Annotated in this window: 208 protein-coding genes and 2 pseudogenes (2 of these 210 only partly in view); 83 read left to right on the forward strand and 127 right to left on the reverse strand. The window is 38.8% G+C overall.

Annotated elements, in window-relative coordinates; all coding sequences use genetic code 11:
- Positions 1 to 19, reverse strand: partial view of a MarR family winged helix-turn-helix transcriptional regulator gene (locus HS960_RS09520; protein WP_153847780.1) — the start only. It extends 413 nt beyond the left edge of the window; the window shows 19 of its 432 coding nt (coding positions 1–19); the start codon lies at positions 17 to 19; its stop codon lies beyond the left edge, outside the window.
- Between the two features lie 48 nt (positions 20 to 67).
- On the opposite strand from HS960_RS09520, the gene HS960_RS09525 reads away from it, so the two are divergent.
- Positions 68 to 2,326 (forward strand): ATP-binding cassette domain-containing protein, encoded by a 2,259-nt coding sequence (locus HS960_RS09525; protein WP_182332325.1) that lies wholly within the window; start codon positions 68 to 70, stop codon positions 2,324 to 2,326.
- A gap of 111 nt (positions 2,327 to 2,437) precedes the next feature.
- Here HS960_RS09525 and HS960_RS09530 read toward each other — a convergent pair whose 3' ends face one another.
- From HS960_RS09530 to HS960_RS09555, 6 genes are all read right to left on the reverse strand, one after another.
- Complete coding sequence (locus tag HS960_RS09530; RefSeq protein ID WP_182332327.1) at positions 2,438 to 3,328, reverse strand: helix-turn-helix domain-containing protein; 891 nt, start codon at positions 3,326 to 3,328, stop codon at positions 2,438 to 2,440.
- Between the two features lie 51 nt (positions 3,329 to 3,379).
- The gene (locus tag HS960_RS09535; protein ID WP_153847783.1) at positions 3,380 to 4,204 is read right to left on the reverse strand and encodes an SDR family NAD(P)-dependent oxidoreductase; all 825 of its coding nucleotides are present in this window, start codon (positions 4,202 to 4,204) and stop codon (positions 3,380 to 3,382) included.
- Positions 4,205 to 4,373: 169 nt separating this feature from the next.
- Positions 4,374 to 5,771 carry an MFS transporter gene (locus HS960_RS09540; protein ID WP_182332329.1) on the reverse strand — a complete coding sequence of 466 codons (1,398 nt, stop codon included), beginning with the start codon at positions 5,769 to 5,771 and terminating at the stop codon, positions 4,374 to 4,376.
- A gap of 1 nt (position 5,772) precedes the next feature.
- The gene (locus HS960_RS27005) at positions 5,773 to 6,336 is read right to left on the reverse strand and encodes a TetR/AcrR family transcriptional regulator (protein WP_182332331.1); all 564 of its coding nucleotides are present in this window, start codon (positions 6,334 to 6,336) and stop codon (positions 5,773 to 5,775) included.
- A gap of 520 nt (positions 6,337 to 6,856) precedes the next feature.
- On the reverse strand, positions 6,857 to 7,498 hold the full coding sequence (locus HS960_RS09550; protein ID WP_182332333.1) for an NAD(P)H-dependent oxidoreductase: 642 nt from the start codon (positions 7,496 to 7,498) through the stop codon (positions 6,857 to 6,859).
- Between the two features lie 108 nt (positions 7,499 to 7,606).
- Positions 7,607 to 8,554, reverse strand: coding sequence for an NADP-dependent oxidoreductase (locus tag HS960_RS09555; protein WP_159727059.1), 948 nt, complete (start codon positions 8,552 to 8,554; stop codon positions 7,607 to 7,609).
- Positions 8,555 to 8,642: 88 nt separating this feature from the next.
- Between HS960_RS09555 and HS960_RS09560 the strand changes: the two genes are divergently transcribed.
- Positions 8,643 to 9,485, forward strand: a complete 843-nt coding sequence (locus tag HS960_RS09560; RefSeq protein ID WP_182332335.1) for an AraC family transcriptional regulator — start codon at positions 8,643 to 8,645, stop codon at positions 9,483 to 9,485.
- 73 nt (positions 9,486 to 9,558) lie between these two features.
- Here the strand turns inward: HS960_RS09560 and HS960_RS09565 are convergent, their stop codons facing one another.
- A complete protein-coding gene (locus HS960_RS09565) occupies positions 9,559 to 11,907 on the reverse strand; it encodes a TonB-dependent receptor (protein WP_228280269.1) in 2,349 nt (782 codons plus the stop codon).
- 148 nt (positions 11,908 to 12,055) lie between these two features.
- Here HS960_RS09565 and HS960_RS09570 point away from each other — a divergent pair, with 148 nt between their 5' ends.
- The 3 genes from HS960_RS09570 to HS960_RS09580 all read left to right on the forward strand — a co-directional run bounded on the left by HS960_RS09570 (position 12,056) and on the right by HS960_RS09580 (position 14,566).
- Entirely contained in the window at positions 12,056 to 13,150 is a 1,095-nt protein-coding gene (locus HS960_RS09570; protein ID WP_182332339.1) for a hypothetical protein, read from the forward strand.
- Positions 13,151 to 13,549: 399 nt separating this feature from the next.
- The gene (locus tag HS960_RS09575; RefSeq protein ID WP_182332341.1) at positions 13,550 to 14,110 is read left to right on the forward strand and encodes a Crp/Fnr family transcriptional regulator; all 561 of its coding nucleotides are present in this window, start codon (positions 13,550 to 13,552) and stop codon (positions 14,108 to 14,110) included.
- 66 nt (positions 14,111 to 14,176) lie between these two features.
- Positions 14,177 to 14,566: a RidA family protein gene (locus HS960_RS09580; protein WP_159727067.1), complete on the forward strand. Its 390-nt coding sequence runs from the start codon at positions 14,177 to 14,179 to the stop codon at positions 14,564 to 14,566.
- 391 nt (positions 14,567 to 14,957) lie between these two features.
- On the opposite strand, the gene HS960_RS09585 is transcribed toward HS960_RS09580, so the two are convergent.
- From HS960_RS09585 to HS960_RS09605, 5 genes are all read right to left on the reverse strand, one after another.
- Entirely contained in the window at positions 14,958 to 15,173 is a 216-nt protein-coding gene (locus HS960_RS09585) for a hypothetical protein (RefSeq protein ID WP_182332342.1), read from the reverse strand.
- A gap of 232 nt (positions 15,174 to 15,405) precedes the next feature.
- Positions 15,406 to 15,810, reverse strand: a complete 405-nt coding sequence (locus HS960_RS09590; protein ID WP_228280271.1) for a DUF5675 family protein — start codon at positions 15,808 to 15,810, stop codon at positions 15,406 to 15,408.
- A complete protein-coding gene (locus HS960_RS09595) occupies positions 15,807 to 16,340 on the reverse strand; it encodes a DUF6266 family protein (RefSeq protein ID WP_182332343.1) in 534 nt (177 codons plus the stop codon). The genes HS960_RS09590 and HS960_RS09595 overlap by 4 nt, the downstream gene beginning before the upstream one ends.
- Positions 16,341 to 16,390: 50 nt before the next feature.
- Positions 16,391 to 17,035, reverse strand: a complete 645-nt coding sequence (locus HS960_RS09600) for a DUF6266 family protein (RefSeq protein ID WP_182332344.1) — start codon at positions 17,033 to 17,035, stop codon at positions 16,391 to 16,393.
- 402 nt (positions 17,036 to 17,437) lie between these two features.
- Entirely contained in the window at positions 17,438 to 18,946 is a 1,509-nt protein-coding gene (locus tag HS960_RS09605; RefSeq protein WP_182332346.1) for an alpha-L-fucosidase, read from the reverse strand.
- Between the two features lie 443 nt (positions 18,947 to 19,389).
- Between HS960_RS09605 and HS960_RS09610 the strand changes: the two genes are divergently transcribed.
- Positions 19,390 to 19,842, forward strand: coding sequence for a GNAT family N-acetyltransferase (locus HS960_RS09610; protein WP_182332348.1), 453 nt, complete (start codon positions 19,390 to 19,392; stop codon positions 19,840 to 19,842).
- A 78-nt stretch (positions 19,843 to 19,920) separates the two neighbouring features.
- Here HS960_RS09610 and HS960_RS09615 read toward each other — a convergent pair whose 3' ends face one another.
- The 5 genes from HS960_RS09615 to HS960_RS27010 form a co-directional block, all read right to left on the reverse strand.
- Positions 19,921 to 20,235, reverse strand: a complete 315-nt coding sequence (locus HS960_RS09615) for a hypothetical protein (protein ID WP_182332350.1) — start codon at positions 20,233 to 20,235, stop codon at positions 19,921 to 19,923.
- Positions 20,236 to 20,280: 45 nt separating this feature from the next.
- The gene (locus HS960_RS09620) at positions 20,281 to 20,994 is read right to left on the reverse strand and encodes a LytR/AlgR family response regulator transcription factor (protein WP_182332352.1); all 714 of its coding nucleotides are present in this window, start codon (positions 20,992 to 20,994) and stop codon (positions 20,281 to 20,283) included.
- Between the two features lies 1 nt (position 20,995).
- On the reverse strand, positions 20,996 to 22,006 hold the full coding sequence (locus HS960_RS09625) for a LytS family sensor histidine kinase (RefSeq protein WP_182332354.1): 1,011 nt from the start codon (positions 22,004 to 22,006) through the stop codon (positions 20,996 to 20,998).
- A gap of 47 nt (positions 22,007 to 22,053) precedes the next feature.
- Entirely contained in the window at positions 22,054 to 22,962 is a 909-nt protein-coding gene (locus tag HS960_RS09630) for a lysophospholipid acyltransferase family protein (protein ID WP_182332356.1), read from the reverse strand.
- A gap of 89 nt (positions 22,963 to 23,051) precedes the next feature.
- Positions 23,052 to 23,177 carry a hypothetical protein gene (locus HS960_RS27010; RefSeq protein WP_262889715.1) on the reverse strand — a complete coding sequence of 42 codons (126 nt, stop codon included), beginning with the start codon at positions 23,175 to 23,177 and terminating at the stop codon, positions 23,052 to 23,054.
- A gap of 228 nt (positions 23,178 to 23,405) precedes the next feature.
- Between HS960_RS27010 and HS960_RS09635 the strand changes: the two genes are divergently transcribed.
- The 3 genes from HS960_RS09635 to HS960_RS09645 all read left to right on the forward strand — a co-directional run bounded on the left by HS960_RS09635 (position 23,406) and on the right by HS960_RS09645 (position 25,243).
- Positions 23,406 to 24,047, forward strand: a complete 642-nt coding sequence (locus HS960_RS09635) for a cyclic nucleotide-binding domain-containing protein (protein WP_182332358.1) — start codon at positions 23,406 to 23,408, stop codon at positions 24,045 to 24,047.
- A gap of 343 nt (positions 24,048 to 24,390) precedes the next feature.
- Positions 24,391 to 24,906, forward strand: a complete 516-nt coding sequence (locus tag HS960_RS09640) for a MauE/DoxX family redox-associated membrane protein (protein WP_182332360.1) — start codon at positions 24,391 to 24,393, stop codon at positions 24,904 to 24,906.
- 4 nt (positions 24,907 to 24,910) lie between these two features.
- Entirely contained in the window at positions 24,911 to 25,243 is a 333-nt protein-coding gene (locus tag HS960_RS09645) for a hypothetical protein (protein WP_182332362.1), read from the forward strand.
- A gap of 39 nt (positions 25,244 to 25,282) precedes the next feature.
- On the opposite strand, the gene HS960_RS09650 is transcribed toward HS960_RS09645, so the two are convergent.
- The 4 genes from HS960_RS09650 to HS960_RS09665 are packed head-to-tail and all read right to left on the reverse strand — an operon-like array spanning position 25,283 to position 31,942.
- The gene (locus HS960_RS09650) at positions 25,283 to 26,755 is read right to left on the reverse strand and encodes a TlpA family protein disulfide reductase (RefSeq protein ID WP_182332364.1); all 1,473 of its coding nucleotides are present in this window, start codon (positions 26,753 to 26,755) and stop codon (positions 25,283 to 25,285) included.
- Between the two features lies 1 nt (position 26,756).
- Entirely contained in the window at positions 26,757 to 28,103 is a 1,347-nt protein-coding gene (locus HS960_RS09655; protein WP_182332366.1) for a RagB/SusD family nutrient uptake outer membrane protein, read from the reverse strand.
- A gap of 22 nt (positions 28,104 to 28,125) precedes the next feature.
- Positions 28,126 to 31,551 carry a SusC/RagA family TonB-linked outer membrane protein gene (locus HS960_RS09660; protein WP_182332368.1) on the reverse strand — a complete coding sequence of 1,142 codons (3,426 nt, stop codon included), beginning with the start codon at positions 31,549 to 31,551 and terminating at the stop codon, positions 28,126 to 28,128.
- Between the two features lie 16 nt (positions 31,552 to 31,567).
- Positions 31,568 to 31,942, reverse strand: coding sequence for a hypothetical protein (locus HS960_RS09665; RefSeq protein ID WP_182332370.1), 375 nt, complete (start codon positions 31,940 to 31,942; stop codon positions 31,568 to 31,570).
- 1,000 nt (positions 31,943 to 32,942) lie between these two features.
- Here HS960_RS09665 and HS960_RS09670 point away from each other — a divergent pair.
- From HS960_RS09670 to HS960_RS09700, 7 genes are all read left to right on the forward strand, one after another.
- Positions 32,943 to 33,557 (forward strand): hypothetical protein, encoded by a 615-nt coding sequence (locus HS960_RS09670; protein ID WP_182332372.1) that lies wholly within the window; start codon positions 32,943 to 32,945, stop codon positions 33,555 to 33,557.
- 298 nt (positions 33,558 to 33,855) lie between these two features.
- On the forward strand, positions 33,856 to 34,857 hold the full coding sequence (locus HS960_RS09675) for an HNH endonuclease (protein WP_182332374.1): 1,002 nt from the start codon (positions 33,856 to 33,858) through the stop codon (positions 34,855 to 34,857).
- Positions 34,858 to 34,862: 5 nt separating this feature from the next.
- Entirely contained in the window at positions 34,863 to 35,276 is a 414-nt protein-coding gene (locus HS960_RS09680; protein WP_182332376.1) for a (deoxy)nucleoside triphosphate pyrophosphohydrolase, read from the forward strand.
- Positions 35,277 to 35,298: 22 nt separating this feature from the next.
- Complete coding sequence (locus HS960_RS09685; RefSeq protein WP_182332378.1) at positions 35,299 to 35,757, forward strand: hypothetical protein; 459 nt, start codon at positions 35,299 to 35,301, stop codon at positions 35,755 to 35,757.
- Positions 35,758 to 35,781: 24 nt separating this feature from the next.
- Positions 35,782 to 36,807, forward strand: coding sequence for an HNH endonuclease family protein (locus tag HS960_RS09690; protein WP_182332380.1), 1,026 nt, complete (start codon positions 35,782 to 35,784; stop codon positions 36,805 to 36,807).
- A gap of 14 nt (positions 36,808 to 36,821) precedes the next feature.
- Positions 36,822 to 37,424, forward strand: a complete 603-nt coding sequence (locus tag HS960_RS09695; RefSeq protein WP_182332382.1) for a hypothetical protein — start codon at positions 36,822 to 36,824, stop codon at positions 37,422 to 37,424.
- A gap of 79 nt (positions 37,425 to 37,503) precedes the next feature.
- The gene (locus HS960_RS09700; protein WP_182332384.1) at positions 37,504 to 37,878 is read left to right on the forward strand and encodes an HIT family protein; all 375 of its coding nucleotides are present in this window, start codon (positions 37,504 to 37,506) and stop codon (positions 37,876 to 37,878) included.
- A 1,127-nt stretch (positions 37,879 to 39,005) separates the two neighbouring features.
- Here HS960_RS09700 and HS960_RS09705 read toward each other — a convergent pair.
- The 8 genes from HS960_RS09705 to HS960_RS09735 all read right to left on the reverse strand — a co-directional run bounded on the left by HS960_RS09705 (position 39,006) and on the right by HS960_RS09735 (position 44,755).
- Positions 39,006 to 39,764 carry an SDR family NAD(P)-dependent oxidoreductase gene (locus HS960_RS09705; RefSeq protein ID WP_182332386.1) on the reverse strand — a complete coding sequence of 253 codons (759 nt, stop codon included), beginning with the start codon at positions 39,762 to 39,764 and terminating at the stop codon, positions 39,006 to 39,008.
- 79 nt (positions 39,765 to 39,843) lie between these two features.
- Positions 39,844 to 40,260 (reverse strand): OsmC family peroxiredoxin, encoded by a 417-nt coding sequence (locus HS960_RS09710; RefSeq protein ID WP_182332388.1) that lies wholly within the window; start codon positions 40,258 to 40,260, stop codon positions 39,844 to 39,846.
- A gap of 47 nt (positions 40,261 to 40,307) precedes the next feature.
- The gene (locus HS960_RS09715) at positions 40,308 to 41,204 is read right to left on the reverse strand and encodes a helix-turn-helix domain-containing protein (RefSeq protein WP_182332390.1); all 897 of its coding nucleotides are present in this window, start codon (positions 41,202 to 41,204) and stop codon (positions 40,308 to 40,310) included.
- Positions 41,205 to 41,269: 65 nt separating this feature from the next.
- The gene (locus tag HS960_RS09720) at positions 41,270 to 42,088 is read right to left on the reverse strand and encodes an SDR family NAD(P)-dependent oxidoreductase (protein WP_182332392.1); all 819 of its coding nucleotides are present in this window, start codon (positions 42,086 to 42,088) and stop codon (positions 41,270 to 41,272) included.
- Positions 42,089 to 42,396: 308 nt separating this feature from the next.
- Complete coding sequence (locus tag HS960_RS09725) at positions 42,397 to 43,152, reverse strand: NADPH-dependent F420 reductase (RefSeq protein WP_182332394.1); 756 nt, start codon at positions 43,150 to 43,152, stop codon at positions 42,397 to 42,399.
- Between the two features lie 39 nt (positions 43,153 to 43,191).
- Positions 43,192 to 43,587 carry an NAD(P)-binding domain-containing protein gene (locus HS960_RS26780; RefSeq protein ID WP_202883778.1) on the reverse strand — a complete coding sequence of 132 codons (396 nt, stop codon included), beginning with the start codon at positions 43,585 to 43,587 and terminating at the stop codon, positions 43,192 to 43,194.
- A gap of 22 nt (positions 43,588 to 43,609) precedes the next feature.
- Positions 43,610 to 43,990: an NAD(P)-binding domain-containing protein gene (locus HS960_RS26785; RefSeq protein WP_202883779.1), complete on the reverse strand. Its 381-nt coding sequence runs from the start codon at positions 43,988 to 43,990 to the stop codon at positions 43,610 to 43,612.
- Between the two features lie 21 nt (positions 43,991 to 44,011).
- Entirely contained in the window at positions 44,012 to 44,755 is a 744-nt protein-coding gene (locus HS960_RS09735; protein WP_182332396.1) for a glucose 1-dehydrogenase, read from the reverse strand.
- A 341-nt stretch (positions 44,756 to 45,096) separates the two neighbouring features.
- On the opposite strand from HS960_RS09735, the gene HS960_RS09740 reads away from it, so the two are divergent.
- The 5 genes from HS960_RS09740 to HS960_RS09760 all read left to right on the forward strand — a co-directional run bounded on the left by HS960_RS09740 (position 45,097) and on the right by HS960_RS09760 (position 51,817).
- Positions 45,097 to 46,224: an LLM class flavin-dependent oxidoreductase gene (locus HS960_RS09740; RefSeq protein WP_182332398.1), complete on the forward strand. Its 1,128-nt coding sequence runs from the start codon at positions 45,097 to 45,099 to the stop codon at positions 46,222 to 46,224.
- A gap of 165 nt (positions 46,225 to 46,389) precedes the next feature.
- Complete coding sequence (locus HS960_RS09745) at positions 46,390 to 47,409, forward strand: LLM class flavin-dependent oxidoreductase (RefSeq protein WP_182332400.1); 1,020 nt, start codon at positions 46,390 to 46,392, stop codon at positions 47,407 to 47,409.
- 34 nt (positions 47,410 to 47,443) lie between these two features.
- Positions 47,444 to 47,788, forward strand: a complete 345-nt coding sequence (locus HS960_RS09750) for a winged helix-turn-helix transcriptional regulator (protein ID WP_182332402.1) — start codon at positions 47,444 to 47,446, stop codon at positions 47,786 to 47,788.
- 297 nt (positions 47,789 to 48,085) lie between these two features.
- A complete protein-coding gene (locus HS960_RS09755) occupies positions 48,086 to 50,008 on the forward strand; it encodes an ATP-dependent nuclease (protein ID WP_182332404.1) in 1,923 nt (640 codons plus the stop codon).
- A 3-nt stretch (positions 50,009 to 50,011) separates the two neighbouring features.
- Positions 50,012 to 51,817 carry a UvrD-helicase domain-containing protein gene (locus HS960_RS09760; RefSeq protein WP_182332405.1) on the forward strand — a complete coding sequence of 602 codons (1,806 nt, stop codon included), beginning with the start codon at positions 50,012 to 50,014 and terminating at the stop codon, positions 51,815 to 51,817.
- 134 nt (positions 51,818 to 51,951) lie between these two features.
- Here the strand turns inward: HS960_RS09760 and HS960_RS09765 are convergent, their stop codons facing one another.
- The 7 genes from HS960_RS09765 to HS960_RS09795 form a co-directional block, all read right to left on the reverse strand.
- The gene (locus HS960_RS09765; RefSeq protein WP_182330953.1) at positions 51,952 to 52,836 is read right to left on the reverse strand and encodes an IS3 family transposase; all 885 of its coding nucleotides are present in this window, start codon (positions 52,834 to 52,836) and stop codon (positions 51,952 to 51,954) included.
- 29 nt (positions 52,837 to 52,865) lie between these two features.
- Positions 52,866 to 53,231 (reverse strand): transposase, encoded by a 366-nt coding sequence (locus HS960_RS09770; protein ID WP_182330952.1) that lies wholly within the window; start codon positions 53,229 to 53,231, stop codon positions 52,866 to 52,868.
- 54 nt (positions 53,232 to 53,285) lie between these two features.
- Positions 53,286 to 54,056 carry a hypothetical protein gene (locus HS960_RS09775; protein ID WP_182332406.1) on the reverse strand — a complete coding sequence of 257 codons (771 nt, stop codon included), beginning with the start codon at positions 54,054 to 54,056 and terminating at the stop codon, positions 53,286 to 53,288.
- A 149-nt stretch (positions 54,057 to 54,205) separates the two neighbouring features.
- Entirely contained in the window at positions 54,206 to 54,811 is a 606-nt protein-coding gene (locus HS960_RS09780; RefSeq protein ID WP_182332407.1) for a hypothetical protein, read from the reverse strand.
- A gap of 258 nt (positions 54,812 to 55,069) precedes the next feature.
- Positions 55,070 to 56,911, reverse strand: a complete 1,842-nt coding sequence (locus tag HS960_RS09785; RefSeq protein ID WP_182332409.1) for a hypothetical protein — start codon at positions 56,909 to 56,911, stop codon at positions 55,070 to 55,072.
- 59 nt (positions 56,912 to 56,970) lie between these two features.
- Positions 56,971 to 57,888 (reverse strand): DUF4435 domain-containing protein, encoded by a 918-nt coding sequence (locus HS960_RS09790; RefSeq protein ID WP_182332411.1) that lies wholly within the window; start codon positions 57,886 to 57,888, stop codon positions 56,971 to 56,973.
- Positions 57,888 to 59,276 carry an AAA family ATPase gene (locus HS960_RS09795; RefSeq protein ID WP_182332413.1) on the reverse strand — a complete coding sequence of 463 codons (1,389 nt, stop codon included), beginning with the start codon at positions 59,274 to 59,276 and terminating at the stop codon, positions 57,888 to 57,890. The genes HS960_RS09790 and HS960_RS09795 overlap by 1 nt, the downstream gene beginning before the upstream one ends.
- 284 nt (positions 59,277 to 59,560) lie before the next feature.
- Between HS960_RS09795 and HS960_RS27220 the strand changes: the two are divergent.
- The 6 genes and pseudogenes from HS960_RS27220 to HS960_RS09820 form a co-directional block, all read left to right on the forward strand.
- Positions 59,561 to 60,715: pseudogene (locus HS960_RS27220) on the forward strand (FtsK/SpoIIIE domain-containing protein); the annotation flags it as partial.
- A gap of 186 nt (positions 60,716 to 60,901) precedes the next feature.
- Positions 60,902 to 61,153: pseudogene (locus HS960_RS27225) on the forward strand (DNA translocase FtsK); the annotation flags it as partial.
- Positions 61,154 to 61,592: 439 nt separating this feature from the next.
- Positions 61,593 to 63,875, forward strand: coding sequence for a tellurite resistance TerB C-terminal domain-containing protein (locus tag HS960_RS09805; protein WP_182332417.1), 2,283 nt, complete (start codon positions 61,593 to 61,595; stop codon positions 63,873 to 63,875).
- A complete protein-coding gene (locus HS960_RS09810) occupies positions 63,872 to 65,185 on the forward strand; it encodes an ATP-binding protein (RefSeq protein ID WP_182332419.1) in 1,314 nt (437 codons plus the stop codon). Before HS960_RS09805 ends, HS960_RS09810 begins: the two co-directional genes overlap by 4 nt.
- Position 65,186: 1 nt before the next feature.
- Positions 65,187 to 67,349 (forward strand): DEAD/DEAH box helicase, encoded by a 2,163-nt coding sequence (locus tag HS960_RS09815; RefSeq protein ID WP_182332421.1) that lies wholly within the window; start codon positions 65,187 to 65,189, stop codon positions 67,347 to 67,349.
- Positions 67,350 to 67,366: 17 nt separating this feature from the next.
- Positions 67,367 to 67,996: a hypothetical protein gene (locus HS960_RS09820; RefSeq protein WP_182332423.1), complete on the forward strand. Its 630-nt coding sequence runs from the start codon at positions 67,367 to 67,369 to the stop codon at positions 67,994 to 67,996.
- A gap of 451 nt (positions 67,997 to 68,447) precedes the next feature.
- Here the strand turns inward: HS960_RS09820 and HS960_RS09825 are convergent, their stop codons facing one another.
- The 5 genes from HS960_RS09825 to HS960_RS09845 all read right to left on the reverse strand — a co-directional run bounded on the left by HS960_RS09825 (position 68,448) and on the right by HS960_RS09845 (position 74,252).
- The gene (locus tag HS960_RS09825) at positions 68,448 to 69,446 is read right to left on the reverse strand and encodes a lipase family protein (RefSeq protein ID WP_182332425.1); all 999 of its coding nucleotides are present in this window, start codon (positions 69,444 to 69,446) and stop codon (positions 68,448 to 68,450) included.
- 47 nt (positions 69,447 to 69,493) lie between these two features.
- On the reverse strand, positions 69,494 to 70,315 hold the full coding sequence (locus tag HS960_RS09830; RefSeq protein ID WP_182332427.1) for a hypothetical protein: 822 nt from the start codon (positions 70,313 to 70,315) through the stop codon (positions 69,494 to 69,496).
- A gap of 522 nt (positions 70,316 to 70,837) precedes the next feature.
- On the reverse strand, positions 70,838 to 71,848 hold the full coding sequence (locus HS960_RS09835; RefSeq protein ID WP_182332429.1) for a hypothetical protein: 1,011 nt from the start codon (positions 71,846 to 71,848) through the stop codon (positions 70,838 to 70,840).
- Entirely contained in the window at positions 71,848 to 72,117 is a 270-nt protein-coding gene (locus HS960_RS09840; RefSeq protein ID WP_182332431.1) for a hypothetical protein, read from the reverse strand. Before HS960_RS09840 ends, HS960_RS09835 begins: the two co-directional genes overlap by 1 nt.
- 197 nt (positions 72,118 to 72,314) lie before the next feature.
- On the reverse strand, positions 72,315 to 74,252 hold the full coding sequence (locus HS960_RS09845) for a right-handed parallel beta-helix repeat-containing protein (protein WP_182332432.1): 1,938 nt from the start codon (positions 74,250 to 74,252) through the stop codon (positions 72,315 to 72,317).
- A 388-nt stretch (positions 74,253 to 74,640) separates the two neighbouring features.
- Here HS960_RS09845 and HS960_RS09850 point away from each other — a divergent pair, with 388 nt between their 5' ends.
- Together HS960_RS09850 and HS960_RS09855 are read left to right on the forward strand one after the other, a co-directional pair.
- Positions 74,641 to 75,078 carry a RidA family protein gene (locus HS960_RS09850; protein WP_075992284.1) on the forward strand — a complete coding sequence of 146 codons (438 nt, stop codon included), beginning with the start codon at positions 74,641 to 74,643 and terminating at the stop codon, positions 75,076 to 75,078.
- A 160-nt stretch (positions 75,079 to 75,238) separates the two neighbouring features.
- On the forward strand, positions 75,239 to 76,168 hold the full coding sequence (locus tag HS960_RS09855; RefSeq protein WP_182332434.1) for a hypothetical protein: 930 nt from the start codon (positions 75,239 to 75,241) through the stop codon (positions 76,166 to 76,168).
- A 706-nt stretch (positions 76,169 to 76,874) separates the two neighbouring features.
- Here HS960_RS09855 and catB read toward each other — a convergent pair.
- A complete protein-coding gene (gene catB / locus HS960_RS09860; protein ID WP_182332436.1) occupies positions 76,875 to 77,504 on the reverse strand; it encodes a type B chloramphenicol O-acetyltransferase in 630 nt (209 codons plus the stop codon).
- A gap of 170 nt (positions 77,505 to 77,674) precedes the next feature.
- Complete coding sequence (locus tag HS960_RS09865; RefSeq protein WP_182332438.1) at positions 77,675 to 77,833, reverse strand: hypothetical protein; 159 nt, start codon at positions 77,831 to 77,833, stop codon at positions 77,675 to 77,677.
- Positions 77,834 to 77,951: 118 nt separating this feature from the next.
- Here HS960_RS09865 and HS960_RS09870 point away from each other — a divergent pair, with 118 nt between their 5' ends.
- Positions 77,952 to 78,446 (forward strand): GNAT family N-acetyltransferase, encoded by a 495-nt coding sequence (locus tag HS960_RS09870; RefSeq protein ID WP_182332440.1) that lies wholly within the window; start codon positions 77,952 to 77,954, stop codon positions 78,444 to 78,446.
- Between the two features lie 27 nt (positions 78,447 to 78,473).
- Here the strand turns inward: HS960_RS09870 and HS960_RS09875 are convergent, their stop codons facing one another.
- From HS960_RS09875 to HS960_RS09895, 5 genes are all read right to left on the reverse strand, one after another.
- A complete protein-coding gene (locus HS960_RS09875; protein ID WP_182332442.1) occupies positions 78,474 to 78,725 on the reverse strand; it encodes a hypothetical protein in 252 nt (83 codons plus the stop codon).
- Between the two features lie 11 nt (positions 78,726 to 78,736).
- Complete coding sequence (locus HS960_RS09880) at positions 78,737 to 79,438, reverse strand: SOS response-associated peptidase family protein (RefSeq protein WP_182332444.1); 702 nt, start codon at positions 79,436 to 79,438, stop codon at positions 78,737 to 78,739.
- A gap of 130 nt (positions 79,439 to 79,568) precedes the next feature.
- A complete protein-coding gene (locus tag HS960_RS09885; RefSeq protein WP_182332446.1) occupies positions 79,569 to 80,882 on the reverse strand; it encodes a TolC family protein in 1,314 nt (437 codons plus the stop codon).
- Complete coding sequence (locus HS960_RS09890) at positions 80,879 to 82,201, reverse strand: HlyD family efflux transporter periplasmic adaptor subunit (protein WP_182332448.1); 1,323 nt, start codon at positions 82,199 to 82,201, stop codon at positions 80,879 to 80,881. The genes HS960_RS09885 and HS960_RS09890 overlap by 4 nt, the downstream gene beginning before the upstream one ends.
- 6 nt (positions 82,202 to 82,207) lie before the next feature.
- Positions 82,208 to 84,424 carry a peptidase domain-containing ABC transporter gene (locus tag HS960_RS09895; protein ID WP_182332450.1) on the reverse strand — a complete coding sequence of 739 codons (2,217 nt, stop codon included), beginning with the start codon at positions 84,422 to 84,424 and terminating at the stop codon, positions 82,208 to 82,210.
- 148 nt (positions 84,425 to 84,572) lie between these two features.
- Here HS960_RS09895 and HS960_RS09900 point away from each other — a divergent pair, with 148 nt between their 5' ends.
- Genes HS960_RS09900 through HS960_RS09910 form a run of 3 tightly spaced genes read left to right on the forward strand, consistent with a single transcriptional unit; the run spans position 84,573 to position 88,763 of the window.
- The gene (locus HS960_RS09900; RefSeq protein WP_182332452.1) at positions 84,573 to 85,466 is read left to right on the forward strand and encodes a hypothetical protein; all 894 of its coding nucleotides are present in this window, start codon (positions 84,573 to 84,575) and stop codon (positions 85,464 to 85,466) included.
- Positions 85,467 to 85,520: 54 nt separating this feature from the next.
- On the forward strand, positions 85,521 to 86,477 hold the full coding sequence (locus tag HS960_RS09905; protein WP_182332454.1) for a hypothetical protein: 957 nt from the start codon (positions 85,521 to 85,523) through the stop codon (positions 86,475 to 86,477).
- A 3-nt stretch (positions 86,478 to 86,480) separates the two neighbouring features.
- Positions 86,481 to 88,763, forward strand: a complete 2,283-nt coding sequence (locus tag HS960_RS09910) for a hypothetical protein (protein ID WP_182332456.1) — start codon at positions 86,481 to 86,483, stop codon at positions 88,761 to 88,763.
- A gap of 11 nt (positions 88,764 to 88,774) precedes the next feature.
- On the opposite strand, the gene HS960_RS09915 is transcribed toward HS960_RS09910, so the two are convergent.
- The 7 genes from HS960_RS09915 to HS960_RS09945 all read right to left on the reverse strand — a co-directional run bounded on the left by HS960_RS09915 (position 88,775) and on the right by HS960_RS09945 (position 97,313).
- Entirely contained in the window at positions 88,775 to 89,677 is a 903-nt protein-coding gene (locus tag HS960_RS09915; RefSeq protein ID WP_182332458.1) for a glycosyltransferase family 2 protein, read from the reverse strand.
- 132 nt (positions 89,678 to 89,809) lie between these two features.
- Positions 89,810 to 90,130, reverse strand: a complete 321-nt coding sequence (locus HS960_RS09920; protein WP_182332459.1) for a transposase — start codon at positions 90,128 to 90,130, stop codon at positions 89,810 to 89,812.
- 83 nt (positions 90,131 to 90,213) lie between these two features.
- A complete protein-coding gene (locus tag HS960_RS09925; RefSeq protein ID WP_182332461.1) occupies positions 90,214 to 92,214 on the reverse strand; it encodes a hypothetical protein in 2,001 nt (666 codons plus the stop codon).
- A 205-nt stretch (positions 92,215 to 92,419) separates the two neighbouring features.
- Positions 92,420 to 93,751 carry a C1 family peptidase gene (locus HS960_RS09930; protein ID WP_182332463.1) on the reverse strand — a complete coding sequence of 444 codons (1,332 nt, stop codon included), beginning with the start codon at positions 93,749 to 93,751 and terminating at the stop codon, positions 92,420 to 92,422.
- Between the two features lie 320 nt (positions 93,752 to 94,071).
- Entirely contained in the window at positions 94,072 to 95,343 is a 1,272-nt protein-coding gene (locus HS960_RS09935; RefSeq protein ID WP_182332465.1) for a hypothetical protein, read from the reverse strand.
- Between the two features lie 202 nt (positions 95,344 to 95,545).
- Positions 95,546 to 96,313 (reverse strand): hypothetical protein, encoded by a 768-nt coding sequence (locus HS960_RS09940; protein ID WP_182332467.1) that lies wholly within the window; start codon positions 96,311 to 96,313, stop codon positions 95,546 to 95,548.
- A 10-nt stretch (positions 96,314 to 96,323) separates the two neighbouring features.
- On the reverse strand, positions 96,324 to 97,313 hold the full coding sequence (locus HS960_RS09945; RefSeq protein ID WP_182332469.1) for a hypothetical protein: 990 nt from the start codon (positions 97,311 to 97,313) through the stop codon (positions 96,324 to 96,326).
- 425 nt (positions 97,314 to 97,738) lie between these two features.
- Between HS960_RS09945 and HS960_RS09950 the strand changes: the two genes are divergently transcribed.
- Positions 97,739 to 102,247: an AAA domain-containing protein gene (locus HS960_RS09950; protein ID WP_182332471.1), complete on the forward strand. Its 4,509-nt coding sequence runs from the start codon at positions 97,739 to 97,741 to the stop codon at positions 102,245 to 102,247.
- Positions 102,248 to 102,642: 395 nt separating this feature from the next.
- Here the strand turns inward: HS960_RS09950 and HS960_RS09955 are convergent, their stop codons facing one another.
- The 3 genes from HS960_RS09955 to HS960_RS09965 all read right to left on the reverse strand — a co-directional run bounded on the left by HS960_RS09955 (position 102,643) and on the right by HS960_RS09965 (position 106,142).
- Entirely contained in the window at positions 102,643 to 104,085 is a 1,443-nt protein-coding gene (locus tag HS960_RS09955; protein ID WP_182332473.1) for a serine hydrolase, read from the reverse strand.
- Between the two features lie 68 nt (positions 104,086 to 104,153).
- A complete protein-coding gene (locus HS960_RS09960; RefSeq protein WP_182332475.1) occupies positions 104,154 to 104,960 on the reverse strand; it encodes a helix-turn-helix domain-containing protein in 807 nt (268 codons plus the stop codon).
- A gap of 48 nt (positions 104,961 to 105,008) precedes the next feature.
- Positions 105,009 to 106,142, reverse strand: coding sequence for a hypothetical protein (locus HS960_RS09965; RefSeq protein WP_182332477.1), 1,134 nt, complete (start codon positions 106,140 to 106,142; stop codon positions 105,009 to 105,011).
- 113 nt (positions 106,143 to 106,255) lie between these two features.
- Here HS960_RS09965 and HS960_RS27145 point away from each other — a divergent pair, with 113 nt between their 5' ends.
- Both HS960_RS27145 and HS960_RS09975 read left to right on the forward strand, forming a co-directional pair.
- Positions 106,256 to 106,444: an NUDIX domain-containing protein gene (locus HS960_RS27145; RefSeq protein WP_202883780.1), complete on the forward strand. Its 189-nt coding sequence runs from the start codon at positions 106,256 to 106,258 to the stop codon at positions 106,442 to 106,444.
- Positions 106,445 to 106,621: 177 nt separating this feature from the next.
- Positions 106,622 to 107,080 (forward strand): hypothetical protein, encoded by a 459-nt coding sequence (locus HS960_RS09975; protein ID WP_182332479.1) that lies wholly within the window; start codon positions 106,622 to 106,624, stop codon positions 107,078 to 107,080.
- 68 nt (positions 107,081 to 107,148) lie between these two features.
- On the opposite strand, the gene HS960_RS09980 is transcribed toward HS960_RS09975, so the two are convergent.
- On the reverse strand, positions 107,149 to 107,997 hold the full coding sequence (locus tag HS960_RS09980; protein WP_182332481.1) for a DUF5694 domain-containing protein: 849 nt from the start codon (positions 107,995 to 107,997) through the stop codon (positions 107,149 to 107,151).
- A gap of 291 nt (positions 107,998 to 108,288) precedes the next feature.
- On the opposite strand from HS960_RS09980, the gene HS960_RS09985 reads away from it, so the two are divergent.
- The 3 genes from HS960_RS09985 (at position 108,289) to HS960_RS09995 (ending at position 110,471) form a co-directional block, all read left to right on the forward strand.
- Positions 108,289 to 109,722 carry a ligand-binding sensor domain-containing protein gene (locus tag HS960_RS09985; protein ID WP_182332483.1) on the forward strand — a complete coding sequence of 478 codons (1,434 nt, stop codon included), beginning with the start codon at positions 108,289 to 108,291 and terminating at the stop codon, positions 109,720 to 109,722.
- Between the two features lie 137 nt (positions 109,723 to 109,859).
- Positions 109,860 to 110,222, forward strand: a complete 363-nt coding sequence (locus tag HS960_RS09990) for a hypothetical protein (protein WP_182332485.1) — start codon at positions 109,860 to 109,862, stop codon at positions 110,220 to 110,222.
- Positions 110,223 to 110,273: 51 nt separating this feature from the next.
- Positions 110,274 to 110,471, forward strand: a complete 198-nt coding sequence (locus HS960_RS09995) for a hypothetical protein (RefSeq protein WP_182332487.1) — start codon at positions 110,274 to 110,276, stop codon at positions 110,469 to 110,471.
- Positions 110,472 to 110,653: 182 nt separating this feature from the next.
- Here HS960_RS09995 and HS960_RS10000 read toward each other — a convergent pair whose 3' ends face one another.
- From HS960_RS10000 to HS960_RS10025, 6 genes are all read right to left on the reverse strand, one after another.
- Positions 110,654 to 111,544, reverse strand: a complete 891-nt coding sequence (locus HS960_RS10000) for a hypothetical protein (protein WP_182332489.1) — start codon at positions 111,542 to 111,544, stop codon at positions 110,654 to 110,656.
- Between the two features lie 59 nt (positions 111,545 to 111,603).
- Positions 111,604 to 111,999 carry a hypothetical protein gene (locus HS960_RS10005; RefSeq protein WP_153845611.1) on the reverse strand — a complete coding sequence of 132 codons (396 nt, stop codon included), beginning with the start codon at positions 111,997 to 111,999 and terminating at the stop codon, positions 111,604 to 111,606.
- Positions 112,000 to 112,010: 11 nt separating this feature from the next.
- Positions 112,011 to 112,808 carry an SOS response-associated peptidase gene (locus tag HS960_RS10010; protein WP_153845610.1) on the reverse strand — a complete coding sequence of 266 codons (798 nt, stop codon included), beginning with the start codon at positions 112,806 to 112,808 and terminating at the stop codon, positions 112,011 to 112,013.
- A gap of 112 nt (positions 112,809 to 112,920) precedes the next feature.
- Positions 112,921 to 113,394 carry a hypothetical protein gene (locus tag HS960_RS10015; protein WP_182332491.1) on the reverse strand — a complete coding sequence of 158 codons (474 nt, stop codon included), beginning with the start codon at positions 113,392 to 113,394 and terminating at the stop codon, positions 112,921 to 112,923.
- Positions 113,395 to 113,410: 16 nt separating this feature from the next.
- On the reverse strand, positions 113,411 to 114,013 hold the full coding sequence (locus HS960_RS10020; RefSeq protein WP_153845608.1) for a DMP19 family protein: 603 nt from the start codon (positions 114,011 to 114,013) through the stop codon (positions 113,411 to 113,413).
- Between the two features lie 113 nt (positions 114,014 to 114,126).
- The gene (locus tag HS960_RS10025) at positions 114,127 to 114,588 is read right to left on the reverse strand and encodes a helix-turn-helix domain-containing protein (protein ID WP_153845607.1); all 462 of its coding nucleotides are present in this window, start codon (positions 114,586 to 114,588) and stop codon (positions 114,127 to 114,129) included.
- Positions 114,589 to 114,761: 173 nt separating this feature from the next.
- On the opposite strand from HS960_RS10025, the gene HS960_RS10030 reads away from it, so the two are divergent.
- Both HS960_RS10030 and HS960_RS10035 read left to right on the forward strand, forming a co-directional pair.
- Complete coding sequence (locus HS960_RS10030; protein WP_182332492.1) at positions 114,762 to 115,907, forward strand: Atu1372/SO_1960 family protein; 1,146 nt, start codon at positions 114,762 to 114,764, stop codon at positions 115,905 to 115,907.
- Positions 115,908 to 116,155: 248 nt separating this feature from the next.
- A complete protein-coding gene (locus tag HS960_RS10035; protein WP_112374587.1) occupies positions 116,156 to 116,392 on the forward strand; it encodes a hypothetical protein in 237 nt (78 codons plus the stop codon).
- 674 nt (positions 116,393 to 117,066) lie between these two features.
- On the opposite strand, the gene HS960_RS10040 is transcribed toward HS960_RS10035, so the two are convergent.
- On the reverse strand, positions 117,067 to 117,552 hold the full coding sequence (locus tag HS960_RS10040) for a CinA family protein (protein WP_153845605.1): 486 nt from the start codon (positions 117,550 to 117,552) through the stop codon (positions 117,067 to 117,069).
- Between the two features lie 90 nt (positions 117,553 to 117,642).
- Positions 117,643 to 118,299 carry a response regulator transcription factor gene (locus HS960_RS10045; protein ID WP_153845604.1) on the reverse strand — a complete coding sequence of 219 codons (657 nt, stop codon included), beginning with the start codon at positions 118,297 to 118,299 and terminating at the stop codon, positions 117,643 to 117,645.
- A 385-nt stretch (positions 118,300 to 118,684) separates the two neighbouring features.
- Between HS960_RS10045 and HS960_RS10050 the strand changes: the two genes are divergently transcribed.
- The 9 genes from HS960_RS10050 to HS960_RS10090 all read left to right on the forward strand — a co-directional run bounded on the left by HS960_RS10050 (position 118,685) and on the right by HS960_RS10090 (position 129,320).
- A complete protein-coding gene (locus HS960_RS10050) occupies positions 118,685 to 118,963 on the forward strand; it encodes a hypothetical protein (RefSeq protein ID WP_159732314.1) in 279 nt (92 codons plus the stop codon).
- A gap of 384 nt (positions 118,964 to 119,347) precedes the next feature.
- Entirely contained in the window at positions 119,348 to 120,229 is an 882-nt protein-coding gene (locus tag HS960_RS10055; protein ID WP_153845602.1) for a DJ-1/PfpI family protein, read from the forward strand.
- Between the two features lie 91 nt (positions 120,230 to 120,320).
- The gene (locus tag HS960_RS10060; protein WP_153845601.1) at positions 120,321 to 120,578 is read left to right on the forward strand and encodes a hypothetical protein; all 258 of its coding nucleotides are present in this window, start codon (positions 120,321 to 120,323) and stop codon (positions 120,576 to 120,578) included.
- A gap of 736 nt (positions 120,579 to 121,314) precedes the next feature.
- Positions 121,315 to 122,025 carry a TetR/AcrR family transcriptional regulator gene (locus HS960_RS10065; protein WP_153845600.1) on the forward strand — a complete coding sequence of 237 codons (711 nt, stop codon included), beginning with the start codon at positions 121,315 to 121,317 and terminating at the stop codon, positions 122,023 to 122,025.
- 347 nt (positions 122,026 to 122,372) lie between these two features.
- The gene (locus HS960_RS10070; RefSeq protein ID WP_153845599.1) at positions 122,373 to 123,137 is read left to right on the forward strand and encodes an SDR family NAD(P)-dependent oxidoreductase; all 765 of its coding nucleotides are present in this window, start codon (positions 122,373 to 122,375) and stop codon (positions 123,135 to 123,137) included.
- A 6-nt stretch (positions 123,138 to 123,143) separates the two neighbouring features.
- A complete protein-coding gene (locus HS960_RS10075) occupies positions 123,144 to 123,788 on the forward strand; it encodes a TetR/AcrR family transcriptional regulator (RefSeq protein ID WP_153845598.1) in 645 nt (214 codons plus the stop codon).
- Positions 123,789 to 123,845: 57 nt separating this feature from the next.
- Entirely contained in the window at positions 123,846 to 125,198 is a 1,353-nt protein-coding gene (locus HS960_RS10080; protein ID WP_202883781.1) for a TolC family protein, read from the forward strand.
- 4 nt (positions 125,199 to 125,202) lie between these two features.
- The gene (locus HS960_RS10085) at positions 125,203 to 126,249 is read left to right on the forward strand and encodes an efflux RND transporter periplasmic adaptor subunit (protein WP_153845596.1); all 1,047 of its coding nucleotides are present in this window, start codon (positions 125,203 to 125,205) and stop codon (positions 126,247 to 126,249) included.
- An 11-nt stretch (positions 126,250 to 126,260) separates the two neighbouring features.
- Positions 126,261 to 129,320: an efflux RND transporter permease subunit gene (locus HS960_RS10090; protein WP_182332496.1), complete on the forward strand. Its 3,060-nt coding sequence runs from the start codon at positions 126,261 to 126,263 to the stop codon at positions 129,318 to 129,320.
- Positions 129,321 to 129,570: 250 nt separating this feature from the next.
- Here HS960_RS10090 and HS960_RS10095 read toward each other — a convergent pair whose 3' ends face one another.
- The 11 genes from HS960_RS10095 to HS960_RS10140 form a co-directional block, all read right to left on the reverse strand.
- Complete coding sequence (locus tag HS960_RS10095; protein WP_153845594.1) at positions 129,571 to 130,092, reverse strand: DsbA family protein; 522 nt, start codon at positions 130,090 to 130,092, stop codon at positions 129,571 to 129,573.
- Positions 130,093 to 130,094: 2 nt separating this feature from the next.
- On the reverse strand, positions 130,095 to 130,556 hold the full coding sequence (locus tag HS960_RS10100) for a redoxin domain-containing protein (RefSeq protein ID WP_153845593.1): 462 nt from the start codon (positions 130,554 to 130,556) through the stop codon (positions 130,095 to 130,097).
- A 96-nt stretch (positions 130,557 to 130,652) separates the two neighbouring features.
- On the reverse strand, positions 130,653 to 131,699 hold the full coding sequence (locus tag HS960_RS10105; protein ID WP_182332498.1) for a cupin domain-containing protein: 1,047 nt from the start codon (positions 131,697 to 131,699) through the stop codon (positions 130,653 to 130,655).
- Positions 131,700 to 131,928: 229 nt separating this feature from the next.
- Positions 131,929 to 132,750, reverse strand: coding sequence for an alpha/beta fold hydrolase (locus tag HS960_RS10110; protein WP_159732305.1), 822 nt, complete (start codon positions 132,748 to 132,750; stop codon positions 131,929 to 131,931).
- Positions 132,751 to 132,930: 180 nt separating this feature from the next.
- Positions 132,931 to 135,123, reverse strand: a complete 2,193-nt coding sequence (locus HS960_RS10115) for an ATP-binding protein (protein ID WP_182332499.1) — start codon at positions 135,121 to 135,123, stop codon at positions 132,931 to 132,933.
- Between the two features lie 76 nt (positions 135,124 to 135,199).
- Entirely contained in the window at positions 135,200 to 135,895 is a 696-nt protein-coding gene (locus tag HS960_RS10120; RefSeq protein ID WP_182331728.1) for a LytR/AlgR family response regulator transcription factor, read from the reverse strand.
- A 71-nt stretch (positions 135,896 to 135,966) separates the two neighbouring features.
- The gene (locus HS960_RS10125; protein ID WP_182332501.1) at positions 135,967 to 136,440 is read right to left on the reverse strand and encodes a Dps family protein; all 474 of its coding nucleotides are present in this window, start codon (positions 136,438 to 136,440) and stop codon (positions 135,967 to 135,969) included.
- Positions 136,441 to 136,485: 45 nt separating this feature from the next.
- A complete protein-coding gene (locus HS960_RS27150) occupies positions 136,486 to 136,581 on the reverse strand; it encodes a hypothetical protein (RefSeq protein WP_227550139.1) in 96 nt (31 codons plus the stop codon).
- Entirely contained in the window at positions 136,556 to 136,825 is a 270-nt protein-coding gene (locus HS960_RS10130) for an alcohol dehydrogenase catalytic domain-containing protein (RefSeq protein ID WP_228280347.1), read from the reverse strand. The genes HS960_RS27150 and HS960_RS10130 overlap by 26 nt, the downstream gene beginning before the upstream one ends.
- 93 nt (positions 136,826 to 136,918) lie before the next feature.
- Positions 136,919 to 137,386, reverse strand: a complete 468-nt coding sequence (locus HS960_RS10135; protein ID WP_159732296.1) for a lipocalin-like domain-containing protein — start codon at positions 137,384 to 137,386, stop codon at positions 136,919 to 136,921.
- 50 nt (positions 137,387 to 137,436) lie between these two features.
- On the reverse strand, positions 137,437 to 137,994 hold the full coding sequence (locus tag HS960_RS10140; protein ID WP_153845587.1) for a hypothetical protein: 558 nt from the start codon (positions 137,992 to 137,994) through the stop codon (positions 137,437 to 137,439).
- A gap of 324 nt (positions 137,995 to 138,318) precedes the next feature.
- On the opposite strand from HS960_RS10140, the gene HS960_RS10145 reads away from it, so the two are divergent.
- Positions 138,319 to 139,461: a TlpA family protein disulfide reductase gene (locus HS960_RS10145; protein ID WP_182332503.1), complete on the forward strand. Its 1,143-nt coding sequence runs from the start codon at positions 138,319 to 138,321 to the stop codon at positions 139,459 to 139,461.
- Between the two features lie 333 nt (positions 139,462 to 139,794).
- Here the strand turns inward: HS960_RS10145 and HS960_RS10150 are convergent, their stop codons facing one another.
- From HS960_RS10150 to HS960_RS10180, 7 genes are all read right to left on the reverse strand, one after another.
- Entirely contained in the window at positions 139,795 to 140,847 is a 1,053-nt protein-coding gene (locus tag HS960_RS10150; RefSeq protein WP_182332505.1) for a DUF5694 domain-containing protein, read from the reverse strand.
- Between the two features lie 302 nt (positions 140,848 to 141,149).
- Positions 141,150 to 142,301, reverse strand: coding sequence for an FAD-dependent oxidoreductase (locus HS960_RS10155; protein ID WP_182332507.1), 1,152 nt, complete (start codon positions 142,299 to 142,301; stop codon positions 141,150 to 141,152).
- Between the two features lie 35 nt (positions 142,302 to 142,336).
- Positions 142,337 to 143,092 (reverse strand): helix-turn-helix domain-containing protein, encoded by a 756-nt coding sequence (locus HS960_RS10160; protein WP_182332509.1) that lies wholly within the window; start codon positions 143,090 to 143,092, stop codon positions 142,337 to 142,339.
- A 132-nt stretch (positions 143,093 to 143,224) separates the two neighbouring features.
- Positions 143,225 to 143,593, reverse strand: a complete 369-nt coding sequence (locus tag HS960_RS10165) for a nuclear transport factor 2 family protein (protein WP_182332511.1) — start codon at positions 143,591 to 143,593, stop codon at positions 143,225 to 143,227.
- 179 nt (positions 143,594 to 143,772) lie between these two features.
- Positions 143,773 to 144,966, reverse strand: coding sequence for an MFS transporter (locus HS960_RS10170; protein WP_182332513.1), 1,194 nt, complete (start codon positions 144,964 to 144,966; stop codon positions 143,773 to 143,775).
- A 90-nt stretch (positions 144,967 to 145,056) separates the two neighbouring features.
- Positions 145,057 to 146,016 carry a helix-turn-helix domain-containing protein gene (locus HS960_RS10175; RefSeq protein ID WP_182332515.1) on the reverse strand — a complete coding sequence of 320 codons (960 nt, stop codon included), beginning with the start codon at positions 146,014 to 146,016 and terminating at the stop codon, positions 145,057 to 145,059.
- 138 nt (positions 146,017 to 146,154) lie between these two features.
- Positions 146,155 to 148,998 (reverse strand): PAS domain-containing hybrid sensor histidine kinase/response regulator, encoded by a 2,844-nt coding sequence (locus HS960_RS10180; protein WP_182332517.1) that lies wholly within the window; start codon positions 148,996 to 148,998, stop codon positions 146,155 to 146,157.
- 1,021 nt (positions 148,999 to 150,019) lie between these two features.
- Between HS960_RS10180 and HS960_RS10185 the strand changes: the two genes are divergently transcribed.
- Entirely contained in the window at positions 150,020 to 150,880 is an 861-nt protein-coding gene (locus HS960_RS10185; protein ID WP_228280273.1) for a DJ-1/PfpI family protein, read from the forward strand.
- A gap of 406 nt (positions 150,881 to 151,286) precedes the next feature.
- Here HS960_RS10185 and HS960_RS10190 read toward each other — a convergent pair whose 3' ends face one another.
- Both HS960_RS10190 and HS960_RS10195 read right to left on the reverse strand, forming a co-directional pair.
- Positions 151,287 to 151,841: a DUF4468 domain-containing protein gene (locus HS960_RS10190; protein ID WP_159732290.1), complete on the reverse strand. Its 555-nt coding sequence runs from the start codon at positions 151,839 to 151,841 to the stop codon at positions 151,287 to 151,289.
- A 230-nt stretch (positions 151,842 to 152,071) separates the two neighbouring features.
- Complete coding sequence (locus tag HS960_RS10195; protein WP_153845568.1) at positions 152,072 to 153,205, reverse strand: 2-isopropylmalate synthase; 1,134 nt, start codon at positions 153,203 to 153,205, stop codon at positions 152,072 to 152,074.
- Positions 153,206 to 153,286: 81 nt separating this feature from the next.
- Here HS960_RS10195 and HS960_RS10200 point away from each other — a divergent pair, with 81 nt between their 5' ends.
- Both HS960_RS10200 and HS960_RS10205 read left to right on the forward strand, forming a co-directional pair.
- Positions 153,287 to 154,063: an AraC family transcriptional regulator gene (locus HS960_RS10200; RefSeq protein ID WP_182332521.1), complete on the forward strand. Its 777-nt coding sequence runs from the start codon at positions 153,287 to 153,289 to the stop codon at positions 154,061 to 154,063.
- 139 nt (positions 154,064 to 154,202) lie between these two features.
- A complete protein-coding gene (locus tag HS960_RS10205; protein ID WP_182332523.1) occupies positions 154,203 to 155,219 on the forward strand; it encodes a LacI family DNA-binding transcriptional regulator in 1,017 nt (338 codons plus the stop codon).
- Positions 155,220 to 155,225: 6 nt separating this feature from the next.
- On the opposite strand, the gene nagA is transcribed toward HS960_RS10205, so the two are convergent.
- The 14 genes from nagA to HS960_RS10275 all read right to left on the reverse strand — a co-directional run bounded on the left by nagA (position 155,226) and on the right by HS960_RS10275 (position 178,983).
- A complete protein-coding gene (nagA, locus tag HS960_RS10210) occupies positions 155,226 to 156,425 on the reverse strand; it encodes an N-acetylglucosamine-6-phosphate deacetylase (protein WP_182332525.1) in 1,200 nt (399 codons plus the stop codon).
- Position 156,426: 1 nt separating this feature from the next.
- Positions 156,427 to 157,746, reverse strand: a complete 1,320-nt coding sequence (locus HS960_RS10215; RefSeq protein WP_182332527.1) for a sugar MFS transporter — start codon at positions 157,744 to 157,746, stop codon at positions 156,427 to 156,429.
- 9 nt (positions 157,747 to 157,755) lie between these two features.
- Positions 157,756 to 158,490 carry a glucosamine-6-phosphate deaminase gene (locus HS960_RS10220; RefSeq protein ID WP_202883783.1) on the reverse strand — a complete coding sequence of 245 codons (735 nt, stop codon included), beginning with the start codon at positions 158,488 to 158,490 and terminating at the stop codon, positions 157,756 to 157,758.
- A 38-nt stretch (positions 158,491 to 158,528) separates the two neighbouring features.
- Entirely contained in the window at positions 158,529 to 159,950 is a 1,422-nt protein-coding gene (locus HS960_RS10225) for a Gfo/Idh/MocA family protein (RefSeq protein WP_182332529.1), read from the reverse strand.
- A 5-nt stretch (positions 159,951 to 159,955) separates the two neighbouring features.
- Positions 159,956 to 161,992, reverse strand: coding sequence for an alpha/beta hydrolase family protein (locus HS960_RS10230; RefSeq protein WP_159732281.1), 2,037 nt, complete (start codon positions 161,990 to 161,992; stop codon positions 159,956 to 159,958).
- Positions 161,993 to 162,007: 15 nt separating this feature from the next.
- On the reverse strand, positions 162,008 to 163,555 hold the full coding sequence (locus HS960_RS10235; RefSeq protein ID WP_159732278.1) for a SusD/RagB family nutrient-binding outer membrane lipoprotein: 1,548 nt from the start codon (positions 163,553 to 163,555) through the stop codon (positions 162,008 to 162,010).
- A gap of 11 nt (positions 163,556 to 163,566) precedes the next feature.
- Positions 163,567 to 166,650: a SusC/RagA family TonB-linked outer membrane protein gene (locus tag HS960_RS10240; RefSeq protein WP_202883784.1), complete on the reverse strand. Its 3,084-nt coding sequence runs from the start codon at positions 166,648 to 166,650 to the stop codon at positions 163,567 to 163,569.
- A gap of 218 nt (positions 166,651 to 166,868) precedes the next feature.
- On the reverse strand, positions 166,869 to 168,710 hold the full coding sequence (locus HS960_RS10245) for a carbon starvation CstA family protein (RefSeq protein ID WP_228280274.1): 1,842 nt from the start codon (positions 168,708 to 168,710) through the stop codon (positions 166,869 to 166,871).
- A gap of 29 nt (positions 168,711 to 168,739) precedes the next feature.
- Positions 168,740 to 170,389, reverse strand: coding sequence for an FAD-dependent oxidoreductase (locus tag HS960_RS10250; protein ID WP_159732272.1), 1,650 nt, complete (start codon positions 170,387 to 170,389; stop codon positions 168,740 to 168,742).
- A gap of 4 nt (positions 170,390 to 170,393) precedes the next feature.
- Complete coding sequence (locus HS960_RS10255; protein WP_227550136.1) at positions 170,394 to 172,397, reverse strand: FAD-dependent oxidoreductase; 2,004 nt, start codon at positions 172,395 to 172,397, stop codon at positions 170,394 to 170,396.
- 8 nt (positions 172,398 to 172,405) lie between these two features.
- On the reverse strand, positions 172,406 to 174,097 hold the full coding sequence (locus tag HS960_RS10260; protein WP_153845558.1) for a RagB/SusD family nutrient uptake outer membrane protein: 1,692 nt from the start codon (positions 174,095 to 174,097) through the stop codon (positions 172,406 to 172,408).
- 11 nt (positions 174,098 to 174,108) lie between these two features.
- Positions 174,109 to 177,150 (reverse strand): SusC/RagA family TonB-linked outer membrane protein, encoded by a 3,042-nt coding sequence (locus HS960_RS10265; RefSeq protein WP_182332531.1) that lies wholly within the window; start codon positions 177,148 to 177,150, stop codon positions 174,109 to 174,111.
- Positions 177,151 to 177,217: 67 nt separating this feature from the next.
- Complete coding sequence (locus tag HS960_RS10270; protein WP_159732266.1) at positions 177,218 to 178,300, reverse strand: FecR family protein; 1,083 nt, start codon at positions 178,298 to 178,300, stop codon at positions 177,218 to 177,220.
- 89 nt (positions 178,301 to 178,389) lie between these two features.
- Positions 178,390 to 178,983: an RNA polymerase sigma factor gene (locus HS960_RS10275; protein ID WP_153845555.1), complete on the reverse strand. Its 594-nt coding sequence runs from the start codon at positions 178,981 to 178,983 to the stop codon at positions 178,390 to 178,392.
- Positions 178,984 to 179,524: 541 nt separating this feature from the next.
- Here HS960_RS10275 and HS960_RS10280 point away from each other — a divergent pair.
- The 6 genes from HS960_RS10280 (at position 179,525) to HS960_RS10305 (ending at position 183,683) form a co-directional block, all read left to right on the forward strand.
- Positions 179,525 to 179,962, forward strand: a complete 438-nt coding sequence (locus tag HS960_RS10280; protein WP_182332533.1) for a RidA family protein — start codon at positions 179,525 to 179,527, stop codon at positions 179,960 to 179,962.
- 383 nt (positions 179,963 to 180,345) lie between these two features.
- Entirely contained in the window at positions 180,346 to 180,744 is a 399-nt protein-coding gene (locus HS960_RS10285) for a hypothetical protein (RefSeq protein ID WP_200845708.1), read from the forward strand.
- A 120-nt stretch (positions 180,745 to 180,864) separates the two neighbouring features.
- On the forward strand, positions 180,865 to 181,017 hold the full coding sequence (locus HS960_RS10290) for a hypothetical protein (protein WP_159732259.1): 153 nt from the start codon (positions 180,865 to 180,867) through the stop codon (positions 181,015 to 181,017).
- A 72-nt stretch (positions 181,018 to 181,089) separates the two neighbouring features.
- Positions 181,090 to 182,139, forward strand: a complete 1,050-nt coding sequence (locus HS960_RS10295; RefSeq protein WP_159732256.1) for a sensor histidine kinase — start codon at positions 181,090 to 181,092, stop codon at positions 182,137 to 182,139.
- Between the two features lie 3 nt (positions 182,140 to 182,142).
- Positions 182,143 to 182,892, forward strand: coding sequence for a LytR/AlgR family response regulator transcription factor (locus HS960_RS10300; protein ID WP_153845551.1), 750 nt, complete (start codon positions 182,143 to 182,145; stop codon positions 182,890 to 182,892).
- A 263-nt stretch (positions 182,893 to 183,155) separates the two neighbouring features.
- Positions 183,156 to 183,683: a hypothetical protein gene (locus HS960_RS10305; RefSeq protein ID WP_182332535.1), complete on the forward strand. Its 528-nt coding sequence runs from the start codon at positions 183,156 to 183,158 to the stop codon at positions 183,681 to 183,683.
- 220 nt (positions 183,684 to 183,903) lie between these two features.
- Here the strand turns inward: HS960_RS10305 and HS960_RS10310 are convergent, their stop codons facing one another.
- Entirely contained in the window at positions 183,904 to 184,332 is a 429-nt protein-coding gene (locus HS960_RS10310) for a hypothetical protein (protein WP_159732250.1), read from the reverse strand.
- 404 nt (positions 184,333 to 184,736) lie between these two features.
- On the opposite strand from HS960_RS10310, the gene HS960_RS10315 reads away from it, so the two are divergent.
- From HS960_RS10315 to HS960_RS10325, 3 genes are read left to right on the forward strand one after another with little or no spacing between them, the layout of a single operon-like run.
- Positions 184,737 to 185,141, forward strand: a complete 405-nt coding sequence (locus tag HS960_RS10315; protein ID WP_182332537.1) for a hypothetical protein — start codon at positions 184,737 to 184,739, stop codon at positions 185,139 to 185,141.
- Between the two features lie 2 nt (positions 185,142 to 185,143).
- Positions 185,144 to 185,539, forward strand: coding sequence for a (deoxy)nucleoside triphosphate pyrophosphohydrolase (locus HS960_RS10320; protein WP_159732747.1), 396 nt, complete (start codon positions 185,144 to 185,146; stop codon positions 185,537 to 185,539).
- A gap of 55 nt (positions 185,540 to 185,594) precedes the next feature.
- Positions 185,595 to 186,053 carry a hypothetical protein gene (locus tag HS960_RS10325; protein ID WP_182332539.1) on the forward strand — a complete coding sequence of 153 codons (459 nt, stop codon included), beginning with the start codon at positions 185,595 to 185,597 and terminating at the stop codon, positions 186,051 to 186,053.
- Between the two features lie 596 nt (positions 186,054 to 186,649).
- Here the strand turns inward: HS960_RS10325 and pgl are convergent.
- The 5 genes from pgl to HS960_RS10350 form a co-directional block, all read right to left on the reverse strand.
- Positions 186,650 to 187,360, reverse strand: a complete 711-nt coding sequence (gene pgl, locus HS960_RS10330) for a 6-phosphogluconolactonase (protein ID WP_182332541.1) — start codon at positions 187,358 to 187,360, stop codon at positions 186,650 to 186,652.
- Between the two features lie 17 nt (positions 187,361 to 187,377).
- Positions 187,378 to 188,859, reverse strand: coding sequence for a glucose-6-phosphate dehydrogenase (gene zwf, locus HS960_RS10335; RefSeq protein ID WP_182332543.1), 1,482 nt, complete (start codon positions 188,857 to 188,859; stop codon positions 187,378 to 187,380).
- Between the two features lie 8 nt (positions 188,860 to 188,867).
- The gene (gene gndA, locus HS960_RS10340; protein ID WP_182332545.1) at positions 188,868 to 190,286 is read right to left on the reverse strand and encodes an NADP-dependent phosphogluconate dehydrogenase; all 1,419 of its coding nucleotides are present in this window, start codon (positions 190,284 to 190,286) and stop codon (positions 188,868 to 188,870) included.
- A gap of 1,357 nt (positions 190,287 to 191,643) precedes the next feature.
- Entirely contained in the window at positions 191,644 to 192,030 is a 387-nt protein-coding gene (locus HS960_RS10345; RefSeq protein WP_159728380.1) for a hypothetical protein, read from the reverse strand.
- A gap of 253 nt (positions 192,031 to 192,283) precedes the next feature.
- Positions 192,284 to 193,057, reverse strand: coding sequence for an MBL fold metallo-hydrolase (locus HS960_RS10350; RefSeq protein ID WP_182332547.1), 774 nt, complete (start codon positions 193,055 to 193,057; stop codon positions 192,284 to 192,286).
- Positions 193,058 to 193,164: 107 nt separating this feature from the next.
- On the opposite strand from HS960_RS10350, the gene HS960_RS10355 reads away from it, so the two are divergent.
- Both HS960_RS10355 and HS960_RS10360 read left to right on the forward strand, forming a co-directional pair.
- Positions 193,165 to 193,524 carry a winged helix-turn-helix transcriptional regulator gene (locus HS960_RS10355; RefSeq protein WP_159728384.1) on the forward strand — a complete coding sequence of 120 codons (360 nt, stop codon included), beginning with the start codon at positions 193,165 to 193,167 and terminating at the stop codon, positions 193,522 to 193,524.
- An 89-nt stretch (positions 193,525 to 193,613) separates the two neighbouring features.
- The gene (locus HS960_RS10360; protein ID WP_159728386.1) at positions 193,614 to 194,354 is read left to right on the forward strand and encodes a class I SAM-dependent methyltransferase; all 741 of its coding nucleotides are present in this window, start codon (positions 193,614 to 193,616) and stop codon (positions 194,352 to 194,354) included.
- Between the two features lie 325 nt (positions 194,355 to 194,679).
- Here the strand turns inward: HS960_RS10360 and HS960_RS10365 are convergent, their stop codons facing one another.
- Entirely contained in the window at positions 194,680 to 195,654 is a 975-nt protein-coding gene (locus HS960_RS10365; protein ID WP_159728388.1) for an Rpn family recombination-promoting nuclease/putative transposase, read from the reverse strand.
- Between the two features lie 694 nt (positions 195,655 to 196,348).
- On the opposite strand from HS960_RS10365, the gene HS960_RS10370 reads away from it, so the two are divergent.
- Positions 196,349 to 196,906: a TetR/AcrR family transcriptional regulator gene (locus HS960_RS10370; RefSeq protein ID WP_159728390.1), complete on the forward strand. Its 558-nt coding sequence runs from the start codon at positions 196,349 to 196,351 to the stop codon at positions 196,904 to 196,906.
- 14 nt (positions 196,907 to 196,920) lie between these two features.
- Complete coding sequence (locus tag HS960_RS10375) at positions 196,921 to 197,766, forward strand: sialate O-acetylesterase (protein ID WP_159728392.1); 846 nt, start codon at positions 196,921 to 196,923, stop codon at positions 197,764 to 197,766.
- 194 nt (positions 197,767 to 197,960) lie between these two features.
- Here HS960_RS10375 and HS960_RS10380 read toward each other — a convergent pair whose 3' ends face one another.
- Positions 197,961 to 198,677, reverse strand: coding sequence for an FAD-binding oxidoreductase (locus HS960_RS10380; protein WP_182332549.1), 717 nt, complete (start codon positions 198,675 to 198,677; stop codon positions 197,961 to 197,963).
- Between the two features lie 76 nt (positions 198,678 to 198,753).
- Positions 198,754 to 199,608, reverse strand: a complete 855-nt coding sequence (locus tag HS960_RS10385) for a helix-turn-helix transcriptional regulator (protein ID WP_159728396.1) — start codon at positions 199,606 to 199,608, stop codon at positions 198,754 to 198,756.
- A 348-nt stretch (positions 199,609 to 199,956) separates the two neighbouring features.
- Here HS960_RS10385 and HS960_RS10390 point away from each other — a divergent pair, with 348 nt between their 5' ends.
- Positions 199,957 to 200,805: a DUF5694 domain-containing protein gene (locus HS960_RS10390; RefSeq protein WP_159728398.1), complete on the forward strand. Its 849-nt coding sequence runs from the start codon at positions 199,957 to 199,959 to the stop codon at positions 200,803 to 200,805.
- A gap of 347 nt (positions 200,806 to 201,152) precedes the next feature.
- Here the strand turns inward: HS960_RS10390 and HS960_RS10395 are convergent, their stop codons facing one another.
- The 5 genes from HS960_RS10395 to HS960_RS10415 all read right to left on the reverse strand — a co-directional run bounded on the left by HS960_RS10395 (position 201,153) and on the right by HS960_RS10415 (position 205,598).
- The gene (locus tag HS960_RS10395) at positions 201,153 to 201,944 is read right to left on the reverse strand and encodes a hypothetical protein (protein WP_159728400.1); all 792 of its coding nucleotides are present in this window, start codon (positions 201,942 to 201,944) and stop codon (positions 201,153 to 201,155) included.
- 461 nt (positions 201,945 to 202,405) lie between these two features.
- The gene (locus tag HS960_RS10400) at positions 202,406 to 203,209 is read right to left on the reverse strand and encodes a helix-turn-helix domain-containing protein (RefSeq protein ID WP_159728402.1); all 804 of its coding nucleotides are present in this window, start codon (positions 203,207 to 203,209) and stop codon (positions 202,406 to 202,408) included.
- A gap of 19 nt (positions 203,210 to 203,228) precedes the next feature.
- Positions 203,229 to 203,630 carry a GlcG/HbpS family heme-binding protein gene (locus HS960_RS10405; protein ID WP_182332551.1) on the reverse strand — a complete coding sequence of 134 codons (402 nt, stop codon included), beginning with the start codon at positions 203,628 to 203,630 and terminating at the stop codon, positions 203,229 to 203,231.
- A gap of 39 nt (positions 203,631 to 203,669) precedes the next feature.
- Entirely contained in the window at positions 203,670 to 204,461 is a 792-nt protein-coding gene (locus tag HS960_RS10410; RefSeq protein WP_159728406.1) for an SDR family oxidoreductase, read from the reverse strand.
- 189 nt (positions 204,462 to 204,650) lie between these two features.
- A complete protein-coding gene (locus HS960_RS10415; protein WP_159728408.1) occupies positions 204,651 to 205,598 on the reverse strand; it encodes an alpha/beta fold hydrolase in 948 nt (315 codons plus the stop codon).
- Positions 205,599 to 205,976: 378 nt separating this feature from the next.
- Here HS960_RS10415 and HS960_RS10420 point away from each other — a divergent pair, with 378 nt between their 5' ends.
- From HS960_RS10420 to HS960_RS10460, 9 genes are all read left to right on the forward strand, one after another.
- A complete protein-coding gene (locus tag HS960_RS10420; RefSeq protein WP_159728411.1) occupies positions 205,977 to 207,275 on the forward strand; it encodes an epoxide hydrolase family protein in 1,299 nt (432 codons plus the stop codon).
- Positions 207,276 to 207,423: 148 nt separating this feature from the next.
- On the forward strand, positions 207,424 to 207,882 hold the full coding sequence (locus HS960_RS10425) for a protein-disulfide reductase DsbD N-terminal domain-containing protein (protein WP_159728413.1): 459 nt from the start codon (positions 207,424 to 207,426) through the stop codon (positions 207,880 to 207,882).
- A gap of 33 nt (positions 207,883 to 207,915) precedes the next feature.
- On the forward strand, positions 207,916 to 208,689 hold the full coding sequence (locus tag HS960_RS10430) for a DUF1223 domain-containing protein (protein WP_159728415.1): 774 nt from the start codon (positions 207,916 to 207,918) through the stop codon (positions 208,687 to 208,689).
- 127 nt (positions 208,690 to 208,816) lie between these two features.
- Positions 208,817 to 209,797 carry a heme-binding domain-containing protein gene (locus HS960_RS10435; RefSeq protein ID WP_182332553.1) on the forward strand — a complete coding sequence of 327 codons (981 nt, stop codon included), beginning with the start codon at positions 208,817 to 208,819 and terminating at the stop codon, positions 209,795 to 209,797.
- Positions 209,794 to 210,234: a hypothetical protein gene (locus tag HS960_RS10440; RefSeq protein WP_159728419.1), complete on the forward strand. Its 441-nt coding sequence runs from the start codon at positions 209,794 to 209,796 to the stop codon at positions 210,232 to 210,234. The genes HS960_RS10435 and HS960_RS10440 overlap by 4 nt, the downstream gene beginning before the upstream one ends.
- 43 nt (positions 210,235 to 210,277) lie before the next feature.
- Positions 210,278 to 211,321: an alpha/beta hydrolase gene (locus HS960_RS10445; RefSeq protein WP_159728421.1), complete on the forward strand. Its 1,044-nt coding sequence runs from the start codon at positions 210,278 to 210,280 to the stop codon at positions 211,319 to 211,321.
- Between the two features lie 26 nt (positions 211,322 to 211,347).
- A complete protein-coding gene (locus HS960_RS10450) occupies positions 211,348 to 211,746 on the forward strand; it encodes a DoxX family protein (protein WP_159728423.1) in 399 nt (132 codons plus the stop codon).
- A gap of 120 nt (positions 211,747 to 211,866) precedes the next feature.
- Positions 211,867 to 212,883 carry a sensor histidine kinase gene (locus HS960_RS10455; protein ID WP_182332555.1) on the forward strand — a complete coding sequence of 339 codons (1,017 nt, stop codon included), beginning with the start codon at positions 211,867 to 211,869 and terminating at the stop codon, positions 212,881 to 212,883.
- Positions 212,864 to 213,628 (forward strand): LytR/AlgR family response regulator transcription factor, encoded by a 765-nt coding sequence (locus tag HS960_RS10460; RefSeq protein WP_159728427.1) that lies wholly within the window; start codon positions 212,864 to 212,866, stop codon positions 213,626 to 213,628. The genes HS960_RS10455 and HS960_RS10460 overlap by 20 nt, the downstream gene beginning before the upstream one ends.
- A gap of 122 nt (positions 213,629 to 213,750) precedes the next feature.
- Here the strand turns inward: HS960_RS10460 and HS960_RS10465 are convergent, their stop codons facing one another.
- The 3 genes from HS960_RS10465 to HS960_RS10475 all read right to left on the reverse strand — a co-directional run bounded on the left by HS960_RS10465 (position 213,751) and on the right by HS960_RS10475 (position 217,419).
- The gene (locus HS960_RS10465) at positions 213,751 to 214,818 is read right to left on the reverse strand and encodes a DNA polymerase beta superfamily protein (RefSeq protein WP_159728429.1); all 1,068 of its coding nucleotides are present in this window, start codon (positions 214,816 to 214,818) and stop codon (positions 213,751 to 213,753) included.
- Positions 214,815 to 215,561 (reverse strand): nucleotidyltransferase domain-containing protein, encoded by a 747-nt coding sequence (locus tag HS960_RS10470; protein WP_159728431.1) that lies wholly within the window; start codon positions 215,559 to 215,561, stop codon positions 214,815 to 214,817. Before HS960_RS10470 ends, HS960_RS10465 begins: the two co-directional genes overlap by 4 nt.
- A 217-nt stretch (positions 215,562 to 215,778) precedes the next feature.
- Positions 215,779 to 217,419, reverse strand: coding sequence for a hypothetical protein (locus tag HS960_RS10475; protein ID WP_159728433.1), 1,641 nt, complete (start codon positions 217,417 to 217,419; stop codon positions 215,779 to 215,781).
- 124 nt (positions 217,420 to 217,543) lie between these two features.
- Here HS960_RS10475 and HS960_RS10480 point away from each other — a divergent pair, with 124 nt between their 5' ends.
- Positions 217,544 to 218,014 carry a DinB family protein gene (locus tag HS960_RS10480; protein ID WP_159728435.1) on the forward strand — a complete coding sequence of 157 codons (471 nt, stop codon included), beginning with the start codon at positions 217,544 to 217,546 and terminating at the stop codon, positions 218,012 to 218,014.
- A 90-nt stretch (positions 218,015 to 218,104) separates the two neighbouring features.
- On the opposite strand, the gene HS960_RS10485 is transcribed toward HS960_RS10480, so the two are convergent.
- From HS960_RS10485 to HS960_RS10510, 6 genes are all read right to left on the reverse strand, one after another.
- Positions 218,105 to 218,812: an MBL fold metallo-hydrolase gene (locus tag HS960_RS10485; RefSeq protein ID WP_159728437.1), complete on the reverse strand. Its 708-nt coding sequence runs from the start codon at positions 218,810 to 218,812 to the stop codon at positions 218,105 to 218,107.
- Between the two features lie 54 nt (positions 218,813 to 218,866).
- Entirely contained in the window at positions 218,867 to 219,454 is a 588-nt protein-coding gene (locus HS960_RS10490; RefSeq protein WP_182332557.1) for a Crp/Fnr family transcriptional regulator, read from the reverse strand.
- Between the two features lie 274 nt (positions 219,455 to 219,728).
- The gene (locus HS960_RS10495; protein ID WP_159728441.1) at positions 219,729 to 221,318 is read right to left on the reverse strand and encodes an MFS transporter; all 1,590 of its coding nucleotides are present in this window, start codon (positions 221,316 to 221,318) and stop codon (positions 219,729 to 219,731) included.
- 2 nt (positions 221,319 to 221,320) lie between these two features.
- Entirely contained in the window at positions 221,321 to 222,367 is a 1,047-nt protein-coding gene (locus HS960_RS10500; RefSeq protein ID WP_182332559.1) for an HlyD family secretion protein, read from the reverse strand.
- Between the two features lie 10 nt (positions 222,368 to 222,377).
- Positions 222,378 to 223,712, reverse strand: coding sequence for a TolC family protein (locus tag HS960_RS10505; protein ID WP_159728445.1), 1,335 nt, complete (start codon positions 223,710 to 223,712; stop codon positions 222,378 to 222,380).
- Positions 223,699 to 223,950, reverse strand: coding sequence for a hypothetical protein (locus HS960_RS10510; RefSeq protein WP_159728447.1), 252 nt, complete (start codon positions 223,948 to 223,950; stop codon positions 223,699 to 223,701). The genes HS960_RS10505 and HS960_RS10510 overlap by 14 nt, the downstream gene beginning before the upstream one ends.
- 92 nt (positions 223,951 to 224,042) lie before the next feature.
- Here HS960_RS10510 and HS960_RS10515 point away from each other — a divergent pair, with 92 nt between their 5' ends.
- The gene (locus tag HS960_RS10515) at positions 224,043 to 224,822 is read left to right on the forward strand and encodes an AraC family transcriptional regulator (RefSeq protein WP_075992143.1); all 780 of its coding nucleotides are present in this window, start codon (positions 224,043 to 224,045) and stop codon (positions 224,820 to 224,822) included.
- A gap of 69 nt (positions 224,823 to 224,891) precedes the next feature.
- Positions 224,892 to 225,467 carry a hypothetical protein gene (locus HS960_RS10520; RefSeq protein ID WP_159728449.1) on the forward strand — a complete coding sequence of 192 codons (576 nt, stop codon included), beginning with the start codon at positions 224,892 to 224,894 and terminating at the stop codon, positions 225,465 to 225,467.
- Positions 225,468 to 225,904: 437 nt separating this feature from the next.
- Here HS960_RS10520 and HS960_RS10525 read toward each other — a convergent pair whose 3' ends face one another.
- Together HS960_RS10525 and HS960_RS10530 are read right to left on the reverse strand one after the other, a co-directional pair.
- Entirely contained in the window at positions 225,905 to 227,056 is a 1,152-nt protein-coding gene (locus HS960_RS10525) for an iron-containing alcohol dehydrogenase (RefSeq protein ID WP_159728451.1), read from the reverse strand.
- Between the two features lie 132 nt (positions 227,057 to 227,188).
- Complete coding sequence (locus HS960_RS10530) at positions 227,189 to 228,073, reverse strand: AraC family transcriptional regulator (protein WP_182332561.1); 885 nt, start codon at positions 228,071 to 228,073, stop codon at positions 227,189 to 227,191.
- Positions 228,074 to 228,551: 478 nt separating this feature from the next.
- On the opposite strand from HS960_RS10530, the gene HS960_RS10535 reads away from it, so the two are divergent.
- From HS960_RS10535 to HS960_RS10545, 3 genes are all read left to right on the forward strand, one after another.
- Positions 228,552 to 229,430 carry a helix-turn-helix domain-containing protein gene (locus tag HS960_RS10535; RefSeq protein ID WP_120334551.1) on the forward strand — a complete coding sequence of 293 codons (879 nt, stop codon included), beginning with the start codon at positions 228,552 to 228,554 and terminating at the stop codon, positions 229,428 to 229,430.
- 88 nt (positions 229,431 to 229,518) lie between these two features.
- Positions 229,519 to 230,574 (forward strand): alpha/beta hydrolase, encoded by a 1,056-nt coding sequence (locus tag HS960_RS10540; protein WP_159728455.1) that lies wholly within the window; start codon positions 229,519 to 229,521, stop codon positions 230,572 to 230,574.
- Positions 230,575 to 230,620: 46 nt separating this feature from the next.
- On the forward strand, positions 230,621 to 230,686 hold the beginning of the coding sequence (locus tag HS960_RS10545; protein WP_159728457.1) for a sugar O-acetyltransferase. It continues 513 nt past the right edge of the window; only the first 66 of its 579 coding nucleotides appear in the window; its start codon is at positions 230,621 to 230,623; the stop codon falls past the right edge of the window.

Consider the following 230,686-nt stretch of genomic DNA (forward strand, 5'->3'; position numbering starts at 1 on the left):
TCTGTTCAGTTTTGTTCATCGCCAATAAAATAGTTAACTTAGTTAATAATTACCAAAGTTAATGATTATGGAACATATTCACATCATACATGCCCGGCAAAATAATCTCAAGAATATTTCTCTCCAGATCACCAAGAAAAAGATTACTGTTTTTACAGGAGTCTCCGGATCGGGCAAGTCGTCTTTGGTCTTTGAAACCATAGGTGCTGAAGCCCAAAGGCAGTTCAGCGAAACACAGGGCAGTTTTATCCGAAACCGGCTGCAGCACATCGGCGTTCCGGATGTGGACAAAATCGACAACTTGAATGTCCCTATTATTATCAATCAAAAAAGATTGGGCGGCAATGCACGCTCGACTGTAGGCACGGCCACCGATATCTATGCTTCTCTCCGCTTGCTTTTCTCGCGCATGGGGACACCCTTTGTAGGCTATTCAAATGCCTTTTCATTCAATAATCCTTTGGGCATGTGCAAGGCATGTGAAGGGCTGGGCATTGTGCAGACCATTGATGTAGATAGCCTTATTGACAAGCAAAAATCGTTGAACGAAGGGGCTATCCGATTTCCGACCTTTCAACCGGGCGGCTGGCGCCTGACACGCTACACCCAATCAGGCTATTTTGACAACGACAAAAAACTGAACGACTACACGCCGCGGGAATGGGAGCTCCTTTTGCATGCAGCCGAACACAAACCCAAACAGCCTGATCCGGAATGGGGCAAAACGGTACAGTATGAGGGTATTATCCCCCGCATTGAAAAAGCATTCCTCAAGAAGCAATCGAAGGAAATCTTGAGCCGAAAGGAGGCTTTAAATACAGTTATCATTACCAAAACTTGTCCTGTATGCGAGGGAAAACGGTTGAATGATACGATTCTGTCCTGTAAAATAGCGGGCAAAAACATTGCCGACTGTACGGCCCTTGCGATCGATGAGCTGCTGGAATTTGTTGCTTCTTTACATTCCAGCACTTTTGATGTCATTCTCACCGAACTGAAACATAAGCTTCAACATATCGTCAACATCGGCTTACAGTATTTGACCTTGGATAGACGTACAGACACCCTATCAGGCGGGGAAAGCCAACGCATCAAAATGGTCCGAAACCTGGGGAGCAGCCTCACGGATTTACTCTATATTTTTGACGAGCCGAGCATCGGACTTCATCCAATGGATTTACAAAATATCGCTGCAATTATTAAGCAGCTGCGTGATAAAGGCAATACCGTTTTACTCGTTGAGCACGACCCCGATTTGATCCGCATCGCCGACCGGGTAATCGATATGGGACCAGCGTCTGGAAAAAACGGCGGCGAAATTGTCTATAACGGCACGGTTGCGGAACTTAAAACATCAACAGGAAAAACAGGTCTGTATTTTGCCAAACGGCCTCGAATTAATAATAAACCACGATCAGCAAGCGAATACCTCGAAATCAGACATGCCAGTCTGCATAATCTGAAAGACATCCAGGTGAGCATTCCCCAAAAGGTGATGACCGTGGTTACCGGCGTGGCGGGCTCCGGTAAGAGCACACTGATCAACAAAGTGCTGCCCAAATTTTATCCCGAAGCCACCATTATCGACCAGTCGTTATTTTCAACAGGTGCACGCTCCAATCTGCTGACCTACCTGGGCTTATCTGATGCAATACGCACCCTGTTTTCAAGAGCAAATCAGGTATCCGATAAACTTTTTAGCCGAAATAGCCTCGGTGCCTGTGAAAACTGCAAAGGTATCGGTATCGAAAAAATTGATCTGGCCTTTATGGATGATATTGAACAGACCTGCGAGGTCTGCGGCGGATCTGGTTTTAAGCCTGCGGTCTTAACATATCATTACCATGATAAAAATATTGTTGCGGTGATGGATATGACTGTCGAAGAAGCCTATGATTTTTTCCCGGACAAACTATACCGTCAGTCGTTTGATATGTTACTCCAACTTGGCCTGGGCTATCTTACCTTAGGGCAACGGTCAGACAGTTTTTCGGGTGGCGAAAGACAACGGCTCAAACTGACCAAAGAACTCAAGAACTCCAACAAGATTATCGTCCTCGATGAACCAAGCACGGGCTTACATCCAAACGATACCGAGAAGTTATTAAACTTTATCAATAACTTGGTGGACAACAACAATACGTTGATCGTTATCGAGCATAACCTCGATGTTATTGCCCAAGCTGACTGGATTATCGATATTGGGCCCGGAGCCGGCAAGTATGGCGGAAATGTAGTCTTTACAGGTACCGTTGCCGATTTGCTCAAAGATACTGTCTCGCTAACGGCAGCCTGTTTACGGCAACATATCCATTCCGAAAAGTGATTTTATACGTAAAAGAAGCCGTAAGGTCCCGCCTGTAGGATTGGAATAAAGAAAAATTCCCAGGAAAATGCATGATTTTCCTGGGAATTTAAGCTGCAACATTGGAATCTCTCAGTTCAGCTGAGACTTTCTGAATTCCAGCGGTTTCATTCCCGTCTGCTTTTTGAAAAGCCGGGTAAAATACGATGGGTTTTCAAAGCCAAGTTCATAAGCAATTTCAGCAACACCTTTCTCCCCTAAGCGTAGTAAGTTCTTCGCTTCTGAAATCATAAAAATATGGATCAGCTCCATGGCCGTTTTGCCCGTTTCCTGCTTGAGCAGGTCACTGAGGTAGCGTGGCGACACAAAGAGCTGATCGGCCAGGAAGGCCACATTGGGCAGACCGCTTTTCGCCAGCAGGCCCTGATTTATATAACTCCGAAGCTGATCGTTAAACTTGGATGCTGTTTTGCCGATCACCTGCGTCCGATCGATAAACTGTCTTTTGTAATAGCGCTGCGCATATTTCAGGATGGAGGAAACATGGCTCAGCATAATTTCACGGCTGTATTCGTCCGGATTAGTATCGTATTCGTCCTGGATTTTTGCATAGAGCTCCAAAATTAGCTGCTCCTCTTTCGGGGAAAGATGCAATGCCTCGTTCACTTCATAATCGAAAAAACTGTATTTTTCAATTTCCTTGAAAAGTTCATGGCCATGCAGGTAGTCTTCGTGAATCATCAACATATAGCCCTTTTCTTCAAACTCCAGATTTTTCATCTCGATAATCTGCCGGGGTTTCGCAAAGAAGAGACATCCGTTATCGTGATCGTAGCGCGTACGGCCGTACATCAAATTGCCGGATTTAATCTTCTTAAACGCGATCACATAACAGTCGCTGGTAAATTCCCTATCCCCCAGTTTACAGTCCGAAAGACAGCCGACCAAGCTGAAGAGCGGATGCTGTGGCGCTTCCCAACGATTGCCCAGATGTAGTTCTGTAAGGGTTCTATAATGTTGCATCGGTTTTCATTTTATCAAAGTTAAAAAATATTCTAGCGGATTGGGCGTTTTTTAATGCCCATGCGCGGCTATGCTGACCTCTTTCCAGCCTTGGATATCTTCAAGCCTTTTCGTATAAACATCATTAATGACCTGATAGGCAATTTTACCGAACAAAATGCGTTTAGGCGGATTTTCACTATCGATGATGTTTAACACAGGTGCTACCGTAGCTTCGGGTTTGCCCCAGGTATCGGGGTTATCGCCAGTCGCCGCAAAGGCTGCACGCACGGGCTCGTAATCTGTAATATCCGAAGAAGTCTGAACCGCAGATGCTCCGGCCCAGTCTGTTGCAAAACCGTTGGGCTCAATCAAGGTCGTTTTGATGCCCAGGTGCGCCGTTTCCGAGCCGATTGTTTCGATGAGCCCTTCTACGGCAAATTTTGACGCATTATATAAACCCAGTAAAGGAATCGTAGTCAGGCCAAGAAAGCTGGAAACCTGAATAATATGGCCGCTCTTTTGCGCCCTCATAATCGGCAATACGGCCTGGGCCACCCACAATGATCCGAAAAAATTCGTTTCCATCTGATCACGGGCCTGTTGCTCGGATGTTTCTTCGGTGGTACCAAATAAGCCAAATCCGGCATTGTTGATCAGCACATCGATACGGCCAAAATGGTCTTTGATCTTGTTGACAGCGGAAAAAACATTTTCACGGCTGTTAACGTCCAATTCCACTGCTAAGAGATTATCGCCATAGGCAGCTTTCAGCTCTGCCAATGCAGCAATATTTCTTGCCGAGGCGGCAACTTTATCACCGCGTTTAAGTAAGGCCTCAGCCCATAATTTTCCAAATCCTTTGGAAGCTCCTGTTATAAAAACTATTTTGCTCATCTTTATTCTTTTTGTTTATCCAAAATTACCGCTATTGGTGCGGGTAGACTAACTCATTTGAGCTGAAGAATAGCACAGATTTACGGAGCTGTCATTTTGTAGCATTTGTACGCCTTTAGTTTGGTTATACGCCGCGCTCTGTTATGCACTTGAGCGGAGTTTAGCCCTCCTAGCTGGCAGATGCCTGTACCGGTTTTTTACCTGATACCAATAGCAGGATCAGGCCGACCATAAAGGTGCAGATTAGTAGCCCTATGGTTCCGTAATGATACGCCTGCTGCCAGCCATCTTTTGCGTAGTAAAAAAATACGCCACCAATAATACTCACGCCCAGTGCCGAAGCGGTCTGCTGGAAGGTCGAATAGATGCCGGCTGCAGCACCGGCATAGGCCACGGGAACATGCTGTAAAGCTATATTCAGCAGTGAAGGAAGCACAAGTCCGTTTCCGAAGCCCCAGATAGCCATCAGGCCTATCACCAACAGCGGATCGGAACCAGGTTTCCAGCATACCATCTGCAGGTAAAAAGCGGTCAGCAGCAGCACAACCCCCACAAGCAGCACCTTTTTTCCATACCTGATGATGAGACGCGATGCCAACACCGATGAAATAATAAAAAGAATACCTGGGATGATAAAATAGAGCCCGGCGTCAAGCGCAGAAACACTGAGTCCGTTCTGTAGATATACCGCACTAAGCAGCAAATAAGCCGTGTGCAGCATAAAGTGAAAAAGCACTGCCGCAAGCCCCATATTAAACTCTTTTATCTGGAAAAGCCTGACATCTATTAGCGGAACCCTACCCTTTGCCAGCTTTTTCTTCTGGTCATAAGTAAACCACAGGAACAGAACTGCTGAAAGTAGCAGTAGGCCGAAACTCCAAAGCGGCCAGCCCGATTCGCGCCCCTGGATGAGCGGATAAATCAACGCAAACAGTGCCAGGGTCAGGATTAAGATGCCCGTATAGTCAAATTTTGTATGCTCATGTCTTGGCGTTTCCGTTACATATCGGTGTGTTGCCCATAAGGTGACAGCTCCTATAGGGAGATTGATAAAAAACACCAGCCGCCAGCCTTCGATCATCCCGTGCAGATCCGAAAGGTATCCACCAAGCACCTGCCCGATCACGGCTGCAGTGCCCAGGGTTATTCCATACAGGCCAAATGCCTTGGCACGCTCCCTGGGATCCGTAAATAAGATCTGTATAAATGCAATCGTCTGGGGCACCATAAAGGAGGCGCTAAGCCCCTGAAAAAACCGGGTAAGGTTCAGTTGCAGAGCCGACTGTGACATTCCACAGAGGCAGGAAGCTATCGTAAATGCCGCCATGCCCCAAAAGAATACTTTCTTCCTCCCAAAATGATCCCCGGCCCTACCTCCTGTGATGAGGAAGGCTGCATAGCCCAACAGGTAACCCGCTATAACCAGCTGCATCTCCCCGTCAGTAGCATGCGTTCCTTTTTTAATGGTCGGAATCGCAATATTGATGATAAAGACATCGATCACGGAGAGTAGCGGTGCAGCGAGTACGATCAACAGTTCCAGCCATTTATTTTGTATTGTCTTCATGTTAGATCAGTTTTTCTATGATCCGTTTTGCCCCCTGTATCTCAGCCGAAGTCTTAAAAACCGACGCCGAAACAATAGATCCTTCCAGCATATAGTAGATGGTATCGACGAGTTCATCATCTGAAAGCAACTGCCGATGGCCCGATTGCTCAACCAATGTTCTGATAAAGCTCTTGCTCCGCTCTTTCACCCGCTGGATTTCCGAAGTGAAGCGCGGATCGTCCGTATAGGCTTCATCATTGGCTTTGATAAATGGGCAGCCCCCAAATAGCCTGTCCGCCTGCCGTTTTGTATGGTGATCAAAAAGAGCAAGCAATTTCCCTTTAGGATCGCTAACCTCGCCAACAGCAGCTTCCAACCGCTGCAACCACAGCTGATGTAGACGCTCGATATACGCTACCAGCAGATCCGTCTTGGTCTGAAAATGTTTATAAAGTGAGCCCTTTGCAACGTCGGCTTCCTCAATGATCTGATTAATCCCTGTATTGCTGTAGCCCTGTGCGTAAAATAACCGTTCTGCCGTGTCCAGAATCTTATCTATAACGACCTGCCCTCTTTGTTTCATGAAACAAAGATATAAATAAATAGACAGACTTGTCTATTTATTTATATCTTATTAACAAAATCACGGCATTACCTCTGCTGCTTCTGAACATCTTTCCGCTCTTTCCACTGTTAAAGTTTTTAGACATAAACTTTTTCTGTTTTGCTATATTCCAATTTGCCCAAGAATACCGTTTCCAAGATACCCAGGCCAAAAGTGCTATACCTGTTACTGCCCGGAGGATAAGGACCTAGGTTGACCTCTGCTTCGGACCAGGTTCGTACCTGCTTCGGACAAGCAACAGATATTGAACAGATGCTGTACAGTTGTTGACCAGACTCCAAACAGGAAATATCTGGTCAGCAACGATTCAATATTGGCTGCCCTAATGTGCATTTCCGAAGGTGGTCCGAACACAATACGAACACAACCCAAATACTACCCGAAAGCAGCATAGCGCTGCAGCCATCATCAAACATACACACGGTACGCTACTCGAGGCCGATATATCTACCTACTATCAGGAGATTATGCGCCTCACTTACCTGATGACTTTTTCAGTATTCTTATTTGGATGAAATTTGTTATCATAATTAGCCATGATATTTGTATCTGCTTGCGCAATTGCTTTCACATTGTCCAATATTTCTTGATAATCCCGCTCATTGAATTCGCGCAAGGGACCTATAAAATCATGCTGAATGATCGTTACTCCGCAATATTCCAAAATGCCTTGTTGTAACTGAACGAGTCCGCTGGATTTATAAACATCTTGGTACACTTCCAACGACATATCGCCAGCCGTAGTGATGATACGTCCTGTTTTTCCTTTGAGCAAACCTTCAGTTGGTTGACTTTTATCACTCCTAAAAGTAATTCCCGGAAGAAAAGCTCTATCAAAAAATCCTTTCATAATTGAAGGCATACCCAGCCACCAAATGGGATGAATCCACACCTGATGATCGCTCCAGTGAATATCTTCTAAAGCCTTCAGCAGATCGGGTTCAAGTTCCATTCTTTGCCGATAACCAAATTGTAAATTGGGATTAAAATTTAATGCTCCGATATGAATATATCGGACTTCGGCTCCTAAATCCAGCGTTGTTTTTATATACTTATCTGCAATGACTGTGTTGAAACTTTCTTTATCGGGATGTCCGTTTATAACGAGTATTTTCCTCATTTCAATGTATTTATGATGTTCTTAAACAAGGCTATCTGTTGTTTGTAAAAGTGATTGCACTATACGGACTATCCAAGATAGCTTGTCGGAACTCCTTATCTATGTTTTTTATAAAGTGACAACCACTTTCCCAACAGTTCGTCCCGTTTCTATTTGCAAATGTGCCTGCGCCATTTCATCAAAATCGAAAACATGCGAAACGTGTGGTTTTAATATACCTCGTTCCAAAAAAGAAGCTATAATAGCCATATCTTTTTTACTGGAATAAACCGCCATAAAATAGCAGGCATGAAGTTGCTTTTCCTTCGCTTTCTGTTCGTCCTCGCTTGTGTATCCTGAATTTAAGGCGACAATGGTTCCGAATGGCTTTAATACTTGTACGGATTTTTGAAAGTTAGCTCCTCCGATCGATTCAACTACAAAATCAAGATCGTGTAATACTTCTTCAAATGGCGTCATTCTGTAATCAAAACATTCATCAGCTCCTAAGCCCAAAACAAAATCCCTGTTTGGAGCAGATGCAGTGCCAATCACATAGGCGCCCAAATATTTGGCAATCTGTACAGCAAAGTGACCAACGCCACCTGAAGCGGCGTGAATTAATACGCGATCTGCTGATCTCAGTTTTCCATAACTATCAAAAGCTTGCCATGCCGTTAAGGCAGCCATCGTACTAGCCGCTGCTTCAATATGCGTGATGTTTTTGGGTTTCAGCGCTAAATGATCAGCTGGAGCTGCCACGTATTCGGCGTAAGCTTTTCCATGACCCACAAAATTGACCATACCAAATACTTCTTCCCCTATTATAAATTCGGTAACAGCTGTTCCTACCGCCACAACTTCTCCCGAAATATCCCAACCTAAAATTAAAGGATCAAAATGCGCTAAATCTTCTGCCAAAGGAGCTTGTCGATTTCTTACTTTATAATCTACTGGATTAATACTTATGGCTTTTACTTTAACCAAAACCTCATTAGCCCTAATTAAAGGCTTTTCAATCTCTTTATAAAGGAGATTACCTGTATCTCCAAATTCTTTTAAAACTATCGCTTTCATTTATACTTACGTTGAATTACACAAAATTAACCCTATATAACATCGATTAACAGGTACATATCAAGTACATTTGGGTATATTTGCATGTATGGCAAGAGAGAATATTTCTAAATCGCTGGAGGTATATTATGAAAAAGTAAATTGCTGTCCACTTCGGGATCGACAGTTTAATTTTTTTGAATTTGTATATGTACTATCTGGGAATGGCGTACATGGCATCAATGGGAATGAACTTCGTTTTGAGCCCGGTGATCTTTTTCTGATCACGCCAAAGGATTACCATTCTTTTGATCTTGACAGTATTTGTGAATTTATGGTTATCCGTTTCGGAGAATACTATGTGCGCGAATATCAATGGAAAAGTATTGATCATATCGAATGTCTGTTATACAATGCGTCGGATCTATCTGGATCTGTGTTGATCAACCAAGAAGATAAGAAAATGGTTGGCTCATTGGTTCAACACTTACACCAAACGCTCATCCAGGAATCTGTATATACGGAAGATCTAGTTCGGCATTTAGTCAATGCTTTAATTGTCATTGCTGCACGAAATATAGCCATTATCAAGCCCAAAAATATAAGTCCACATGCAGACAATCGTATCTTGCAGCTATTAGATTATATTCAAGAACATATTCGTTATCCAGCACGTTTGACAATCGCCGTCATAGCGGAAAGATTCGATCTCTCTCCAACTTATTTGGGTAGTTATTTTCGTAAACAGTGCAATGAATCCCTTCAGCACTATATCTCCTCGTATCGCATCAGGCTTATCGAACATCGCTTACGTTTTAGCGATAAAAGGGTGCACGAAATAGCGGATGAATTTGGTTTTGCAGACGAAAGTCATATCAATAAGTTTTTCAAGCGACACCAAGGAATGAGTTTAAAACAATACCGCGATTCAGCTACAAAAGTCACTGATTGATACTTGCCCCAATGGAACAGATCGTGCTCCCGAGGGAAGAGATGTCATACGCTTGACGATTAAACCAAATTCTTCAGAGCAATAACTTCAATCCAATGGAAATATTCCGTCCCGGAAGGGGGGCAAGATATTTGAGTATGGAATTTTGCGGACGTGCTTCTACATTCAATAGATTATTTCCTGAAATAAAATAGACAAACTCATATCTTTTTATATTTACCTTATAACCTAATTGTCCTGTTAACAAAGAATAAGCTGGCATCGGCGGCTCAATATTGATGTTTTTACCCAAATAGCGTTGTTTCAGATACCGATCAAAATTGGCGTTCCCAAAAAACTTTTTATATTGAAGTGCAGCCGACATTCCATACCTGCTGGTTGGTAAGTTGGGCATAAAGTCACCTTCTGCCCATTTGCGCATGTTGTCATCCGAAGTATTTATATTTTTGACGAGATCAGCGAAAACATTTAACGCTACATGACAATCTTTGGCCCATGCATAGGTATAGCCTCCTTCTAGCTCCCAGCCCTGAATTTCGGTATCTGAAGCACGCCATTCCTTGACCAAAAAACCTCCAGAACGAGAAATGCCTGTATGGGCCAAATACAGGTAATCTTTAAAAAAACTGCGGTAATGCGTCGCCGACCATTTGAATCCTCCATATTTTACCCCTGCAGATAACTCATAGGAATTTGAGCTTTCCTTGTTCAGTCGATCATCTCCATTTTCTTCTACCAGGATTGCAAAATGATCATTTCCGGCATAAAGTTCATTCACCCCTGGTGCGCGTTCTGCGTGTGAAAATGTGGCTTGTACATAGGCAATATCAAAAATTGAATACTTGATATCTCCCGAAAAATGGTTTAAGTTAAAATCTCGGGCTGAAAGATCACCTCCGGCCATCCCCCTGCTGCGCTGATAAGTGGGATCGCTCAATGTACGCCGCGCAACCCAGTCGTGCCGATAACCTACATGAAGGGCAACTGGATTAAGTTCTATTGTCTGCAAGGTAAAGATCCCTCCTTCCCGGCTCAGATTATTGGGGATATAACGCCGATCCCCCTCGCCCTTTAAGGCCACAACTGAAAAATCAACCCCACTCGTCCCAGACCAAAAAGGATTAAACTGTTGCGTTATCTCCGATCGAAGCGCATGACGCTCACTATCGAACTTATTGACACGGTACCTGCCCAGGAGCTCCCGGTCGTCTGATACTTCACCGCGGTAATTAAATTTAACCGCCGAGATCAACTCTGTTTTTGGCTTAAAAGCAGACTCTACCTGCCAGGCATATGAATAGGTACGCGTGTTAATCGGTTCATATATCGGGGTCCAAACTGTCGTGTGACTATGGACAGGCTTGTTGCGCTGCGCAAAACCGGGAATACCATAATAGCTTTCAAGCGCGTAAAGCCCCAGACCTAGCCGAAAGTTGTCTCTGATATAGCTGGCACCTGCATTGACAGCATTTCTCTCGGCATGGCTATTGGGCATCACGCCACGCTTGACCGGTGCGTAATCTGTAATCCCATGAACGACTTCAGTGTAAAGTGGCGTGTTGGGATCCTGCCCAGCGACATATTTGTCATTTTGAGGGTTTAGGACCTTTGATCCATTGATAAATGAATAATCTTCAAAGGTATACAGATCGGCTTCCGATAAGCCCCACTTTGGATCGCCCATATGCTCGATCACGAACTGGCTCAAATAGGGATATAGCGTCAGATTTCGAATCGTCTCCCGATCGACATTTACCTGTGCCATTGCGGCGGTCAAATGATCGATCTTTGGATCATAAGCAATGGCTGCTTTTGTATTGCCCGGGATCTTGAGATTTCCGTGCCTGAGCCTCATTGCGCCAATATGTCCCACCCAGTACTTTCCAATGTTTGCATTGAAAGCCAGCGATTGGCTATTGCCATTATTCGTTCCTAACTCCGCATTGGCCTGACCTGTAATCTGCTTGGGCAGACGATTCATCGGAATGGTGTTGTCTTTAACATTGACCGCTCCACCAATGGCCTTTCCTCCGAATAATACAGTCGCAGCACCCTTGTACAATTCTATTTCGCGCAGATTGTCCATATCGAAATTGGGGTTAAGGTTTGGACTTATTCCCGATAAATCATTGATCGAAAGCCCATTGGACAACACACTTACCCTGCTACCACTTAGACTCCGTATCATCGGCATACCAGAATTGGGGCCAAAAGAAGCATTTTGTATCCCAGGGATATGGCTCAATGTTTCACCAAGCGTTTGTGCCTGTATACGATCCAGCTGTTTTCGATCCAGCCTCGTCTTTTGCCCATGGCCCGGTACAAAGCCAGTGGTCTCCGCGGTCGGAAGCGTATAGCTTCGCAATGTATCCACTGCTGGTTTACTCTGTGATCGCACTGTTTGCGCGATAGATAATAGCATTAGAGATGCTAAAAAAACTTCTTTCTGATACCGTAACATCGTCTAGCCTATTCCTGTTTGAGCTGCAAAATTAAAAAAGAAAACTACAAATGCAATATAGTTGCATTAATAATTTACAATCACTACCTTCGTCAAAAATTTACAGCACATGAAATACATCAACACAAAAATCGTCCTTGCGGGGGCACTGATTCTGATGCTCGGAGCTGCATCATCCTGTAAAAAGGAAACAGCGCCTACACCCACTGAAATCTCGCTTTCATTACCATCGCAGATCAGTCTTCGCTACGGCGAAACACAGGAAATTAAGCTGCCGAAAGACCTATCTGCAAACGCAGGACTTACGTTCAGCTTTGACTTTTCCCAGATTGCAGACATCAATTTGGGCAACGGGATTAAACTCAGTGATAAATTGAACCAGGCCATCAAATTTGATAACGAAAAACAAAGCATACTGATTAACAGTTCCCTACTCTATCCAAACGGAGCTCAATCGAGCAGCGCACGGATTCCCGATGATTATAAAGTCACTGTCATAGCCAAAGAATCTCAGGACAAAGTGGTAGGAAAAGAAAGTTTTTCAATCAAGATAACGGCTGGATCTATTGCTATCAAAGGCCTAAAAAATGGTAACGAGTTACCTTATTCGTATGTACTGTATGGCGACCAATCTACTGATTTTGAAATAGATCCTCTCGGCCTACCAATTACTGGTGCTAGCTTTCATTTGGTTAAAAAGGATGGACAAGAAAACATTGCTTCAATAACAGGTACGCATATCAACTTAGCAAAGGATGCGGAAGATCCGGAAAAAAAAGCTGAAAAGTCATTCGAATTGACTCCCGAGCTTAGAAAAGATGGTTTTCCTGTCGCCGCCACGACTTTCAGGGTCATTCTGATTCCACAAATTAAATTTTTGTTTGGGCAATATTATCCCGATCTAAACTTGACCATAGACTTTAGTCTCATACATATCGGCCTCTCAAATGGTTATGTCTCTGCAGCGCCAACACTATATCCCGAAAAATATAAATCTGCATTCGAACTGGTTTCAATACAAAAAGATGGACTCGCATTTACAGATAGCGAAAAGCTGTTTAGTGTAAATGCCCAAACAGGCGTCGTTTCCGTGAAAAAGAGCGACAGTTTGAAAGCTGGCAACTATAAGGTGACCATAAAGGCCGTGACAACGACGGGGCTAGGATTTACGGCTAGTCTCACTTTAGCCATGTCTGAAGGATAATCGTACTATCCTGGTTTCATCCCCAAGCCATACGAATGATAAAAGCGCACTACAGGAGTGCGCTTTACTCAGTTAATGCCATCAAGTATCACTTTCGGTCCCTATTGTTCCAAAATCAACCCTTTTTTACACCTGCATTTTTGATTGATATAACAAACATAAAACACTTTAAATCAACAACAAATATATAAATCAAATTAAAAAGACAGCTGAACGAAAGGCATCGGAAAACTGACCGATTACAGACCTGATTTGATTTCACTTGAAGTTTTTTTTGACCACAAAATTGGCTACATTTGATTACTTAAATAAAAGCAGTATACCGCAGCAATTAACTGGGAATTTTATAACATTTCTTTATCTGGATCGATAAAAACACCCGGTTAAACCTCATTGATTATGGATCATAACATCAGCCTTGAAAACGATATTTTTAAGCATATTCCGCTAGAGCAGCACGTAGCGATTCAACAATACTTTATATACAAAACCTACAAAAAAGCCGCTTTTATTATTAAACCGAATGATCTGGTAAAAGATCTGTATTGGATACAATCCGGATTGGTCAAACTCTCCTACGAAGATGAAAATTGCAGGGAGCATATCTTATCATTTGCCTTCGAAGATTGGTGGGAAACGGACTTTTCGGCATTTTATCATCAAACCCGGTCAAAGCTTTATTTACAATGCTTAGAGCCAACAGCGCTGTATTCATTATCTTATGCGGATTACCAGCGTATTGTGCAGCAGTATAGTCTGTCGAACTACTTTTTACAAAAATCAATCAATGGGCATATCGCCAATCAGCATAGAATACTGTCCTTGTTGACAGACAGCCCAAAATCCCGTTATGAACTTTTTATAAGCTCTTATCCTGCTTTGGTACAGCGCATCTCTAAAACGGTTCTTGCGCAGTATTTGGGTGTTTCAAGAGAAACGCTCAGCCGAATTTACAAATAGTGATTTCAGTCACAGGTTTATTTCTCGGGATCTCTCGAACTTTGTAGGCATTAAAAAACAGTGACTATGCAAAAGAGAACAATCAATCCCTGGAAGTGGCAAGAGCAACGGAATTATGTACAAGCGGTAGAGGTAAAAGATGTAAGTGGAACCCTATATGTTTCAGGACAAACCGCAATTGACGAAAACGGCATCTCAAGTAATGCTGATATGCGTACGCAGCTATCACTCGCCATTGCTAATGTGGAGCGTGTCATTTTAGAAGCAGGATATGAAATTCGCCATATCGTACGCTTGAACATCTACACGACATCTTCTGCTGAATTATTTCAAAATTTTGATCTATTTCAAGCATGGGCTCAAAAGAACCAGCTTCAGCAAGCCTCCACTGTGATGGAAGTAAAACACCTTTTCGAAACACTTCTGGTTGAGCTAGAGGTTACTGCGGTCAAATAAAATCATTCACTCGACGCCTACAATTGGCTATTTGTTACGAGCAAATACCTGCCTTTGATCGTATTTTCATCGGGACCTGATGGGATTATCCCGATGAAATCCCGATGCCAAACCGATGAGATCTACTGGAAACGCAGGAGCTGATCAGGAGAAGGACCGAAGAAGATCGGGATTTGAGTAAAAAACGTCTCACCGTTAAGGGAGACGTCCCCAACAAGCTGGCTAAGGTTTCCTATGACCTGACTTTTTATTCATACGCCCTAAGAGTCTGCTGGTTGCGAAGCTAACAATCGTACCCAGCGCAGCCGTCAATACCGTCTGCAGCACATCGTCCAGCGAGATACTTGCCCAGATGGAACAAAGCGTTCCCCCTAGAGCAGAGATGCGGATATCATTGATTCTCATCAGCGTCACTCCTTTCCTTGGGCAACATGGGCGGCTCGGAATTATTTACAGCTGGCTGCTTTTCCTCTTCCATAACTGTTTCCAAGATGCCCAGGCCCACAGCGATATATTTCAAGATGCTACCCGCCTTTCCGGGCCATTTAACGGGAGCCGCAAGAACCACCTGCAGCACCTTTCCTATTTTGTTTAAGATTTTTTTCATGATATTTACTTATATAGGATGCTTCAAATCGTCCATCCTATCATTCCTCCTCTTTATTCGGGCAATACGGGAGGACAAATAATTGAAAGCCTAGCATTTCGACTGCCTATCGCTGACACAATATGACGATAGCATAAATCACTGTCCGAGCAAAGCGAGTTTGATTTATGCCGTCATATTGCTAAGAAGATGGCACAAAGGAATGCAGCGCAAATTCATGTCCTCCAAATTGCTATCGAATATTCAAATACACTTCATCCCCCATATCCCAAAGACTGTACACCAGCGCCTTGAGTTTTGCCAAGGCCTTACCGCTGTAATCCCCTGTACCTTCACCGGTTAAAGTCGTTACCGGGGCAATACAGCCCTGCAGCTCTTTTAAAGCATTGTTGGCCGCATGGATCAGAATTGCCTCCCGACCAAGCACCATCGGGATGCCGATCTGCTCGCCATGCTTGGCGTAACGACGCTTTTCCAGTTTATACTGCCCAATAGGGATACAGCTTATCCGTGGAATATTATTTCGATCGGGCAGTTCGATTGTATGGCAGATTTCTTCACCCTGATAGGTGATGGTTCCATTGGTTCCCTGTGCCCCATATTTCCGTTGGAGCAGCAGCATATGTTTTGTTTTCATTTTGTTGAATAACCCAGATATTTTGACCGTGAATACTTTGTACCCTTCCGGTCTGACAGCAAGAGATAAAGATGGAATCCATCCTCTCGGAATCCTTCTGGAATCGACACAATTACGCGCCCTTCCCGGCGTTGCCAGATCTGCTCGTTGACGTAGGCATAACCTTTATCCATTTGATAGGCACAAAGTATTAGCCGGTCATCCGAATCTAAAAATCTCGAATACCGTACCTCATGCGTCAGTTCGATAGAATCGGTATAACGATTTATGCTTATGCCATATAGACCGGGCAGAGAACCTTCACTGAGGCGTACCAATGCAGGATCTACCACAGGTCCACCCTCCTCATGCCTGATGGCCATCTTAAGTAAATATCCCAGGGCCAATCCCCCTGCGAGGCTATTTTTCCGTTTGGCCATCTCGGAATACCCCTTTTTGACCAATCCATTTAAGGGCCTCAAAAAAGCCACCCCCACTTTAAAGGCCGCACGCACCCGCTGCTGCCCGGGGCTGATTGTCTTTTTTGCCATAATAAAATGTTAAAAAGGAGCTGAGCCCGATCGGCCCAGCCCACAGTTAATTAGATAAGCTGTACCTCGCCCAGATACACACTTTTGGACACCCGTGTTTTGGACCGATTGGACAAAAACAGCCAGGTATGCACTGAACCGGAAGCCAGATGGTCGGGCACCAGAAAGGTCACCACACCCATCGATCGCGTACTCGGTGCCGGCGTTGAAATAAACTCATCTTTTTCGGGATGATAAGCCAGCACGTAGACCAAGTCATCCGCAAAGGTTTCGAACGTTTCGCTGGCACCTGTCGACCAGGTAAAGATAAGTTCACCCGAGTCAAAGGAGGCTGAGACTGTACCACCGCCGTATAAGCCACCATCCGAAATACTGATGTTGGAATAATCAAGCGAAAAATCGGGATAGACACCTGTGATCGCCCTTTTGAGGTTGAATTGAAATGCGGCATTCATCGGGGTCACTTTCTCGGTGTTTTTACCGCCAAATCCGATTTTCAGAAAGACATTGATCGGTAGCAGAAAACGCATCAGCGTCCTGAACTTTTCCTGCTGGATGAGCTGTGCCTCTGAGGCGGGCTTTGTTCTTTTTTTATAAAGCCCTTTGATGTAGTTGATGCTCTTCCAACTGCTTCCAATTATGGAGCCGGCTTTACCCTTAAAGCCACCATTTGCTCCGTTTACAATAGTTCCCATGTGTTAAAATCAACCCTTTTTTATACCGGTATTTCTGATTGACATAACAAACATAAAACACTTTAAATCAAGAACAAACACACAAAAAACATTAGACCGATAGCTGACCGAAAGGCATCGGAAAACTGACCGATCATAGGCCTGTCTCCATACATTATAGCATCAACGTAAACACTAAAAGAGGCATAAAATCGAAACTAAAAAGGCAGATGATAACGCCAATCAATTAACCTTTCGGCCCAAAAGCCGTAAGAGTTTAGCAGAAATTATACAGACTGTTTAAAAAAATCAAGGGATTTATCTACGACTTTGCCATTTTAGGATAATGGCATTATTTGGTTTGGCAGGTAGTTAATGTGTTATTAACTCCTGCCTTTTATTACTACCAGTTATTATTACTATTTAGATTTTCGCATCCATCAGTTTATTTTCTGAAATTGTTGGAGTATTTAGTTTTATTTTAATTACAAAAGCTCTTTTCGTTTTCAAATTTTCAGGGACAATGATATCGAAATATGTATTTGTATCTCTATCCAAACCGATATTTGCTTTTTTCAGCAGCAGATCACGCTCATGATCTAGTAAAGCTGCCGATGCGGGAACCAATTTGGCATTTCTAGGAAAAGTAAGTCTTAATATACCATCTACAGGTCTATTGATTACCGTTAAGAACAGCGAGGTCGGATCAGTTTTGCTCAAGGTGTAGTAACCATATTTACTTTCCAGCGGAAAGTTTTTCACATCATAGATGGCTTCAGCATTCGTTTTCGTCCATTTTCCCAGTGCTGTAATAAGTTCATTCTCGTGTTTACTCATATTTCCATTTTGGTCCGGACCGAAATTGAGGACAAAATTACCGTTCATAGCACGAGATTTCATCAATAAATCGATGATATCATTTGTTGTTTTCAAATACATCCCATCCGTATTCTTTATATATCCCCAGCCGTTGGGCGGTATTGTCATCACACAGTCCCAATCGTTTCCGCCAAGCAACTCCATATCTGCAGGCATCTTCCGCTCCCAGCCCTGTTCATAATCGCCCAATAAGACGCCGTTTGAATCAAAATGCCGGCTTTCATATTCATCATTTCGAAAACGCGAACCGATGATGAGGTTTGGATTGTTGTTTCTCAGCTCTTTCTCTAGGTTGTATGTAAACGCATAAGCATTTATCCAGGAAGGATCCCAGGTACCATCAAACCAAAAGCCTTTTATTTTGGGGTAGTTTGTCTGTAATTCCAGCAGCTGGTTTCTGGTATATTTCAAAAAGCGATCAAACCGAGCTATTTCATCAGGCGTTTTTGGAATGTTTTTGACATAGTCCTTGTTGTTCCATTCCTCTACAGAAAAATATAAGAACACATCGATACCTTGCTCCGTATATGCATCCACGACCTGCTTCACGATATCTTTTTTATAAGGGCTGTTCGCTATGGTATAATCCGAGTATTTAGAAGGCCATAAGCAAAATCCATCGTGGTGTTTCGTTGTAAAGATGACATATTTCGCGCCCATTTCTTTGGCGCGCCTGGCCCACTGTTTTGCATCAAAATTTTTTGGATTAAATTGTTTGTACAAGTTGTCGTATGTCTCTATCCAATTTGTAGGTACGGTAGATCCCTCCCATTTTCGGATCCACTCCGATGCCGGCGCCCCGCTCCGCGCACTTACACCATTCCATTCATTGCCCGGAATAGCATATAAACCCCAGTGGATAAATTGCCCGAGTCCATAATTTCGAAATGCGGCCATTGCCGGATCAGTCCTGTTTGGCTTGGTAATGGCGCCAAATTTCACTTCAATGGGGTGAGCAGGTTTTTCCCTTTTGCCTGTCCACTGAGCCTTTACGAGCCCCTGCTGGAATAATGCAATAGCCATCAAAATAAGTAAACGTTTGCTGGTTTTCATCTTGAAAAAAATGTATAGATTTTAAATTAAGTTATTTATCGCCCTCAGGTCAAACAGACCGAAATGAATGACGGCTGTAATATCCAGTTAAAAAACCAGATTCATCTTATGAGAACCAAACGCAATCGGTTGTGTGATTACCGAAAACGTTTTAGTGTAAAACGAACACCTAAACACTGTTAATCAACCAAATAGCCACAATAGCTCTTACCTGACAATCCTGGTCATATTTTGACTGTCGGGGAGTTAATCCCCGATTAACTCCCTGCTTTTATCGTATTTTCATCGAGATTTCATCGGGTGCTGATCGGATTTTCCCGATGAAATTCCGATGCCAATTCGATGAAAATTGCTGCAAAGGCAGGAGCTGGTCGGGAGAAAGGGAGAAGAAAGTTGGGCAATCGTGCAAATAATCTTAAATTTGAAACCCTTAAAAATAAAAAATGGAAATACGACACTATCAGCCCTCCGATCTGGCACAGATCAGTCAGTTATTTTATGATACGGTGCATACGGTCAATGCCGCAGATTACAGCCAGGAGCAATTGGATGTGTGGGCGACGGGTCAGCTTGACCTAAAGGCCTGGAACGAATCCTTTTTGGCACACCATACCTTCGTTGCAGTGGTGAGTAATCAGCTTGTAGGATTTGGCGATATCACAACAGCAGGCTACCTCGACCGCCTTTACGTGCACAAAGACTATCAAGGACAGGGTATTGCCACTGCACTGTGCCATAAACTGGAAAATGCTGCCGCATGCGATCTATTTACAACCCATGCTTCGATTACGGCAAAGCCCTTTTTTGAGCGCCGTGGATATCGGGTCATCCACGAGCAGCAAGTCAGCCGAAAGGGCGTGGAGCTCACAAACTACGTGATGCAAAAAAATAGATAAAAAAAAACGCCTCCCCATTTAGAGAGACGCCCGAAGAAAGTAATGCGTATACAGGTAAAAATCGATTGACCGAGCAGGTTATAGGCCGCGGTAGCTCTTGCGCGGGCGCTCTACATCCACATCACGGAAATAGCGTTTGTTGCGCTCGCGCTTCGCAATGCAGATATAGCCATCCCGCTGCAGCCGATATAGTGTTTCGGTAGAGATGCCGACATGCGATTTGACATATTCGGCATCACGCAGCAGCACATTTTCCACTTCCAGCTGCTCCCGCAGGTCGAGATAAGTTGCCAGTTGGCGCTTTACTCCCAGGAGTTCCAGCAAGATCAATTTTTGGGCAAAGGAATGCCCGGGACTTATAGAAAAGCCCCTGAGGTACTGATTTTTACGCATACATATTTATTTAGGGTTTATAAAAAGTTCATAAAAATAGGCCAATCAACAATATTGACGTAAGCGTATCAGCCCCATATCACTTACACTGATCTCCAGATCGGTACGGTCTGGGAGAGAAATCTTACGATCGACAACGGTAGTAGCGAAATTGACATTGACAATAAAACCGCGGTGTACCCGCACAAAAGTACTTTGAGGAAGCATGGCCTCCGCCTCATCCATCGTCAGTCGGTAATTAAAATCTTCTGCTGGCTGCCGCAAATGAAAGACCGCATAGTTTTTACAGGAAGATACCGCCACGATATCGGCAAACTTGACCAGCCTGTCCATATTTTTGAAACTAAACCATTTTCCGCTGGGCTCAATATTGAAATCCATCTTAATGTGGATACTTTTCTGGTCCAAGGCGCGCTTGAATGCCAGGTAAAGATCCGAGAAGCTTACCGGTTTTATCAGGTAGTCGGCCACGGCAATCTTGATCCCTTCGTACGCATATTGAGCAGACTTGGTATACAAAATGACCGGCGGGCGCTTCTCCCCGGGCAGCGTCTGGTACAAATCCAGTCCTGACATCTGCGGCATCTCCACATCCAATAGCAGCACATCTGGCGGATTATCAATAATATTATTAAAGCCGTCTATCGCTTTGGTAAAACTCCTGATATCTCCCACCTGGCTGATTTCCCTAAATGCACTTTCCGCCATACGGATATCGTATGCATTGTCGTCAATAATGACCACATCGTATTTTGCCATATTATTGGTTTTTGAAAGTCAGTTTCACTATAAAATATTCCTGATATGCCACCATATAGTCGAGCTCAATGAGCTGATTTTCCATCGATTCAAATAATCTGTTGACCAGTTCCAGGCCCTTGCCCGTTCCTTTTTTCACATCAGCTGCCGCAATACGGTTATGGATCTGCAGCTGCATACCTTCCGATACCTTAATCCATTTTACTTCGATCCATTCATGTGGATCATCGGGGCTATACTTCACCGCATTCTCGATCCAGGTCATGATGGTGAGCGTGGGGACAGATCTGTTCAAGAGCTTTTTATCCATAAGTTCCTCCCCTTCGATCTTAAAATTTCTGTTGCTGGAATAAGAGATCAATATTTTCGTGTATGCCCATTCCTCCCCAAGAGGTACCAATACCGTTGGGTTTACGATTTTATTGCTAACGTACTGGAAGAACACCAGGCTCCTGCTGCGGATGCGCTTGCTCCTGGGCTGCAACAGATCATAGACGTTGCCGAGAAAATGGCCTGACAGCAATTGCACATTCGATATATTTTTAATCTGCATTTCAGCCTGCCGAAATTTAAGGCCGGTGTAGTACTTTTCCCAGATGAGGTAGTCGATCAGGTATATTGCGACAAAAAACAACAGACCACCAATGATCTTACTAATCAGCACCGGTTTATGCTTGGGCAACCATGGCGCCGAAAAACCATCCATAAATTGTGGTACCAGAGCATAAAAGTAAAATTTAACGACGTGATAGACTGTTAGAACAGCAAGGATTATTAGCCCATAGCCGAGCCAGCGATGGCGCTGCTTCCCTAGAACAGTCCGATACCCCAAATAGTGCAGTAAAAAATAAATCAAATAAGGAAATAAGAACACACTGTAGCTTAATGGTGTAAAACGATGAATTTTTGTGGCATTAATCAGTGTTAGACCGATTATCATCAGCCCTGCGGCCATAGCCGATCGCATCCATAAACTATTATGAATCGCATTTAAAGTAGGGTTAGGTTTCATATATTAACATTTTATTCCCTCTAAATTAACAATTAACTTTAAAGAAATCAAGCTTTAATCTGAAAAAACTGTCTATTCCGAATGTCGAACAGATATTTTTGCTGTTGATATTCCAGGGGTAAAACCCAGCTTCCCGACGCTGTTATGCCCCGGCTAGTATTCGCTTTATCGCCATTGTACTGATGGATAAAAGCCCAATTCTCCCAATATATCCACCCCTGGTTCATCATCTGCTGAAAGCTGAGCTGAAGCCCTGAAAAAGCATGCATCATTTCCGCCGCAGTAGGTTGTTTCGTATCGGTCAAAATAGGCACAAATGGATGGACAGCCCAGGGTATCTCCTCTTCGCAGCGTTCCATATAGGTGCAGTATACCGGGATACGGAATCTTGTCGCGAGCTTTAAAATATTGGTCCGCCAGCAGAAATAGTGCGCAGCAAAAGGGACGGGCAATTTATTGCTATCGCTGTGATCGATACGCTGCCCTTCATTGGCATCCATAAAAACAAGTACAAGCCGTTTTTCCTTTACTGCCGACAAAATCTTTCTGAGCGAATAGGAGTTATTGGCATCAATACATTGCAGCATTTCGCTAGACAGCCCCGCATTACGGAGCTCGGCATCATAGTATTCAGCTTCGCGCTCCAGAATAGCTGCCGCGGCAAGCAGCGTAATCTGATAACCGCACTTGACCAGAAACTTAGGTAGTAATCTGTAAGGGCCATAATGAAAGGAAATGAGTATACTTCCCGCAGGTTGTATGTCCATTGGCAAAGGACCGAAATCAGGTAATTGATGAAGAGGATAGCGTTTATAAAGGCGTTGAAACTGATCTCTGTTTTTATGCCAGCTTGTATAATCTTTCCATAACTGTTCAGGTGCTTTATCCGGGAAAAACTGCTGTACATTGGCCAGCCATAGGAGACGGTGCAGGTTTTTGGTCTGTTGGGTATTCATAAGATTGATCTAAAGGAGTTAAAATAGAAGACTTTAAGATCAGGAAGGCCAGTAGGCCTTCCTGCTGCAGGATTAGCAGATCCACCTGCTTAAAATGATTCGGGCCAACATTTGTCATCGCCCAGATCAATCAGTGGCGGATCTTCGGAGAAGAATTCCATAATGGAGCTTCCGACAAAGACGATGGGTTCCGCAACTTCGGTTTCTATTTCCATTTTTATCCTTAGTTTGTCGACCTGTAACCATCCGGGTCAGGTCATTCCCGTTGCCCCGTTAAGAGCATTTCTTATTCCATTTGCCGGCCAGCGTGACAAAGATGAAAATTGCCTTTTAAACAAAAAATAAATGGGAAATAAAGTCTTTCTCTGGGATAAAAGGGATTTTGCACAGCAATTAACTGGTAAAAGCTAAATTTGTCCCTGCAATAGCAGCGTTCATCCCTAGTGGAACCCTTTATTTCCCAAAAATTGACTTCACCAGCTGAGTTTAATAAATTGTCGGCCTATTTTAAACGAACAATTATTGCCAAATACTTAATTATGAAGAAAAGTAAAGAATACCTGCTCGATCCCTTTTTTAGGGATCTCAACCCACAATGGCAGGCCGAGATCCCTGAGCTGTCAGCCGTATTTGAAGAAGAGCGCTTTATGCAGGGCGAACGGCTCATCAACGACTGGGGCGAGCTTTATCTGATCGTTGATGGCATCTTTGGGAAATATGAGAAGACCTGTCCCATACGCTATGCCCTAGCTGGTGAATCGTTGATGATCCCCAACCATAAACACCGCTATCAGTTTACCGCACTGAGTGACTGCCGCACCTATCGTACCTCACTCCGGCAACTGGAGGAAATTAATGCGCGCAACTCGAAAGTCTTTCACCTGTATGCCAATCTCAGAGACAAACAACAGACCTATCTGGACTATCGGCATAAGCTATTATCGTTAAACAATCAGGATAAGTACGATTTTGTATTTGACAAATACCCCGATCTCAGAAGCTATGTGAAGCATCATGAACTGGCCCGGTTTATGGGAATCAGCAGCGAATTGCTCCGCCGCCTTTTGCGGGACCATGATTGCTGATAGCCCAATTTTTTGGGCATCCCGTCAAAATATTTTGTCGGTTTAAACACAAAACTTAGTCTTCAAAATCCCAACATGGACAATAGATTGTACTTGAACTTTGTAATAGCAGCTCGGAGAAAGCAAAGCAATGCCATTCAGCTTAATCGAAGAAAGTAAAATGTACAGGTGAAGCTTGATCCGAAATGCCCCAATAAAAAACAAGGTTATGAAACAGTACAAAAGAAAATTTGCCCTATTCCCGCAATGTCGGTGAATGTAAATCCAAGCAGGAAATCCGGCAGTTATATGCTGTTGGCTCCGCAGCAAACAAAAGAAATTCAACACCCACATAAACAAGCTTATGGAAAAGCGCTTCAATAGCACAGTGGATCCACAGGATCAACCGGCAAGCTCCCCAAAACGCGGTAGTTTAATCCGCTCGGGTGCACGCTGGATCTATCGTCGCTTACCTGATCTGATCATTTATGGCTATGCTTTTCTATACATGTACACCGGATGGGCCAAGTTTATGAACCTATCTACGTTTATCAGAGGCAATAGTAAGATCCCCTATCTAGGTCAGTATGCGAAATTGATCGGCTATGGCATCCCCTCGCTGGAGATTGTGCTGGCTATCCTGCTCGTTATCCCTGTATACCGAATCAAGCGCTTTGCACTGTGGACTTCAACGCTTTTGATGGGGGTATTTACCATCTATCTCAGTCTGATGGTCAAGTTTGCAGAGAAAAAGCTTTGTCATTGTGGTGGAGTAATCGAATCCATGGGCTGGGAAGCGCATATCGTCTTTAACAGTATTTGGCTGATTGCGGGAATCTTTGCCCTGGTAAGAACAAAAGTTAAACATTCTAAAATTTAAACCCATGGTACGGATTAAAAAATATGGGAAATTGCTACTGGGTGTAGCAACAATAGGCGGCGCGATATTGACGCAGTCTTTTACACAACAAGCAGCCGCTAATAAGAAGTTGGCTGGAATTCATCGTTATTATAACACAACTGGAAGCCCTTCAACAAATCCAGCTGATTATGAATATCAAGATGAAGATAATTTGTTATGTCAACCAAATGATTCCAAGGTTTGTTCGTCCGAATGGAATCTGGGTACGGCAAATCCAGTTATAGGTCAAGCGCCGCCGTCAACAGCGACATTTGTGACCAATAGCGATCAAGAGGGGCAATATACTCCTCAATAGTAATTTTTTAAAAAGCCGGAGATCAGACTCCGGCTTCTTTTATCGTTTTAAGACCTGGTTAATAGACTCAATTAGCATTTCGATCTTCTTACCAGTTCTCCCTAATTTCACATTATCCGATGTTTCAATTAAGCCTGTTTTGCCCATCAGGATTGGAAAAGGATACGCCCTTATATTTAGGTATTCAATCAACGGGTGATGGTCTCGCAAGCCATTTGTGTAAAGCTTAATACTATGATCTGAATTATATTTTTTCGATTCAATGGACTTTTTCCATAGTTCTTTCTCTTTATCGATACTTACACTAACAAACAATACGTTTGGATTCTTACTAAAATGCTCTTCTACTTTAGATACCGTATTTTTAAAATAAATGGCACAGTTGTTACACCCTGTATAGTAGAAATCGAAAAAGACTACTTTTCCCAATAAGTCCTTTTTATGCCAAACCTTACCGTTTAAATCTGTTAATTCGAAATCGGGAAAAGGTTTGCCGACTGCCACTGCTTCCCTAATCTTTAGCTTTTCTAGTCGAATCGAAGACTTTGAATTTGCAATAAGCCAATCCAAGAAAACTTTTCTACTCTCCTCATCCATTCCGTAAAATGATCGCTTTATGGCAGCGTAGCCTATATTTTCCAATGACTGTCCCTTGAAATTATCTTCTAAAAGTTTGATTCTATAATTAATTTTGTTTTGACCAAACAGTGTATTTTTTAAATACCAATAAGCGAGATAAAAATCAATATAATTGCTTGACGACAATTTTCCCTTTTCGACAATAGTTCCTCCATAAAACGACTCAAATTTATTCAATATGCTCGCTATATCTTCGGTGCGCTTGGAATCATTTTTAATGAAGCTAACCGTTAGCGGCCTCAAAAGATAGGTATGATATATCTTGTAAAACATATTTTTCAACATCCATTCTTTTGCAAGAAAATCCAATTCTGATTTATTGACAAGTCTACCAGCTTCAATATTCATATCCACGGCCCGCTCCATATCTTTTGAATTAGCATATTCACCGCTAAAGTATCTACCTGACCTTGAATATCTTTTGTAGTTAACCCTATTTAATAGGATTCCATCCAGCATATACTGTAAACGGTATCGTTCGGCACCGAAGCCCGAAAAAGTAATCTTATCAAAATTTCTTACTGAATGATTATTGGTTACGACTATACTATCCGTCGCAGAAACATACCAATTGTCAATAAACTCATTTCTAGAGCCCTGTTTATACATATTGACTGTAAGTATAAAATGCTTCGGCAAATTTGCAAGCTCGATCTTACCTTTTCCGCCGATCACCGAAAAGACGTGACCATCCGTTAATTCTGTTTCAAGTTTTAATACGTCTGCATCTTCGTCAATACGCTGAATGGTCACTGCAGCGTTCTCATATTGATCAAAACCCGCTAACTGCATGACAAAATTTGATTTACTTTGTGCAGAGAGCATAAAAACGGTATTCAACAGGATAACTATACTTAAAGATATCTTCTTCATATTATCTTGGATTTTGGTTCATTGGATTTAACAATAATTCTTTTTGCGGGATAGGCAGTATGTACTTCGGATCATTTGGTGACAATACAATTTCATTACCGTTGAGCTTCCGTCGCATAGTTACTTCTTGATCTGTAGATTTATTCAATCGTTTAATATCAGTAAGCCGAAGGCAGCGAAAAAGCAAGCTTTTGCGCCGTTCTTCAAGAACAATCTTTAGTGCGGTAGCCTGATCGTTAAAGCTTACAGGAACATACTTACCTGTTTTCCAACGCGTAGCCATCAATTTATTAAACAGATTTTCGGCTTCTTCTAGCTGTCCAGTGCGCAGCAGACATTCCGAGGCATTTAGATACACCTCATCAGCGGCGAGTCCGACAAAGCAATTGGCGACGCCAAAATATCCGCCTTTGAAACGTGGAAGTCCAGCATTAATACGGAAAAAGAGCTGCCTGCGAAGATCATCCGCCCTATAGGAGTCGTATAATGTGCTATCAATGACATGGTTATTTTGTGATAAGATCGCAGGATTAGCAATGTAGACTGACAATATCACTTCTTTATTAAATCGATCAAAAGGGAAATTGGCCGACACATTTAAGCTATTATAATCCAGAAGCTGGTCATTGCTACTCAGGCACATTTGCGCATATTGTAACGCAGCAGTGTAGTTCGACATGGCAAGATAGATCCGGGATGACATTGCCCAAGCGGCCAAGCGTGAAGGCCTTAGTTTATTGGCGGGGGCTAATGGCAGTAATTTCGCGGCCGCATCTAAATCCGACAATACGTATTCATAGCTCTGTTTCAATGAACTACGCTGCATCTTATCATTCACATTTGCCGTACTCCTTAGTGGGATACCCAATGGATCGGCCTCATCATAGGCCCCACAGAATTCTGCTAAAAGTGCATAATGATAAAATGCTCTATAGAACAATGCGCTACCTTTTACATTGTCCCAGCCCGTTGGATCTGAGGCTCTTTCCACTTTATCGATGCCTTCAATAATCACATTTACCTGCAGGAGTTTATCGTAAGCGTCGCTCCAACTGGCACTTCCCTCACCTTCATAAAAATCGTCGTTCCCCTTTGCCCAAGTATACATATTGCGGGCTGCAGCAGAACTCAGTCCATTAAATGTTGCATCAGGTACATAGAGGTTGTCAGCGGAGACTTCCATATTACCGAATGAACTTGAATTATTGAACTTGGATGTGTTATCCACCCAGGCCTGATAGTCCACTACGCTTTTGGGTACGACTAAAGATTGATCCGGTTTTATATCCAGCCAAGAGCTGGAACAAGCTATCATCGTGCTTAGCCCAAGCACTGATAATATGAGCATGTATATTTTCATTTTTATTGAATTAATAGGTTAATGAAGCACCAAGCGTTACTTGAAATGGTATTGGATAAGTTGCTAATGGATTGGCATTTCCCGAAATATAATCCGGATCATACCCCCAATCATTTACCCTCCACAGCAACCCAAGATTTTCCAACTGCCCAGAAAACTTCAATACTGTATTTTTCTTTCCGATCTGTGGATGTAGCTTATAAGAAATAAAGACATCCTGAAGACGAATATGCGCTGCCTTCCCTACATTGACCGTGCTGTATTGATAAAGATTGTCGCGATTGGTATTTGCCGGATAGCTAAAACTTGGCACATCCGTATTCAGTTCATCCCCTTGATTCCGCCATCGGTTAGCAAATTCAGCATGCCCGACCAGTTTTCCTGCGCTGGCAAGCTGGCTATACGATAGGCTTGGCTTTCGAAATACATAACCCAATTTATATAGTATGCTTGCACCGAGCTCCCAATCCAGATAGCGAATCCGGTTGATCCAGCTACCAAAATATTTTGCTCGGGTCATGCCGTTATACACCAGATTATCCGCAGTGAGATTGTTAAGGACATTGTTATAATCGGCACTGGCCTTTCCATTCAGATCCAAAATACGAGGATCACCGTTTGTCGGATCAAGCCCTGCCCATTGGAAGCTGTATAAGCTGTGAACCGGAAAACCTACCCGCGGTATATTATCATTCGCCGTATACGACATGACAGGGACGATACCTTTGTCATAGGTCTTTACCTTATCATAGGTATAGCTAAATAGGAGGTCAGAGCGATAGCCAAATGTACCCCCCTTTAGCAAATTAGCCGTCAGCCTGATATCTACACCCTGCCCCGAAATAGAGCTGTAGTTTCCGCGCATAGAACTCACCCCGCTGCTCGGTGCAAAAGGCTTATCACCGATCATATCCTTTCCATTTCTAAGGTAGTATTCTACACTCCCTTCTAGCCATTTGTTGGCCAGCCGAAAGTCGACAGCGAAATTCGCCTGTCCGATACGCTCCCATCGGAGATCGGGATTGCCAATGTTGGCCAATGTAGCATAAGGTAAGCCTGTAAAACTTGCATTGCTACGGTATTGCAAGGTGGTCACTCCTGTCAGATTGGAAGCCAGATTACCACTATAGCCATACGTAGCGCGCAGATCAAGCTGGTCGAATAGCCCTCTTTTAAAGAAAGATTCTTTTGAAAGCCGCCATTTTACTCCTGTAGACCATAGCGGCACTATCTTTTGATTGGTATTGACACCGAAATAGTTAGAACCATCCATCCGAATACTAGAAGAAACTATATAGCGATCCCGAAATGCAAATGAACCATTGAAAAAAGTAGACACAAATCTAGTTACACCCTTTCCCTGACCGCTATAGTTTGGAATTGCAGCAGCTGTTCCATAAGGTGATAAGGTGAAATAGGAAATATAATCTACCGGCTGTGAGGTCAAAATATCCTTATCATAGCCGTACAATCTAAAATAATCCGAATTACGCTGCGTCTGCGAAAGTTCAGCTCCCAACAGCATATCCAGTCGCCACTCTTTCGATTCGCGCGTGTAGTTAAGCTGCCCCCTTAGGTTAGCAGACTGTGTACGGTTCTTAGACAGACTGGCAATGTCTCCTACCGGAATATTATATCCGACGACTTTTCCGTCCTGTAATTTCGCATACTGGTTAATTAGATTGCGGGTAGCAAAAGATTCCTGTGGAGCTATTAAGCTAATATCCATAAAGCTCTGTTGCGTCTGTGCACTGATATCGGCGGTAAGGCCCTTGACTAATTGTAGGTTTACTGAAGTATAGGCACGGATATCATGGCTATCGCTTCGATTTTCAGTACGGCCAAGTTCCTGCAGAGGCCAGTAGCTCCAGTCGATAAAACCTTTTTGAGACGCGAGCTGATCTACCCAGTTGCCATTGAATATTGGATAAAGAGCAGATTGGTTACCTTCGTCGTCCCACAGGCGTGAATAAGGATAAAGACCATTGCCGCCGAGCAGTTCAGCGAGCGTATTATCGACCGAGTTTCTTGCCTTTATGTAATTTAATCCAACGGTCCACTTAATCCGATCCGTAATGGATAAAGTGTTCGACAGATTAATGGAAAGGCGGTCTGACTGATTTTTCTTTAGACTCTGCAAATCCTTGTTGTACGCAATTGATGTGTAATATTGCCCTTTACCATAGCCACCACTGATATTGAAGTCATAATTTTGTAGGAGCCTATTGCGGTAAAAAGCTTTCGAAAGGTCATTCCGAACATCATACCTACCAAGCTGGCTAGCAAGTTCCTCTGCTTCCGAGATGTTTCCCAGATGGAGCAATTGTACATAAGGCGAAATAACCGGATAGTTTTGCGTATCGTCAAATAAGGTATTATATCGACCATTGTCAAAGAGCAACTTTTCTGCCGATAGATAAGTCTGTGCATCCATGTCGTTGGGTGCATATTTCAGATCTGGCCTTGCTGCAATTGAGAAACGAGAAGAAAAGAAAATAGTCAATGGCTGATTGGCCTGGCCTTTCTTTGTCGATATGACAACTACTCCATTTCCTGCCCTTGCCCCCCAGATACTTGCAGCTGCTGCATCTTTGAGCACATCTACCGAGGCAATATCTTCCGGATTGAGCATATCAATATCACCGCTATAGGGAAATCCGTCTACAACGATCAGCGGCTGATCATTGGCAAAAATGGTACTCTGCCCTCGTACGGAGATATCCTTATCCGAGTTGAAACGCAAGCCACTTACCAAACCTTTTAAACGAGAGATCACCGTTGTGGACGGTCGGCTATTAAAATAATTCATATCCGTTTGGGCAAAACTCCCCGTAGCCCGTTCCTTGGGAATCTTTTGGTATCCTGTAGAGACGACTTCCACCTCATCCAATTGATTCTCTATTGGTATCAATTTTACTTGCAATGATACCCCAGCAACATAAGGCAGTTCTAATCGCCTGAACCCCATGTGGGAGAATGCAACTGTGCCTTTTGGATTGGAGACTGTTAACGAAAAGGAACCATCATTTTTGGACGAAGCACTACCCTTTTCACCTTGCACTTGGATAGACACTCCTTGGATCGGTTTACCATCAATTGAAGATACGACAGTACCGCTGACAGATAACAACCCTTCCGCCCCGCTGTCCTTGCGGGGCGTCTGAGCTGATAAACTAAACATATGAAAACTGAACATCATAAGGAACAGGATTAGAATTGTCCTTATGGTAAACATTCCCTTTACGCTCTTTGGCATCGGCACAGGGGTACATGCCGATATTATTTGCCTCAAGCTATATACTATACAATTAAAGAGGTACTTTTTATCCCATGCATATTGCACTTTTTTTAAATTATTTTTTTCCGCACCTTTTATAGCTGCCGGATAGGCTACCTTATCCAATAAGGCAGACATCCAGTTTGACCTGTGTTTCATCTACTTATTGTTAAGGTTAGTCTGTAATTCGTCCAAAAAACTCATGGATCCTTTTCGTGATCGAGAGTTCTTGCCTACTGATCTGGGTGGTCTCCGCATCGGATATATCGATGTTATCGATTGCAACGGGATTGGTATGCGCCATAAAATAGGCGACTAATAAACGAAACAGGTCAGCTGAAAAAACCTTTTTATGGCTGACTACATAGATTTCGTTCATGTAGTTCGTATCCGTGTGATTTTTTAATAACAGATTGATTGTATTCTGAATACTTATGAGGTCATACTTTTCCCAGAAGTCGGTAATTTTTTGGATAGGATCATATCCCTTATCGTGTATTTCATAGAGTGCCAGTTCTAGGGCTAGCACATTTGAATATTTTTGGTTCATTTTATAGGTTCAATAAAGATGACTTGAGCCCTGCCGTAATTTTTGAAAAGAGCATAGCTTCCCCATTTGCGATTTTTTCGCATTAAAAAGGGTTGTCATTTGCAGTATTTTTTAAATACTGCTGTACAACAAGAAAAAATTAACAGTTCCGCAAAGCGCCTGCAAATTGGTTACAAGTCATCATTAGGGGTCGTTATGGCGCTTCCTCTCGGAAAGAAATAAAAACCCGATCTATTTAGTATAGAATAACAATACAAAATTATAGTATTTAATTTTGTTGTTTAGAAATAAAAGTGCTACATTTAAGGTGTTCGAAGTCTCGTAAGAGCAATTTAATTAATTACACAAAATTAAAGGGCATAGTGTATCTGATACAGATCGGGAAAACCTAGTCTAAGGGCCTTTCTAGTTTACACCTTTTCGGCACAAGCTATTAAGCGGATGCCGCTATCCCCTATTTTGGTTTTATATTTTTTAACTGATTATTCAGGTCCTCGAATAATCTTACTTATTAAAATTGAGTAGCGAAACCGAATGCTAACCTCCTTGAGGTGAGCGCAGGGTTCTTGGCGGTCTTTGAATCGTTTTATCATAATCATTTTTGGTTATAAAAACGATGACACTCGAAAAGTTTAAGGAAGCTCAGATTGATAGAAACCAATAGGGCGAACCTTGCTGCTTATATGGTTGAGGGAAACCGGCAGGAAACCCTTTGGCAGTATAATCTACAAGAGATTTTTCTGCTTCACCTCCAAAAAGACTGATGCAAAGCTCGCCCTATTGGCTATTAAATATCGGTAAAGATAAAAATAATCCAATAGAATGGCGAACTCGCAGTCTTCTCGCAGGTAAAATTTTGCCGGTTTTCTCAAACGAGAGACATCGTTAGTGTAGGACTGCTCCCACACTTGTTGTCGCATTTATTATAAAACAAATATAAACAATCATTTCCATTTTTCAAAGCAATATTTAAAAATGGAAGTCACTCTATTTAAACAATATGGATATACCTTTTATTTTCTTAAAAAATGTTGAAACTGCAAGAGAGCATTTAGGTCTTTCTGCGACCGATATCGACAACTTGCTTAAACAATTTGATATCAAATACTCTTCCTTAAAGAAAAAAGTGTCGTTAGAAGCTGCTTACTATATATCTAAAATATTTAACAGAGTTATTGAAGATTTTATTGATGACAATTTTAATCCATTTGAGCTAAATACAGTTAACATTAAAACGCAACAATATATACAACATAATACAAATGAAAAAGCCAATGTAATCTCCAGTTTTATAAATGCATACGTTATTATCATTATAAAAAATCTCCCAAAGGGTACTCGATTTGTCAATTCTGACATAATTCCTAAACTGCCGCCAGTTCTAAATTTAGAAACTTCTATCGATTGGACGAGTGGTTTATTAAAGGGATTAGTAAAGAACACTAATACTTTTAGGAAATCTGCAAATGATAAAGACCCAAGAAATCGCGGTGAGGCCATTTATGAGTTAAAGATGGAAGTACCTGAGCACACGATAAGGAAAGCAATTAAGAAAGTGGATACTTTATGGCTAAAAGATTTTGAAACTAAAAATTCCTTAACCAATAAACTATAAATTATGTTCTCATTCGGATTATTCATGTACCTCATATACGGAGGATTTATTGCAATCTGTCTCTACGGGCTGTACCTGGTTCTTTCAAATCTCCTTGATAGATACCTAATCGTCAAACGTGATCACACCGCAGCGTTACGCGAGCAAAATGAAATTTTAAAGGATATTGTTAAAGCTGTTAAACCTAGCGACGACAATTATCCCGCTCCTCCTGCTGTATAGTTAATTTAATATTAAATGAATTAAGTTGTGATAAAGCAACAGCTTAAAAGAATAGTCACATATTACTACTCAAAAAATGATTGAAAAAGAATTTAATGAACTTTGTTCCTTTAGGCAAAACAATCCGCCGATTAAAGGTGAAACGATATCAACAAATTCTGAACTCGTTAAGCCTGTGTTTGCGAATCTCTCTGCGTTTAGAAATAAGCTTGAAGATAGATTTAGAAATTACAAGGGTGTAGATCTAAAATTTGAATACTCAAAAGGAGCTTCCAACTTCCCAAACATTCTGCATGTCTCCATCTTGCCTCCCGAGCAGAAAGTTTCAAATGGCATCTATGTAGTGATATGTTTTGATAAGCTGGGAAGAGGTGCTGTTGCAGGTTGTGCCGAATCTAAAACGCATCCAAAAGGATTGGATGTTATTATTAGAAAAAAATCCAATAAGGACGAACTATTAATTGATGTTGACGGCGGCAAGGAGAATACGAAATACAATAACACATTCGCAAATCCTAAAGAGTTCCATTACGAACTTGTTGACGATAGCGATCTAATTAATCATCTTGAGATTTCATTAAACCTTGTACTTTATAAGCTCGGGTATGTTAGTAGCTCTGACCTTAGTGTAAATGAATTAGTTCTTACTAATACATTATTTACACAATTTGACCCTAAAAATATTCAAGATGCAAAGGAACGAATTACAAGAGAAATTACAGATAGGAAGGGACAGGGTAAATTTAGACTAAATCTCTTACACGCATACAATTTTCAATGCGCTATTTCGGGATCCACGGTCCAACAAATTTTAGAAGCTGCACATATAATTCCTTATAATGGGAAGGATACAAATCATGTTCAAAATGGGATACTGCTTCGAGCCGATTTACATACACTCTTTGATCTACAACTAATAACTATAGATTCTGAGACGTATACAATTGGTATTGATGACTCTCTAAAAAATTCTGAATATAAAATATACAATGGGAGAAAATTAAATCTCCCTAAAACCACTGAATTTCAACCTAGTAAAGAGGCTATTATTCTTCGAAATAAAAGTAAAATAAATTAAACGACATGACTATCATTAAAGTTGTTTGTGGAATTATATTCAAAGATGGTTTTGTCCTGATTTGTAGACGGAAACCAGAAAAATCTCTAGGTGGCTACTGGGAATTTCCGGGAGGCAAGGTTGAGGAAGCAGAGGCTCACGAGGATTCGTTAAAACGGGAATTAATGGAAGAACTTAATTTGGACGTGAATATTAAAAAGCACTTTTTTAATACAGTTCAACATTACGAAAATATCACTATTGAATTGATCTCTTTCATCTGCGAGACTGAAAATATAGCAACAGATTCTACCGATCACGATCAACTCGAGTGGGTGGAAGTTCGTGACTTATTAAATTGGAAGCTTGCTCCTGCTGATATTCCTATCGCGAAAGAATTGATTGAAGAATTTAATGATCCTTTTGACGGAGAAGAGTAAATAAATATATCATCGAATCAATATGGCAGCTATAGATCATCCTGAAAACGAATTGCACCTTTATATAAATGATAAGTCAGTTTATAAACGGAGGTTAGATACTGATGAGTTGGAAATTTTCGATAGCGCAATATATGAGAAGTATCGCCTTGCTAGTCAAGATGAGCTTCTAGCTGTAAATGGAATGTTTATCGTTAAAGCAAGGATAAGGTTAACATCTACTGAAAACGGAGTTCGTAAAACGGGTATTATCTCAGGATATCGACCAAATCATGTGTTTGAATACACTTCTGAAGCTAAAGTATATCAATTTTTTACAGGAGACATATATTTTGAAGGAGAGAAATTGATGCCAGGGGAAGAAACTATTGCTACAGTTCGCCTTCACCTGACAAAACAGGTGGAGAAATATTTGACAAAAGGCCGTAAATGGTGGCTGTACGAGGTCCCTAACCTTATTGGGGAGGCGGAGATTTTATAGCGTATTTCGTTAACTAAGAAAAACATGTCTACAAAGTTTCAGATAAACGACCCCAGTCTCGAATCGCAATGGCGAGCGATTATACTGTTTGGCAAAAATTCAGCGACATATAAATTTGCTTTTGCTAAGTCAATCATTGAGCTATTGCCTTCTGGCAAATCGTCGTTGTCGTTGGAAGATTTAGCTGCGCCCTTCTCCAAGAATATTGTTGATCATTTACGGAAAAGTGATAAGCAAGGTAATTCTACCTCGAGCAAATTCTTAAATACCTGTCGGGACTTTATTGCTGGTCGGATCAATGAAGATCAGTTGATCCAAACGACAATTAAATTCGGTTTTGTCAACGTTGTCGATGCCTTTCAAAATGTAAATGGCGACATTATCAAAGATCCTTTTTATCAAAAAAACTATGCTGACGGCAGAAAGGAGATCATTCTTACCGACGATATATTTAAATTAAGGGAGACGCTACAATTCATCAATTTGGAGCAAGAAGTTGATGCGAGATGGAATCTGGTCGAAACGGCTTGGAACCTCCAAATAAATCCCAATCTATTAGAAGTCAAACACGATTCTTTAAAACAGGAATTGTTTGTTGATTCATTTATGCGTCGTATTGATATTACTTCTGTCAGAGATGCATTAAACGGTTACCAAAAAGGCAAATGCTTCTACTCCTATCAAGATATATTTGTTAATAAAGGATCGGACAACATCTGTGAAGTAGATCATTTCCTACCGCACCTTAATAAAAAAGCGCATGCAGCTGAGGAAGCAAATATTAATGGCATCTGGAATTTGGTTCTAGCTGATCCTAAAATTAACGGTGATAAAAGTGCAAGGGTACCACATCGCCGGTACTTAGAAAGGCTTTATAACCGAAATGAGTTCTACATCGAAAGTAAACACCCACTTGCCGAAACGATTATAAATCAAATGGGCAAGACAAAAGAAAAAAGACGTATCTTTCTGCAAGCGCAGTATAATCTAGCTCTCTCCTATTCCATTCATGAATGGGAACCCTGGATTGAACTGCCAGGAAATTTTTAGAATAACAAAACGCCATGAGATCCTTTTTATTAATAGTAGTTGCCATCATTGTCAATTTTACATATAGTTATGCTCAGAAAGATCCTGAGCTTAAAATTGCGCTATCGAAAATGAGCGCGATCTCGACTCTTAACAATCCACTAGCCACCTTAAACCTAACCTCGCCAAGGCTAATTAAACCAATGGGCGGAAAAGAAAATGCCTTAAAGCTTTTTAAAAAAAGTGTGGCGGAGATACAAAAAGATAATGTCACAATAGATTCGGTAATCAACTATACCGATAGGGAAATTTCCAAAGTAAGAAATATTCAGTACTGTTTCTTTCCACAATTGATAGTCTTAGGTATACCAGACAGCACAAAAAAAATGATTAGGTATGCGACTTTGATGGCAGTCAAAGAACCAGGTGTCAAAGGTTGGACTTTCTTGGATTACAGTGGACTGAATGACGAAAAACTAAACTTTCTTTTCCCTGAACTTGCCGGTAAAATGGATTTTCCAAGAGGGGATATTAAACCTTTGGTTATTCCAAACGAAGAAGTAAATTCGTCTATCGATTATTTAATGAAAACAATTGACGAGTCGATGAAAAAGATGAAATCAGTTGCGGGAAAGTAGAACAGCAGTTTCTATCGCTTCACCGACACACTCCTACTCTATTTGATGATGAAAACTAATCTCTAGAGAAATTTAAGTTATGAGCAGTATCAAAAACTTTTTAGAACTACCAACAGATAAACAAATCGGAGAAACACAACATTTCTTCCTGATCCGTGATGGTTTTCCAGTTAGCCCAGGTCACACACTTATAATAAGCAAGGAACTTCGTACAGATTATTTTGAGCTCAGTCCTGAGGAAAAAGCTGACCTAGATAATGCGATTGGTCTAGCGCGGTGTTTAGTCGAGTCTGAGTTCACACCTGATGGCTACAACATCGGCATGAACTGTGGTGAATCTGCCGGACAGACAGTGTTCCATTTTCATTGTCATCTCATCCCCCGTTATGCTGGCGATATGGAGAATCCTAGAGGTGGTGTAAGGCATGTGATCCCGAGTAAGGGAAATTATTAGATGAACTGGTCGTATATATTTAAGCATTGGGGAACCACGATATTGATAGCTCCTATCATCCTTTCAATTTATGGAGGCTTTGAGAACCAAGAAGTATTCAATGATATGTGGCTTTTCCCGTGGATATTGATAGGCGGAATGGTATTGTCTCTTCCTACATTATTAGTATATATATTAATATTTTATCTATTGAATCATTATAAAATTAATTTAAAATGGGTAAAACCGATTCTAATATCACTTACTGTGATTGGTATTTGTTCCACATGCTATCTTTTATCGAAAACTATGAGTTTAGGACCTTTATTATCTTACAGCCTTATCGCTATAGCTTCCGGAATGTTATTTAGGCTTAAAAAAGGATAATTCAGATTGTTCCAAAAATTAATAGATGGTCTAAATCGTATAAAGATTCTAGTATTTTGATTTCACGTATACACCGCCGCTTCAAAATATCATAAAAGTCAAAGCAAATTTATTATGGCAGAATCATGGCAGTTATTTTACTGTTTTCAAAAACGTGCCCTCATACCATCTTAAAAAAGATAGTTCGAATATGCGTAGAGATCAATACCTGAAAGCTCTAACCCGAAATTGATAGAAAGGTAGTGTTAATTGCCCTTTTGACGAAAGACACTAAATATTAACTTATTGTTGTCCTTCCTGTTTTCTGTGTTTCTTCTTTTTCTTCATGCGGTTGGCAAATGCCTGTTCCTCATGGCCTTCGCCTGTGCATCCGGGAATACCCCCAAAATCCGTCTCTCCATAGGCTCTATTTAATCAACAATCTTCAGGACTTACGATACCCAAAGCTTTCCCATGCTTAACATATCAATTTATTTTGGCAGAAAATTCTAATTAATGAAATCATGAAGTAAATACAGAAGTACCCCATTAAATTTTTAAAAAAAAAGAAACCACCAATCGGTGGTTTCAAATTTCATATGTAGTATTTCCGGTATTGACGTTAGTTGCAATAATAGGTAAAAAAAAGCAATATTTATATGAATTCTATAATGACCAGATTTCCATCAATTTAAACTAATATTTTTAATAAAAAAGATGCCCTGCAATTCGTGATATGCACCTTGATTTTACTTTCGTTGGAAGCGGAAAAAATAAAAATATTATATTCTATATCCACCAGAAACTTCTATCCGTTGCGCATTAATCCATTTGGAATCATCCGAACAAAGGAATGCTACCACACTGCCAATATCATCCGGCAATCCTACCCTTCCCAGAGCTGCTTCGGAAGCTAAGTATTTATTTACGTCTGACATATCACGGACAACACCACCATCAAAATCAGTTTCAATTGCACCTGGAGCAAGTGCATTGACTCTTATTTTTCTACTTCCCAGTTCCAAAGCCTGGTATCTTGATAATGCATCGATCGCAGCCTTCATGGCGCCATAAGCAGAGTACCCTGGAGATGAAAATCTTGCCAAACCCGAAGAAATATTCACGATACTGCTTCCGTCATTTAATAAAGGTAATAGTTTCTGTGTTAAAAAATATGGACCTTTGAAATGGATATTGGTCATGAGATCGACGATTTCTTCCGTCATCGTTTCAAAGCTCTGGTTGATTCCTATGCCTGCGTTGTTTACAAGTGCATCCAGTTTTGCAGAAGAAAATTGCGTATCCAAAATATTTTTCACCTCCACTGTGAATTGATCGAAACCTGCCGTTGTTGAGATATCAAGAGATAATGCAAATGCTTTTTGTCCGATACTTTCAATTTCCGTTACCACCTCATCGGCAAATTCTTTTTTGGTTTGATATGTAAGGATAATATCAAACCCTTTTTTTGCCAGTTGCAAAACGGAATCCTTACCCAGTCCACGGCTTGCGCCTGTTACTAATGCTATCTTACTTGCCATTTTTATTGTTTTATTTGTTTTTATAAAGTTTAAAATAGGATGTTTACACTATGCAAAAGATCAATAACCTTCTGGTTATTTAGGCTATTAAATGTGCTTTCGAACTTATTGGTATATTCAATACTTTAGAAAATAAGCAATTTTTTTTAGCACCTTTTGTAATGATTTCGAATTCATCTGCACTAATGCCGGGCACTGCCCCAGAGATTGAAAGATGAATTCCTGCTATTGCAAGACCTTCCATGGTCAATGTAGCTTCGGTATCCAATGATGTTGGATTTAGTCCTTTTTCTGTTAATGCAAAACTAACCGCCATAGTAAAACATGCAGAATGTGCTGCTACCAATAATTCTTCAGGATTTGTTCCTTTTTTATCTTCTTCAAGACGGGTTTTGAAACTGTAATTTGTCTTGTTTAGAATTTCACTTTGGGTAGTCAACTCCCCTGTACCTTCTTTTATAGTACCAGACCAATGTGCTTTTGCTGTACGTTCCATACGTTGTGATGTTGTATTTATAAGTCAATTATTGGCCACTGCTATTGTTAGTTTAAGAAGCGTGCTCTGAATTGATTAGGGGTGACACCTACTTCTTTCTTAAAGAGACGGGAAAAATAAGTCGTGTTTTCAAAACCTAACAGGTACGAAATTTCAGAGATATTGAGTTCACCTTCAGTCAGTAAATTTTTGGCTTCGGCGATTAAAAACAGATGGATGAGCTCCAGGGCTGTCTTACCTGTTTCTTCTTTAAGTAAATCGGTTAAATAACGGGATGATATATGCAGCTTTTCTGCCATCTGCGCTACCGTAGGCAATCCAATGTCCTTTGTTTTTCTGTCATCAAAATTTGCAACAAGCAGCGCATTAAACTTCGTTACCGTTGATCCTGTTAATTGCTTTCGGTTGATAAACTGTCTTTTATAAAACCGTTGTGCATATTTTAGCATTGAATCAAGATGACTGATAATGATAGACTTACTTAGCTCGTCCGTATTGTTATTGTACTCTTTTTCGATATTGAAATACAAATTCCAGATGATATTTTCTTCCGCAGGTGAAAGGTGTAAAGCTTCGTTGACTTCATAATCGAAATAACTGTATTTTTTTATTTCGTTGTAAAGTGCTGTTCCGGCTAAAAAATCTTCGTGAATAATAATTAAAAAGCCTTTTTCCTCTAGCATTACGTTTTGGAATGCTACTTTCTGCTGTGGCTTTATGAACGACATGGAACCTAGGTCGTGGTCATATTTGGTTTTACCATACGACATACTCCCCGATTTCAATTTTTTGAATCCGATGATGTAAAATCCGGAAGAAAATTCAAGTTTATTATTCCCTTTGCACATATCTTGCTCGCCATAGACCACACTAAAAAGCGGGTTTTCAGGCGGCTTAATACCGAAAGCCTCGTGCAGGTCGCTAATTTTAGTAAAATGTTCCATATTTTTTTAAACGATATTAAAAGTAGATTCTGGAAAAGTCAGATCCCGCTCATTTTAAATTTCTGTTAACCGTGTGCTGCTACAGAGACATCCTGCCAAGATTCCCAGGTTTTAAGACGTTCGGCGTAAGTGTGTTGTGTCCAGGTGAATGCATTTTTACCTAACAGTAGTCTTAATGGTGGATTTTCAGCATCAACTAAACCCAGGATAGCTGTAGCCGTGGCATTTGGATTACCGGAATCCTGGTCTTCTGCGTGCTCATAAAAATCTTTTCTTATGGTGTCGTAAGCAGAAACTGTTGAACTGACCGCAAGAGAATTGTTTCCAAAGAAATCTGTAGCGAATCCGCCCGGTTCTACGATGGTTACTTTAATGCCAAAACCGCTTACTTCGCTGGCCAATGTTTCTGTAAGCCCTTCAACTGCAAATTTTGCGGCACTGTAAAGTCCCATTAACGGTACTGTATTTAATCCCAAAGCACTTGAAAGCTGAATGATCTGACCCGAATTTTGCTCACGCATAATGGGTAAAACCGCCTGAATCATCCATAATGAACCCAGTACATTCGTTTCAAATTGTGCTCTTACATCATCCTCGTTAAGTTCTTCTACAGCTCCAACGTGCCCAAAACCTGCATTGTTTATTAATACATCGATTCCTCCAAAATGGTTTTTTGCGGTTTCAATTGCTTCGAAACTTCCGATTCTGTCTGTAACATCAAGTTTAAGAACCAAAAGATTTGATGAAAATTCTTTTTTTAGCTCTGCTAAGGTTTCAGAATTACGAACAGTCGCAACTACATTATCGCCACGTTTTAGGAATGCTTCTGTCCAAATTCTTCCAAATCCGCGGGATGCTCCTGTTATAAAAATTGTTTTTGCCATTATTGAATTTTTTAGCTATTTGATATAGGCAAAATTATGCAGTTAATATGCATTATAATGATACAGAAGTAGGTAATAATGAAACGTTTTAACGAAAATTTACTAGCGGTCAAATTCAATATTTTAGTTGTCGTTATAGCTATTTTGTGATTAAAAACTGTTGGAAAGAGCGTTACTTTGAACATCAGCAGCATACCATTTCATTTTGATCAAAAATCTCTTGGCAAGATTTATTTTTTAAAGTTTGACAAAAAACAAAAACACCTCCTAAATAGTTAAGAGGAGTTATACAGATTAGCTTTTGCTTTTTACTTTGTCCTAGGATTTTTTTCAAACAATTCTCTATTGTATTCAACAACATCGGGATGAGACGGATAGCTTGACCTAGCTGAAAGTTCAGCAATAGCTTTATCTCTCAAAATAGGTGCATTTTCTTTCACGCCATCTACCAATGCCTGTTTTAATTCTGCTGCATCCAATTCAGTACAGTAAGCCGGTGTACCTGGCTGATGTCTCCATGATTCGGAAAGGTTACCGGAATCAACTACATCAAAACCGGCATCATTAACCAATCCCGCTATTACCTTTTTTGCCTCGGCATCATCACCGGCTACGGCCATTGCAATTCTGTCTTCAGCACCAGTTTTTTTTCCACCACTGGCAAGTGTTTCTGCCAATAGGGTATTGAAGGCTTTTATAACGGGTCTTCCCAATTGTTCAGATACCCAAACACTTTCTACTTTTCCGTTTTTGATCTCTTCAATATCTGCATCGCGGAATGGATAATAATTTGAAGTATCTACCACAATTACATTTTCCGGAACGTCCGCGAACAAATCTTTGGGTAAAGTTGGGATGGCTATAGTAGGCAAAGATAAAATGATCACATCTACATCCTTTACCACTTCTTTCTGATTTGCAGCTGTTACACCCAACTCTTCAGCACGGGCATTTAATTTTTCGACATCGTCCGAATTATTGATTTTCACACTGTGACCGGCCAATGCCATTTTTTTTGCAATTGTACCGCCTATTGCGCCAGTACCTATTATTCCTATTTTCATATTCTGATTATTTTAAGAATTATTCTTATTGTTTAAAATTCACTTTTTACTGTTTCTTGATAGTAAGCCATTTATTGAACGGTTTATATCTACTGCGTGATCCACAAAGTCATCCGGATATTTTCCCGACACCAGAATGTCGAAAAATTCCTGACCCAGATCTTTCATTGTTTCAAACGACAGGTTTTGTTGATCTACCAAGGTCTCCTTTACTGCGGATTCCCTTGCTTTAACAAGTTCGTCTAATTGCAGGTCTGTGCAATATGCGGGACCGCAAGCCTGCTGTCTCCAGGAATCTTCCAATGTTCCTGCATCGAGTGCATCAAATCCTACATCATCTACCAATCCCATTACCAGGTCTATTTCTTTTTGAACGTCTCCCGAAACTGCTATAGCAATTCTACCAGCACTGTTTTTCGGTTTTCCTTCCGCCAAAAGGCTGTACGCACTGATATTACTAAAGGCTTTTTACGACAGTTCGACCCAGCTGTTGCTGTACCCAAACACTGTTGACAGTGCCGTTTTCAATTTCTTCTATGCGTCCGTCACGATGTGGCCAGTAGTTCGTTGTTTCCACAACAACAACGTTATCATCTAACTTACCTTTTAAAGTCTGTGCCAGTTCCGGAATTCTCAGCAGAGGAATTGCTAAAATTAAAGCTTCCAGATCTCTGAAAACATCCCCTACATCAACCGCTTTTGCGCCAGCATCATTTGCGATATCCAGTATCTCGCTCACACCTTTTGCATCAGCTAATGAAACGGTATGCCCTGAATCACTTAATTTTTTTGCCAGTGTTTTGCCAATCAGACCGGCTCCAATAATTCCTATATTCATTCCTTTATCTTTATAAAATGATTATTTTGCAGTCATTCCTCCGTCTACCTTATATTCAGCAGCAGTAAGGTAAGATGCTTCATCAGAAGCCAGAAATAAGGAAACGTACGCCACCTCAATGGGTGCAGCTAATCTTCCCAACGGAGTAGGTTCTAAAATTTTTGGATCGTCAAATAATTTTGGATCTACAATTCCAGTTTTTACGCCACCTGGATGCACCGAATTAACTCTGATATTGCGGGTTGCATATTCTAAAGCTGCCATCTTTGTAAGCCCTGTGACTGCAAACTTACTTCCTACATAGGCGGCATTTGGGGATCCTGGGGCTACCTGCAATCCTGAAACGGAGGAAATATTGACAATAGATCCTTGACCTGCTTTTAGCATCGAAGGAATGACTGATTTCATCCCTAAAAATACACCATCACTATTTACAGCCATTACCTTTTTGTATTCATTGAAATCAAGATCGGCAACATTGGCAAATTTACCGGCGATACCGGCATTGTTGACCAGGACAGTAATGTTACCAAAATGCTTTTCAGCCGTTTCTACTATTATTTTCCATCCATCTTCGCTGGTAACATCGTGTTTTATAAAAATGGCGTTATCTCCCAGTGATTCTGCCAAGGCAGCACCTTCCTCTTCAAGCACATCAGTGATGATGACTTTCGCTCCGTGCTCAACAAATAACCTTGCGTGAGCTTCTCCCAATCCTCTTGCACCACCTGTTATGATGGCAACTTTATTTTCTAATCTTTTCATTTTTAAAAATTTTACTCTAGTTAATATTATTTCTACTGTCTGTCCGAGTTTTATTTTTACTACTCGTGAGCTTAGCAGAATTCTATACTCTTATGTCGTGCAAAGTTATAGATAATTCACTATCAATTGTATAGTCCTTTCCTAAAGGAAAGTCGATTTTTAATTTAGTATGAAAAAAAATATACTCTCTTATTCAATAGATTAATTTCACTTTCCTTTAGGAAACTACTATCTTTTAGTTAGTTATTTTGATGTAATTTTGTAAAGTGTAAAAATGGTTTGAATACTACTTCAGAAAAAATTGTACTCCATTAACACATTTAAATAAATCACCAAGTAATATGGGTACTAGAAAAAAATTAAAACTTGCCGCCATTATCGAAGGTACAGGTTGGAATCATACCGCTTGGCAACATCCAGATATGCCGGCAGACGCTAGTGAAAATATTGACTTTTACGTTCAACAGGCCAAACTTGCAGAAGATGCAAAATTTGAAAGTTTATTTTTGATTGATGTAAGCCACGTAGGACCAGGAAATATTCCGCATTATCTGAGTATGTTCGAAGGCGTTTCTATAATGTCTGCTTTAGCGATGAAGACCGAACGAATAGGACTTTCTATGACGGCTTCAAGTTCTTATACAGATCCTTATAATGTAGCGCGTCAGGTCCTGTCTTTAGATAAAATAAGCCGAGGAAGAGCGTCACTGAATGCCATAACTTCCAATCCGGGAGGGATGGTCAATTTCAGTCGGGGTCACTTGTCGAAAGCTGATCAGTATCCTATGCATCGCGAGTTTTTAGAAATTATAAGGAACTTATGGGACACCTATGAGGATGATGCATTTGTAAGAGATAAAGAAAATGGATTTTTTTTAAATCCACAAAAAATGCATCTTACGAACTACAGAGGGAAATATTTTTCCGTCGAAGGACCGTTGAATCTAAGCCGATCCGTTCAGGGAAGACCTGTATTATACACCGCAGGAAGTTCGCCAACATTTGTTGACATTGCAACGACTTACACAGACGGTGCATTCATAGGAGGGTTCTCGTTGGAAGAAATAAAATATACCGCAATGGCACTGAGAAAAAAATTGGATGAGAAGAATAGAAATCCTGACAATTTTATCATAGCAACTTCGCAAAATCCAATCGTGGGTCGAACGGATGCTGAAGCGCATCAAAAGTATATGGAGCTGGCTGCATTGAATCCCTATCAAAGAATTCCACCACCGCTGTTTTTGGGATCTACCGAAAGAGTTGCTGATGAAATTCAAAATTGGTACGAAATGGGAATTATGGATATGCTGATGATCAAACAGGATCATCCGTACGGTCTCAGAGACTTTATCGAATTGGTAGTTCCTATTTTACAGGAACGAGAAATTTTCCATACTGATTATGAAGAAAAAACACTTCGGGGAAACCTTGAGCTTCCAAAACCAGCATTCAGAACAAATTTTTAAACAAGAAATATATTCTTTCAACATTAAGTAATAGCAGAACTATCCACTATCTTTTTGTTAACTACTATCAATAATAAAGGTTCAATTTATAACTTTGCATTGATTTATGGGGTAATAGAAGAAGTATTATTATGAATGTTATTTAACAAATCAAAATTCCGAAAAATGAAAAAACATATCGCTTACTCCATTTTAGAACTAGCCGTCGTATCAGAAGGCAGCACATTCAGAGAGACAATACACCATTCACTGGAATTGGCCAAAGTGGCAGAAACAAAAAATTATAAACGCTATTGGTTTGCGGAACATCATAATTCGGCTTCGGTAGGCAGCAGTGCAACTACTGTATTAATAGGTTATGTAGCTGAAAATACCAGCAAAATAAGAGTAGGATCCGGTGGAATTATGCTGCCCAATCATTCGCCATTAATCATAGCAGAACAGTTTGGAACCCTCGCTCATCTTTATCCAAACCGAATTGATTTGGGTTTGGGAAGAGCTCCCGGTACAGATACATTGACGGCACAAGCAATCCGATCCGACTTTATGAAAGCTGCACAATCTTTCCCTTCAGAAATCGAAAAAATCGAAAATTATTTTTCAAAATCAAATAGCAAAGGAAAAGTAAGAGTACCCATAGCGGAAGATGCCAATGTTCCTATTTACATTTTGGGATCAAGTACCGACAGTGCACACTTAGCGGCTCAAAAGGGATTGCCGTATGCATTTGCAAGCCACTTTGCTACCAACCATTTGATGCACGGCTTAAAAATCTATCGTGAAGAATTTCAACCTTCCGAAATGATGGAAAAACCCTACACGATTGCCGGTGTTAATGTGATTGTTGCAGATACTGATGAAGAAGCACAAAGGTTGTTCACGTCACTGATCAGAATGTTTTTCGGTGTTTTGACTGGAAATTCCCAGCCTTTGCATCCACCTACAGAAATGACCGATGAACTGAAAGACATTTTCCATCATCCAAGTTTGCATCAGATGCTGAAATACTCCTTTGTGGGCACTAAGGAAACCGTAAAAGAACAGACAAAAGCGTTTCTGGAAGAGACTCAAGTTGATGAACTTATTATGGTATCAACGATTTATGATATCACTGATAGAATTAAGTCTGCCGAACTGTTTGCTGAAGTAATGGAAGAAATCAATACGGTAGAAATCTCCAGCTAAAATTGACGTAACATTAAATAAAAAAACTAAAATAATGGCACAAAAAAAAATACATTGCGACTGTCTGGATACCATAAAACCGGTAAGAGACACCTTAGACGTCATTAATGGAAAGTGGAAAGTCCCCATCATCATATCAGTAGGTGTTGGTAATGAACGTTTTACGGATATTCAGGAAAGTATTCCCGGAATTACACCGAAAGTATTAGCGAAAGAACTTAAGGATCTTGAACAGCATAAACTGCTGAAGAGAATTATTATTGATGAATATCCAATAAAAATATCGTATCAACTCGAACCTTACGCTGACACTCTGACCCCGATTATTTATGCACTTAAGGATTGGGGAATAAACCATAAGAAAAAGGTGATGGAGTAATTTTATTCAGGCAAGAATTTTAAACTACAAATCCATAAAGAATTTCAGAACCATTCTATACTCCGGATTGTTTCCTTATTTATTGGTAATGGCAGGATTTATATTTGGTGACAGAATCATGGCAGTAATTTGAAAATAATTAAAATAGAGGTTTTATACTAATTTGAAAGGACAGTTCGGATATATGTAGATATTGGAACCAAATACTTGATATGATATAGCTTTTGGTTAAGAAATGTAACTGATATTGTTAAAATTAAAGAAGAATTAACTATCTTCATCAAAACCAAAATAGCCATGTATTTATCAAGGATTATTATTTCTAATTACAAGGGAATAACAGATTTAGATGTAAGTTTTTCTTCCAAAATTAATATTATCATAGGAGAAAATGGTTCTTGCAAATCAGCTTTAGTTGATGCAATTAGACTTTTATACAATATTGGCGAACCGACCAGAGAAATTACTGTTTCAAAAGAAGATTTCCATGAGACGGTAATGCCACTAGAAGCAGGTGGGCTAACTATCGAAAGAAGTAAATTAATTCATATTGTTTACGAATTTAAAGAGCTAAGTATTGAACAAAAAGGCGCATTTTATGAATATATGGTCGTCGACCCTGAAAATCATGCGAATGACTTTGCAAGAATTGAGATCCAATATAAAGATGATGAGAAACGTTTTCCAGTATTTTCGTATTCAACAGGAAATGCTGATGGACAAAAGGCTGATATTAACACTTTTAATCTTTTTCAACACTATTACCTTAGTGCTATTCGTGACAGCACAAAAGATTTATTAACAATAAGAGGAAATATATTAGGTAAAGTTATTAAAAGGCTGGTCGACCGAAACGGAACTGAGGACAAAATTAAAGACATAATTAAAGTTGCGAATGATCAGTTACTTCAACAAAAAGAAGTGGTTGATACAAAAACTAATATCAATACCAACCTCTTTAATATCTATAAACATAGTGACAAAAGTGCAATAGGCCTACATATTGAACAATCAAAGATTGAATATATTGTTAATGTTATCAAACCTTATTTGCCACATGATTGGGAGAATAACTCAATTGAAGGATTTCAGTTATGGCAAAATAGCCTTGGATTTAATAACTTAATTTACATTGCTACAGTTTTAGGAGATATTAAAGAGCGTTTTTTTGATGACAAGATACCTCACTACATTTTATTAATTGAGGAGCCTGAGGCCCATATACACCCTCAACTTCAATTAAGCCTTTATAATTTTTTAAAAGAAGCTAATTCACAAGCTCAGAGCCAACTATTTATCACAACACATTCTCCAACTTTAACTTCAAAGGTCCCTTTCGAAAATTTGATTCTACTGGATAAAAATGCGTATACAATAGGAAACATATTCGAATGTAGAGCAGGTGAAAATCTCGTTCAAGATACAACAAATCACATTTCTTTAACACAGGCTGATTTCGATTCAAAAAGAAAACAATTACAACGCTATCTTGATATTACAAAATCTCAGCTTTTTTACGCGAAAAGCTGCCTGTTTGTAGAGGGGATATCTGAAGAATTGCTTATTACTGCGTTCTGTCAGGTTTGTAGCTTTCATCTTGAAGACTACAGAATAGAAATGGTTAATGTAGATGGTATTAGTTTTTATCCATTTATGTTTTTGTTTAATAGTACTGATCCGAAAAAGCGCTTGCCAAAAAAAATTGCAATACTCACTGATGACGACCGTTATCCGCTTGCCAAAAAAAAGGAATGCAGTCTTGAGAAATTGGTAGAAAATAATCATCATCTACTTAATGAGTTGCACACTAATATAACTACCACAACTGCTTGTAACCGGATAACAAATCTTAAATCCATTTCTAACGGACAGTCCTCTATTTTAGTATCCACAGCTATTCAAACTATGGAGTATGACCTTTGTAGAAGCAACATTTTAGAAACCAAAACTAAAACTACGCAAAACTTCTTAATGAAATATTTAAGTGCTAATCATCACACCGAAGTTGCTAAAGTTAATAAATATATGGAAACTTTACCAGAGGTCTTAAATGAAATTCAACAAGAAAAGATAGCTTTATTACTATGGAAATGTCTTCCGGGGAAAGCAGTCTTTGCACAAGATTTTTCTTATTACATCCTCGAAAATTTGGCTGATGCTAAGAGAAGCTTTATTGTACCAAAATATATAGAGACCGCATTCACACATTTAAAATCCTAAGATATGGTTTTTGAAAATTCAGAAGAAAGCGAAGCTTACTTAAATGCGCGTGGCAAGATTGTTCTAAACGCTTGTCCAGGCAGTGGCAAGACAACAAATATAATTCGCAAATTACCTCTGTTAGAAGCTGAATGTAAAAATAAGTACGGGAATCATGCAGGAATTGCATGCTTATCTTTTACGAATGTGGCCAAAGATGAGATCCTTCAAAAGTATAGAAAAGTTTATGGATATAATTTTAGATACCCGAACCTTGTCTCAACGATAGATAGTTTTATCAATCAATATATAACTTTGCCTTATTATAGCCTACTTGAAGGTAAATTTGATAGGCCTAATATTATTGATGAGGCAGACACTATTGATAAACTTATTGCTACCAAATTTGAATCAAAGGGGATAGTATATGAAACAATCGCCAGCCCTGCAAACCGTTATAAAAACAAATTAGGTAAGCCATTATATCGTTCTTATGAGCCAAGCACAATATGGATTGATGCGAGAGGTAATTTTTCGTTTAAGGGGAAAATACCTGATCCGAAAAACGTTGATTTAGATGAATTCAATAAATATGCTTTAGCTGTTTTTGAGTGGAAAATGAAAAATGGTTTTATTACGAGTCTCGACTCAGCCTACTTTGCATTACAGCTTCTCAATAACTATCCCCAGATTGGAGTCTGGTTGGTGACTAGGTTTCCATACATTATAATTGATGAGGCACAAGACAATTCTGAGATACAGCATGCTATATTTGATAAATTATTAGATCTTGGTTTGAGAAACTTAGAATTAATTGGTGACCCTTATCAAAGCCTATACGAATGGCGAGATGCGAAACCCCAATTGTTCGCAAATAAATTTACTAATGTTTCATGGACCGGGCTTTTATTAACTGATAATCGAAGATCTGTACAGCGAATAATAAATTTTTTTAGCCTTATTCGATGTCCTAATGATGCACGAATAAATTCTCTGCAAGTTGAAAATAAGGATCTTCCAATTTTCATCTACAAATATACCGAAGATAATGTAAAACTTATTGTTAGCGATTTTGAAAATAGATGTAGAGAATTCAACTTCTCAGAAAATCATATAGTTGTAAGAGGTAAAAAGTTGCTACGTAAAATTATTGGAGAAGGATCAGAAATAGCACCTTGGAAAGGCGATTTTCCATATAGCATCTTACTAATAAAACACTTATATGATGTTAATTCTATCAAAGAAGCAATAAATGAGCTTCGTAAGCTCTTTTTAAAAATTCTCCATCCTGAAATGAAATATGGGGAAATGCAACAATTAATAAGAATGGTAAAGGAGGATGTTTTAATAAATGCAAAATTATATGAATATCTCAGTAAGATTCCACCAACTAACCAATCTCTGATTACATGGTCGAATAAATGTATCCAAAGTCTTTATGACCACTTTGATATTGATGTAACCGAATTATTTATTTTCAAAAAGTTGATTAAAGGTTATAAGATGGCAGACTTGAAAAATGAATTGGTTGATACATTCTTCAATAAACCTGCGAGTTCTAGTAAAAATATTCCTGTAACTACTATTCACAAAATTAAAGGGGCTACCCTAGATGCCATCTTATATTTTTTAGATGAAACTGGTACGGGGGAAAGTGTTGGTCTAAATAGCTTCGTACGATCAACATCCTTTCCTAACGAAAAGCAGCGGATGATCTATGTAGCTTGCTCTAGGCCAAAGCAGCTCTTAGCAATCGGGGTTCCCCATAAAACAACTGAAAAGGAATTAAAAACTAAATTTGGGGGTGAAATTGAAATTATAACGCTATAATCATTATTCTACACAACGCATATTGCTATATTCGAAAATTAAATTTTTGGTTTGTCTCGTCCTGAAAAAACTTTACAGATGGTCTAATACGGTTCTTACTTTACAGTTTTGGTGGGTGAATTGATATTATGAATTTAATTGTTTTTTTGTAAACTTTTGTATTTTTTCCTACAGTTTTTCCAACGCTTGATTAATGGTACATCTGTTACATGTGCTACCGCAGGTGTTAGAAAATCACAACTCATGTGCGGACGCAAATGATTATACGATTCTATACTTTTAGTCACTTCCAACAGGGCTTCACTCCTTGAAGAAAATACCCTTTTGAGTTTAAATTCTGTTTTTAATATACCATTAATTCTTTCTGCAATAGGGTTTTCATAGGCCTCTCCGTTTTCTGTCATGCTGATTTTTACACCCGCTTTTTTCAACCTTAGTATATAGTCGAAGGAACAGTACTGCACACCTCGATCCGAATGATGAATCAGAGTATTGGGGACCGGTTTTTCCTTCAGTGCCATTTGCAGAGCTTTAATTGCCCCTTGAGCAGTCAGCTGGGGATGAAGGCAATAGCCCATAATTTTTCTTGAGTATGCATCAGTTATGAGAGAAAGATAATTGAAATCATAGCCTACTGAAATATATGTAATATCTGAAACCCATAATTCATTACTACGCGTAGGTGCTAACTCTTTGATTAGGTTAGGATATTTCAGATAGGAATGATTTGAATTCGTGGTTCCTGGCGTACGCTTCTTTTTCCTGTCTATCAATAATCTATGTTTTTTGAGCACCTTGTATAACTTGTCTCTACCAATATTTATTCCATTACTTCGGAAAGGAGTATATAGACATTTATAAAGCTTGTGACCACCTAACCCAGGTAGTTCACGGCGAACAAGGCGAACCATGTCTACAGCCAGATTTTCCTGATCAGTATGGTCGTGAAGATGCCATATATGATCGTAATAAGCTTGTCGGCTTTTACCAAACAATTTACAAAGTGGACCGACTCCCATCCTTGTCACATGCTTTTCTTTGATTAGCTTTATTGTTTGGTACCACGCTTTTTTCGGATCGCAATTTTGTTCTCCTTTTCAGCATGGTCAATCATAAAGTTAAGACCGTAAATTAGCACATTGGCTTTTTCTAAAGCTTTCTCCAGATCCTTGATCCGTTTTTTTAGAGCGGTAACGTCTTTTGTTCCTGGCTTTTCCATAGGTACTAAAGTTACGGCTCCCTTTTCTAATTTGCGTTTATAATTGTTAATCCAATTAATTAAGATCGTCGTATTGGGCAGTCCATACTTTCTTGCAGTTTGTTCTGCTGACACATTTTTATAAAGCACCAGCTCTACTAATTTCTCTTTAAATTCTTCTTCGAATTCAAATCGAGACAAAACTTGTTCATTCATGTTTCCTTTACGTTTTTAACCAAAACTGTAAAGCTATAGACGTATAAGACCAAATCAAAAGTCCTGATTACATGGACATGGCTCAAGATAACCTGGTTGATAAAAATTGAACAATTGTGTTATCGCTTCAAATGTCTCAGTAAATTTAAAATTAAGAAGCGTTCTAAATATCTCTATATGCTTATCAAACGTATCATCTGATTTCGTGTGAATCAGATTATCTCTAAGCTCCTTTAAGTTCTGTAAATGAGAATTTGCCTTCGTAGATTTAGAGTAAAAATTCTTTCCAAAAAATTGTGGTAAAACTAATTTCAATTTATCCATAAACGAGATATGAAGTTGGATTTGATCTCGGTCATATATTTCTGTTCGATTATTCCTCTTAGCAACATAATTTTTATCACTGGGCAACAAATGGTTTATAAACGATTCAATTGAAGTGAAAAGATTAATGATACAGGAAGTGGAAATACCAAAAAACTCGTAAAGCTCCTTACTTCGATCTTCCGTGATAGCATCCACTGTTGCTAACTTCTTTAACAAATCCTTTTTTATATCTTCTCTTTGTTTATTCAGACGATAAGCAAAGTCAAAATATACCAAGGTAAAGTCCGGCAATGCAATCGGTACATAAGTACCAGAATTGTTATGAATAAAAGCTAAATAAAGATCATTATCAGTCGTTTGAACAAATATGTGGCTTTTCCTAAAATTTTCTTTTAAGATTTTTTGGTCAATTAAATCTTTATCCAAGTCTATATGTGGTAGATTATTAGGCAAAACGAGGTTTTTTTGAAATAAATATTTCTTTTTAATGTGTTTCATAAAGGCTAATATTTAGTAAATAAATTTATTAAAAAGGAATTAAATAAGATTAATAATAAAATCTTAAAAACATCTTCAGCTTAATTCTAAAATTAATAAAATCACAAACCACTAAATTACTTAGACAGAACTTAGTCAAGTTAGAAAATCTATTTTCTTTGATTAATCAACGAATCATTTTCCAGGTTAAGTCTATTATTGACTTCTTTAAGATCTTTATTTTCTTTATTTGATGCAGAAAGCTCCTTTTGAATTTCTGTTTTATCAAATTCTGCTTTATAAGTTCCAAGAAAATATGAAAATCCAGCAACAATTGGCAATACAGTCCAAAACAAGCCAGATGAAAAAATATTCTGTTTTCTATCTGATTTTGGCTGATTTATTCTTTCTCTCATTTCGTTTTCAAGAATTTCAAACAAATTTAATAACTGTTCCCTTCCAGAGCTCCAAGCCTGATTATTTCTATAATGGATTGTATTATAAATCCCTTCTTTCGGAGTAAACTTAATATTAGCAAGCTGTGTGTAATATGTGCTATCATCTTCTAACTGGGCACTGAAAAAACCAACTATCTTCCTAATAACCTTATCTTTACGATCTGTAATTTTTCGTATTTCAGCTTCAACTTTATTCCGATCCTCATCACTATTAGAAGACAAATAGGCATTCAAGTTTTCTTCTGAAAGTAAAACGGAAGGAAGTTCTTCTATTTCACTTCGTAACTCAATTATTCTATTAATTATTATCTTGTTCAATATTTCTTAATTAACTATACCTGGTTTTTTCAAATATACAAAGGTTCTTAACTTTATTGCGAATAAAAGTATCAATAAAAAGAGATTTAAAAATATTTATTATTTATAAAACTTAATTAAATAAATGTGCTAACCTTATTATTTAAAGTCTTGAAGTCAAAAATCTAAGTATTTCAATCATGATATACTTCGAAGATCCGATACAATTTCTATAAGTTTTTATTTAGAGCCATAGGGTGCATTGATTTGTCTTCATAGTTATTTATTATATTTCCTGAATGCAGACACCAGTTGAAATACAAAGTACGCCACAATAATCCGACTTAAAAAATCAATCATATAAATTAATGTACTTATATTTTGTTGTGAGCTATCAAATAAATCTCCTATTCGATGAGCTGGGTTTAAAAGCACAAACCACTGTTTCAATTGATTGAAACTTAACACAGCGGACACATTATCCATAAGGTCTGAGCAGGAACTCATAAATCTAGATTGATCTAAGTTTGGCGATGTCAAAATAGCGATAGGTAAATAACATAAAAACGACATCGTTAATAATCCAATTACTGCTTTAATCCAATTTTGACCAAAATCATTACTATATTTATTTGACCAAAATATTAACCAATCTCCTATATTAACATTTCTCTCTAAGTCTAAAATCTCCTTATGTAAACACATTTCATTCCTTTGAAAATAAAGAGCTTTAGGATTATCCGATTGTTTTTGATAAATAATTTTTAATTGCCGAAAAATATCTTTTTTATTTTCTATAGCTCTTTGAAAATATCTTTTCTTGTGAAACGTTAATTTCTCATTATTCTCCTGCAGAGATTTTCTATAAAATTTTTCATGTTCATTTAAAGATGTTTTATTAAGAACGTCAATTGTAAACCATTCCATTAATGAGACCGAAATTTCGCTAATCAATGAACCAGACACAATAACTTCTCTAAAATTAGACAAGTTCATCCCGTGAAAATGAGCTTTACCTAGATTTGATTCGTAAATCTTAAACAGACTATCAATTTTTTTCACACTATCTTGTGGATCTAGCCATTCCGAATTGCTTTTATTAATATAAGATAATATCAATCCAGAAGAATTAGTTAATGTATTTATTTCAAACTGGTTAATGTCAATATTACGAAATACAATATTGCATCCTGTATTAACTCCCGACAATTTTATTTTTGCCACATCTAAATCTTGAAAGTTAATCTCTCCTTTCATTGATGTAGAAAGTTTTATATCAATCGAATCTATTATTGTTTTGTCTGATGTTAGCTCTTCATTTTTACCGGACACAAACATTCCATTTCCAAAAGAACATTCTCTAATATAAAAAGCACCAAGCTTCCAAGAATAAACCGTATTTAATTGATAATTAACCATTAATGATGTTTTAAATTGACTTGAAAATAAAGTAACGCCTTGTTTTCTAGTTCCACATGCATTAATTTCCCAATCCCCATTAAAAATTCCATCGTTGAATATTATACCGTTTTCAACTTGACACAATTCAATTCTACCTCGCTGAAAATCATTCGCACCTGTAAAATTAATAGAATTTGATTTGACAGATACTATTCTTACTATCAAACTAACTTTAGTGTTAGTAATTGATAACATAGAACTAAAATTACTTCGTTGGATATCAATTATATTATTAAAGATACAATCTTCTATATATAAGCTACCTTCCTTTACTAAAATATTTATCACTGTAATACGTTTATAAAACGTACATCCGCTTCTGAAAATCAAATCTCGAAGAATTGTCGTATTATGTGAAAATATAACCTCACCATAGAATTTACAGTCTTCAAAAATGATACTTTCATATGGTTCATGTAGAATGTTTCCGAAATCATCTATTTGCACTCCTTCAAACTTTAAATCTCCATAAAATGTGCATTTATGAAAATATATCCCACATTTTAAATCTGTGTTCTTAAAAGTTACATTGCCTTTAAAATCGCTAATATCTAACCTTAAAAACTTGAGTTTATAGTTATCATTAGTAAAAATTACATCATTGCTAATAAGCCTGTTCAACAGGTATTTTTCATCATTATTTAATAAATCCTCAAACATTTATGTCCAATTTTAAGCGGTTGGATTTTTCGGGAAATCTACAATAGAAGATAAATAAACTAAGCAGAAGTTTTTATAAAACTATTTAAATAATCCATTAAACATTCCGGCGTCACAGCATAACTCTTCAAGTGACTTAGGGCTATAACTTTATCAGTATGGAAATTTATATTTTGTTTAATAAATACCTTCTCTCTTTTAGAGTCGGCACACAAATATGAACAAAATTCGATTAAGAAATTTAACATAAACTTCCCACGGAGACTATTTGGTAATCCTTTGGACAACAATATCTGTTTTGAATTATTTATTTCTTCTTCAGAGACTTCAATAGCTGATTTATATTTCTCTTTTATCTTATCTAGAGTGTAAAATGATGTAATATTTCCTATTTTAAGATCCAAAAAATCGTTTGGAATTTTATCATCTAGACTAACATTAGTTGATTCCAATCCTTCCAAAATTTTCCTTTTTTTCAAACTATGATACCAGGAATTAAATAAAAGAATCTTGTTAGAGTAATCATCAAGCTCTCTCTTGAAAAGGTCCATTATAGGCTCATACTCATCATCTACTGTATTTATATAAAATTCATTTTTTAGAATTTTAGCAAGAGTGGCGCAGTTGCAATATAAATTTTCTATACTATAGGTTGGTGTTTCATATATATCTTGATTCGTATTTGGTTCATCAAAATCACGATCTATAAAAAATGCCAACAAATAATCACTCTTCTTTAAGTGAATTTTTTTATACATTTTTACAACATTCGCTTTATTTTTACAGAAAAAGTTTAAATATTTTTCTTTAAAAACCAATTCCACCCTATAAGAATAATACGATGCATCTTTTCCTTCAAAAAAACAAAATAGCTTATCTTTGTTTTCCTCCTTACAACATGCAGTAAACTTTTGGTATACCACTGCAATGCTGGCATCAACTGCTGCCTTAATATTTTCCTTTGTAATTGTTTTCATTAACTAATGTAATCTCTTAAAACATAAGTCTGGTCAAATAATTCGTTTTCATAAATAAAAGGAGAATGAGTAACTGCAAAGAGAAGATCACATTTTCCAGAATCAATTATATCTGAAAGTAAACGTTGCTGCCAAAATATAGAAAGAGATAGCTCTGGCTCATCGAAAAGAACAATAAATCGCTTATCTTCTTCAAGATAAATTTTAGAAAATAATGATACAATTTGCTTTTCACCAGAAGAGAGCTTATTCAAATCGATTATATTTGATAGGTTTTGTTCAAGATATTTCGGATTTTGATGCTGAATATTTAAAATAACTTCTCGATCATTATATACATACTTTTTCTCTGTTAAATAATTATTACATACATTAATGAATTTTTTTATTGAAATATCCTGATCTTCCAGATTATTATACAATTCAATTAATTGATCTATGAAAAAGATCAGACCTTTGTTATCAGTTTTTCCAACTTTAATAAAATCATTTATTTTTTGCCTATCTTCCGGACTAAGTGTCTGTCCGATACGATCCAGCATAATATTTAATTTATCGAAATCTTCCTTGACTCTCTTTTTCGATTTCAAATTAGGATAGTCTGTTAATAATTGATGTAACATCTGGGCTGTTATATCAGAAAAGCCGATCATAGACGCATGAGTTATTTGACTTGTTATGTTTTCAATACGTTCTTGTACATCTTGCATCCCAAATTGTATTACATCCTTTGATTCGTCACTATCCAAATAAGGTATATTTTTATTTCCATACCTTTTTAATCTTTCGATATCTTCTTTGTTGTAATATCCAATGTTTTTAATATCTTCTTCAATTCTTCTATAAGTAGGAAAGTATAAAATTTTAGCATCAACTACTTTTTCAATAACTTTAATAGTATCATAGAATTTATTTCCATCTAATTCATCAAAATATTTTTGTACCATATCAAAAATATACATTGTTGGCGCATTAATATTGATACCTATCTGTCTTAAAATATTCTTTAATTCAATTCTCTTATGCTGATCAGGTATATTTGCATCATATATAATATTTCTTAACTTTTTTGCATTTTCATTCGATAATTTTGACAAATATTCATGAAAATGACTACCTAAATTCTCCTTATCTAAGCTCAAATGCTTCAATAAAATTGATTTCGTAAAACTAATTTTATTCTTACTATCAAACACAACCTCAATTGATTCGAAGTTTATTTTACTCAGTCGAAGAAAATTTTTCGACAATGTATAATAAATTATATTTAATATTGTAGTCTTTCCCAGTCCATTTTCTCCTATTAATATTTTGACAGGGTTGTCAAAATTAATATTAATTGTTCTATATCCATATAGATTAATTATTTTAAAAGATTTTATTTTCATGAAAACAATTTAACTTATTTAAAAAACACAAATCCAAACTTTAGCATATTATTTATTACTCTTTAATCACAATAAAACTTTTTGTTATATAGGTTATATAAAAAATAGATATATTGAATAAATTCACCTTACCCGGTTAATAACATATCAAATATAGCGTATTATTTTTTCGAAATGAAATTTTAACTCATAAATTTACCAAGCAATTTAAGTAGGTAGCTCCCGTATAACATTTAATAAAAAAGTAGATAAAACTATATTTACAACGTCAGAATTAGAAAACTATGGTGAACGAAATAAATATTCAAAATACACAACAATTCATTGATCTAATCAATAATCATCCAAATGATCACCCATTAAAAACGATAGGATTGTTGTTTGCAGCTGCTATAAATGACTGGCCAACACAAAATCAAACTAACATCAATGAATTCGTACAAGAGTTGCAGAATTATTTTGGTACACCACTTACCAAAGAGTCTATACTAGCTAAAACCACTAGTTTTTCCGACGAAGATGCCTGGCGGAAAGAATCAGCCGCTTCCCTATTAGAATTGCTTGATCTCGCTGAAACACAATATCAAGAAAAAAATCTCGAACAACTCATTGAAGCAATTATCAAACACTACGAGGAACCTTCAAAAATCGCTGATTCGGTCAATCTTGTTGAAGAGTTTGGAGTATACGACGAAAAGTTGGATTTATCAGGCTACCAATATCCGAATTTAGATCTTTTCCCGCCCCAATTACACCCCCTAATTGAAAAAATTAATAAACAGGCTGCTCAATACAAACTTCCGCTATTATTAAGTGACGAAGAAAATCTCACCTTTCAGGAACTATACGAGCACCCAAATCTGCTATTAGCTGGTACGATTGCTTCTGGTAAAACGCAGTTTATCTACAATCAATTGGTAATGTGGTTGTATAAATTCCATCCAGCACAGTTGAAACTGGTCATATGTAAAAGCAAACCAATTGATTATACTGCTTTTGCCAAACTTGAAAAACATTTTATAGCTGCAGTACCTGGTGATCAATCTCCTATTATCGATTACAATAAGGCTCTTCCGACGATTAATGCATTACTCATTGAATGCGAGCAAAGACAAGAGTTATTTCAAAAAGCAGGTGTAAAATCAATTACAGATTATAATAATAAATTTGTCCATAGAACACTCGACCCATTACTAGGTCATCGTTATCTGCCTGACATCGTAATAATAATGGACGACCTGCAAACATTTTTAGATGATGATACAATAAGGTCTCTTATCGTATTGACGCAGAAAAACTTGTATACAGGAATCTATCTATTGGCTGTAACAAGCCAAATAATGGCTAGAAATATTTCGCCCCAGTTGCGCGCTAACTTTAGTTTCAGAATTGGAATGAAACTTATGTCCCAAAATGAATCTAAAAAGATATTGGATCGTATCGGTGCGGAAAAACTCACGTCCTCGGGACAGTTAGTCTACGAACGTGGTGAAAAACTAACTAAAGGCCATCAACCTTATTTTGATTACACATACCTATCATCAATCTGTGAGTACATTGGAAGCCAGCGCGGGTATCCCTCTCCTTACCTCCTACCTGAATATCGCTTTGCCGAAAATATACCGGTGCTATTTGATCCAAAAGATAAGGATCAGTTCTTTGAAGAAGCTGCTCGATTGATTGTCATGTACCAGCAAGGATCTAGATCATTAATACAACGTAAATTAAAGCTTGGATACAACCGTTCTGGTCGCATAATAGACCAGCTAGAAGCTGCAGGAATAATTGGTCCATTTGAAGGAAGTAAACCGAGAGAAGTTTTATTTCCAGACGAATATGCGCTGGAACAATATTTAGAAAAACTTGCAGCAAATAATAACCTAGAATATACTCCTCCAAATATATACAATAACTCAAAAAAGATTATAAATACACCTATCGAACCTGAATTGTCTATGAAAAAAATTGACGATTTAAAAAACGAGCCTATTTACGCTGAAAATAAACCAATTGTTTCTAAAAAAAATAAGGGTAAAGTATTCGTATTCCTCCTTATTGTAGTTGTTATACTTGCTTTTTTCTATTGGATGGGCAAACAGTAAACTCAATGCACTCTGATTTGACTGTTACGGTAAACCGTAAATATTACCAATTATAAGACGCTATTTTTGTTACAACAAATTATCTGTTAATAATGCGTAAACATTGCTTTTATAGAAAAACATTGATAAATTAGAAAATAGGATTATTGACCTTACCGACATAGTTTAAAAACCTCATTGTCAGTAAAATTGCAGACATTCAGTATAAAAGTTAATGGGAACCTTTTTTATAATTCTGATTTTTATTGTGATTGCTATAGCTGCTTCAAGTAAAAAAAATAAAAAGAAACATAAGCAGCAATATTATGCTCCGCCAAAGCCTCAAGAGCAGCCAACTGCAGCGGAAATGAAAAATGCTCATTTCTACTATGGCGAGGGTTGGCGTCAATATTTAATCACGCACCATGGTAAGTATGAATTGTGGCCACCAAACTTTTTTGAAATTGCTGCACTGGCGTTACGTAAGCTTTCTATCAAGGAAAACTACGATCTCAAAATCCATTTTAATCATAGAGATGGATCTCAACTGCTTTACAATCTTACTTTAAGGCTTTTAAGAAATCGTCAATACACTAGCGAGAATGTATGTAAAGCCTATAGAATAGTGATTGATACGATTCAAAAACTGCCTGTATCATCGCCAGCACCTCCCATTCCTAAATTTAGTGAAGAGAAGTCCACTACTGCAGTCTTACAAGATAACAAGAATATTGTTATGAATAACGTAATATCAACAATCCAACCATTAACTAAACCACAAGCAATAAAAAGCGACGAGGAAACCGCTGATGATAAACCTTCCAAAGTTGAAACTCCCATTCAAATAGAAGATAGTAAAGCTGAACAAGAGCAACACCGTGAAATTACGTCTATATTAGATTCTTTAAATGCAAACAATATATCGGACGAAACACCCAATGATATTATTGACGTTACGGGTCATCAGGAAGAAATTATACCGACTCAAGCCTATAATATAGATACTTCTACAAGTCCTTATTCCGAACCTTCATTAAATATCGAAGAAGTACTAGCAAAATTGGATAATTCTAATCTTTTTGCAGCTCCAGAGGAAAGGCCAAGCGTGCAACCAGTCCAATACAGCTATTCGGAAGGGTTTGAAAATAATTATAACTATGAAGACTATTTACTCGGCAAGCGTTATAAAGATAAAATGGGACTTTCAAAAGCTCAAGTGAGTCTAATTAATAAGCTATATGGAGTAAGTAATGTTTTCATCGATGTGGAAGGATGCTGTATGGAGACGATTACCCTCTTTCTCAGTTGTGAAAAAAAATTAAGAGCTAACCTCACAAAAAAAGATTCTAATCTGAAAAAGGAAATCGAAAACCTTGTTGAAAGTGCGCGCAAAATCTCAAGAGTAACGAAGGAAGGTGCTTGGATGTTTGATAGTTATTATAATCAAAAATATGTAAATGACATAATCTCGCAGCAAGTGTATTACACAATATTCAAAAGAGCTGAGATCTTAGTAAGGGAAAAATGGGGACATAAACGAAAAGTATCTGGCGAATTTGCTCAAACTTTTACTGGTCTAAGCGATATTTTCGAGGATCGAGTAGGGTCTGATGTCAATACGATTTTGGAAGGCCTAAAGTCCTCCATCAAAGATCCAGATCTAGCGACTGAGATCGAATTAAATAGGATGAATACAACGCGTTGGAAATCCAAATTTGATATTTTAAAGCATGATGTAAACCAAGAAAATATAGCCGAGTTTGGGCAGGAAATTCATACGCTTTTTGAGCAAAATCAACTAAACCCTTCTGCGGAAAACATTTACTATGAAGCGTGTAAAATAGCCTATACCATAGATAAAAATGAAGCTATAAAGCTTTACTTGCATTATCTGTACGCTGATCTCCAATCTGATAAAATTGACGACAAACAGCTCACAAAAACAATCCACAAGGCCCTTTTTAAAAATGATCACCACGAACAGGCATTTAACGATATTATACAACAATTAAAAGCGGATCGCGATCTTGCCTCGGCACTTGAAAAAGTTGATTCTATATATGCTCCAATTCGAAGAAAAATAGAATTAAATATCGAAGCGATCAAAACGGTTCAGGAGCAAGATAAAAATACCGTTCAACTCTTAAACAACTACCTTCAAGATGAGGAAGAGGTCGTAGAGGATGTACCAGTTGTAAATAGCAGCGAAGTTGAAAGCTCGAAGACGGAGGTAGAATCTACCGAGATTGAATCTGATCCTGACAACTTATTTGTTGACGAGATTGATCTGTCATTAGATCAACGTGAATTGATCGGTTTATTTACAGCAAATAGTTTTGAACTGACTCAAGAATACCTAGCGAATTTTTGTAAAACGAGAGGGTTAAGGTCTGGCCCCATGATCAACGATATTAACGAGATCTGTTATGAAATTTTAGATGATACGCTGATCGAAGAGCGTGACGAAGAATATTTGGACATGAATGAGGATTATTATAAAATGATTATTAAAGCATGAAACTAGCAGTAAAACCTAAAGAAGCCACCGCTATTATTAATTCATTACTTAGCGGTGTAGTGCCAAGAATCGGGGTACAACATATTACAGTAGGACGTTCGGATGAAGTCGATGCATTCATCAAAGCACTAGACGATGTAAAAAATGGCCATAGCATGGTTAAATTCTGGATAGGCGACTTTGGATCGGGAAAATCCTTTATGTTACATCTACTCAATACGGTAGCATTGAAACAGAAATTTGTGGTGTCAACAGCAGACTTCACACCGGATAATCGCCTATATTCAAATGATGGCAAAGCGCTCGTACTCTATACAGCTATCCTGGATAATATTGCCATACAGACAAAACCAGAAGGTGGCGCTTTAGCAACGCTACTGGAAAAATGGATTGAACAGGTGGTCGCTACTACGGCAGCGGAAAATAACCTTTCCCTTGTCGAAATACGGGAAGAACAGTATTTGAACCTCGTAAAAAACAAAATTATGCAGTCAATCAATGAACTAACAGATGTCGGCGGATTTGACTTTGCAAGTGTAATCATGAAGTATTACGAAGGATATATCAATGATGACGAGCTACTGAAAAGAAATGCATTAAGATGGTTAAAAGGCCAATATAAAACGAAGACTGAGGCTCGACAAGACCTTGGCGTCCGTGAGGTGATCAACGATTTGAACTTCTACGACATGCTCAAAAATTTCACAGCATTGTTTGTCAGTATGGGGTACAGTGGTTTTATGCTCAATCTCGATGAAGCCATCAATCTTTATAAGATCTCTACATCGACGATGCGTGAAAAGAACTATGAAAAAATCCTGACGATTTATAACGATTGTTTCCAAGGTAAAGTAAGTAACTTATTTATCAATATAGCAGGTACACGTGAGTTTTTAGAGAATGAACGTCGTGGTTTATTTAGCTACCAAGCATTGAAGTCAAGGTTAGAAACAAACAAATTTGAGACCCTTCAAATTCGTGATTTCGCACAGCCTGTGATCCGATTAATGCCGATTGATCATAACGAGATATTTGTATTGCTTAAAAAACTCAAAGAAGTTTTTGAATTTCATTATAAATTGGAAATTGATATTTCCGATAACGAGATCCAAAATTTTATGGAGGAAATATATAATAAGCCTGGTGCAAGTGAGTTTTTAACACCGAGGGAAGTAATACGTGATTTCCTGAATATCTTGAGCATTCTACGTCAAAATCCGGAATTGGATAAAGCAGCGCTGTTCAGCGATATCCAGATCAAAGATGAACGTCCAGTTGATATATTATTAGACAGTATAGAAGAACTATAGTATGGCATTTGAACTGCTCTCAGAACCAATTAGACGCTATGTAAAAGATAAGCGTTGGGAAAGTCTAAGACCAATACAAGCGGCTGCTATCGAAAAAATCATGAAAAGCGATAGCAATGTCATCTTGGCAAGCAGAACGGCTTCCGGTAAAACGGAAGCTGCCTTCCTCCCTATCCTATCCAAAATAAGTCCGCGTAGCGAGAGCGTTCAAGTCCTTTACATTTCTCCATTGATCGCATTGATCAACGATCAATTTGTGCGCGTAGAGGATCTGTGTAGTTATCTAGATATTAAAGTAACAAAATGGCACGGCGAAGCAAATAGAACGGCGAAAGAGCATCTGATTAAAGATCCGAACGGTGTCGTATTGATTACTCCAGAGTCTTTAGAAGCGATGTTAGTCAATAAACCTCAAAACGTTAGCATATTATTTAACGATCTGAAATATATTGTTATTGATGAGATTCATTCGTTTATAGGCACAGACAGAGGGATTCAGTTGAAATCGATATTGCACCGAATTCAAAAGTCCGCTAAGGTGACACCTTCCATCGTAGGTTTGTCAGCGACTTTAGGCGATTTCGAAGAAGCCAAACGCATGACCGGTCGGCCAGATGCTACGGTTGTACTACGGGACCGGACCGCTAAAAGCATGGTTACATCTTTCCGTTATTTTGAGAACGGGGCAAATCAACTTTCTTTGGAGTTGCTCAAAGATCTCTACAAAGAAACCTACAACAGTAAAGTTTTGGTATTTCCAAATAGCCGTGGACGTGCTGAAGAAGTTGCCGTCAAGCTAAAAAGGATTGCCGAAAAAGTAAATGGACATACCTCTTACTACTCACACCATTCATCTGTCGATCGGGAGTTAAGGGAATGGATTGAAAATTTTGCTAAAACAAATACCTATCATCCATTTGTGATATCATGTACGTCAACGCTAGAGCTTGGTATCGATATTGGTAGCGTGGAAAAAGTAGTTCAGATCGATGCTACGCATTCTATTGCATCCCTTATACAGCGAGTAGGTAGAAGTGGGCGGAAGGATGGACAAGCAAGTTCTTTGTTGTTATATGCAACTGGAAAATGGAGCCTGTTACAATCATTAGCCTGCTGGGAACTTTATAAACAGGAATTCATCGAACCGCCCTTTGTAGCTTTAAAGCCCTTTGATTTATTTGCACATCAACTATTGGCAGTAGCCAAACAATATAGCGGCTTACCCATATCGATTTTAAAAACCGAGCTCGAGCAAAACTTTGCATTTAAAGATATCACGTCCGAAGAGTTTGATGATATTTTAAGCCATCTGATCGAAACCGATATGCTCGAACAGTTAGGTAAAGAGCTCATCATCGGGCTAGAAGGCGAGCGAATTGTCAATTCGCGAGATTTTTATTCAGTATTTGCGACTGAAATACATTTTAAAGTTTTACATGATGGCAAATCTATTGGTGATCTTCCCTCCTCCTCGCCGATCATGATCGAAGACAACATTTTGTTGGCCGCAAAGATTTGGAAAGTGGTTGATATCGATTTTAGAAGTAGGAAAATATTTGTAAAACCTACGAATGACGGCAAGCCTCCCATTTTTGGCGGCGAGCCAGGCAATACACATCCATTAGTAAGGCAAAAAATGCTCGAATTGCTGATGACTTCATCCATACATCCTGAGCTTGATGAGCAATGCTGTGCGATATTGGATGATATGCGTCAGGTGTTTAAAGATATTCCCATTGAGAGTTTGGAAGATGATCGTCCGCTGTTTGTCGGAGAAAATTCCTATAAATTTTATACCTTCCAGGGGTCGAAGATATTTGATACCTTAAAATTTATTTTATCAGCTGCAGGCTTAGAATTCCGGCATCAAGACGCATCGGCATCTATAGAAATAGATAAAGAGCAAGGATTTGAATGGTCTGCACCAAAGCTGCTTGCCGTATTTCAGGATTTGGATCAACATTTAGCATTTCGGATTGATACCAATCCTGCTATATTAAATTTTGCAAAATGGGCTATACTACTTCCAAAAGATAAACAGATAGAGCTCTTAAAAAGTCGAAGATATGACTTCGATGGGGCATTGAAATTTATAAATTCTGTTCGATGGATGTATGCTAATACTGATGATGTCGATATCGCAAACTTTGCTTTAGACGCATAAATTAAAGCTTGACTGTTATGATTATTTCGCACCTTATTCTTGTAGAGATTGATACTGATAGCTCGACTATAGCTTTAAAAATCAAAGATCTTAAAAGTGTAAAGTTTGATTATTATTCTAACGCAAAGTATAATAAAAGTTTTGCTGTCTGCACAAACAGCAAACATTTAGCGTTAAGCATAAAATCTGGCATTGAGGCCTTGATTTTAGATGATATAATTGAGAATTTCAATGGCGCAAAATATAGTATATCTGCTTTAGACAAAGTAATTAGAGGATGTAATTTTTATAAGTCAGAAATTCCAAGTATCGAAATTGTAAGAAATATAAAGGTGTTAGAAAATGTTGAGATACCTCAAATTGATACATACAATGGTGCCCTAGACTTCTATAAAAATTGTGACTTGATAATGAAACAAATAGATGAATTGTTATATAATGGTGCCAAATTTTCTAAAAATAACCGAAAAAACGGCAAATCCATCATCCATAACCGAAATTTACCAATCTTGGATCAGCTGAATCTAGAATGGGTATATAATAAGGATAACGATATAGTCTTTGATAACATTGGTCTAGCAAAATGGAAACGTGAGGGCCAATTCAAGCATTATCGACGAGTTATAGAGATGAAATATTTTAGATAGAATTAATAACATTATGCCTCATCCTCTGGTTCGATAATTCCATTTGTCGGAATTCATATGTATGAAGCCAGGTAATTAAAATGAATAGACAGCTTCAAGGGATCAAATGCACTATTCATTTATTGCAGGTCCATTGTGCTTATAATACCAAACTGAGGTATTCAGCAGGGATAACTCGCATGCTCTGCCTAGGGAAATTGATAATCAGAATTGAGTCCCGTAACTTTTTCTTCTTCCAGCCGCCGAAGCTTATGCAGCTCCGATACGCCCAGGCGGCCACCTCACATTGCGTCAAGTATTGATTCCTATATGATGTAAAAGCCGCGGCAAGACGCACAGCTTTTACATCATATAGCCAGATTGCTCCACATCATGCACTGACGGTTCGCGTATTTCGCAGCCATCTCAGATCTTCGCCATTCATTTCCTACTATGCAATTGTATTTTTATTTTAATTTTCAATTTTGCAAGGGTCTTTTTCTATTATTTCATCACCCATGCATGAAAAGTCGGAGGAACGAGATTTGATTTCCTGGAGCTTATTGTCATCGCGTCTTATAGCTGCTAAATGGTTCGTCAGTTTATGGTATTTAAGGGCCTTTGTATATTCGGCAATTGAAAATTTCACATAGGCTTCTTTTTCAAAATGAATTTCTCCGTCGTCGCATATTCTGAGGAATTGCCCAAAGTGTGCGACTCCGTTACGTCCCGCACGAGGTACATAATCTTTATAGTTTACGATATCATAAACAATAGAGCCAAAGTTAAACTTCATCTGCTCCCGTAGGGAACAGGAAACAGCAAGTGGTGGGGCAAAGTGATAGGCTCCTTTGAAATTGTATCCCTCAAATCTCAAACACTCCATAAAGAGCTGAGACAGGGCTGCTCCAAGTGAGTGACCAGTAGTATAAATAGGGAATTGCGATCGTTTAAGTTCTGGATGCATCTTCTGGCTTAATAAATCTATTTCACTAAATAAATCCTCTTCCTGAATCAAATTTATTAATGACCTTCTAAACCCACCATGTCCCGCTGGCATTCCAGAGAGCGCATTATCCAACGAGGGATTATTTTCATAATTCCAAAATGAAGCATCTGTAATCCAATCAGCCACTATGTTTGGCTCTGTCCCTCGAAAGGCGATAATCATAAAATTCTTAGTGCAAAACAACAACGCTTGGGCATCCGATTTTTTGTTATTCAAAAATTTATAGGATATTTCCCAGTCGGGATATCGTTTTCGTAGGATCTGCATATAATTATCGATCAACAAGGAATCTTCATAGACCAAATCAGAAAGCTGACCCATAAATAGCGCTGTGTTCGGGTCATAGACCCGAAAATTAATGTTTAATCTATTTGGGTCAAGCTCACTGTCCATATATTTATTTTGGCTAAAAGATTTGAAGTGGACAATGCATAAAAACAGAATTACAAGTGTTCTTTTCATGGCAAAAAAAATGATTACATAGTCATTATTGATTTTATATTTGCTTATTAATTATCACCCTGTCCAGCCTCTTCCTGTTTATCCTTTTGGAACAATGCAAAACCTATACCTACTGCCAACCAGGGTTTGCTTTGATAAAGCCATTTCTTACTTAATGCCCCACCAGTAAAATCCATTCCGGTATAGATTCCAACCTGCATTCTTTCATATCCATAAACCACACCTAAGGAGGGGGTAAATGCAGCAGCAGTTATTGATTCCCTTTGTTTACCTTCAGTAGAAGCGCTATCTACTTGTACGGACGATATACCGACACCAAACAATAAATTAAGGTTTTGAGATTTCCTGCCTTTAAACGCCCATTGTATCCCTGCATTGGTACCTATATTGAAATTGCTGGAGAATTGAAATTCTCTGCCGCCACTATTTCCAAACCTCAATTTTACTGGTAATGTAGTAATGCCCCATACGAAACTTGTTGACTTACCATTATAGCTTTCTGCCTTTCCGTTAAGTACATCTGTTTTTACTACAAAATGCTTATCGTTTGCTGATTTGTCAATATAGAGTAATTGAGATCCTTTTTTTGCAAAATCCTTTTCAGGTTGAGATTGCGCATTGGTGTCATTAAAATGCCAAAATTTTATAATAATTTCAGAATTTTTTATTCCAATAATTGTAAATTTTGCACCGGCCTTAGCGATGTACCGATAGGGTAATGTATCTTCTTTAATATAATCAAATTGTTGGACGACCATATCTACTTTGGTCCGATAAAAATTCCCGATTAAGATTCCAGAAGAGTTTTGTTCTTGTGCTGATGCTATTAAAGCATAGCAGAGAAGTAGCACTGTGATTGCGTATTTCATATGACTTATAATTAGGTTTCTAAACTTGAAATACTAATAACACATACACTTTTACAAGTTATTAAGGGTAAGTTTTACCTCCGGCTTATAAAATCAATACACACTTATCAGGTTAATTAGCTGATATAAAAATAGAATAAAATTTATAAATTCAAATTATTTATAAATTTTATTCTATTGAGAAAATATTCTAAATTTAAAATGATACTTATTCAAAAAAAATAGCCCACCTCTTTTTAAGAAAGGTAGGCCCTTTTGTGGCATTCGCACCAAATGACTGTGATGAAAAATTTGAGAGAATAAGACCAAGAGAATTTTTGGATTTGGTTTCATCCCTGTTTTCGAACAAGTCAGGATGTGGCGGACTTAAATGATCTTTACAGGTTATGGATGACTCATGGTTATTATGAAATTTAATCCTTCAACTTTTCTTGGAAAAACTCTACCCGATTTAAAAAGGGAAAGATTTTTTTGTTAAAAAAGTAAACGCCTAGATTTTTGGTCTAGGCGTCTATTATTTAATTAATCGTTAGGATTTACACCAAAATAAAACGTATAATCCTGTTCTATAATATCACAGCCACTTACAGCTTTACATCTTAAAACAACAAAACCTACATTCCCTTTAGAGTGCACCTCAACAGATCTGCCATTCGAACTCCACCCAAAAGTATAATGTGTTGCTGTCTTCGACACTAAAGACCAGCTATAGGTCGTAGGAACACTCGTAGTTATATTTGTAACTTTTAGTACGCCTGTATACTTCATATTAGCATTTCCAGGCAGTACCTGAAATTGGAATCCATTACCAACTTGCTGTAATGAACTCATTTCGTCGATTACAATATTTGCACCACCACCAACTGTAATCTCTTTTTCAAATGTTTTGCCTGATGTCGTAGACTTTAATTTAACAGTTCCAGTTTGATAGCCAATCCTTGTTACCTTATATTGATTATTTCCTAAACTTGTCAGCGTTGCAATATTAGTTGCGTTTTCAAGTGAAACAGGCTCAGGACCTCCAAAGGTATATATTCCTTCAGTGCAAATTTGTGAAGGGCCACTTATAATTTTGGTTATTAAGGGTGCGTTTGCAGACTTAACTTCATTAATTGAAGTACCATTTCGAGTATAAAACTCTCCTACTATTTGGCCATCAGTTTGAATTGTTGGAGGTATTTCAATTAAAAATTCTTTATATGGACTTTGATTTAAACCATCGGGAACAAAGTAGAGTATTAGTTCATCCGCAATTACATAAGTGTTTCCATTGGTGACATATTTTAGTCTTAACCATGTTAATTCACCATATTGATCGCTTTTGCCTTTATCATTTCTTGAAATTCTGGCTAAAATTTTGAATTTATAATTATTATCCGTTGAAGAATTATAGAAAAGCTGAACACCGTTACTAGTAGTTACATTAGGTTCAGCAATAAAGTCAACATTTACACCATATTTATCAAAATTTCCCTGTGCAAAGGTTTTCAAAAATAGAATTTGTGAAAAAAGAATATAAATTAGATATCTCATTATTTTTTAAGTATGATATAATCAGAGGGTTCAACAAATAGTTTGTAATCAGCAATGTAGAATTGCTCTTTTTCTTGGTTGAAAATGAATCTTTCTTTTGTAAAGCCACTGTATTTTTCAAAAACACTCATGATGGAATCTTTTGGATAAACGTGCCCAGCAATTTTAATTGTTTCAACATTTTGATGTTCAGGCTCGACAACCCGATCTTTTTTACACGCACCAAAGCCTAGCCCCAGTAGCGCAATAAATACTAAATATCTTTTCATTCGTTAATATAATTATCTTGGAAGATAGGTAAAACACCCATGAAGAAACCTCCTTATTTTCAATTCTACACAAAAGTGTGTCAATAAAGATGTCAGCCTCCATACATCTTGTCATCTAGAAGATGGTGAGTTGCTTAAATCCTGTATATAGGAATGCGAAACGTTCCCTCTAACTAAGAGGGGAAACGTTTAGAAAATTAAACCGCCAAAACGCCGGCAGTTCTTAATTTTGTTTTAAGATCACGAAGCTCGCTCAAGATCGCGAGTATTTCTGATTGTGTGTAAACGGTACCTGGATCGGTTGCAGAGTTTACAGCTGCTGCCGCCTGTCGCATGGGAACCAAAGACACCCATCCAAGATTCCCAGAGCCACTGTCTTTCACAAAAATACTATCTAACGAAGACGCTCCTGCACTGTTAATGTATATACTCCCAACTCTTGCAGAAACAATTCCCTCTGGAGAGCCATTTCCCCCCATAATTTCACTGCCATTATTGGAGCCTAATACCAAAGGCCCCCGAAAATAGGACTTGCGCTGACTTTCAGAATATATATTCCAGTTTCCGACCGGAACTGTCCCACTCTGTGTATCAATCATTATATTGGCGTTGGCAGCGCTACCGATATTTGACTCAACAATGTAGTTTGCCGCAAATTTCTGAACAGTTGCAGAATTACCTTTAACCGCAACCCCTGTATAATTTGAGACCAATAGTGGATATGACTCGTTGTTATCCGAAACTATTGATTGCACAAAATGGTTAACATTCCGAGTAGAATCAGCTTTAGAAAAGGAAGCGATATTTTCTACGGAGGTTTTTATAGACTCAGGCAAGAAGCCTACAATTGATACTAATTTTCCAGCCTGTACAGTATTTCCATTGAACGCGAACTGTCCGTCTCTACACACGAGTGCGCTTTTTAAATCTCTGACCAGCACGCCTGTATTAATGCGTTTTGTCTGCCACAAATCTTCAGTACTTAGATTTGATAAATCCACCATACCCCCATTAAGAGAAATATTTACGGCGTATCCTGTGTTTCCTCCTATCGCTCTTGCATATCCTGCTATATTGACATTGTGCGATTGATGGATTGTTATACCATGAATTTCACCGTTAATCTCAGAGAAAAGGCTTGTTACATTTAATGTAATTCCCTGGCCTTTGGACAAAAAGATATTTCCAGATTTGTTCTCTTCACAACCACAAGAAAAAAGCGAGTGCCCCAATCCTTCTTGAATATAATAGCCATAACCAGTATTCGAATCTGATGCACAACCAACGAGCGAAATGTAGGCTCCGTTGATTATCCTCACTCCATCACCTCCATTTGAACTTGTGTAGCAGTTGTATAATGTTAACGATGTACTACTCGAAGATTTATTACCTATTGTCATTGGGATATAGATACCATGTCTCACGCATTTGGATATAAAAACGTTCTTCATTGATGAACCTACAAGCGCTACGGCAGTAATACCGTCATATGTTCCCTCAATGTAAATATTTTCAACCATTAACTTCATGCTGTAAACAGTAGTGGAACCGAAATCAAGCATAATAGCTGCGCCATTCGTAGCGGGGACAGACGTATCCTGCCATATCGATAAATCACTTATTTTGATTTCATCTTGTATATATCTACCCTCATCACTGTATTTTATTACTGAACCAGGTAAAAAAGACAGAAGTTGAGTAGATTCAAGAGATGCTCCTTTGATATTCAGTCCCCGTTTCAAAATAATGGTATCTGTTATCTTATAACGTCCTCTTGGTATCTGAATACTAAAACCGTTTGCGAAGCCTTTAGGACTTAATGCAACTGTATCTTCACTGTTTATGGGTGCGTAATCGATGGTCTTTTGTAGGGCAGATGTATCATCATGCAGTCCATCGCCTTTGGCTCCAAAATATCTGACATTAAGCTCTCCAATAAATTGATGTTCTAATTTAATATCTCCTGTTTGGATAATACTGCCACCATCATCATCTAGAAGCGTAGTACTCAAAAAATAGATAATTGGAGCAGGTGTATCCCCTTTCTCATAATAGCCTAACAACTCCACCCCTGCATAACAGCCGCTCTGTAATAGCGTAATTTCACAAGTAGATAGACTTCGCATATCTGCCATTGTGTTTTTAATTAAAAATTGATTTGTCATTTTCTTTTGTTTTTATGTGTATGACAAAAGTATGGTTGCTACGACGGCGATCTGAGGAAAACAAGGTGTATGTAAGCGGTACGCGGTAGATACCGAAAAGTCTGCTATAGGCTGATTTTTTCTTTAGCTGAGATGAGGCAACCGGTAAAAGACATTTTAGTTGGTAGCAGGACTCTTTCCTACCTGTAACGCATAAAAATCTAACATGATAACGGAGGAGCCGTTATTCTCTATTTTGAAATAAAGATAGAAGTTTCTGAAAAGGTGTAACCAATTCCTAAATTCCTTAATTTAGGAAAATAACTAAACAATGAAGATCTCCATTTAAATAAAGACCAATAAATAAAGACCAAAAGCTATGAAATACCTTATTTTACTTCCATTTCTATTAATTTTTAGCAATACTTTTTCACAGGAAAAGAACATCAAAAAAGAAAAATGGCATTGGAACAACAACAAAATGAAACAGGATACAACAGCGGGATATTGTCAGGTTTTAAAAGTTGATAACGTTCTTTATATATCGGGCGCCGTAACGACGGATCTTTCCCCTAAAGGAATTCAAGCAGTTTACAATGATTTAAAAGCATCTTTGGCTAGTTTTGGCGCAACATTTCAACATGTGGTAAAAGAGAATTTGTACACGACAGACATCGAAGCAATGAAGAAATATAATGATGTGAGGAAAAAGTTTTACAATAATGACTTTCCTGCCGCTACTTGGATACAAGTACAAAGATTGTACATGTCAGATGCTAAATTAGAAGTTGAGTTGATTGCACACTTACCTAAATGAATGTAACTCCCTTTCTGATCGTTTTGGACTTTTAATAGTAAATAATCTCGATACGGTCGAATCAAGTGTTAATTCCACTCATAGAGATGGCAAAGCAGGTACTAAATGCAACTAATTTTTAATTGAAAGAAGCTAATTAACAAACAAAATGAACATTGCTATGCTTAAAACTAAGTGCCTTATAATTTGGTTGGTCCTTATCTCCCTATTGTCCTTCAATAAAGGATTTAGTCACACCAAATATTTCCTTTTTGAAGAAGATAGCAAAGAGTTTACAGCCTCATCCTTTAGGTTAAACACCTATCCGCTATATAAGATTAAGCGTGAAGTGCATCTTTTTAATGTAATGAGTAAGGTACAAACGTTTATCGGTAATAAGGGTATATATAATGGACAACATGATTATAATATCACGCTATTTTCCATTCTACCTGATTTAGATGGTTCAGAAGATTGGTATGAAATCAACCCCGATACAGTACGTTCTTCAATGATTAACTTTAAAGATCTGGAAGAGCTTCATAAAAAAAATACGTTATCGTACTTCAACACTACTGTGAAGCAAACAACAAAGTATTTTAATGCGTATAAGCTAATTATAAAAAAAGGAGATACTTATTATGCACCAAAATATTGTTTGTTACAGTTTTATGCAGTCCGCAATCGTCCGCAAGCTTTTACGAATGTCTATGGGACTATCAATACCCAAGATTCGGCCTATAGTGTACTTCAATTCGAAAAAATATTTAAAGGCGCTTATCCTAGTTTACAATTCCCTTTATATCGGATAGGTGAAGACCCGCTTTCCTTTTTAGATTGGTCCCGGGACAGAAGAGAATATCTATCCAAAAAAATCACCTTAGCACAGCATGCAACGGGATATCAGTTTTGGACCTATGTAGATTGGACACAACATGAGTATAATTATGATTTTGAGCGAGGAATTGATCGATTTGTATATGCTCCGGATAAGGGAATCATCGGGGGCTCATTTGACTTCTATTTTTATTACCACAGAAAAAAGCTACCCATAAAATACACGGATTTTCTAAATAATATCAAGGAGGAAAAGGTGATGATCGCTGAATAATCTTAGGCCTGAAATAGACAGCTTAAACAAAAAGGCCTCCCTTACAACGTTAAGTGAGGCTTTTTGCCTAAACGTTCGCTTGAGCCAAATGTTAGCCGGCTTTGGGCCTCGATCTAAATCAAAGTCCGCAAGATTAGTTGAACTACATTTCTTTAAAAATTTTGTTCAAAAGTTGACGGCTATTTATAATTTTCTTTCCGGAACAGCATTTGTGGCATTCGCACCAAATGACTGTCATGAAAAATTTAAATGAAAAGTTCGCACACTTCAGGTATAAGGAACATTCTGGAGATTTATTCCGCGGTATCAGTTATGAGAGAAAGATAATTGATATCATAGCCTACTGAAATATATGTAATGTCTGAAACCCATAATTCATTACTACGCGTAGGTGCTAACTCTTTAATTAGGTTAGGATATTTCAGATAGTAATGATTTGAATTCATGGTTCCTGGTGCACGCTTCTTTTTCCTGTCTATCAATAATCTCTGTTTTTTAAGTACCCTGTATAACTTGTCTCTAATCGTACAATTCCTGGAAATTATTTTGGAATCCCTTTGATGGTGCTGTTTATCTCACTAACATTAGTCATTCAATGCGTCCTTTATTTTTTTCTTGACAAGAGATTTATACCGCAAAAAAGGCTGGAATAATCCAGCCCTGCTATATATATCTACCTAAAGAAAAGATGGTATATTTTAGTCGGTTAGTAATAGTTTTGATAAAATTCATATAGCAACTCTATATTTTCAGAACAAAGTATAGGAATAGCATCCGATAATTTTTTTTCATCCCAATCCCACCATTTGATTTCTAAAAGCATTTTGATATGTTCTTCACTGAATCGTGTTCTAATTACCCGCGCAGGATTTCCCCCGACAATAGTATAAGGGGCAACATCTTTGGTGATTAGTGCCCGACTACCAATTACAGCCCCATCGCCGATTTTCACTCCGGGCATAATCATAGCCTCGCTTCCTATCCAAACATCATTACCAACAAGTGTATCTCCAGCATTTTCAAATCCATCAATTGAACCACCAAAGCTTTCAACTTCTGGCATATAAAAGAAAGGAAAACTAGATATCCAATTATGTCGGTGCCCCTGATTGCCCGCCATAATGAAACTAACACCGCTTCCAATAGAACAGAAAGAGCCTATAATTAACTTATCAACGTCATTTCGATTTGACATCAAATAACGAGCGCAGTCTTCAAAAGAGTGTTCATGATAGTAGCCTGAATAATAGGAATATTTTCCAGCAATAATATTGGGGTTGGTATTATGGTCTTGAATTATTTTGCCTTTAAAAGGACTTTCAAAGAAATTAATCATTTTAGCATATTTTTGAAATTTAACATATAAAATCTCAAGGCATTCATTGATTGCCTCGAAAAAAACATTATTTGTTATATGCTAATCAGATTTCTTCATTCCGCTAATATAGTGAATAGTATCTTAATACAAGATATTTTAGTTTTCATAATTAGTTTGACTTAATTGGGCTATATTGTTGCGACATTAGCATGTGAATTGGCCGAACTTTGCACAGTAGGTTGCTGTACTTTAAGACGGTAAACCCGGTTACCAGCTGGAAAAGTATTATTATCGGAACCGAAAAATTCTTGTTGTAATTCATCATTCAGTCTTCTTTTGAAGCTCACACAGGATAAGTTAATAATATTTTTCTAAATCATTAACTTTGAACCGATATGCTGCAAGTAACTATTGATCTGTCAATGATCAGCAGTTATTGATGAATAAACATAAAATTTATAATTTATGGAGGTCATGAAATCGGCCGGAGACTGTATAAAGATCATATTGAGAGAAATGTCTGTAAAAGATTCTGAGTCATTTTACCGATTGTACTTTGAAGATGAATCAGCCATTCAGGACCAGACAACTAATGAGGAGGATATGAATCCGGTACAGTTTACAGAACATATTTTATCTCTTTGTGAGGAACTCTACAGTATACGGACTGTGGAAAATGAGCAGATAATTATTGGTGACTGCGCCTTACACCACTGGAATCAGGAAGAAAAGAAAATTGAGATTGGTGGTTTTCTGCTGCCCAAATATTGGGGAAAAGGAATAATGTCTGCAGCTTTTGAGTTGTTGATAGCATTGGCAAAAGAAAAATACCAGGTAAATGTTTTGGTAGCAAAGACTGAAATAACGAATCTTAAAGCACTGAAATTTGCTGAAAAATTGGGTTTTCAGAAGATGAGTAATGATGGAGATATCATTATTCTTGAAAAACGGGTTTTATAGTGTTTCTGTACATAGCAATAATAGCGGCTATCTGCGTACATCCCATGCATCAAATGGTTCAAGATTCTCTTTGACAAACGCTGCAGGATTTAAAAACGGTATATTCTCCTTTTTATGCCATTCAGGTTCGCTCGGAGTAGGAACGCTATTGTATAACCATATATCTCCAACTATTCTTTCCTCATTCAATAGGTATACGTAACAAACCTTATCGTCATCTTCGAGAAATACAGCGAACTCGGGGCGATCATTTGATACATATTTCGTTAAACTTCCCATTGGACACTGATTTAAAACAACGAAGTCTGCGCCGTATCACTTCCTAATGGTGGCAATCCTTCCCAGTCAAATTGCTCGTAACGATGCTTTCCATCCGGGCGGTTTGGATATCCTCTCAACGTATACACCGGATAGTGCTTCAGCTTATCATTGGGCATTTCAAACAGAAAAATTGGTGGCATATCGTCCTCCTGAATATCCTCGATCCATTGACGCTCGAGATCTTCCGGCAAGAATAAGGGCATCCGATGTTTATTAGGCCCATCATTATAGATATTGGCCATAACTTCATTGGCTGCTCTTGTAAGCATACCAAAGGAACCTACGCGTTCAACTACGCCATCCTCAACCACCGTCTCATGCCACTGGTACAAGCCGGGTAAATAGAATAGCTCTCTCCCCGCTTCACCGATAAAATAAGGCACTTTATTTTTCCAGCCTTTCACTACAAGGTGCTCAAAGGTTCCACTCACTGGGATAAAGCAACGCTGCTTGCGCAAGCGATACGAGTAGGATTTTTTACCCTCCAGGATACGCTCGCTACGTACATTGATCATATTGCGCAGGCGATCGGCCTGCACCTTCGGATCGTCAATATAGGTAGGCAATCCCCCCACTCCATTTCGGTCAGTGCCAACTGGCTTAAGTCTTGTCCTTATACAGGATCGGATATTTGGCAAAGGTAATGGCCTGGACGTTTTCCAGATAATCATTATTGTAATCCAATTGACGATGCTCATCCCGCAACTGCGGAAAAGGCTTTGAACGAAAAAATAATCGGCAAAGCGAAAAGGATTCACTTACTTGTAGAGGAAAATTTTACACACATGAATTAGAAAAAAATTAATTTTCCATATTGCGAATAATTCGCAGATTAATTTTTTGAAAAAACACTCTATAGCGACTACTAATCAGTTTGTATTCCGAAATATTATATTCTGTTAAAGCTTTATAAAGATCAATTGACGAGTTTTTACCTATTTTGTAGCGCTCATTTATTGCTTCGTAGTTAGTTTTATTCACTTCGTACGCTAATTGAAGAGCCTTTAACTCTTCTTCAGAATAACGATATTCTAATTCTGCCTGTGCATATTTTTGTTTTCGGTCAACAAATTGTTTTTCTTTTTCATAAAGCAGATTACGTTTGGTCAGTTTGGCAGAATTTAAGTTGTTCTTGGTTCGATTACCGTCGAATAGTGGAAGTGTAAGAGCAAGATTTCCATATAGCGTCCTATTTTGGTTAATCTGTCTCCAAAAGGCCATCGTTTCACCTGATAAACCATCCATACGTTGCGATGAATAATTAGTACCATAACTACTATTAAAGACCAAAGTTGGAAAGTAGGTAGATCGAGCCAACTTAATACTGATTTCCTGAAGGGCAAGTTGTTTATCGATCTTCTTAATATATACATCATTATGAATATTATATTCCCCCGTTACTAACAAAGTATCTTGGCTTATTGATTGCAGTTGAATCTCCTCAGAATCATTCAGATCTAGAATTTGCCGTAATTTTAAAATACTAATCTCATAAGCATTTTTTGCATTTACCGTATTTAAATTATCAGTTGCATGCTTAGCTTTGGCCTGTCCAACATCGATCAGTGTGCGTTTTCCACTTTTCATAAGCTCTTCTTCTTGTCTCAATTGTTCCTTGGACAATTCTTGTTGACTGCCCGCTGCTTGCCATAAATCTCTGTTAATAAGCGATTGCGTAAATAATTGAAGCAACTGCAATTCCAATTCCTGAAGCAACATTTCCGTATCAAGCTGCGCCAATTCAAGATTAATTTTTTCCGACTCTAGTACATTCTGTTTTTGTCCACCTTGAAAAATGACTAAACTACTACCCAAGCTCCCTGTGGCATAGTTAGACCATTGATTTCCAGTGATCAATCTACCTGACACAGGGTCAAATACTAATCCCATGGTGTGCTGATTATTAGCTGAAAAGCTAAGGCTTGGGTAGAGATTTCCGCGAGCTATATTTATATTGTTTTTTACAATTTTTTCCTTTAAAAAGCTCTGTTTCAAATTGATGTTATTGGTATATAGGATAGACTTCGCGATTTCCCAATTGATTTTCTTTTGCCCGATAACTACCTCTGGTAACAATAAATACAGTAAAAGAAAAACTCCTATTATTCTTTTCATTTAGTATACCCTATATATTTGAGGTTATCAAAAAAGCGTTCAATCAATCTTCGCTCTTTGGTGACGATTTCCACTAAGCCCTTTGCTTCAAATCTAAAAGCTAATGATGTACCATAGTTAGTTTTCAAACCATTAGGAAATATTAATGTCACCAAATAAGATTCAACTGAGGTACCATTTCCCGCTTTAACAATACTTGAAACTAACGCGATGTTTTGAACCTCGGCTTCGATATATCCGTACTCCATATAGGGGTAGTCAGCTAGTTTGATAATTGCTCTTTGACCAACTTTTACTTTACCAGCACCTTGAATCGGAAGCATTACCTTACCTATAGTCTTACCCTCCTTTGGGATAATGGAAAAGATTGGCTCTCCCTCTTGTATAAACTGGTTATCTGTCCAAAATTTTAAAAACTGTGCATGACCATAAATAGGTGATACGATAAGATACTTCTTTTCCCAAATATTGATTTTATCAATAAGATTATTGTAAGATGTCAATAAGTCAAGATCGAGCTGCAGTTCTTTTTCGGTCTTTGTGATTCGATTTTGCTGCATGGTATTTTCGGTATTACTTATTGCTTCCCGTACAGACCCTGAATTGCGTAAAGAACTTTTTACCTGATCTTCGGCAGTTAGATGCCCTGCCAGAGATTCTTCATACTCTGCTTCGCTGATTAACCTTTTGCTGAACAAAATGGAATCACGTTTTAAAAATTTATCCGAAAGTTTAAGGTTTTCTTTACTTAAGCGCTCTTTCTCTTGAAGCGTGTTAAGAGCTATATTCTGTTCATTAAGCACCTTCGATAACGAGAGATCTTGCTTGTCGTACAATTTGTGTTCTTGATAATCGGCCAATTGACGTAGACTCGATAAGAATGTAGAATAGGGAACTGTAAGATCACCCAATTTCAAATTTTTTGGGAGTAGATTGTAAATCTCACGAGCGTTAGTAAGCGGTAACTTTAAGGAATCTACATATCCCCTAATGTAAATAACCTGCTCTGGATCTACCGTATTTTCTACCCAAGCTAGAATATCTTTTGAATTAACCCTATCCTGCGATTTGAACGCGCGAAGACGCAGCCTTCCGCTTTGGGGAGAAACAATTTGTACGGGTGCGTTCTGAGCCGATACAGTCACCTCGCCGCTCACAATATCGGGATATTTAACAATATAACCGAAAATCAGAAGGAGCCCAACCATAAACAGTACCAGGTAGACTATTGTACGAGCGAATGCGGTAGGCATATGCGATATAATGTCGCGAACTTCTTCTGTCCGCTGATATTTGATTTCTTTTTCCTGTACATCCATTTTTAATTAGCTTACTAAAGTCCTCATTTCAGTTTGACTATTTACGAGTTGACTATATCGACCATTACGCTGTACTAACGAATCATGATTGCCTACTTCGACAACTTCTCCATCTTTCATGACAATAATCTGATCTGCTTTTCGGATAGTGCTCAGACGATGTGCAACGACAATAACTGTTTTTCCGTTGAAAATCTCATCTAAAGCTTGTGTAATTTTTTGTTCATTAATTGTGTCTAATGCATTGGTCGCTTCATCAAAAAATAAGATATCGGGATTTTTATATAATGCACGTGCAATCAATACACGTTGTTTCTGCCCGCCGCTGAGGCCCCGGCCATCTTCTCCCATTTTAGTCTGGTAACCCAGTGGTAGTTGTTCAATCTCATACCCGATATTGGCAGCTGTCACCGCTTTACGAAGAAGCTCATTGTCAATCTTTTCACTATCAAGTACAATATTATTTAAAATGGTATCATTAAAGATTTTTCCATCCTGCATAACGGCACCGCAACGATCCCTCCATTGACGCAAACCGATATTATTGATATTCATTCCTCCAACCAAAATTTCACCATAACTTGGCTTATAAAGACGCAGAAGCAGCTTTAGAAGTGTGGATTTACCCGAACCACTGTCACCGACAATTGCCGTCACTTTTCCAGCAGGAATCACGAGATATATCTTTTTAAGGATTATGGGCGAAACATTGGTATACTGGAAAGACACATTGTCAACGACAATATCTCTACCTGCTGTTAATGCTAGGTCATTGGTTCCTGTACCCTCATCTTCTTCTTTTAATACCTGAATCTCATTCAAGCGTAGAAAACTGATCTGTGCGAATTGAAAACTCACCATAAACATGATGAATTGTTGAACAGGCCCGTTCAGCATGCCAATAATAAATTGAGTGGAAATCATAACTCCGAAAGTAATATCACCAGCAATGACAGCTTTAGCACAAAAAAAAGTAATCAATAAATTCTTAACACTATCAATAAAACTTGCACCAAGATTCTGAATATTATTGATACTCAGCATTCTTAAATTGACTTTAAAGAGTCGGGCCTGGATTCCTTCCCATTTCCATCGCTTAGCCTGTTCGTAGTTATTTATTTTTATATCTTGAATGCCGCCAATTGTTTCTACCCAATAACTTTGATTTTTTGCAGTCAACTCAAAATAATCCCAGTCTAATTTTTTCCTCAGCCTCAAAAAAGCCATTATCCATAAAATATAAAGCAAACTCCCAATAATAAAAATATAGAATATTGTTGTATTATAAATCAGGAGAACAATACTAAAAATCAAAAATGTTAGAGTTGAAAAAATTAAATTTAACGAATTATTCATAATAAAACTTCGGATCCGCTCATGGTCATTGGCACGTTGAAGGATATCGCCAAGCATTTTATTCTCAAAAAAAGACACAGGTAATTTCATGAGCTTAATGAGATAATCCGAAATCAAAGCTATATTGATGCGTGAAGACATATGCTGCAGAATCCAGTCACGCGCTGCTGAACTTAAAGTTATACTGACAATAAGGGCCAAATTTGCTATCAGCACAATATTTATAAAGCTTACATCCTGAGTCTGTATACCGACGTCTATAACAGCTTTGGAAATAAAAGGAAGAATCGCCTGCATGCCCGTGATAAGTAACATGACCATAGCCAAATACAAAAAGCTTTTTTTATATGGTAAAAAATAGCCCGTAATATTTTCCAGATAACGGCCTCGTTCTGCTTTCTCTCCTGCCTGCCGCTGCTTGAAATCAGCCTGTGGCTCCAAGATTAACACGATTCCTGAATTTTTATTTTCATTCTGCTTAATCCACTTTTTCTCAAATTCACCTCTAGTATAGCATAGTTTTCCTTTTGCCGGATCCGCAATAAAAAAAAATGCATTTCTTTTATTTTCTTTAATAGCATAAAGTACAACAAAATGACTATTGTCCCAATGGATGATCACAGGCAATGGGATTTTTTGCACTAGCTCATCAACAGTACAGTTCGCCGCCAAGGTTCGTAGTCCAATGGCTTCTGCACCATAAGAAATTCCTGCGAGCGAAACCCCTTCTCTCGTATTTCCACAAAGATCTCTTAGATATTGTAATGAATAATACTTGCCATAATACTTGGCGATCATCTTTAACGAAGCCGGTCCACAATCCATTACGTCAAGTTGACGATCTATTGGAAATGATTTTAGGTTCATAATTAAGTCTATATATTATTACTAAAATATATTATACAAGTATTAAACACAACATTTAAATTAAAACAATCGATTGCGTAAAAAAAGTATTTTTTTAAACGCACATTCTAAATTATATTAGATAACAAATTATAAATCTTTTAACATTATGAAAACAAAAATTAAACTGGATTTCAAATCCTTAGAGAAAGAGCTCGACATTTTAACAAATCAAAAGTTAACCACCATATTAGGTGGAGTGATGAGTGCAGCGGAAAAAGTGTCATATGTTGGATTTTACGAAAGCATGCGTGACACGCAGGAATGGAGCATGCTTATGGAGTTTGATCTTAAATATCCAGGAAATATTAATGAAACGAAGGAAGAAAAGCTGGCCTATTTAAAGAAATACGAAGATCCTAATAGTAGTCTAGGTAGAACTTACAAAAGTTATGCTGTGTCTGTGGATCTTGTCTCAAGAGCAAAAAAATTTGTTGCACCGCAGCCAATGTCTAATTTAGAGCAAGATCAGGAGCAAAAGAAAATGCAAGAAGACGCTGGGAGCATGTTTAACGAAGTAAATATTGGAACCAATGGATCAACAGCTTTAGGCACAAAATACTTGATTGTTAAATCGGCAGAAGAGCTAAGAAACTATTTTCGCGCCAAAGGTATGCAAATTGATGTGCAGACTAATATGGTTGGGGCGCAGGAGGTTATTACTAACCTAATTCTTCCGACAAAAAAGCAGGGCAATCATGATCCAAATACGACTGATGGATTGCTTACTTCATTTTACAACGGATATGGTGTACAGGATGTGACAACTGATATTAGCGTGGATAAAGGAAGATATACAAATCAAAACGCTTCGGTAAAATTATACCAAGTCGATATCGTAGGCCTTTCTAATTTTCTAAATGCAAACGATTTTGATTCATTGTATAACGAACTTTATATGATCCCTGGATCAACAACTGATGGGACAACATCGGATGACATGTCTTCGGTTTCGGTACCCGTTACCAATCCTGGAACTACGTATTTTGGAAATCCGCACTAGCCGAATAATAAGTTAACAGTTATCTTTTCTTATCTAAAAAATATAACCTTAATAATGCTCGCTAATTATCTTAATAATTTCAAGTATATCCAAACAAAGCCGGAAAAAATCGAATTCGGCTTTGTTTTGCATAAATTCTATAATTGCAAATTAGGTGATTCAACGGTCGAAAAAATTGCATTTGAAACTTTTAAAATCATTAAAAATTCTAAATGCAATTTTGATGAATACAGCTTTACTCAAAATCGTGCCGACTTAATTCTTGCCTTAGAAATACTGGAAAAAAATGATTTTTTTGATGCTGATTTAGGGGAAGTTTTAACCGATTATGATAAAAAACTAATAGACTATCTCAGCAAAAGCAGATGGCATGAAATACAGGATTTACCTTTTTACCTGCAGTTGCTTATAAACCGTCAACGTCGCAGCGGCACCCCAGCTGATCCTACATTCAGTATCGCAATGTGCCAAACTGCCGAAAAGATAATCGCTTATTTAGCTCAAGACACTACGCGCCAACTAAATATTGCCAATCATCTTTATGCCTTAATACAATTGTACAATTTAGAGATTTATACTTTTCCCATTGAAATGACACTTTATAGAATTTTATCGGAAATGGAACTAATGATCAAACAACACCGCAATTTGTCTTCCGAGATAGCATTGGCGAATCTTTTGGCTTATCCCATTCTCTGTAAAGCGTTGTCAAAAAAAACAAAATTCAATATAACACCGCTTATCGTGGAGCATCTTTTAGGTTGGAAACGTACAATTAAGGATATAAATAGAGATTATTTTTATCTCATTAATACACTACTACACTGGAGCAGATTTACATCAGATCTAAAAATGAAGTGCCTTATCGAACAAGAATTAATTAATTCTACCAAAATACTTACACATAAGAATTACACATCCAATCATTTCCTACTTTCTTTGACAATAAATTCATTTTTAAATCAGGAATACAGTTCTTGGGATGAGATTCTCCTAACTCCTCGTTATTAATTTATGTTTTATATTTCCGCACAACCGGCTGAACAATATTTTTTGTGGCAGTTAGAGATACAATTGCAAAACTTTGAAGATATGGGTATCTTAGCTGAAAATATTCACGTCTTACTGGCGTACAATCCAAAAATTGGCATTCCCGATAACTTTAGAAATTTCGCCACAATAAATCATCAAGGTCAATTCTTCTTTTATCCGGACCATAGAAAGAAAAGAAATTATCTTTCTTCCATTCGGCCACATATATTAGTTCAACATTTTAGGGAACACCCAATTTTAACACAACAAGTCATCTGTTATCATGATAGTGATATTCTCTTTAGGGAGCGACTAAATGAATCGCTCCTGTCGAGTACGCCTTTTTGGTATTTCGGGGACACTAGAAATTATATTTCTTACGACTATCTAGCTCGCTATGGTAAGGAATTTTTACTTAATTTATGTGCAGCTGTGGATATAGATCCAGCGATAGTCGAGAAAAATAAAGATCATTCTGGTGGAGCACAGCACATTATGAAAGGTGTAGATGAAATATTCTGGTCAGAGGTAGAATACTATTCGGAAGTAATATTTGATTATATGGAAAATTTCAATAAATCTATCCGAAATAACACGAATAAAGTCCAAGCTTGGTGTGCTGATATGTGGGCAGTACTTTGGACAGCATGGAAGCATAATCGAGAAGTTAGATTACATAATGAGTTAAATTTCTCATGGCCAAAAGAGCATATTTCACAATACTATAAGAGTAAGATATTACACAATTCAGGTGTTTTTGACAGTGACAAAACCAACTACTTTTGCAAGTTATTGTTTAAAGTAACAGACCCCTACCACCTTGACTTTTCAAAGCTTAAAAAAGACAGGTGCTCAATGGTGTATGTTGAACAAATTAACCGCATTTCAACAAAAAAGCAAAAACCAGCCATTAATGATTGTGCTATTATTCTTCTTTTAAGATCTGCGGTAACTTCCCAGCAGCAGGATAAAATTGAAAACTATATAAATTATTTACATAAGCATCTGAACGTTGAGATTCATATAGTCGAGCGAGGTGACTGGCCCGTATTTAATCAAAATTTAGCGAATGGAAAGGCAAAGTATGCATTTATTAATAACGAAAAAATCGATCAATTTATTCTAAAAAGGATAAGAAAAGAGTTTTTTATATATGTCGATGTAAACATATTACTACCTATTGAAAATATATTATCAAGCTTCGAGATGCTCAAAAAAAATAGTAATAGAATAGTACTGCCTATGGATCAAGTAATCGAACTTTCAAACACACAATACGATCTTTTTAGAGATACACTAGCGAGGGGGCTGGATAGAAGAGACGATTCTCAAGAAAAAAAACGAATTGACTATATTGAAAGTTTCGCTATGAGTAAACAATCATTTTTTAAATGTGGCGGCAATAACATTCAATGGCATTTCTATCAGGAAGACGGATTCAATCTTGAAAGGCAGACCCGATGCCGACTTATGGGGATGTCAATAATCACGATACGAAAGCCAGCATTTAAACTGTTTTTTTGGGATTTCAATATTGAAATATATCGAAAAAACTCTTTGAACAGATATTTAAGAGCAACTAAAGCTACCATTGATGATGTAAAACGAAGTATAGCTCACGGAAGCAATAGTGTAACGCGTGGGTACGGCAGGAAATCCACGATAAAAAATTTATCTTTTGGAATATGCTCACTCAAGGAAAATGTTGACATCCTACATTCACTGGAGGAATTGTCAAGATCGGAACCCGTTTCAATAACACCTATAGAGGTAGATCATAGTAATGCATTTCATCTTGTTTTTAATCAAATTATAACGAAGAGTAAACGTTCTAAATTTGATTTTGTAATTCTAATAAATGAAAATTTAGATTTTAAAAAGTATAATATAGATATATTTTGGCGCACCGTAGAAGAAATGAGCCGTTATGGTCTGCAGATGCTATCGGCGATTAGTGATAGAAATTACGGAAAAGAAACAATTATCAATGCTAGGTTATTTCATGTTGAATATCTTCCGAATAGTCCATTTTTTTTGATACACAAATCGTTGTTCAGCAAAATACTATCCAAGAGCTTCAATAAAGACATGCGTTTGGAACAGTACTTAAATTCACTTTCAGAACACGTTGGCATGATGGTCCCATTTTTAGGCAAACTTAAAATGTTAAATTCAGAAAGCAGAGATTACCAAAATACAAAAGATCGAATGATCCATATGGAAAATCTTGAAGATGAATTAATGTGGAAGTTGAAAAATCAATAAAAATATAGCATTTAATTGGTCGTTAGGGATAAACTCCTATGAAGATAATCTCGCTGAGCTTTTAGAAATTCCTTTCCAAAAACTTTGTGAATATTTGGCGAATAGAGAATTTTATCTAACCAAGATAAAATTCGTTCTTTGGGAATAAGACTACTACTTGAATTAAAAAGCATAAAATGGAGCAGTAATTCGTCTTTATCAAAATCTATATTATAGTTATTTAAAATTGACGCATATAATTTCAAAACATTTGCACGTTGAATCCTCATAGACTCTGCTGTCTTACTTGAACTTTCATAAATTCTATATAGATGATGGATTGAACTCAGACATTTGATTTTATCAACTTTAGTAATCCTTGTCCAAAGTTCATAGTCTTCACAATACATAAATTCTTCGTCATAAGGATTCTCTTCGAGGACTTCTTTTCTTATAGTCATACTACCGTGGACAAACACATTACAAAATAATAACATAAAAATATTGAAACTGTCATCTTCAAATAATATCTTGTTGGAGAGGAATAATCCATTTTTGTCTATGAGCTGCATGGAGGAACATACAGCAACATAATCTGGGTTATTCTCTAAAAATAAGGTCTGTTCTGTCAGACGATTTCCAACCATAAGGTCGTCGGCATCCATTCTAGCTATATATTTTCCCCTACATTTTGAAATGCCATAATTAAGCGCATAAATAAGACCCTTTTTGCCAGGATTTCTGAAATAAAAAATATTGTCTGTAATCTTTTTTATTCCATCAATAACTTGCATAGTATTATCTGTGCTGTAATCATCAATGATTATTATCTCATATCTCTTATACTCTTGTCTTAAAATACTTCCTATACACTCCAAAAGTAGTGGTTCACAATTGTAACTGGGTATTAGAATCGAAGTCTGAATATTATTCATTAAAGTTAAGTTAAATGACATTTGTAAATATAAATAATGTATCTTATTATTTCGCGTATTGAAGTTGACCTCCTCCCCGTTGTTCAGACAGTCAAAAGTGGAGTTTCGGGCTTTGTTGACCTCTCCCCAAATTTAGGAGTATTCTAAAGTAGAAAATTCTGCTGTTTTGAAATGTTTTTTGATAAACATTTCAGGTGTCATATCCCCTAAACAGCTGTGGGGTCTGAAGGTGTTGTACTCTTCCCTCCAGATTTCAATTTTTTCCATCGCATCTTCCAGTTGCCGAAGCTTACGCAGCTCGGACACGCCCAGACCGCCATATTTCTTCTTCCAGTTGTAGAATGTAGCCTCGCTGATACCCATTTTTCTGCAGACCTCTTCCACGCGGGTACCGGTCTCGGACTGTTTGATCGCAAAGGCGATCTGCGATTCGGTAAACTTTGATTTTTTCATCGTTTTTCCTCCCTTTTAAAATTAGTAATTCATAACCGAAGTCCCTACTTTTAAATGCTCCAGTTTTTTGGGGAGAGGTCACTTTACGTTTTTAACCAAAACTGTAAAGCTATAGACGTATAAGACCTTTGGAAATCATCATAAACTCTAAGTCTCCATTTTCCATTCCTCAAATTATCAAATGCGAGTTTCTCATTACTCCCCTTTTGAAATACCAATTTTTCTACTCCTATATCTTCATAATCAGTTTCAACCCAAAGGCTATTGCCGGTAGCACCAAGTTGTTTTAATACTGGATCCGATAGAATTAAAGTTGCACCAGAATTTACCTCAATTTCAGAAAGTCCACCAATTACATAAGTACGAACAAGTGCACCATTTACAACGTTACGAACATATATGATTGAACCAATTGGCGCGTTAATATGTTTTGTTGTAAGCATGTTTTTCATACCATAATCTTCCCAATTTTTGTTATCTAAATACTTTATGGCATATTCTATGGAAGGCAAAGGGGTAAAGTTGTCTGGGTTTCCACTAAATCCACATGGTATACTTTCTGGAAGTCCCGCTAGTTTCGTTCCAGGACTAGAGAAATCAAACATCACATCCTGTATTGCACCCCGGACCGGAATGTCATTTAATTTTTCTCGAATTTCGCTAGGCAATTTATCGAAATCCACAATGTTTCCCCATTGATTATAGATAGTATTATTCCTAAAATAATAATCACCTCCCTGATTATCCGATAATTTTGTATCAGAACTTGTGAATTGATCCTTTTGATCCTTTTTTACTGCATGTTCACTCAGTTTCCTTTGATCCTGACTATTAGTCTCTGCAATTTTAGTAATTATTCCACCATCAGTTCCCAAGTAAGTAAATAGCATTGCGGGGTAAATGGTAAGTTGATTTCCAATATTATCACTTATTGCCCAACTCACAACAAACTTATCGTGAAATAGCCCCATTGCATTCATACCTGGGACTTTTGCAACAGTCCTCATTAAAGTTGACTGGTCAGATGCAGAGTACCATTTAATTCCTTTTTCCAAAATTATAGGTTTTCCATCTTTATCAAATTTTGTTCCCATTCCTACATGACTTGCATTACGGTCTAGCTTAGACGCATCAAATACCTGGTTGCCATCTGCATCCGTGTAATAAGCGTTTCTAAGTGTATTACACGTCGGGTCATTTAAAGAAATACAATAGGGATCTTTAGTAGCGGGTGAGGCATCTAAAGGATGACCCACATAATTCTGATATAAATCCTGAACTAATACCATACCTCCACCAAGAATAAAGCCTCTTTTAATATCTTCTTCCGAGCCACCACTTGCTGCAATAGCCAATCCACCGACGGTTCCAGCCAATACAGATTTCTGAACCATATCTTTTATTTCTATACCGTTCATTTCCCCGACGCCTTTAAGAGCCGAACTTGTTAATCCGGTTATAATCCCAGCTCTAAATGCCAGTTCCGCATTACCCCCAGAAACTTTGTAAGTTTGCCAAGCAGCATAGGCAGCAGCCCCCCCGGGACCTCCATAAACGCTGGCCGCGGTAGCGGCGGCTGTATTTAAATATTTACTTTGCTGTGTCGCCATAAAAGCAGCCTCTTCTTTAACCGTTAGAGGATCCAAAGCTGCATGAAATACAGCATCAAGAAACTTTCCTTCTCGGATCCTCTGTTCTGTTGATTTTGCTATTTCTAAAGTTCCATTAATATTTGTTGTCGTATATTTTTCAATCGCTTTGAATATATCTACTGTATTCGATCCAACCCGGCCTGTTTCTTCAACAATATTTTTACCTGCTCTACCTGATTCTCTCGAAGCATCCTGAAGCCCCTTTTCAATAGTTCTTCTTGCATCATCAGCGGCTTTTCCGGTTGCTTTACCTAAATCGTGGATTGCAATTCCTGATGTTTTATTAATGTCCTGAACACCTTTTTCCACACTTCTGCCAACATTTCTAACTGCTTTTTCACCCGATTTAAGTATTTTCCTTAGTGAAAATTGTGCTTGAGCAGTAATTGTTAAACATATTAGAAGTATGCATAATTGGACAATTTTTTTCATAAATATTTGTTTTTAAACGCGGCTGTCGGGTTTGCGTTCGTCGGTCTTAATTTTTTCTTTTTGAGTAGTAGTTAAAATACTCTTAAGGCATATTTCATTTCTTTTTCTTAAATACCCCTCCACCGTCATCGAATGTGTCTGCAATATGCCCCTCGATTCCCATTGAATTTAAAATTTCAGTACTGCGATATTATATGGACAGGAATTAATACCGAACTATCATATTTGTCATTGGGGAACGCGCTTTTTCAAAATTGTTGATGTATAAAGTTGCAACAGCGAATAAAGAATATGACTGAACCCCATTAGTTGGAATTAAATTTAAAGCATAATAAGGAATTACAAATGTTTTAGTTCCAGTTTGTGCAGGATCATTAAGAACCGGCAAAACAGGGCTTCCAACAGCAACGGAACCATGAATGTCACGAAACGTAGGCTCATAAATGTTTGCCTGAAGCGGTTTGCCATCTGGCATGAGGAACCTAATAACAATTTGTGCGGAGGAACCTCTGGCATTAATAATTGAGCCCGGCACTGAAATAGCCATTCCTGGATATTGAGCACCATTAATATTAACAGGGACATTGTGCGTTACATTCAATATATTTAGCGAGGCACTGATATTGGCTGAGGGAACTGGAGCTGGAATATCAATAACTGGATTGATAGAAGGATTTGGAGTAACAGGGGATACCGGATTTATTGTGGTAGGGTCATTAACTACAATGTCCTGAGCAGAATATGCTTCTCTTACCCGGTTTTTAAATGCTGTATAAGATATCCAACCAAACCCTCCATCTCCCCATTGGGTACCCCAGGAATTTATTACTTTAAATGCACCTTTATGATCATCATATCCTACCACCACCATCGCATGTCCTCCTTTTTCATTCCCAGAAGAGTAATGGTAAATATTCCCCCCTCTCAGTGCTTGAAAACCTTCATCAATCATCATTCCAATTACAACTGGAAATCCACTTGCAATATGGCTTTTTACATCTACTTGATTTTCCAAAGGGACAGTCCTCCATTCTGCAATCGCATAAGGTTTTGCATTATTTTTTTCGGAATTGGAAGGCATCCTTAAACAATTGAATTCGTCGTAGGGAAACTGATTATATGGAATAACACCTTCTTGCTTTATTAAATCAAGAGCCCGATCAATATACGAACCACTACCACAGCCACTTAACTTAATTTGATTATAAATGTAGGAAGGTGAAAATATTTGAGAATAATCTGTAGGTTTGCGCCTTTTCTCTACTGCCTCTTGATAAGATTTCAAAGCATAACAAACCGCCCAAGCAACACAAGAAGATTGTGCGCCTTGATCTCCAGGTTGCGGAAACCACTCAGATAGATCTTTACTTTCCGGGAGATTTCCCATCATGGCAGTTGAAGCCAACGGAATTTTTTTATACTCACTTTCGGACAAGAAAACTAACCCCTGCCCTACACTTTCGCCCGTATACAAAAGTAATGCAACAAAAAAGATAAATGTTATCGAGAATATTTTACTTCTTTGATTTTTTTTCATAATTAATAAAATGGTTAATGATCAATTGGGCTTGAACTACGTAAAAGTAATTAACAAAATTCTAAAATCATAATCCATTTATTGAATACTTTAACAAATGGATTATAACTATTAATTTTCGCTTACAATCATTATAAATAAAAACACTATAAAAATTTTATACCTTTAAATTTTGTACAAATTATTTTGGATCATTTTAAAATCGCAATATGATTTACAATTAGTTGGAATAAAACTGTAACCGTATAGGTGTAACTATCTTTATTTAGATCCTGATCATTATCTTGTCAAGAAGGAGGTCACTGATAGAGATCGATTATTTAGTTTTTGTTAATTAGCTCCGAAAACAATAATGAATAGCCAAACTGGGCCTGAAGGAATCCTTCCTTCTTATATGATCCATTCGTCGGATCAACGTAGTTCATTCGCAAAAACAAACGATTTGCCTTTTCTTTGGCTGGATTCCAAAATAGATCCACGCTATACCTCATAAAATTAATAAAGGACTTATTGATTTGATCGTTGTATCCAATTGTAGATGGACTAAAAAGTCGAATTGCCCGTATATTTGCATTTACCCCACTATTACTCGAAAACTTAAAGCTGACGCCTCCTTCAAAAAAAATATCGGTATTATCAATATATACTGAATCCGTTTCAGATCTTTTTAACCTTGTCTTACCGGCACTTACTCCAATATCAAAGTAATATTTATCAGCAGCTTTTGGTCCAATATATCCATTAAATGCATTCAAGGCTAGCTCAGCGTTAATAAATCTTTTTCTCAAAACATCTGTGTTTGAGAAGGAACTCAGCATAACATTTTCATCCTTTGAGTCAAATTTAGAGTAATTGAAATTAACTTTAAAATATTGCACAAAGAAAAGCGGTAGGTTGCGAATATTAGTGCGATGTATTGTTTGCCGGAATCTGATATCTGTCTGTGCCAACGCATTCTTTTCGTCGCCCAAGAGAGATAGCAAGTCTGAATACAACCGTACGTCAAATATCGTATTAATACCATTCTTTTTATATAAAACAAGTTCCTTTTTATTGGGATTTTCATCTGAACTTGACGGGATGTAAGTAAATAAATCTACATCTTCTGGTAAATAGGATTTCGGATGCTCTAATGCAATAAGGTCTTGAATTATTACAAAAATATTTGGTTCTTCGAGGTCAATTACATCATATTTTGCCCTATTTCTCTTAAATCTTTTTTCTGTAATCCCCATAATTAAAGTATTTGAAAAACTACCATTCTTACCAACAATTTTCACATTAAGATGGCGAATAAAGCCTTCGTATATGCTCAACTCGACTTTTTCAATAGCTGCCATTCCTATCTGTTCTCGTTCTCCTTTTCCTTTACATTTTTTATAAATAGGAATAGAACTCTGAAAAACCAGGCTACCCACGGACTCTTTTTCATCGTCTTCGACTTCCCCAAGTTTTTTTCTGATCTTTTCTAAATTATCCTTAGATTGACTTCTAACCTTGTCCAAATCACTGAGCGTTTTGTCAATTTCACTTTGCGCCCAACCACCAATGGCAAAAAAGATAAAAAATACCAATAGAATGAGTCTTTTCATAATTTTTAAAATTTTAGGTTAATACTAGTTGTAGACACGGCTAAATATCCCAGGCACTATAATGTTATTTAACGGAAAATCCGTTCTATTGTATTAAACAGATTTTGAAAATATGGATTTCATTTTAAAGGTACTCTTACGGTATCATCTCAACCTATTATCCGACATTTTGGACATATGGCATTTCTATACAGTTTTATGATCATAAATGTCCTCTATTGAGGTATTTTATATACCTTGGATTATGATCTGCATTATTTTTTCTAAAAAATATTTCATTTCCGTGTTTTGTCATTTTTATCCACATTGTATCGGCTACCGACACCATTTTTAATTCTTTATCCTCCAGTTTTGAAAAAACCCATTTAGGCTTTTCAATTTTTCTATAGATTTGAGAAAATTGTAAGTTATCAGAAATTGCCACGACGCTCTTGTCTGATAGACCTACCTTTTCAATTTTAATTTCTTTTTTTATTTGATTAGCACTTATTTCCCAAAAATCATCCTTTCCAAACTCAATAATCCCATTATCAAAAAGTTGTCCATGCTGGATTAAATTAAAATGTCGGGTATCTACAATATTATTATTCTCATAAATTATATCTGTAAAGTTGGAAAAATCGCTGTCTCTATCTTTAAAAAACCATAATCTGTATACCGAGTAATATTTAATAGAAGACAATAAGAATACACTTTTGGGAAAAGCTTTAACTGTATCAACGATCAGGTAGTTTATACCAATCCGTTCATTTAAGGGATTATTTAAATCTCTTTTATCGGTTCTTTCAAAGGTATTAAAATTAAAAAATTCATGTTTAGAATAGACATCAAAACCTGAAAGAGAAATCACCTGAAGCTCTCCCTTTCTCGGCAATTCAGATACGGGAGTAAAACTTTTTGTACAAGCTTGTATAAAGAAGCAAGTCACTATTAAAATTCCAATACAATCTTTAAATCTAGAAATATCCATAACTATTGTGTTATTTTTTGACCTTATTAGATAGAACACCAATTGTTCGTTGCACATCTACTCCCCAATGCTCCATTGTACTATTTATATGATAAGGAAAATCTTTACCGTAATGAATCAGATTTTGCGGATCTACGCGATCATTCGCATTATATTTTCTAAGAGATATTTCGGCGATATCGTTGAATTTGGCGCCAAAGCCAATGAAACTTAGATTGTAAGAATATTGTGCTGGATCCTTATAATCAACCGAATTATTTCTCAATCTATTGGCGACCTGATAGGCTCTCTTATATTCGCCTGTAAATTTGTTGAAGCTCAATGAAAGGGTATTCAGATTTCCCAAATTTCTATTATTAAAATGCTGGGATACCAAAAGACTACTTGTATAAAAACGATCCTGATTTTTTTCTATTAAAGTTTCGCCCAATAAATCAAAAGGAACAGCCCCATCATTTTGGTAATAAATTTGAGTTCTAAATATTTTAAGATCAAAAAAACCAACCCGTTGCACCATTGACCTTTTATCATCTCTGATAAAGATTTTCTGAGTACCTAGCGATAAACTACTATGAAAGGGATGCATGAGAGGTGATTGATTGAGATTTGCGTAGAAGTAATAGGGTTGGCCTACGTAATAGTCCTTTGACCAGGTAGACCTGCTGGACCATGGACCAAATCTAAAAGCCATTGCTCCTCCAAAAATATATTCGATTGAATGGTTAGCTTTATATCCGTTGCCATCTTTTCTACGTTCCTGCCTGGTAGATAATGTTTTCAAATTAAATGCTGCTCCAAAATGAACATTAGGGAACATACCGTTCAACTCATAACCGTAGCCACAATTTCCAAATAATTTTAGCATTTCTTTAGTTTCGGTTCTGAAACCGAATTGAATACCAATATTAGCCCCAAATTGGTGTCGTGAACCATAACTTTGGCTATACAGTACTTTAACACTACTTGATAAGATCAAGAGAATAAAAAAGAGACCCCTCATAATAAAATGGCTAAGAATAATGTAGTCTAAATAGAATACGGCAAAGTTATAAAAGAATTATCTGGTAATATGGCTGTAAATCAATCGAATAATTTGCTTCGCTTAATTTACCAAATATTTATTATTCTAAAAAATTATTTTTCCAACAAAAAACAAGCTTATCGTTAGATATTTTTTAATGATTTCTAAACTTGGATACCGACGTCTCATCGATCTAACAGCGAATTCTTTATTCTTAAACTTCCCCTCATCCATTTCCAAAAAAATTACCATTACCAATGCACTAACCTTGGGCGATTTTTGATTGGTAACATAAATTATGTGATTGTAAAACAATTAACCTTTCGAATTTAAATCAGCATTTACGGCCCATTGCTGATTATACCGAATATTTGTATCTTAGGATAAATACAAATATTATAATTATGTCATCCAAGATTTTCCTGCAATCATTACAAAATAAATTAAAAGGCGGTAACGCCCGATCTATTCATTTAAATGCATTGCCAGGACGGTTGGCCACACGGTTAGACCTGCAGCAGCTCGACCTAATTGAGGATGGTCTCGCCAAATCATTTTTGGATACTTTGTTGACCAAAGCAAATTTTGAATTTAAGATTTCATTTGATACGATAGACCTCAATGAAAAAGATGCGGAAACTCAAAAGAAACTGACCGTAATTTCTAAACGACTGAACTCTATCATCATTGAAAATGAAGATTATTTTAAAGAACATGGGATGAAGACCCTCGGATTCGGCTATCCTATACTTATAAAAAGATCTTCAAAAGACCCTTCGAAAATCATAAAAGCTCCATTATTTATTTGGCAACTAGAGGCCGTTAAATCTAAAAACAAAGTCAATGAATGGTCGTTTTTGCGCAATAAAGTGGTTCAAGCGAATGGAAAAATAGTGGATTCAGATATTCACCCGATTAGTATCAATGAGGTCCTCCTTTCTTTTATCAAAAGTGAAGATGACATTACACTCCCCAATCTGGCCAATGAAGCCTTAGATGACGCACTGATTGATAGCAGCGAACTAGTGAACGCTTGTGCAGAAGTACTGGAAGCACTCAATTCGAATAGTAAAGAGCAGATACTCGAGGTGCTAAGCAAAAACTTTGAAACAGCTATCAATGTATTACCCGAAGCATCCCAGATAGATGCTATCGCCAATAACAAAGCTTACATTCATTTTGGTGGTGTTTTTGGCTTGTTCAGAGCGCAAAAAGAAAGTATTATTACCGACATTTCCCGCTTATTGGATCGCTTCGATGCCTTTGAATTTGATGAGCTCAAAGTGGAAAATCTATCGACAACACCTTTCAGTGCCGTAGATACTGACCCAAGCCAACAGGCCATAATAAGTGCTCTGGGAAATGAACCGAATCAAATAATACAAGGCCCCCCAGGTACGGGAAAAAGCCAATCATTAACTGCACTGATCACAAACGCACTTGCCAATGGACTGAAGTGTCTTGTCGTCTGCGAAAAGAAAACAGCGCTTGATGTCATTAAAGCAAATATCGAACGTACGAATCCTCAGATCGGCGCTCTGGTAGGTGTAATTGATGATGTAAACGATGCGCGTGAAGCGATCGTAGATTCTGTCAGAGATCGTCAGATCGGAGTTCCGTTTCACATCTCAGTAAGGCAAGCCCAAAACCAATATGATACGATAAAGTCAAAACTCAGGGAATCAGCTGAACTTATTAACGCACAGCATGCTGCCTTAGCTCAAACGGTCTACTGCGATAAGAGTTGGTCGCAGATCGTCGGACGGTATTTGGCTTTATTAAAAAACTTTAATCAAGTACCGCTCAAGAATATTATACCGAAAGAAGATTTTAATTTTGCTCAGGATCACACAGAACTGGAAAGGACACTTGTTGTTTTAAAGCATAGCCATAATTTATTTAAGCAATCGCATCAGGCCCATTCCATATTTAGACCATTGACAGACGATCTATTTTTAGATCAACAGGTTGGGCCATCACGCGTAAGAATTGAAGATTTTATTGCGTACGCTCATAAACAGACACCAACTATTGAACAGGTTATTGCTGAACTTCAAGTGAGTGGAAAGCAGTGGGCTGCTGATTTTTTGAGCGGCATCCCCACCATAATGCAGCAAGACTTCACGCCCTATTTAGCATTTTGTATTGGAGATTCAGTTAAAGAAGAGCTATTACCATCCACTTTTCTTCAGGAACAGCGCATCAACGAAATTGTCTTAGCATTACAAACAGTTCGGATAAAAGCGCAACAATTTTTCAAGCAATATGAAGATGCGTTGCAACAGCATTATAGCAGCTATCATTCATCGCTAAGCAATGCAATATCAACTTATCTTGCCTACGCTGAATCAAGCATTGCTCAATATGGTAATAGCTTATTAAATAATAGTAGTGGTGCAAAATTTAAAACAAGTTTATTAAGTATATTCTCGGGAAAACATAAACAGATAAAACAAACGAGAATCGAATTAAAGAATCGCATCGCGCAGGTAAGATCAGCCCATGTTCAGAAAAATTATATTGAACATCAATATAACGATCACTTGGAAACGACTGATTTATCTATTTATCTAAACAATATTGAGGAATTCAGACAAAAGGCAGCCGCTTGGAAAGAGCAATACCCGCATACGATAAGTAACTATTTGTCTAATATTACTGATCATCATTTTCATGCTGAACTGAGTGAACTAAAAGGGCAAATAGCTCCCCTACTTCAAAAATTGGATAGTATAGAGCAAATGCTAATCGCTGATTACAATATCGTTCCAACGACAGCTGTTACTGATATCAACAGCTTGATTGAAGCAGTACCTTATCTAACTGAAAGAGTAACTTTTCAATTAAGGTATTTTAATAATTTTCGTGATTATTATGCTGGTCGTTCTGATGCCTATAAAAGTCTACAAAGCTCTTTTGACGATATTGAAAGCAACCAAGTAACGGGAAATATCACGAATGGGGTATTTTTATCGTATACAAGTCTTCAAGCTGCAAGGGACCTCTGTGATAGGATTAATCACACTATCGCAACATTCAACGAGCACATAAGTGATTTCCGTGTCTATCATGAGTGGAAATCATTTTTCCTTTCAGTGGACAAAGCGCAACAAAGGCTTATTACCAGAATCGCCATACATCTTAAAGATCATTGGGCTGAAGCATTTGAATGCTGGTATCTGTATTGGATACTCACGACAAATGAGCCACAGGAATTGCCAAAAAGCGATTACCAACTACAACAATATCAACAGCAAAAACAAGAGTTTAACCATGCGCAGCTGAATAGCATTATTGCCTTATGGACAGAAAAACAAGCGGAAGCCGTCGGACATTTTAAAGCCAGAGGACAAAATATAAATAGTTTGTTTAACAAAAAGGGAGCTAAGGGAATGCGTCGCAATTCACTCCGCACCATTGTGAACAGAGAATTTGAACTATTTACTGATTTTTTTCCAGTATTATTGGTCAATCCTTCGGTTTGCAGTTCTATCCTACCGCTACAGGAAGGAATTTTTGATGTGGTCATATTCGATGAGGCCAGTCAGCTGCGTCTCGAAGATACTTACGCGGCCCTGATCCGGGGAAAAGCAAAAATTGTTTCCGGTGATAAGCACCAGATGGCTCCCTCTTCTTACTTCGAGGGAAGTGGAGCGCTACTTGATCCGATTGATGATGAGACAGAAGATTACGAAGATGAATTTTCAGATCGGACTGCGCTACAAGCGGCTCAGCTTAATCTTGCGGATAGCGAATCGTTACTAGCTTATGCTGTAGACAAAGGGTTCGTCGAATCTTATTTAAAAGTCCATTACCGCTCGAAACACCCTTATCTTATCGACTTCTCCAATCATGCATTCTACGGAAATAGGTTGATGCCTGTCCCAGCGAAAGAGCATTACACGCCTATCGAATATTTACAGATTGATGGATTGTATGAAGGGCAAGTAAATAAACAAGAGGCATTGAAAGTGGTCGAATTGTTACAACAGATCATGAAGGATGCTAAAGATAGTATTCCAAGTGTGGGTGTTGCTACTTTCAATATTTATCAACGCAACTTGATCCTTGAGGAACTGAGTGCAGTTCGCCAGAACGATTCTGTATTCGACAGCTTAATGGCGCAGGCGGGAGATTCATTCTTTGTTAAAAATCTCGAAAACATTCAGGGCGACGAACGGGATATTATCATTCTCTCAACGACATTTGGGCGAAAAGCCGACGGCTCGTTTAGTCAAAACTTTGGTCCGATTATACAAGGTAAAGGACATCGTATGTTGAATGTAATCATCACTCGAGCACGGTCAAAGGTATATGTATGTACTTCTTTCCCGCAGGAGTATGTTGGTCAGTACCCAAATCTTATCCAACAGAAGGGCAATAAAGGCCGTGGTATTATGTACGCTTACTTTACCTATGCGAAAGCGGTAAGTGAGGGTAATGACGAATTGCGAAAGGGCATTTTACAGTTGTTGAGTCAGTATTGTACAGACAAACTGTATGAACCCGCGGAATTTAGCTTAGGGTCTGAGTCTCCATTTGAAGATGAAGTATTTGAACAACTTGCACAGCATATCGGTGCAGATCGCTTAGAACAGCAGCATTCCGTAGGCGGTTTCCGAATTGATATCGTTGTAAAATCAAAAATAAACCACAAACCACTCATCGCAATAGAGTGTGATGGCGCGAAATATCATAACAGTCCTGAAGCTTACGCCTGGGACAGCTTCCGCCAGGAGCAACTTGAAAGATATGGATTTATATTCCATAGGATATGGTCAATTAAATGGTGGGATGATGCCAATGGAGAATTGAGGCGACTACTTGATTTTATTCGTCAACAAGATGAGGAAGAGACAAATTTAGGGAACCATGCGCATGTGGCAACGAGAATCAATATAAGTGATAATTAGCAATGAATGGATGATCTAACTATACAAAAAAACAACGCATATTTGTGGACTCAAAATTTCATAGTGAACCGAAAGAAAGGTTTTAGTTAGCTATGTTATTGTTGATTAATTAAATATTATAGAGTTTATATCTAAATCAATAGGACTTACATGCTTTAAAAAGAGTGTCAAGTCCACTCAAAATTTCGTTTAAATAAAGTGTTTCACTACGGAATACTACTGAATTATCATATAAATTGTATCCTCTATGAGTATTTAAAGTGGGCATACCGAAATGTAGACTCCTTAAAGACGGATTCATAGCCAGGTCAATTTATGCTCCTTGTGAATTGCTTTCAAACCATTCTTCAATACGCTCATCATAATGTTATGATAACAAATCCACAAGATCTATATTACTTGATTAATATTGAATATTTTAATTTGGCATCAATGTCCTCTGGTTCTTTTTCAATGTATAACTTCAGATATTCAATCGCTTTTTGTTTTTGACCTGAAGCCCTGTAAGCTTCACTGATGTAATAATAACCATAGGTTGAGTTGGGGAAAAGATGAATATTTAATTTAAATAAATCTATTGCCTGATTGGTTTTTTTCTCGAACAAAAACTTATAGGCATATCTTTCAACAAGGTTTTCTCTTACAGCGTATTTCTTTGAATTTTGTTCGATTTCCTTAATACCAGCTTCATAGCCTTTGTCACATACAGTCTTAATCGCACCTTTAGTGTAGAAAAAATTGTCAATTGAGGGTGTTGAACCTACTAATTGTTTTTTTATTAGATTACTCGCTTCCCAATAATTTTCGACTTCTCCATTGGTCAGAATAACGACTGTATAGCCCAAATCCGGATATATCATTATTTCACTCGCAATACCATCGTGTCCACCTGTATGTCCAATAATGCGATGCCCGTTTATTATGCTTTCTTCAAATCCATATCCGTACATTCCTTCTCTATATTTCACTTTACCCGATGTGCAAAGCGTTATACTTTCTTTGCTCAGTAAAATATTCTTTTGCAACACGTTGGCAAAATTCAACAAATCGTCGACTGTTGAATAGCCGCCACCAGCAGGGGTTCCTTTTGTTGGATTTAAAAAAATATTGTTCTTCCATTGCCCTGGCTCTTCCAATGACATTGTATAACCAGTAGCTAAATTTGGAACAGCATTATCCAATTCGTAAGCATCCGTATTAGTCATTTTTGCAGGTTTATAGATATGTTCTTTTACGTAATCGAAATAATTTTGACCCGACAACTTTTCAATGATTAATCCTAAAACCATATATCCAGAATTACTGTACAGGAAATCAGAACCGGGAGCAAAAGCTAATTTTTTATCAACAAACAATGGAAGGTAATCAGAAACTGTTCTGAATTTTTCTTTTGCAAGCTTGTCATATTCTTCCCAAAAACTATGCATTCCTGAAGTGTGCGTTAACAATTGATGAATAGTTACAGAGTCGGCAACAGCTTTGTTCGGGTAATCAGTAAGATATTTGCCCACTTTATCCTGAAACGAGATTTTGCCGGATTCTACCAATTGCATAATAGCCATTGCGGTAAACATCTTGTTAATAGAAGCTAAATTGAACTTTGTGTTTGTTTTATTTTTGATACGGTCTGGTAAATTAGCAAACCCAAACGCTTTTTTATATATTGGTCTTCCATCCTTTGCAATGAGGATGACGCCACTCAAATAGTTTTCTTTTTCGAGTTCTTTTAACTGTTGTTTTATTTCATTAAGGTCTGGTTTTTGTGCCCAAACTGAGTGAGTACACATCGTACATAATATGAATACAGTAAACAGGAAGTTTATTTTAAAATGTTCCATTTTTCAACGCTTTTAGTATGACAAAACTATTTCTTAATGGCATAAAAACATTGTAAGAATGTAAACTATCATACGAAAAGCCACTGATTACTCTCCTTTGTGTCTACTTCTTTGAAAAATGAACTGGGATTAAAGCCTGTCAATACCTTAAAATCTTTATTAAAATGAGGTTGGTCAAAATACGAACCTTCAAATGAGAGGTCTATAAACTTTTTCTCTGATTTATGCTTTTTAATAATACTTTTAAAACGATGTGCTTTGCGGTAATCAGAAGGAGATTTCCCTATATTCTTAAAAAACATTTTATGAAAATATTGGCGTGAGATATTTAATTTATTGGCGATGTCATTGATTTTTGAACCGTTTTCAATCTCTGATAAAATATAATCCAGCATTTCAAAATCTTTATCATGGAACTTTGATAACCAATAATTCTCCAATGCAATGATTTGATTGTCTCTATTTGCAATTTTTAGAATCTTTCCCATTTCAGTCAAATAATCAGAATGAGGTTGAAAATCATCGATTGTGTCTTTGCCAATTTCAAATTGAATATCATCCAAAAAATGAAGAATACCTGTTGGTTTAAAATATACAGTCAGCTCATTTCTTGCTTTTTCATAAAAAATCTCAACAGGAATCGAAATATTATAAAAGCAATAAGAACCAAGTTGAGTTTCGATAGATGGTAGAATCGAAATTTTACTTCTTTCAGAAACAATATCAGCATCTTGGCAAATGGTCACAAGGCAAAAATTAGTAGGGAAGGTCCAATATCTATTGGACTTTAATACTTCATTTTCGGACATAAAATAATAGCCTTCAATATATTTTTGTAGAATCTCGTTTTTAGGCTTGAAGAATTGCACTTTCATTATTAATGTTTGTCTTTTTGAATCTACTGCAACAACCTTGTAACACCACTATTCTTTCGAAAATTCTTTACTTTTAGTGACTTTCGGGATATAGATAAGACAGTCATAGCCTTTGATAACTCTCGATAAGTAAACATCATCTACTTTCAGTTTGTTTTGCAAAATAGATTGCTTTAGAGGTCTTAGGTCAAAACAGTACCATTGATCGTCTTTTGCCACATTCAGAAAAGATTTAAAACTACTGTCATCATCTTTGTCTCCCTTTCCAACGATCATGAGATGTAACGATTTCCTAAAATTAGCCTCTTCAATATTAGAGATGAGGTTGCCAATATCATAGATGTCAGTTTTTGTTAATATCGTTTCGCCTTTTGGAAGATGGTTCGCACCAAATTTGAAAAGATTTTTTTTATTTTTCCAATCGGGAAGTTGGGTTAACAAGATGTTTTTAAGCAGCTGAATCCTTAAGAGATGATTTCTTTTAGTATAAATCTCTCTGCTTAGCTTAAGGTCCTCAATTTCCTTTCGCTCTTTGTCAGACAATTTCAACTTCAGCAACAAATCTATCTTTTGAAGGCAATCTTCAGATAACAGGTAGTATTTTTCAAGACCCTCTTTAGACGCTGCCAGTTTGGAGTTATGAAGCATTTGGTCATAGACCTCGATTGCTTTTTGATTTTTCGAAGCTTCCTTTAAACTGGAAATGATCATTTGGTCTGCAGAAACGCTGATTTGTTCTACACCATATATTTTGGTATTGCGTTTAGCTAAATCCTTAACCAAATCAAATTCCGGTTCGTGCTCCAAAAAAGAAAAGTTGCTACTATATTCTTTAACAAAAGAATTGAGCTTTTCAGCAGGTAGAGATTTAATTTTGGTTTCAATGATGCCTACGGAATAAGGGTCAACCTCAATGAAGTAATTGTCAAACTTAACCTCATTGATCATAGCATTGGTAAAATAAGGAACTTCGTTGGTAAAATGATTTTCTCCCAACAGAATGGAATTAGATTGTTTGATTTCGTTGAGCAAAACATCCCAGCCTTTTCCCTGAAATGAGATGTTTTCATCAATTTGGAAAGGAAAACCATTTTTTTGAACCAGGCTGTCAAGGACTCTGTTTTGAGCAAAGCTAAATTCGGTGATGAATATTGTAAGGCATAAGATTGTTAGTTTTTTCATTGGGGATTAGTTTATTTTAATAACCGTAGTTCAGTTTTCTGAGTCACGAAAATAACCATAATTTCTAATAGTAGCGCTAACAAATTAGTCTAACGATTATAATCTCAATAACAATGGATCTTATCACAGTTGTTTGCGGGATTATATTCAAAAATAATTTTGTTCTGATTTGTCGACGGAAACCTGAAAAGTCTTTAGGGGGCTATTGGGAGTTCCCTGGAGGTAAGGTTGAGGATGGTGAATCTGATGAAGAATCTCTGCGTCGGGAATTGATCTCTTTCATTTGTGAGACCGAGATATAGCTTCAGAGTCTACCGATCATGATCAACTCGAGTGGGTAAAGGTTAGTGATCTATTAAACTGGAAACTCGCTCCGGCAGATATACCTATTGCGAAGAAACTGATTGAAAAATTTAAAGGCTAGAGATTGAAAAGGATTTTAGAAATAATCCAAGACACTAAATATAAAAACGCCCAAAATGATATTTAAAGATTTTTCAGAAAATGAGCTCTACTTGTTCATGAATGGCAAACTTATCTACAAACGATGGTTGGATACGGGCGTATCAAAAGTATTCGACGTAATGGCATATGACAAATACACCCTTGCCAGCATTAAAGAGCTTACCAACCAATATGGATTATTGATAGTCAAGGCAAGAATAAAGCTAACACCTATTGAGCAAGGCGGCCGAAAAACAGGCATCATCTCAGGTTATAGCCCCAATCACGTGTTTGAATATACGTCAGAAGGTAAATTACAGCGGACTTATATAGGTGATATAAATTTTGAGGGCGAGGATCTAATGCCTGGAGAAGAAATAATTGCGACCATTCGCTTTCTCCTTGTAAAAGAGCTGGAGCAATATTTGACAAAAGGCCGTAAATGGTGGCTACATGAAGGACCTAGACTTATTGGTGAAGCAGAGATTTTATAGGAGAATTTTTGATTTTGGTTATACCCCTGTTTTCAAATAAATTAGGGGTATAACCAACCTCTATATTTTTAAAGAATATCCTTCAATTCGACTAAATTAAAATTCGGATCATTCTTAAAAAATTCTCTGAACATGGCAGCATGCCCTACACCCACTAAGATCACTGCTGTTTTAGTAGATTTTTTCAGTTGGCTTTGAATGTTTGCGAACATCAATAAATTACGTTTATACCAGTCTGAAACCAATATACTTCCGAAATAACCATTTGATACACCTACTTTATTTGCTAAAGAGATATAAAAACTTTTATTTTGAAAGTAAATATCCTCTTCATTGAGCCTTAAAAGTACATCGCGCATACTTTCTTTACCGATCCCTTCATTAAATCCCTTACTCAGTTCCCCTAACTTATTATCATACGCTGCTTTGAGCACTGGATTGGCATTTAGTTCTTTGCTCAAAAGATCGAATCTCATTTGTATCATCGTGTCTATGGGGAATACTTCCTTATTATTGGATTTTTTGCCAAGACGAAAAGCTAGTTGAAAAGTTTCGCCTTCAATATAAAGTTTTTGAAGTCTCTTATTTCCTATCGTATCTGTAAACTTATTAAAATCATTTGATAAGTATAGCTGGTAGATCTCATTTAACTTTTTTGCCTCTGCATGTGGACTTTCCACAAAAATTTGATCGGGTCTGCTCTTCTTGTTAATCGCATTGGTTAACTCCTCCAGCCCCATCTGATCTTTTTCACTTAGGATATTTCTAGCGGTAGTTTTTGCAGCGTCATTGCCCGGATTGTTAAAATGATAAGTGCCAATCAATATTATATCAACCTTGTCCTGGGAATACGAAAAAGAGATACTTGAAAGTAATAATAACAAAACAGCAGGCAACCTTTTTAAAATATTTATCATTGAAATACTCCTATTTAAATCCATTTAATAATTCGCCGAATATAGCTAAAAATGGAATTATCCAAAAATAAATTATATTGACTTTTTTCTTAAATTTATGCCATTAGTTGGCCTTTGCTTAACCTGTCGCTAAATTGAAACTTTTCGCTTCAATTTCCGCCACTGACGCCAAGCCCCGTAACTTAAGCCATAGCTACGCGGACAGCTTTAAAAGCAATATTAAATGGACACTCTTCAATAGATAAATAAACAAAATAAATGAGGAAAACGCTTTTTATCCTTTTTGCAGGTTTGGCAATTCAAGCAAACGCACAAAACTTATTCCCTGTAAAACTCGAAAATTGTAAGGCTGAAAAGTTTTGCCTTGACTGTGGAGATATAAAAGCAGGTTATGAACAAAATGAGTTCACAAAATTACAAGACAAACTGAACAAGGAATTGAACTTACAAGGAATAAAAGGTGCTGTAAAATTTCAGGTTCTTGTTGACGCAACAGGTCACGCTTGTGTATTAAGTCATACTGACCAATCAAACAATCCCATTTCATTGAAAATTATTGAAGAACTTAACAAATTCGACAAATGGACACCGGCAATAACAGGTGGAAAGGCTGTAGAAAAGTCGTCCATCAACTTAATTTTTGCAATAAACAACAACAAAATTTCGGGACAGATTGAGCGGATTGATATGAAGATTTTTAATAAGTCATTTGATACACCAAGTAGCCCAGAGATATACAATAAAACCTACGTGTACAAAAACGGAAGTTTAAAAAATTACAAAATGACAGTTTGGAACTCTAGTAACTCAAATCTTCCAAACAATATGAACGACCATATCACAATTGACAAAAATGGACTTATTTGGCTGACTGTTGATGAAGGATTGGTAACTTTTGACGGAAAAGAATTCAAAAATGCAGAACAAGATATTACTGACAAAGGGAAATTCTTTTCCTATTATGCATTAACAACAGATAATGAAAATGTGAAGTGGGTTTATGGCACTAAAAATATTTACAGTTTTGACAATGTAAAATGGACAAAGTATGACTCAACAGCTATTGGAATAGATGGAGCCTATGAAATTGTAAATAATCAAAAGACTGGAGAAGTGTTTTTCTGCTCCGACGAAGGCTTGACAATTTACAAAGATCGAAAATGGACGAATCTAAATAAAAGCAAACTCAAAGACCTGCCATCAAACAGAGTAAATTTCGCAAAGAGAGATTCAAAAAACAGAATTTGGATTGGAACCTATAGTGGTACAGCTATAATTGACGAAAATAATCAGGTAACTAACTTTGAAAATACAAACACCATTTTGAAAGGAAAATGTATTACTTCAATGGACGAAGACGAAAATGGTAATCTCTTTTTTACGCTTTTCGAGTTTGACAGAAAAGTGAAAGGAAAAGTAAACAATGATGAAGGAATTGCAATTAGATACCCAGACGGAACTTTCAAACAATTTACGACCGAAAATTCAGGAATGCCTTTTAACCATACAACTTGTGTTCTTTACGACAAAAATGAAAAGGTTCTTTGGATTTCGACTGACAGAGCCGGCTTAGTAAGATATGACTTAAAAGATGGCTGGGAAAATTATCACAATGAGAACTCTGACATTCCAACTTCATACATTTCAACAATGACTTTTGATATGAATGGGAACTTGTATCTAGCGACACGACAAGGATTAGTAAAAATTGAGAGAAAACAATAAATACTCCTGGTAATAAGGTGCCCCTAAACAGTATCTAAACATCACAATGCACATCCTTTACAAAAAGATAGTTTGAATCAAGTCATTAATAAAAAGAACAGACTTCTGGGAGAAATAAAAAATTTAAGATAGAAATTATGAAAAGAGTAACAATCCTTTTATTTCTAATTACCCTAAGTGGTATCACATTTGGTCAAGAAAAACTTTGGGTAAAACAAACCAAGGTAAATGATGCGATGAAATTCGAATCACAACTCAATCCAGACCCGAAATTTTTAAATCAAAATATTTTCATGTCATCTGATTACTATCCTTACCTGGAAAAGTATCCTCTCCAAACCCCAGTAGTCGTAGAACGATCAGCGGTAGATTATTTGGCATTGTCTGTTGAATATTTTTTTTCAGAAAAAGACTCATTACTCAGAATAGTTTCTTGCAACTGGGAAGTAAACAGGTATAATAAATCAATGCAGAAGCTTGCTAAGGGTTGGAAAGAGTAGAATAAAACACTTGACATCTACAATAAGGAATACGAGCGAATAAAAAAGAACATGATCCAAATATTTGGTCTAGCAAACTCTGATGATCAAGAACCCAAAAGTGTCAAATCACCATGGGATTCAAGCACTTATTTAACCCGCGAAACAGTTTGGGATAATATGGATCTACATGCTCAGCTGGATTTAATTTTCTCGGACAATACGCATCGAATCAGGTTGACTTACTACTGGAAAGATAAACAAAATTAGAAAGTCGAATCTAATGGAAACATTCAGAAATGAACTATCACAAACGAATATTCAAAGGTGTCAACAATTCAGATAATAGCGACGCCTCAAGTGAGACGGCTTTTCATTACAAACAATAGGAAAAGTTGGACTATTTCGCCGCTCGAACGTTTTCAAAGTGGACTGCCTGTCAGAATAGTCAGTTACTTGGATTTGTCATAGAATGATTGTAACTCATCTTTTGATTGCGTGAACTTAAAATATTTTGGTTCGTGTAAAATAGAATTGAAATAAATTTCCTGCATCCTTTTCTTGTCCTGTAATTCAGCAAATGCACTGAATTGTGCAATCAATGTACTGTAAAAACCACCAATATGCCATTCATTGTATGCTACTGTTTTATCGTATCCAATCCATTCAAAGTCTGCGTAGTCAAAGTTTTTAAAGTAAAAATATTCTTTGCCATTAAACTTTGGAAGTTTGTCGCAAAACTCAAGTATCTTTTTATTGTTTTTCATCATCTGTAGAACTTTGAAGCGTCCTCCAACCAAAGCATCCATCATATTTAAAAAGAAGATTGCCTTTTCAGTTTCGTCCTTAAACCCTAAACTGTCTATATTGAAATTGTACTTACTCAAATCAGCTTCGTTAAATAATGAAGTTATACCCCCATGGATACGATAGTAGTAGTTATCAAGCAACCATCGACTATCAATCTGCTTGGATAGAACTTCATTTGCGACTGCAGCAGCTGGTATTGCCGTGACTTTTTCGTTGGTCCTATTGTAATGAATTTCGCGGATAACATACCATAATACCAACTCTTCATCATTTGGTCTTGCAAGAAAGCGTGTTTCCAAAATTGTATGGTCACCTTTACCAACCGCAATTAAAGCATCAACAATAGAATTCAGCTTAGGTGTCCGTAATGAGTCAATTGATTTGGCAAATTGACCTCCTCTTGCATCTGTATTATAGGAATAGAGCTCAGCAATAGCTATTAAATTATGGAGGTCTTTTTGGTCAAGCTTTATTTGGGCTTTAGCAAAAGTCGTTGCTGCCAAAAGGACAAAACTTAGAAAGTATTTCATCATGCTTCGTCTATGTATTTGCATATTTGTTCTATCTGCTTCTAATTAGTTTCCTGAAAACGTTACATCTTCCGCGCCAAAGGCCCATCCTTAGTGACCAGACTAGACCAACCGGGACAAGAGCCCACGGTTAGTTTCGCGATCAATCTGGACGCTAGAAATATATTGGCCACTGTTTCTTCACCAAAATCCCAGGTTACTTCAACAGGCGAACTCGCCTCAAATGGTTCAAGATTCTCTTTGACAAACTCCGAAGGATTTAAAAACGGTAGATTTTCCTTTTTATGCCATTCAGATTCGCTCGGAGTAGGGGCATGATTATATAACCATATATCTCCAACTATTTTATCCTCTTTTTCCTCATTCAATAAGTATGCATAACAGACCTTATCGTCATCTTCGATAAGTACGGCGAACTCAGGGCGATCATTTGATACATATTTTGTTAAACTTCCCATTGGATACTGATTTAAAACAACGAAGTCTGTGCCGTATCACTCCCCAATGGCGGTAATCCTTCCCAATCAAATTGCTCATAACGATGCTTACCATCGGGGCGGTTTGGATATCCTCTCAATGTATACACTGGATAATGTTTCAACTTTTCATTGGGCATTTCAAATAAGAAAATCGGTGGCATATCTTCTTCGTTAATATCCTCGATCCATTGACGCTCGAGATCCTCAGGCAAGAATAAGGGCATACGGTGTTTATTGGGCCCATCATTATGGATATTGGCCATCACGTCATTGGCTGCACGCGTGAGCATACCAAAAGACCCTACACGTTCAACCACGCCATCTTCATCCACCGTCTCATGCCACTGATACAGACCTGGTAAATAGAATAGCTCTCTCCCCGCTTCACCGATGAAATAAGGGACTTTCTTTTTCCAGCCCTTTACCGCACGATGTTCAAAAGTACCACTCACAGGGATAAGGCAACGTTGCTTGCGCAAGCGATACCAATAGGATTTTTTATCCTCCAGGATACGTTCGCTACGCACATTGATCATATTGCGCCTACGATCGGCCTGCAGCTTGGGATCGTCAATATAGGTAGGCAATACCCCCCACTCCATCTCGGTCAAGGCCAGCTGGCTTGAGTCCTTGTCCTTATACAGGATCGGATATTTGGGAAAGGTAATGGCCTGCACGTTTTCCAGATAGTCATAATTGTAATCCAATTGACGGCGCTCGTCCCGCAATTGCGGAAAGGTATTTTTGATAATCTCAATATCGGTATGGAGGCTAATATCCCAGCACATAATGGAATCCTTTTTTGTTTGGCTTTGATACGAATATACGCAATTTGTGCTTTAAATATGGATTGCCCTACAACAAGAAAATGGCTGCTTTCTGGTTCGGACCGGATCTGATTTAGCGAAGGATCTCTATAGCAAATACTTTCTTTTGGGTCTGCCCATCGGTAATGGTAGCCACTACCCGACCATATTCTAGGGAGAATAGGATATCGATCGGATTTTTGCGCTGAAACCTGGTCTTGGTACGCAGGTAATTGACAATATTTTTCACGTACAGCTTAAGCATACGCTTATCCCAATTCTCCTCCTTGATGCGATTGAGGAAGATCCGATAGCCTGATCCTGTTTCCAACAAGCTTTCGATCTTATCGGTATCCTGCGGCAGCTGCAAAGCTCTTCCCTCCTTTGCCCCCAGTTGATGGGCATGCTGATCGGCGGCTTCCTTATCATCATTCGGCGTGAGCAGAAAGCCTGTCTTTTCCTTGACATCGGGCCACTCAAAGCGCTGCAGCACAAAGTCGGCATAGCCCGACTCGACGAGCGCGCGAAACGAACTTTTGGTGACTTGTTCAAAGGGATTGTACAGCATAGGACTAAGATAGGATTTAATCAGTAAACTCTTTCTTGTTCTTTCGGATGTAGTCAACCTGAATTTTTTGCAAGTTTTCAACGTCATTAAGTTTGTAAAACTCCTCGTCAAATTTGTTTAACGGATTGTTCTCATAAGATTTACTAAAACCTTCTACCGTACCATCCTGATCTTCGGTTATTTTCGATTTCTCCTTTTCAAATGTGCTGTTTGCTCGCTCGGTCAGATCAGCAAATTTAGTAGCGCCAACTAATTTCAACGCTTCTGGCAGCGCAGTAGCAAATTGACCGCTTGAATTAAAATAAAACTGGTTATAACCACCATTATTTACTTCTGCTTCTAATCGGCTGATCATATAAATTGCTTGTCTAGATTTGTTCCAAGACAAGACGATTTCATATTCTTTATCATATGCCGCCGATAACTTACGAAAGAGGTTATCATAGACGACTTCCAATAACATGTTATCCGATGTCGTATCAATAATTTGCTCGGTTAACGGAGTCTGAATTGATGGCTTATTATTATTTTGCTTCGTAGGTTCGGAACAGCCAAACAAATTTAAAATCATTATTATAATTCCAATGGTAATAATCGGTGTTCGCATTGATTTTATCATCTTTAGATTTTTTTATTACTCAAATATATACATTGATTTGCCATACTTTTGTGTTTTATGTATCTCGCCAAAGTATGGCTGCTACCGCGGCTATCTGAAGCAAAGATTAATCATCACCTACCCATTAGGACTCCTTTCTTTGCCACATTTGGTGTGCTCTTCATAATAGATTGATAAGAAGATGTAAATGCAGATAAACTCTTATACCCGACCAGATAACCTACTTCGGAAAGTGTATATTTTTTCTGATCGATCAACTCAATACTTTTTAAAATTCTTATAAGCTGATGATATTTTTGAACTGTGATACCTGTCTCCGATTTAAATATACGTTGAAGTGTTCTGGCCGACATAGCAACCTTATCTGCTAATAACTCGATATCTATACCGTATTTAAAATTACAATTAATCTCCTCACATATTGGGATCAATTTTTCATTGGATGGAATAGGTATTTGAAGATTCGTGTTTTCAGAACAAAAATTTGGCAAACTGTTTAATATGGCCTGCAAAAAATGGTATTGCTCTATATTATCTTGAAGATTTTTACTCCACTTGGCAGCATACAAAAGCATTTCCTTCAATACCACGGGTGCCGCAAAAACACGTACTGATTTAAAAAATTCGAATTCCCCATTCTACTTTCCGTCAGGCCACATTTGATGTTGTCGCTTTGCATATACTTATTGGCATATTCCATAAAAAAACAATAGATAATTTTGTATGCTCATTTAAAATTACAGTAAATATGAATAGAATATTTCTTGCATTCACATTTTTGTTACTACTTGTATTAACGGACAGATCTTTGGCAATGCAAAAACAAGCAAACATCCTTATACTAATTCATTCAGATGAAGGTGGTACCTACGAAATTGCAAAAGAGGTTGCGAAAGGAATTGAAAACAATGGTAACTCAAAAGCAATTATTAAAAGAGTCAAATTTATTGATAATCCAAAACTCAACCATATCCCGGTCGCAAACGTTTCGGAACTTTCGTCATATGATGGAATTGCATTTGGTTCTCCTGTATATTTTGGGAACATAAGTACGGCAATGAGTGAGTTTTTTGCTCAGACAACAACACTATGGTCCAAGCATGAATTAGAAGGGATGCCAGCCATGGTCTTTATGTCTGCAGGAAGTGGTGCAGGACGAGAGTTAGCTATGCAATCCTTTATGAATATGCTTGCGGTCCATGGAATGGTCCTGGTTCCAAATGGTATAAGGGGAAATGAAAAGCTTGACAAAAGTATTCCGCAAGGTAATACTGTTCTCGGCACGACGAGCCTTGCTTCATTAAAAAATGTAGCTCGTCCTTCGGATGACGAGCGACTCTTAGCTTCCGAACAAGGAAAATATTTTAGCAAAGTAGCACTTGCTTTGAAAGGTACATTTGGGAAAAAATCTGTCAAGACTCCTGAAGTGGCGACAAAGGACATTAACCAGATTTTGAAAGAAAAACATATAACTTTACCCAAAGTACCGGCTCCTGCTGGAAATTACCAGCCTTACGTAAGAAGCGGTAATCTGGTTTTTATTAATCAATATGCATTAAAAGACGGGAAATTGATTAATCCTGGAAAAATTGGCGTAGAAGTGACAGAGGAACAGGTAAAGGAAGCAACAAGAATAACAATGCTCAATATAATAGCGGTATTGAGTGACGCAGTAGATGGTGATTTAAATAAAGTCAAAAAATGCGTGCAATTAGTGGGAATTTTCAATGCCTCAGAACCGTTTTCAGACCACGCAAAGTTAATGAATGCAGCTTCTGATTTAACAGTTGAAATATTTGGAGAACAGGGAAAACATGCAAGAGCCACACTTGGAGCATCATCTATTCCTGGAAATTCTTCTGTAGAAATACAAGCAATATTTGAAATAGAATAAACATTAGGAATCCAATTAAAACAACGAAGTCTGCGCTGTATCACTCCCCAATCGTGACAATCCGTCCCGGTCAAATTGCTCGTAACGATGCTTTCCATTGGGGCGGTTTACTATTCCCCCAACTAGTGCATTATGGGGAGTAAATTATATTTTAACGTCGATATTCATTGGCTCGGACGCTTTTTTTGTATAAAACTAAACTATTTATTTTCTAAAGTAGTTCATAAATAAACCAAAACATACATATTATGGCACTTACAACAGGAAATGAAGACAAAGTAACGAAAGAAGTAGAACAGCAAACTTCTAAAATTCCCTCGATTTTATTCTTGGCGGCATCACTTGCAGCGATGGGAATTTCAGCTGCATTAAAATGCTGCAAAACAAAAGATGATAATACAGCTTTGTTCGTCGGTCAATGGGCGGCACCGTTTTTATTATTGGGAATTTACAATAAGATCGTTAAGACTGAAGGACACGATTAATAGGTTTTATTTTTTATGGTTGATTTTAGAGGCTGGTCTTAGGATCAGCCTTTTTTCATTTTTATCAAACCAAGCTCTTAAAAGAATTGTCCATCTATTGTCGATCGTTACGTATCAGTTTAGATTGATTGATTTAATTGTATGGTCAGGTTTTTAGGCCTGGCCATTTTAAACGTATTTTCCGGTCCTAAATGGATCTGTCTATAATTTAGTTAAGGGGCTAATCGAAAGATTAGTCCTTTTTTTGAAAAATAATGAACCATTCTATCAGAATTATGTTCTTCACCAGGTTAAGTTAGTTTGTTTTAGTAGTTATAAAGGTCGGGGATTCATGTCACCGGCCTTTTTTTATTTTTTGTAAACCATTATTCAAGTTTAGTTGTACTTACTTTGGATATTTAATGAATAGATTGCAGGCTTGATTGTATCGCATTTATCAGGCCTGCATTTTTGAAAATTCTTTCCCAACAAGGGATCAATATATATCGGCTGGATCGTTCCAGCCTTTTTTATAAGGTAGGTATTTCTCCGGACTCGATCATCGCCATAAAAATATCAGCTTGATCTCTGGTGAGCCAAGAGTTGTAATTGAAATGTACTCGCCAGCCTTCTGTAAAAGACTATTGCGTTAAAGTAGTTTTGAAACCCTAAGATAAATTTGAGAGGAAAAATCACTAAAATAGCTTTGCAAGTATACCTTCAAAGGTGACCAAAATATTTTCGCCATATTTCTGCTGTGCTTTTGCACCTAAGAAATTTTTACTCAATTCTGTTTTTTCGGAAACGATTATCTGCATTTTATAGGATATTGCAAAATATGCATACAACTTAAAATGTGACTCTTCCACTGGCGTTGCATAACCGGTAACACCTATACCAAAATCAGCATTAAACAAGTGTGATGCCTGTAGTGCCATATCTTCGGCGATCTGAGACGACACACAATCACATTCTCTGGCCTCATCCTTATCGATTCCCAATAAATTTACCTTCTCTTCAAGCGTGTAAGCTGTAATCCCACCTTTAAAATTAACTGCAGCATTTTCGATCTGGGACAGCATAAACTGAAGCTGTCCAGCTGTTACACTTTCGGCCGTTGCGACAGTCTTACGATCAAGTAGCTTGCCAATACGTTGAATTACGTCCTTATCGAGTTCCATCTTATACTTATTAATTTAAACCTATAGCCTTAGCAGACCTTTTATCTACTCGGAATAATAAATCTTAAATCCGTTATTGACCGTAAGCATTTATTGTAGTAGTTTATTTTGAAAGGCGAACCGCACTAGATCAGCTGTATTTTTTGTTTTTGTTTTATCAATTAGCTGCTGCCGGTGCCCCTCAACTGTACGTTTGCTCAGAAATATCTGATCTGCTATTTCAGCGTTTGTAAAACCACGTGAGATCAGTTCCAAAACCATTAATTCCCTTTCAGAAATATCGTAGCGATGATAGATAGCTTCTTTATCGATATAAATGGGTCTATTTAGCTGAAAATGATCGAGAAGTGATAGACCTATTTCCATTGAAATATATCTTTTACCCTGTAATATGTTGAATATACCTTGAACAAGTTCGTCATAATCCGAATTTTTCGATAAAAAGCCAACTGCTCCCGCCCTAAATGCATCAGCAACGGTATTATTATCCTCGATCATTGATAAAACAGCAACGTCAATTTCAGGATATTTGGCCTTCACTTTATGGATTAATGTAATGCCACTCATCTCTTCCATTTTGAGATCTGTAATTATAAGATCAGGTGTCTCGCCTTTACCTAAGAATTCTAGCGCCTCAACTCCATTTCCCACCTCCCCAACAATGGAGAGCTGCTTATGTGACTCCAATATTAGCCTAAAGCCGTTCCTTACCAATGTGTGATCGTCAACAAGTAATATTTTATACATCGTAGTAGAGAAAATCGTGTGTTATATGTATTTCAGAACAATTAGCCTGCCATTTTTACATAACCAGAAAGTTTTAAATCTATATTTTAAAATTTGTAATAATTACTTATAAGCCCAGGTATTATTACCTTCCATGAAATATATGCTACAATTTCTATCGTGTCAACATCCCCTTATAATTTTTATAAAAAGTTTCCATCGCACTTAAAATTGGATTATGAACTTTCGATCTATTTTTAACCTTATTGCTGAAACTTAATATTCGCAGTTAAAGTACTTCGTCAGACTATTACAGTGATTTCAAGTATTAAATGACTTATATTGCGTAGTTTATCAGTTAACGAAACCGATCCCAAGAAGGTTCACTTTATATATTTATTAAAAGATGAAAAAAAACCAAATTATGCAGGATCGGTATCAAGGTATACTTATCGTTGCATTCGCAATTGTTGCACAACAGGGCCCCGAGGATCTTCCGAACGATGTGCCAGACAATCCTGAAGAGGAATTATCAGAAAATGAACCCGATGAAACTCCAGAAATGCCCGATCAGGATGATTTAGGCATCGACGAAGAACTAGGAGACGAAGAAGAAAATGAATTTCCTAAACTTGACGAACAGGAAGAAGACGAAAGAGAGTTAGATAACAATGGAAGCATTTAAAATCAAACTGTCTTTTCATTTTATGAAATAACCAACGCGTTAAAGCTATATTTGACCGCATCAAAGCACCCTTTCAAATTGAACTCAGAGGCCCGAGCTGCATCAATATGTGCTCCCGTACTGGAACTTTTATTTTGGACATCTGCTCCATGATAATTTTTGAGATCTGCTGACAACTCATTTTACCCTGCGAGACTACCTTTTTTTCTTCAGCCATGACCGTTTGACGACATTGTCTGGGTGCTGTTTTTTTTTTACAAATATTTTTTAGGCGAAACAGCACGGGTTTCGATATTGTTATCTCTTAAAGATTTATAAAATGTGGAAAGTTTGACATTCGAAGCTTATCAATAGCACGAATTACAAACAATAAAAAATATTACTATGTCATTATTTTCAAACGATTTGAGCAAAGAGCCTGTATTTGACGGCATTGGTTACGAACCTTCTTTTTTTTCAAGAAAGACGATGGTTACGACCAAGACAAATTACAGTAAAAAAAAGTACAGTGATATCAACAAGGACACCCGAAAAAAGATTCTTGTGCTCTGCACAGAAGAACGGTATATGACCATGAAAAATGGAAAGAAGTTTTCAACGGGCAATCATCCGGTCGAAACACTGGTTCCCATTCTTCATTTCGAACAGGCTGGATTTGATGTTGACTTCTACACACCAACAGGTGCTCCTGTAAAATTTGAGATGTGGGCTATGCCGTACGAAGATGAAAACATCGGTAAAATCCTCGACAAGTATAATACTCAATTTTCAAACCCGCACAACCTGAGAGATTTTATAGCTGACACGAATAAAGGATATGTTGATTACGTTGCCGTTTTTATCCCAGGCGGGCATGGCGCAATGCTAGGACTACCTGAAAATAATGATGTCAAAGAACTTATCAAATGGGTAGTAGCGGAAGATAAATATCTATTGGCAATCTGCCATGGCCCCGCAGCGCTCTTAAGCGTAGCAGATTGCGGAGACGCTGAGTTTTCTTTTAAGGGATATAAGATTAATTCGTTTCCTGATGAAATGGATAAGATTTTGCCAGAAAGTGGATACCAGCCCGGTGAGATGCCCTGGTTTTATGGCGAAAAACTCAAACAGCTTGGAATCGAAATTCTGAATAAAAAAATTGCCGGCGATTGTCACGTTGACAGAAAATTAATTACTGCAGATAGTCCGTTAGCGGCTGATAAATTCGGGAAACTCTGCGCAGATGAACTTCTTGCCTATGAAAAATCAAAAGTGGAAAATGAATAGGTAGCGGAAGCCATATGGATCATTGCAAAGTCTTGCCAACGTTTTCAAAATTTGAACGATCATTTTTAAGAACTAATGAATATTTCAATCTATGTCAAAAACTAAAATATATAAAGACATACCGGTTATTTTAACAACGGAAACAGAACAGTTATTTGATTTTGAATTAGGTGAAAGTGGTCAGGTAGGCCAATATGCCAAAATATCGTCTGAAGGACACGAACTAATTATAGGAGTGGATCTCAGTTACCTAGACGGAGATATGCCCGAGAAATGGAGGCAACCTGCTGTTCAGAAACTACTTGCTTTAGTAAGGGATGATAACAAAACAATCGGTGATTTAAATTAATTCTTTTTCAAATACAAGCCTCCCTTATTAACCGATAAGGGAGGTTTTCTGACTATATATCCATTTAGTTACTGAACCACAGCCTAACATGGAGATGGTTAACCGTGTTGTCGGAATGGCAGACGAACTCAGAAGGCCTATGATGCTGATTGTGTGGGCACAAAAAAGGCCGGAATAAACCAGCCCTGATATATATAGTTATGATCCCAATAATGGGATAGTCGGTTTCAAAAAATGCTGGCCTAACAAGTGCAAATCAAGCCAGCAAAAGCAATCTTCTCATTTTTCGCATAAAGGACAACCGAAATATAATATTCGTTTGAAAAAAATAAAAAAACCTTGAGGAGGGGGATCTCAAGGTTTTTACTACCTGTTATTAACCTAATTTATGAAAAGTACCATTATAACAATGGCTAATTCGCTTTCATTTGATATTTTATAAAATAATCAAATAGGCCCTTTACTTTGCAGATGCGATGGCAACGGAATTATCCCACGACGGTTCAATGCTTAACCCTGGAATTCCTCTGGTTTGATTTAGATTACAATATTTTTGGAACCTTTGAATCGTTCGGAAAACTACCTTTTAAAATAAAGAATGGATTATCCTATTGCAAACTTAAAAACAGAGGCTCATAATATAAGATTCTGTTGCTGTTTTTAACACACAAAAAGAATTTAGCTAATCTATTTGTTATAAAAATCTTATCTTTATCTACCTACTAGTAGATAGATTATGACAACAAGAGAGAAAATAGTCAGCACAGCGGCAGAAATGCTATCTAACAATGGTTTCAATGCATTCAGTTTCCATGACATCGCAAGCGAAATAGGGATAAAAAATGCTTCAATACATTATTATTTCCCAACCAAATCAGACCTTATCATCGAGATAATACATTATTCTCAAAATATACAAGCTGCTTTATTTGAAACAATATCGCAACAGAAACCGGAGGAAAAGCTATCTCTACTGATCGACTTTTATGTGGATTTAGCTGATAAAGGACAGATGTGTCCCATTGTTTCCATTTCCTCGGATATGAACGATATAGACTCCAATATCAAATTGGAAGTAGGAAAATTTTATGATCTTCTTTCGGGTTGGCTTGCTTCGGTAATTGAAGAAGGAATAACCAAAAATGACTTTGTAACTACGCAAGAGCCGCAGGACAAATCGATTGAAATATTGAACATTCTGGCCATGTTACCTATTTTATCTCGTCTGGGTAAGGGACGTGAAAGTCTCACTAAACTTAAGCAATCTGTTATGGATAATCTGGTAAAAAAAGATCACTTAGATAATAAAATAAGTTTGCTTGCGCAAGAGATTGAACAACAAAAGGAAACCATTGCACATCAAGCAGCTATTATAGCAGCTCATAAAAAAGTTATCTCCCTCTATGAGGCCAATGACACTATACAACAATGGCTACCCCAAAAATAAGAATATTACCAAATTAAATTTATTCAATAGAAGAAGGAACTTTAAGATTAAAAATCTAAAAATAATAACACCTTCCTAAAACCTGACATTGTATAAGGTATTCTAGTAAGATTTGTTACCAAATGAACCCTCTGCAAATTCATTGGTCTAAATTATTTATAACTTCAGTACTGCAAGTAAATTCCAAAGGGACAGTAGCCAAGTGGTAAATGTTATTGCCTATTTCATTTCTGAACTCCCCATCGAATTATATCTTATCGTCAAAAAAGACATTTTGTAAAAAATATTTTTTTTATTGAACAGTGTTCAATAGATTTGCAGTATCATTAATTTAAATTTTTTGTAAAATGAAAAAAGCATTAGTAACCGGAGCCAGTGGCGGTATTGGTAAGGAGGTTGCAAAACGGCTGGCAGCAGAGGGATATCTTCTAACCTTGGTTGCACGCAACGAAGAAAAGCTAGGCTCGCTGCAAGAGTCTCTAGGACGGGACCACCATCACATCCTACCACTCGACCTAACCAATCAAGAGGATATAATTTATCTCAGTAATCATTTAGTCAGCAATAAGTACGACCTATTTATCAATAACGCAGGCAATGGTACTTATGGTAGATTTGTTGACATTCCATTGGAAAATCAGATCGAGACGATGACACTCAACATGGAAGCTCTCGTTGCTCTATCCTATGCATTTCTAAAGCATGCAAAATCTGGAGATGCACTGATCAATATAGCTTCGATCCTAGCACATTCCTCATTACCAGGAGGTGCCGTATATGCGGCAACAAAAAGTTTTGTCGCCAATTTTTCTGAATCTCTGTGGTACGAATTTAAAAATAAGGGTATATTTGTCGCGGGCTTTAACCCGGGTGCAGCCGACTCTGATTTCCATTCAAACGCAGGGAGCCAAACGAGTGCATTTCCTAAATTTGTTGTTTCCTCAGTCCAGCAAGTTACTGATGAACTGATAAATGCAATAAGCAAAAGAAGCAAACCAAGAATTGTTCAGGGGTTAAAAAATAGATTGATGCTATTTGGCTTTAGATTCTTAAGCCGAAAAGCAGCAGTTAAAATCATGGGTAAAATCAGTCCCGGAATGTCCCATTCCTAAAATGGAATGAACAATATTTTAACGATTCATAGTTATCATAAAATGAGTATAGCAGAAAGAAAACAGGAAGAAAAACAGGAAATGCGTAAACGTATTTTGGATGCTGCACGAAAGATATTTCTTGAAAAAGGCTATGAAAACACCAGCATGCGAAACATTGCGAGCGAAATCAATTACAGTCCTGGAACAATCTATTTCCATTTTAAAGACAAGAGTGAAATTTTTCATGAACTTCATAAAGAAGGCTTCAGGATAATGCTATCACAATTAAAAGTGCTAGACCATGTGGCTGATCCTTTTGAACGTCTTAAAGCCGTAGGAAGAGCCTTTATTCAATTTGCGCAGGATAATAAGGATTATTATAACCTGATGTTTATAGCCGACGAACCGGAGAAGTCATCTCAGAAGGGTGGTTTTCAAATTGCGCAGGAAGCGATCAATCACCTATTGGGGCTCGTAAAAGAATGTCAGGCACAGGGAAGGTTTAAAGGAATGGATGTTGAGTACTTTTCGTTTATGATACTTTCATCGATGCACGGCATATGTGCCTTATTTTGTAAGGATCGCACAACCATCTTTCAGAACAAGACCAACGAAGAGCTCATGAAATATGGATACGAATGCTTCGTTTCATTATTGGAAAAAGGATAGTCCTTTTTTTTACACCTATATTGAACACCGTTCAAATTAATTACAATGATCAAACTAATGGAAAATATTTTATTTTGGTGCAGCTTATCCTGCACCATTTTATCCGTACAAATTACAAGGGCACAAAATCTTCTGAAGGATTATATCCAACAAGGGCTCCAGTCAAACCAGATCATCCATCAGCAGGATTTCATGCTTGAAAAAAGCATATATGCTCTTGAGGAGGCAAAAAGTATGTTTAAGCCCAATGTCACTTTCTCGACTACCTATACAAAAGCAGATGGTGGTCGCACCATAGATATTCCAGTTGGTGACATGCTGAATAATGTTTACTCTACCTTAAATCAGCTCACTGGAACAAGCTCTTTTCCTCAGTTACAAAACCGAAATGAACAGCTTAATCCGGATAATTTTTACGATGCAAAATTCCGTGTTACCCAGCCGATCTTAAATGCGGAAATTAGCTATAACAAAAAGATCAAATCCAAGCAGATTGACCTTCAAAAAACGGAAGTCCAGCTCTATAAACGTGAGTTGGTCAAAGAAATCAAAACTTCATATTACAATTATCTGAAAGCCGTCAATGCCGAAAAGATCTACCTCTCCTACCGTAAACTTGTTGTTGAGGGAGAGCGTGTGAATAAGAAACTTTTTGACAACGGGAAGATCAACCGGACAGCAGTGATACGCAGTAAAAATGAAGTTTCTAAAATAGACGCTTCAATAATATCTGCTCAAAAAACAAAGGAATCTGCACAATTTTACTTTAATTTTCTGCTAAACAGACCCTTATCGGACAGCATTGCGGTTGATGAAATAACCACTTTGCCAGAGCAGGACCTATCCCTTATGGACAATGTTTCTGCTCGTGAGGAACTCTCAAAACTTAAAATAGCAAAAGGGATCAATGAAGACCTGACCGGACTGGCAAAATCATACCTCATCCCCAAAATTGGCGCAAGCATGGATCTGGGTTCGCAGGCTTTTGACTGGAAATTCAATAAGCAAAGCCGTTACTATTTAATGGGGGTGTCCTTACAATGGGATCTCTTTGCTTCAGGTAAAAATACCAATCGTATAAAACAGGCCATTGCAGAGCATCACGCTATTGAATCCCAGACGGGATATGTTGAGCAGCAACTATTGACCGAACTCAGAGTCCGTCAGGCCAATATGCTAAGCGCTATTGCGCAATATCAAGCCGCGCAAAGCCAGTTGACAACAAGCCAAACTTACTACAAAGATGTAGCACTGATGTACAAAGAAGGCATGGCCATCTATATCGAATTGCTGGATGCACAAAATCAATGGGTAGACTCCCAGCTTCAGGAAAATATCGCCCTTTTTGACACATGGATTTCTTATGCAGCAATTGAACGTGCCGCAGCTAGTTTTAACATTCAAAAATAAAAAAATGAAAAAATTTCAATTCATACTTCTTATTTCGGGCCTATTTATTCTATCCTGCAATGAGGAACCAAAACGTAAAAGTTCACTTAGTGAACCCGATATTATATCAGTCAAAATATCCCCTATCTCATCATTGAATACTTCCGGTACCATACAGGTGACTGGCTTAGTGAGTACAGAAGATGAGACCAATTATTCATTCAAGATAGGCGGAGTTATCAGCAGTATTCTAATGAATGAAGGACAATTTTTCAGAAAGGGACAACTTTTAGCGACCCTTAATACAACGGAGATCGCAGCCGGCGTTGCCCAATCCGTATTGGGCGTAGAAAAGGCTCAACGCGATTATGCCCGAGCGGCCAGTCTGTACAAGGATAGCGTCTTCACCCTTGAGCAATTACAAAACACAAAAACAGCTCTTGATATAGCAAAGAAATCTAAGGAAGCCGTTGCGTTTAATGAACGGTACGCAAAGATCTATGCTTCTTCAGATGGTTTTGTAGCTAAAAAGATTGCCAGTGAAGGTGAAGTTGTTGGTGGTGGTATGCCAGTGCTTTTAACCAATTCGGTTAAACAAAATACAAGCTATATATTAAAAGTTGGCGTAACGGACCTTGAATGGGCAGAAGTAAAAATAGGACAGCTTGCAAAAGTTAAACTGGATGGTTATCCTGATCGAGTTTTTCAAGCAAGTGTTTTAAGAAAGCTACAGTCTGCTGACCAACAAATCGGTTCTTTTCAGGTTGAACTAAAATTAAATCTAAAGGGTGTAATCCCAGCTGTTGGTATGTTCGGTAAGGCAGAAATTGCCACAGACCAACAGCAAACATCCATTGTTATCCCTTACAGTTCACTTGTCGAAGCCGATGGAAAAAAAGCCTTTGTATTTACGGCTATCAGCAACAACAAAGTTAAAAAAATACCGGTCAATATTGAAAAGTTTGACAATGATAAAGTTTATCTAACAGGACAGCTTGAGGGAGCCAATAATATTGTCGTTTCAAACAGTGCCTATCTGAACGAACAGTCCATCATTAAAATAATCAAGTAATCCTACATCCGATGAAAATAACAAATTTCGCTGTAAAGAATTATCAGTTTACGCTGATCATATTCGTTCTTTTCGCAGTTGTTGGGCTGTTGACACTGTTCACTATGCCGCGATCGGAAGATCCGACAACACATTCGCCACAATACATCATTACTGCGATATATCCGGGTACCAGTCCCAAAGATATGGAAGAACAGGTCGTAAAACCCATTGAAAATAAGATCTACGGACTCGATAACATTGAAAAAATCCTGACTTCGGTTGAAGATGGAGTCGCTGTAATCCAGCCAAAATTTAAGTATGGTGTTGATGTTGACAATAAATATCAGGAAATTTCCACGGAGATCAATGCACTTAAAAATAGTGAACTTCCCAAGGATATCCATCTCCTCAAGACCGAAAAAGTCGCTTCTTCCGATGTCAAAATTATCCAGGTAGCCTTGGTTTCCAATATAGCATCTGCCAAATTGCTGCGCGATCAGGCGGATATACTCAAAACCCGTCTGGAAAAGATAACCGACCTTAAGGAAGTCAAATATGCCGGAATTCCTGAACAGGAAATCCGGATTGACATTCAGCTGGATAAGCTGGCACAGCTAAAAATACCACTGGGTATGGTAATAGGAAGTCTCCAGAGTGAAGCGGCTGATATTCCGGGTGGAAGCATCAACCTCGACAGTAAAGTGTTCAATGTAAAGACAAGCGGTAAGTTCAAAAATGTGGATGATGTTGCCAGCACGGTTATATACAACGCCAATGGCAAAATTGTTTACCTACGGGATGTGGCTGAGGTCAGTTATAAAGACGGAATAGTAAATCACATTACCCGACTCAATGGACATCGCTGTATCCTAGTGACAGCAGCAATGAAGGACAATGTCAATATCAGCAAGGTAAAAGAAGAATACACGCCTGTATTGGACGCGTTCAACAAAGACCTTCCGGAAAACATCAAAATGGTCAAAAATTTTGATCAGGCGGACATGGTATCCAAACGATTGGGACATTTGGGTTTTGATTTTGGTCTTGCGATCCTATTGGTTGTTATCACCCTGCTCCCACTTGGGTTCCGTGCCTCATTGATCGTTATGATTTCCATTCCATTATCACTTGCACTGGGCTTGATCGCGATGAATCTGATGGGCTACTCGCTTAACCAGCTGAGTATCGTAGGACTTGTTGTGGCTTTGGGATTATTGGTTGATGACAGTATCGTTGTAGTAGAGAATATTGAACGATGGCTCAGGGAAGGTCATTCAAAAACAGATGCTATCTTAAAAGGAACCAAGCAGATTGGCATTGCTGTAGTTGGCTGTACGGCTACGCTGGTCATCGCCTTTCTTCCCCTTGCTTTCCTTCCCGATATTGCTGGTGAGTTTATCCGTAGCTTACCAATTGCGGTCATTACAAGTGTGCTTGCCTCAATGCTCGTAGCGCTTACCTTAGTCCCGTTTTTGGGTAGTAGGATGCTAAAAACGCATACACATGGTGCTGGAAACTTTTTCCTTCAAAAATTGCAGCAGTTTTTAAGTTTCTCTTATCGCAGGATGATGCCTTTAGCACTATCCTGGCCCAAGGTCACCGTAGGAATCTCACTAATTTTGAGTGTAGTTGCCTTTCTGCTATTTCCATTGGCAGGGTTCAAACTTTTTCCGACATCTGAAAAACCGATGTTCCTGATCAACATCAAATTACCTTTACAGGCCGATATTCCTGAAAGCGACCGAGTGACGAAACTTGTTGAAAAAGAATTAAAGCAGCATAAAGAAATTGTATATTTCACTTCCAATGTAGGGAAAGGTAATCCGCAGATCTATTACAATGTACATCAGCAGGATATCAAACCGGATTTCGCGCAGATATTCGTTCAGATGGAAAAAGAAGCCAACCCAAAGTCCAAACAGGAGCTGATAAAATCATTACGCAAAAAGTTTGCTGATTTTCCGCTCGCCAGAATTGAGGTGAAGGATTTTGAACAGGGAACTCCTATTGAAGCAAACATTGTTGTGCGTATATTCGGGGAAAATCAGAATATCCTAAGAGCGCTCTCTTTTAAAGCCGAAGAAATTTTACGGAAACATCCGGGAACATTCTTTGTAAACAATGAGCTCAATGCCTACAAATCCGATGTAAAAGTAACCGTTAGCAAAGAAAAGGCAAGGACCTTGGGCGTGCTGACCAGTGATGTTGACAAGGTGATCCGCATGGCGGTTGCAGGACTTAATGTGGGTGATTACATTGATAACAGAGGTGATTCACGTAATGTAGTAATCACACTTCCGCGTGAAAAGTTCGCTAACCTTGGTGCCCTAAAGGGACTTTATGTAAACAATCTCCAGGGAACACCGGTCCAAATTGACCAGATTGCCACTATTGGTTTCGAGACCTCTCCGACCGCCATAAATCATTTTAACAAATCGAGATTTGCCAAAGTCACTTCGCTTACCAAAGACGGCGTATATGCCAATGACATTCTAAAGGATATTGTTCCCCAGCTCGATAAAATGAAATTACCTCCGGGCTATTATTATAAATTGTCAGGTGAAGCAGAATCAGAAGGTGATGCATTGGGTGGAAATTTTCTTTCAGTGATCTTGCTCAGCGGTTTCCTATTTGTTGGTGTACTCCTACTGCAATTCAAGACATTCAAAGGAATTATTATCGTGTTATCGATTATACCGCTCGGGATACTTGGAGGTGTCGTTTTCTTGTTGTTGACAGGTAATCCCATGTCTTTGGTATCCATTATCGGTTTTATAGGACTTTCAGGAATTCAGGTAAAAAATTCACTTTTGTTGGTGGACTTTACAAACCAGCTTCGTTTAGAAGGACATAGTATTGATGACGCGGTGAATTTGGCTGGCGAAACACGTTTTCTACCGGTTGTTCTGACTTCGATAACCGCAATCTGTGGATTGCTTCCTATTGCGCTGAATCCTAACCCGCTTATCGCTCCGCTAGCAATAGTGCTGATTGGAGGACTGATCAGCTCAACTATTCTTTCAAGAATTGTTACACCAGTGATGTATAAATTAATTCCTCCACAGTTGGAAATGGAGGAAAAGGATTAACATTGATCGAGTCGATCTAAGGATTATAGATCCATTAAACGGCTACCAATAGGTAGCCGTTTAATGGATCTAAACAGATTAAAATAATATAGAACAAACTTATGGCCCATAATTGCGGATCATTATTTTTAGCGTATTGTTTACTGTAATCTCAGATGGAATGAACTTCTGGAATCATCTTATGGTATCTGCGATGATAGCATCCAGAATGCTTTTATTCATTGCTCAGGAATTTCAAGAGTCCTTTTACTTAGATTTCCCCTGTTGACCTAGTAAAAAGCTCAAAAAGGTCCTCAGCCGCGCCATTAAATTTTTTGCCATTCACATAAAACGATGGTGTCCCATTGACCCCACTAATCACTCCGCCCTGAAAATCGGCATCAATTTTATTCACCAGCTCCTCTTTTTGTATATCGGACTTAAACTTTTCCATATCTAATCCTATTTTTTCTGCTATTTTAAAAAGATACTGGTCGTCAAGCTTCCGCTGATTTTCGTAAATGGCATCGTGCATCTCCCAAAACTTATCCTGCAAAAAAGCAGCTTCTGCAGCGATCGCGGCCGGAAGCGCATATTCATGCATTTCTGAAAGCGGGAAGTTTCTAAATACAAATTTCACCTCTCCGCTAAATTTTTTCAAGAGCTTCTTTAGCACCGGATAAGCGGCTCCACAGTAAGGACATTGATAGTCACCATACTCTACGATAACTAAATCGGCATCTAGATTGCCTTGGGCGTGGTCAGTTATACTGACAGGTATTTTTAATGACATAACTATTTTATTTTAAGATTTTCAAGAGCTTCCAATATTCCATCTGCACCGGGATTTACCGCCGTCGGTGATTTGTAGCACCATTGGATGATACCTTCTTTATCGATTACAAAAAGAGCGCGGTTGCACTGACCTTCATGCTCATTATAGACATCGTATTTTTTTGCTACCTCACCCTTTGGCTCAAAGTCTGCAAGTAGCGGAAAGTGTAGGTTACGCGACTGCGAAAAAGCCAGATGGCACCATTTGCTGTCCACGGAAATTCCGAACAATTCTGCGTCATACTTTTTAAAGTACTTGAGCATTTCATTATACAGTGCCATCTGATCACTGCAGACTGGACTCCAATCGGCAGGATAGAATGCTAAAATCACGTTACGGCCCTTAAATTCGGATAATGTAACTTTCTGGTCTGGTGTTGCAAATAATGTAAAATTTGGTGCAACAGTATTTTGTTCTAACATAATTTTATTGTTTAATAATTGATATAGGCAATATGGATGCAGATGCAAGTAGAAAGAACGCTCGTAGAAAAACTTTCTTTTCAGGCAGCATAAGTTTTATTTTTCAGGTTGAATAAAAATCTTCTTAGATGGAAATTTTTCAATTTCACCATCTGCTAAGCCAAAGTTTGTCACCACGACATCTTTAGGGTTGCCTGAAAGCCATTCGCTCAGATCAATAGACTCATATTTCCCGTTGTTAAATCCGATAAGAACACGGCATACCGTATCACCTGTATTTTTAATGTAGTGTCCAGCTCCCATGGGTACATAGCCTACGTCACCTGCATTGAACTGTTCGGTGACTACAGTACCCTCGGCAAGAAAAACAGACATCTCCGCCTGGCCCGAAATATAATACTGCCACTCGTCGGCATTCGGATGCCAGTGCATTTCCCGAAGTGCCCCAGGCTGCAATTCAAGAATAGAACCGGCCATGGTCGTACTGATCGGAAATTCCTTACTTGTAACCAATCGCTGAAGACCACCCCCGGGAATGATTCTAGGCTGCTGGGCGTGAAGCGGATAACGATGTAAATTGGTAAGTTCTATGTCAGATTCTTCTGGTCTTGCAGCAGCATTAAACGACAATTCATCCGGGACAATACCTGCGGCGAAATAGGCTTCTTTTTTCGGCAGCGCAGCAACTTCTTCCAATGTCAACCCCAAATTCTGTGCGACAATTTCTGGAGGCATACTGGCGACGAAGTCAGTTACGCTAAACGTGTGGTCTTCGGAAAAATTACCGTTGTCGAATATCAGGATAAAGTGACACTCTTCAGTTCCTGTTGCCTGAATCGAATGTCCATAGCCTTTCGGAAAATACCACACATCACCCGATTCAAAATTGTCGATATAGCTATGACCGTCCGGATGAATAATGGTCGTACGAACGGTTCCTGAAATGACGTAGGCCCATTCAGCAGCATTTGCATGCCAATGGAGCTCTCGCATACTGCCCGGCTGTAATCGCATCGATACACCCGCAATTCCGATCGAAGCCGGGAAGTCGGTTACAGAAGCACCTCTGGTGGTACCACCATCATTTGTGCGTGGTTCTTTTTTTTCTAATTCATACTTGAAGCTTAATGATGTCGTTTTCATAATATTCTTTTTAACGATTGATATTCCTGTTTGTTACTAAAGTAAATTTACCGAAGAAAGGACTTCATTAATACCGACATTCGGTGAACAGGCAGATATGATCGTTGAACCAGCGCTATAGCAAGAGATTTTTAAAAGCTTATTATATTGAGTGGGAAATTCTTAATTGCTCCTTAACAAAAAAAGTGAGCTATGCAGCTCACTTTTTATATTTTTTGGTAAGGAAGTTTTAAGATTCAATAAAGGCTAAAATATCCTTATTGATCGTAGCAGCCTCTGTTGTAGGCATACCGTGCGGAAAGCCCGGGTAAGTAATCAAGGTTCCGTTCTTTAAGAGTTTAGCAGATTTAACGCCGGCATTTTCATAAGGAACAATCTGATCATCCTCACCGTGCAGCACCAGGACAGGAATATCAACTGCTTTCAAATCTTCTGTGAAATCTGTTTCAGAAAAAGCTTTGATACCCTCATAATGGGCAACAATTCCCCCCATCATACCCTGTCTCCACCAGTTTCTCCGAATTCCTTCCTTAATATCGGCTCCCGCTCTGTTATAACCGTAAAAAGGAAGTGTTAGATCGATATAAAATTGTTGTCTATTGTTCAAAGTCTGATCCCTGATATTATCGAATACCTCCATTGGCACACCATCGGGGTTACTTTCATTTTGTACCATGATCGGAGGAACAGCACTGATAAGTACAGCTTTCTTTGCTCTTCCATCAGCATATTTGTTCACGTAACGAATTACCTCACCTCCGCCTGTTGAGTGACCGATATGAATGACATCTTTGAGATCAAGAAATTCAACAAGTTCGGCAGCATCAGCAGCGTACTGCTCAATGGTGTGTCCATAAATATCCTGACTCGATCTGCCATGGCCCCTCCGATCATGAGTGACTACGCGATACCCTCTCTGTAGGAAGAAAATCACCTGTGCATCCCAGTCATCAGAAGATAATGGCCAGCCGTGGTGAAACATCAATACTGGACCCTGTCCTTGATCTTTGTAAAAAATTTCTGTTCCGTCTTTTAGTTTTAAAGTGCTCATAGCTATTTGGTTTAACTGTTAATATGTATTTTCTTTTTGCTACTATAAAACTACACGAACAATTAGCCAATTTCAAAAATCATTCGACGAATGGGCAAAATGAGTCGTTAAACAGACAACAAAAAAGATCATCAAGCATGACCTGATGATCTTTTCAATTACGTATTGTTCATGTAGAACTTAGTTCGTATAGCTTGCTAATAAACGTTGAGCTTCTTCGACGGCTGTGGTAAGGATCTGTACGACTTCGGTTAAAACACCTTCCGATAAGGTGTTCTGTTCGGTTGTCAGTTCAAGTATTCCCAGCTTATCATCAAGCACAGGAAGCAATCCCATAATGGCTACGCTGGTTTTAAAATCATGTGCCCTTAATTTAAATCTGGAGAAATCCTGACTTGCGTAAGCGGCCTTTAGCTCCTGAAGCTGGCCTGGAACTTTGTCGATAAACTGGCGGGTGACTGTCCGCTCGAAAGCGCTGTCTCCCCTACTTACCGAATGCATGTAAGCAAGGTCCAAATAGTTAAACTTCCCCTTATCCGCACTGTCTTCAAACTGCACTTTAGGCTGGAATCCGATGCCAAAATGTGAAATAAGCTTAAAGAGCTCTTCTTCATTGATGGGTTTGGAAATATATTCGTTCATTCCTCTGCTAAGGCATTTTTCTCGTTCACCTGCCAAAGCATGCGCAGTCATGGCAATGATCGGAATATCCAATTGCAACACTTCCCTGATGTGCTGCGTTGCAGCATAACCATCCATCTGGGGCATCTGTAAATCCATCAACACAAGGTCGGCGTGATTATTTTTTAGATACTCAACGGCCTCCTGTCCATTGGAAACAATGTCAAAATCTACATTCCATTGCCCCAGCATATGCTTCATCAGACTTTGGTTCATCGTATTATCATCAACGACTAAAATATGAAGTGGTAAATTTGAATAATCTTTGAAATAATCGGTATCGACCACCGAAGCGGCTAACAATTGCTCCTGTGCTATCCCATAAGGGATAAAAAAATTAAAAGTCGTCCCTCTTCCCTGCTCACTCTGAACCTCGATATCACCATGTTGCAGTAGAATCAGATTTTTTACAATAGACAATCCAAGTCCTGTTCCGCCATAATTGCGGGTAATGGAATCTTCGCCTTGATTAAAGCGTTCAAAAACTTCATTGAGTTTTTCCTTGTCAATTCCAATTCCGGTATCTGTGACGACAAATCCAACCACAACTTCCTTTTCGCTCCTGCTCTTTTGGTAAATTTCGATATGTATACTGCCCTGTTTGGTAAATTTAATGGCATTTCCAATCAAGTTTACCAAAATCTGGGTTAACCTGGTTGCATCCCCTGTCAGTGTATCGGGAATGGAGACATCGACCTTACTTGAAATCGAAAGCCCTTTTTCTTTTGCCCTTTCAGTGAAGAATGTTTCTACAGAATTTAACAACCCACTGATACTGAATGTACCGACAGTGATGCGCATCATACCAGCCTCGATTTTGGAAAGGTCCAAAATATCGTTGATGATCGTCATCAAATTCTCTCCTGATTGTTGAATGGATGATACAAACTCAGAAGAGGTCGCGTCCAGACTTCTTTTTTGCAGCAGGTTTGTAAATCCGAGAATTCCACTGAGCGGGGTTCTGATTTCGTGGCTCATATTGGCAAGAAAGTTCTCCTTGGTCTGCGCTGCAATGGAAGCTTTCTTTTCCGCAGCGTCCAGTTCCTCGATCAGCACACGTTGCCGGCGGAACTGGCGTAGGATATGGAAACCGACTACCGAACCGCTCAAAATCAATAAAACCAATAGGGAAATATCGTATAGCCGTGCTTTTCTGCCCATTTCCTCACTCTGCAAGCTGAGCTCACTCATGTGCAATTGCCTACTTCTATAGATCTTAGCTGTTATTCCCGTAATTTCGTTGGAAATGATTCGGGCTCTTGGATTGGCAATTGAGGTTTGATCATCCATGTTTCCAAGAGAATTATACCGTGCCAAAAGCTGATCACGGACTATTTTTTTGTCCATTGCAAGGACGCCCAGCCGTTGTATAAGCTTTTCTTCAACAGGATCGGAATTATCCCTGGACAAGGAATCCAGAAAGTTCTCGATCTGATTTATCTTTTTATCGATACCTTCCAGGTGGGTCGTATCGTTAGTGGCTATTGATGCTCTGATCCTACTTTCCACACCAAGGATATCGCGATCGATTTCCCGCAGATGATTGCTCGCACGCAACTCGTTCAGCAGTGTGTTATTGTTATGAATAAGTGCTTCTGTATTTCTGGCCGAATTGACCTGAACGGCAATCAGCAGTATTGTTCCCGCTATAAATGTCAGAATTATAAAGTAGCTAAACCGTTTACTGTTCATTATAGAATTACTTGTCATAAACAAAAGTTAAGAGGATTGGTTAAGTAATAGCTTAAGAAAAAAAACAGTAGGTGATTTAAAATACATTCATTCTTGTATTTAAAGCCTTGCGATACGCATCTGCTACCGGAATGAATGTACCGTTTATCACAATACCACCGTCCTGTAAAGTATCTATTTTACTGATTGATACAATAAAGGACCGATGCACCCTGATAAAATCATTCTTCGGTAAACGCTCTTCCGCAGTTTTCATCTTGCCATGAATGGCAAACATCTTTTCTTTTGTATAAAATTTTACATAATCTCCCATTGCCTCTGCGTAAAAGATATCTTCAAGCTTCAGGCGTCTTGTCACGTTAGCATCTCGGACAAACAAAAATTCATCGTTACTGATATGCACATGGTCTTTTCGGCTATCCAGGATTGCCTGGGCTTTCTCTACGGCCTGTAAAAACCGGACAGGAGAAATGGGCTTTAAAATATAATCCGCGATATTAAGCTCAAAAGCCTCGATTGCATATTCCTTTTTGGAGGAAGTGAAAATGATGATTGTATCTTTACCAGATAAACTTTTGGTAAGCTCAATACCTGTCATTTCAGGCATTTCAATATCTAGAAAGAGCAGGTCAACCTCGTTTTTCTGAATAAAATGGTAGGCCTCCATAGCGTTTGAAAATTCCTGCACGATGGTAAGATCCGGAACCTGCTTTGCCAAATGGGCCAAGGTCGTTCTTGCAATATCATTATCGTCAACAATCAGAGCTTTCATAGTAATAAGTATATATGTTATTATGACAAATATACTTATTACTTTCTTTTTTTATCGCTCACCAATAGCTCCTATCTAAAATAAGAACGGATCATCCATGCCATCTTCTCATGGCTTTCCATCAGTCCCGTAATGAAGTCGCTGGTTCCATAATCTTTATATTCCTCGGCAAAAGGTGTAATGTTTCCACGTAAAAATTCAATGATACTTTCGTGGTCTGCCAGCAGGTCTTTCATGTAGCCAAGACCATCATTTGTCCTGTCACTATACTCGGTAAGGTGAGTCAGTTCCAGGTAGCTCTTCAGGGTTGCTGGTGCATAATGCCCGATTTTTCGTAGGCGTTCTGCAACACTATCAATAAGTTCGTCCAACTGCTTGTACTGCTCCTCAAAGAAGATATGGTTTGCATGAAAATTGTCTCCGGTGACGTTCCAGTGTGCGTTTCGGGTCTTGATATAAAGTACAGTTTCATCGGCCAATAATTTTGCCAATTGTGCAGCAACAGCATCTGTGCTTGCTTCGTTTATTCCAATATTTGCTTTCATAATATGAATGTTTTTAGCGTTTTTTTTTAATTTAAATTACCAGCGTTATCTAACAAGAGTAATCTTACCGATATGTGTGCCCTTTTCTAACAGCTTATGTACCCGGGATACTTCACTAAAGGGAAATGTCTGAAAGATCACAGGTCGGAGCTTTTTTGATTCTAGAAGTGGCCAGACATGCAAATTCGGCATATCCACCACCAGCGAGCAATGCGCACACCCTATCCCCCACTTTAAAGTTTGTGACCTGCGGACCACATGCTACGATTATACCGGCTATCTCCAGACCAAGTATGTCTGCCGGTACACCCGCGGGAGCAGGATAATTGCCCTCCCGTTGAAAAATATCAGATCTATTGAGACCCGCTGCTTTTACTTCAATCAGGACTGTCTGCTATGGGTATTGGCGTTTCAAATTCTTTCAACTATAGCACCTCAGGACCACCGTAGTTTGTTATAACGACAGCTTTCATATGTTTCAACTTTTTGTTTTTAAATTTTCAGCTCTTTTCCATTTAAGTTTGTGCACAACTTCCTTCCCCTCTGCAAAAAAAGGTTTGCCACTTTCCAAAATCAGATATTCATTTTCAAAATGTATGACCCTATTCTGCGTTTGACCGGTCCAGTTTGGAAAAAGCGAAATAAACATCGTATGGCTCAATATCTGTTTTTCTTCATCCGCATAAAACGGGCCTGAATAAGCCAAATAGGTAGATACTTCCTGTATGTACTCTTCTGCATTAGCTCCTTTCCAATGTTCCTGATTAAAGTTCTCCCGTTCGGGATTCATAATCTGCGCTGACATATAGCCGTCAGGATTATATATGATCAAGCTTTTGGGTGATTTGCCCATGGGATAGGAAATATCTCCACTTTCAAGCGCGACTTCTGTCAGTTCCACCAATGTCCATGTACCGATCAATCGATTAAATAATGTCTCTTCCATTTTTAAAGAATTTTTAGAGCGGGTCTCCTGTAATTCACCCATTTTTTTAACTAGAATGGTTGATTGTACTTTCCTGTAAGCGCCTTATTTTCGATACTTTTAGCAAAGTTTGGTGTCTCCTCGTGGTTGTGCGCATCTGAAGCTGCCTGTCTTGCTGCTGCGGCGTCAGAAAGATTGATCCCATTTTCTTTGATATAGGCCAGCATCTCGGTAGTTGCAGTCGCATGGATCTCATTGGTGTATAGACAGGTAGTGTCGCCAATTTTGGTCGCCTTAAGCTCCCAAAGCACCTGAACTTTTGTACGGCCACCTTTGGTAATTGAATCCGAAATGGAAAGCATACGGCAGTAGTCAGGCTCGTGCACAACTGCTACATAATGCTGTACCATTAATGCATCTCCGATGGTTTCTACATTAAGTGACACTGGTTCTCCGTCAAATGTCGTCGAGATTGCAGCACCAATATGCTGAGTAGAGCATCTCTGGTATTCTGCGTCTGGGAGGTTCAATAACCAGTCTGCAATATTTACTTTTTCAATTGGTGCATTGATGATTGCAGTTACTGTTGAATGACTCAACGTGTTTTCGGGTGTTTGTATAATTTCCATAATATTTAATTTAAAGGTTTGTTTTGTTTCACTGATGTAAATCTATGTATTTTAATCGCCCGTAGATTTCGCTATCCATCGAATGGGCAGAAACTGTCGATAAAACCACCGATTGGATCGTTGAGCCATCTGTTGTTCTTTCATTTCTATTATTCCTCAAAAGAAAAACACCTTAAAGAATTGGATACAAATCAACAAGGTATACTTAATGCTTTCCTTACGATTGCAAATTCTTTAGAAGAATCTGGATAGATACATTAAAAAGAACACTTATTATCACTATTTTTCATATTTTTTCTTTAACTTCAATTTAAGCAAGAAATTATGACCAAGTTCCTATTCGTTCTCATTTTCACATTTTTGGCAATCAGCAATAATTATGGCCAAAACATTCGGTTAAAATTTAAAGTCTATGCAGACACCTTACCAGCATATAGTTACGTATTAATTAATAATGATGTCTTTAAAACGGAAGTTAAAAGTGGAACTGGCGAGTTTGTAATAAACAAGATTCTTGATAAAGGTCATTTCAATTTTGCGCAACTAGCCCTGTCAGACAGTGTATTCACAAACCGAGAGGATTTCTCCAGTTTTTTCCGTAGACACCAGATTTTCCCACCAAACTTCTTTTATTCTTTTATTATTGATTCCAATGATCTAACGATGGGCATAAATATAGACACACATCAATTAAAAGTATATGGAAGCGATTTGAACAAACAATTTTCTGAATTTGAAGCCACAGCAAAAACGCTCGATTTAACCAATATTCCAGCTTTAGAGGAACAGATTAGGGGTGATAACAATAGAATGACCGAATTCCTGAAAATTTTTACAAAATATTCGGCAAATAAGCTCAGCGAAGAGCATCTCACATTTCTATTGGAATACCCTAGCTTATCTTTTTACAATTCTAGTACTGTCTTCCAACATAAAGATTCGATTTATCAGCTCATTCAGCTGCTGAAGAAAGAAAACTCTCCATATTTTGACAGTGAACGGGTTTTAAAAAAATATCAGGATATGGTTACATTATATAAACCAAAAGAAAATGTACCTGTCCCCAATTTTACCATAATAAACTCGCGTGGAGAAAAAAAATATATCAGGGAACTTTACAATAGTACTGAATACCTAGTTATTGATTTTTGGGGTACATGGTGCGGCCCCTGTATAGCTCAGCACCCTGAGCTACAGCGCATCGTGAATGAGTATAAGGATAATGGAAAATTTAAATTTTTAGGCATAGCTGTTAATGACAAATTTACAACATGGAAGCAGTATTTGGAAAAACATCAATATACCTATGAAAACTACATTTTTGAGAACAGAGATTACCCCAACCTTCAAAAGGAATTGGGTATATATTCATTTCCACGCTATGTCATCGTTAATACAAAGGAAAACAGGGTTGTCCGATCCAATTTTAAAATTGATCAACTTAGTGACATATTAAATACGTTGTAACTATACTATGGTATCTGCCTGACGAACTATAGGTCAGTTGGTTTCTTGAAGTTGTGCACGTGAAGGTCTTTTATATTTTTGTGGTCTATTGATGATATTTGCTTTTATATCTTCATGCTTTTCTAAGTTTTCATTAACACAAATATCGATTGTGGTACTAAGATCTATTCCCTACAACTGATAAAATAAGACATTCTCTTTTTCCGCCACCCCACTGCGCGATGCTCGAAGGGTCTGCTCAAGAGAGTTCTTGCCGATTAAAGAGAATACAAATTAAAATGGCGCTGCTCTCGTCGATTTCCTTTTCGCTATACCAGCCTACTCTTTTCTCTACTAGTCAACTTCATTGATGTTTCTCACTTTTACAGCAGGCATCGTCTTGAAAATGTCCTGCATGTATTTTCTATGATTGGCCCCAGCTAGGACTACGACTCTTTTCGCCCCTACCACCTTAGCCCTGTTGACAACATTATGGCACATGCCCTCATTTCTCATAATCCACCAATGTATTTTTGACAACATTTCTTCTTTGGGAAATCCATTCATATTATATAGAACAGGCAAGTAAAAATCTCCCGAGGCGGAAATCTCCGCGGCCTCATCCGTGTTCAACCATTCCGTTACCCTATTTGAAGACTTTTCGATATGAGCATATTTTTCAAACCCCTTGTTAATAGCAATCAAAGCTGATTTTAACTGGTTTTTAGAGGAATCGGCCATATCTTTCCTGAACAAGACTAATTTCGCGTCAAATGCTCCCCACGATGCTTGCCAATTCAGATCATAGTCCTGGCAATCCATAGCCATCAGTTCCTCGATGCCTAGCTCCTGCATCATCGGGAAGGCGATATAGGCATACTCAGAAGTTTTTAGCCTTTTCATACTTCGTCCAGTGGTATCTACCCCAGGGCTAAGCAATTTTTCGATATAATGTTCTATTTCAGCATTAGGTTGATGCCGCAGGAAATTATAAACCTGCCAAAATTGATAATGCCCATTTGCCACATCCTGATCAAGATAATAGGCATGCGCTAAATCGGCTTTTACACGATAATCATTGGGTTGCTGATTGGATCGTTTCTTCAAGCTGTCAATAGTATGCTGCAGTAATACCTCTTTTATAGGTCGATTGCTCCTAAGTTTGTTTAGCCGGTTTATATTCGGTTGTTTGCACCAATAATCCATCAGCAACCGCTCGTCTTCGCTACTCAGGAACTCGCCAAAAAAGGCATCGGGCTTAAATTTTCTAATTTTATGATGGATGCTGGAAAAATCCTGGGTCGGATATTTACTATAATCATGGGAAACACCGATTAATAAAACCTCAATATCCTGTGCTTTTGCGTTGATCGAGATTAAGAAAAATAAATAAAAGATATACTTCATATTTTGTGCCTTCTTGTTTCGTTATTGGATGTTTCCTTATTCAGCTACACACTTGGCATTACGGTTTACAAATTAGCTTACAAGCACTTATACCATCTACAGGATTAAAAATACAAATAAATACGTATAGTTTAACCGCATCGGCCTATAATCCTTTTTTACCCGCTAACCAGTAGCCGTGTAAAAAAACATGGCCATTGGTTTTTTGGTTAGCTTCTTGCCAATCCGGGGTATTGACCATTAGTAGCTTGCTTATCCACTGGATTAATCGTGGTTTTTGCTACGAAATGGCAGAGCGATGTTTACCTCCGCTCGGTAAACATCGCTAGCAAATTATCAAGTCCGTCTTCAGCGTGCAATATTTCAGTGTTTTGCAACGTATCTTTTGTTACTGCTGCCGCCCTTGCCTGCATTTGTTTTTCGTAATTTGAAATTGCAGTCTGAATATCCGGAAAATGGTCGCATGTCAGATTCTCGGCCAATTCAAAAGCATCCTGCATCGCCTGGTTTACACCCTCACCGGCATATGGCGGCATACGATGAGCTGCATCACCAAGCATGGTCAAGTTTGATAATGTTGTCCAAGTCTGGTCTAACGGAAAGTGGTATTGTGGTCGCGGCATAAACCAAATTTCATTACTTGCAAAAAGTTCATGCCATTTTTCGCTCCAGGAGGAGAACGCGACTTTAAACCAATCAAAAACCTGTTGCTTGTTATTAAAGTCAATGCCGCTTTCCTGCACCCAATTTTCGGAAACTTTACAACCGGTATAAAACGATAAACTGCCCTCTCCTTTTGCACTTAAAATAATGGATTGTCCGTTTCCAAGCGCAAAGACTTTTCCGCCTTTTGTGATTTCCCAAAGTTTCGGCGTGTTTTTTTCGGCTTCGTAGATATTCCCTTCAACAATTGTAACGCCAGAATAAATCGGCTTAATATCGGTTAGGTAAGGGCGAATTTTTGAGTTTGCACCGTCGGCTGCAATGACAAGGTCAGCGTAAAAAGATTTTCCGTTTTTGAAATGCAGAAGCCAGCCATGATCCTGTTTTACCATTGAAATAAACTGACTGTCCCAAACAATTGTATCTTCATGCAATGCGTTTATTAAAATATCACGCAAAGGGGCACGATCAATTTCAGGGCGATCTTCCTGATCCTTATCTTGAAGCTCGTGCTCATCCATTTTGATGATGGCCTGCTCGTCCAACACCCTTAAACGTCCCGCGTCGGGTCGAAAGCTAGCTTTAAATTCGTTCATCAAATTTGCTCTTCGAAGAGCTTCCAAACCACTTTCTTCGTGCAGATCCAGTGTCGCTCCCTGCTGGCGAACTTCTTTATTGCTATCACGTTCATACACGGTTACATTTACTCCTTTTAATTGTAAGAGTTTGGCTAATGTGAGTCCGCCAGGACCACCGCCAACAATTGCAACTTTCTTGTCTTGTAATTTCATATCCAGTACAATTTAATTTTTTTGACTGAACAAAATTACGTGGGCCTGAGCGTTGAAAATTGTATAAAACGCTCATTTTGGTTCTTCAACAGTTCTTTTGGTGAAACACCAGCAAGTTTCTTGACTTCTTTAATAAAATGGGATTGATCGGCAAAGTTTTGTTGTGGAAACAATTTGCCTTCTTTGATATGCTGAAAGGAAGCACGGAAGCGGATAATATTGCAATATGCTTTTGCCGTAAGTCCGAACTGCTGATCGAAATAACGGTTGATCTGTTGCCGACTCCAAAACGATTGCGCGGCAAGTTCTTTAATTGTAATCGCCCCGTTTGATGCATAAATGAGGTCGAACAGTGTCCGTTTCCTGTTGTCAACTTCAAGCGGCAAAAGCGACTGTATTTTATTTGTCGCTTTCGCGCAGAACGAATCAAAGTTATTCAGGTCGTCGGCACTAAAGTTCCAAAAATTAGGAGGCAAGAGAGTTGCCCTGTCCACCAAGTTGGCGATGCTGGTCTGAAAAACAGATTGGACTGCAAGCGGGTTAAAACTGATGGCGTAAGTCTGTCGCAAAGGCGCAATGGTCGCCTGCCCCGGCTGAGTTTGGATACCCAAAAGCGTCACGTGGAAAGGCTCGGTTGCAGATTGCGTGAAAAATAGATCAACTCTTCCGTCTGGCAATACTACAACCTCTCTATTACAATCCGATTGGTTTTGTAAAAGCCAAAAGCTTTCAACAAAATCCGCTAACGACTTGTCAGGTTTTATTGCCTGGTATTTTAATTCATTTTCCATTGTTTTAGTCCGTTTATAAGCCATGACCTTCCCCTCAAAATTTACTACGGCACATCCGGTTAAAAGTCACACACCTCCATCAAAATTAAGGATTATTGTATAACCAAATATGAAATAGATCAAATACTAAGCCTATTCGGATGAGGGTGGCGGCGATCGCCGTTTTTCAATGACAAATGCTTTAAGCTCTGCCATTTTTCCATCTTCGAATCGCCAAATGTCGCAATAATCGAAATGATCATATTTTCCTTCCTTATTTCTCAACCTGATTTCTCCGGTCACCATAACAAAATCACCTTCCTCGATAGATTTTTCAACATTAAAAACTGGCGGTTCCTGATAGAACTCTTTCATATAAGCGCGAACTTCTTCTTTCCCATGGAGAATACGCTCCCCTACAAAAAACCATTTCGTCTCTGCAGTACAATAAGCTAAGAAGCTTTCATAATCTCCTTTTGCAATAAATTCATTGGCTGTGTGTAAAATCGTTATATTTTTCATTTTCAGCAATTTGTTTTGAATCATCAATTTTTGTCGGTCCACACGTTTTAAATGTTATAGTGGGTCAGTATGATACGCCGCTACGTTCATAAAACCACCCAGGGGAACAAGTTGTTTTAAACGATGAAATAAGATCTATTCAATGCTATGACGAACTACGGAGATCAGGATTTAAGTAACTACTTTTCTTTCCTAAAAACAAATATCGAGCAAATCGCTGCCAGTAAAAGGCACCCGCCGAATACCTGGAATGCGCTTTCCAGACCGATATTGACAATCAGGCTCAGTAAAAGGCTCCCAAGGCCATAACCCGAGAAAAGAAAGAATGCAAAAAGCCCTGTCGCCGCTCCTTTTTGTGCACTGAATGTGGTGACAATAGCAGCAAACAAAGGATGCGAGAGGTCAAATCCGAGTGAAAGTAAAGCCACTAAAACACAGGATGCTGCAAGATTTAGATTTTGGCTGAGCAGCAATACGGTAAGTGCTCCCAAAAATAAACCTAAAGGTATTATTCTCTGTCTTCCATAGTGGTCCACAAGCTTTCCGAGTAATGGACCTAGTAATAGGCCCGGAATACCATACCCCAACAAGGCTAGCCCAATCTGTAATTCGTCGAGGCCATAGTTTCTATAGAAAAAATAAGCCAGCCAGGCAAAAATACCACCATGGAACATCCCGTTAAACAAAACATAGAAATAGGTATGCCTAGCTCTTCCGCTCGACAGGATATTGCAGAAGACGAGGAAAATGTTCTCCTTAACTCCACGGACCGTCTCATTTGCTTTAAATATGTCCTTTTGATACATGACAATCAGCAGCAAAATAAGCAGCGCGATGCTCGCAACGCCAATAAAAAGCCATTGCCAACCGACTAGCGATGTGATCAAAGCGCCTGCGCTGGATCCGAAAGCTGTGCCACCTGCCATGTTACCAAAGAATATCCCAAGCGCGTGCCCCCGTTTTTCGTACGGGTACCGATCGCTGATCCAGCTAATGGTTGTGGGGGCAATACCGGCGGCACCGATGCCGGTCAGCAAACGAAGGAAAATCATCTGGTTGATTCCATGGGCGTAAGCGGTCAGTAATGTCAATACGGAAAAGATGATTAGGCACAGCGCAATTATCCGGAACCTGCCAAAGCGATCACTTAGAGGCGCATATACCAATGTAAACAATCCATAGCCGAGCAGGTAAGATGGTTCAATAAAACTCACATGCCGGGTAGTCGTACCAAACTGTTCGGATAGCAGTGGAAGCAATGGCGCGACCATGAATCCCTGAAAAAAAACAATGAAAGTTGCCAAAGAAAGAATATAAACCGGAAACATAGATACGTCTGTGGCCGTTCTGTCATTTGTAATTAATTTGTACATTTCTATTATTTGTTAAATGATACAAATTTCAAGAATGTTCGCCGCAGAAGACTTATACGGATTGAGGCAATAATTGGACTTTTTATCGATTTAAATCGTAAGTGGACTTTTCATAAGCTGCAAAGCGTCTTGACGGTATGCCGTAGGAGTTAGACCCGTCATCTTTTTAAAAAACCGATTAAAATAATTTGCTTCATTAAATTGTAATAGATCAGCTATTTCTGACACCTGCAGATCGGTGTGTGTTAAAAGACTTTTTGCTTCCAGCACTAGCTTTTCATTAATATGAAACAACGCCGTGTGCCCGGTATATTTTTTTACTAAAAAATTCAAATGGCTAGCTGTGAGATTCAGTTCATCTGCGATTTTTCGAACCGTTGGCCTTCCTTCTTTTCGTATATCGGGGGCGTCAATAGCATAAGCATCGAGCACTTTTCTAAACTTGACCATCAGGGAGGCCTGTTTTAACTGAAAAGGAGTTTTTACCTCCTTATCTTTATAATACAGACGACGGATTTGGATAAGCAATATCTTTAATAAAGTTTGCATCATTTCAAAATTATCCTCCTGTCCCGATTTCATTTCAAGAAGCAGCGTTTCGGCTGTGTGCGATACCTTTTCCATATCCTGCTGCGAAAGCCTCAGAAGTGAATTGGCTCCACGCATAAAAAATGGGTAATCTTTTTCAAATTTGGGTTTTAGAGGGTCTATTCCAGCAAATTCGGACGTAAAACAAATGAGATAGCCATAAATCGTTTCCTCACGCTGCCAGCTTTCCATTTTACCGGGATATGCGAAGTAAATACTGTTAGCTGACGTATAGATGGTTTCGTCAGGAAGCAGGAATCTGGGGCCCTGTGTCTTGCAGATTAAAATACGAAAAAAATTACCTCGGAAAAGCGGCATGAAAAGCAATTTGCCTTTTGCCTGGTCTTCAATCCGCATGACGTTAAATAAATCATTCACAGCTGTGCCAATCCTAAAAGTATCGAAAAATTGACTAATGGTATCGAGCCATGGAATTAAAGCCTGTGTCTTTTTGTTTTTCATGCATTAAAGAAATCTATCAAATTTAGCCAATAGCGCGCTATAAAATAAAGAAATTATCAACTTTGACTTAGCGACAAATTTAAACCTCGTTAACCCGACTAGCCATTATTAACTAAATCATATACAAGTCTTTCATACCTAGTTATTGCTGTCATTTATCAACCATTTTCTCAAAAGCTCCAGCAATGTTTCTTTAACAAAAGGCTTCACAGCAAAATCATCCATTCCACACGAAATGCACCTTTCCTTTTCGTCCTTAATATTACTGGCTGTCAATGCTATAATTGGCGTATGTATCCTCCCCTTTTCATTTCTTCTAATCAATCCAGTTAACTCATAGCCATTCATTTCAGGCATCTGTATATCCATGAAGACCAAATCAGGCCTATTCTCCTTGAACAATTCAAATCCCATTACCCCATCGACCGCCTCTATGATTTCCACATTGGGAAGAACATTCTGTACAATGGTTCTAGTAAGCAACATATTAAATTTGTTGTCTTCAATAATTAAAATCTTGTATTTTCTTTCCAAAAAGGCCGTTTCTTTTTCGGCATATTTGATCGTTTCATCATCCTGCTGTAATGCAGCAACTAATGTTGAATACAGTTGATCTACTTTAACTGGTTTATTAATACAATGAATAATATGGCTGCTTTCAGCAATACGGGCTGGGTTGGTCTCAAGGACGGATAACATTAAAACTACGGGCTGTCCAACTCCTTTGTAGAGTAACTTTTTCCTAATTTTTTTTATCGTATCGATACCGTTCATTATAGGTAGATCATTATCAATAATAATCGCATCATACCGCTCACCTTTGGCCAACATTTGAAGAACTTCAAATCCGTTATCGGCCAACGAGACATTAACTTTCTTCAAATGCAACATCAATGCAATATTAGCTCGATCGGCATCTTGTCGGGCAACTATCATAATCTTTAAGGATTCTAAAAGTTTCCATTCATACACATCCCCCTTTTGCGACCTTAATGTTATTTCAAAATAAAATTGGCTCCCTTTCCCATATTCGCTTTGCAATTTTAGTTTACTATCCATCATTTTTAGCAATTGATTTGAAATACTAAGTCCAAGCCCTGTTCCGCCAAATCTCTTGCTTATTGAAGCATCTTCTTGAGAAAATGCTTCAAATATTTTTTGCTGTTTATCTGGTTTAATACCTATTCCTCTGTCCGTTACACTGAAGCGCAGCGTGGTGGAGTTTTCGTCCGAGGTTAGTACATCGACATGTAGTGCAACACTTCCCTTGTCCGTAAATTTTATTGCATTACTTAGAAGATTCATGAGCACCTGTTTGAGTCGAAGTGAGTCAACCCAAACATAATGCGGTAGCGATTCTGATAAATTTACCCGAAAATCCAATTTTTTGGCCTTCCACTGAAAGTCAATCAAACTTGTAACCTGAGCAAACATCTCATACAAATCATTTTTTTCAATCGAAAGCTCCAATTTGCCAGCTTCAATTTTAGAAAAATCAAGTATATCGTTTATGATGCTCAAAAGAAGATTAGCAGACTGATCGACAATAGAAACATATTTTTTTTGCGTATCGTCTAGTTTTGTTCGACTCATCAAATCCGTAAAACCTATAATTCCGTTAAGAGGTGTACGAATTTCATGACTCATATTGGCGAGAAACTCTGACTTCGCCACGCTACCCTGGTCAGCAAGCTTTTTAGCTTTCTCTAATTCTTCTCTTTGAAGAACAATCTTCGTAATGTCTGTGGCAATGCCAAGATAACCTATAATCTGACCAGAAATATCGCGCATTGCAGTAACAGCAAGAGATACGTAAAGTCGCGTAAAATCTTTTTTTATATAAATCCATTCTCTTTGCTCGGATCCGTAGCGCTCCGCCATCTCGACAAACACCCTAAATTCACTAATCGGATACCCAAATTTACTTTCAAGTTCCTTCGCTCGATTTTTAACTTCCCTACTGCTATGAAATAATGTCGGCGTAATTTTACCGATCACTTCATCACCTTTATACCCTAATAAATTTTCTGCGCCCCGGTTGAAAAGTGTTATCAACCCTTCTGCGTCAGTTGCTATGATAGCGACTGCAGTAGTGGCATTCAACACATCTTCGAGCAATTTCTTAGAACGAATCGATTCCGCCTCAGAGCGTTTACGTTTATCGATATCCTGAAAAGTGCCATATAGTCGAACGCACTTCCCTTTTTCAAAAGTTGCTTTCCCTAGTGCTCTAACCCACAAGCTTGTACCCTGATAGGTATCAATTTCTAATTCAAGATCCCATGAAGCTCCTGTAGCGATTGCACTATTGATAGCCTGAACAATTTTAATCCTATGTTGAGGATCTTTGTAAAACTCAATTGCTGTTTTAATAGTTGGACGATAATCCTTTGGAACCCCATGAATAATCTTTGTCATTTCAGACCAATCGATATAATCATCAACTAAATCATACTCCCAGCTCCCCACTCTGGCCACCTGACTGGTCATGTCTAGTGTAGATTTCGCATATTCCAATTTACTAGTTAACTGGAGGTGCTGGTTTTTCTCTTGAAGTAAGCCAAGAACTTCTGTACACCATAATGAAAGAAGAGTCCGTTGATTATCAGAAAGCTTGTTTGAGCTACTATCCATAACGCTTAAAAAACCAACTATTTTTCCTTCGTGATTGATGAGTGGTGCTTCATAATAATACAGTATTCCAAAATTCCGGAAAATCACTGAATTGCGCTGCGAAGGAAGTTCATTGCTAAGGTCTGGAAATTCTAGCGTGCCGTTGTGATCAAACACATAGTCCAAAAATACTTTATTAATACTTATATTTCCATCGACATCATGAAAATAGGTCTGCACAAAATTTTGACTGTTGTCAAATAAAGTCAACACTGCCATTTCCGTATTACAAATCAATTTCGCTTTAAGGAGCACTCCAAAAAGATCTTTTTTAATCATGTCAGCGACTAACTTATAATCATTATCCATGATGAGAAGGTCACTGTTATCGTTTTTGGGGTACCTTAGATTATGCATAAAGTTGTAATATGCTATAGAAATTTAAAGTTTATAACAAAACAACAATTTTATTTGAATAGTTTTTTAATAAAAAAAGAATTAATTCAAATTAAAATATTTTTGAAAAACTAGGCATACGCGGAATCACAATAACAAAATAGGCAATTGTGACCATTGAGAAAACTATTCCTAAAAGTATATATTGCATTAATGCGGTCGTTTTAAAATTTCAATACAATCTCCATCGGAAGGAATAAATATTTTTTAACTCAAGGTAGATCCTAGGACTTCGATGCAGCGGGAAACAAGTTATACTGGCCCGGACACTTAGCACTTATCTTACAATACCGCTTGCCAATAACTTTGCGATCAATTTAGTTACTGAACCACAGCCTAACATGGAAATGATTAACATTGTCGCCGGGATGGCAGACGAACTCAGAAGGCCTATGATGCCGATAGTATCGGCACAAAAAAGGCCGGAATAAACCAGCCTTGATATATAGTTATGATCCCAATAATGGGATAGTCGGTTTCAAAAAATGCTGGCTTAACAAGTGCAAATCAAGCCAGCAAAAGCAATAGTCTCATTTTTCGTATAAAGGACAACCGAAATATAATACTCGTTTGAAAAAAATAAAAAAAACCTTGAGGAGGGGGATCTCAAGGTTTTTACTACCTGTTATTAACCTAATTTATGAAAAGTACCATTATAACAATGGTTAGTTCGCTTTCGTTTTATCTTTTAGAAAAAAGTTGAATTTTCTGAGGTTCAATTTTTTTACGACGTCGAATATAAGGATCACCATATTTCCACCACCTTCCTTACTTGCTACTTTTCACAAATATTTTTTAAGCGAAACAGCATGGGTTTTGATATTGTTATCTCTTAAAGATTTATAAAATGTGGAAAGTTTGATATTCGAAGTTTATCAATAGCATGAGTTACAAACAATAAAAAATATTACTATGTCATTATTTTCAAACGATTTTGAGCAAAGAGCCCGTGTTTGACGGCATTGGTTACGAACCTTCTTTTTTTTCAAGAAAGACGATGGTTACGACCAAGACAAATTACAGTAAAAAAAAGTACAGTGATATCAACAAGGACACCCGAAAAAAGATTCTTGTGCTCTGCACAGAAGAACGGTATATGACCATGAAAAATGGAAAGAAATTTTCAACGGGCAATCATCCGGTCGAAACACTGGTTCCCATTCTTCATTTCGAACAGGCTGGATTTGATGTTGACTTCTACACACCAACGGGTGCTCCTGTAAAATTTGAGATGTGGGCTATGCCGTACGAAGATGAAAACATCGGTAAAATCCTCGACAAGTATAATACTCAATTTTCAAACCCGCACAACCTGAGAGATTTTATAGCTGACACGAATAAGGGATATGTTGATTACGTTACCGTTTTTATCCCAGGCGGGCATGGCGCAATGCTCGGACTACCTGAAAATAATGATGTAAAAGAACTTATCAAATGGGTAGTAGCGGAAGATAAATATCTATTGGCAATCTGCCATGGTCCGGCAGCGCTCTTAAGCGTAGCAGATTGCGGAGCCACCGAGTTTCCCTTTAAGGGATATAAGATCAATTCGTTTCCTGATGAAATGGATAAGACTTTGCCAGAAAGTGGATACCAGCCGGGAGAGATGCCATGGTTTTATGGCGAAAAACTCAAACAGCTTGGGATTGAAATTTTAAATAAAAAAATTGTCGGCGATTGTCATGTTGACAGAAAACTGATTACTGCTGATAGCCCATTAGCGGCCGATAAATTCGGGAAACTCTGCGCAGATGAACTTCTTGCCTATGAAAAATCAAAAGTGGAAAATGAATAGGTAGCGGAAGCCATGCGGATCAAAAAAGGCTCCCTTATTAACCGATAAGGGAACCTTTTTGGCTAGATGTCTGCTTGAGCCAAATATTAACTACATTTGGGCTTTGCTCTAATTTAACGTTAGGTATATTTTTGAATTTCAGCTTATTCTTTCGTTAATAAAAGGGCTATCTCCTGTTTTGCAAGCACACGGCCTTTATGGACAATTTTACTCTTGACACAAATTACCTCTGATCCAGGCACTCGGTAATCATCTTCGAAACCTTTCAATTATTATAGTGAAGTGTATTTACTTACACTGCTTGAAGATGAAAATTTATACCTCAAAAGACGGCTTAGTATATCGTGATCGCATATAAAAAAAGCCTCCATTGGAGACTCTTTCATCTTATTATCTGGTTTTTATTTTACCAATTGTCATTCGACTTACTCGTATTTATACTATTTGTAATCGCTCTAATATAATTATTGATAAACTTTTCCAATTCCTGCTTCGCTGCTTCTCGTCTAACTTTACCATCGGTATTGAAAAGGGCTGTTTTTACCCAAAGATTACTTTTTTTGACTAATGGATATTCAATTCCATTGTAGTTTTCAAGGTATTTATAATTTGGAGCAAACCTCAGCCGTCCATCCTTAAAATCCATGGTAATCTTATAAAAAAAATCAAGAGCATTACCTCTACCCCAAGCCGTTGCTTTTTGTTCCATCGCATCAATAACAATCTGCTCATCTTCGATCTTGGTCGCAACTTTCTCTGGGTTATTGTAATGCGAGTTTACAAATTTCAGCACTGCTTTGTACAAATCACTTTGCGATTTTCCTGCAAAATTCAGAACGATATAATTCTTCGATTCGTCTGCAGCATCTACAAAGTCATTCGGAGTCAATTTCATCGATTGCGCATTTGCAAATGTTGTTGCAACCAAAAACAGTAAAACAACCGAAAGGCTCTTTATCATTATTAAGTGTGTTATCTAAATAGAACTTATTACATCAATATACGCTGCTAAGGCAACAGATATTGTGCCAAAATTATATATTCGAATATTTAAATAAGTAAATCCCCAACGCTTATTGGATTTTTATAAACTCAAAAGGAATTTTCCCCTCTCATTCTCGAGAATCTGAAACAGAATTATTTAACTAGCAACCACGGACTTGACTGAACAACTGGACACGATCTTTTTACCTAAATCAAACTCCGGAGGTCGTTATCTTCAATCAAACGTTTCTGATCTGCCAAAACAAGAAATCGGTTATAGATATTTTCAAAATGTTCAGCAGGGAAATCTATTTTCATACTTTTTAACCGATCTTTTAATGCTGCACGTCCACTCCTTGCGGATAAAAACAATTCAGGCAACTTTCCTCCTATGATTTGGGGATCAATAATTTCGTAGTTTCTACGGTCTTTCAGCACGCCATCTTGGTGGATGCCAGAAGAATGCGCAAAAGCATTTTTCCCAACAATGGCCTTATTGGCCTGTACAGGATTTGACATTGCCCGTTCTACCATACTACTTAGTTCTACAATATATTTTGGATCAATTCCAGTCGCAATCCCTAGATTTTCCTTTACAATAAGTGTCAAAATAATTTCTTCTAAGGCAGCATTTCCCGCACGTTCTCCCACACCATTAATCGTTCCTTCAACCTGAAGTGCACCCGCCATTAGCCCAGCTATGCTATTCGCTGTAGCCATACCTAAATCATTATGACAGTGGACAGAAAGGATTGCGTTCTCTTTTTCCCTTCTATTTTGATTCACATAGGCTATCTTTTCAAAGTACTCAAAGGGTGTACAAAAACCGTTGGTATCAGGAAGATTCACAACTTTCGCCCCCGCTTCGACCACCGTATTGGTCATTTGAACCAAGAAATCATTGTCTGCGCGGCCAGCATCTTCGGCAAAAAATTGTACTTCATCACATTTATCCGACGCATAAGCCACCATTTCATAAGCTTTCGCCAAGATTACCTCACGAGTGGTATTAAACTTATGTTTAATATGAATGTCCGATGTTCCAATTCCGAGCTGAATCCGTGCCACCTTTGCCTTAACCAAGGCCGAAGAGGCTTGTTCAATATCTTTCCTATTGGCCCTAGCTAATGCACAGACTGTTGCCTTTTTCACCAGTTTACAAACCTCTGTTACAGCTTTAAAATCTCCAGGAGAACTTATTGGAAACCCCGCCTCTATCACATCTACCCCCATTGCATCGAGTTTTTCAGCAATTTCTAATTTATAATTAAGTGTCAGCTGGCAGCCCGGTCCCTGTTCTCCATCACGTAAAGTAGTATCGAAAATCTTAACTTGTTTCATATTCAACTTATTTTTATAGTTCAAAAGTACTCGAACTACAGAATTTAATATATTTGAAAATAAAACAATTGTTATTCAATAATGCCAAAATCCAACATTCCCTTCGTTCAATGTGCCAAGAACTTCCGCGATGGCACAATTGAATTACGTAACTATGGACAGTTCAATACAGAAATGCACGCTCATGAACAAGTACAGGTACTTAGCCCAACAAATGGTACCCTCTTTATCTATACAGAAAAAGCCAGTTTCTGTATACCAAGTACTTTCTATGTATATATCCCAGCACATGTCCCACACAAACTCATTTCCCGTTCCCAGCAACTGTCACTAAAAACCATTTTTGTGGATATGAACAATATGCATGAAGAAGTTAAGGTGTATCCATCAAATGAATTGTTGAATCATTTTTTGATTTTTGGCCAGCAACATTGGAAGCTGAAAGACCACGACACGCTTACAACATCTACTTTGGAGGCCTTCAAGTCTATGCTCCCCATACTATTGGCTAAACCGATCCTATTGCAAATCACGCCGGCAAAAAGTGAATTGATGATCCAGGTATGCACGTATATCCTTCAACATCTCGACAATAAATTGTCAATCGCTGAGATTAGCGCTAATTTTTTTCTTTCGGAGCGAACACTTTTCAGACAGTTTAAGGAAGAAATGCAGATCACCATATTCCAGTTCATAAAACAGCATCGACTTCTAAAGGCGCTTCAATTATTGGAAAATAAGGATATGCATATCGCTGAAATTGTCTATCAAATTGGGTATGAAAGCGTACCTAACTTTTCCAATCTATTCAAAGAATATTTTGGACTGTCACCTCAGCAGTATAGAGCGAGACTATAATAATAAATACTATATAATTATTAACTCTATTCTCGTCAAGACCGAACTATTATGACCTGGAGATATGAATGAAGATAGATCCTACATTTTTCGATAGTTTTTAGTATTTTGTATCGTAATTTGTTAACCCTATCTAAATATGAAGAATCCTTTAGGCATCAAGGATATCGCCAAGATGCTCAAAATTTCGGTATCGACAGTTTCGCGGGCTTTTCGGGATACCCACGATGTCAATCCCGAAACCCGAAAAAAGGTGCTGGCACTGGCCAAGAAATTAAACTTTAAGCCTAATAAAAATGCTTCCGCCTTAGCTTCCGGTTCAACAAAAAATATAGGTGTGGTCATTCCCTTTATCACCAATTATTATTTTTCGATGGTGATTTCAGGTATTCAGGAAGAAGCTTATGAACGCGATTATAATGTGATTCTCTATGTCACCAACGATCATGTCGCACGGGAACAGAACCTATTGGAAAACCTATCAACGAGCAGTCTAGATGGACTTCTTATTTCGATCTCTTCCGATTCATCCACAAACGATCATTTTGAACAATTGATGGCCAAGGGAATGCCAATCGTATTCTTTGACCGTGTACCTAAAGATATAAATGCCTCCAAAGTTGTCCAAGATGATTTTGCGGGAGCCTTACAGGCGACCGAATACCTAATCCGACAAGGCTATACGCGCATTTCTCATATTGCCGGACCCGAAAATCTGCAATTCACACAGCAACGGCTAAATGGTTATCTGCAAGCACTGGAGCAGCACAATATGGCTATCGATCAGCGTCTTATTGTATATTCAGGTTTTTCACAGGCTCACGGCGCCACTGATGCGTTGAAGTTACTTGCCCTCCCTGATCGTCCAGATGCGATCTTCGCTGCGAATGACCGCAAAGCCGTTGGTGCCATTCAGACAATCAAGCAGCAGGGGCTCCGTGTAGGCCAGGACATTGGCGTCATCGGATTTACCAATGATCCTATTGCTACTGTGGTAGAACCCAATTTAAGTACGATTGAAGAACCTGCCATGGAGATCGGCAAAAGGAGTTGTGCGCTACTCATCCGTCATATAAAAAATCGGGATTTTGAAATTCAGGATATGATATTGCCGGGAAAATTAATCGAACGGGATTCTACCAAACGATCCTCTTAGTCGTCTTTATTTACTGTACCGTAATTCACCAGCAACAAAACTGTGATGAATGACCACATCATCATCAAAAAGCACAATATCTGCTTCCATTCCTGTAGCTATTGCTCCAATCTTATGATCCAACCCAAGTAGTCTTGCGGGGTTGATCGTCATCATCTGTACGGCTTCTACCAAACTGACGCCTCCCTTGTTGACCATGGTGCGGACAAGGCAATCTGCCGTAGCCACACTACCTGCAAAAGAAGAACGATCGGTCAGCTTGGCTACCCCTTCCTCAACGATTACTTCAGTTCCGTTACGCAAGCTTCCCAACACGCTTTTACCCTCGGGCATACCAGCTGCACGCATCGCGTCAGTAATAAGGATCATTTTATCCGCGCCTTTCACTTTATGAATTAGCCGCAGAAAAGGCTCGGGCAAATGGACACCATCTGCTATAATCTCCACATCGATCTGGTCCAATAGAAAACAGCTCTCAATAACTCCGGCATAACGATGCGCGTGAATGCGCTTCATACCCGACATACCAGAGTAGAAATGGGTTGCCAGGCGATATCCAACTTCGACCGCAGGTAATATTTCCTCATATACTGCATCGGTATGTGCCAGAGCCAATAAGATACCATGACTGCGCACAGCCCGTCCAAAGTCCAGTGCTCCGGGCAACTCAGGAGCCGCACTCCATCGACTGATGAGATGGTGATAACGTTCAAGTATAGGCATGTATTCTTTTGGATCCGGATTACGGATATACTTGGGATCCTGCGCCCCCCGTTGATTCATCGCAAAATAGGGGCCTTCGAGATGCAAACCCAAAAATCGGCTCCCTTCGACATTCTGCTCCCTGGCTACTTCATAGACGGAGAAAAGTTCCAATAGCTCCTCGCTTTCACTGGTCAAGGTGGTCGGCAGCATGGCAGTGGTACCATGGCGTAGATGCGTTTCGGCAACAGTTAAAAATGCAGACACACTGTTATCCATAAAATCAGCGCCGCCACCGCCATGGACATGTATATCAATAAAACCCGGTGCAAGATACAGCCCCTCGGCATCCATCCATTGGGCACCTGACCAACCTTCTTCGACAGCTTCTTTTGCCAAATAGCCTTCGCTAATATGCACAATTTTCCCCTCGGCAATCCATACTGTCCCATCCGCGATCACGCGGTAAGGTGTTATAATATTGGCATTTGTTATAATCCACATATCAATTCGTTGATTTTTTTGTTTGTCTTGTCCATGTCTGAATCCGATACCCTTTAAAGGCATAAAATAACAGGTATAAAAAACATGGAGTCAATATCCAATAGGCTGATTTAGGATCGATCGTATCGGCCAGTACCCCATAGAGGAGCGGAAGTAAAGCATTGCCACATAGTCCCATAATTAATAGTGCAGATCCTTGTTTGGCCAATGGACCGAGCCCTTCAAGCGCCAATGGCCATATGCCTGCCCAGATAAGTGCATTAGGAAACCCAATTAATACAATAAACCAGATAGAAATATCCAGATCCATATTAAACAGGGAAACATGTCCATGAGTCGACACGACTAAGATAGACAAAATCAGACCAACAACTGTACTGAAACGCAACATACTACGTTGACTGAACACTTTGGGAATCAAGACAATTCCCGACATGTAGCCTAGTATTGTTGCCGTTAGCGTATAGGAAGGTAGTGCTTTGGCTTCCAGTAGGGAAAGGCCCATCGCCCCTGCATAATTGATGATCGTATCTATCGCGATAACCTGTGTACCCACATGGAGGAATATTGCCACAGCCCCCAGAACGAGGTGTGGGTATTGAAAAATACTTTTCTTGATTTCCCCACTGTCATTCCCTACTCCATCTTGTTGTTGATCCAATTCGGGAAGAATAGAAAACTTAACAAACAGCCCAATCAATAGTAAGAGAATTCCGACCACCGTATACGGGCCAACCACGCGTAAGATCAATTCATCCAAAGCCAATGTACGAGCCGTTTCTGTCATCTGTGGAAGCTGCTTAAATAGCTCATTGTCCTGGGGACGCAAAATAATATAGGAAAATAGTAAGGGTGCCAGTATACCTGCTCCCTTATTGCAAATACCCATCATACTAATCCGTTGCGCTGCTCGTTCCTTTTCACCGATCAGGGTAATGTATAGATTGGCTACTGTCTGTAACAGGGCTAATCCACTTCCCAACGTAAATAGACCAATCAAAAAGATCGGATAGGCCCTATTATAGGCCGCAGGGACAAATAAAAATGCCCCCAATGCCATAATCCAAAAGCCTACCATAATTCCATTTTTATATCCTATTTTTTTGAGCAAATACGAGGAAGGCATTGACATCAGCAAATAAGAGATATAAAATGCAAAAGCAACAAGGTATGATTGAAAATTGCTCAGTTCACAGGCTATTTTAAAATATGGAATGAGAATGGCATTAATCCAGGATACAAATCCAAAGATAAAAAACATTGTTCCAATAATGCCTATCGATACCCAGGTAGTTTTCCTATCGCGTGCTGATGCTGTCATAAAATACCGTCATTTTAAAAGCGATGCAGATCCCGCGTCCAAGTAGCAGGTGCAGTCGTCATGCTGCTGCAGGATACTCGCTGGATTCAAATTGGAAACAGGTTGCGTGAGGCAATTTTTCACAGCAAGTGCTTTACGTTCATCCGGCACAGCACAGATTATTTTCCGAGCTGATAGAATCTGCTGTATGGACATACTGATAGCTTGCAACGGCACTTCGGCGAGTGAGCCAAACCACCCTTCTCCCAACTGCTGCCGACGACACTGTTCGTCCAGATTGACAATTAGATAAGCATCTTTTACTTCAAAATCAGCAGGAGGATCATTAAAAGCCAAATGACCGTTCTCTCCGATCCCCACAAAGGCAACATCGATGGGATGTGCTTTAATCTTGTGGTGCAGACGTTCACATTCTGCAGCTGGATCCGCTTCACCATTAATCAGTACAACTTCCTTCAGTGTCGCCACCTGGGTGATAAAACGCTCGGTTAAGTATTTCCGAAAGCTGGCTTTATGGCTAATTGGCATGCCAATATATTCATCGAGGTGGAACATGCGCACCTTGCTCCAGTCGATATTGCCAGTAGCCACCAGCGTTTCTAGTGTTTCGAACTGGCTCTGTCCGGTTGCTAAAATAATGTTGGCTTCTCCCCTCGCCGCAATGGCAGCATTAATAGCTTCAATTCCTGCAGCTCCTGCATGTTGTCCCAGCTCTAACCGGGTGTTAAAAGTTTTAATGTTCACGTCTATTGATTTAATTATAATATTCTCGTTCTGTTTGTTTATGATAATACAGTGCTCGTTTCACCTGTCAGCTCAATATCATGTACCTGATTATTTTTCCAATGACCAGCAGTAAAATCAGGCACCTCGATTGGCTGGGAACCATTGGCGACCGACCATTCACTTAAAGGGCCAATGACACTCCAACTGGCGGCATCATAGACATCCATGTCCATCGGCAAACCATTGCGCAGACAATCGATCAGGCGCCAGTCCATCATAAAATCCATGCCACCATGACCTCCTATCTGCTTAGCCAGTTCTCCGATCTTTTTTACAATACCCGGTGTATATTGCTGTTCCAGTTTGGTCATCTCTTCAGCAGACAGGAAATCGACATGGCCAATAGCGATCTTGCCGGGCAGAGGATATTTCTGCGCAAAGGCCTTGGTACCACTAATCAAATGGAGGCGTGAATAAGGCCTTGGCGAACTCACATCATGCTGTAACATTATCGTACTGCCGTTATTGGTGAGGATATTGGAAATATTCATATTGCCCCGGAAGGGTTTGTCTATATAAGACTCAAATTGCTTATCAGTCGCAGCCATTTCTTTGGCTTTCTGCCCGAGCATAAAATCTTTTGAAGACATCGAACTCATATACTCCATCTTATTACCGCGGTTGACCTTCAGAATCTGGCAGATCGGTCCCAGACCGTGAGTGGGATAAAGATTTCCGTTGCGCGTCGCATTTTCCTTTAAGCGCCAAAAATCAAAACGTTTTTCGGCATCAAAAAAACTCTCCAGAATGTCGTGGATATAAGCCCCTTCGCAGTGGACAATATCTCCAAAAAAACCTTGTCTAGCTAGGTTTAAGGTCAGCAGTTCAAAGTAATCGTAGCAACAATTTTCCAGCATGACACAATGTTTTTTGGTCTTCTCGGAGGTTTGTACCAGTCGCCAGCAGTCTTCCACCGTTATCGCTGCAGGAATCTCCAAAGCGACATGCTTCCCGTGTTCCATGGCATATATCGCCATCTCGGCATGCAACTTCCAATGGGTTGCAATATAGATCAGATCATAATCCTCCTGTTCACACATCTTTTTCCAGTGCTCGGCATTTTCTGTAAATAACTCCGCGCGGTGACCCGCTGATTTCATCCTTGCCTTTGCTTCAATCGCCTTTTCAGCCCGTACATCACAGATGCCGTTGATCGCAACTCCTTCAATCTGGCTCATACGTTCTACTGCAGCAGATCCCCTATTGCCGACACCGATAAAACCGACCCTTACGGTTGGTATTTTGGGGGCCGCGTAGCCCGACATATTAAATGTAGCTGTATATTTCTTTGACGCTTCCAGCCGGATATGATCCAGATTTGTCTTTGCTGAAGCCTTATTTTCCTGTCCACAGCCAGCCATCAATCCAATTCCGGCTAGCCCGGACAGTTTTAAAAATGATCTTCGATTTGTTCCCATAATATTTAATTGATAAGGAGTGTTCCTTGGTTCTTTAATTGCTTCTTATAGTGCTGCACTTTGTTTTTTAATTGCTCTTTGTTCGCTATTTCGCAAGGCTTACCGTCCAACTGGTAGAGTCCATCGATCATGACTCGCTGCTCATTAAGCGCAAGCAGCATTGGAATATCGCCCCAATGGAGAATACCGGGAATATGGATCGCCATATTGTACCTATCCAGCGCTCCCGTTGCGCCCGGCAGATAACTGATGGGGAGCTCGCGCAGCAGTAATTCCTGTTCTAAGGGATTCAGCACATTGCTGATCAATGCTGCTATGGCCGTCTCACGGTCCGCAACCAAGGTCCGCTTGCTGGACTTATATTCTTGCTGCAGATAAGCATTGATAAGCCCAATTTCAGACGCCCAAATCCCCATCATGCTACGACCCATCCAGAGCAGTGAGCGCGAAAGTGTATGAAAGCGCGGTAACGCTCCATCGATTTTATCAGCAGTAGTTGAAGAGCGCTCTCCGAGCCCAAAGAGATCTATGAGCACCACCCCCTCACCTTTGTTGCGAAGGGCCTCAATTTCCTGCATAGCGACCTGTTGCTTACCCATCGAGGGGAAATAGACATGTAGTGTATTTGAGTCGGTAAGAGGCGGGCTAATCAATAACGGAATCAGCTGTCGCCTCGATGTCTCCAACATAACCCGTTGCCAGCCCTGCTGCGACTCCAACGTCTGAACACGCAGCAAACTATCGGTACCGCCTGTATAAAGTAATGCCCGCAGTTGTTTTTTATAGTCCATTTTATCCAGTGTGGATGTCGCAATCCGTGATTCAGTCCGACTAAATTCACGGCTGATAAAATCCGGTATACTGAGGATCAGCTCTTGCTTAACCCCATGTTTCAGTACTGCAAGCTCATTTGTATCCAAGAGAAGCACATTGTCCAACTGCAACCCTTTCTCGCGCGTCGCTCCAAATGCCCCATCAAACCATTTTATCATACTTATATTCATTTCTGTGGTATAGCTATGTGGTTCATCAAAAAGCTCATAATCGATCCGTTCTGGTACCCCTTGCCGCGCAAAAGCTTCCTTGGCAATACGAAAAGACTTGAGCATCTGATGGGCGTTGAAAGCAGCGTTACCATCTTTAAGTGCCGAAATAATCTTAATAGCCTTAGGAGCCATTGTCTGTAACAGTTGTCCTTCTTCAAAATGCAGGAGCCCATTGGGATGGAGTTCGCAGACACAATTGCTGTTCATGATATACGCGCGGAAAGTTCCGACGCTGACTACAGGAACGGCCGCTTTGATCCGCGGATCCATAGCCGCGAGCCACATCGTCTGATTGCCACCACCACTGGCTCCGGTAGCCCCAATCCTTTCGGGATCTACCTCAGGTAAACTACAGAGCAGGTCAATGGCACGACTGTTTTCAAGTAGCTGTATACCCATCAGAGGTGTCCCCAGATCGAGCAGTGCCGACCCAAGATTAGCTCCATGATACTCATGCTCATGCTCACGTCCGCGCTCGCCCGACCCCATGGCATCAATACAAAGACATACATAGCCGTTGGATGCCAACATATGGGCCGTACGCTGAACAATTTCACTTCGCCGCCCCGGTGGCCAATGCCCGTGGCTATTGAGTATCGCCGGAAATGGTCCGTTGCCTTTTGGCACATATAAACTTGCAGGAACATATAGCCCAGGCAAGCTCTGAAAGATCAGGCTGTGAACGGTATAGTTGTCCTGCTCAATTGACGAAATTAGCTGCATGTCCAGCGGCGGAATAGCATATCCGTCCAGTTTCAGGTTTTTTCTGACCAACTTGTTCATATCTTGCGGATTTGCAGCTTTCTCGCAATCCAAAGCCCCGATAAGCTGTTCCGCTTGATCTTCCACCATAACCTTTATCGGGTCTATCTCAGCAGGTATGGCCAATACGCTGGGCAACGCCGCTCGTCGTTGTTGTTGTTGTTGTGCTTGAATGCTCGAATTTAATCCCATAAGTATACCGAAAGAAACTAAACAGATCTTGAAGTCTATCATTGTAATTTACCCAATTTAGTCCACATCCCACCAGAGTTTGGTTGCCGCATTGTCTGTACCGCCAAGCAGTGCACGTCCTTTGCTCAGTTCAACAAGATTGTCTGTCGCCTCGGTCAGTGGATAAGGCAATCTTTTAATAAATGTCCCAATAGGCAGGTCTGGGTTGTCGGAGTGGATCAATGAATACATTTTTGGGAATCCTGTACGCCTATATTCTGCCCAAGCCTCCATACCATTGGGATAGATCGCTAACCACTTCTGTACGCCGATCTGTTCACGCTGTTCGGCCACGGTTGTTGCCCATTTGACGGGGATACTGGCTACAGCTGGCGAATTATGATAATCGCCGGGAGCGACAGGCTCATGGTTTGATGCGATATAATTACTGATCTGCGTCGCATCTGTAACGCCCCATTGTTCCATACTCGTTTTGATGCCTTCCTCGTACAGCTGCTTAGCCTCACCACCCATATTCCAGCCATTCAATGCCCCTTCGGCTCGTAAGAAAAAAGATTCTGCAGCACACATCACATGGAAATTCTGGGTAAAATTTCCTTCAATAGCCACGCCATTGTAACGTACCCAATAGGTGCCCACATTGGAATTGGAGCCTGACTGATTACGTACGTTCCCTAGATCCGTGGCCGTAGCACCATTTCGCACGCTATTGAATGTTTTTCCAATATAACTGGGTTGAAAATAAATGCCTAAACGTGGATCGGCATAACCTTTTAGGTATGAAGCAATAGTGGAACTCATTGAAAATTCGTTCCATACGGCAACTTGTGCCAATCCATTGGTATCATTTCCAGAAAGGGATTTGAGCATACTGGCATTGTGCGTATTGCTAGACATCAGACCGGCAGCAACAGCTGCTTCTGCTTCGACTTTTGCTTGATTTGCATATACCTTAGCGATACGCAAGGCCAACCGCAAGCGGAGCGAATTAGCAAATCTGATCCAGTTTTCGGTGTTTCCATCGAAGATCAGGTCGTATCCCTGAAAGATTTTCGTTCCCGCTGGCAAGGCCTTCAGATTGGCTACCGCTGTAGTCAATTTTTCAAAGAAATCTGCATAGATCTTATCCATGGAGTCATAAGGAATAACATCGTTGGCCTCGGCAGCACCAAAATAAGGGATCGGTCCAAATTGATCTGTTAGCCGATGAAAGGCATATACCCACATGATATTGGCCAATGCGGCCTCACCTGATTTGGATTCTGTATTTTCGAGAATGCTTTTGAGCTGTGGTGCGGTATCAACATAAATAACTGTCCAAAACCGGCGCTGCCAATCTGGAGTAAGCAGATAACGGTCCGTACTAAAGGAATTCGTAGTAAGTGCAAAGTATTGGGCATATAGATCCGGCCCCAGGTTTTGCACTGTTTGATAAAAAGATCTATTCATTGCAGCCGAAGACTGTGCCTTGGCAAACATAAAGGGCAATTCACGCTGTGTGATCACCATGATATTGTTGGGATCGGTATTGATATCCTGAAAGTCCTTGGTACAGGACAACAAGCTTAGTACTAATAGCGAAGTAAATAGGGTACTTTTATTCATTGTTCAAGGATTTAAAAAGTTAACTTAACATTCAGTCCAAAGGAACGGACAGCAGGCGGCAACCCCACTTCAATTCCCTGAAAATTACCTGCTCCCAATGCCGCCTCAGGATCTATGGGGTTGTCTGTTTTGCCTATTCCCGGAATATCCAATTTGGATTTCCCTCGATAAAAGAAAAATAGGTTACGGCCTGTCAGCATAAGCTGTGCACTTTTGATCGCAGCGATATTTTTTAAGTTAAATTTATAACTGACAGATAGTTCACGTAAGCGGACATTGGTCATATCATAGGTAAAGAATTCTCCCCAAGCATCGCGTCCGTTCTGCGATACACGGGTCCAAAGCTGCTGAGCTGTGATAGCCTTGGTATTAGCTGCACCGCTCACGTCCACCGCATCCAGCACAAGCCCCCCTTCCCGGTAATCTGCGGTATAATCCGCTACTCCGAAAGCCGCTAGATAAGCTGAGGTACCCGATACGATCTCACCACCAATACGTGTATCAATCAAGGCATTGACCGTAAAATTCTTATAGCGGACCGAATTTGACCAACCCAATAAGGCCTTAGGGTTAAAATTTCCCAATTTTTGATTCGCTTCTACCACTGGCAACCCGCTGTCGTCAACCACATATTTCCCTGTCGCCGCATCCGTTTTCCATTTATAACCGTAAAGATCACCGTATTTCTCTCCTTCATTGACGACAACTGAGGCATATTTGGTATTTTCGGTAATCGTTGCTCGTTTTGTCCGCTCGTGCAGTTCAATCACTTTATTGGTATTGGCTGCAAAATTGAAAGTGGTCTGCCATTCTAGGTATTCTTTTTTTATAGGCGACGCAGTTAATTGGACCTCAATTCCCTTATTTGCTATATTTCCCGCATTGATGTATTGCCTGCTAAAACCGCTTGCCATTGGCAATCCAAGAAACAAAAGCTGATTAACTGTATTACTTTTGTACATCGTCAGATCAAAACCTAATCTGTTGGCAAAGAATTTCATATCCAGTCCCGCTTCATAGGATTTGGTCAGCTCAGGTTTCAATTCTGGGATTGCTTTTATTGGTGAACGAGAGATAAATCCTTTTCCCGCACCTAGCCCAAAAGAATACAATTGTTGAAGCAGATAGGGGTTCGCATCGTTACCGACCTGCGTATAGGAAGCCCTTAGTTTACCAAAACTGATCCAGCTTGGCAACTTGAGCCATTCATTGAAAATAGTAGATACACCGATTGAGGGATAGAAATAACTGTGTGGAGATTTTAAGGTTGAGGTCCAGTCGTTGCGTGCCGTCATATCGAGAAAGGTATGATCAAAAAAGGCCAGCTGTGCACTTCCATAGACCGAATTTAGACGTCGTTGGTAACCATTGATCAGTAGAAATTCTGGCGTGGTAGCCATCGTTAGGCTAAACTCATTCGGTACGGACAGGCCATTGGCCATATTCTGAAAGCTACTGTACTCCCGATTTAAGGAACTTGCACCAACATTATAGCTAATTTTGACCGCCTCGTTAAGTATATTATTTCCATTGAACAACAAATCAAAGTTGCGTTCCTGATAGCGCGCATGGGTTTCATAATATTTACCTCCAGGACGGACATCGCCAAGAGAAACAGTACCTGAGTAGAAGGCCCCTGTTGTCTTATCGATGTATTTATCATAACTGAACCTTCCCATTACATTTAGCCAATCCGTCAATTGATAGGTTGCCGAACCCAATGCGGTAATGCGATCGCGCACTTCATTGACCGAGGTGCGGTTGGTACTCCAATACGGATTGTCGTATACAGCAGAACCGGACCAGTACTTCCGCTGCGGCTCACCGGTAACCGGATCAATATCCTCAAAGTCTTTAAGTTCAGACTCATCCATATCCCGCGGCATCACGTACACTTCCACGGGGATTCCCATATCGCCTAAGCGCGGACGATTGTCGATCTGCTGGTTAACGTAATTGAGTTTTACATCTGTTTTTAGTTTTGGGATCAGTTCCGTATTTACGCGAAGATTCAAGTTACTACGTTTCAAGTCATTGCCAGGAATAATGCCTCCGATTTTATTGTTTGTATAAGAAACATAACCCTGCACTTTTTCCGTCCCTCCATAGGTGCTAATGCTATTGTTGAAGGAGGTCGCATTTTCAAAGAAATCGCGGACATTATTTTTATAGGTTTGCCCTTGTGGTCCCCAGCTCTCACCGACATTCGTACCACTGACACCTCCATTTCCCCGCCCATAGGTATTCTGGAATTTACTGAGCAAGTTGACCTGATCCAAGGATGCACTACCATTGTAATCAATATTATACCGACCAGCCTTACCTTGTTTAGTTGTAATCAATATGGCACCATTTGCGGCCCTGCTACCGTATAGCGCAGCAGCCGAAGGGCCTTTGAGCACATTGATAGATTCTATATCGTCCGGGTTGATATTCGCAGCGCCATCGCTCGTTCCATAATTGTAGGTTGTTCCGGTAGCTTGTTGTGCACTGGAATTATCATAAGGTATACCATCCACCACGATTAACGCATTGTTATTACCGGAGATGGACTTGTTGCCCCGCAAAACCACTTTGGCGGAGGCACCGGGTCCCGTAGCCGCTGTAGTCACGACAGCACCAGCGACTTTACCCGTCAGACTACTCATTACGTTGCCACTGTTGTCGCGGGCATCATTGACTGCACTTCCATCCAGCTGTTGTGTCGCATAGGTCAGCCCCCTGGTCTGACGTTTGATACCCAACGCGGTAACCACCACCTCATCAATCTGTTGACTTTCTTCCTTAAGAGCTATATGGAGATTACCTGTTGAGGGAACAGCAATTTCGAGTGTCTTAAAACCCAGCAACGAAACTTTGAGCCTATCCCCTGCATTCGCTCTGATATTAAAATTCCCCTGATTGTCTGTCCGTGCTGCAACAGGCATACTCAGATTAGTGATCGTTACACCTTCCAATGCGGCATGATCGGTAGCATTGGTGACACGTCCCTGTATTGTTGTAGTCTGTGCCGTAGCGAGACCTGTCCAAAGGAAAAGACAGCTCAGCATCGTGCCTACTGAAAATGTTGGATTACTGTGGATACGAACTATCATAATTTATCCATTTAGGGTTAAGATTTTTAGTTTATTCAATTGCGTTATAATCCAAAGAAAAACCTAAAAGCCTAAAAATCCAACACTTTCACCGGATAAAGTAGCGGTAACGTTATCGAAAATCACAGTCCCTGTAGCACCCAACATGGCACTTAATTAGGAACACATTTCCCATCAAAAAACTTACAATATAATTTTAGGAAGTTTGAAATTTCCGCTTAACGATCAACCAATTCCTTTACAGATTCTCCATTTTGGTCGGTAAATTTAGCCTCAATTTTAAACAACTGATACCATTTTCGAAACGTGCCTATAAAGACAAGCAGCATCAACAACATGGCCAAGATCGCTAAGAACGCTAATAGCAGCTGTCCTTTGGGCAAATAAATATCAATGACCTGTAGATAGCCCGCCCAAAAGGTAATTCCAGCCATAAATACGCCCGGAATTGCCGTAATTAAGGCATATTTCCCCCGATTCATCCGAATAAGCATCGTCGTACAAACAATAAGCCCACAGGCAGCTAACAGCTGGTTGCTGATTCCAAATAGCGGCCAGATACTGCTTACATTTCCCGTAAAAACAAGATAGCCCCATGAAAAAGTGAAAATAGCGCTACATAACCAAACGCCGGGTTTCCAATCCTTGTCTTTAAAAGCGGGAAAAACACCACCCAGCATTTCCTGCAAAAAGAATCGTCCAACTCGTGTACCAGCATCGATAGCTGTAAGGATAAACACGGCTTCAAACATTATGGCAAAATTATACCAATAAGCCATCACATTGTCCATAAAGGGAACCTTATCAAAAATATGGGCCATCCCGACAGCCAAGGACACGGCGCCCCCGGTACGGCCGTGGAGGTCTACTCCTATACGATCTGAAAAATGCTGCAAATCTACCGCTTTTAATTCGGGATGTTGTGCCAAAAATCCTGCGTAGTCACCGACTGGTGTGTTGATCGCAAAATAGTCGCCCGGCAGTAAGGTACAGGCAGCGATCAATGCCATTAAAGCGACAAATCCCTCCACCAGCATTGCACCATACCCTACAAAAAGAATCTCCCTTTCGGTGCCCAGCATCTTAGGCGTCGTTCCGGTCGCGATAATCGCATGGAAACCCGAAATTGCACCGCAAGCGATCACGATAAAGATAAATGGCAGCACAGGTCCGCCGATCACTGGCCCACCTCCATGGATAAAATCGGTCAGCGCTGGCATCTGTATGGTCGGATGCACAAAGACAATGCCTATGGCCAGCATCAGGATCGTACCGATCTTGAGATAGGTGGAAAGGTAATCACGTGGCACCAGAAGCAGCCATATGGGTAAGACTGATGCTAAAAATCCGTAAACAGCAATCGCGATTGAAATGGTCTTGACATCCCAGTCGAACAGGTTATGTACGCCCGGAATCTCCATCAAACGATGCCCTGCTATGATGCCAACAATCAATAAAATACCCCCCAATACACTTGCCAACGTTACAGATCCTGTTTTATACCGCATCAAGAGTCCCATAAATATCGCAATTGGCATGGTCAGAATAATAGTAAACAGGGACCATGGGGCTTCGTGCATGGCACTGATGCAGGCCAGTGACAGTCCGGCCAAGGTCAGGATTAGAATAAACAGAACGGCTATACCGGCTATCCCACCAACAACGCGGCCGATCTCCTTGGACGCAATGGTAGCAAGACTTTGCCCTTTGTGCCGTACAGAAGCAAACAGGACAACCATATCATGAACACCACCGCCCAAGACACAGCCGATCAAAATCCAGAGTGCCCCTGGAAGATAACCAAACTGTGCCGCCAGCACCGGGCCGACCAATGGTCCTGCCGCTGCTATTGCGGCAAAATGATGCCCAAACAAGACCTTACGATCCGTCTTAACGTAATCATGCCCATCAGCAAACTCGACCGCTGGAGTCGCTACCGCATCATTGAGCCGTAGCACTTTCTGCGCCATAAAAATTCCGTAAAAGCGGTATGCGAGCGCAAATATCAAAATCGACGCAAAAACCAGTGTGAGGGCATTCATATTAGCTAAATCCATCATATATCTAAGTCTAATGCTAGCACCATATATTATTTTTGCTCCAATACTTGTCCTACTTTCAACAGTTGCTTTTTTAATAGCCCGTAGTCGACATGCTGCACAACATGATCATTATCAATCGCTAGGACTGCAGCGGCACCAGCACTCTGCCCCAACACCATAAATACGGGTTCCATACGAATGGAACCAAAGGCAATATGTGAGCTGGATACGCAGACAGGGACTAGCAAATTTGTACATTCATCGCTCTTCGGGATGATTGATCCATAGGAAATGGCATAAGGCTTGGGTACCTGAACGCCAATATCGCCTTCATTTTGAACATACCCTTCTTTGGTCACATAGCGTTGTACATTGTGGGAGTCCAACGTATACGAACCCATGCCGATCGGATCTTCTACCCTGCACTTTCCTAGAATATTATGCTCAGTCGTCACATACTGCCCTATCATCCGCCTTGCTTCGCGGATATACAGCTGAAAAGGCCAGTTATCGTTATCCTTAAATTCGTCTTTTGCCACCCCCCATTCGGCCATCCTTGTCCTTATTGCGAAGGGAACAGTGGGATCATTTGCCATAAAGTAATATAGACCCTGCTGATAATGATGATGGGCCTCGATAATGGATTTTCGCTCGGCATAACTCGCTTCGGGATAGTTATAGTTCATCCCGATAAAATCGGTGCTGAACGGACCATGGTTGTTGGCATCGGTTTTATGGTTGGGCACCAGATCAAATTTTTGAAAGGCTTCGTCCCAACCGGCACGAAATAAACGTTGTAGTAAAACGTAATGTTGTGGATCGTAATCGCGAGGTTGGGCGAAGGGCTTCCGATTGCGGGCATCATTGGTCAGGCACATGCGGAAGCAATAGGCCTGCAGCTTCTGATCTGCTGTGCCATATTGCCCGGGATCTTCTGCAGAAACGCCGAATACCAGTCCACTGTTGGTGTCTCCCTCGCGTTTATAGGGGCTGATCTTCGCGATAAAGTGATGCCGGTGCTGAAAGACTCCGGTCTGCACACCGTTCCACCGCTCCCCATAAGTCTTATTGGCCTCCCGCCCGATCGTATAGCTTACTTTGGCCAGCGCCATCAGATCGCCTTCATAGGTGGCATCAATAAATATCTTCGCCTCGTACACTGTTCCGTCTAAGGTCTTAATCGATTTGATGGCTGTACCTTCTTTTTTAATGGCACTTTCCTGCCGATCTAAATAGGCCTCGCGCACCACATCAATCTGATAATCCCGCACCCATGTATCAAAAATACCCTCGGCGACATGGGGTTCGAAGATCCACATCGTCCCATGCTCACTATCCATTGCCACAGTGCCCTGCCCTCGATTGCCAAATGAAGCCCTCGATTGCCAATTCCAGCTCGATCCCTGCGAATAATGATCGTATACGTCCTGATAGAATTTTTTGGCAAAGCCACCGATAACGGCTTTATTGCCCGTGTCTGTAAAGCCGAGCCCTCCAGAACTCAGGCCTCCTAAATGTCGATCGGGCGATAAGACGACAACAGACTTGCCGGCCTGCTTTACCTCCAATGCAGCTGTAATCGCTGCCGGGGTACCGCCGTAAATCACGACATCTACCTTTTTGGCTACGTGCTGTGCTTCGACCTGCATAAAAGCGAAAACAAGTGCTAATTTTAAACCTATTTTTATCTTTTTCATACGTTTAATTTTGATCGGTGACCGGAACCCACAATAGCGCATTTGCCGCCATAACGCCTTTTCCGGATGACATAATCTCCACATAAGGTTTGTTACTTCCTTTCTCAAATTCGTATTCACCGAGCGCTACCCAGGTACTGGTTGTCTGTCCCAAAATATGGACTTCCTTGAAATTTATATCTTTTTCGATCCTTGTCTTTCCGGTATGGATAATGAACTTTCCAGATTCCGTGCTTTCGGCCGTTTTCGGAAAATAGCTGTAAAGCTTATATTTCCCCGCGGTAAAATCCTTTCCAGGAGCAAAACGTGCTACAGCAGAAAGATCATTATCCACTTCCTGATAACTCATACCATAACCCTTTTTTGACGATTTATGCCAAGCTCCCTTCAACATAACCTGATCCTTATCATCAACATGAATGATATAATCGGCCTTACGGCCATCCGCTTTCGGGTTGTCTCGCAGTATTTTCTCCACGCGTTTAATATCAACATCCTGAATAGCTATTTTGTTATCGATCGCTTCGCAGGCAGCCACCGCACCGGATTGCCCCAATACCATAAATACGGGCTCCATGCGAATGGAGCCAAAGGCAATGTGACTTGCCGACAGGCATACGGGAACAACAAGATTGTCGATTTCCTCTTTTTTGGGCACAATAGCCTTATAGGAAATCGGGAAGGGAGAAAATCCGCCAACCTCAACGTTCCCTTCATTTTTGACCATGCCATTGACGATCACACGGTCACAATTGTGCGAGTCCATGGTGTATGCAGCATAGCCTACGCCATCGGATACAAGCGCACGACCCTGACAGTGGTCTTGGGTCATAACGACATCTGCAATCATCCTGCGGGCCTCCCGAATATATAATTGTGGAGACCAATGGCTATTGTCGGGATATTCGTCTTTGGGGTATCCCCATTTTTTGAATTCGCTTCGTATCGCCTCCGGTACCGAAATATCGTTGGCAACAAAATATAAGAGACCCTTGGTGTAATCTTCGTGGGCCTTGATAATCTCCTTCCGCTCGAAATAATCGGCTTCGGGATAACGCCAGTTCATGCCGATCATATCTGTTGAAAATCCATTCCTATTATTGATATCGGTCTTTCCATTGGGCATAAGGCTCCAAATAAATACGTCCTGGATACTCTTCCAAGGCTGTATTTCTTTTTGGCGCTTTAAGAGTTCATAATTGGTTGCGTCGTAATTATCCGGTTTGGTGATTTCTATTCTGTTTTCAGGGACATTGGTCAATGTGATCCGATAATTATAAGCTTGAACCTTAGCATCTCCCGTTCCATTTTGTTTTAAAGGCTCCGTATTGATCCCCCATAAAATACCACTCTGAGGATCACCTTTTATCTTATAGGGATCTACACCCTCGGGAAACTGATGGCCATCAAGCAATTGAACACCATTAATCGTCTCTCCATAGGTACTGTTTGACTCTCGCCCAACGTGATAGGACACACCAGCTTTGGCCATGAGGTCACCCTCGTAGCTGCAGTCCATAAATATTTTGGCTGCTACAGTTATTTTTTTTCCATCCCCCTGCTCACTTGGAAGCAGTGAAATGGTTTTAATCGATCGATTGTCAGTCTTTACGGCTACCAAACGATGTCCCATTAACATTGGTGTGTTAGCATGTACCAGATAGTCCTTAAAAATAGATTCGGCTACCTTGGGTTCAAAAATCCATTGTTCAAAACTGCCATAGTGCTTGCCCATTTTGCGATAAAAATCAAGAGCGAGCCCTGTGACGACATATTTGTTTCCGATATCCGTTTGCCCTAATCCACCGGAGCTGAGCCCTCCTACCCGTGTACCAGGATCGATCAGTAAGACGGATTTTCCGGCCTGTGAAGCGGTGTAGGCGGCTATTACACCGGCTGAGGTTGCACCATAAATACATAGATCTACCTGTCTGTCTGTTTGCCCTTTGACTAAATGCCAAAACATCGTCAAAAGTCCAATGATCATTACGAGTGTCTTCTTCATCATCTTAGGATTTAATAGCCTGGATTTTGTTCCAGGTTTTTATTCGTTACAATTTCAATATTCGGGATCGGCCAAAGATAATTCTTGCTGGGATCGAACTTTCGGAGCTCGATAACCCGCATGTCTTTCTGATTAGCGACATTTTTATAATTCACGTAATTATCCCCATCGATCGTCGGCGCATTGGCCAGCAAACCTTTTGGAATACGGCCATAGAGCGTTGAATTCATAAATTTATCGGCCAGTTTCCACCGTCTCAAATCGACTAAGCGAAAGCCTTCATTGGCTAATTCGTAAAGTCTTTCTTTCCGTATGATCTCGCGCAGCTCAGCTTGCGTTTTATTACTCGCGATTGCCGGCATATCGACGGTAGGGCGCTGCCTGATGCTGTTGATTGCGTCATAGACGGTTTTGTCGATCGTATTGTTTTCGACCATCGCCTCGGCGTAAATCAACAACACTTCGGCATAGCGGCTCTGAATAATATTTAACTCCGATTCCATGGTAAAATCTTTGTCCTTTATATCGACATATTTTTTCCAACAATAACCAGAAAAGGTCGCATAAGCATTGATCGCATCCTGATTTTGGATACGTACTGCGGTAGATGTATTGTATGTATAGTTCCAACAGGTTATACTATCCTTATGGGTCTCAAACTGAAAACCAAAAAACGTGCTACCGGGAAGTGCAATGGTATATCCCAGACGCGGATCTCGATTGGAGAATGGTTTTTTAGGATCAAATCTGGAAGATTTGTCAATGGCAAATCCATCGGTGCAGAGATAGCTATCAACAATGGATTGCGATGGGATTTTGTTGGAAGTCCCTTGCGCGTTGCGCGACAGAAATCCGCGCGTAGCACTGTGGGTCTTTGTTTTTTGTAATCGCAGATATTGAAAAGCAAAAATAATCTCCTTGGAAGCCTGCCCATCGTACGTAAATAATTGGCCGAAATCGGCGTGTAAGGCATATACGTTTAGGTCCATGACTTCTTTGGCCGAATGGGCTGCTTCATCCCAAAGTCCGTTATTAAGTGCTGCCCGAGCACGTATGGCCAATGCTGCCCCTTTGGTCGCACGCCCAATATCTGCCGAACCATAGCTTACCGGTAAAATAGCGGCAGCTTCATCGAGTTCTTTGAGGATGAAGCTAGCAATTTCAGCCTTAGACGTCTTCGGAACATTGGCATCAGCAAGGCTTAGGCCGCTCGTAACCAAAGGTACTCCTCCAAAGTAATCGATCAGATATTGGTAAACATAAGCCCGGATAAACTGTGTCTCGCCTTTATAACGCTGTTGGAGTTTGGCATCCATCTTTCCATCCAACTTCTGGATATTGTCCAGGATGAAATTACATTTGCCAATGACCTTATAAGAATTGGTCCAGATATTCCGGATGTAGCCATTGTTGCTGTCGTGATCTCCCCTTCCCACAGCTTGTAAATCAGAGGTATTACGGTCCCACCCAATATCGGTGGCATCATCAAGGGTAAGGTTAATAGGCATGTCGTCCGTGGGATGAAATGCCAGGGCACTGTACAAACCATTGACAACCAATGTCAGCTCATCCTGATTTTTGAAATAATTTTCGTCCGAAGGGCCATCCAAGGGCGATCTGTCCAAGTATTTTTCGCATGCCCCCACCAAAAGGAGAACTGCAATCGATAGCATATATAACGCGAGTTTATTTAGAGTTTTCATACAAGCCAAGTTTATAATGTAATATCCAATCCAAAAGAATACACCTTTACCTGTGGGTAAAAGTTACCATAGCCTACTGGTGCTTCGACGTCATAACCGTCCCAAAATTTATCTACGCTGAATAAGTTTGAACCATTAACAAATACCCGAAGTTTATTCAGCCCGATGGACTTTAGTAGCTCAGCCTGAAAGGTATAGCCGAGCTGCAAATTTTTCAGGCGAAGATAGGCGGCATTTTTCATCCAAAATTGGGAAGACTGCTGGTTGTTATTCTGTCCGAAAGCCAATCGGGGATATTTCGCTGTAGTATTATCGGGTGTCCATCTATCTTTATTATCCTCACGAATTGTTCCACCAATTGCCCCGGTCGTCGTAAAGGGCTGAATACCGGCCCCGTATAGGTAGCCATCTGCTTTGCCTACACCTTGCAAAAGAAAACTGAGGTCGAACCCCTTGAAACTAAAATTGGAGTTGAGCGAATAGGTATATCGTGGAATGGTACTACCAATGATAACCTTATCGGACTCATTAATCACTCCGTCATCATTCTGATCACGGTATTTGAGATCACCTGGTGCTAAGGTACCAAACTGTGTGGCATGAGCTTTTACCTCCTCCACTGTTTGGAAATAGCCATCGGAAACATAGCCAAAGATCGAATTAATGGGATAGCCTTCCCGATTGACCGTTAGACCAGTCTGATTGATTCCGCGCATATCCAACACTTTGTTTTTGACATCAGAGAGGTTGAGTGTAAAATTATATTTAAAGTCTTTGGCCGGATCGCTTCGATAGCCCATGGAAAGCTCCCAACCTTTATTCTCGACGACGCCTGCATTTTGATAAGGCTTATTTAAACCAATGATGAGCGGGATATCCAGCTGTAATAATATATCACTGGTTCTTCTATTGTAAAAATCTGCTGTAATAATCCATCGTTTAAATAGGGTAAGATCAATACCGATATTTTTCTCCTCGGTAGACTCCCATGTAATATCAGGATTAGACATATCATTTAGCGCTGCCGTATTGACGATGCCATTGCCTAATGTGTACGAACCTAGGTTTAAAGATGCCACGGCTGGATAGGTCCCAATATTCTGATTTCCCAGTTTACCCCATGATGCCCTGATTTTCCCCTCAGTAAGCCATCCCTTGGATGCGGTTAGGAACCGCTCCTCGGAAAAACGCCATCCGGCGGATGCCGATGGAAAAAAACCATAGCGATTACCTTTGGCAAACCTGGACGAACCATCGTAGCGTGCATTGAGTTCTAAAAGATAACGATCTTTGAAAATATAATTGATCCGGGAAAATAAAGATTGTAATGCCCACTCTGAAGCACTTCCTGTCGCTGACTGATTTAATGCCGAACCCGCATTGAGCACTTCATAGTCAGGGAGAACGTAGGTGTCCCTAAACCCCTGGGAGTAATCAACCTTGTAGTCTTCCTGCGAACCACCAACCAATGCTTTCAACTGATGTGGACCAAAATCTTTGTTTAACGTAAGAGTCGCCCGCATATTATTAAAAAGTTCTTGGCTATTGTATTGAGTAAGTGCTGTACGCACAGGGACCGAGAAGCTCGGCGTACCATCTGGGAAATAGGACTGCACTGCTTTCCGGAAATTCTTATTTACCTGCGTCGCATATTTAGGTGCATAATTGACCTCAGCGGTCAACCATTCTTTGGGTCTATAGATCAATGATGCATTGATACTTCCAAATGGACTTTTGTTGGTAGAAACACCGCCATCAGCGGCGGCGGAGACAGGATTATTACCATTCCAGCCCAGTCCCCATGTACCATTGGAGTTTCTGAAGGATTGATTGGCAGGAATACTGCTCATCCACTGAAAAAGTTCTTCGATGCTCGCTGCTGGTGAGGTGACGATCGGATTGACGTATTGAAAGTCAAATTTAACGGCGAGCTGATCTGAGAATTTAACATCCACGTTGTTGCGGATGGTATAGCGCTTAAACGAGCTATTTAGTGTCAAGCCCTTCTGGTCGAAATAACCGACCGAGGTCAGCATTTTTACTTTGTTGGTGCCAGCATTGACCGTCAGAAAATGGCTTTGCTGAAATCCATTCCCCTGCAAGGACTCCTTTTGCCAATCGGTATTGGGATACTCGTCCGAACTGTCGTTGCCCTGATTACGATAGGCGGCAATGATATCTTCTGGATATAATGGACTCGCACCAACATTGGTATACGCTTCATTCGTCAGCAGCATATGATCCAGGGCATTGACGATTTTGGGCATATTAGTCGCAGACTGCCAGCCGAAATAATTATTGTAGGCAATAGCGACTTTATCAGAACTTCCTCTTTTGGTCGTGACTAAGATAACACCATTGGCAGCTCTCGAGCCATAGATCGATGCAGATGCGGCATCTTTTAATATTGAAATATTCTCTATTACATTGGGGTCGATATTATTGATAGAACCTTCGATCCCATCAATCAACACTAACGGCGCTGCGTTGCCAAGCGTACCGATACCGCGAATACGGATATCCGCACCGTCCGCTCCCGGCTTACCAGAACGCTGCGTCACGGTTACTCCAGAGGCCATGCCCTGAAGGGCCGACGAAGTTTGCCCAATGGGTCTATTGTTCAGATCTTCACCCGATACGGCGGAAACAGCACCCGTCAAATTGACCTTTTTCTGAACACCGTAACCGACGACAACAACTTCGTCTATTATTCCAGTGTGTGATTTCAGACGGATAAGCACTGTATTTTTGCTGGTAGCCGTTGCCACAAAATGCTTAACAGAATCTGTATCGTAGCCGAGATGGTGGGCATAGATCGTATAATTTTCGCCAGCAACAAGTGGAGTTAAAACAAATAATCCGTTGTTATCGGCCACAAAATGTTTTTTTTTACTGCTCTTCTCGTGGACAAGATCAATAGTTGCGCCGGGTAATGTATTACCTTCGTTGTCAACTATTTTACCATTTACTTTCAGGTTTGATTGCGCAAATCCTACAGAAAAGTATGGAAATAGCAATCCCACGAGCATTAATTTGATTAGAATATGCTTCATAATTGTTTACAGTTGGTTATTCTGATTTATATATTGGTTTATTTTTCTGCGTTGGGTTGATTCTCTCCTACTGTACGTCCTCCTTTCTTCCCGAATTACTGATGTTGACAATACCATTGTTCACTTGGAATGTACAACCGTTCAATTGACAGAAGCTGTTCAAAAAATTGGCTAGCGATTCTTTGCTATTTAAACTTCCTGTAAATGAACTGTTGAGCAAATCAGGATTATCACATATAATCGAAACATCATAAAGGCTTTCGATTACTCTTAAGAGTAGAACGTTTTTGGTTTGGTTAAATTTGACAGACTGATTGGTCCATTCGACATTGGCAGTTAGATGTGGAATGAGTTTTCTTAACTCCTTATCCACACGATCAGGCTGAGATTTTGTCAATTCAGGCTCCGAAAACTTAATCATCTGTTGCAGTTTTAAGTTGACCAATACTTCCTCTTTTGGTTTGAGGTATATTAAATCTCGACTTTCCGCTGTAACTGATCCGACCGAGATTTTGCCCTTCATTAGTTTTATCAGTACATGATCGGCATCCTTGGGATCTACGCTAAATATTGTCCCTAAGGCAGTGGTCAAATATCCTTTGTAATTGACTTGAAATGGTGCATTTTTGTTTTTGTGCACGTTATAAATAACTCGCCCTTGCACCTGATGTACATCGCGGTGGCCTCGGCCACTATATTCGAATCCAATTTTTGCATGTGGATAAAGGATAACGGTCGTGCTATCAGGAAGCTGAGCATTGATTGTATAAGCATTTTTATTTTCATACCAGGTAACCTGTTCTTTTGTTGAGGTCGAGAAATTTTTCAAAAAGAGAACCGACAGTACGCAAATTAGCACGGCGGCACAGGAAGCCCAGGCCCACGGGCTTATTCTCTGAATTAGCATAGGTTTGGGCGGATCTACGGCATAAATATGATCGAGTACTTTCCGATGAACCACGCTTAAATCTGGTAACGGAATTTGTTGTAATGCTTGTCCTTCATCCTGATCTAGCATCTCAGTGATCCATAACTCCAGAATTGCAGTATCCATCTCGGCCATTTCGTCAAAAAATGACTCATAATACTGCGCATCCAAGCGGTTGTGGATATACGCCAACAATTGATCTTTAAAGGATTGCTCTTTCAAAATTTACTATAATTAGTTCAATACATTGCTGTATTTGTTACTCTATACGTTTGACAAAGAGAATCACACTATTACTTTTTTTATTTTTTTTATAGCTTAAATAAAAAGGCCGCAAAAAGACTGATTATATACTCATCTCGGTAGTTTTCTTGAATATATTTTTTGATATCTTTGAGTGCACTCACCAATTGATTACTCACAGTAGATACTGAGATACCCAGTAAATCGGCTATTTCTTTATAACTTTTGTCTTCAAATTTATTGAGGATCAGAATCTCCTTTCGTTTGGGGCTTAAGGAGTCGATTGCATTGGTCAACATCTGTTGCTTATCTTTGAAAAACAGTTTTTCTTCGGTATGATAATACAATTCTATAGCTGAAGCCCATATTTCCAATTGAAGAGCCTTGTCTCTCTGTACTTTTCGAAAAAAATCCATGGCCAAATTATCCGCAATATGATTGAGAAATGAGACAAATCCCTTATTAGGGTCAATCTTTTCACGTTGGAGCCATATTTTGGTAAATACTTCTTGTAAGATTTCTTCTACAATAGTTTGATTTTTCACCAATTTGATCAATCTAACATAGATCTTTGGCGAATAATGGAAATAAATTTCATTAAACGAATTTAGGTCTCCATTTTTAAGTTTTTCCAGTGTAGCAGCTTCTTTAGGAGATTTCATTTGGCAAATTCTGATAATTGGTACGAACGACGAACTTAATATAGTGATAAATTTACTAAATCAAAATCATTGGTACCCCAAATAAAATTTTATATTTCATACGAATTGACCTCCCCACCGCAAAACATGACATTTTAAAAGGAGAGAATTCGGGCCATATCTTCCCTAGTTTCCTTAATTAAAAATTGATTTACCATATCTTTCGTTTTTATGAGTAAAGCAAAAATATGAATGTAGAACTCGCTATCTATGGAAAACAATATCTATCTAAGCGATATGAAGGAGATATCGAAAAGTCTGTTAAAGGATGATGTTTTCTTTAATTGAGATGAGGCAACCGGTAAAAGACATTTTTAGTTAGTAGCAGGATTCTTTCCCTACCTGTAACGCATAAAAATCGAACATTTTAAAGGAGGAGCTATTATACTCTATTTTGAAATAAAGATAGAAGTTTCTGAAAAGGTGTTACCAATTCCTAAATTTCTTAATTTAGGAAAATAACTAACAATGAAAATCTCCATTAAAATAAAGACCAAAAACGATGAAATACCTTATTTTACTTCCATTTCTATTAATTTTTAGCAATACTTTTTCACGGAAAAAAAATATCAAAAAAGAAAAATGGCATTGGAATAACAACAAAATGAAACAGGATACAACAGCAGGATATTGTCAAGTTTTAAAAGTTGATAACGTTCTTTATATATCTGGCGCCATAACGACGGATCTTTCTCCTAAAGGAATTCAAGCTGTTTACAATGATTTAAAAGCGTCTTTGGCCAGTTTTGGAGCAACATTTCAACATGTGGTAAAAGAGAATTTATACACGACAGACATTGAAGCAATGAAGAAATATAATGATGTAAGGAAACAGTTTTACAATAATGACTTTCCTGCCGCTACCTGGATACAAGTACAAAGATTGTATATGTCAGATGCTAAATTAGAAGTCGAATTGATTGCACACTTACCTAAATGAAAAATAGAGAAGCTGTAAATTTGCCTCTGACCTCTCCCCGAAAAACCGAAACATTTAAATATAGTTTTTGAATTTGGAAGGCTATGAAAAACAGTAAACTTTCAGAAGTTCAGATCATCAAGATTTTATCTGAACAAAATCAAGCCCTCAGCCCTCAACAAATCCCAAAATGTCTCAAGGCTGGCATTCCAATACTTTACAGATTGCTTCCAATATGCTAAGACCTTACGCCAATTGAAATGGTTCTTAAGCTATTTAATGCAGTAAATTACAGTGTTTATACCACGAATACCTTTATTGATGCTTAAAACTTTATACCTACTTATCTTTCCCCTAATATTGTACGAAATAAGAAATAAAACCACTCATACAGAATTAAACAAATGAAAAATTTATTGATCAAATCGGTTGCAATGATTGCCTTAGCCGCCACCTCTTGTTCTGCTCCATCTTACTTTGGGAAAAGTTATGCTCCAACCCAGCATGTGGATGTTTTTTTTGATGTAAATGACATTAAAAAAGGATACGAAGTAATGGGAACAACGGATATAGGCAAAGGTTTTGGCTCCATAGAGGCCGCGCAGCAAAAGGTAATAACACTCGGCCAATCTAAAGGTGCGGATGCTGTGGTCATGAAACTCACCGAGGAAGTGACGGGATCATCAAAATCAGACTTTGGAAATCTACAGAACGGCAAAAAGAATAATACTTATACAGGCGGTTCGATTACAAATAATATCAAGGTTAAAAAAATTGTAGCGACATTTGTCAAATATAAATAAATCGCATCCCTGTAATTTTATGCTCATCGTGCTAATACAGCTGTCAGGTCTTCAATTAATTTTATAGTTACTCAATTAATATCCGAGCGTGCAACAATTTAACAAATACATGATTTCCTAATGTATCAATTTCCGGTCCTTGTACTTGGGGCCGGAAACTATTATATTAATATCACCATTGAACGACATCTAGCCACCTGCCCGATATCGCTTGTCCGTTTTGATGTAACCAATAGTACCGTTCGTGCCTATAATCTTATTGTCAATAGATAAAACTTTCAATCATCATCCATTTCAACTAATTTTGTTTAAAAAAAGAACAGCAATAAGTTATTCGAGGTTTAAATGTCATTAGCATTCAGGATAAAGTGGAAGGAGTTTTTGGTTATTTTCCTGATTTATGGAATATGGAGTGTCGCCGTATTTCTCTTTCTGGTACAACTTCAGGGCTTTGATAAAACAGTTGATCAATTTGAAGGTGGAATTAATCTCTATGTAAGTTTTACTCATACAATCATAAAAGGCACGGTAGTTTTCTACGTGCTTATATATCATTTTGCTATACCCGCGATTATGGATCGACGCTGGGGAAAAGTATCAGTCCAGGTCATCGCCTTCTTCACCGTGCTAACTATTTATGAATATTACTGGACATTTTTCGTGCACAGAAGCGATCGAGAAAGCGCCGGAAACCTAAGTCCGGATTCATTTTTTATAACAACAACAATACTAAATATTGCCTCCACCGTTATATCCTATTTTGTGGCCGTTGCTATTTGTTCAAACGTGATTCGCAGGATTAAAGAACAGTTGGAGCGTGAAAAATTAAAAGCGGAATTGGCGGCAATAAAATATCAGATCAATCCTCACTTCCTTTTTAATTCATTGAGCTTAATTTACACAAAAACGTATAAGAGCAATCCTGAAGCGTCACAGGCAGTCCATCTGCTATCAGAAATAATGAGTTACGCATTGGAGGATTGGGGTGAACAGGGAATTGTACCGTTAGCTTTAGAAGCTGAGCAAATAAAAAAAGTTATTCAGATGAACCAAATCCGGTTCAATAACAACATAAAAATAAGCTACAGCGAAGATATTCAACTTAAGGACGCTAAAATCCCTACCTTAACTTTAGTCACGCTGGTTGAAAACGCATTTAAACATGGTGAACTTCATGATGCAAAAAATCAGGTCTCAATTGAAATTATGGCCCGAAACTCCAAAATAAACTTCTTGATAAGTAATAAAAAAAGAAATGGTCCAAAAGAATTATCAAAAGGTATCGGCGTAAATAATGTGCAACAACGCCTGAATCTGATGTATGGCAGCACACACACATTTACAATTAAGGAAGACGAAAATTATTACATAACCGAAATAGTTATAAATATCTAACATATGATAAATTGTATCGTAATTGACGACGAACCACACAATATCGAACTGCTGACACTACATATTGAACAGATTCCCTATTTAAATTTAGTGGGTACTGCAGCCGATCCAATAGCTGCATTACAGTTACTTAACAACACGGAGGTCAATCTGTTGTTTTTGGATATTCAAATGCCGGGAATAACTGGATTGGAATTTTTGAAGATGTTGAATGAAAGATATAAGGTAATTCTCACGACCGCATACAGAGAATATGCCCTTGAAGGATTTGACCTCAATGTTGTGGACTACCTATTAAAACCCATATTTTTTCCACGTTTTCTACTAGCGGTGGAAAGGGCGCAACAACAGCTTTCGATCGACGCTAAACAAGAGGAAGAATTTATATTTGTCAAAACAGAATATAAAGGGAAGCTGGTCAAAATTAAGCTTAACGAAATCGTATACATTGAAGCTAAAGCAAAATATGTCTGTTTTTACACCGCTGATGACAAAAGTATTATGGTCCAGCTCAACATAAGTGCTTTAAACAATATATTACTGCCTGATCGCTTTATGCGAATCCATAAGTCTTTTATCATTGCTACTCCATTTATTGTAATGATCAATGGGAATATGGTTCAATTAGAACATTATAAAAATGCCGTACCTATCGGACAGACCTATCGAGATTCGTTCATGAGCCGGATGACAAAAAAAGTTCTCAATAATATGGTAAAAGATCCGCTCAACTCAGCTATTTCAAAAGACTAGTGTGAACCTGATAAGAGCTGCAATACTTACACGATAGTTGTCCTTGTTCTGTCTGTCAGCAAGAATGTCTTCGTCAATGTGACTTAAATGTGAAATTAATCAATTCGACTTCTAATTTAGCATCTGACATATACAATCTTTGTAAAAAAGAATCCGATCAATATGAAGATAGAAATGCAAGCTTATATTAGTGTTCTGCTTGGCTCGAATATTGCAATTTTGCAGGAATAAAAACCTGAAATCTTACTTGTAAATTAGTTTTGATGGAAAAACACCAAATAATAGAGAAACTGAAGGAATTTTATCCGACTGATATTTCACTGGATGATATTGCTGCCTATGCTAATTCGGAACCTTATAAGAAAAAGAAGAGCTATATCGATAGCGCATGGTCCGACCGTAATCAATGGGATCTATTGAAGGCTTCCTTATCTGATCTATCAACTGAAATTTGGGACTACTCCTTTATGGGCGGAAGCCCCTGTTATCACTTTTCCTTTATCCAAGAAGAAAATAAAGAGATTTTGTACTCTTTATTTGTTAGTGTAATTTTACCATATTATGCAATCAGGATTATGAATATATCCAATCTTGATAAATCTTTTGATCCTATAAGTGCTATCGAATCTCGGGTATTTGAGAAACTGGAAAATAAAGTAAAAAATGTCTTCCCAAAACATCGGATTATAAGGGATAAAGCGTTGCTACAGACAAAGGTTGATATTTTCGAGGCTGATGGTGAATATCCGCCATCGATACAACATCTATTGTTCTCGACAATTGAAACGTAAGGATCTTCCTACTTCAGTCGGTGTCGGGGGCTATCTAGGACAAACAAGGTGTATGTAAGCGGTACGCGGGAGATACCGAAAAGTCTTCAAAGGTTAACAATAAACGTATTCAATAACTTAAAATAGCAGAATTAGTACTGAAGAACTAAAGATCACACAGCCCAATCATCGGATCGGGCTGTATAGATTACAAATTGAAAAAAAATTGATATAACAGTATTTAATCATCACTAAATTTTGAAATCAATTTTTCCTTGATATCGATAGAAAAATATAAGTGGTGTATTTTATAGCTGTTATTCTCATAATACTGCTTTTTAAACTCCTCATATTTATCATTTTTATAGATTACTATACTTTGATATCCGACTATGTTGACAGCTTTATCTTGACCCGAATATAGCACAAAATCAGAATTTGCATGTTGCTTGTCAATAACAATTGTTACCAAATTGTCATTGGTCGTTTCAATATATTTAGACGGCTTGAAAATTGAATAATGTTTATCAAGTGTGATGATGCATTTATTACCTAATCTTTTCCAAACGGTAATATAATGACTATCATCAAGCCTATATATAGACCTTGACTGATCAAATACTAGAAGTAAAAGAGCAATAAAACCAATGATTTTAATAATTGTTCTCATTTTTTATTTATCATACATAAAAGTTCTTTGTCTAAAAAGACTTATTCCTGGTTTGTGCCCAATAGATACCCTTTCTGCCTGCAATAAATCCCGCCGAGTAATTTCCAACATCTCTCGCACTAACAATATTCTCTAAAAAATCTATGCTGCGATAAAGATATGTAATTGTCATCTCCTAACTACCGCCGCCATATCGTTTAAAGTCATATTTTTCCCTCTTTTTGTCCCATTTACCATGGAAGAAAGGATGCTAGGAGCTTCATTCTTTATATATTGATCACACAATGCCCAAAGATCAAATCCGAGATGAGATAAAATCACTCAAACATCTTTTCAGCTTGAAAATAAAACCAGAATAGATACGTATTAATTATTACTTTTGACGACATTACTCCTACTGCACCATGATGAGCTATCTGCATAAAGTTAAACCAGTCGATCAAAGATTCCACGAATGGGTGGATAACATCAACAAAACTGAAAGGATTGATAAATCTATAATTGCGTTCAATTTCGGGCTTTTCGAATCAGAAGAAGGTTTCACCATGTATCTCACTGGCTCAAAAGTTTTCGATAAAGATGATGACGATTGGGCTACCAATAGGAACTTTGAGCCTAAACAGAAATATTTTTCATTCGGTAATGAGTTTTTAAAAGATAAAGACTGGCAGGATATTTTAAAATATGCTGAATGTCTAGTTCAAGCATATGTAAAATCCGAAGATTTCAAAACTTCAATTTTTGCCCAAGCGATAGCAATAACGGTGGGATTTGATGATGGCGAGTTAACGATAATAAAATCTCAATAACTATGGATCTTATCACAGTTGTTTGCGGGATTATATTCAAAGATGATCTTGTTCTGATTTGTCGACGGAAACCTGAAAAGTCTTTAGGGGGCTATTGGGAGTTCCCTGGAGGTAAGGTTGAGGATGGTGAATCTAATGAAGAATCGCTGCTTCGGGAATTGATCGAAGAGCTCAACTTGAAAGTCAAAATCAAACAGCACTTTTTCGATACTGTACATCAGTACGATAATGGCGCTATCAAATTGATCTCGTTCATTTGCGAGACCGAGAATATAGCTTCAGAATCTACCGATCATGATCAACTCGAGTGGGTAAAGGTTAGCGATCTATTAGACTGGAAACTCGCTCCGGCAGATATACCTATTGCGAAGAAACTGATTGAAGAATTTAAAGGCTAGAGATTGCAAAGAGTTTTAGAAATAATCCAAGACACTAAATATAAAAACGCCCAAAATGATATTTAAAGATTTTTCAGAAAATGAGCTCCACTTGTTCATGAATGGCAAACTTATCTACAAACGATGGTTGGATACGGGCGTGTCAAAAGTGTTCGACGTAATGGCATATGACAAATACACCCTTGCCAGCATTAAAGAGCTTACCAACCAATATGGATTATTGATAGTCAAGGCAAGAATAAAGCGAACACCTACTGAGCAAGGCGGTCGAAAAACAGGCATCATCTCAGGATATAGCCCCAATCACGTGTTTGAATATACGTCAGAAGGTAAATTACAGCGGACTTATATAGGTAATATAAATTTTGAGGGCGAAGATCTAATGCCTGGACAAGAAAGAATTGCGACTATTCGCTTTCTCCTTGTAAAAGAGCTGGAGCAATATTTGACAAAAGGTCGTAAATGGTGGCTACATGAAGGACCTAAACTTATTGGTGAAGCAGAGATTTTATAGAGGATAAGCTAATCACCTCAACAAACAATAATATGTCTAAAAATTTCAGATAAACGGATATAACCGAAATGAGTTCTACATCGAAAGTAAACTCCCTCTTGCCGAAAAGATTATAAATCAAACGGGCACGACAAAGGAAAAAAGACGTATCTTTCTACAAGCGCAGTATAATCTAGTACTATTCCATTCATGAATGGAAGCCGTTGGTTAAACTGCCAGGAAATTTTTAGTATAACAGAACGCCATGAGAGCCTTTTTATTAACAGTAATTGCCACCCTCGTCAATTTCACATATAGTTAAGCGCAGAAAGATCCTGAGGTTAGAATTGCATTATCAAAAATGAATGCTGCAACAGTCGCTTTGTTAACTGTTATTTTCAAATCGAATAGACCAATTGACTATATTTAAGTTTCCCTACTCATTCCTTGGGTACCACATTAAAGGCGTCTTGGCACGACGGATCGCCCGAGACATAGGATAAAAAAGATCCAATATTTCCATAAGGGGCTATAACTGTATTGACAAGAGTACTTAAGCACCCTTGTCAATCGTTAAGGGAGCCTTTTTGGCTAGAGTCCCCTCTAGTTAAATGATATTAAATTCCAGCTTCTTTATCGGTAAAAATCTGGACTCCTGCTTTCTTTTCAATTAACTGTAGTGGATATAGTTCAGGATTATATACACCATTAAGAACTTCATTCAAAGCGTTTCTCTTGGATTTACCAAAGGTAACAATCAGAATATTTTCAGCTTTATTGATAATAGGTTCAGTCAAAGTAATTCTGAACATTGCCTGTGGCTTTAGATAGTAGGCATCAACCCATTTTTCTTTTTCTTGTAAGATCTTTTCTCCTGGAAACAGAGAAGCTGTGTGGCCATCATCACCCATTCCTAAAAGAATGAAATCAAAAATACCGTCAGCTCCCAAAACATTTCTGATTTGGGCTTCGTATGCTTTAGCGTAATTTTCAGGCTCAATTCCCTCTTTATACATGGGGAAAATCTGATTTTTATTGACCGGAACCTTATTCAAAAGTACTTCCAAAGTCATCTTAAAATTACTTTTCTCGTCTTCAAGAGAAACCCATCTTTCATCTACCCCAAAAAAATGGATTTTGTTCCAAATTATTTTATCTGAATATTCGGGAGTAGCTAATAAACTAAAAATGGCTTTCGGTGAAGAGCCACCACTCAACGCGACCACAAATTTATCATGCTTCTGGATCGCTTTTTTCGAAAGCTCAACAAATGTATCTGCCGCTTCTTTATATAAAGCATCCAGATTATTAAATATCGTAATATTCATTCTCTTTTCATTAGATTTTAAACCCACTGATGTCCCTGCCGCTCGACCAGTGCATCACTGTCATCAGGTCCCCAGTTTCCTGAAGCATAATTTGGGAACGATGGGTCTTTGGTTTTTTCCCAGGTTTCCTGAATCGTTTTTATCACATCCCAAGCTTCTTCTACCTGATCAGAGCGCATAAACAGTGTAAGGTCTCCCACAAGTGCTTCCAATAAAAGAGTTTCATAAGCTTCGGGCGTATCGGTCTGACAGGCAAAATTATCGAAAATCATCTCCACAGGTTTAAGCTCTAAAGACAAGCCTGGTTTTTTAGACATAAACTGCAATCTGATGTCCATTTGTGGCTGGATATTAATAACCAATCGGTTTGCCGACAGAAGCGAGGTGCTTTCTGAAAACGTAGAATTTGGAAGTGGCTTAAAGTGAATCGTTATATAAGAATGCTTTTCTTTCATTTTCTTACCGGTACGAACATAAAAAGGAACATCCTCCCATCTTTCATTATCCAGATAAAACTTGATAGCGACAAATGTTTCCGTATTGGAATCATGAGCAATTCCCTCTTCCTGGCGATAGCCATTTACTTTTAGCCCGTTTACTTTGCCTCGTCCGTACTGTCCTCTTACGGCATAATGATCTACTTTTTCGGGAGAAATCCTACGGATGGATTTTAAAACATCAACTTTACGATCCCTGATCTCACCCGATTCAAGTGAAGCCGGAGGTTCCATAGCAACCATACAAAGAATTTGCAAAAGATGGTTCTGAATCATATCGCGCAAAGCTCCTGTCTGCTCATAAAAACTGGCTCTTGTTTCCACACCTACTTCTTCGGCAACCGTAATCTGTACCGATTCTATATGTCTGTGGTTCCAAAGCGGTTCAAAAATTGAATTTCCGAACCTGAACGCCAAAATATTCTGAACGGTTTCTTTACCTAAATAATGATCAATGCGATAAATCTGTTCTTCCTGGAAAGTTTGTGAAAGAAGATTATTTAGCTCAATGGCAGATTCTTTATTGTGACCAAAAGGTTTTTCGATAATAATTCGATCTGTTGCAGGATCAGATGCTATAGATGTATTTTTAAGATGATTTGAAATTACCGATACAAAGTTTGGTGCAATCGACAAATAGAAAAGTCTGTTGCCTCTCATTCCGTACACCTTATCAAAATTTTCCAGTTTCTGATATAAATTCCGATAAGAGCTTTCTTCATCAAGCTGATGTTGAAAATAGCTGATGTGCGCCTGAAAACCAGCCCAATCTTCCTTAATTACAGTTTTCCTGGAAAAACTCTCCAGATTTTCTTTAATATAAGCGCTGAATTTTTCATCCGTATTTTCGGCTCTTCCTAAAGCTAAAATATTAAACCCTTTTGGCATTCTGCCATCGATATATAAATTGTAGAAGGCAGGAAAAAGCTTTCTTTTCGCCAAATCCCCTGTTGCACCAAAAATAACGATCGTTGTTGGATGCAGGATTGTATTGTCACTCATTGTTAGATTCAGTTATTTGGGTTTTGCCATGAGGTATGAAAGACTCCTTCTCTGTCAGTTCTTTGGTAAGTGTGTGCACCAAAATAATCACGCTGAGCCTGAAGCAGGTTTACAGGTAAAGATGCTGTGGTATAAGCTTCGAAATACCCTAGAGCCGACTGAATTCCTAAGCTTGGAATTCCGTTTGATACAGCAAAAGCAGCTGTTTTTCTTAATGAAGAAATTTTATCTTTTACAATTTCTGAAATTTCCTGATCCAATAAAATATTAGATAAATTCTCGTATTTTGAATAAGCCAGATAAAATTTTTCCAATAAAACCGAACGGATGATACATCCACCCCTCCAGATTTTAACAACATCTTTTAACGGAATTTCAAACTGATATTCTTCAGAAGCTTTTACCAATAATGCCAATCCTTGCGCATAACTGATTAAAGTAGATAAATACAAAGCATCCCCCACCTCTTTGATGAACAATTCTGTATTTTCAGGAGTTTGTACTTCTTCTTTAGCATATAATTGCGAAGCTTTCACGCGCTCATCTTTGTAAGCGGATAAAATTCTTGATGTTACTGCAATATCGATGGTTGGAATAGACACTCCAACTTCCATAGCCTCCTGGGAGGTCCATTTTCCGGTTCCTTTTGCTCCTGCTTTATCTAAAATCTTGTCGACAAGAAAACCGTCTGTTACATCATCTTTTTGCTGGAAAATATCTCTTGTTATTTCAATAAGGAAAGAATTCATCTCGCCTTCATTCCATCTTTTGAAAACTTCATACAATTGGTTATTGGTAAGATTAGCTCCTTTTCTCAGTAAATCGTATGCTTCACTGATTAATTGCATGATGGCATATTCAATACCATTGTGAACCATTTTAACGTAATTCCCTGCAGCTCCTTTTCCCATATAAGCGGTGCAGGGCTCCCCTTTTACTTTTGCCGAAATAACTTCCAGCATAGGCTTCACCAAATTGAAAACTTCCAAATCTCCACCCGGCATAATACTCGGTCCTCTTCTTGCCCCCTGCTCTCCTCCAGAAACTCCCATTCCCATAAAATGAAGGTTTTTAGAAGCTAAATCGGCTATACGTCTCTCGGTATCTTTGAAATAAGAATTTCCCGCATCAACGACAACATCTTTTGGACTCAGAAGCGGTGTTATGCTTTCAAGAACAGCATCAACCGGTTTTCCTGCAGGAACCATCAAAATAACTTTTCGCGGACTGTCTAAACTCAACACAAATTCCTCTAGAAAAACAGTTCCAACAACCTTTGTACCTGAAGCAACTCCTTTACGAAGTTCGATTACCTTTTCTTCATCTAAATCGAATCCTACGACAGAAAAACCATTATCGGCAATATTGTAAAGCAGATTTCTTCCCATTACACCCAGACCAATGACCCCGTAATTATACTTTTCCATTCTTACTTAAAGTTTAGTTTATGCATCAAATTTACTGAAATGCATGCCAGCAAAAAAATTATCTAAAATTTTCTTTCAATTGTGACATTAGTTATCGTCGACTGGAAAATGTCATTGGTTATTTGGTTACGAGCTTCCAATATAAAAGGACAGTGCCTTAAACAATACTAGTCAATACAAGTCTTAACATATCCGAATTCAAAATTATTTTATCAGGTATCGTATCAAAGCCCACATTTTCATCAACTTCTGAGAATCCTATTTGATTAGGTTCAAATTGAAAAACGTAGAATTTTTTATTAAACCAAACATCAAGCATTATTGAACCAGATGAAAATTTCATATATTCATACTTCAAATTATTCTTTTTCAAGAACTCAATCGTATTGTTGAACATTATTAAGTAATCCTCCATTTCTATTTCCTTGTTAAAAAAATTCCCCTGAATTTCGAAGAAAAATACTGAATCCACCGACTGATTTGATTTCAATCCTATATCCTATTGTCAAAGCTGCAATGGAACAATTGGCATGATAAGTTACAAACTTATCATCTAAATACCCTACATTCTATCATTAGACCCCGATTCATAGTCCCATGCTGATCTCTAATCCGGTTTGGGGCACAAAGTGGGATGCTTATTTTTCTTTTATGCTGGATGTCCAGTTCAGTCATATGTAAAATCCGAAGATTTCAAAACTTCAATTTTTGCACAAGCAAAGGAAATAGCAGTGGGATTTGATGATGGCGAGTTAACGATAATAAAATCTCAATAACTATGGATCTTATCACAGTTGTTTATCGCGAAAGAATTGATTGAAAAAAGAAGGAAAAAATACCAGATAAAGAAGGGTAGATAAAACTCATGATCTATTAATAAAAACATCAAAAAGAACAAGCATGATAACGAATATTCCCAGAGCAATTGGTCGGGTATACCAATATGATGGCTGTCCGAACCTTTTCACAATAAGTCCAACAATAATGCTAAAAATGGCTAGAAACAAGCCCGATGCTTGATTATCATTCATACGCTAAAAATAAGTAAAAGAATTGACACGCTAGGTCCTAAATCAATTCCTAACTTTACTTGAAAAACGAGTCCCGTTATAAGGAACATAACTGGAATCCGTAGTTTTTATTTACACATTTAGTGGGACAGGTCCGAAAAAAATGAAAAAGTTTTTTACTTGGTTAATGTATGTCGCTGCTTTTTTTTCTGGAATTATTATATTGTTGTTTATTTATTTGTCTGTTGACCCATTTCGTAAACAAAAACAAAGAAAACTTTATTATAAAAGGATCGAAGAAATAAAAACACGTAGGAATCTTTACTGACAATCATATTTTAAAAGCTCTACATCTTCTGCGCCAAAGGCCCATCTTTAGTGACCAGACTAGACCAACCCGGAAAAGACCCTACGGTTAGCTTTGCGATCAATCTGGACGCTAGAAATATATTGACCACCGTTTCTTCCCCCAAATCCCAGGTTACCTCGACAGGTGAAATCGCATCAAATGCTTCAAGGTTTTCTTTGACAAACTCAGCAGGATTTAAAAACGGTAGATTCTCCCTTTTATGCCATTCAGATTCTCTCGGAGTAGGAACGCTATTGTATAACCAAATATCTCCAACTATTCTTTCCTCATTCAATAAGTATGCATAACAAACCTTATCGTCATCTTCGATAAGTACGGCGAATTCTGGACGATCGTTTGATACATATTTTGTTAAACTTCCCATAAAATAGCTAATTTAAAACAACGAAGTCTGTGCCGTATCACTCCACAGTGGAGTCAATCCCTCCCCTATCGAAAGCTTCATAACGGTGACTTGTTCAAAGAGATTGTTCAGCATAGCGCTAAGATAACATTTATATCAGAAAAAAGGCTGGATGGATCCAGCCCTGATAAAGATCTTATCCTATTTTAAACACTAAACCAAGCAATTGTGTTCCATGGAAAAACTATGCTTAAAATTATATCTTGGATTCATGCTATGGTTTTACAACTTCAATACGCTCTCCATCGGCCGGAATAAATGTCTTTTGCAGCAATCCCTCCTTCTCCAATCTTTGCTTTAACTCAAGGCGCGTGGTAGGACAATGATTGATGGCTTCCATGTGATTTGCCAATACTTTGCCTGGCGCATCACGGATAAACTTTACAATATCGTCCATTGTCATCAATAGTGGTCTGCCGAAATCGAATTGTGCCGAACCGCAAGCTAGCACAGATACGTCGGGCTTGTAGGTAGCCAACACCTTTTTTACGTCATCGGTATAAATGGTATCTGCACTTATATATACCGATTCTTCATCGGATGACTGCCATACGAATCCATACACATGCCCCATTGGTTTTCTTACCCAGCCATAGCCATGAACTGCAGGTGTCGCAGTAAGTTTGCCTTTCAGAAACGAGATTGTCTCCCAATAATCAATCGCTTGCAGGACATTTAACCCCCATTTTTTTAATTGGCGGGCGTGGTTTTCACCGCACAGGACGGGAATTTTACGGCTACGCAAAAACTCGATTCCTACCGCATCGATATGGTCGGGATGCAGGTGTGTAATCAAGCAATAATCGATTTTCTGCAACAGTTTTTCGCTTTCAATGGGTAAATCAACCAAAGGGTTGCGACGGGGTTTGAAACGGAAAAGGGTTAGCGGAACAAATGTCTTTGACTTTCCCAATAAAGGATCAACCAATATAAAGTTGTCTTCCGATTCGATAATAATAGTGGCATTACGTATTTGATGTATTGTCATAGTGATAACGTATTTAAATTCCTAACTTAGCTGGTAAATTTCGGTACAACCTTCGGCTAACGAAAGATATTTACCCAGAGGTTTCCCGGTTACAAAATTGTTACCTAATGAATTATAAGGAATTTGAAAACTGTTCCGTAAATCTTTTTTTCAGAATATTTTCCGGGAAGTGGAAGCCCTTGATCCTCCATCATTTTTTTTATACGGGTGATGAACGCTTCATTGAATTGTGGCGTAAAATGCCCAAGGTTTCCAAAAAAGTATTATTAGAACAACTAAAAGAAATGGAAAACGATGGAATTGTGGTTCGAAAACAAGTGAACACCTTTCCTCCGGAAGTATATTATGGGTTATCTGAAACGGGTAAAAGTCTAGAGCAATTGCTGCTTCATATTGAATCATGGATGGAAAATTACCAGGTTCAGCATACTACCGGGTTAGATCCTATGAAAGAAAAGCAAAAATAGGAAATGGTAAATGGTTTAATACAGGGGTCTGTGATACTGTCCCCTGATAAAAGGATGTATCTTAACCTATTAAAATTTATTGTCAGATTATGAAGCAGAACAAATATGACGACCAAACATTCTTCGATCAATATAAAAATATGGACAGATCTATTAAAGGTCTTGAAGGTGCCGGAGAATGGCATGCGTTAAAAAATATCCTTCCGAGCTTTGATGGCAAAAATGTATTGGACCTGGGCTGCGGTTTTGGCTGGCATTGTCGTTATGCTATTGAAAACGGGGCCAAAACAGTAACAGGTGTCGACCTTTCCGAAAGGATGCTCAATAAGGCGAAAGAAATCAATGACCTGCCTGGCATCACTTATATCAGAAGCGCATTGGAGGATATCACGTTTGAGGAGCAGGAGTTCGACTGCGTCATCAGTTCCCTTACATTCCATTACATCAAAGACTTTGATCCGCTCTGCATGCATATAAACCGTTGGCTAAAACCGGGCGGCAGTTTTGTGTTTTCTGTTGAGCATCCGATATTCACTGCAAGACCCGACCAAGACTGGGTTTACGATGCATCCGGAAACAAGTTATACTGGCCCGTGGACCATTACTTTGAAGAAGGAAAGAGGGAAACACATTTCTTACAAAACAATGTAATAAAATACCATAGGACACTTACCACTTATCTTACAATCCTGCTTGCCAATAACTTTGCCATCGATTTAGTTACTGAACCACAGCCAAACATGGAAATGATTAACAGTGTCGCCGGAATGGCAGACGAACTCAGAAGGCCTATGATGCTGATCGTGTCGGCACAAAAAAGGCCGGAATAATCCAGCCCTGATATATAGTTATGATCCCAATAAAGAGATAGTCGGTTTCAAAAAATAAAAAAACCTTGAGGAGGGGGATCTCAAGGTTTTTACTACCTGTTATTAACCTAATTTATGAAAGTATTGGTATAACAATGGTTAGTTCGCTTTCGTTTGATCTTTTTATAAAAAGGTTGAGTTCGTCTCTTCGGCCTTGTATTTATTTCTATTTAAATGAGAGCTTATTCAAAATGGTATTGGTTAAGAAACCAACTTAACCTATAAAAAGAAAAAGGCCGCTTAGACAGTATCCAAGTGGCCGTAAAACCTTATATGGTTATATACTCTATTTTCCTTTAGCTTTCTCTTCCTCGATCTGCTTTACAAACTCTACAGTGACGTCCGCTAATTCGGCTATCTCCGATATCGAAAACTTATTCGAAGACAAAAGATTTTTTATTACTTCCGCCTTTCCTTCGGCTTTTCCTATAACTTCTCCCTCTGCTTTTCCTTCTGCTTTTCCTTTAGCCTCTCCTTCGGCTCTTCCCTCAGCCATTGCTTTTTCGCGCGCTCGTTTCAATAGCTCCTCCTGACTACTTCGGATACTCTCGGCATCCCATTTATTCCTTAAACTTACGTTGTACATCTCTCGTTCCTCCGGTTTTAGTTTGCTATACTCTGCTAACTGAAATAACTTCTCAAAAATAGGCTTACGCAAATAAGTGGAAAGTCCATTTAGCGAAGACATATTTTTGAGTACATAAAGCCAACGATCTAAATCATTAACTAACTCTGCATCAGCTTTTACAAAGTTAACCAATTCCACATATATAAAGCCTAGATCGTCATAAAATATTTTACCATGATCTCGATAACATAAACAAATATCGTGCAGAAAATACTGCTCATCCCCCGCATCAGGCATTGCAAATCCATCCATCAGTACAATGATATAAACTTCACTAATTGCATAATTCCAAGCCCTTCGGTTGCCTTTGGGTGCCTGATCCGCTATCAATTTACTGCTGTAATAAAGCATGCGCTTTTTCAAATTATCCTGCGCCGTGCGCTGCACTTCAATAATAAAACGTTCGCCATTGTCTGCCGTACAGGTCAGATCAAAAATAACGGTACCGATATCCTCTGTATCCCCGACATGCTCATTTTTGTTATAATACAGGTCAGCAATAACCTTGCGCCCTCTAAAGAGTTCGTTTAAGAAAGCGATCAGAAGATCTTTATTGGTATCTGATCCGAAAGCTTTTTTAAAACCATAATCTGTTGTAATATCGATATATTTCGATTGTTTCAACTCACTCATAATACATTGTTTTTAAATTGGTTAACAATGCAAATATATGTAAATAAATATTATAATACTAATATTTTTAGCATTATAATACTATTCTGTATATGAATTAAAACAAGGTTCCCGATGAAGAAGATCATTCCCATCCTACCCACTCCTCGGATCGGGTTTTAGCGGCATCTTGCCACAGCGAATCACCTCAATGGAAGAGCAACCGTATTCTAGGACCTTTGCCTTCCAAAGGCGGAAGAATAGGCTTGCGACTCTCGGTCTCAAAGAGGGCCATACCTGCTGCGAAAGGCTTATGCTTGTGCATTGATAATGCTTAAAAATTAGATATTGGATCATTGTTTTGATTATCTATGTCCTAGTTTTTAAAGCTCGATTTAAGGGAGAAAAAATGATTTATGCTACTAATAAAAATCCTCTATTATTAATCAATAAGGGAGACAATTTTAGCTAGATGTCCGCTTGAGCTAAATGTTAACCGGCTTTGGCTTCGATCTAAGCGAAAGGTCGTAAGATTAGCTGGAATTACATCTGTTCATTTCCTTTGAAATATTGTTCAAAAGTTGACAAAGGGTTGTTAAAAAGTGATAGTTCCCTTTGGAATTTTAACGATACTTAATGACAATTGGACCAATTAATTATAATTTCACCTATAAACTCACACATATATAAGACATTTGTCATACATTTGTGCCAAATGAATAGAGAAAAGCTAATTTATAGTGCAGTAAAAGTTTTAAATGAAGACTTTCACGCTCCTTTAGAGCGAGTAGCCGAGGTTGCACAAATCAGTAAGCGAACTTTGTATCGGTATTTTAAGGATAGAGATGCACTTATAACTGCCTGCTATGTCGATATGCTTGAAACCTGGTATATCGCTATGGTTTCTGCATTTAACAGCGATACTGATCCGGTCAAACAATTGGAAGCAATGCTATACGCAGCTATCGACAGCGGTGTAAAATATATTTTCCTACACGCCCTTGAGGAGAGGCAGGTTGATGTCGCAGCGATGGACAAAGAAAAAGTTATTGCCTATGAACAAGCAAAAGAAAAGTGGTTTGCTATAGTTCCCCAGCTGCAGGCGAAACACATTATAGACAATCGTTTGTCCTCAGCCTGGATCAGACATCTCTTTGCCAGTGTGGCAAGAGCAAGTGTGAAGGCTTTAAATTCTGGTGACGTCGCTCCGAATGATCTTAAAAAATTTGCCTGGCTATCATTTAGCCGCAGTATAGGAATCGTGGAGTCTTAAATATATAATCAACTATGATACAATCTTTTTTGCTAATAGGGCAATCAAATATGGCCGGCCGCGGAATTCCGGATTCAGTGCCGCCTATCATCAACGAATCAATAAAGATGCTTCGCAATGGACGCTGGCAGATAATGGCCGAACCCATACACAATGACAGGCCTATGGCTGGTGTGGGGCTTGCATCATCATTTGCTGCCTCCTGGCATGCGGATCACATTGGCGAGGAGATCGGCCTTATCCCTTGTGCTGATGGCGGTACCAGCTTAAATGACTGGCAGGTTGGTGGCGCACTCTTTGACCACGCTATTTTTCAGGCTAAACTTGCTCAACGTAGCAGCCAGTTGACAGGAATATTGTGGCATCAGGGAGAAAATGATTCTTCCATCGAACTGGCCGCAAAATACGGTGAAAAGTTTGATAGTATAGTCAATGAGCTACGGAAGCAATTAGGGGCTCCTGAAGTTCCCCTGATTATCGGCGCGATAGGCGATTTTTTGCCTTATGGTCTATTTGGGGCGCATTTCAATGATTACCATTTGGTCAATAGCGCCTTACAAAAATACGCAGCATCGCACAACAATTGTAACTTCGTCTCGGCAAAAGGGTTAACTGCAAACGAAGACCAAATTCATTTCAACGCGTCGTCGCTTAGAAAATTCGGACTACGATACTATCAGGCATTTTTAAATGCAGCAGATGTGACCGAAGCTTTACCTGATGAAGATGGATTATTAGGGAAGATTTATGGACGTGAACTGTCCCCCAACGAAAAGAAGTTTATTTTAGATGTCAACTTTGCATCTGGGAAAATCTCATTAAGTGAATTCCAGCATCAACTGAAATTGATCGATAAATAATTCAAGATTCATGTTAATCCAAATGGCATAAAAAACAAAGTAAGAATATAAAAACCTTAACAATCAGTTATGGGTGGTATCTACCTTATTCAGCTACACACTTGGCATTACGGATTACAAAATATCGTTCAATCACCTATGCCATCTACAGGACTAAAAATACAAATAAATACGCACAGTTTAACCGCATCGATCTATAATCCTTTTTTACCCGCTAACCAGTAGCCGTGTAAAAAAACATTGCCATTGGTTTTTTCTTTAATGATTTTTCTAAGCAGCTGAGCCGATTTTGCGTTACCTGTCAACACGAAATTAGCTTCTTGCCAATCCGGGGTATTGATCATTGGTAGCTTGCTGACCCATTCCTCCATGCTGAACGAAAAGTTTTTGGGAAATATCAGGCAATTTTCCAAACCCAATAATTTTGGAACGTTTTTGTTCTCTTCATCCAATTCAAAAAGGAACACAAACTGATGGTTGTTTTTCTTTAACATTGGAAGAAAAGAACAAGCAAGTGCTAACGAGGTTTCATCGCCAAAAATTACAAACCTTTGAGTCGTTTTATCATAATACCTGCTTTCTCCTCTCGGCTTATACATCACGATGTTGTCGCCCACTTTTAAATCCGACATATAATGACTTCCGCAACCTTTACCATTCAAATAAACGATGAATTCAAACAAGCCCTTTTCAGTATCTGCATAAGAAACGGTATATCTCCGCGCCTCTGTAGCATTAATTCTAAAGTCGATGAACGAACCTACCGCGAATTGTACATTTTTTAAATCCCCTTTAAAACAAATCTTCTTGACAGATTTTGATAAAGAGACTGCTTCGACAACCTCGGTCAAAGGTAGCTTGGGCGTTAAGAAATCTAAGGTATCAAATAACCATTTTGGTGCACTTGGCATAGTATTATATTTTGTTCAAAGCAAAGTACAGCAGAATCAATCGTATAAAATAGAACGGAAAAGAGTAGGTATTGGATTAATCGTGGTTTTTGCTACGAAATGTCAAAGCGGTAATTCCTGCAACTTTTACAAATAGTCGTGAAAAATAGGGATAGTCATCGTAACCTAATTCGGCTGCAACCTCTTTTACCGATTTATCGGAATGATATAGCAGCCGCTTTGCCTCTAAAATAATACGTTGTTGTATATGATGTGAAACAGAAAAACCCGTTACGTTCTTTACACATTCATTTAGATAAGCAACGGAGATGTTTAATGCTGCGGCATAGTCCGCGGGGCGTTTCATGTGCACAAAATTTTGCTCGAGCAATTCTGAAAATGCCTTCTGAATTATTTCAAAACGCGACAATTTTTCTGCTGGTTTTGACTGCTTGAGGAACTGCGACATAAATAGGGCGACCAATGTATTGCAACTGTCTTTCAGCTGCAAATGATATAACTTGTCTTCTTTTCTGTCATACAGGTTTCTACATAAAAGAAAACACGCTTGGATAATCGCTAAATCTGTGCGTGAGCATAACGATAATGGCTCGATAGGCGTATTGCGCTGCAATAATTTTAGGTAATCCGCATTTAAGTTTTCATTGGATATTGTTAAAATAAATCCACTTATATTTTCGACTTTCAAAGCTCTGTGAACCTGATTTGGCGATTGATATAGTATAGTTGGCTTATCTATCAAATATTTTTTAAAGTCTATTTCGGTATACGAGATACCACTTTCCTGCAATACGAAAAGGTGATAGTCGTGTCGATGTGCATGATTAAACTCTTTACTCCCGGGAATTTCTGATGCTATACGAACAACAGCGATTCCATTAAAATTGCTGTCCCAGCTCCTGACAGGAATGGATGCCCTGTGTTTTTGCATAGATTTTAAACTATTGTTAAATACAAATGTAAAAAATAAATGCCCCATAAACGGTTCAACCGATCTATTTATTCAGAATAAAAAGCATTGCGATGGCAACTCAAAGGTGGTATTCATCTTGTTATATTGGCCAAATACTAAACGATATTATGATCCACAGGCATTTATTCCTAAAGTATTCACAGAGTTGGATGAAAAGTTAATGAGAAGTATAGGCTTGCAACAGTAAAAACAACCATAGTTGGTCCTATAATGATTTATTATTCGTGACTGTTCATTTATTATTCGTAGCAGATAAGTAATCCCTATTTATTAGTTTCGTGAATTATTTATTTTTAACACTATTATATGCAAAATTCTTATTTTACTAAAATTTTCACAGTCCTTTTCCTGATACTTTTTCAATTTTCAGTGCTATCGGCTCAGGAGAAAATAAAGGTTATTTTACTCGGAACCTATCACTTCAATAATCCAGGAAACGATATGATTAAAGTACAGGATAGAAATATCCTATCCCAAGAAAATCAAAAGGACCTGGATAATGTCGTAGAAAAAATCTATTCATCTGATTATAAACCTGAACAAATATTTGTTGAAAGCAACTTTAACGAAAAGAAACAGTTAGATGCACATTACAAGTTTTATTTAAAGAATCAATATAACGCGTTCACCGATACAATAAAAAGCGAACGGATGAGAAGATTTTTTAAGGAAGGTGAAACGGTTCAACTGGGATTTCGATTGGCAAAAAAATTGAAACATCAGGAATTATATCCAATTGATACACTGATCGAAATGAGATTCGATATTTTGATGAAAGAGGTTAATTCCAACCCTACCTTAAAAAAAGAACTTGATGAAATAAAATTGTCAATATCGGATAAGTGTCTGGAAGAAAAGAATTTGAGTCAAATCTTTTTATGCATGAATGAAAAATCGAAACTAGACAACAATATTGGCTTTTATTTTTCATTCGCAAACAAAATTATGATCGGGAAAGATTATTTTGGTGCTAGACTCGTTACTGATTGGTATAAAAGAAATTTAATTATGTATGCCAATATTCAAAATCAAATTAAGCCCGGTACAAAAACCATCTTTATTTTGGTTGGAACCGGACATGCTTCAATATTTAGAACATTTTTTGAGGTTGATAAAAAGTTTGAATTAGTGGATCTAACAAAAATCTTTAATTAATATTAGGAAATCAGAGTTTACAACTCTTACTCCATGGTGAAATTATCTTTCATTTTAATGTCACCATGGAATTATTGGAGATTTTTTTAAAGAGGTTTTATCCAGCATATTCGTATGAATCGATTCACAAATTAGGTCCATCGAAGACTACGTTTCATTAAACATTCGATATATTCTTTGAATTCAATCGGAGTACCGTCACAACATTTATGCTGCTTTTTTCAAATAAAAGGCACCCTTATTAACCGATAAGGGTGCCTTTTTGGCTAGATGTCCGCTTGGGCCAAATGTTAATCGGCTTTGGGCTTTGATCTAATTTAAAGTTAGGTATATTTTTGGATTTCAGCTTATTCTTTCGTTAATAAAAGGGCTATATCCTGTTTTGCAAGCACATGGCCTTTATGGACAATATTACTCTTGAGATAAAGGAAACATTGATTGCTATGATCGAGTCGGCCTACTGACACTTTTATAGACTTTATATCCAGTTCTCCCATTTCTGCAGGAACGACTTTATTCGGATCTGAAATTAATTTTCCATCTTTCTTAAATTCTTCGAGTTGCCAAGAGTAACCTGTCCAAGGTCCTGCGACCAATGTTGTCTGTTTGGCATCCAAAGTGATCTGTCCTTTATATTCCAAGCCCAGACTATCAACTCTGACCCTTTGGTCTTTTAAATCGATAACTAGATATTTTAAATAATCGCCGAAGTCTTTAGGCTCGAAATGGATACTATTGTCCTTGCGGATGATCTTGAGCTCCATAGCCCCTATTTTGTCTATTTTGATAGATTGGGAGAACTCCATAAAAGCAGCATACTCCTCTTCGCTAATACCTAGATTTTTGTGATATGGTATAGGCTCTCCGGGTTTTAACTCCTTCATGGTTTTGAAAAACCAATCTTCATTGGCTTTCATGGCTTGTTTCATCTTCCCAACAATTGCAAGCTGCGATGCATTCGGTCGGGGAATTCCCAACACCGCAGCCGTATAGTTGCCTTCAGGAAGTTGCCCGTCAATGAACTGAATTGCCAACGCATTGCTGTCCACCCCTGATTGCTTTTGTGCAGAAACATTGAAGGAAAATATGAATGCCACTAGCACCCCATAAAAACGAAAATATTGGTATAGAAATGTCATGTTCAATGTATTTGATCGATGAAATTACGGTTTAATCCTGACAATCCGCCATCTTCAGCGCCAAAGGGCCGTCTTTAGTGAAGATACTATACCAGCCTGGCAGGATCCCTCTCCAACTATTCTTCCTCCTTCAATAAGTATGCATAACAAACCTTATCGTCGTCTTCGTTATATCGTTATGATCCTCATAATGGAATGGTCGGTTCCTAAAAAAATAAAAAAACCTTGAGGAGAGGGATCTCAAGGTTTTTACTACCTGTTATTAACCTAATTTATGAAAAGTATTCTTATAACAATGGTTGATTCCTTTTCGTTTGATCTTTTATAAAAAACTCACCGACCCGATCACGGGTCTGTTGTCCAATTCGTTCCCTCGATCGCGGTGCCGGACGACTGAGTCGTTGTTGTCGCGATATAGCTTGAGCAATACGCTCAATTGTCGTAAAAATTCCATTGTTCTATTAGAGCCCAGTTGTGGTTGTTCCAAATTTTTCTTTAAACGAAGCATAAAAATGGGATAAGTTCTCAAACCCTAGATCCAGATAAAAATCGGATGGCTTTTGTTTTTTGTGCCTGATTAAATAATGGGCTTCGTCCAAACGCTTTGCCAATAACCATTTTTTTGGCGTTGTACCAAATGCTCTAGCAAAATCACGTTTAAAGCCGGAAAGACTTCTTCCGGTCAGTTTTGCAAAAGATGTTACTGATACATTGAACATAAAATTCTGGTTCATAAATTCTTCCAAATCTATTTTGTAGGGTTCGGAAAAATCGAACAGAATTTGTTTAAAATCAGGGTTGCACTGTAATAATAACTCGATGGCTTCCCTGATTTTTAAATCTGCCAATCGTGGCGTTGCTTCTTTTTTCTTATTGATATACGGAGCCAATGAAACGAAATAATTTTGCAGAAAATCATCCGGTTCAAAAAACAATTTCTGTTTGCCGGTGTATTTTTTGTCCACCACAATTTTATTTTCAAAAGCATACTGTTGCAATGTTTCCTTGTCCAACGTAATGGATACAAATTGGTATTTCCCCGATTTTGCAGGATATTTTATCGTTCTTATTAATTGATTTTTACGAACCAATACGACGACGTTTTCAGGAATTACGCTATTTCCATCAGCATGAAAAGCGTGTGTTTCTCCCGATAATTGAAATCCTAAGAAATGCTCGGGAATAAACTCTTCATTTCCTCTATGCTTTTCAAATACACAGGAATAGACCAACTTATCAAAAATAATTTCACGCTTTGCTTCCATACCACAAATATCTTAAATTTTAATTCAACCCGACAGCTCCTGCACCCGCGATTTCTTTATCCTGTTCTGGAGAGCCCCCCGAAGAAGCTATAGCCCCAATGATATTCCCGTTTTTATCCTTTATCACAACACCTCCAGCTATGGTCAATAGTCCATCATTTGAATTCAGCATTCCATATCCGTGAATATCTGCGCCGGAAACGATTGTGCCCATTATGTCACTATCTACACCGAACATTACGGCAGTTCTGGCTTTTTTTACGGCAAATTCTATTACACCAAAGACACTGTCTAATCTTGCAAAAGCAAGCAGATGTCCCCCAGCATCAACCACTGCAATGCTTACGGGAATGTTTAAAGCTTTCGCTTTTTCTATGGAAGCATTTAAGGCTTTCGTTGCTTCGTTATAAGTTATGTTCATTTTTCAATATTTTATGATCCGTGCTTTGTGGATTTCTATTTAGCTTTTAGCCGTCCAGGCTTCTGCCTGCAATTGTTTTACAAAATCTTCAGTTTCTTTTGGATGTACATTTCTAAAGTTCGAATTTTCATCCAGAGCCACATCAACGATGCACTCCGCCATCGATTGAGGATCTAACTGGTTGGCCAAAGCTTCGGCAGTACCATCGAATGCAGATGGAGGTGTAAAATTGTTATCGGGATTGTACCAACGGGAAATTGTATCAACACCTCGATCATTAAAACCGGTTCCAAAAATACCCGGATTACAGGTTGCAATCTTGATATTGAATGGTGCCAATTCTGTTTTCAACCCTTCAGCGATTGATCCCATTGCGTGCTTGGATGCACAATAAGCGGCCACATAAGGAACAGTCCATAATTCTCCCATAGAAGTTGTGAAAACAATTTTACCAGGTCTTTTTTCGTCAATAAATTTTTTGATAAAACCTTGTGCCAGTTGCAATCCACCAAAAACATTGACATCAAACATCGAACGGATTAGATCTATAGGCTGCTCCGCAATCGGACCACCTTCCATAATTCCGGCATTACTGATCAAAATATCGATATCGTATTTTTTAGTGATATAAGCGATATCTGTAGCATTGGTTACATCCAATTTATCCACAGTCAATTCTACGCCTTGCTCTTTGGCTTCTCTTATCAAGTCGCTCATTTGCGGATAAACTTGCGCTGTTGCAATCACCTTATGTCCTTTTTTTGCTAAATCAAAAGCGGCAATTTTTCCAAATCCACTTGCAGCTCCTGTGATTAAAATTCTCTTGCTCATATTTTCTGTATTTAAAAGTTATACAGCAAAATTGGACTAATTAGCGATGAAATTAATTCGTGAGAAGTTCAAAATTATATTGGCAGAAAGTCCAAGCAATTGTTGGTTGTTAGCATTGTAGTTTACTGTTTAATAATCGTTTCAAACGAAAAACCTGTTAGCTATTTATCATTTTTTGTTTCAGATAACCTATGGAGCAAGAAATGCAATAGCCTTCGTTAAAAAAGTCTCATAATTTTGATAAAATGCGGCGTGCCCCGAATCTGAAAACTCTAAAAGCATAGCGTTTTCTAAATTTTGTTTCATATTGTAGGCATTTTGAATGGAAATTGGAAGGTCCTGATCACCATGTACGATTAAAACAGGTTTTTTGATAGCCTTAATTTCATCCAGTGCTCCGGGGTCTGGCTGTGCCCAGGTTAGTACAGCTGTAAACTGAGCAGACGAACTAGCATCGCTAAGCACTGGATCTCTATCAATTATCCGTTGATGAACTCTAGCATAAGATGATTTTCCAGACGCAATACTTGACTGTGAATCGGTAAATCCGAATTTTAAGTAGGAATCTTCGGGACTAAGTCCTGCACTTCCAGCAATTATATTTGGAAGATTGGAAAGACCAATAGCTCCCTTGGGCCCACTATCAGCTAAAATTATTTTATTAATTAGTTCGGGATCCGTCAAAACAATTCTTTGAGCCACGAATCCGCCCATTGAAAATCCCATAATATTGACCTTCCCTAAATTCATTGCTTTGATAAAATCAATGGCATCGTTAGCCATTGCCTGAATAGTATTGGGGGTCGCTCCTTTCGAAGATGCCACTCCTTTATTATCAAATATGATCAATTTGTATTCTTTCGCGAGACCGTCGGTCACGACAGGATCCCAATCATCCATAGAACCACCTGTTCCAGGTAGTAATACTAGCGGAATTCCTCCATCTTTACCCCAACTTCGGTAAGCGAAATCTGTTCCTTTCACATTGATAAAGCTGGTCTTCGCATTTTTGTGATTTACAATGGTTGTCTCCTGCCCTATTGGTAAATCATTATCGTCGCTACACGAAATCGATACTGCGGAAAAAAGGCTTAAACATAGTGCGCCTGCGATAGTAAATTTTCTGATTGTCTTCATTTTATTATTGTTTTAATGATTATGAAGCAAACTTAAAACGATCGTCAAAGCACTACATACCCAAAACAGTTGAACCGGACAATTTTGTAAGTGAATTAGTCAATTCCGCGGCTCATATAGTTTCATAGAAAAGTACCTCTACGTTGATTACAGGACAATGCTTTCTATCAAAATCCTTCATAGCCGGTTCTTTTATCTACCGATATCTTACTTTCAATCCGATTTATAAAAATGGAACTTCCTGTTCGAGCTTTAAAACTCCCAGCTCACCTGTGAATATGTCCACTTGAACCTATTCTCCGTTTAACACCCACGCCGCCCCACATACATTTGTTGCAACAAAAGAAATCAGATCGTAAAATCTAAAACAAAAAAGAAATGAAAACAAAAATAACAACAATCCTTATGGTAGCGACATGCGCACTATGTATTCCTACAATTACAAATGCACAGCGCACCATAGCAAAAACGGAAAGCGTAAACTCAGAAACTGGTATCAGACCTTACAAGATCAATATTCCACAGGCTAAACTTGATGAACTGAAAAGACGTATTTCGGAGACCCGGTTTCCAGATAGCGAAACGGTAAACGATGAATCACAGGGCATACAACTAGCCCAGTTAAAAGAACTGATCAATTATTGGGGAAATGGCTATGACTGGCGTAAGCTTGAAAACAAACTGAACGCGCTGCCACAGTTTGTCACCAAGATTGATGGACTTGACATACAGTTTATCCACGTGCGTTCAAAGGAAAAAGGTGCCTTACCCCTTATCCTTACACATGGATGGCCAGGATCACCCTTGGAATTTATCGATGCTATAGGCCCACTTACAGATCCCGTCAAATACGGTGGTAAAGCTGAAGATGCCTTTGATGTTATCATTCCCGCAATTCCAGGATATGGATTTTCCGAAATCCCTAAAGAACTTGGCTGGAACCCTGACCGTGTTGCCAAAGCCTGGGATATTTTGGTAAAACGTATGGGCTACACAAAATATGTTTCTCAAGGTGGAGACCATGGATCTGTAATCTCCGACGCGCTTGCCAGACAGGCTCCTTCGGGGCTATTGGGTATCCACCTGACCATGCCGGCCACAATTCCTGCAGACCTGGTAAAACCAATCAACGCCGGTGATCCCGCTCCGACAAGCCTTTCTCCAGAAGAAACAAAGGCTTATAATTCAATGCGCACTTTCTTTGGCAGAAACGCAGCGTATGGCGGGATGATGGTGACTAGGCCACAAACTACAGGCTATTTGCTTTCTGATTCTCCAACTGCACTAGCAGCGTTTTTATACGAAAAGATCGCTGAGTGGTCAGAAAGTAACCTCCAGCCAGAAAAGGTAATTAGCCGCGATGCGATCCTTGACGATATAACTTTGTATTGGCTAACCAATACCGGAGCATCCTCGTCCCGCTTTTACTGGGAAAATAATAACAACAATTTCAGTTCCGAACATCAGCAAACAAAGCGCATAAAAATTCCTGTAGCTATTTCAGTATTTCCGCATGAAATCTATCAAGCACCAGAAAGCTGGTCGAGAGCGGCTTATCCTTCTTTATACTATTATCATATCGCACCAAAAGGTGGGCACTTTGCGGCATGGGAACAGCCGGAGCTCTTCACCCAGGAAATGAGGAACGCTTTTAAAACGCTGCGGGATCAACTGTGATTATTTTCCTTTATGATCCAAACTGTCCATTAAACTGTCCATTTAAGGGCTTAAAACGTCTACTTCAAGCAGTTTACAGTGGCAGCAGGAGCATAATTCCGGTCTATTTGTACAAAGAATTTAAGGTTTAACAATTAAAAACATAGAAATGAACAGATTAACAATTTTAGTACTGACAGTTCTAATGATGTTCTGCTCACATTCAAAAGGACAGACCTTATTCGGTCAGGTGACATGGGAATGCACGCTTAAAAGGAAATCCCCCGAAGAAGGAGAAATCCGGATGAAGGCCAGGATCGCCCCCGGATGGCATATGTATGCACTGGGCAACAGCCCCCTGAGCCCTATCAAGATGAATTTTAAATTCGAGCCTGACAGATCTTACCAATTGGTGGGAAATGTGAGCCAGCCCAGCCCACTGTTGAAGTCTGATAAACTTCTGGGCATGCCAGTTACCTATTTTGAAAATGAGGTCGAGTTCGGTCAGAAGATCAGATTAAAGGGCAAAAATGGAACAATCCGGGGAACCATTCAGTTTATGCAGTGCAGCGATCAGGTATGTGTTCCGCCACAGGATTTCGGCTTCTCCCTAAAAATCTTCAACTAACAACAAACTATAAACAGCTTAAAAATTTAGATCATGAAATCAATAAAAGAAATACTATACGTTTTGAGCCTGCCTTTGATCATTGCCCTGATCATGGCCTTCAAGGGTATCAATGATGATAAAAACCTGCAAAAGATCAAAAGCAGCAACTCCGACAAAAGCTTCGCCGTGGTCGAGCTCTTTACTTCAGAAGGTTGCTGGAGTTGCCCTCCCGCAGATGAGCTTATTGCAAAACTTGAGAAGGATAACCTGAATAAAAAACTTTATATCATGGCCTTTCATGTCGATTACTGGGATCATCAGGGATGGAAAGATCGCTTTAGCAAAAGCAGTTTTACCGAAAGACAGAAACAGTACGCCACATGGATGAATCTAAGTACCTTATATACCCCCCAAATGGTCATCAACGGCAAACAGGAAATGGTCGGATCGGAAACAGGCAAAGTCATCAGCGGCATCCAGTCCGCGATGCTGGAACAACATACTGAGACTCTTGCTTTAAAAGTATTGAAAGCCGAAGGCAAAAATATCCAGATCGCTTATGTATCATCCTCTAGCTCCAAAAACTCGGACATCCTGGTCGCTCTTGTCCAGAAACACGCTTCCTCTCAGGTATCTGCGGGAGAGAACGCCGGAAAAGCCCTCTCCCATGTGCAGGTTGTACGCGAGCTGAAGAGCATGGGCACTAAAGCCCAGGACAGTTTTTCTTTTAAACTTCCGGAAACCGGTCATGCATGGGAAATCATCGCTTTCGAGCAGAACAAGAAATCCGGAGAAATACTAGCTGCCACAAGCATAAACCTTTAGGAAATGGGTTGTCCATTTCGGGGATCCAAAGGAAGAATTCAACATGCAATATGTCCGGTCCAACTGTTTTGAGCTTCCCTAGGGTAGTACTTTACCTTAATTTTAACATAACAAAAGAGCAAAGATCATGAAACTCCTAAAGCGAATCCAACTGATACCCACCATATTCATCTGCATTGTGGTCGGTCTTATCGCCCTTCAATTTTTCAATAGAACCATTAAACAAAAAGCCGTAACCGGACATATCAGAAATGTGCCCAAACAGGTTCAGCTTATCCTAGAACGTTCCTGTTTCAACTGCCATTCCAATGAGCAGCGACTATCGTTCTTTGATAAAATTGCCCCGGTATCGTGGATCGTGAACAGGGATATTGACCGTGCACGGGAAGTGATGAATTTTTCCGAGTGGGATAAGCTCTCCGATGCGGAACAGAAAGGTAAATTTTATGCCATTTACAATATGGTAAACGCGGGTAAGATGCCCCTGCCTTCCTATGCGCTCACACATCCGGACTCAAAACTATCTGCTGTTGAAGTAGCGACCATAAAACAGTATACCCTTTCGCTATCCGCAAAAGATGGTTTGCTACCTGCACATCAGGGTATTGCGAACGTACTAGAAACAACAGCTGCCCTTGCCCCGGTATCACCGAACGGAATCCCGTACAATGCCGATTTTAAGAACTGGAAAGTGATCGGGATGAGCACGCTTATCGACAATACACTACGCGTGATTTACGGAAATGACATCGCAGTCCGCGCTATCGAAGAGGAAAACTTCCACCCCTGGCCCAATGGCAGTGCAGTGGCCAAGGCGGTTTTTAAACAGACCCGAAAAGCCAATGGAGATATCGTGCCCGGAGATTTCGTAAACATGCAGTACATGGTAAAAGACGGAAAAACATATAAGGAAACCGAAGGCTGGGGTTTTGCGAAATTCAATGGTCAAGATTTAAAACCCACCGGAAAGACCGCACTGTTTGCCCAACAGTCCTGTATCAGCTGTCATAGGCAGCTCGCAGAATCGACGGGTTACCTGTTCAATGTTCCGCCGAAAGTGAACTCCAAAAGAATGATCCAGCAATATCTAAAAACTGTCCAAAAATGAAAAAGATCCTATCCGTACTATTTCTAAGTAGTTTAATCTTCGGCTCATGCAGCAAGAACATATCAGATAAAGAGAATGGAAAAATACGGTTCATGTTTGAACCCGGCGAACTGAAATTTATCTCATCATCTTTTAATACGGACAGGCAGACGATGTCGGCATTATACGGGAATAAGGAAGCCCTGTCCCTCCTGGAAGGAGCCCGACATAGTCACGACCGCGTTTCACTCAAGCTTGTTACCTATAAAATGCTGGAAGATCCGCAATATTTTGGGAGTAAAGTAAACGGTGAACTCTTGCGTGTAGAGACGGTAAAAGCCGGCGGCGATGGCAAACTGGACTACACCACAGAATATGGTGAAATACCCTCCGGAGAATCCAGAGAGCAGCGTATTGCCGACATAATGGATACTGATCCCGTAAATTTTCCACAATGATAGCTTCAACTCAATAATTTAAAATCGACAAAAAACAGATCCAATGAATACAATAGCAAATTTTGGCAAAAAGGTGATTTTCACCCTCTCGTTATCCCTGCTTGCCACAGCAGGTGTATCATTAGTCCACGCCCAACAGCTTTCTCAGGATAAACATGTACAGGCTGACAACACCGTAGACTCCGCATTCCAGCATACAAAAAAAATAAGGGCAGGACTGCTTGATATAGGCTACGCAGAGGTCGGTCCAAAAACCGCGAAGCCCGTTATCCTGCTCCATGGATGGCCATACGATATTCATAGTTTTGAAAAATCCGCTGAATTGCTTGCAGCAAAAGGATACCGAGTACTTGTGCCCTATCTCCGGGGTTACGGAACAACAACCTTTATTTCGCCAAAGACTGTACGTAACGGACAGCAGTCAGCTGTGGCGCTCGATATCATCGCCTTCATGGATGCCTTGAAAATAGATAAAGCTGTTGTTGGGGGCTTTGACTGGGGCGCCAGGACTGCCGATATCATGGCTGCCCTCTGGCCGGAACGTGTTTCTGCGCTGGTGGCTGTAAGCGGGTATCTGATCGGGAGCCCCAAAACAAATGAGATCCCACTTCCACCGGCTGCTGAATTCTTGTGGTGGTACCAGTACTATTTCTCAACGGAGCGGGGTTACAAAGGTTACAAAGCACATACAGCGGCTTTTAACAAACTGATTTGGAAAACAGCCTCCCCGAAATGGTCTTTTGATGAAGAAACCTATCAGCGCTCGGCCAGATCGTTTGAAAATCCTGACCATGTTGCTATCGTGATCCATAATTACCGCTGGCGGCTGGGGCTTGCTCCCGGAGAGAAACAGTACGACGAACTTGAAGCAAAGCTCGCCAAATCACTGGATATCACCGTACCGACCGTGACCCTGGAAGGTGATGCCAACGGTGCGGCGTTTCCACTCCCTGAAAACTATGCTTCCAAATATAAAGGAAAGTACAAACACCATAACCTGACGGGTGGGATCGGACACAACCTGCCACAGGAAGCACCCAAAGAATTTGCAGATGCCATTATTGAGGCCGACTCGCTCTCTAAATAATAAAGAAATTAATCACAAAAAATATTATGAAAAATTCAACATACAAAAAGATTTATTTTACCGGAAGTATCCTGATATCAATATGGTTTGGGCTCAGCGGCTTTTTTGAACTGACACATAACCCTGCAGTATGGGACATCACACAAAAATTAGGCTATCCAGCGCATTTTATATACATTCTCGGCGTATTCAAAATTTTAGGTGTTACTATATTACTGATCCCGAATAGATTTAAAAGGCTTAAGGAATGGGTTTTCGTAGGTATGTATTTTGATATTATTTTTGCGTTCTTCTCAAAAATTGCTGTTCTTGAACCTTCTTCCGTAATCGATACATGCGTTGCCATTACTATACTTTCAGTGACCTATTTTTCATTTAATAGGATAAATCATGTTATTTATACAGCAAAAGATCTAAATACTTAAATTACAAGTATCAGGTATTTAGATATAAAACATTTTTCGCTAATTTGCTGGCATTTCAAACAGCCAGAAATACCAGCAAATTATATAAAACATTATCAGCTTAACAACGGTGAGCAAAGTATGAAGACACCTTTTTATATATCCCATAAACTAATCTGGATCAGTTCAATATCATTGGGTATACTAACATCTATCCCAAAGATTGTGGACCATAATTTTATTCTTTCTGAGGGTATTGCCGACTTTGGTGTAACCACGGGTTTTGCCCTTTTGATCTGGTACTACAATATCCATTCGATACCAGCCTATACAAAGAAAACGGGCAGCAAAAATGTGATATCACCTCAACTTTTCAGAGGTTTAGGAGTTGGTTTGGTATTGATGTTCGTACTTTCCTCAATACAGTATTACATCCTTTCACATCTCAATTTTGGACCTAAAATGCTGATGTATGAGGTCAGAGGTGTACTCATCAACCTGACTTTCTATATGTTTATACATCTCCTATACCAGACTTATCTCAACCAGCAGGTGGTACGGGAACTTGAGCGTTCGATGTCCGCAAACCTCGCAGCACAGTATGAGCTTTTAAAACAGCAGGTAAATCCGCATTTTCTGTTCAACAGTCTCAACACGTTAAAATACATGGTGGAAAGCAATGACACTCAGTCAGCGGAATTTATCATCAAGCTTGCTGATTTTTACAGGTTTACTTTGGGCAGCCTCAAACTGAACCTACTTCCACTCGGAGAGGAGCTACAGATCATGGACTCCTATATTTACCTATTAAAAGCACGTTTTGAGGAAGGTTTAGTTATTTCAATGAATCTAGGACGTGAAATTTATGGAAGTTTTATTCCTCCTTTTACATTGCAGCTCTTGGTAGAGAACTGCATTAAACATAATATAGTTTCACTTGAGAAACCCCTACATATATCCATTGGGCAGGAAGGTGATTACCTTATTGTCAGCAATAATATACAGCCCAGGAAAATATCGGAACCTTCTACCGGTTTAGGACTTGAAAATATCAACCAGCGTTATCTTCATCTATCCGAAAAGGAGATCAGTATCCTAATGGATACTGAAACATTTACTATAAAACTTCCCATTATATATGAACATACTAATAATTGAGGACGAGATTAAAGCTGCCCGTTCCCTCGAGAACCTGATATCGAAACTTCGTCCAGAGTCTAAGATTATGGCAAAGATCCAGAGCGTTGAAGGAGCCATAGATTACCTCTCTGACAGTGCCACGCCGGATCTTATCTTTATGGATATACAACTTTCTGACGGGATCAGTTTTGATATATTTAAGTCGGTAAAGGTTGTATGTCCTGTTATCTTTTGCACAGCATTTGGTGAATACGCAATGGAGGCTATAAAAGAGAACGGAATTGATTATCTGCTTAAACCCTTTTCAGAAACAGACCTAAAAAACGCTTTTGAAAAGGTAGATAATTTCAAGAATTTCTTTCAGAAAACCACCGAAAATAATCTTGTTGAACTGATCCAGAAGATCAGTGGCGAAGACAATAAAAAGAAGAGCTTTCTCGTGTTCAAAAACAATAAGTACATGACGGTGAAGACAGAAGATATTGCTTTTATCTATATTAACTACACCTCTCCGACCATGGTGACTTTTAAGGGTGAGCATTTTGATCTCAGTCAATCCCTGGATCAGCTGGCCTCCCAATTATCTGGCAAAGATTTTTTTCGGCTGAACAGACAGTATTTAATCAGTTTTTCGGCCGTTAAAGAGGTTGAACATTATTTTGCCAGGAAATTATATGTCAAATTGACTGTCCCCACAGACGATAAGCTGCTTATAGGCAAAGAAAAGACCGCCCAGTTCCTCAGTTGGCTAGAAGATCGTTAAGATACAAATGTCCGCTTTACGCTTGAATATGTCCAATTAAAAGTTAACCTGTTTTGGTCTTCGATCTAATTTAAAGTTCGTAAGATCATTTGGAATAACAGATTAGATCCTTGCATTAGGAATTAAAGCTTGATCTGATAAAGGTACTTACGCATGTCAACCAATTGCTGCCTTAGCTTATCCTGATCTGGCGCTACCGAAAGTAAACTGTGCAAGCAGAGTTCCTGCACTTCCTGAAAGAGCTTTTGCGACCAGACAAAAAGTTCATCATAGCTATAAGCACCATTTTTGATGCGCAGGAGCTCTTCCCTATTGAAACGTTGTACCTGTAGTTCACTTTTATACAAAATCTCTTTTGCCTGTTGCAATAGACGTATGGTATGCATCATATTTTTGGCATCATAGCCCTGCCCGTGATTCATTGTCCCTCGAAAGCGCGCTTCATTGCGTTCTGAAACCCAACTAAAATATTCATTATAGGACTTACAATACAAAGAGTAAGCTTCGTGATTAACAAAGAGGTACGCACAAAGTGTTTCTTCCTTACGAATAGAACTGCAGGAAACCTCAGTGCTCTCTGGTGTAGCAACGATGCCTTTGTAACCCAAAGTCTGCGTCTCATCATAATACAGGGCATACATCCCCTTTGCATGTTCGATCTTCGCTAAACCACAGTTTTCCTGTTTCCACAACTGCTTGCTTAACCAGGCTCTTAACGATAAACTACCATTACCAGCTATGATAAAGCAGAAATCCAGTAAACTTTTACGTTCTCGATCCATCGGATTGTTGATTTTCTTGTTCAATCCTTTTGCCTTCCGCACCTGTACCATGGCGTATTGCGCAAAGGTCATTGCGGCCTCTCGGGTGATAAAATCCTGCATTTTAAATTGATCAAACAGAGGATCTTTGTATAGTATGCAATCGGTAGGACTAGCCAAAAGCTCCAATAAAGTAGGATTACTCTTTGAAAGAAGCTCCACAAAGCGCCCAAGCTCATAGTAAACTTCATCATTGCTTGCATTTGCAACCTGCGCAATATATTGACCGCCCAAGTAATATTCCAGGGGCAGATAAAACACCCCCCTGATATCGGTATCGGAAGATGCTGTCGCCAATCCATATGCCCGGCTACCGACAACGGCCTCAAACAGGATCAGCCCGCTATCTCGAAGTTCGTCTATAGTCATCTTAATACGGTTTTAAAGTAATTCTCCAGTCCTTCCTTATCCGATACGGATACGGGAACCTGTTTTACTTGATGCTCTAAATCTATTAACCTTGTTTCAATATAATTCCTTATGGACGCTGAACAGTTGTATATAAACCCCTCATCTTCTTGACTCTTCAACAGCTGCAATTCCAACACTTCGATTTTTACAACATCAGGCAATAATACGGATAGTTCTGCTAATGTCATAGGCGCATAACTGCAATAGGTGATATTCCAGTCTGCTGCAAGTAAAGATCTTAGGATATAAAATAAGCTCTTGAGCTTCATCGTTTCTCGTTGGAGATCTTCAATTTTGCTACGGACAATCCCTAAATAATGATGGGCGTGCCTACGTGCGTCAAAATAATTTTCGACCATTGTCCTAAAACTTGTTTTGAATCCGTTAAACTCGTAATAGACGACTGGCGACTGTATCCATTCAAATGGACTCACATTACTCTTATACAATAATGTGAGTACTTTAAAGAGGTCCCAACCTACCATATCGAGGTCATCGATTATTGGAAATCGCATTTCGGTCGCCAGCGGAAACAAGCGGGAGTAGTCCTCCGCTTTTCGCACATAAAAAAAACGTACGTCGTAATCACTGTCGATTGATGGGAAACCCCAACCCCGACTTCCTGATTCACAGGCGAAAAGTATACGTATCCCTTCACTCGCTTCTATTTCCATTAGCTTTTTAATGATATGTGCTTTCATTTCTTCGTGTTTTTTAATTTTTCATTAACACAAAGATCGATTGCGATACTGAAGCCTTTTTGCGCATTAAAAAAAGAGCATAAAAACAACAGGAGATCACTCTATATCAGTCAGATAGTTTTCTTAAAAAAAATCGAGCCTTACATAGGAATATAAAAGTACGCAGATAGATTGCGTAGCACTTCCAGTTCTTCTGACCAAAACTCATATCAGTTTATCATTCCACTTCAATAATTTCTTGATGAATTATAGCCCCATAGTAATCTCTCTTGAGATATCTATATATTCCCTTTGGAAGCTCTATCTGTACCGAATCCTTTTGGGAAAGTGACAAGTAAACTGGGATCGCTGTTTTATCCAATTGATATTCCTTTTCATGATAGATGTAAATGGCAGATTTGCCTGATTTGGTCGAATCAGTACTTAATAGAAGATATCTTCGATTTAAATCATTGGATCCAATCACTATTTTATCGCTATTCAGATTATTTGATAAATACAAGTCATTACCATTCAACACCTTGTTATCCATAACGTATATTGAATCGTTAATTTCTTGCATAGCTAAAAATTTAACTTGATTAATCGTATAGGGATCAATTTTAGTCAGTTTCTTAAAATACTGAGCCATACTTTTATTTTCTCCAGTATCCCCCTCTTCAATATGTCCTCCTCCGGCTAATACAATAACTTTAACTTGATTTTTTGTAGCGATTTCACTTTTTTGAATAAGATTCTTAGCTTGTTGGAGATCTCTTTGACTTGCATTGCCAAAATCTTCATAGCCAATCACTTTTAAGCCATAAATTCTTGCCGTTCTAATGAGATTCGCCATATTAGGGTCCCTAGTGTAAAATCCACTCTCAACATTTGGGAATCCCAATCTATTAATCCGGTCTTCATCTTCGGATAGACTTTCTAAAGCCAGGACATTAAAACCTTCTTTGGAAAGTTTTGGTAGCAAAAGATTGATTAACAAACGGCAGCGTGGTTGTAAATGATTCTCGTTAAACATAAGCACTCGATGTGCCTTAATTTTTTCGACTATCTCGTCGATTGTAACAGCCGTTTTTTCGACTGCTTGTTGTTCTTGTTTAGTCGCGCTATCATATTGAACACTTTCACCAAGAAACGAACTATATGATTTAAATAATTCGTTCGCAAATTGGCTGTTTTCGTTTTGCAGAACAAGCTTTTCTAAGGTATCTCTTGGATATACATAGTTAACATATCCCCTATCTTTAAAAGCTGATTCAGCTATACTAAAATAATCGGGTTCTTCATCTGGTTTTTGCTCGACAAATTTTGCTCCGTAAGCCAAAGAATTGTATGAAGTTTTTATGCTGTTTAAAACATCCTTAGCACTTTCTTGCATATCGGTGATTTCCGTCCTAACCTCGCTAATCAAAAGAAATGAATCTTTTTTATATGGGATCGCTACACTACTTATTATATTATCTCTATTTTTCTGAATACTTCGATAATAAATACAATGATACATAGAAGTATCTGCAGTGAACTTTGAGACATCTAAAAAAGTTTCCAAACTACCCACAAAATACATCGGGTTTCTTGTCACATCATATGTACCCCACAAAACAATATTCTTTGATGGAAACTTTATTTTTCTCTTTCGAAAAACAGATCTGACATCTTTTAAATCTATATACTTAGATCCGAGGTTTGCGTTCCCATAGAAATCAATCTTTAGTCCTAATGAATCATTTGTCAATTGATTCATTCCCCCTTGAGTAAACTTATTTAATTTCGCAATTGGTCTATTTACAGGTGTACAACTAGAAAGAAAAAATATAAATACCAAAATCTTATAGTGTATATTTAGCTTGAGATGGATCATAATTACAAGATTTTGGTTTAGAATATTTATTAACTGGACTTTGAATATTTACTTGTTAATATATGTATATTGGACGAAATTCACAATGAGTTTATTAAATTAATTTAAAATATTAACCAATACTATGACGAATGAATTATTTGAATTCGAAATTTTAAAAGCCAGCAGAACCAGATTATTACAATTAATAGAAACAGTTGATAATAACATATTATTTAAGATTCCAGAAAGCTTTAACAATAATATCGTTTGGCAAATTGGTCACTGTATCACTTCCCAACAGCGACATATGTATATGCGTAGTGGACTTCCAATGCATATATCACAGGATTTTATGGAAACGTTCAAAATTGGAACTGCACCGCATACTTGGAAAAATACGCCAGACCTTGATGAAATAAAACATCTATTGCTTTATACAGTAAACCAACTTAGTAAAGATTTAGCATCGGGTATATTTGTTGAATACCAACCATTCAGCTTACCAATTGGCTTCTCGATTAATGATCACATCCAAGCACTTCAAGCGGCTAACTTTCACGAAGCCGAGCACAGCGGAATAATATTAACTTACTTAAAACTTCTTAGGCAATAAGATGTTCCCAGTTTTCATAAAAGTCCTGAATTTGAAAAATTCACTAGAGCATCGCAAGAAATAAGGAACTTCTTATTTTGTTTTTTACTTTCATACAGGGGCCGTGGTTCGCGAATTGAACAACGATACGCATTCCGCTACAAATTGCTCAAACTTTCGGTCCGTATTTCGCATCACCGGGCCATGACCGAAACATATGATGGAGGGATTCAGTCCTGCCAACTTCTGAAGCGATCTAATATTGTGCTGTTGATCCGACGTGAATATTTTTGGAGGGAGCCCTAGGCCAGTCACTGTTGTGAGCAGATTCATATTTGTAGCGGCATCCCCGATTATCAATACACCATCTCGCTCACGAAATAAAGAAATATGACCGCTTGAATGGCCTGGAGTTTCTATGACCCGAAAGTTTCCGATGCTATCATTTTCAACGAGTGTACCGTCGACTTTGTGGCCCTGTCCTGCCCAATATTTTTGTTGAAGTTTTGCAATCCAATGTTTGGGATTTGGATAATCATTGGTTACCATACCTGTTTCTGTCCTAGCCACTTCATTTCCATGGCAAAGTAAAGGTATTCCAAACTCATCACAGAGCTGATCACTACAGCCCTGATGGTCTGCATGCGCATGCGTAAGTACATGTTGGTGGACAGGTATTTTCTGAAGGGCATCCTTCAGCACATTGTATGAACTTCGTATCCCACAATCAACCAATACACCCTCTACGATATAGCAGTTGATACTGTTTCGTGGCATCAATGGAACATGGAACACTTCTTGGGCAATTTGATGTAACATAGCTTTTTTGTGCAAATCTATATCACTGAACAGAAATATATAAGGACATTTGTCCTATAATACTTTGGGGCTGTGTATTTGTCCCTTCGCCCGTGTAAGAGATCTCTGTGTAATGCCCAAATAGGATGCCAGGTCCTGTGTCGCTATGCGCTGAACGAGCTTGGGTTCATTCGAAAGAACATGGCGATATTTATCCAGAGCTGACTTATTATTGTAATTCAGGAGATATTGTTCCTTTTGGCTATATTCCCGTTCCATCACAGCTTGTATAACCTTGTGCCAAGAAGTCACTTGACCAAGCAGGTATTGATAATCAGTATAGCTTATCCTATGGATTATACTATTTTCCACCGCCCTGATGCTCCTTCTGGATTTTTCCTGAGCGACAAACTCAGGGAATGAGGTTACAAATTCATTTTCAAATTTAAAGCAGGTTATATTTTCTTTACCCTCCTTGTCAATAGCATATGCTTTTACCGCACCACAGGATATGAATCCAATATGACGACAGGGTTCGTCCATATGAATAAAAAAATCACCCTTCTTCAAACCAAGTGATTTGAAGAACTGAACAGAAAAATTTATTTCGTCAGCAGACAACATCCCTATCGAGAATAGATATTTTTCAAGCACATCCGTCATATCATCTTATTTTGTCCTCTATTGCCGATCTTAAAAAATTTGGGGCCTATACAAAATCTAGCATACAAAATTAATAATAATTGCATTAACAAGTTTAACTGCTAAAAAAGCGTCATTACGACAAATTATTTATAAAATTTGGGATCAGAAAATTTCCTTCAAACGAAATCGGTTGCGTAATCTTGTAGCCCATAGGCTCATGCGCCAAGTGTTCGATCCCGGCCTTGGAATTGCATAATACTTTGCTTTGATAATTTCTGAAATAACAAAATCTTTAATAGGGAACATTTCCTTTTCTTAATCTCAAAACAACATGTTGAATTTGAGGCAAGAGCAGCAGAATAATGAGGACAAAAATCAAACCTGTCAACATCAGATCATAATAGTCCCTGATAGCGCGAGCCAATATTTGCTGACCGATCATTTGATTAAAATAGCCGGAAGATACTGTTTTTGCCGTATACATATCACTGCCTGCATTTATGTACTGGTTTTGAATATCCAGTAAGGTAACAGGCAATTGAGGGCTGGTTTCGGTGAGCGATTCCCGCACCTTTTCCCTTACGGATGATTTTGCAAATAATTGAAGCTCGTTATTAAGTGCCAGACTAGCTGTAAAGCCTATGAACCTTGAAAATATACCAATCAGAGAGGCATTGACGGCGATTTTGGAAGGCGCTGACGATGCCGCAAATGAAACAATCGGGACAAACAATACACCTGTTGCCACACCATAAATAAACATGGGCAGAAGGAAGTCTGCTGTTTCGCCCTGTACAGAAACAAATAGTATCATATAGGCATAATATACTGCCATCAACCCAAAACCAACAATAATCATCCGGATCAGGTTATAGCCCATCAAGACAAATCGGGAAATGATAAACATACTCAAAACAGTTCCAACAATTACGGCAATCCATATCGGAATGGTACTCAGTGGATGGTTTCCTAAAATCGCTTCAAGATAACCATAGGCAAGCCCAGTACTTCCTTTAAAGATATAAAAGGTAAAAAGAAGCAAAAGCCCAATAACGAAATTCTTTGTTCTAAAGATCTGTAAATTGATTAATGGTCGCTTAAGTTTCAATTCTCTGCTAATAAAAAGAGAAAGAATAATTAAATTAACTAAACAAAGTGTGCTGATTAATGAACTATCAAACCATCCCAATTGTCGTCCGTACACAAGGATGTATCCAACTATCAAGATAAAAGACACATAAAATAAATAGCCTATCCAGTCCACCTGATACAGTGGTATTTTTCTAGTAAACCGGGCCTTACTGTTCATGGTAAGTAAAACAACACCTGTCAGCATAATGACTACAATAATAAATCCGTAGAATATCCAGTTGAAATCAAAGAAATGAATGACGACACTGATATAGATGGAGTAAAATGGTACAGCTATTTGTATACTGCCATAAAGGAGACTATAAGCAATCACACGGGCACGTACAGACTGTAACCGTGGAAAAATAAGCTGTAACACAATTCCCGACATCAATGCACAGGTAATACCCTGCAAAAACTGACAGAAAACAAATAATGCCCAATCTCTGAAATAAAAACAGACCACAGCACATAGTGCATTTACCGCAAGTGCCAGCAGTAGATATTCCCTTGGTGCAAAATATTTTACGATTCTAAAATCCAGAGCCAGAAAGGCTACGGTAGAACCATAAATAACGACCATACCATATTGTACATCGGTAGCTTGTATTCCGTAAAAGCCCATCGCAGCAACCGGACTTCCGTAAAAGGCAAAACTAAACAGACTGCTCATGAGAATAGCAAATATGACGGACCTTGCCATCCATTCTGATACCCAGGATTTAAAAATTGGTATTTTATGTGCTTGCATCGTTAGTTTTTTAAAACGTAAACATTCGCATTCATTCCGGCAGAAAGCTTAGTTAATTTTTCGGACATATCGGTCAGTTTAATCCGAACAGGAATACGTTGGATGATTTTAACAAAATTACCGGTAGCATTATCTGGCGGAAGCAACGAATAACGGGAGCCTGTGGTTGGCGAAAGGGATTCGATTGTACCGGTGAATTTTTCATTTGGAAAAGCATCGACTTCAACAGATACCGCTTGACCGATTTTGAATTTCCCAATCTGTGTTTCCTTAAAATTTGCCATTACCCACTTTTCCTCGGCTCTGTTCACCAAGAATGCCAAAGTCTGTCCGGGCTGTATCAGTTGTCCTGCCTGAATGGTCTTCTTCCCAATTTGTCCATCAAAAGGTGCTGTGATAACGGTATATCTAATGTCCAATTCTTGTCTTTCGAGAAGTGCTTCTTTTATCTTTATCTCTGCCTCTATGGCATTGCGCTGTACCCTGAAATCGTTTAGTTTAGATTCGGCGACCTGTAAAGAAGCTTTTGTCTGGTCATAATCTGATTGGGTGATGGATAAAGTAGCACTGATGTTGTCGAATTTTTGTTGTGTGGTCGATTCGTCCGCCAGTAGATTTTTATACCGGTCAAATTCTTTTTGCTGCTGATTCAATCGCGCTTTAGCACCTCCCAATTGGGCTTTGATGACTGCAATACTTTTAACCTGCGTTCCTTCGCTTGCCGCCAAGATCGGTAATTTTGCCTGTGAGCTCATGAGTTCTGCGGACGCAGCATCTCTTTTCAGCCCGTACTCATCCAATTCAATCACCACAAGTGTATCGCCCTTTTTAATCTGCTGATTGTCCTTATAATATATTTTACGGATATAGCCCCCTACTTTTGCGTTTATCGGGGAAAGATAGGCATCAATCTGAGCGTCGTTGGTCTGTTCATAGCGATATCCCTCGAAAAAATAAGCTGCTGCCCAAATAATGATTCCTACGAATAATGTGATACCAAACCATTTGGTTAAGCTTACAACAATTTTATCTGTTTTATTTTTGTTCATGATATTTGTATTAAAGAATTCCGATAATTGCCAATAGCCTGATATGCGCAAGTTTGACGTTTGTTTGTGCCGTTGTCAGATTAAACTTAGCTTCCAGTAAAGCATTTTCGGCTTCTAGAAGATCGGTAAGAAGTGATTCCTGGTTTATGTAGCTACTTCTGATAACACGAACAGTTTCGGCGGTTTTAATGATATTTTGCTCCGCTGTTTCCATACTCTCCAAAGCCTGTTGCCGCTGCAAATAAGCTTCTTTTACCTGAAGATAGATTTCATCTTTTTTAATGTTCGCTTTTTCTCTTGCCTCATTACTGACCACTTGGGCATGAGCGATGGAATGCTTGCTTTTGTATAGATTATCGATAGAAAACTGGACTTTAACCCCTGTCTGACCAAATCCCCATAAATCATTGGAATACGGATAGAATGAAATCTGCGGATAGGTGTAATTGTAAGTCGAATACAAGGAGACTTTAGGTAACAGCATCGCTTTTACCTGCTTGATGTTCATTTCGCTCAATTTGACAGCGCTATAGGCTATCTTGTATTCCGGCGATTTGTTAAAAGCGATGTCTACATAATCCTCATAGTCACCTTCAGTGATAGCGCTTAACTCGATTGTATCTTGGTATTTTATTGCCAGCTCAGCATCATTTTCACGCCCCATCAGAATATTGAGCCGTTGTTTAGCGATTTCAATCTTCTTCGTAACATCAGAAAGGCTGAGCTCCAGTTGCGCTAATTTTACGGAGGTTCTCAGTACATCGCTCTTTAGCACAGTGCCGTTTTTATGCAGGCTTTCTACGAGTGCCAGTTGTTTTTTTTCTGCATCAATTTCTGCATCAAGAAAATCATGGAAATGCAGAAACTTGTATAGATAAAAGTAAGCAGCTGCAACATTGTATTTTACACTGTGCTTTTGCAGATCAACTTCATATTGTATGCGTACCGCTTCTTCCTTTTTCATGGCAATGTTTCTTTTGTCTTTACCACCATTGTAAAGATTGACGTTCAGGTTGTAACCCACGCCGTAACCATAACCTTTTACAGGCACATCCTGTGGAGAAGAAAATAATCCATTGTCATAGATCAGGAATTTGGAATTGAGTTTTGCATCTCCACCAACCGAAAGCTCCGGCAACAAACGGTCTTTCGCTTCCAATATTTCTAAATTGCTCTCCTGGAGATGTAGGTCGGATAGTTTCAGTTGACGGTTATTTGTTTCGGCTACTTTCCAAATTTCTTCCAAACTTAATACCCGCGCATTTTCAATATGCTGGGCATAGAGTGATTGTACAAATAGGGCTAACAATATGCCCAAAATCCGGACTGTTCTATATTGTTTCATCGGTTTTCTTTATATATTTCTTTCCTTTTACTAGCCATGGTTTTACGATCTCTTTCAATTCATCGAAGGCAAAAGTTAAATCTACCATTGGCATAAAAGCATAGTTATACCCATAAGCAAACCAGAAGATATTTGCACTGTCGATTTCTTCATCTGAATGATGTGATTTATTATCAGACTTTTGAGCTTGTGTTTCAAGTTTAAAATCTTTGTGAGATGTTATGATTTTATGTTTCATAATGACTTTACTATTATTTACACTGCAAAATTATCTAGCATGGTGAAGTATGATTTCATATAATTAGCCTAATATTTATTAAATTTGGCCACATGGAAATTCTTAGTCAAATAATACATATTGTTGATCAAAACCCTGATTCAATCCTCGTGATGCGACAGCAAACGGAGCAGCGTTTGCCTGCTCACCAGCACAATAAAGCTCAGTTGTTATTAGTTTATGGCGGGATTGCTTACTTGCAGACTGACGAAAAGGACTTCTATATTCCCTCAAATCATTATATTTGGATACCAAAAAATTATCGGCACAACCTGATGTTCAATACGCAGGACCTGTTTATTATCAATATCTATTTTCCGGAAGAAAGTGCTGGTAATTTTTATGAGGAATTGGGTATTTATCCAGTGAGTAAGCTCCTGGCAGAAATGCTCTCATTTAGTGAGAAGTGGCAAGGTGATTATTACAAAGGTTCGTGGGAGTATGAATTTTTAAATACGCTGAAAGGCGTATTATCAAAAGAAAATCTCAAAAAATTCTCCATACAACTTCCTACAACAGACGATCAAAGGCTCAATACCATAATCGACAGTTTTAGAAATCGGTTAAATGAAAATCTAAGTTTAGCGATGATTGCTCAGCAATCTGGAATGAGTGTTCGCAGTCTCACCAGATTATTCCAGCATAAATTGCACATTACATTTGTTCAGTACTTAAAAATGCTACGAATTATTAAGGCAATGGAATTAATCAACGATACAGATTTCAATATGACTGAGATTGCCTACGAGATTGGCTATTCAAATATCGCGGCTTTTAGCAATAACTTTTATCTGCTCACCAATATGAGACCTACGGAATTTAAAACGAAATAGCCTCTTTCCATTATGCAAAGCAACAATTGGTTCAACAAGTTTAAAAACATCCAGCGAAAAAGATTTTTTTTGCTAATTACACTATTAACTATTTTTCACCATATAAGCTCTGCGCAAAGAGATCCGCAGCTTAGGGAAGCGCTTTCAACCATGACAAAAGCGTCTATTTCCGGAGATATCGAAGGTATTCTAAGTCAAACATCGCCACGTATAATTGAAAGCATGGGCGGCATTGAGCAAGCAACAAAGGTGACCAAAGAACTTTATTCTTCTCTTATAAAATACGGGGTTAAAATTGATTCCATGATTAACTATGTCGATATGGATATCTCGAAGATTGATGGAATAGCGTATTGCTTTATTCCCCAAGTACTGGTCATGTCCATGCCCGAAAAAGACAAAATGGCGATCACTTCAGCTAACTTATTAGCGCTAAAAGAAGACGAAACCAAAAAATGGACTTTTTTTAATTTCAATAAAATGAATCAGGAAATGATCAATATGTTTCTTCCTGAATTTAATGGCAAGATTTCCCTTCCTCCAGATCTAGAAAAAAAGACATTAGTTGTGCGGAAAGAAGAAGTAGCTAAAACTGTCAATCAGCTAATGAAACTTATAGATGAATCTGTCAAAAAGCATCATTAGTTTTTAAGTTATTTGATCTATCTGCTATACTTTTTATTTAATACCGTTTTCCGCGCGCCCTTACTCTTGGTGCAATAATCTCATTATCTGTCAAAATACTAAATTAAGTTTACCCCATTTTCCGCTATAACACAATAGCACGGTAAAAAGGTTCAAAATACAATAACTTATTAGTACAGCTCTATAGAATTTACCGCTGCATGCTATAAAGAATGAAGCTAATCTTCATGAATTGAATTAACGTTGCAAACGACAGAAATTTACCGATCAGCCTCAATCCATAGCATCTTTATCGATAAAGCATCTTTTATTTTAAACGAATGAAACTTAGTTTGGTTTATAAGACATTAGTTGCGGTTGCAGCTGGAACAGTGCTTTTTATTCAGAAGAAAGCGATTGCGCACCTTCGCTACAACCGCTTTCTGTGGCCTGTTCGATTAATTCTCGTAAATCACACCTTCGTAGCAAGCGTTATAAAGATCTTTTAAGTCCTGTAGGCTAGGCTTACGCGGGTTAAAGCCAGTACATGGATCTTGTAAAGCATTTTGAGCCATATAATCCAGATTTTTTTCCCAGTCTTCCTTGGAAATACCAAATGCCTTGAGGGAGCCAATATTGTTGACCGCAGTTCTTAGTTTTTCAATTTCCTGTGCCAATCCTTCGGCCGAATCTCTACCGACAAGTTTAGCCAAATCAGGATATCTTGTTGTAGCTGTCTGATTAAAACGGATCACATTAGGCAAGAATATCGCATTGGAAGCTCCGTGAGGGACGCCGTAGAGTGCACCTACCTGATGCGAGAGAGAGTGGACAATACCCAACCAGGCATTGTTGAAAGCCAGTCCGCCCATAAAAGATGCATCGTGCATATTTTGGCGTGCTTTAATGTTTGTCGGGTTATTGACCGCCTCTTCCAGATTTTCGAAAACAATTTCCAGTCCCCCTTTAGCCAAGGCATCGGCATAGTTATTTTCGATGTTGGACACATAGGCTTCCACACAGTGTGTAAGAGCATCTAGACCAGTATTGGAGGTAATATGTGCAGGCATCGTGGCACAAATTTCACCATCGACAATAGCGATATCCGGCGTCAATTCATACGACACGATTGGATACTTCACCCCTTTTTCCCGATCGGTGATCACAGCCAATCCTGTGGTTTCCGTACCTGTACCGCTTGTTGATGGAATGGCAATGAATTTAGCCTTTTGACGCAATGTTGGCACGTTAAAAGGTTGGGTCATCGCTTCAAAATTTGCATCGGGATATTCATAAAACACCCACATCATCTTTGCCGCATCAATTGCAGAGCAACCTCCTAGACCAATGATCCAATCAGGCTGAAAATCAGTTATCACTGCAGCACCTCGAAGGCTTGTCGCCGATGATGGATCTTCTTCGACACCGTCAAAAACAGCAGTTTCCAATCCTGCTTCGGTCAAATAACTTATGGCACGGTCCAAAGTTCCGCTTTTTTTCATGGATTGACCACCAGTTACGATGATGGCTTTTTTTCCAGTTAGATTTTTCAATTCCGACAATGTACCAGCCCCGTGGAATACTTCGCTGGCAACAAATAACTTGCTCATATATTTTACATTAAATTTCTGATGCAAAGTTACTGTGTCCGGGAAGGCAAATGTTATACTTTACTTACGATATGATATACATTTGATCCAACACAACCACAGGATAAAACCATATCAAATCACATAATAGACTTAAGTCTTATACATTTGCGCCAATTGCTGCTGCAGATTGGTTGGCGTTTCATCCAGTTTGGCGCGCACAAACTTGTTCAGTGCCGCAGGTGAATTGAATCCGAGTTCAAAGGCAATCTCCTTATGTGAGTAGTTGGATAACAGCAGCAGTTGTTTGATTTCATTCATAATCCGCGCATGAATGGTTTCTATAGAGGTCAGTCCTGCAATCTTGCGGGTAATTTCATTTAACTTTTTTGGAGACAGCTGTAATTTTTCTGCATACCAGCCCACGGTACGCTCCGTTTTATAATGCCTTTCCAACAATTCCAGAAATTTACCATAGATCTTTGCGTTTTCATTACTGAGCTGGCTGTTTCCCCATTTGGTATGGACAAATTCCACCAATTTGAGTAAGATGATTTTGATGTAGAAACGCGCTTGCTCCTTCTTGATCGATGTTAAATCCTGATATGATTTTTCGACCTGCTCCAGCAGCATCTCTATTTCTGAGGTTTCTGCCTCGGGCAATTCAATATGGTTGAGTTTTACGGAGATATTGTAGTTGTAAATACTCAATTCGTTTTTCAGGATATCCGAACAGAATAGTACTTCGTCAAACAGGATCAATTTGCCTTCAAAGTCGTCGCTTAGCAACTCTTTGGAGGAGAGCTGACCGGGAAAGATGACACATATATGAGGTGCATTGACGGTATAACGGCGGTCTTCCACCTGCAGATTGAGCCGACCTTTTTTAACAAACAAAAGGCAAAAATGGTCTTTTGTATGAGGTTCTCTATAAGCTGCGAGAGCTTCCCTGTCCAAATCAAAAATATGAAAAGGGGTGATCGCCCTTTCAGCTTTATATTGTATATCTTTTAGATGATAAACTATCATAGAGGCCATGATAAGCATTTATTCTGAATTCGTCAAATTTACTTTTTCGTCAAGCTAGCGTGAATAGAAAGCCTATTTTTCTCCTTTACATCAGAACATTCGAAGCTCTTCAATGAACGTTATCCAGTGAGAATTGTTCCTTAATTTTTAAAAAAAGGACTAATCTTTCGACTAGCCCCTTAACTAAATTATAAACGAATCCTTTATGGACCGGAGTATACTTTCTAAAAGCCCAGTCCCTAAACCTAAGCTTAAAAATGGCCAGGCATTAAACCTGACCATAAAATTAAATCAACCGAAACTAAACTTCCTAAATTGAATCGATCGTCAATAAATAGACAAATGCTTGAAGTGATTGGTTTGATAAAAATAAAAAAAGGTCGAGTTTAGCACTGTGATAATACAGCCGTTGAGATAATACAGCCGTTTATTTAGGTTGTTTTTGCACTAAATACAACGTTATATTTGAATTTCTTAACTTTGTTCTATGGAAACAAAAATAGTCCGAAGTGTCTCTGAATTCAATAGTGAACTGAGATTGCAGGGTTTTAAAGCATTTCAGATTGAGGATGACAGTAATGCTACACGTGTTTATAGTCGTAAAGATTTCTTTAAAATATGCCTTACAACTGGTAAAAGTAAGATTCATTACGCAGATAAAAGCTTTGAACAAGAAGGCACGATACTATTTTTTGGGAACCCGCATATCCCCTATTCCTGGGAAACCATTTCTACGACCTATGCTGGTTATACATGCTTGTTTTCGGAAGACTTTTTAAAACAGGCCGACCGCGCGGAAAGCTTGCAGCAATCGCCGTTCTTTAAAATCGGAGGTACGCCGGTCTTAAAAATCACTGAGGATCAACGCTTGTTCCTTAACACACTTTTCGAGAAGATGATCGAAGAGCAAAAAAGTGATTATACGTTTAAAGATGAACTCATACGCAATTATATCAACCTAATCATTCACGAAGCCCTTAAACTTCAACCGTCAGAAGTGTATACCCCTACCAAGAATGGTACAGCACGTATCGCATCGGTGTTTTTGGAACTATTAGAACGTCAATTTCCAATCGAAACACCTACAAGTCCGCTCAAAATGAGAACAGCGCAAGATTATGCGCAAAACCTCAACATCCATGTCAACTATCTGAATCGTGCTGTAAAAGAAATTACGGGCAAATCTACAACGACGCTGATTTCAGAAAGAATCTTGACAGAAGCAAAAGCCCTACTGCAACATACAGACTGGAATATTTCAGAGGTAGCCAGCGCACTGGGATTTGAATATCCTACTTATTTCAATAACTTCTTTAAAAAACTGACAGGAACAAACCCGAAATCGCTCCGGGAATCTGAGATTTGAAATTCTTAAGTTTTGGTTTGATAATCGTTAACACCTCCCCTTTATACTGATCTACCTTTGTATCTGTAATAATTAATGTAATACAGATATGAAAATAGCAGTAACATTATTGGTCTTGTCTTTCCTGTTTTCTGATAGGACTTCCGCGCAGCATGTACAATCAAACCAAAATTTAAAACCGATGAATAGTTCGTCAGATCATTATACTTTTCAATTAAGCGATAAGGTAACCCGCAAAAAAGTAAGTTTTAAAAACCGTTATGGCATCACACTTTCTGGCGATTTATACATCCCTAAAAACACAGACAACAAAGTGTTATCTGCACTTGCCATCAGTGGCCCTTTTGGTGCAGTGAAAGAGCAATCTTCTGGATTGTATGCCAACCAAATGGCGGAAAGAGGATTTATTGCCTTGGCGTTCGACCCTTCCTACACTGGTGAAAGCAGCGGTTCACCTCGTAACGTAGCATCGCCAGATATCAACACCGAAGATTTCAGCGCAGCTGTAGACTTTCTAGGGTTGCAGAAAAATATTGACAGGAGCAAAATCGGAATCATTGGCATCTGTGGATTTGCTGGCTTTGCATTAAATGCAACGGCAGTAGACAAACGTATAAAAGCAGTAGCAACGACCAGTATGTACGATATGACGCGCGTCATGTCAAAAGGCTATAACGATGTGATAACTGCTGCGCAACGTACACAAACATTGGAACAATTAGGCCTGCAGCGCTGGAAAGATGCCGAAAGTAGATCTTACGCATCTTCAACAAACAATTTACCGGAAAAATTGACTGGCAGTGAGCCTCAGTTTGTCAGGGAATATTTTGATTATTATAAAACAGCTCGTGGATTTCATCCTCGTTCTATCAATTCAAATGCTTCATGGACGGGAACTTCCCCCCTGTCGTTTATGAATATGCCGATTCTCTCTTATATCAAGGAAATTGCACCTCGCCCCATGCTAATCATTGCAGGTGAAAATGCTCATTCAAGATATTTCAGTGAAGACGCTTATAAAGCTGCTACCGAACCAAAGGAGCTAATGATTATCCCCAATGCAGTTCATGTTGACTTATATGATCAATTCGACAAAATTCCATTCGATAAACTGACAGCATTCTTTATTGCTAATTTAAAATAACGTACTTATTCCATTAAATTACATATAAAATTTAACTAGCTATTCCATGAAAACATCAGATAATACTTATCAGGAAGATATTTTTGAACGATTGAAAAAGAATAAAAATATT

Origin of the sequence: Sphingobacterium paramultivorum (assembly GCF_014109745.1) — a bacterium.
Taxonomy (GTDB): domain Bacteria; phylum Bacteroidota; class Bacteroidia; order Sphingobacteriales; family Sphingobacteriaceae; genus Sphingobacterium; species Sphingobacterium paramultivorum.

Bases quoted from the DNA above. Each gene is read 5' to 3' on its own strand.
- HS960_RS09525 (WP_182332325.1), top strand. From the start codon at position 68: ATGGAACATATTCACATCATACATGCCCGGCAAAATAATCTCAAGAAT.
- HS960_RS09530 (WP_182332327.1), bottom strand. From the start codon at position 3,328: ATGCAACATTATAGAACCCTTACAGAACTACATCTGGGCAATCGTTGG.
- HS960_RS09535 (WP_153847783.1), bottom strand. From the start codon at position 4,204: ATGAGCAAAATAGTTTTTATAACAGGAGCTTCCAAAGGATTTGGAAAA.
- HS960_RS09540 (WP_182332329.1), bottom strand. From the start codon at position 5,771: ATGAAGACAATACAAAATAAATGGCTGGAACTGTTGATCGTACTCGCT.
- HS960_RS27005 (WP_182332331.1), bottom strand. From the start codon at position 6,336: ATGAAACAAAGAGGGCAGGTCGTTATAGATAAGATTCTGGACACGGCA.
- HS960_RS09550 (WP_182332333.1), bottom strand. From the start codon at position 7,498: ATGAGGAAAATACTCGTTATAAACGGACATCCCGATAAAGAAAGTTTC.
- HS960_RS09555 (WP_159727059.1), bottom strand. From the start codon at position 8,554: ATGAAAGCGATAGTTTTAAAAGAATTTGGAGATACAGGTAATCTCCTT.
- HS960_RS09560 (WP_182332335.1), top strand. From the start codon at position 8,643: ATGGCAAGAGAGAATATTTCTAAATCGCTGGAGGTATATTATGAAAAA.
- HS960_RS09565 (WP_228280269.1), bottom strand. From the start codon at position 11,907: ATGCTATTATCTATCGCGCAAACAGTGCGATCACAGAGTAAACCAGCA.
- HS960_RS09570 (WP_182332339.1), top strand. From the start codon at position 12,056: ATGAAATACATCAACACAAAAATCGTCCTTGCGGGGGCACTGATTCTG.
- HS960_RS09575 (WP_182332341.1), top strand. From the start codon at position 13,550: ATGGATCATAACATCAGCCTTGAAAACGATATTTTTAAGCATATTCCG.
- HS960_RS09580 (WP_159727067.1), top strand. From the start codon at position 14,177: ATGCAAAAGAGAACAATCAATCCCTGGAAGTGGCAAGAGCAACGGAAT.
- HS960_RS09585 (WP_182332342.1), bottom strand. From the start codon at position 15,173: ATGAAAAAAATCTTAAACAAAATAGGAAAGGTGCTGCAGGTGGTTCTT.
- HS960_RS09590 (WP_228280271.1), bottom strand. From the start codon at position 15,810: ATGAAAACAAAACATATGCTGCTGCTCCAACGGAAATATGGGGCACAG.
- HS960_RS09595 (WP_182332343.1), bottom strand. From the start codon at position 16,340: ATGGCAAAAAAGACAATCAGCCCCGGGCAGCAGCGGGTGCGTGCGGCC.
- HS960_RS09600 (WP_182332344.1), bottom strand. From the start codon at position 17,035: ATGGGAACTATTGTAAACGGAGCAAATGGTGGCTTTAAGGGTAAAGCC.
- HS960_RS09605 (WP_182332346.1), bottom strand. From the start codon at position 18,946: ATGAAAACCAGCAAACGTTTACTTATTTTGATGGCTATTGCATTATTC.
- HS960_RS09610 (WP_182332348.1), top strand. From the start codon at position 19,390: ATGGAAATACGACACTATCAGCCCTCCGATCTGGCACAGATCAGTCAG.
- HS960_RS09615 (WP_182332350.1), bottom strand. From the start codon at position 20,235: ATGCGTAAAAATCAGTACCTCAGGGGCTTTTCTATAAGTCCCGGGCAT.
- HS960_RS09620 (WP_182332352.1), bottom strand. From the start codon at position 20,994: ATGGCAAAATACGATGTGGTCATTATTGACGACAATGCATACGATATC.
- HS960_RS09625 (WP_182332354.1), bottom strand. From the start codon at position 22,006: ATGAAACCTAACCCTACTTTAAATGCGATTCATAATAGTTTATGGATG.
- HS960_RS09630 (WP_182332356.1), bottom strand. From the start codon at position 22,962: ATGAATACCCAACAGACCAAAAACCTGCACCGTCTCCTATGGCTGGCC.
- HS960_RS27010 (WP_262889715.1), bottom strand. From the start codon at position 23,177: ATGGAAATAGAAACCGAAGTTGCGGAACCCATCGTCTTTGTCGGAAGC.
- HS960_RS09640 (WP_182332360.1), top strand. From the start codon at position 24,391: ATGGAAAAGCGCTTCAATAGCACAGTGGATCCACAGGATCAACCGGCA.
- HS960_RS09645 (WP_182332362.1), top strand. From the start codon at position 24,911: ATGGTACGGATTAAAAAATATGGGAAATTGCTACTGGGTGTAGCAACA.
- HS960_RS09650 (WP_182332364.1), bottom strand. From the start codon at position 26,755: ATGAAGAAGATATCTTTAAGTATAGTTATCCTGTTGAATACCGTTTTT.
- HS960_RS09655 (WP_182332366.1), bottom strand. From the start codon at position 28,103: ATGCTCATATTATCAGTGCTTGGGCTAAGCACGATGATAGCTTGTTCC.
- HS960_RS09660 (WP_182332368.1), bottom strand. From the start codon at position 31,551: ATGAAACACAGGTCAAACTGGATGTCTGCCTTATTGGATAAGGTAGCC.
- HS960_RS09665 (WP_182332370.1), bottom strand. From the start codon at position 31,942: ATGAACCAAAAATATTCAAATGTGCTAGCCCTAGAACTGGCACTCTAT.
- HS960_RS09670 (WP_182332372.1), top strand. From the start codon at position 32,943: ATGGATATACCTTTTATTTTCTTAAAAAATGTTGAAACTGCAAGAGAG.
- HS960_RS09675 (WP_182332374.1), top strand. From the start codon at position 33,856: ATGATTGAAAAAGAATTTAATGAACTTTGTTCCTTTAGGCAAAACAAT.
- HS960_RS09680 (WP_182332376.1), top strand. From the start codon at position 34,863: ATGACTATCATTAAAGTTGTTTGTGGAATTATATTCAAAGATGGTTTT.
- HS960_RS09685 (WP_182332378.1), top strand. From the start codon at position 35,299: ATGGCAGCTATAGATCATCCTGAAAACGAATTGCACCTTTATATAAAT.
- HS960_RS09690 (WP_182332380.1), top strand. From the start codon at position 35,782: ATGTCTACAAAGTTTCAGATAAACGACCCCAGTCTCGAATCGCAATGG.
- HS960_RS09695 (WP_182332382.1), top strand. From the start codon at position 36,822: ATGAGATCCTTTTTATTAATAGTAGTTGCCATCATTGTCAATTTTACA.
- HS960_RS09700 (WP_182332384.1), top strand. From the start codon at position 37,504: ATGAGCAGTATCAAAAACTTTTTAGAACTACCAACAGATAAACAAATC.
- HS960_RS09705 (WP_182332386.1), bottom strand. From the start codon at position 39,764: ATGGCAAGTAAGATAGCATTAGTAACAGGCGCAAGCCGTGGACTGGGT.
- HS960_RS09710 (WP_182332388.1), bottom strand. From the start codon at position 40,260: ATGGAACGTACAGCAAAAGCACATTGGTCTGGTACTATAAAAGAAGGT.
- HS960_RS09715 (WP_182332390.1), bottom strand. From the start codon at position 41,204: ATGGAACATTTTACTAAAATTAGCGACCTGCACGAGGCTTTCGGTATT.
- HS960_RS09720 (WP_182332392.1), bottom strand. From the start codon at position 42,088: ATGGCAAAAACAATTTTTATAACAGGAGCATCCCGCGGATTTGGAAGA.
- HS960_RS09725 (WP_182332394.1), bottom strand. From the start codon at position 43,152: ATGAAAATAGGAATAATAGGTACTGGCGCAATAGGCGGTACAATTGCA.
- HS960_RS26785 (WP_202883779.1), bottom strand. From the start codon at position 43,990: ATGAATATAGGAATTATTGGAGCCGGTCTGATTGGCAAAACACTGGCA.
- HS960_RS09735 (WP_182332396.1), bottom strand. From the start codon at position 44,755: ATGAAAAGATTAGAAAATAAAGTTGCCATCATAACAGGTGGTGCAAGA.
- HS960_RS09740 (WP_182332398.1), top strand. From the start codon at position 45,097: ATGGGTACTAGAAAAAAATTAAAACTTGCCGCCATTATCGAAGGTACA.
- HS960_RS09745 (WP_182332400.1), top strand. From the start codon at position 46,390: ATGAAAAAACATATCGCTTACTCCATTTTAGAACTAGCCGTCGTATCA.
- HS960_RS09750 (WP_182332402.1), top strand. From the start codon at position 47,444: ATGGCACAAAAAAAAATACATTGCGACTGTCTGGATACCATAAAACCG.
- HS960_RS09755 (WP_182332404.1), top strand. From the start codon at position 48,086: ATGTATTTATCAAGGATTATTATTTCTAATTACAAGGGAATAACAGAT.
- HS960_RS09760 (WP_182332405.1), top strand. From the start codon at position 50,012: ATGGTTTTTGAAAATTCAGAAGAAAGCGAAGCTTACTTAAATGCGCGT.
- HS960_RS09765 (WP_182330953.1), bottom strand. From the start codon at position 52,836: ATGGGAGTCGGTCCACTTTGTAAATTGTTTGGTAAAAGCCGACAAGCT.
- HS960_RS09770 (WP_182330952.1), bottom strand. From the start codon at position 53,231: ATGAATGAACAAGTTTTGTCTCGATTTGAATTCGAAGAAGAATTTAAA.
- HS960_RS09775 (WP_182332406.1), bottom strand. From the start codon at position 54,056: ATGAAACACATTAAAAAGAAATATTTATTTCAAAAAAACCTCGTTTTG.
- HS960_RS09785 (WP_182332409.1), bottom strand. From the start codon at position 56,911: ATGTTTGAGGATTTATTAAATAATGATGAAAAATACCTGTTGAACAGG.
- HS960_RS09790 (WP_182332411.1), bottom strand. From the start codon at position 57,888: ATGAAAACAATTACAAAGGAAAATATTAAGGCAGCAGTTGATGCCAGC.
- HS960_RS09795 (WP_182332413.1), bottom strand. From the start codon at position 59,276: ATGAAAATAAAATCTTTTAAAATAATTAATCTATATGGATATAGAACA.
- HS960_RS09805 (WP_182332417.1), top strand. From the start codon at position 61,593: ATGGGAACCTTTTTTATAATTCTGATTTTTATTGTGATTGCTATAGCT.
- HS960_RS09810 (WP_182332419.1), top strand. From the start codon at position 63,872: ATGAAACTAGCAGTAAAACCTAAAGAAGCCACCGCTATTATTAATTCA.
- HS960_RS09815 (WP_182332421.1), top strand. From the start codon at position 65,187: ATGGCATTTGAACTGCTCTCAGAACCAATTAGACGCTATGTAAAAGAT.
- HS960_RS09820 (WP_182332423.1), top strand. From the start codon at position 67,367: ATGATTATTTCGCACCTTATTCTTGTAGAGATTGATACTGATAGCTCG.
- HS960_RS09825 (WP_182332425.1), bottom strand. From the start codon at position 69,446: ATGAAAAGAACACTTGTAATTCTGTTTTTATGCATTGTCCACTTCAAA.
- HS960_RS09830 (WP_182332427.1), bottom strand. From the start codon at position 70,315: ATGAAATACGCAATCACAGTGCTACTTCTCTGCTATGCTTTAATAGCA.
- HS960_RS09835 (WP_182332429.1), bottom strand. From the start codon at position 71,848: ATGAGATATCTAATTTATATTCTTTTTTCACAAATTCTATTTTTGAAA.
- HS960_RS09840 (WP_182332431.1), bottom strand. From the start codon at position 72,117: ATGAAAAGATATTTAGTATTTATTGCGCTACTGGGGCTAGGCTTTGGT.
- HS960_RS09845 (WP_182332432.1), bottom strand. From the start codon at position 74,252: ATGGCAGATATGCGAAGTCTATCTACTTGTGAAATTACGCTATTACAG.
- HS960_RS09850 (WP_075992284.1), top strand. From the start codon at position 74,641: ATGAAATACCTTATTTTACTTCCATTTCTATTAATTTTTAGCAATACT.
- HS960_RS09855 (WP_182332434.1), top strand. From the start codon at position 75,239: ATGCTTAAAACTAAGTGCCTTATAATTTGGTTGGTCCTTATCTCCCTA.
- catB (WP_182332436.1), bottom strand. From the start codon at position 77,504: ATGATTAATTTCTTTGAAAGTCCTTTTAAAGGCAAAATAATTCAAGAC.
- HS960_RS09870 (WP_182332440.1), top strand. From the start codon at position 77,952: ATGGAGGTCATGAAATCGGCCGGAGACTGTATAAAGATCATATTGAGA.
- HS960_RS09875 (WP_182332442.1), bottom strand. From the start codon at position 78,725: ATGGGAAGTTTAACGAAATATGTATCAAATGATCGCCCCGAGTTCGCT.
- HS960_RS09880 (WP_182332444.1), bottom strand. From the start codon at position 79,438: ATGATTATCTGGAAAACGTCCAGGCCATTACCTTTGCCAAATATCCGA.
- HS960_RS09885 (WP_182332446.1), bottom strand. From the start codon at position 80,882: ATGAAAAGAATAATAGGAGTTTTTCTTTTACTGTATTTATTGTTACCA.
- HS960_RS09890 (WP_182332448.1), bottom strand. From the start codon at position 82,201: ATGGATGTACAGGAAAAAGAAATCAAATATCAGCGGACAGAAGAAGTT.
- HS960_RS09895 (WP_182332450.1), bottom strand. From the start codon at position 84,424: ATGAACCTAAAATCATTTCCAATAGATCGTCAACTTGACGTAATGGAT.
- HS960_RS09900 (WP_182332452.1), top strand. From the start codon at position 84,573: ATGAAAACAAAAATTAAACTGGATTTCAAATCCTTAGAGAAAGAGCTC.
- HS960_RS09905 (WP_182332454.1), top strand. From the start codon at position 85,521: ATGCTCGCTAATTATCTTAATAATTTCAAGTATATCCAAACAAAGCCG.
- HS960_RS09910 (WP_182332456.1), top strand. From the start codon at position 86,481: ATGTTTTATATTTCCGCACAACCGGCTGAACAATATTTTTTGTGGCAG.
- HS960_RS09915 (WP_182332458.1), bottom strand. From the start codon at position 89,677: ATGAATAATATTCAGACTTCGATTCTAATACCCAGTTACAATTGTGAA.
- HS960_RS09920 (WP_182332459.1), bottom strand. From the start codon at position 90,130: ATGAAAAAATCAAAGTTTACCGAATCGCAGATCGCCTTTGCGATCAAA.
- HS960_RS09925 (WP_182332461.1), bottom strand. From the start codon at position 92,214: ATGAAAAAAATTGTCCAATTATGCATACTTCTAATATGTTTAACAATT.
- HS960_RS09930 (WP_182332463.1), bottom strand. From the start codon at position 93,751: ATGAAAAAAAATCAAAGAAGTAAAATATTCTCGATAACATTTATCTTT.
- HS960_RS09935 (WP_182332465.1), bottom strand. From the start codon at position 95,343: ATGAAAAGACTCATTCTATTGGTATTTTTTATCTTTTTTGCCATTGGT.
- HS960_RS09940 (WP_182332467.1), bottom strand. From the start codon at position 96,313: ATGGATATTTCTAGATTTAAAGATTGTATTGGAATTTTAATAGTGACT.
- HS960_RS09945 (WP_182332469.1), bottom strand. From the start codon at position 97,313: ATGAGGGGTCTCTTTTTTATTCTCTTGATCTTATCAAGTAGTGTTAAA.
- HS960_RS09950 (WP_182332471.1), top strand. From the start codon at position 97,739: ATGTCATCCAAGATTTTCCTGCAATCATTACAAAATAAATTAAAAGGC.
- HS960_RS09955 (WP_182332473.1), bottom strand. From the start codon at position 104,085: ATGGAACATTTTAAAATAAACTTCCTGTTTACTGTATTCATATTATGT.
- HS960_RS09960 (WP_182332475.1), bottom strand. From the start codon at position 104,960: ATGAAAGTGCAATTCTTCAAGCCTAAAAACGAGATTCTACAAAAATAT.
- HS960_RS09965 (WP_182332477.1), bottom strand. From the start codon at position 106,142: ATGAAAAAACTAACAATCTTATGCCTTACAATATTCATCACCGAATTT.
- HS960_RS27145 (WP_202883780.1), top strand. From the start codon at position 106,256: ATGGATCTTATCACAGTTGTTTGCGGGATTATATTCAAAAATAATTTT.
- HS960_RS09975 (WP_182332479.1), top strand. From the start codon at position 106,622: ATGATATTTAAAGATTTTTCAGAAAATGAGCTCTACTTGTTCATGAAT.
- HS960_RS09980 (WP_182332481.1), bottom strand. From the start codon at position 107,997: ATGATAAATATTTTAAAAAGGTTGCCTGCTGTTTTGTTATTATTACTT.
- HS960_RS09990 (WP_182332485.1), top strand. From the start codon at position 109,860: ATGAAAAGAGTAACAATCCTTTTATTTCTAATTACCCTAAGTGGTATC.
- HS960_RS09995 (WP_182332487.1), top strand. From the start codon at position 110,274: ATGATCCAAATATTTGGTCTAGCAAACTCTGATGATCAAGAACCCAAA.
- HS960_RS10000 (WP_182332489.1), bottom strand. From the start codon at position 111,544: ATGATGAAATACTTTCTAAGTTTTGTCCTTTTGGCAGCAACGACTTTT.
- HS960_RS10005 (WP_153845611.1), bottom strand. From the start codon at position 111,999: ATGGGAAGTTTAACAAAATATGTATCAAATGATCGCCCTGAGTTCGCC.
- HS960_RS10010 (WP_153845610.1), bottom strand. From the start codon at position 112,808: ATGTGCTGGGATATTAGCCTCCATACCGATATTGAGATTATCAAAAAT.
- HS960_RS10015 (WP_182332491.1), bottom strand. From the start codon at position 113,394: ATGCTGTACAATCCCTTTGAACAAGTCACCAAAAGTTCGTTTCGCGCG.
- HS960_RS10020 (WP_153845608.1), bottom strand. From the start codon at position 114,013: ATGATAAAATCAATGCGAACACCGATTATTACCATTGGAATTATAATA.
- HS960_RS10025 (WP_153845607.1), bottom strand. From the start codon at position 114,588: ATGCTTTTGTATGCTGCCAAGTGGAGTAAAAATCTTCAAGATAATATA.
- HS960_RS10030 (WP_182332492.1), top strand. From the start codon at position 114,762: ATGAATAGAATATTTCTTGCATTCACATTTTTGTTACTACTTGTATTA.
- HS960_RS10035 (WP_112374587.1), top strand. From the start codon at position 116,156: ATGGCACTTACAACAGGAAATGAAGACAAAGTAACGAAAGAAGTAGAA.
- HS960_RS10040 (WP_153845605.1), bottom strand. From the start codon at position 117,552: ATGGAACTCGATAAGGACGTAATTCAACGTATTGGCAAGCTACTTGAT.
- HS960_RS10045 (WP_153845604.1), bottom strand. From the start codon at position 118,299: ATGTATAAAATATTACTTGTTGACGATCACACATTGGTAAGGAACGGC.
- HS960_RS10050 (WP_159732314.1), top strand. From the start codon at position 118,685: ATGAAAAAAAACCAAATTATGCAGGATCGGTATCAAGGTATACTTATC.
- HS960_RS10055 (WP_153845602.1), top strand. From the start codon at position 119,348: ATGTCATTATTTTCAAACGATTTGAGCAAAGAGCCTGTATTTGACGGC.
- HS960_RS10060 (WP_153845601.1), top strand. From the start codon at position 120,321: ATGTCAAAAACTAAAATATATAAAGACATACCGGTTATTTTAACAACG.
- HS960_RS10065 (WP_153845600.1), top strand. From the start codon at position 121,315: ATGACAACAAGAGAGAAAATAGTCAGCACAGCGGCAGAAATGCTATCT.
- HS960_RS10070 (WP_153845599.1), top strand. From the start codon at position 122,373: ATGAAAAAAGCATTAGTAACCGGAGCCAGTGGCGGTATTGGTAAGGAG.
- HS960_RS10075 (WP_153845598.1), top strand. From the start codon at position 123,144: ATGAACAATATTTTAACGATTCATAGTTATCATAAAATGAGTATAGCA.
- HS960_RS10080 (WP_202883781.1), top strand. From the start codon at position 123,846: ATGGAAAATATTTTATTTTGGTGCAGCTTATCCTGCACCATTTTATCC.
- HS960_RS10085 (WP_153845596.1), top strand. From the start codon at position 125,203: ATGAAAAAATTTCAATTCATACTTCTTATTTCGGGCCTATTTATTCTA.
- HS960_RS10090 (WP_182332496.1), top strand. From the start codon at position 126,261: ATGAAAATAACAAATTTCGCTGTAAAGAATTATCAGTTTACGCTGATC.
- HS960_RS10095 (WP_153845594.1), bottom strand. From the start codon at position 130,092: ATGTCATTAAAAATACCTGTCAGTATAACTGACCACGCCCAAGGCAAT.
- HS960_RS10100 (WP_153845593.1), bottom strand. From the start codon at position 130,556: ATGTTAGAACAAAATACTGTTGCACCAAATTTTACATTATTTGCAACA.
- HS960_RS10105 (WP_182332498.1), bottom strand. From the start codon at position 131,699: ATGAAAACGACATCATTAAGCTTCAAGTATGAATTAGAAAAAAAAGAA.
- HS960_RS10110 (WP_159732305.1), bottom strand. From the start codon at position 132,750: ATGAGCACTTTAAAACTAAAAGACGGAACAGAAATTTTTTACAAAGAT.
- HS960_RS10115 (WP_182332499.1), bottom strand. From the start codon at position 135,123: ATGAACAGTAAACGGTTTAGCTACTTTATAATTCTGACATTTATAGCG.
- HS960_RS10120 (WP_182331728.1), bottom strand. From the start codon at position 135,895: ATGAAAGCTCTGATTGTTGACGATAATGATATTGCAAGAACGACCTTG.
- HS960_RS10125 (WP_182332501.1), bottom strand. From the start codon at position 136,440: ATGAAAGCAAATATTGGAATAAACGAAGCAAGCACAGATGCTGTTGCT.
- HS960_RS10135 (WP_159732296.1), bottom strand. From the start codon at position 137,386: ATGGAAGAGACATTATTTAATCGATTGATCGGTACATGGACATTGGTG.
- HS960_RS10140 (WP_153845587.1), bottom strand. From the start codon at position 137,994: ATGGAAATTATACAAACACCCGAAAACACGTTGAGTCATTCAACAGTA.
- HS960_RS10145 (WP_182332503.1), top strand. From the start codon at position 138,319: ATGACCAAGTTCCTATTCGTTCTCATTTTCACATTTTTGGCAATCAGC.
- HS960_RS10150 (WP_182332505.1), bottom strand. From the start codon at position 140,847: ATGAAGTATATCTTTTATTTATTTTTCTTAATCTCGATCAACGCAAAA.
- HS960_RS10155 (WP_182332507.1), bottom strand. From the start codon at position 142,301: ATGAAATTACAAGACAAGAAAGTTGCAATTGTTGGCGGTGGTCCTGGC.
- HS960_RS10160 (WP_182332509.1), bottom strand. From the start codon at position 143,092: ATGGAAAATGAATTAAAATACCAGGCAATAAAACCTGACAAGTCGTTA.
- HS960_RS10165 (WP_182332511.1), bottom strand. From the start codon at position 143,593: ATGAAAAATATAACGATTTTACACACAGCCAATGAATTTATTGCAAAA.
- HS960_RS10170 (WP_182332513.1), bottom strand. From the start codon at position 144,966: ATGTACAAATTAATTACAAATGACAGAACGGCCACAGACGTATCTATG.
- HS960_RS10175 (WP_182332515.1), bottom strand. From the start codon at position 146,016: ATGAAAAACAAAAAGACACAGGCTTTAATTCCATGGCTCGATACCATT.
- HS960_RS10180 (WP_182332517.1), bottom strand. From the start codon at position 148,998: ATGGATAATGATTATAAGTTAGTCGCTGACATGATTAAAAAAGATCTT.
- HS960_RS10190 (WP_159732290.1), bottom strand. From the start codon at position 151,841: ATGATAAAGAGCCTTTCGGTTGTTTTACTGTTTTTGGTTGCAACAACA.
- HS960_RS10195 (WP_153845568.1), bottom strand. From the start codon at position 153,205: ATGAAACAAGTTAAGATTTTCGATACTACTTTACGTGATGGAGAACAG.
- HS960_RS10200 (WP_182332521.1), top strand. From the start codon at position 153,287: ATGCCAAAATCCAACATTCCCTTCGTTCAATGTGCCAAGAACTTCCGC.
- HS960_RS10205 (WP_182332523.1), top strand. From the start codon at position 154,203: ATGAAGAATCCTTTAGGCATCAAGGATATCGCCAAGATGCTCAAAATT.
- nagA (WP_182332525.1), bottom strand. From the start codon at position 156,425: ATGTGGATTATAACAAATGCCAATATTATAACACCTTACCGCGTGATC.
- HS960_RS10215 (WP_182332527.1), bottom strand. From the start codon at position 157,746: ATGACAGCATCAGCACGCGATAGGAAAACTACCTGGGTATCGATAGGC.
- HS960_RS10225 (WP_182332529.1), bottom strand. From the start codon at position 159,950: ATGGGAACAAATCGAAGATCATTTTTAAAACTGTCCGGGCTAGCCGGA.
- HS960_RS10230 (WP_159732281.1), bottom strand. From the start codon at position 161,992: ATGATAGACTTCAAGATCTGTTTAGTTTCTTTCGGTATACTTATGGGA.
- HS960_RS10235 (WP_159732278.1), bottom strand. From the start codon at position 163,555: ATGAATAAAAGTACCCTATTTACTTCGCTATTAGTACTAAGCTTGTTG.
- HS960_RS10240 (WP_202883784.1), bottom strand. From the start codon at position 166,650: ATGATAGTTCGTATCCACAGTAATCCAACATTTTCAGTAGGCACGATG.
- HS960_RS10245 (WP_228280274.1), bottom strand. From the start codon at position 168,710: ATGATGGATTTAGCTAATATGAATGCCCTCACACTGGTTTTTGCGTCG.
- HS960_RS10250 (WP_159732272.1), bottom strand. From the start codon at position 170,389: ATGAAAAAGATAAAAATAGGTTTAAAATTAGCACTTGTTTTCGCTTTT.
- HS960_RS10255 (WP_227550136.1), bottom strand. From the start codon at position 172,397: ATGATGAAGAAGACACTCGTAATGATCATTGGACTTTTGACGATGTTT.
- HS960_RS10260 (WP_153845558.1), bottom strand. From the start codon at position 174,097: ATGAAAACTCTAAATAAACTCGCGTTATATATGCTATCGATTGCAGTT.
- HS960_RS10265 (WP_182332531.1), bottom strand. From the start codon at position 177,150: ATGAAGCATATTCTAATCAAATTAATGCTCGTGGGATTGCTATTTCCA.
- HS960_RS10275 (WP_153845555.1), bottom strand. From the start codon at position 178,983: ATGAAATCTCCTAAAGAAGCTGCTACACTGGAAAAACTTAAAAATGGA.
- HS960_RS10280 (WP_182332533.1), top strand. From the start codon at position 179,525: ATGAAATACCTTATTTTACTTCCATTTCTATTAATTTTTAGCAATACT.
- HS960_RS10285 (WP_200845708.1), top strand. From the start codon at position 180,346: ATGAAAAATTTATTGATCAAATCGGTTGCAATGATTGCCTTAGCCGCC.
- HS960_RS10290 (WP_159732259.1), top strand. From the start codon at position 180,865: ATGTATCAATTTCCGGTCCTTGTACTTGGGGCCGGAAACTATTATATT.
- HS960_RS10295 (WP_159732256.1), top strand. From the start codon at position 181,090: ATGTCATTAGCATTCAGGATAAAGTGGAAGGAGTTTTTGGTTATTTTC.
- HS960_RS10300 (WP_153845551.1), top strand. From the start codon at position 182,143: ATGATAAATTGTATCGTAATTGACGACGAACCACACAATATCGAACTG.
- HS960_RS10305 (WP_182332535.1), top strand. From the start codon at position 183,156: ATGGAAAAACACCAAATAATAGAGAAACTGAAGGAATTTTATCCGACT.
- HS960_RS10310 (WP_159732250.1), bottom strand. From the start codon at position 184,332: ATGAGAACAATTATTAAAATCATTGGTTTTATTGCTCTTTTACTTCTA.
- HS960_RS10315 (WP_182332537.1), top strand. From the start codon at position 184,737: ATGATGAGCTATCTGCATAAAGTTAAACCAGTCGATCAAAGATTCCAC.
- HS960_RS10320 (WP_159732747.1), top strand. From the start codon at position 185,144: ATGGATCTTATCACAGTTGTTTGCGGGATTATATTCAAAGATGATCTT.
- HS960_RS10325 (WP_182332539.1), top strand. From the start codon at position 185,595: ATGATATTTAAAGATTTTTCAGAAAATGAGCTCCACTTGTTCATGAAT.
- pgl (WP_182332541.1), bottom strand. From the start codon at position 187,360: ATGAATATTACGATATTTAATAATCTGGATGCTTTATATAAAGAAGCG.
- zwf (WP_182332543.1), bottom strand. From the start codon at position 188,859: ATGAGTGACAATACAATCCTGCATCCAACAACGATCGTTATTTTTGGT.
- gndA (WP_182332545.1), bottom strand. From the start codon at position 190,286: ATGGAAAAGTATAATTACGGGGTCATTGGTCTGGGTGTAATGGGAAGA.
- HS960_RS10345 (WP_159728380.1), bottom strand. From the start codon at position 192,030: ATGGGAAGTTTAACAAAATATGTATCAAACGATCGTCCAGAATTCGCC.
- HS960_RS10350 (WP_182332547.1), bottom strand. From the start codon at position 193,057: ATGACAATACATCAAATACGTAATGCCACTATTATTATCGAATCGGAA.
- HS960_RS10355 (WP_159728384.1), top strand. From the start codon at position 193,165: ATGAATTATAAGGAATTTGAAAACTGTTCCGTAAATCTTTTTTTCAGA.
- HS960_RS10360 (WP_159728386.1), top strand. From the start codon at position 193,614: ATGAAGCAGAACAAATATGACGACCAAACATTCTTCGATCAATATAAA.
- HS960_RS10365 (WP_159728388.1), bottom strand. From the start codon at position 195,654: ATGAGTGAGTTGAAACAATCGAAATATATCGATATTACAACAGATTAT.
- HS960_RS10370 (WP_159728390.1), top strand. From the start codon at position 196,349: ATGAATAGAGAAAAGCTAATTTATAGTGCAGTAAAAGTTTTAAATGAA.
- HS960_RS10375 (WP_159728392.1), top strand. From the start codon at position 196,921: ATGATACAATCTTTTTTGCTAATAGGGCAATCAAATATGGCCGGCCGC.
- HS960_RS10380 (WP_182332549.1), bottom strand. From the start codon at position 198,677: ATGCCAAGTGCACCAAAATGGTTATTTGATACCTTAGATTTCTTAACG.
- HS960_RS10385 (WP_159728396.1), bottom strand. From the start codon at position 199,608: ATGCAAAAACACAGGGCATCCATTCCTGTCAGGAGCTGGGACAGCAAT.
- HS960_RS10390 (WP_159728398.1), top strand. From the start codon at position 199,957: ATGCAAAATTCTTATTTTACTAAAATTTTCACAGTCCTTTTCCTGATA.
- HS960_RS10395 (WP_159728400.1), bottom strand. From the start codon at position 201,944: ATGACATTTCTATACCAATATTTTCGTTTTTATGGGGTGCTAGTGGCA.
- HS960_RS10400 (WP_159728402.1), bottom strand. From the start codon at position 203,209: ATGGAAGCAAAGCGTGAAATTATTTTTGATAAGTTGGTCTATTCCTGT.
- HS960_RS10405 (WP_182332551.1), bottom strand. From the start codon at position 203,630: ATGAACATAACTTATAACGAAGCAACGAAAGCCTTAAATGCTTCCATA.
- HS960_RS10410 (WP_159728406.1), bottom strand. From the start codon at position 204,461: ATGAGCAAGAGAATTTTAATCACAGGAGCTGCAAGTGGATTTGGAAAA.
- HS960_RS10415 (WP_159728408.1), bottom strand. From the start codon at position 205,598: ATGAAGACAATCAGAAAATTTACTATCGCAGGCGCACTATGTTTAAGC.
- HS960_RS10420 (WP_159728411.1), top strand. From the start codon at position 205,977: ATGAAAACAAAAATAACAACAATCCTTATGGTAGCGACATGCGCACTA.
- HS960_RS10425 (WP_159728413.1), top strand. From the start codon at position 207,424: ATGAACAGATTAACAATTTTAGTACTGACAGTTCTAATGATGTTCTGC.
- HS960_RS10430 (WP_159728415.1), top strand. From the start codon at position 207,916: ATGAAATCAATAAAAGAAATACTATACGTTTTGAGCCTGCCTTTGATC.
- HS960_RS10435 (WP_182332553.1), top strand. From the start codon at position 208,817: ATGAAACTCCTAAAGCGAATCCAACTGATACCCACCATATTCATCTGC.
- HS960_RS10440 (WP_159728419.1), top strand. From the start codon at position 209,794: ATGAAAAAGATCCTATCCGTACTATTTCTAAGTAGTTTAATCTTCGGC.
- HS960_RS10445 (WP_159728421.1), top strand. From the start codon at position 210,278: ATGAATACAATAGCAAATTTTGGCAAAAAGGTGATTTTCACCCTCTCG.
- HS960_RS10450 (WP_159728423.1), top strand. From the start codon at position 211,348: ATGAAAAATTCAACATACAAAAAGATTTATTTTACCGGAAGTATCCTG.
- HS960_RS10455 (WP_182332555.1), top strand. From the start codon at position 211,867: ATGAAGACACCTTTTTATATATCCCATAAACTAATCTGGATCAGTTCA.
- HS960_RS10460 (WP_159728427.1), top strand. From the start codon at position 212,864: ATGAACATACTAATAATTGAGGACGAGATTAAAGCTGCCCGTTCCCTC.
- HS960_RS10465 (WP_159728429.1), bottom strand. From the start codon at position 214,818: ATGACTATAGACGAACTTCGAGATAGCGGGCTGATCCTGTTTGAGGCC.
- HS960_RS10470 (WP_159728431.1), bottom strand. From the start codon at position 215,561: ATGAAAGCACATATCATTAAAAAGCTAATGGAAATAGAAGCGAGTGAA.
- HS960_RS10475 (WP_159728433.1), bottom strand. From the start codon at position 217,419: ATGATCCATCTCAAGCTAAATATACACTATAAGATTTTGGTATTTATA.
- HS960_RS10480 (WP_159728435.1), top strand. From the start codon at position 217,544: ATGACGAATGAATTATTTGAATTCGAAATTTTAAAAGCCAGCAGAACC.
- HS960_RS10485 (WP_159728437.1), bottom strand. From the start codon at position 218,812: ATGTTACATCAAATTGCCCAAGAAGTGTTCCATGTTCCATTGATGCCA.
- HS960_RS10490 (WP_182332557.1), bottom strand. From the start codon at position 219,454: ATGACGGATGTGCTTGAAAAATATCTATTCTCGATAGGGATGTTGTCT.
- HS960_RS10495 (WP_159728441.1), bottom strand. From the start codon at position 221,318: ATGCAAGCACATAAAATACCAATTTTTAAATCCTGGGTATCAGAATGG.
- HS960_RS10500 (WP_182332559.1), bottom strand. From the start codon at position 222,367: ATGAACAAAAATAAAACAGATAAAATTGTTGTAAGCTTAACCAAATGG.
- HS960_RS10505 (WP_159728445.1), bottom strand. From the start codon at position 223,712: ATGAAACAATATAGAACAGTCCGGATTTTGGGCATATTGTTAGCCCTA.
- HS960_RS10510 (WP_159728447.1), bottom strand. From the start codon at position 223,950: ATGAAACATAAAATCATAACATCTCACAAAGATTTTAAACTTGAAACA.
- HS960_RS10515 (WP_075992143.1), top strand. From the start codon at position 224,043: ATGGAAATTCTTAGTCAAATAATACATATTGTTGATCAAAACCCTGAT.
- HS960_RS10525 (WP_159728451.1), bottom strand. From the start codon at position 227,056: ATGAGCAAGTTATTTGTTGCCAGCGAAGTATTCCACGGGGCTGGTACA.
- HS960_RS10530 (WP_182332561.1), bottom strand. From the start codon at position 228,073: ATGGCCTCTATGATAGTTTATCATCTAAAAGATATACAATATAAAGCT.
- HS960_RS10535 (WP_120334551.1), top strand. From the start codon at position 228,552: ATGGAAACAAAAATAGTCCGAAGTGTCTCTGAATTCAATAGTGAACTG.
- HS960_RS10540 (WP_159728455.1), top strand. From the start codon at position 229,519: ATGAAAATAGCAGTAACATTATTGGTCTTGTCTTTCCTGTTTTCTGAT.